Origin of the sequence: Parapedobacter pyrenivorans, assembly GCF_014636865.1 — a bacterium.
Classification (GTDB): Bacteria; Bacteroidota; Bacteroidia; order Sphingobacteriales; family Sphingobacteriaceae; genus Parapedobacter; species Parapedobacter pyrenivorans.
In genome coordinates, this window is record NZ_BMER01000004.1 from 56429 (window position 1) to 287114 (window position 230686).

Here is a 230686-nt window from a genome sequence, read left to right on the forward strand (position 1 = left end):
CTGCCGCCCGCAGCCCTACGGCTGGAGCCGGAGGTAATAAGCCGGCTGCATAAATTGGGCTTGCGCACCGTGGGTAGTTTCATGGGGATGCCTTCCTCTGCACTCCGTAGGCGCTTTGGAGAGGGGCTTCCGGTCCGGCTGCGCTGGGCGCTCGGCCGGGAGGAAGAACCTCTCGTACCGTTGCGGCCAGTACCGCCGTACGAAGAGCGACTGCCCTGCCTGGAGCCCATTCGCACGGCAGCAGGCATCGAAATCGCCATCGGAAAACTATTGGGTTCACTGTGTAAGCGACTGGCAGGCGAGGGTAGGGGGCTCCGTATCGCAACATTGAAAGGCCATCGCGTGGATGGTAAATCCGTGCAGGTGGGTATCACCACCAGCCGGGCCACGGCCAGCGTACCGCACCTGATGAAGCTGTTCGAGCTCCAAGTACCACATATCGAACCTGCTCTGGGCATCGAACTGTTCGTGCTGGAAGCCTCCAAGGTAGAAGATGCCGACGCGGTGCAGGAGGCATTGTGGGGCGGGGTACCCGGACTGGAAGACGCCGCACTGTCCGAACTGATCGACCGGTTGAAGGGGCGCAAGGGTATCCGGGCCGTTTACCGCTACCTGCCAGACGAGCACCATTGGCCCGAGCGGTCGTTTAAAGAGGCTGCATCCATCGCGGAGAAACCTTCCACATACTGGAAAATCGATCAGCCACGGCCCACGCGGCTGCTGGCTTCGCCCGAACCCATCGAGGTCTCCGCACCCATTCCGGATTACCCGCCCATGCTGTTCCGGCATCGCGGCGAGGCGCACCCGATCAAAAAGGCTGATGGGCCCGAACGGATCGAACGGGAATGGTGGATGGACTCAGGCGAACACCGGGATTATTATTACGTGGAAGATGATAAAGGCCGCCGGTACTGGCTCTACCGCTCGGGTCACTACGGCGACGATAGCCGAAAGCAGTGGTTTCTGCATGGTTTTTTTGCTTAACGATTGGAACAGCAGCCTATGGCCTTTACCCACCGCAGCAGCTTTGCCGGCGAAATATTCAATGATTACATAAACAGATACGGATATGGAAATACAGGACGACAGGCAACGATGTGCCTTCTGCGGCGGTAGGGTGGATGCCTCCGGCAAACCGCTCCCGGAAGATGGACTATCGCCCGGAGCCTCAGAGCTATGCTTCACCTGCGGGCGATTGCAGAAAGCCCGCCCACCGCGTGAAGAAGGCGTGTGTGGTTAATAAATACATTTAGTGAGCCTTTCTAGGTGATTTATTATCTTTGTCCCATGACGATCCAAGAACTCGAAGAATTTTTTGCCGCCCACCCCGTACCGCCCGGCACGAAACAAAACGCGGCCACTACGATAGTAGATGCCGAGAAATTCCTGGAAGTAAACCTCGCCGTGGTAAAGGCTTGGCCTAAGGACATAGACAAATGCCCCAGCTACTGGCATTTGTGCGAACTTGCGAAAGTCCTGTCAGATAGGGCGGAGAGCGATTAATATTCAAAGTTCCTTGGTGATAAATTTTGATCATCGGTAAAATCTGCATGATTGCATCTGGCGTCAAATTCATCATAAACGGCGCCAACAGGGAAAAGTTTTCCACAGAAAAGATTGCCGAACATTTGGTGTTGAAATGGTGGGACTGGGATATTAAAAAGATCACGGAAAACCTGGAATTTCTTACCAGCAAAACCTCAAGGTTTTGATTTTATAGCACATGATGTCAAATAACTATTCATTCCAAAGAAAATAGGATGGGTTCATGTTTTCCTACTTATTAAAGTTAAAGCCAGGCCAGTAGTTCCGATGCCTTAGCCTTGCTCACGATGACGCGCTCGGGTAGCTCCACGGATAGCTTCAATACCAATCTCCGGCCGAAATAATGCTCGGCCATCACAATGGCATCGCGATTAATTAAGAATTGTCGGTTAGCCCGGAAAAAGCCTTTAGGATCCAGCATGGATTCCAATTCATCCAGTACTTCCTGAAGGAGATGGATCTGGCGGGTGAATGTATGTGCATTCACGGTGCCACCCGCAGAATGGATAAACGCTATGTCCCTGACCGGAAGCGGTATGATTTTTTCGTTACGGTATATGAGGAGGCCGGACTTATGATTATTGGGTTGCAGTTGATCCAATAGTCTTTCAAGCGGGGACACTATGGCACTGCGTTCGCCCGGCGCAAGCAGCCGCTTTAGGCGATTGTATTTGTCCAAGCTTGCCGCAAGCTTGCTATTATCGATGGGTTTCAGGAGGTAATCGATGCCGTTGGCCTCGAAGGCATGGATGGCATATTGGTCGAATGCCGTACAGAAAATCACCGGACACGGGGCTTGAACAGCTCGGAAGATATCGAAACTCAACCCATCTGATAGCTGGATGTCTGAGAAGATGAGTTGTGGCGGAGGCTGCGTGCGCAACCAATCAATACCGGCGCACACTGAGGGTAGGATTGCCATTACCCGAAGGTCGTCATCTAACCGCTCTAACATGGTCTTCAGTTCTTTTGCGGTCTTGGTCTCGTCCTCGATGATCAGAATATCCATGGTTCACGACTTAACTAAAAAAATGGAAACAACAAACTCTTCGGGTGTTTGCAATACCTCGATGGTCCTGCCTGTCAGCAGCCGGTAGCGTTCGCTGATATTATGCAGGCCGGTTCCCGATTTAGTATCTGCCGATCGTTTCAAGCGCAGGGAATTGCGTACCGTAACCGTGTCGGCACCGATAGTTGAAATGCTTAGCCAAAGGGGCGATACGGTGTCCACCACGTTGTGCTTAATGGCATTTTCGACCAGCAATTGAAGCGTCATCGGGGGAAGTTTCATCGACAGGCAATGGTCCGCTATATCCAGGGTAACCAGCAGGGCTCCTTCAAACCGTTCCTGCAAAATATGAAGATATGCCCGGACAAAATCGAGCTCTTGCCGCAATTCCACCATATCTGCCTGGCGGCTGTTCAGCAGGTAGCGGTAAACATCGGCCAGCCGTTGAATGAACGCCCGCGGGGCAGGGTCGGTAACCATCGTACGCAACGTACCCAATGAATTGAACAGGAAATGCGGACTCAACTGTTCCTGCATCAGATTCAACCGGGCCTGGAGGTTTTCTTTTTTCAGCCGTTCGTTTTCCAATCGCGATCGTTGGTTCAGGGCTGTCATGCGTAAGAGATAGGCAATAAAAAATAGGAACCCGCCGATGACCATCCCGCGCAGGAGAAGCAAGAAATGCACCGCCCGCATACCACGCTGTGCAGCTTCCGCCCGTTCACGGATTTCGGCCACATCGCGTGTTGCGTAAAACAACAGGAGCGAAATGCACATGCAACCGGTCACGGCAAGGAGGCCTTTCCATGCATAGTGCCGGGGTTGCTCCCGCTGGATGACCCACTGCACCACCAGCCAACTCAGAAACGTGTTGGTAAAAGAGCCGATGGCAGAATAGGCAGACGAAGTCATCTCCTCCCGTGCTGTGCGAAGTACGTAGCTGAGGAGGGCTACGAACAGCGAGATGATCAGTCCGGTAAATGGGTAGTAGCGCTTCATCAAACAAAGATACCGATTTGTGGAGACGAATACCCTAAGCAACCCGACCAAGCGGACAAAATCGCTCATGAGTGAACTGCCCTAGGGCATGAGGTACCTGGCATCACCGATGTTGGACATTCATCCGGCGATTTGTCCGTTTCGTGATCATTTTGCATGATACCTAGTTCGATTCCACTGAGCTTTGTACCAATAAATAGTTATGTGGCATGAAAAAGAACGTGTTAAAATTGGTGTTGATGCTGGCCGTTAGCGGTGTCACCACCGGCGCATTCGCGCAATCGAAGCTCACCGATGAGCAGAAAGAAGAATTGTTGGCCAAGATGGAACGATACCGCACCGAATTGAACCTCTCAGCCGAACAACAGGAGAAAGTCCAGTCAATTAATCGTACTTACTTCGAGGGGCTAGCCGGACTCAAGGCTTCCAATGAGTCGAAGCTCGCAAAGTTCAAGCAGTACCGGTCGCTCAGCGAAACGCGCGACCAGCAAATGAAGCAGGTGGTCGATAAGGACCAGTACAAGCGCTATAAAGCCATGCAAAAAGCGATGAAAGACGAACTGAAAAGCCGTAGGAAACCATGAGATCAACGACACACATCCGTTTGGCATTTTTGACTGTGCTGACACTTTTTTCGTTTGGTGGATGTGCCGACGAGACTCCCGATCCGGCTCCAAGTTTTCCATGGGAAGACTGGCTGGATTGGGAACGTCTTGTCGACTGGGATACACTGACGGTCGATGGCCGTGCCCGCACCTTCAACGTGCACCTGCCGCCAAAGTATGAAGAACGTACGGGTCCGCTGCCGCTGGTCATCGGGCTGCACGGAACGGGGGGCAGCGCCGTGCAATTTGACCGCCACTACCACCTGTCGGATAAAGCTGACCAGGAAGGCTTCGTCGCGGTGTACCCCAACGGCGTCAAGAGCGATGGCCGTCTCGGTATACGGACCTGGAACGCAGGGGCGTGCTGTGACTTCGCCGCACGGGAGAATATCGACGATGTGCGCTTTATCCGCGAACTTATCGACAGATTGATCTTAACGTACCGCATCGATGCCAAACGTGTCTATGTGACCGGCATGTCAAACGGCGGAATGCTCGCCTACCGGCTGGCTGCGGAGATTCCTGAAAAGATCGCCGCGATAGCGCCCGTGAGCTGCACGATGGTGGTTGACCCGCCAGCCGAACAGTCCCGCTCGATGCCCATCCTCCACCTGCACTCCGTGCTGGACGAGATCGTTCCTTACAATGGCGGCACCAACCCGCTGGGATACCATTTTCCGCCGGTGGATTCGGTGCTTAACGTGTGGGCAAAGCGCAACGGGTGCCTGCCGGATGCACAGGTCGTTACGGATAACGACCGCTACATGCAAGTGCAGTGGGTGGATGAAAAGGGCTCGCCGCTTATCGTGTATTACGTCACCCAAGACGGCGGTCACTCGTGGCCGGGAGGGGAGCGGGTACGGCCCCAGGCGGCTCCGCCATCCACGGTTATAGACACAAATGATTTGTTGTGGGATTTTTTTGAACGGTTTAATTTACAATAGCGTATATGAGAAAAATCCTTTTCTGTTTTCTGCTATCGGCATGCGCGCTGGCCACCATTGCCCAACAAGCGCGATCTGCCGTGTCTGGGAGGGTAAGCGATGCTGCCACTGGCGAAGCATTGCCCGCGGTGACCGTTACGGTGGTGGGCACGCTGATCAGTACCAGCACCAACATAGATGGACATTTCGTGTTATCCGGCCTTACAACGGGAGTCCTGCTACGTTTTACGTGCATCGGATACCGCACCCACGAAATCGCGGTCGAGCTCGGTGCCACGGACCTTATTATCCAACTTACGGCCGAAGCCGATGCGCTGGGCGAGGTTGTTGTAACCGGCGAGTCGGCCCAGCACTTCAAAGCGAACGAGCATGTGGGCATGATCCGCCTGAATCCCAGGCTGATTGCGACGCTGCCTTCGCTCGGTGAGAAAGACATCTTCCGCGCATTCCAGCTGATGCCGGGTGTGAGTGCGGGCAATGAACAGTCCGCCGGGCTCTACGTAAGGGGTGGCACGCCCGACCAGAACCTAGTGCTTTTCGACGGGTTTACGGTATACAATGTGGATCACCTGTTCGGATTTTTCAGTGCCTTCAATGCCCATGCCATCAAGGATGTGCAGCTTTTCAAAGGGGGCTTTGACGCCCAATACGGTGGCCGCCTGTCGGCGCTGATGGACATCACCGGCAAGGAAGGCAGCAAGGCCGCATTCAACGCGGGGGTAGACATAGGTTTCCTGAGCGTTAACGGGTTCGTAGAGACACCCATAGGTGAACACATCTCGGTATTTGCCGGCTACAGGCGAAGCTTCGGCACCTCGTTCTACGACAGGCTGAAAAATCAGGCCACCATAGACAACCAGCGTGCCAGCCGTAACAACGGACGCCTGGCCGGAATTGCCGATAGGCTGCGAGGGGAGGCCGACGTTCAGTCGTGGTTTGAGGACCTCAATACGAAATTAACCTACCGTACAGACGGGGGCGATGTGTTCAGCTGGAGCGTGTACCACGGAAAAGATCACATGGACAACAGCATCCAGGCGGGGAGTGGCTGGCTCGGGCGTCGGATTTCCTCGTTTCTGTCCAACACCACCGATGTGGCGGCGTGGGGAAACACGGGTACGAGCTTGAAATGGAGCAGGCAGTGGACACCTGCGCTCTACAGCAACACGCTGGTAAGCTATTCCCATTATTTCAGCGAACGCGATAATACGGTGCAAGGCAGCATCACCGACTCACTGGGTGTCGAGCGAGTGTTCCGTAGCGGTACCATCGAAGATAACCGACTGCACGATTATGCGGCCCGAACCGACTGGGAATGGGCCGCTTCGGCCATCCACCGGCTGGGTTTCGGCATGCAATACAGCTACCAGGATATCGGTTATCGCTATGCGCGGAACGACACGCTTACGCTGGTGGACCGGGCGTCGGCAGGCCATACAGTGGCTGCTTATGCAGAAGACGAGTTGAGCCTCATCAACCACCGGTTGCATATCGTACCCGGTATCCGGGTTACGGCATTTTCACCCACGGGTAGGGTATACCTGGAGCCTCGTCTGCGCGCAGAATACCGGCTGACCGATCGCGTAAAAGTGAAGGGTACAGCCGGGCAATACAACCAGTTTGCCAAACGGGTGGTGCGTGAAGACCTGCTGCGGGGCAGCCGCGATTTCTGGCTGCTTGCCGATGACGGGCGTATCCCCGTGAGTTTTTCGCGCCAGTATTCGGCGGGCATAAGTTGGGAGAATGGCTACTTTCTTATTGATGCAGAGGCGTATGCGAAGAAGATGGACGGCCTGTCGGAATATACCCTCCGGTTCCAGCCCCAGGGCGGCGGAGCGGATTATGCCGATTTTTTCTATGAAGGTACGGGGCTGGCCAAAGGGATTGACTTCCTGTTGCAAAAGAAGGTGGGCCGGTACAACGGTTGGGTAGGCTATACGTTGGCCGAAGTGACCAACCGGTTCGATGCGTACGGCGAAGAAGCATTTGCCGCAGCAAACGACATCCGCAATGAATTCAAAATGGTGCACAACTACCGTCTGGGACGGTTTGACCTTTCCCTGTCGTGGTTCTATATGACGGGCAAACCCTACACCGCCCCGACAGGGGGCTACCAGATCACGCTGCTAGACGGCACCCGGCAAACCTACCTGAACGTATCGGAAAAGAATGCCCTGCGGCTGCCCGCTTACCACCGGCTGGACGCCGCGGTGACCCTCAACTTCGGGCGTCCGGGCAGATTCAACGGTACATTCGGCCTCTCGCTGTTCAACCTGTACAACCGCACCAATATCTGGTACAAGAACTTCGATATCGTGGAAGACGAAATCGTGGAAACGGATGTAAACTACCTGGGTTTTACGCCCAACCTGTCCCTGAGTATAAAACTGAACTAATAGAATGGTATCATGAATAATGGATTGAACGCATCAAACTTACCCCGCCTGTTTATCGCACTGTGTTTCGGCTGGCCGGTTTCCCATGGCTGCACGGAGGGAGACGCCCCTTATCCCGAACCCCTACCCGTGGTGGAGGCTTATCTCGCACCCAACCAGCCAGCGATTGTGCAGATTACGCGCGAAATCAGTTATGGCAGCGCGGATACACTGATGGCACTGACCGGACTTTCGCCAAGGATCACGCACAACGGCCAATCTTATCCATTGGTCGAAACCGCTCCCGGCAGGTACGGATCCACCGAAGTACCTCTCACCGCCGGGGGCATTTACGGGTTATCTTTCTCCTTTAATGGCCGGGAAGTCACGGCCGAAACGGAAATCCCGATGCCGCCCGGTAGGGTCAGCGCCTCGGCCACGGATATCGCCGTGCCCGACTTCGGATCGGGCATCGGGACGGAACTGCCCGACCCGATACGCTACACCTGGGATAATCCGGATGGGGCGTTCCATGTACTCGTGGTGCGCAACATAGAAAGCAACCCAACCCCGATCACGTTCAACATTGGCGGCAGCCCGGTGGAGAAACCGGCGCCCGCCTTCCGGTTGCCGCCGCATAGCGGTGATAGCCAGCAAGTGACGATTGGACGTTTTTCCTATTACGGAGAGCATGAAGTGATCCTTTATCGTATCCAGCCGGAATACGTTGCGCTGTATGAAAGCAGCGGAAACAATTCGAACGATCTGGTAGCGCCGCCCACCAACATCAATGGTGGGCTGGGCATCTTCACCGGCGTACATGCCGCCGATACCCTGTCGGTCCATGTGTGGTGATGGAAAGCTGGTTCAGGAATTTGTCCGTTTCATCGGCTAACGGCTGATTATCGGTGGTACATCCCGTCAAAACACTAAATGCAAAAACAAAGAAGAACATGAAGAAAATTATCATCCCTCTGGCGCTGGTACTGGGTACCATCGCCTCCGAAGTGAATGCACAGACGGTCGTTTTCCGCCGTCCGGTACGCCGCGTGGTTGTGGTGCCGCCGGTAGTAATTGCACCAAGGCCTGTTGTAATCACCCCGCGTCCTATCAGGGTTATCCCCACCCCCGTTTCCCCACCGCCATCCACTACGGTGGTACGGAAAAGGACGGTCATCCATAAGCTGTAATGCACGTGGAAGGATCGCCGTATAGAATATGGGCAGCAGGAGTGCTGCTCATTCTTATCGTTGCGGAAATGGTGTGGAGCTGGCGGAACGACAAAAAGGTATACCAGGTAAAAGAGACACTGACCAACCTCGGCATCATGGCCGGGTTTCAGTTCACCAAGGTGCTCTTTACCGGCTACCAACTGGCCATTTTGGGCTGGGCGTACCGCTACCGGCTGTTCGATTTCGAATCATCGGCCGGATTATTTGCGATCGGGTTTATCGTGGCGGACTTCACCTACTACTGGTTCCACCGGGCATCGCATGCCTGGAAGCCGCTATGGGCATTCCACCTCATCCACCATTCAAGCATGTGGATGAACCTCACCACATCGTACCGGCTCAACTGGTTTTCGGCCATCGTTACCCCGGTCTTTTACCTGCCGATGGCCCTGTTGGGTTTCCCGCCGCTGATGATCGCGCTGGCTGTCGGGCTCAACCTCCTCTACCAGTTTTTCATGCACACGGACGCCGTAGGCAAGCTCGGTGTGCTGGAAGGGGTCATCGATACGCCGTCAGCGCACCGGGTGCACCACGGATGCAATCCCATCTACATCGACCGGAACTTCGGCGGCGTGCTGATGGTGTGGGATCGAATCTTCGGCACGTACCAGCCGGAAACCGAGAAGGTGCGCTACGGTATTACCAGCGGTTTCGTAAGCCACAATCCGTTTGTGCTCGTTTTACACGGGTTTGTCGACCTATTTAAAGGGAAAATGAAATATAAGGGATGACCTACTACCGAATTTGCCAAATGACAAATTTTACACACTTCATATTAGCTAATTTTGATTACAAATGTCTTCGTACCATGGGCGGAAATGAGGCTGAGATTTATCACGAACAATATTAAGCAACGTTAAAACGGCAGTTGAAAAGAATCGTTTCCATATTTTTACTTTTAACACTCATCGGTTCGATGTTTTCAAGGGTATTTGTACTGGTTGGGTTTGAATTAAACAAAAATTATATTCTCGGCAATCTTTGTGAGAACAGAGATGATCAGGCTTCTTCTTGCGTCGGTAAATGTTATTTAACAAAAAAACTAAATCAAGCGGCAGATAACGAAAAAGAACATTCAAAAAATTCGGAGCATAACAATGCTGAAACCTATCTGTCCCACAATCAACATGCTATTGCAAACCCTGCGCTTAGCCTTTTTCCTCGTCCATCTAAGCTAGGTCACGGAAATACGGTGGAGTTTGTCAGCAATATCCCCGAAAGTATTTTTAGACCTCCTCGGATCATAGACTTAATGAGCAAGGTTTAAAAGTTGCACAGCATCAGCACTTCCGTAAACCGGGATGAGCAGGTGTCCTAGCTGTATTTTATTTAGTGAACAGCATTTAATATTCCTTAAAACAAAGCAATGAAAATTTATATTTTAAGAAATGCTTTTATTGTTCTTGTGTCAATCAGTATTGCTTTATCGTCAATCGCACAAGAAATAGAAGCTCAGTTTGCCCACTTTACATTAAGCCTAAACCATATAGTAGGAGAGCGTCCTTTAATACTAGAAAATGAAACCTATGTTAATTTTTCTGGCGAAAAATTTAGTGTATCAACGTTCAATTACTTCATTAGCAATATCATATTAGTCAGAGATAATGACGAGGAGTATATTGTTCCCCAAGACGATAGCTATTTCCTAATAAAGGAAGATAACCCGTTAAGCAAGGAGATCGAACTTTTGATTCCCGAAGGAAGATACAAAACCGTCAAATTTATGGTTGGCGTTGATAGCTTACGAAGTATAGCTGATTTAAGCCGCCGCACAGGGGCGCTCGACATTGCTGGTGGCATGCTTGAAGGGATGTATTGGACATGGAATAGCGGGTATATCTTTGTTAAGCTTGAAGGCAACTGTGATCAGGTTGCCGTTGATAGAACAGGGCAAAAAAAATTCAGATACCACATTGGAGGTTTTGGTGGTTACAAAACGCCTTCATTGAATAATATTAAAACAGTTGCCATCGACCTTCCACGTAGAGGCAGGATTAAAGCAAAAAATGGCAAGAAAACAACCGTCGCTTTGCAGGTTGATCTGCTGAAAATATTTGATGGAAATACATTGATTAGCCTAAAAGAGAACCCCGCCATCATGTTCGGCAATACGAGTAAGGCAGTAGCCGAAAACTATTCCAAAATGTTCGACCATCTTTCAACAGAAAATAGACGGCGATGAAAATAAAACATATAGGCGCTATATCGTTACTCTTACTGTTTGTAATGTCTTTTACCGCGCTGGAATTCAGCGGATTTGTGGTGCCACAGAATTTTCCACCGCCGGTCTATGATATGGCTAAATCACCAGTGACAAAGCAAAGCTTTGAGTTGGGACGAAAACTATTCTACGATCCTTTACTCTCGAGAGATCATTCGATTTCCTGTGGCAGTTGCCATATCCAGTCTTCGGGTTTTACGCAGCATGGTCATGATTTAAGCCATGGTGTGGACGACCGTTTAGGCAATCGCAATTCCCCACCAATAATGAATCTAGCCTGGAATAATTTTTTCATGTGGGACGGAGGTATTTTCCATCTCGACTTATTTCCGGTATCACCGATTACAAACCCGGTGGAAATGGATGAAAAGATCGAAAATGTATTGATAAAATTGCGAGATAAACAAGAATACCGAGATCAGTTTAAATCGGCGTACGGTTCTGATGAAATAACGAGTACAAAAGTATTCAAAGCGCTTTCACACTTTATGGTGATGTGCGTCAGCAGCGATTCAAAATATGATAGTATTATGCGAAACACCGGCACTAGGTTTTCACCTGCAGAAGAGCAAGGATATGAGATTTTCAAAGCAAAGTGTAACAGCTGCCACACCGAGCCACTATTTACAGACGGTTCCTTTAGAAACAATGGGCTTGATACGACCTTCAATTTAGATAACGGAAGACAAGCGGCAACCCTTCACAGCATGGATCGGTTCAAGTTTAAGGTACCATCCCTGAGAAATTTGAGTTACACCGTTCCATATATGCATGATGGCCGTTTTATAAGTATTGACCAAGTGCTCAACCATTATGCAAGCGGCGTCAATTACAGTAACACGGTAGATCCATTATTATCCCGGGAATCAAAGCCAGGAATACCGTTAACAGATGACGAAAAGCAACAACTCAAAGCGTTTTTAAAAACGCTCGATGACAAACACTTTGTAACGCGGGCAGACTTATCGGAACAGTGGGGAAACGATTCATAAACTACGCTGTCGTATCCGCACCGTTCTTGTCCAGTTTATCCCGCAGTTAATTTTAACATATCTTTTCAACTGAAATACAAGAAAACAGGGCTTTAAAAATTATTTGGTAAAATTGATGAAAATGAGGTATTTGGTTGTAGCGTACGTTTTTCTTTTGTTTTATACGATCGGTGCGTTGACGATAGAGAATAATGTGAATTACGATACATGGCGTTATATCAGCCCTGCGGATTTCAAAGACTATCACCAACGTTTGGAAGTTTTACTAGGGTGGCATATGTTTATCCCCATGGGGACTGCACTGATATTAAATGTGGTTTTAATTTTTGTAAAATCACTGCGTCCGAATAGGTGGGTAGTCATATGCTCTGCTGTGCTATTTTCGTTCATAGTGGCTTTTTCGTTGGCGATACAAGTTCCGCTACATCAAGAACTAGCAGCAAACTTTAATGAAAGGGATTTAAACCAGCTTATTCGCAACCACAACCTTATACGGTTGCCGGCAACCATAGCATTAATGCTCATAAACGTACTTTTATTGTTGCGACTGTTAAGAAATAATCAAGCCGTACGCGATCCTGAAATTTAGCTATTCACCAGCCCCGTTTTATATGAGCCCTGCGGGAATGACAGCTGTCTCAAATTGTGCCTTAATTTCGTTAAATATAACATGCTGGGTTTTCTTTGTACTATTAATACAAAAATAACATGAAGCTCCATGAATTTCTAAAGGTAAAAACAGCCTTGAATGACGATTTATTGAGTGATTTAGTTTCCAAATTTAAAAAGAAGCATCTTAAAACCGGAAGGTTCTTATTGCGTAAGGGACAAATTGCGGATAGCTATTGGTTTCTAGAAGATGGATTTTGCCGCAGTTATTATGTGAAAAATGATGTAGAGCATACGGTTTGGATAGAGGCTCCCGGCGAATTGGTCTGTGAGATAAAGAGCTTACGTCTGCAAATCCCAACGGAGTACTCCATTCAAGCAATGGAACCCATTACCTATTATACCATAAAATCAGAAGTATTAGAACAGTTAGTGTCTGAGAGCGCTGAATTACAGGCATTCATGGTACGTCTTTGGGAAACCAGATTTATCATTGCCATGGATGGTCTGCGGGCATTTCAAACCATGGGCGCCAAGGAAAGATACGGTTATTTGTTAAAAAATTTTCCGAATATGGAAAAGCTTACTTTATATCAACTTGCCAATATTTTAGGCATAACCCAATCGTCACTAAGCCGAATAAGACGGTTAAAATGAGACAATAAATCAATCCGAAATTTCAAAAGGTTTAAGAATGTTTTTTGCCAAATGTCAAATTCAGAAGTATCATTTCTGCTGATATTTGATGCCATATTTATACCGGCTAAGATCGGTTTCCGTATCAAATTTTATTTTTTTCATATGATGAATTTATTTTTCAATAGACAACGTGTTTTGCTAATCCTGGTACTAGCTTTCGCAAGCTGTTCAACAGAAACAGATAAGAAGCTTCCAATAATTGGCTTGCATGACATTGAGCAGCATGAAGTACACGGAAAAAAAATTGTGGATACTAGTTACCACAAGATTCCCGACTTTTCTTTCATAAACCAAGACAGCAGTATTGTAACTAACGAAACGTTCGATGACAAGGTTTACATCGCCAACTTTTTCTTCACGAACTGTCCGAGTATCTGTCCAACAATGCAGCGAAGTCTTTTAAGAATTTACGAAAAATACAGCGAAAATAAAAGGGTCGCATTGCTATCACATAGTATAGACTTCAAACACGATTCACCGAGCGTATTAAAGTCCTACGCTCAGAAATTAGGCGTTAAAGATAATCGCTGGCAATTTGTCACGGGGAGCAAAAAAGACATCTATGGTATAGCCGAGAAATACCTGGTATATGCCAGCGAAGACGCATCGGCTCCAGGGGGATATGACCATCAAAGCTATCTGGTTTTAGTTGATCAGAATAAATATATCCGTGGATTTTATGATGGCACCAACGATGAGCAAGTCTTACAATTATTAAAAGATATTGAGACCTTAATGAAGGAAAATAAACATGGTACTAACTGATATAACTATAGAACGACTGGCAACATCAGATATCTATCGAGTTTCTGTTCTGCTTGCTGAGAGCATGTGTACCAATCCCAATCACATATCGATTTTCGGCGATCCCAGCTCAGCACGTGTGGAAAAACAAAGAAAAATGTTTGAAATGGTGCTTAGTGATCCAAAAAACATAAGTTTTGTAGCCAAAGTTAATGACGAAGTCTTAGGGAGTATGACCTACACGACTTCTGATTATTGCCAGCTTTCGAAATATGAAATCTTCAAATCATTGCCGAAGTATATAAAAATGTTTGGTCGTAGTTTAGCGCCGGTTTTGAAGTGGCGGAAGAAATGGGCCAATCACGATTTAGCCAGTCCCCATGTTCATTTTGGACCACTGGCCGTTCAGAAATCGTATCAAGGTAAAGGCGTTGGTAAACTTCTCTTATCGGAATTTTGCCAGTATTTAGACGAAACAATTCAAGTAGGATATTTAGAAACAGACAAGAAAGCAAATGTGTCTCTTTATGAGTATTTTGGCTTTAAAGTTATAGCGACTGATGAACTTTTTGGAGCAAGAAACTGGTTTTTAGTACGGGAAGTAAAGAAAAATCGAGCGAAAAATGATAAAGAAAGCCAAACTGCTGATAACAATTATATTTTTTAAAGTGCTTTGCCCCAACACGGTTAAGGTATAAGTCAACGTTGAAGATCAAATCTTGTCTGCTCAATTTAATAACAGGAACTCGGTCGATCTTCACGAGTTCCTGAATTAAATATCGGGTGCAAAGGCAGCGAGTCAAATTTTCGTTATGCCACAAAGTATCCAGCAAATGTCCGGCAGCGTCTTTATGCTATTTGCTTTCGGTTGCAGTCGTCCCATCAGGGTTCAACGTAACGGTTTGTATCTTTGACCCGTTTACCACATTAAAATGATAGTCGTTTACATTGTTCCGCTCGCCTATTATTTTTTGAAGATTCACGACTGCTGTTATTTCCTTCTCGCGGTCAAAGCTTTCATCTTCACCGTTGTAAAGCATAATCAGTCGGATTCCCATCGGAAATGATTCCTGCACGCGGCCATCCCAAATGAACTGAAATGACTCCCCATCACCGCCACCTTTCACCATCACTTCCAATACATCATTTTTCCGGGTCACTTCCAGAATCTCAAAGGTGTTTTTCGAGTTCCGGTCGGAGAGGGTATTGCGGAAAAGTGTGTTGTCCATCAATAGATTCGCCTCCAAGCGGTAGGGATTATCGCTTTTTGGCCCGTTATCCTCTTTGGTACAAGCTAAAAAAAGAGTAGACAGCGCGATCATTAACCCAGGCAATGTCAATAGAAGTTGATTTTTCATGTTTTAAAAATTTTTGTTTTCTTAGTATCGGTTCTTCAATGCATAAAACACTTCATAATCTGTATTCGCTACATCAAAAGTGAAAAAGAATGCCTAAAACAATACTTTTACCTTGATGCCCGAATTCAGGAGGTTTACGTCGCCGCGCTGCAGTCCTCCCATCGGTATTTTAATGAACGGTTCAAAAAGCAGGTCTGTGTTTTTATTGAAGCGTTGCTTTCTGCCGATAGAAAGGTTCAGGTATCTCAAATTGCTCCGGCCCTCAAAATCAGTATCTGTGCTTCTCTCGCTGTATTCATTTTTAACCACTTCAAAAACAGATATCGAAGCACCGCTTTCCGGGTCCATCATCACGTTCTCCTGCAATACTTCCGACTCCATGCGGTAAAATTTGTCTTCATCCAATACCGCAAGGGCTGAGACCCCTACCGAGGCATACCAGCCATCGGTTGGTTCATAAACGATGCTGAGTGGTATGTCGATCGCCTTGATCAGTGATTTCGTGCCCACCATCTTTGTGTCGTACGATAGCTGTACCGGATCAGTATCGTGAATCGCTGATATGCGCGAGTAAGTCAATCCCGTAGAAAGTTTGATTTTCTGCGCAACCTCAAACTGTGCTAATATCCCAGCAGCAACATTAGGTCTATTAGTGGTGAGCGACGAGTTGACCTCAAGGCCGAATTTCCATCTGCCGGATGCAGGTGTATATCCGCCTTGCGACTCTAGGGTTGCAATTGGCTCCTTTTGCCAGCTGGGATAGGTCGCTTTGTCTTCCATTATTGTCGACGAAATAGGAGGGGGCACCGTTTCGCTGGCGTTTGGTTCAATAACAACGTGATCACGTAATCGAGGTTCTGTCAAAGAAGCGATCTTCGGAGTTAGCCCGATTGGATGGCCCGCAGAAGGAGGGGCGACTAAGGTATCACGATTGTTCAATAGTTGCAGGGTGATTTCCTTCTCCTTTGTATCGGCTCCTGCCTGTTCGAATATCCGGTCCTGCTTCATCCCAACTTTTTCGGTATCGTTCCATGGCATGTTTACGAGGGCGCCAATTAACGCTGCGGCCGAAATATATTTCAAACGGATTATCAATGTTTTCCGCCGCGTACGATGGCCTTCGGGAGTTCTTTCCTCATATAATTTCTTGAACTTCTCCCAGTTTCCGTCTTCATACGGTATTTCAAAATCATAAAGTCCATCTCTGATTTCGTTTATCAGCTTTCTTTCTTCGCTATCCATAACTATACCATTAAAGTCCGGTACAACATCTTCAGTTTCTCCTTAGCCCTGGCCAGATATACTCGGCTTGAGCTTGCTGATATCCCCATCAACTCGGCAATTTCGTCGTGATTGAAGCCTTCAATTTCATACAATGTGAATACCTTCCTGTAATTCGGGCTCAGATTGTTAATGAGGTCCCATACGTTTTCGATGTGCAGGTTGTCTTGCAGTACGACAGGGAAGCGCCAGTCGTGTTCGTCGGTTAGCGACTCGCGCAACGCGCCGTTTTTATGCTTACGTAGTTCATTAAGCGCGGTCCGCGCTGTAATTTTTGCCATCCATCCCTTCAGCAGTTTATTGAAATTCTCCATATCGGCGCACTCAAACGCAGCAAGGTTTGAAAAAATCTTCATAAAACTGTCGTTTACGACCATGCCTGCCGTATCCCGGTCGGAAACGTACCTCAACGCAACTCCCATCAGGTATCCCCAATAATGTTTATATATACGTTCTTTCAGTTTGTCTCCGATGTTTTGCCAATCCTTCGACAGAACTTCGACCAAGTCATTATCAGTGCCCAATATTTTCCGACGATTAGCTTTCAATCTTGCAGGCTATACAAATTTGTTTTATCGGCAGAAACACAGGTTTTTGCATAAACGCTACAGTTCACGGCTGATAAGGCAGCATTATTTTTTAATTGATTTGATCGTGTAGCGTTATCAATCGGTTCTGTGTTTGGGTTTGGAAATTGAAATTTTATTCACAAAAATCAAATGACGATGAACATCAAATTACGGAAAACCCCAAAACTATTGCTTTTTGCCTCAGCGGCGTTATTGGCGTTGACAGTTAGTTGCGAAAAGGATGACAACGACACGCCCAACCCTCCCACCGGGTCCGGAAAGGTTGCCCTGCTAAATGCAGCCTTCGGAAGCGATTCAGTAAACTTTTTTGTTGGTACCAAGAAGGCCACCAGCAAGCTGCTCGGCTATGGAGATAGTTTAAAGTATCTCGATGTCGCAGCCGGTGAACCCACATTCGAGCTTAAAGGGAAGGACGACAAATCCATTGTCAAAAAATCATTCAAGACGGAGAAAGATAAAAGCTACTCTATACTTGCCAGCAATTCGAAAGACGGCAAAACGTTTGAGCTTATCCAAGTAACCGACGATCTGACGGCACCCAAGACCGACAAGGCAAAAATCAGGTTCATTCACCTTTCACCGGATGCCGGCAAACTGAATTTAGCAAATGGCAATACCAAACTGGCCGAGAATGTCACCTACAAAAGTGCCAGTGCCTATAAGGAGGTCGATGCGAAGAAGACCTCGTTCAATATTGTAGATCCGGAGGCAAAAAAGACCTTACTTACCGTAAAAGATCTTGAATTAGTTAAAGGCAAGATATATACCATTTGGGTAGCCGGATTGGAGGAAACTGGTGACGCAAAGAAAAAACTGAAGGCCCATATTTTTACCAATAACTAAGTATTATCAGCTTTATGGCCCTACGGAAGATCGAAAAGTATTGCTATCTTTGTACCATACAGACTTAGTAAAGCCTCTTTCTCTTGTAGGAACGTAGCTAAGTAGGAGATATTTGGGGTTCGAAAGAACCCCATTTTTATTTTATTGGCTGTTTACCCTTTTTACTAGAATTCCGGTTGTCAAAATCACCGATCGCATGGATGTTAAAGCAAAATTAAGGAATTATTTTGTAGCTTACCCGCAGACAATGAAATTGAACAATTCATGAAAAAAGAAATTTACGGGTGGCATTATGGATATCTGATTATATTTTTTGTCGCTACCTTAGCCTGTACAAAAGATCAGGCCCCTGGTGACCAGTCAACAAGCAATGATCTAACCAGCTTCGTCTTCAAAAAAGAAAAAAATCCTGATTTATGGAATAATATCGAGGCAGAAATAAATGGCGACACCATTTATGCCCACACCTTGGTAGGGACAGACCTTACCGCGCTGGTTCCCGAATTTGAACACAACGGCGTTGCGGTGGTTGTGGACGATGTTAAACAGCAGAGCGGCAATTCAGCACAGGATTTCTCGCAGTTGGTTGCCTACACCGTGGCGGCAGCGGACGGCAGTACGCGACGTTACATTGTCAAGTTTGCTGACACCGGTTTGCCAGCGATCTATCTTTTCACCGATGGCCAACCCATCGAGAGTAAAGAAATATATGTCGATGGAGCGATTAAGATCACTAAGGGGCTCGAAGGCAAGGTGCTATTCGAGGGAATCACGGAGATTAGGGGGCGCGGTAATTCCACGTGGGGAATGCCAAAAAAACCCTACCGGATCAAACTAGCTGATAAAGCCCCGTTGTTGGGCATGCCGGCAGATAAGAGTTGGGCACTAATGGCCAATTATGGCGACCAGTCATTGCTCCGAAACGAGGTGGCTTTCGAAGTAAGCCGGAGGTTAGCACTGGAATATACGCCCCGCCAGCAATTTGTCGAATTATTCCTCAATGGTGAATATATGGGAAATTATACCCTCACTGAGCATATCAAAGAAGGCGAAGACCGGGTTGCTATCGATGAAGATAATGGTGGATTTATCATCGAAGAAGACGGGTATGCAGCACAGGAGCCTTCCCATTTTTACACGCCCCGAGGTATGCCCGTCACGATAAAATTTCCTGATGAGGATGACATCACACCGGGTGAATTTCAATACATCAGCGATTATGTTTCCTCATTCGAACAGGCCCTGTTCTCCCCGGGCGATGGCGCCGAAGCGAATTATCAACAATATTTCGATCTGGCGAGCTTCGTTAATTACTATTTGATCAACGAAATTTGTGGAAACCCGGATATGCTGTGGAGCATGCGGATGTATAAAAAGAGCAGCCAGGATCCAAAGATATATGTTGGGCCGGTTTGGGACTTCGATCTGGGCTTTAACAACGACAAGCGCCTGGGGGATTCCCAGACGAAATTGATGCTCACCGACGCCCATGAACCAAGAGTTTGGATGAACCGGCTCATGGATGATCCGGAATTTAAGAAGCTGGCCCGTAATCGGTGGAATGCGGTAAAGGAGCAGGTACAGTCTATTCCAGCATATGTAGACGAGAAAGCCGAACAAATCAAATATAGCCAGCTACCCAATTTTCAACGATGGAATGTCCTTGGCGTCAACGTCAATCAAAGTTGGTTTACCGGTGGGACCCATCAAGACTATGTCAACTTTATCCGGAACTATTTGACTGCCCGGATTGCCTGGTTGGATGGCGTGATCAATGGCGAACGATTTGATTGATTTAATATTTCGATTTCTGCGCTGAAATGAGAGCTCCCTGCTCTAAGCAGCGCTTCATCGGTTCCATTGTTGATTCCACCAATGTTCGGCTCCATAAGCAAGATGAAATACAGTAAAGAACGTTGCTCATAAACTCCAACTAATCAAGCGCTAATCCACCCCACAGATTTCCGCCATTCATCCATTTCCAGGTTCCTTTTCTTCAAATCCGAGGGCGGGGATTCGTTCTCATTTCTCGCGCGGCGCGCCATAACCGCAGTCTGCTCCTCGAGGGAGTTAAGCCCGATGGAAGCCCGGCGCCGGTTAACCCGATCGAGGTCGTCGAAGCGATTAGGTCTCAATTCACCGCTTTCGTCCCAGTCAAACTGGGTACCATAAAGTTGCGGGCTCCCCTCGAGCACGGCGATCCGGTCTGTCAGGTAGGCTAGATTTTTAGGGTCGGCCTGTTTCTCTTGCACGGCTTGTTCCAGTAGCTTCAGGCATTTCCTCATCAAGTCTGGCTGCCCGATAGCATGCTGGATGACCAGCCAGGCGGCTTCGCTGGCTGCTGGTCCCACCTTACCGATGGTCGGATAACCGATGGTGTCGATGATGCCTTCCAACGTCTGCGCATGTTCGTTGTGGAGACGCTCCATCGCTTTGTGATAGCCTTCCGACAGCTGGCCACTTTGCGCAAGCGAGGACCGGAGTTCTAGGTCCGTCTTTTCCATGCAGATGATTTGCTGGGCAATACGATGGTAGTCCATTCCGTTATCGATAGGTTAAACCATGCAAAGATAGCGATTTACGGTTGGTCACAACTCATTTCCAATCTCACTCTTCCACCTCTTTCGCATCAAACCGATACTGCTTGCCATTGTAATGCACGTGTATATATAAGTCGGTATTATGATCATATAGCCGGGTGAAGTCGTCTAACCCACGAGAGGGATAAGGCAGCCGTTTGTTTATGAAATCCAAGTCCACCAAGTGATGGCACACCTCATCCAAAACACCATCCAATTGCAGGTTCTTTTTGATGGTAGGGTGGATTTTTCCCATATGTTTGGCATACAACTCCGCTCGCAGTGCTTGCAGGTCTACGACTTCCGTTTTTCGTTTTCTTCCTCGTTTCATGGATGCAAATTAACTAAAAATATTAGTAATACAAATGCTCTTTATGAAGGTTTCCGGTTCCCGTAATGTTCCGCCGTTTCCGCTCGCTGCCTTGGTACCGCCAATAGCGAGTTCTGCTACTGGCGTCTCGGCGCGCTGACGATTTATATTTGATAAAAACTAAACTGCTCCTATTGAAAAATTAAAATTTGCATCTGTTATCGTAAATTAGATTTTATGATTTTTGTGTATGACGAATAACAACTTAGAGCAGGATAAATCTGCACTGATCATTATAGATATGCAGTACGATTTCGCAAATGCTAAAGGCCAAGCTTATGTCAATGGCACGGAAGAAATAATTCCCCACCTCGCTTCTCTAATAAATATATTCAGGAAACACGAAAAACCTGTGTTCCATATCATACGCCTGTATCAACCAGACGGAAGTAATGCCGAACTATGCCGTAGAGCGCTTATTTCGTCCGGTAAACAGATCGTTGCTCCACATAGTCCGGGTGCAGAAATAATCGGTGAATTATTGCCTGAAACTGGCAACCCGCCTTCTCATGACGAGCTTCTTCACGGAAATATCATCCGGTGTGGAGATAATGACTACATCTTGTACAAACCAAGGTGGGGCGCATTTTATAACACGACATTACATGATGTGCTGCAATCAAAGGAAATAAATTCGCTTTTAGTTGCCGGGTGCAATTTCCCGAATTGCCCACGCACAACCATGTACGAAGCCAGTGAACGGGATTACAAGATTGCAATGATTCCATCGGCAATATCGGGTATCTACGATAGAGGCTTGCAAGAAATGCGGAATATCGGTATCCATATCTTTGACGATCTTGCCCTCGTAGATTTCTTTTTAAAAAGCGGAATAATAATCACCGAATACCACCCGTCCTATAAAGACGCTTTCAAAGCGTTGAATATGGCGTGGCTGAACCAGTATTTTGATATAGAACCGGTTGACGAATACGTATTATCCAATCCGGAAGAAGCTATACTCAAAAACGGTGGTAAAATCCTGTTTGCCATAAAAGACGGTCAACCTATCGGTACGGCTGCATTGAAGAAAATGGATGACGGTCGGTTGGAACTGACCAAGATGACCGTACATGAACATTACCGGGGGCGTGGTATCGGCAGCATGCTATGCCGCCAGGCGATATCCGTATCTAAACAGCTTGGTGTGAAAGAGCTTGTATTGTTTTCGCACACCCGCTTGCCGGATGCCCTGCATATATATCGGAATATAGGATTCAACGACACAGAAGTAGACAAGACAAAATACAAAAGAGCGGATGTCATGATGACGTTCACCTTTTAAAAGAGAAATTCAAAATTGGATATCGTTTTTATAACGCTTTACGGGCAAGGTCTCCTAGCAATTTAAGATCGCGATCCAATCGCTCATTCCATAACAAGCCGTAGTTTAATCGAAGGCAATTTTCGTATTGATTTTGCAACGTAAAAATTCTGCCCGGCGCAAAACTGATTTTATGCAGCAGGCATTGTTCATATAATGCGATGGTATCAATGTTTTTAGGCAATTCCACCCAAATAACAAACCCACCCTGCGGTCTGCTGGCCATGGTTCCGTCAGGGAAATAATCCGAAATGGCCCTGGCGAATTTGAGTAGATTGCCATGGAGCGTATGCCTTAGTTTGCGAAGATGGTTCTCATACCGACCTGTTTCGAGAAACCCGGCAATCACTTCCTGCGTGATTGAAGTTGATGAAATATTGTGGTAGCGCTTCATGCGCCGTACCTCATCTTTGAACTTTCCCGGAGCAACCCAGCCCACCCGATAGCCGGGGGCGAGCGTTTTGGATACCGAGCCGCACCACAGTACGAGGCCGCCTTCATCATAGGTCTTGCAGGATTTCGGGCGTTGTTGACCAAAATAAACGTCACCGTTGAGATCATTCTCAATAAGCGGAACGTTATATTTTTCGAGGAGACGCACCGCCTGTTTCTTGTTTTCGTCGGGCATGCAGCTGCCCAGCGGATTGCTGAAATTGCTGATAAAAAGACATACATTTATCTTGTTATTTCTTAGTGCATCTTCCAATGCGTTCAGGTCAACACCATGCTGAGGATCCGATGGTAGCTCCAATACTTTTAAACCTAATACCTGAGCGAGCTGTAACATGCCAAATGAAATAGGACTTTCCATTGCCACCGTATCTCCTTTATTCGTCAACGCCATCATACAATATGACAGCGCGTTCAGGCAACCACTCGTCGTGATGATTTCATCATGCTTTAAATTACACTCCATTGCAAAAGACCATCGGGCAATCTGACGGCGTAACCGCTCATTTCCCTCCGTTTTATCGTACATGACGCCGCTGCCGTTCATCTCCCTCGTGGCCAACATCAAGCCTTTGTTGAGTTTTGCTATGGGCAATAACGCATTTGTTGGAGTCCCCAGCGCAAGCGGTAGGTGACCATCTTCCCCCAGGCTATCATAAATCTTACGCACCAGCAAGTCACTGTCGGCATAATTCGCTTCCGATTCGGGGTTGGTGAGCTGGGGAAGCGCAGGAGTTTTCGTTTTTGAATACTGCACATAATATCCAGACTGAGGTCGGGTCTCAACCAGCATTTTACGCTCTAAATAATAATACGCACTTAATGCCGTATTCTGACTTACACCATATTCACGGCATATCGTCCGCAGCGATAGGAGCTTATCACCGGTACGCAACGTTCCGTTCAGGATTTGTTGCTCAATAATTTTGGCGATACGCATATAGGCGAATTCCGACTTGTTTTGTGTTTTCTTCATTTCTTATTCCTTACTGCTACCTACAAAAATAATAAAACTGCATCTGCTATCATGCAACTATATTGCCGAATTTTGTTGGGTGATGGACGATTACAGACATATATTTATCGTTGGTTCGGGCGCTATCGGTAAAGCGCTTGCTGTTTTTCTTTCTCAAGCGGGCAGAAAAGTTACAATGATAAGAGGAAGCGTAGACAACGGTAGTACAACAACCCGCCGATTCGCTGTCGAAATGGAAAACGGCGCTATACGCGCGGCCGATGTGGAGGTTAGAACGATGAGTTCCCTTGCCGAGGTTAACGGTATCGTCGTTCTCGCAACCAAATCTTTCGGGAATGAGAAGCTGGCTCGTGCAATCAAATCAAAAATAGGCGACTCACCCATTGTACTCCTACAAAATGGCCTGGGTGTTGAGCAACCGTTTTTGGAGCATGGATACCAGCACGTGTACCGCTGTGTGCTCTTTGTAACAAGTCAGTCGATTGATGAAGTTTTGGTGCGGTTTAAACCGGTGGCAGCCTGCCCTGTGGGGATAGCACGCGGCGATAAAGCGCAACTCGATACGATCGTCGCCCATCTGAATACCCCTGATTTCGGATTTAAGCGTGAAGTACACATCCAGCCTATCATTTGGAAAAAAGCGATCATCAATTGCGTGTTCAATTCGGTTTGCCCGTTATTGGAAACTGATAATGGCATCTTCCACAGAAATCCTGATGCGTTGAAAATTGCCCGTAGCGTCATTGCCGAATGCGCAACTATTGCCCATGCAAAAGGGATAGCCATTCAGCCTGATGACGTAGAGCGTAGCCTGATTCAGATAAGCCGGTTGTCCGACGGACAAGCCATATCGACCTTACAAGATATACGGCGTAATAAAAGAACCGAAATAGAAACGTTAAACGCCGAAATAGTAAGGATAGCGGAGCAGATAAACAGGCCGGAAGCCGTTCGGGAAACAAGACTATTAGGTGAACTTACCAAAATCAAATCTGAGCTCGCGCTAAATTTGGTGTCCGCAAGTTAAATATTGATATAATTTAATAACCATAAAGTACTTGTAATGAAAACAATATTAATCACAGGCGCCAGCCGAGGAATAGGGGCCGCTACGGCACTCCTTGCCGCGAGAAACGGTTATGCAGTAGCGGTAAATTATAAAAAGAACAAAGCAGCTGCCGACGATGTAGTTAGCCGGATTGTATCGCAAGGAGGAAAAGCCGTCGCCATGCAAGCAGATGTTTCCAGGCAAGATGAGATTGCTCGTTTATTTTCTGAAGTAGATAGGCATTTTGGAAAGCTCCATTGCCTCATCAACAACGCCGGAATACTCGAACATCAAAAGAAATTTGTCGATTTAGATTATGAAAGAATGCAACGGATGTTTAACGCCAATGTAATGGGCCCGCTGCTATGCTGCCAAGAAGCCATTAAGCGGATGTCGCCAACCTATGGCGGTGAAGGCGGAACCATTGTCAATGTTTCCTCCATTGCTTCCCGGACAGGGGCACCATTTGAATACACCGATTATGCGGCTACAAAAGGAGCGTTAGATACCATAACGATCGGGTTATCGAAAGAATTGGCGGAAGAGGGGATCCGAGTAAATGCCGTTCGCCCCGCCTTCATCCATACCGACATCCACGCAGACGGCGGTGAGCCAGACCGGATTGATCGGATAAAGCATACTATTCCGCTTCAACGTGGCGGTTTGGCGGATGAGGTCGCAGAAGCGATTTTGTGGCTCGCATCGGATAAATCATCCTATTCGACAGGCATTTTTATTGATGTGACGGGTGGACGTTAACTTTCCCGAATCAAGAAGTAAATAAAAAAGATATGAAAAATAAAGTCATCAATATTCCAAAACCACTATGGAAGTTACATGGAAAGCAAGCTTACAAACAGGATTTAATCATGACTTACCTCATTGCCGTAATCGTAATGTTGGTAAATTTAAAAACAGGCAATGGGTTGGTCTTATGGAAAGTGATCGTTGTGGCTATTCTGTCAATAGATATTGGCGGCGGGGTAGTCAGTAATTTCACAAGAGGCACGATAAATTACTATCAGGAATCGAAGCTTTCCCCTCATCTTTTTGTATGGTTTCATTTATTACAAACATTTGCCCTAGCTCTTATTTACACGGATTCCTCTTTTCCGATTTCATTAACCATGATAACAGCTATGATTGGTGCAAGTGTCGCGATAGTATTCCATAAAACAGTTATGCAAAGGCAAATCAGTGTGTTTTTCTTTGCGTTAGTAGCGTTAATGTTAAGCCTCTTTCCCGAAATCCCTATCCCGGCCAATACGTTAACGTTGTTGATGTCATTCAAACTGCTGGTGGGATTTTCAAGTCACTACGGCAAGTACGCAACGACTTTAATCGAAAACACATGATTAATCTATAAGCCAATAGGCCTAAGAAAAACTTTTTCTCGTCTTCGGGCATTTGCTGCCTGCGGCTTCGGATGTGCAGGGTAGGGCCGCCGCTTATACCGCTGCCGAGCAAAAGGGTGCCACGGTGTAACGGTTGCTGCGTTTTTGTCCCATATACCCCACCAATTCGTCCTATTTACACGGCAAAAACGCCTTTGCAAAATAGTAGTTTTGGACAAGCAGTTTAGGGTGAGTCATCCGTACATCAGTATCGTAATACACGCAGATTAAATTAATCGTTATGAAACCGAAAATGATTTGGGCGAATTTAGCCGTAAGCGATTTGGAGCGGACCACGAGATTCTATACCAAATTGGGGTTCAAGTCCAACGGTGCCTCCAAAGAGCTGACCAGCTTTTTTGTCGGCAAGGCTGATTTTGTGATCCACTTTTTCTTGAAGAGCGTCCTTGCAACCAACCTCAAAATTGAAATAGCCAATGCACGAGAAGTAGCGGAGGTTGTATTCACATTTTCCGCTGAAAGTAAAACGCAGGTGGATAGCTGGGCACAGGAGGTTGAAGAGGCGGGCGGGCACATCGTTTCCAGGCCAGAGGAATTTGGAGAAGGATATTATGGTTTTCTCTTTGCCGACCCGGATGGCCACCGGTTCAACGTCTTTTACATGGAAGGTCTTTAAACATAATCTGCCATGTCTCCTTCGAAATCGAAAACAGTCGACGAATACATCCAGGCGGCGCCCGAACATGCTCGGAAAAAGCTGAACGAACTCCGATCCCTGTTGAAGTCGGTCGCCCCCAACGCGTCGGAAGGCCTGAAATGGGGTCAGCCGGTCTTGATGGAAAGGCGGATTCTTTTTTCGTATGCCGCTTTCAAAAACCACCTGACCTGGATGCCAACGGGTCCGGCAATAATCCCCTTTAGTGAAGAATTATCGACGTTCAAAACCGGTAAGGACACCATCCAGTTTCCCTATGACCGGCCGCTGCCTACAGAACTGATCAAAAAGATCGCTACGTTCCGATACCGGGATGTGATAGAAAACGACGCCCGGTGGATGTATTGACTACAAATCCAACGCCCTGATGATTTTTACAACATCCTCCTTCTTAATGGATGCTTCCTCAGATTTATCGAAGATGGTGATTAAGTAAATGTCGGTACCGTCTTCTGCTTCTTTGACCAGATAGGTAATCACCCTGAATCCACCGCTTTTTCCTGTGCCTTTCGACGCATCGGCTACCCGTACCTTATAAATGTTGGCGCCATAGCTGTTTCCCATCTGCGGGTTTTCGAGCAAATTACCTTCCAAGGCAGCGAGGCTTTCGCCAAGTGTCTTGTATTTTTTAAGCAGTCGTTTTGCTTTTTTGTAGAAATAAGGAGTTAGGTGTATTTTATTGTTTGTCATGTAGTAGGTCAGCCATGGTGTAGGATTTGGTTTTTCCCGCACGTATCTGCTTTACCTCGCTTAAACCTTGTTCTATTTCCTTCAACAGCACTTCTTTCTTGGAGTCTGATGATTCCCGTTTCACGGAAATCACCTCGCCGCCAAGTTCCTTCACAAACTCGGTGATGCGTGATTTAGCGTTTTGCGGAATTTTGATGGTTAATAGAGCCATAGCACAAAGTTATTGAATATTATCTTTATTGGCAAATGCAGTAGTGCCACTATGGAGTAACGACCGGAAACATATTTACCCAACGGAGGAATATTTCCGAACCGAAGGAAAGATAACGAGAACGGACTGTGTTATGTTTTCAGTTTTTTCGTATGTTTGCAGCCATGGAGTATTCAAAATATACAACACACATGGCCAAACCCTGGGTGGCCTAGTCTGGGCGTTACTTTAGCGCACTTTTTTTGTAGAGTCAATTTCCTAATTGCTCTTCCTCTTTTTATGTAGTCCAATACGAATAACTATTAAAATTTCATGGAAAATCAAAAATGACTGCAGACCACTTTGCGTTGTCGGGATGCATCTTCCGTTATTGGATTTTTGCAGTCGTATTCACTTAACGTAATCATTTACAACTAAGAATTTAAAAATGACAATTAAAGATATTCAAATACTTGCCGAAGCGCATGGATTGCTACTTACGGACGAAATGAGCTTCAACGAGATGGGCATTGATTTCAAGGTCGGTTTTGCCAAGGATCACGATGGCCAACAATGGTTGCTCCGGATTCCCCGACGGAACGATTTGGGCGATCAGATCGAAAAGGAAAAGCTTATCCTCAGTCTGGTGAAAAAGCACTTGTCCGTGCAGGTGCCGGATTGGAAAATAGCCACTTCAACACTGGTTGCTTATCCACTCCTAAAAGACAAGCCGGCGTTATCGTTTCATGAAAAAACTTACGAAGTGACCTGGAATATGGACGAGCACAGTCCGAATTACGGCCCATCGCTGGCCAAAGCGTTAGTTGAGCTGCACGGCATTCCAGCGGATGATGTGCTTGAAAAGGGGTTGAAAATCATGAAACCAGCCGATCTACGACCGGAGATTGCAGCGCGACTGCAATTGGTCAAATCGGAGTTGGGTATCAGCGAGGAGTTGGAAAATCGCTATCAGAAGTGGTTGGACAATGATGTGCTCTGGCCGGATTTCACCGCGTTCATCCACGGCGATTTGTATGCAGGCCACGTGATGGCCAATCCGGAAGGCGTCGTTTCAGGAATAATCGATTGGTCTACCGGACACGTTAGCGACCTTTCTCAGGACTTTTCGGGGCATATGACTGTATTTGGAGAAAAAGGGCTGAAGGAACTTATAAGCGAATACGAAAAGCAAGGAGGTAGGGTTTGGAACCGGTTGTATGAACAGGCCGTAGAACGTGCGGCAGCTGCACCGTTAGCCTATGGTTTTTTTGCCGTAGAAACGCAGGATGAAAACCATATTACTGCTGCAAAGAACCAACTAGGGGTCGGATAGCGACGGATAAGGGGTTGTTTCAAAGAGGCCGTTTCCTATGTTTGTTGTAAGCAAATGTAGGAGACGGCCTCTTTTAGGAACGGATTCGCACCGAAAAAGTCACATCAATTAGGGAATGAGTCATTTGAGGGGCGTGTTTCCAAAGCATTGCAACTAATCGTCATTTATGAAAATTATACAGCCCATGAAATTGGTGTCGTCGCTAAACTATTTAAAAGCGATCGTGATACATATCGTATGGGAGTTATAGCCGGTACATTGATGCTTTTGAAATGACGGATGTCGGTCGATCCATCGGGCGGTATGACTCATACAAGTCCAAGTAGTTACTGGGAAATGAGCTAACTTTAACTGTCAGCAATATGGAAATATATAAAAAAAGCCATCTGTTTTCCCAGATGGCCCCTTCTATTTATACATCTACTCGATATAAATTATGCCAATTCGTGGCTTTCTCTTTCAATTAGCCTCAACGCCTCCTCTGCCTGATACTCGGTCAATCCCACAGACCCGCTTGTTAGTAACAGCCTGTTTTTCAAAAACTGTGGCAATTCATTCAAAGACTTGTCGTCGTCTATTATGATGAAATTATCATGAAAAGGGTTTGTGTTAAACCACTTCACCAATTCATCTCTCCTGTTTAGCTGCAAAGTGTTCTCAGGGAGACGTTTGATGCTATTTACACTGATACCTCTCTTCTTAAAAATGCCTCGCCATTCCTTTGGCGTATACCTGGACTTGTGCGATGTGGTCAATACAATGCCTGCGCCCGTTGAAGAAATAATCTTCTGGAGGGCTTCAGTAGCCTTAGGACCAAACGCCGGAAAGCCGTCATCTAAGATTTCGGGTCTTCTCCAGGAGTTGGCAGGAACCATTACACCATCTATGTCCAAATACAACAACATTATGCAAATTTAAAGAATTATTTTGTCATTTCAATTATTTTTTCTATGGGCAGGTTATTGAACTTGGCATCTATCTGGTTTAGATACCTAATCTTATCCTCCGTATCCCACTCCTCCAATAGGAAATCCACTTCTCTCCAGCTATACTCCACAGATGCCGAAGTTTTAACACTCGGTACCGTACCTATCTCGATGCCTGCAAAAAGCGAACTTACATAACGATGATGGCCGTCAATCAACAGGTTATCGCACACCTTGATGTGTTCAAACAGTATACCATTCACCATCTTTTTATATATCCTGTTTATAATAGGAAGGCATAATTTATCATGGGTAGGGCTGTATTTGACTTGATTGCTTTTGAAAAATGCTGAAAGGTCCGCTTTTGTTATTTCTTTCATTATGATGGAATAGGTTGCTGTTTCGTTGGGGTATTTATCTTCTACTATTGTCGGGTTCGTAATAAATGATGCTAACAAATGTAGTAAACGCAGTGCTGACTTACAAATAATTTTTAATCCAAACCCACCAACCTTCCGGTTTCCCGTAATGTCCTCACCATTCCAGCGGTTACCTTTGGGTAATCAAAATTTGTAATTCTCAATCCGATGTTTTACCTTGCATGTTATAACTGCCATTATAAGCCAATAGGCCTAAGAAAAACAATTGATAAATCAATAATACCATATAATCAATAACCGAATTCACTAATCACTAACCGTTAATCAAGAAACCAACACCAACCATCATGCGTACGCGTATCCTTTACCTTTTTCTCGTCTTCGGGCTTTTGCTGCCCGCGGCTTCGGATGTGCAGGGTAGGACCGCCGCTTATACCGCCACCGAGCAGAAGGATGCCACGGTGTACATCACCAAACCGGGGAGAGTTACCACATCGGATCATACTTCTATTGCTATTTTTCCTACAGCTACCTTCGTATAACCAACGGAAAAACGTTCATGAGAAATATTACAACCCTTAATTTGGTGCATGCATTTGCAAAAATGAAGACCATGTTGTAATTTGCATTGCACTACGACCAGTGTAAGCCAATAGGCCTGATTAAAATAACGAAAAGAGAAAAATTAGCTATCATCACTAAAACCGTCAACCGTCATGCTTAAACGTATCCTTTACCTTTTCTTTACCTTTACCCTGCTATCTGTTAATACACACGCGCAGGAAGTAACCGAAGAAGATTACACCCATCAACTCGATTCAATAGAGCAGCTGTTCACCTATCGGCACGATACGGTTGAGCTGGCCAACGGAATCGGGAGAATTATCGTGCCGGATGGATTCAGATACCTCGATGCCGACCAATCGGAGAAAGTCCTGGTCGAGCTGTGGGGCAACCCCTGGTACGAAGGCATGACGCTCGGCATGATCCTTCCCGAAAATCAGGGTGTAATGAGCGACAGTGGCTACGTCTTCAACATCGAATATAATGAGATCGGTTATGTGAAAGATGGTGATGCCGGCGATATCGATTACGATGATTTGCTTAAGGACATGCAGGACGAAACAGCCGCTGGCAACAAACAGCGTACTGATGCGGGCTATGAGCCCATATCCATCATCGGCTGGGCTGCATCCCCTTTTTATGATAAGGACCGCAAGATCCTCCACTGGGCCAAGGAAGTCCAGTTCGGCGACAACCCGGAGCATACGCTCAATTACAACGTCAGAGTACTGGGCCGCAAAGGCGTGCTGGTGCTCAATGCCGTCGGCAGCATGTCCAGCTACGGGCAGGTGGAGCAGGATCTGGCCCATGTGCTCAATATTGTGCAGTTCAACGACGGGTATCGGTACGGCGACTTCAACCCATCGGTTGACGAGGTTGCCAGTTGGACCATTGGTGGTTTGGTAGCGGGCAAGGTATTGGCCAAGGCCGGTTTCTTTGCCGTTATATTGAAATTCTGGAAGTTCATAGCCATTGGGGTGGTTGCGTTGGTGCGTATTTTTTGGTCGAGGATCCGGGGCAAGAAAGCCAACGATGGGGGAGAAGGAACCGCTATTCCAGAGCAATTGACTTAATAGCGAAGGCGATATTATCACGCTGACCATATATCTCGAAACCTAAATGTACACAAGATCAACCTACATATTTCTTCTATTTCTTTGCACGGCATCCCTGGTGTGGGCACAGCAGCGTCCCCAGTATACCCAGTACATCTTCAATGGATTTTTGATGAATCCTGCCGTGGCGGGCATTGAGCGCTATGTCGATGTGAAGCTTCGGCTGCTCCAGCGATTCAGCGAAGACGTTGACTATCGGGTATTATCGGCAAGCCTCTTCTAAAAAAACCAAACTTGCAAAGTTGCTTTATATAGGGTAACTTGGGCCCTTATGCCGAATCTTTACATTATAGCCGGTTGCAATGGTGCTGGAAAAACCACAGCCAGTTATACGGTATTGCCAGAGATTTGGGATTGCAAAGAATTTGTAAATGCGGATAATATCGCCGTCGGACTTTCTCCATTCAATCCTGAAGGTGTGGCCCTTGAGGCAGGTCGTATTATGCTTACCCGCATCCATGAACTGCTCGAAGAAGGGGCAGACTTTGCATTTGAAACTACCTTGGCAACCAGAAGCTACGTTCCATTTATTAAGGCTGCCAAGGGAAAAGGATATCATGTAGCACTCGTATATTTTTGGCTTGATTCGCCCGAACAGGCCATAAAGCGGGTTGCCAACCGCGTATCAAACGGGGGGCATCATATTCCAGACAATACAGTGATTCGGAGATATTATCGTGGATTGCACAATTTGACGCACTTATATATTCCCCATTGTGATAAATGGTTTGTGTTGGATAATATGGATTTGACGCCAGAAATCATTGCCAAATGCGATGAATTTGGAAAAGCAATCATTAATGACGAAATTTGGTCAATAATACAAGGACAACACAATGGCATTAAATAACTCAACATCTTTTCCATCTGGGGCATCTTTTTCGGAGAAATTGCTTTATGGTGTTCAAAAGGCATTGCGTAAACTCGCCGAAGAAACCGCTGCTAAAGACGGTAGTCTCGTTGTGAAAATCAATGGTGAAATAAAAGATGTACCAGCCAAGGAGTTATTGAAAACGCTCCCTAAGTAAGATAAATGCAGTAAAAAAGCATATCGAAACCACCTATGCCTGAGATTGCTTTGCTTACAAAATAGGGATTATCGTGATAATAGCGCACGTGATCTGCTTTCCAGTCAGTGCATTAGACTTGTAGCATCCAACAGTCGTTTCATCTCAATCAATGCATCGGTATAACCGCCCGCCCGCTTTCCGGTTTCCCGTAGTGCCCTTCCGTTCCCGCTCGCTACCTTCGTACAGTCTACGGAAGAGCACCCATGAAAAGTCCACGTCGTGGATTGCCGCATACATTTGTAAAATTGAAAAGCAGGTTGTAATTCGCGCTTCACGACGACCGGTAAGCCAATAGGCCTAATTAAAACTACGGAAAGCAGAGAGAATGTTATTCAAAATATGTGCATCTTTGGGTGTAAAATTAATTGGCATGGGTGAATTGGAAGTACTGGAGAATGTTGGCACTGCAGCTGTAAGGCGCTTGAGAGATAGCAAACTATCTGCAGGTAAACCGTTTATGATTAACTCCGATGAATTGCCGTCTGGGCAAAGTTATTTGGAGTATCCGGATGGTACGGTTTGCATTGTTGAAGTGTCGGCTGATTCACGTTCATTTGTCATATTGGATACATTAGCTGCTCCTGTGGCCGATGCTGTTCGACTGCGTCACGGAATTGGTTAAACCTAATATAGCCCGATGCCAGACCTATATATCTTCGGGCTTTTGCTGCTTGCGGCTTCGGATGTGCAGGGTAGGGCAGCCGCTATACAATCACCGAGCAGAAGGATGCCACGGTGTACATTACCAAATCGTGGGAGAAGTACCAAAACGTAGCATGCCGGGTACTTAAACAAAAGTTAGATTAAAGCCACGAAGAAAGAAGCCGTCAAGAATGGGATAGGCTGTGCTAAAATCCTTTCTTAAAGCGGCAAGATCCTAACCCGTTTTTTGTGTTCGTCCAAAATCAACAAAGCACCTTCCTCCAACAAAGCGGCGTGTTCCAACAAGGTCTTTATTACCATGCTTTTCAGATGGTTTACAGTTACATCCTGAGTTCTTACCTGTATTACACTTGGCTTTTCCGCATTGGTTAGCGCCAGCGCCGTGCCAAAATCCAGATCGTGAGTGAATACGATATAATCGTTATCCCGAGCCCATTCCATCAAAAGCACATCTGGAGCATCAAATTTACCTACTGATGTCCAATGTATTGCTTCAATGCCATAGTTGCTAAATTCATCCACCCATTCGGGCGATAGGTTCATGTCGATAAGTATCTTCATGCGGTAGCCAAGGGCACTTCGATTTCTTCAGATCGCCAAGCCGCATAGGCTAAAGCCTCTTTTAAATCTTCCTCAACCAAATATGGATACATTTTCAGAATTTCAGCATTCGAATATCCCGATGCCAACAAACCGATAATCGTACCTACGGTTACACGAACACCTTTGATACATGGTTTTCCGCCCATTACATTGGGATCAAGCGTAATTCTTTTTAACTGTTTCATTTCCTTACTTACTTACTCAACGTAAAGATACGGATTATTTATGAATTACACCCTTTATCCATTTTGTAGTCATACCCGGATCCTTTACCTTTTGCTCGTCTTCGGGCTTTTGCTGCTTGCGGCTTCGGATGTGCAGGGTAGGGCAGCCGCTATACAATCACCGAGCAGAAGGATGCAATAAGCTTCTCCCGCTCATCAAGCACATCCATTTTCTGTGTGCAAGATGCATAGCGTGTCGCTTGTCATATACTATCCAGCGCTTTGTTCCATTTTCCAAGCCGTTCGTAGTATGTTGCTTTTTTCTGGAGCATCACGCCCTTGTACATACCTTTCAGTGTCAACGCAAAATCGATCAGTTAGATTGATCCGGAGGACACAGTTCACGTCACACTCTCTAGGATTGCCGTTGCTTCTTGCTTTTTGACGAGCTTGTCTTTTTTAGCGTTAGTACTTGCTGCTTTGCTTTTTCTAATGAAATCGGTGATTGCTTGGATAGCACTTCCATTTGTAACGCTGCAAGTTCCTGAAATGATACCTTGTAGTTCATTTTTTAACATTATTAAAGCGATTTACAAAGACACTGAAATTAAATTATTCAGTTTATGCAAACGATATCGGTAAGGCCAAATATATAGATATTTTGTCTTTTCCGTTACGCAGTTGGTTCGATGGCTGGATTGCTAACAAAGTTTCTGCTCGCTACCCTCGTACAGTCTACGGAAGAGCACCCATGAAAAATCCACTTCGTAGATTGCCGCATATATTTGTAAAATCGAAAGGCATGTTGTAATTTATGCTTCACGACGACCAGTAGGCCGATAGATCGCGTAGAAATTGCTATCTACAGCGTTTCTTTCATCAACTATTCCGATAGCGATTTAACGGATGAGCTTGACAGGATCTCGGGAATATAGCATCGTAATCACCGATACCAGTTGCTTTATCACCCTGGACAAAATCGGGGCATTCGACGTCTTGCGCAAGGCGTTTAGCCACATCGCCACCACCCCTGAAATTCAAGAAGAATTTGGTTCGGAATTGCCCGAATGGATTGAAATCAGGCCGGTTCAGGATCACACACTGAAAGAAGTTTTCAAGGAAACGGTTGACGCGGGAGAGGCAAGCATTCGAGCAACATGTATTAAAGAGAACAAATCATAATCTTGCTTTTACCCGTGAGATTTCACAACACTTTCCGGTTCCCCGTAATGCCTTTCCATTCCCGCTCGCTTAGTACGGCCAACATAGGAATATGTGCATGAAAAACCCACTTCGTAAATTTGACCATACATTTGCAAAATTGAAAGGCATGTCGTAATTTGCATTGCACAACAGACAAAGTAAGCCACAAGGCCTAATTAAAACAGAAGGAAACAGCTATCATCATTAAACCCATTGCCATGCGTAAGCGTACCCTTTACCTTTTTCTCGTCTTTGAATTCGCGCAACCTGCGGCAGTAAACTGGCTGGCGGTCGGTTTCAGGGGAGTCAGATAGATCGATTGTCAAAGGATACAGTATGTACACGAAATCAGCCGGCTTGCTATTTATTTGCCTTAGTATGGCATCTGTGTTGCTGGCACAGCAACGCCCACAATATACCCAATATATCTTCAATGGATTTTTGATGAATCCTGCCGTGGCGGGCATTGAGCGCTACGCCGATGTGAAGCTTGGCGGGCGTAGCCAATGGCATGGTTTGGAAGGAGCTCCGCAGACGGCGTACCTCTCCGCGCATCTGCCTATCGGCGCCCGGCATATTCAGGATGGTGCCACCTCCTTTGGGGAGGGTGGTTACAATCCGTACAGCAGGGGGTACAGCCACAGATATCGTGCTTCAGAACCGCACCACGGTGCGGGCATTATTGTACAGCACGACCGTGCGGCACAATTTGTCCGTACCGATGCACTGGTAGCCTATGCCTACCACTTACGTATAGCCGAGACGATGAATCTTTCAGCAGGCATAAATGCGGGCCTCTCACAGGTACGGTTGGATATGGCAGGTATCAGTACGCCGAATGATCCCGTGTTGGCCAACTATGCAGACAGTCGTGTGGCTCCAGAACTGGGTTTGGGGCTTTGGCTGTATGGCGCACGTTTTTTTGCAGGCATTTCTGCGCAGCAGCTGCTGGGCAATCCGCTCGCGTTTTCGGACAATGCGCAGCGCATGGGAGGCTACCAACAGTTTTTCGTTACGGCAGGGTATAAGCTGCACCTGGGTAGCGACATGGCAGTTGTGCCCTCGGTGCTGTTCAAACAAATGGCGCGGATGCCGTTTGTGGGTGACTACAACGTCAAACTGGCTTTTCGCGACCGGCTCTGGGTGGGCGGCGGCTACCGCAACCACGAGTCCTTTTCGGCGATGGCAGGCATCAATATCAGTGCGTTGCTGAACCTCAGTTACTCCTACGATTTTAGTACCGGCCCGGTGCGCACGCTGGCACACGGTAGCCACGAGGTGGTGCTAGGCTTCCTGCTCAACAACCGGTATAGGGTGTATTGCCCACAGGTGATGTTTTAATCTGATCTGAATATGAAACACATAAGCAGCCGCCTATCGCGAATGAAAGCAGTAGCTTCGCTGTGGTTCTCCCTGCTGCTTGCTTTTTGTGCCAATGCAGAAACATTCGTGGTGACCAGCAATGCCAGTAGCGGGCCGGGCACCCTGCGTAATGCGCTGGAGCGGGCCGCTGCCAATGGTAGTGATGAAACGGATTACATCCATTTCAATTTGCCCGGTAGCTCCCTGGCTGCAAGGACAATAACGCTTACTAGCAGTCTGCCTGATTTCACGCCCCATATCGTGCTCGATGCAACCACACAGCCGGGAAATCCCTTCGGCACAAGCCAGGCCAAGATACGTATCACTCCGGATAGGAATACATACCTAGCCACAGGCCTAGGAGTATTTGCCATCGATAGCATCGAGCATATAACCATCTACGGATTTATTTTTGAAGGTTTCCACTCGTTGATGAGCTCCCCGCCCGGCAGTTATGTATCAACGCCCACCATTTCGGTTACCTCTTCGAGCCACGTCATCATCGGAGCCCCGGGCAAGGGGAATGTATTTTGGGACAACCCCAATGACATCGATGTACGCACAACCTATGACGAAGAAACGCTCATTGTAGACACCTGCAATTTTATTACCGTGCAAGCCAATTACATCGGATGCGATACAAATGCAAATTTCACCAACTTGAATGCGCCGCCAGAGGGGTTGAGGCTAAACGCGAAGAACCTCGTATTCGGCGGTGAGGAACCGGCCGAAGGGAACCTGATCGCGGCAGATACATACGTGCAGGCTTACGATTTTTTCATGGCAAGCAACGTATTCCTCAAGGCCTTTTCGGTAGTAGTATTTGCTAGTAAAGACGGTGTCATCCGGGATAATGATTTCGGAAATTCACCACTTGGCATCCAACACCATTATGGCGGTATTGAAGTGTATGGAAACAAGGGCATTGCCGGGATGTTCATGATCAGCTATGAGCCGCGTGACGAAGGCGTTATAAAAATTGGGTCGGATCGGGAGGAGGACATCAACATCTTTACCGGCTCAATAGGATCGGATGCCGAAGTTCGCAAAAACAGTTTCAGGTGTGTGGATTATGCATACTATGTTGCAAACGATACCAGCCCCGTCATCGCCGTGACCGAAAACAGCAATACGACATTCAGGGGCACGGCCACACCGGGCGCCGACATTTATATCTATGAAGACGATTCCGATTGCGAAATCTGCAGCCCGGTTACCTTCTTCCGCAGAATAACGGCTGACGCCAGCGGCAGTTGGAGCATCAGTGGCGACTTTTCCGATAAGCGTCTATTGGCCAATGCTGTGTTAGGCAACGCTTCATCACCCTATACGCAGGTGGGTTTCTCAAACTTTGTCGATCAACTGTTTGAAAATTTCCAGTTGGTGCATCCAGACTGCAACGACAACAACGGTTCCATTACGCTGCTGAATTTAATAAACGTGCTGCATATCGACTGGTACGATGCCGATGGAAATAAAGTGGGTGAAGGCGTTACCGCGTCGGGCCTTTCCGCCGGTAGCTATACCGCTGTGCTCCGCAATGGCAACTGTAGCAAGGTGATGCATTACGATCTCCATGAACCGATTGTCGATTTTATCGATTATAATATGGTGCTCCATCATCCCACATGTGGTGTAAACAACGGGGCAGTTGTAGACTTGGATTTCTATTCAATTTATAACGAGATTATCAGAAAAGAATGGCGTGACGCTGCTGGCCATGTGGTAGATACCACCGGATACCTTGAAAATGTGGCTCCCGGCACGTATACGATGTATGTATACATTTCGGAAACGTGCTTTGAAACCTATGAGGTAACACTGGAGCGCATGGATGGCCCTACGGTAGATCTGTCGGCCATGGTGGCCACACCGATTTCCTGTGCGGGGCCCGGGCGCATTTCGGGGATACGTGTCAACACGGCGGCAGTGATCGAATATCACTGGTTGGACGCTTCGGGGGCACGTGTAGGGGGCGACGGCGCCAACCTATCCAACATCACCCACCCCGGCACCTATCGGTTGGCGCTCGTGGGTGATGCCGCCTGCGATACCATATGGGCCGCTTCTGTACACGTACCTGAAGAGGGGGTGTTACGAATGGATGAAACCGCCGTAAGGGTTACACCGGTGGGTTGCGACGGGGATACCCAAGGTAGTATCCATGGCATCCAGACCACCAACGCCACCAACTACCAGTGGGTAGATGGGGCAAACCGGACGGTAGGCAATACCTTGGTTTTGAAGGATATGTCCGTAGGCCGCTACCGGCTACGCGCCAGCAATACCGATGGATGCGAGGTATATTCGGCCTGGTATGAGGTTGCGCAGCTCGATCCCGTGGATTTTCCGGCTTATACCGTCACAAAGGATGCACCGCATTGCGAGCACAATAATGGGCGGCTGGCTGTGGAGTATGGTAGTTCGGCTATACGCCCAACAGCCCAACGGTGGGCAGACCAGTTGGGCAACGACCTGGGCCATGGCCAGCAGATCACAGAATTGGCACCGGGTACCTACCACCTGTATCTCACCGACCACAATGGGTGCGAAACGCTATACCAATCCATTACACTGTTGGCCATACCGTTATTGGAGGTGGATATTACGGCAGTAAACGTGCTACATGTTACCTGTGCCTCGCCCAATGGGCAAATCAGTAACGTGCAAGTGCACGGTGGGGTGGCACCCTACCGGTTTACATGGTACGACCACCTTGGCGTAGTCGTATCCGAATCGGAAGTGCTGCAAGGCGTTGCCGCGGGTCATTATTCGGTATCGGTAAAAGACGCAGAAGGCTGTTCAGCGATGTCCGGCGCTATTGAAATCAGCACATCCAGCGGTGATGACCTCACCATACTCAACGCCTTCAGCCCAAACGGCGATGGCATCAACGACACGTGGCTGCCTTCGGGCGTCACGCGCTATACACGTGCTTCGGTCACGGTGTTTGACCGCAATGGGCAACAGGTATACCGCATGACCGACGCGCAACAGCCATTTGACGGGCGCTACCGGGGGGCGGATCTGCCCGTTGGCCCTTACTACTTCATCATCGATTTAGGCAATGCCTGCCCGCCCATCAAAGGGAGCCTGAATTTGCTGCGATAACGGGTAGGAGATACATTTAGCCTGGAGCCCCAAAACTCCGTAAGCTCATTGATGAATTGATGGAGTAAGGTTGGCTATTTTCAAAGAGGAACCATTGGATATCATTTTTGCTTATCACCGCATCGGTGATAAACCCACCAACCTTCCGGTTTCCAGTAATGCCCTCAACACTCTTTCGGTTACCTTTGGGTAATCAAAATTTGCAATTCTCAATCCGATATTTTACCTTGCATGTTATAACGACCATTATAAGCCAAAAGTACGCGTATCCTTTACCTTTTTGTCATCTTCGGATTTTGTTGCCCGCGGTGTCGGATGTGCAGGGTAGGGCAGCCGCTTATACCGTCGCTGAGCAAAGGGATGCCACGGTGTACATCACCAAATCGGGGGAGAAGTACCACAAGGCGGGATGCCAGTACATTAATAAGAGCGAGATCAAGACCACGAAGAAAGAGGCCGTTAAGAATGGTTATGGGGCGTGTAAGGTATGTTAGCCGTAAGAGATATATTTGGGACTGTAAATACTCGACACCTATGGAATACCATCGCTCCAAAATTAGAATCCTCGAGAAAGTAACTGGTCGATTTAAGCATGCGGAATAGTTTATTGAACTATGGGATCCCCAAAGCAACAGGGCTTCATATCATTCAAGAAAAATCTTCGGCAATTTTCGATATTCTTGTGAGCAAGGGAAAATCCACGACATTTCTGGGAAGACCCCATAATATTACTTTTTACGGTTTTCTTTTTTTCCCTGATCGATACTTTCATCCCCAATGATTCAAACTCGTTGACGATCGCTTCCTGATATTTACCAAGATTAAATTCTGTATCCACATCGAGTAATGAGAAATCCAGATCTTCCGAGAAGCGATCCAATCCATAAAATATCCTTAACGCTGTTCCCCCATAAAAAGCTGCCTTTTCAAAGAAACCAGCACGATAAAGTCCGGCAAGCGCAATCTCTTGCATGATTTCCCTCAATGCGTCCTTTGCTTCCTGTTCGTTTGCTGGTTTGTAGCTATCCAGCCATTCCTTAATCATAACTGTTCGATCATTTTTAAAACCATCAATAAGCTATCCCTTTTGGGCGCATCCGTAAGCCATCCATGTATCGCCCTTACATCCAAATCTTTTAATCCCGATTCATCCATCCGCATATCATCGACAAGATAATCATAGGCGTTTCTGATGCTTCTCAATGTCAGTCCAGATGTGCTTACTATTTTGTCGCATAACGCTTTTTCCGGTGAGGCTACAATTGCATATTGATTGGACGATAACCGGACCATGTCTAGTCCAAAGGAATAATAAGGCAACGGAAGGCGGTAGTACGTGAATAATCCCATTGCTGTTTTAAAAGTACGGGATGCTTTTGTCGTCATGGAAGAAATCTCATAAATCCGTTCTGGTATCAGTCCATGATACGAAAGGGCTGTTTCTACTGATACGTAACTGGGGCCCGATAAGTGGTTTGCCACAATTAGCGCATCCGGCTTTTTCTCTGTCGCCGAAGGCCCTGCAATGTATAACCCTTTTTTTAGTGGTACCAGAAACCCCCGGGCTTTCAAACCCAAAACCTTATCGTTTGGACGCTTGTAATCTTTCAACCATGACATCAATAGTTGATGTGGTAATGGCTGGTCAGCATGAGTATCTATAATCCGGGTAATTTCCATATACATACAAACTGTAAAAAAACAACAAGATAACCGAAAATAAATCGTTTATCTTATGTTAGAATTACAATCAAGTTTCTTTCGCATCAAACCGATACTGCTTGCCATTATAATGCACGTGTATATATAAGTCGGTATTATGATCATATAGCCGGGTGAAGTCGTGCAACCCACGAGAGGGGTAAGGCAGCCGTTTGTTTATGAAATCCAAATCTACCAAGTGATGGCACACCTCATCCAAAACACCATCCAATTGCAGGTTCTTTTTTATGGTAGGGTGGATTTTCGCCATATGTTTGGCATACAGCTCTTGCCTCAGCGCCTGCAGGTCCACGACTTCCGTTTTTCGCTTTCTTCCTCGTTTCATGGGTGTAAATTAACTAAAAATATTAGTAATAAGAAAGCGCTTTTTGCAAAATAGAAATAATTAACACGCAAAGTATGAACAGCGAGGTATTCAAACAGCCGCTAATAAATATTATTTTATCGATGGGCTTTGTTTGATTCAGGCCGATACCGAACTCCGGATCAAAAAATCGTAGGGAAAGGCGACGGATTGATCATACACTTATAAACAGCTTTTCATCAAAGGGAATAGTTACTTGCCGCAAACAGTTACGGAAATAATATCCTCGCCCAATGCACATTCAATAGAAGCGATCGTTTTTGGTGAAAAACTATAGGTTCCGCTGAGCCACTTGCTGATTTCCGACTGCTGTTTATCCATCACCTTTGCTAAATCAGCTGGTTTCATGTTCTTTTTGGAAAGTATATCTGCAATTCTGTTGGCAATGGCCACATTACGCTTAGTCAATTTGTCAATTGCGGGATCTGCGTGCTCTTCAAGCCAATTGGTGATTAGGTTATCTCCCTTAGTAATGCCGGCTTTACCAGCGTGCATTTTTCCTTCTTTTTTCATGCGAATCAACTGTACCTCTTCCGTTATGGCTCTCAAAAAGCATGAGAAGCGGGGTGTTCTTCCAGAAATTTGGCTCTTTAAACCTCCTTTACTTCCAGAAAGAATCAGGTATAGGGTGTTTGGCTAAAAATGCTTTTGCACGTTCATCCTTTTTTTTAAAGAAGGCCGAATTGGAGTATTGGGCAACGGACCCGGTCTGTTGGATATCTTTGTTGACTTTTTGCTTGTTTTTATCTTTTTCCATATTAACCCCTTCGCTTAAACAAAGTTACTGATTTTTTCGAATAATGAATGCTTCAAAATTTATGCCTTTTTCAAATGGCTGCCAACTGCCATTAACGTATCCCTGGACAATATAGGAACCCTGTTTTATTTCTTTCCAATAGGAAAGGATATTCATTTGATACAAGCGCGTTCTGGATGCAGTGCTGCCTTCTGCAAATATGACAGCGTGCGGATATACGACTAAAAAATCAACAACCGTTTCAGCAACTGTGGCCAACACCTTCTGTCTGTCATCATTGTTTGTATTGATCTGATCGTCAACATCCTGGCGTTCTTTATCCCAATCTCCAAAACCGAGATTGAAAATTTTATAAGGATATTTTTGGATTAGACTGTATCGTACAATTTTTTTGATAACACCTTTCGGTCCATTGCTATAGAATTCATAGTAATGTTCCTCAGGAACTTTTGAAAAGGAATATTTTTCATCTGCCATGATTCTGGTTTATAGTAGGGAATTCTGGTCAATCATTACCTGCACGCCCCCGATCATGAATATCTTGCTTTGGATGGCTTTGTGTTTCAGCACTCCAACATCAGTCTTATCCATAGGTTATTGGTTTTACGGTTATATGTTTGCTAACAAATGTAGTAAACATAAGGATGCATTGCAAATCTTTTTTAATCGAATCCTCCCACCTTCCGGTTTCCCGTAATGCCCTCACCATTCCTACGGTTACCTTTGGGTAATCAAATTTGTTATTCTCAATCCGATGTTTTACCTTGCATGTTATAACGACCATTATAAGCCAATAGGCCTAACAAAAACAATAGATAGATCAATAATACCATATAATTAATAACCGAATTCACTAACCGCTAACCGTTAATAAAGAAACCACAAACCATCATGCGTAAGCGTATCCTTTACCTTTTTCTCGTCTTCGGGCTTTTGCTGCCTGCGGCTTCGGATGTGCAGGGTAGGGCAGCAACTTTTGCCGTCGCTGAGCAAAAGGATGCCACGGTGTACATCACCAACTGGGGAGAAGTACCACAAGGCAGGATGCCGGTATCTGAGCAAAAGCCAGATTAAAACGACGAAGAAAGAGGCCGTCAAGAATGGGTATGGGGCGTGTAGGGTTTGTAAGCCTTAAATATAATTGAATTACAAATTTGCAGCATGAAATAACCTAAAATTATGAATCTAGTAAAAGTTAAAATTTCAAATTTTAGATGTTACCAACAGGAAGTCGAGGTAGATATAGATAGCTTAACGACGCTGGTCGGTAAGAATGACGTAGGTAAGTCTACCGTGTTGGAAGCACTTGAAATATTCTTTAATAATGCGACAGTAAAGATAGATTCGTCAGACGCGAACGTCTATAGTGCGAGTGATGAGGTTACAATTACCTGCGAGTTTGATAATCTGCCGGAAAAGATTGTCCTAGATTCAGGAGCGGTTACGAATTTGAAGGAGGAATTTCTTTTAAATGAATTTGGTCGATTGGAGATAAAAAAAGTTTATGATTGCAGTAAAAAGACACCGACCGTTGAAGCTTTTATTTTGGCTCTTCACCCGGTAAATACCCCATATAATAACTTGCTTGACTTAAAAGAAAAAGAATTACAGAGTTTGGTTAAACAATTGGGATTGGATGCATCGCTGAAAGGAAACCCTGGCATGCGCAAAGCAATATGGAGCTCAGCAGATTCTCTTGAAATGGATAAGGTTGCAATGGCAGTTTCCAAACCGAAGGAAGACAGTAAGCGCCTTTGGGAGCAAATCGATTCATATTTGCCATTTTTTGCATTGTTCCAAAGTGATAGAAACAGTAGCGACGCTGATAATGAGGTTCAAGATCCTATGAAAGCCGCTATTACCGCTGCTTTGTCGGAAGTTCAGGAAGATATCAATCGCATACAAACTAAAGTGCGAGAGAAGGCAGAAGAAATTGCCCAGAATACTTACGATGCGCTACAAAAGCTAGATCCAAGACTGGCGAAAACATTGGCACCACAGTTTACACCACCCACACCGGCTAAATGGAATGGACTTTTCACTGTTAAAATGGATACAGAGGACGGTATCCCATTAAACAAACGCGGAAGTGGCGTAAGAAGGATGATATTAGTTAGCTTTTTTAAGGCAGAAGCAGAACGTCGGTTGCGTTCCAATAATAAGAGAAGCATCATTTACGCCATCGAAGAACCAGAGACGGCTCAGCATCCGAATAATCAGCGCATATTAATAGAATCATTCAAAAGTCTAGCTGCCGAGCCTGGTTGTCAAGTGCTTTTAACTACCCATAGCCCTGGCTTGGCGTCAGAGTTACCGGTCGATAGCATACGATATATAGAGAATATTAATGGTAGCTTGCATGTAAAAGCGGGTGTTGATGTTTTTGCGGATGTCGCTGCGGCATTAGGATTGACTCCAGACAGCCGGGTGAAGTTGCTGATTTGTGTTGAAGGACCAACAGACGTACAGGCTTTAAAGAGTCTAAGCAGGGCGTTGTATTTAGAAGATCACACTATACCCGATTTATCTACCGATCCTCGTGTTGCTTTCGTATTGCTAGGAGGATCAACGTTAAAGCATTGGGTTGATCAACATTACCTGAAAGGAATAGGTTGTAAAGAATTTCATTTGTATGATGCTGATGTTGCTAGATATGCTGCATCTGTTGAAGAAGTTAATGCTCGGGGAGATGGCTCTTACGCAACGTTGACTAATAAGTATGAGATAGAATGTTATTTGCATTGCCAAGCTATTCTTGAGGGATGTGGTGTCGAAGTCGTAGTAAATGATCATCCCCAAGATGGATGGACCGTTCCGAAAATTTTCGCTGAAGCTTATAGCACAGCAAAACAACTTGACGGTAGACTTAAGGATAACACTGCAAAGACCTACCTTGCCAACAATGCCTTTCCCAATATGACCTCGCTTATGATTAAAGAACGTGATTCAGTAGGAGAAGTGGAGAGTTGGTTTAGAAGAATGGCTGAAATGATGATTTAGTACTGTAATGATATGAATATAAGAAAGTATAATGTAAATCAGATTTTGCTATTGGATACACAAAAAATGCTAAGGGATAAACTGAATCATCTTGACAAGATATATGTCGGAGACGAACATTTTGCCCAAGTTAAAGGAGTTTTGGACCGTAACGAAATACGTTATCAATGCATTCGAGATGCCGAATTGAAAATCAATACGTTGCTAGTATTACTTGAATAGTTTTAACAACCGATGAATCTCTGCATTTTTTCTATATTTGTCTCTCAACAACTACCAATCTAAATGACTATTGAGCAACTTAAACGCCTAAGGGAGAGCGAAGACAATATTGAATTCAAGGAAGCTAAACGGAACTTTCCGTACAATGGCGGCTCGCATCGCGAGCAGTCCAGCCGGAGGAAATGTGTATTAGGGTACATTACCGCATTGAGCAACGAAGGGGGTGGAATGTTGGTGTTGGGTATGGCAGATCAATTGCCGCACCTAGTGGTCGGCACCGATTTTGCAGTAGGTAAAATTGGCGAAACAGCCGATGATATTTACTCCCGTTTACAGATGCGGGTGGTTATAGAAGAGCTGTTTGAGGGTGATAAGAGGATAGTTGTATTCCATGTGCCATCACGCCCCGTTGGCAAATTAATGAAGTTTGAAGGTGTTCCATTAATGCGGGTGGGAGATAGTTTGCGCAATATGTCAGATGAGGAAATGTTTAAGGTGCTTTCGGAATCGGAGCCAGACTTTTCGGCTACGTTCTGTACTGGTGTTACTATTTCCGATTTAGACGACGAGGCTATGGAAATTCTAAAAGCACAGTATGCGCAAAAACAACAGAACCCTGCGTTCAGGTCACTTTCAAACCTGCATGCACTTAATGATCTTGGGCTGATTATCGACGGCAAAGTTACCTATGCTGGGTTGATTTTGCTTGGTAAACGAGATGTAATACAACGATATTTACCCCAAGCGAAAATTATTTTGGAATACCGAAATCAAGAGTCGCAGATTCCTTTTGATTGGCGTGAGGAAATATGTGACCCTTTGTTCATCGCTATTGACCGCGCTTGGCAATTGATTCATTCACGTAATTCGTTAGATCATCACAGCGTTGGTCCTTATATTTTCGATATTCAGGTGTTTGACGAATTGGTTATACGTGAGGGGCTTTTGAATTCGGTTACCCACCGTGACTACCGGTTGACGTCTGAGGTGGTTGTCAAGCAATACCCCCGTAAACTCGTTATTAACAACCCCGGAGGCTTCCCAAAAGGGGTTTCCATAGAAAATCTACTTTCCGTAAGCAGCACCCCACGCAGTCGATTGATTGCCGATGTGTTGCTTAAAACCGGTTTGGTCGAGCGCTCTGGACAAGGTGTCGATAAGATATTTGCTCTTACGCTACAGCAAGGGAAGCCGATGCCAGATTATAGCTATTCCGACCCGTTTCAGGTATCGTTGGTCCTGGATCACCGAGTTATTAATGGTAACTTTCGCCAGTTTTGTCAGCTGGCTGCCGAACAATTGGATGAAGGGGAACACTTGGGAGTATATGAAATCATGACGTTGGTTGTCGTTCGTGACGGATTATCCATCCGTCCTGAATATACAAGTAGTTTAGAAAGGCTTGTGGCACTTGGGTTGGTTGCTCGTGTTGGTTCTAATAAAAGTAAGAGATATGTTCTTGGAGGTTTATATGAAGCCCTGACAGCCGAATCTGCCAAGGTAGGCAATTATACCGCCCATGAAATTGGTATCATTGCTAACCTGTTTAAGAATAAGGATGACACAAACCGTATGGGGGCTATAGTCGATACATTTGGAACATCCTATACACGGGAGCAGGTTAAATTTCTGGTTGAAAAATTAGTCTCCGATGGCGTATTGGTCAAGGAGGGTAGGGGTAACACAACTTCGTACAGGTTGGCTCCGCAATTTTTTTCTAATGAAGGCAATTTGGAAGGTGAGATTTATAGCCACTTGGAGACGGCACATAGCTAAGAATTCATTCCCCAACTTTCTGGGTTTATTCCCCAACTTCTATAAGAAGTGGTAATCAGCCTAGTTTTAAAAATATTATTAAAATATTGATATTTAGATAAATGGTATAATTATATCAATAAAAAGTCATTCCCCAACTTCACATTTCTTCCTTGTATGAATTACGGGTAAGTACCCCCAGTGCACGGGCGGCTCCACTTTAGTGGAGCCGCCCGTGCACTGGGGGTAGTATAACGTTATTATTTTTCTCGTCAAGTAGGAACCACCCGAACTTTCGTAGAAAGTTCGGGTGGTTCCTACTTAAAGAAAGACAATACCACTCCCTATAAGAAGATGCCTTCTTTTAAAAATAAATTCAGACTACTTGTGCACTTTTCCAAAGGTAAGAAGCGAATATAAGACTTCCAAATTTTTAATTTTCCAACTGACTTTGACGCAAATAATCATACCCCAAAATTCTATTTACAGCTTGTATTTCCCTATAGACTGATCGTCCTTTTTTAATTATCTTATCGATAATGATCTGAGAAACATCAATTTCTTGGAGTAATCTGATAGCAACAATGATATCTAGCACTAGACTGATATAGAGCAGTTCGAAATCTGAGAAAATATTTTGATTTTCTATATTACTGTGAACATGGTAGTCACGGGATCGAATGATATTTGAAACAAAATCGTCTAGGTTTTCGTTTGTAACGTCTGTCATCTTAATGATGAGTTCGTCGTTGTCTTTAAGAAATTGTTTGAGTGTGGGTTTCTTCTGTTGTCCAAAACGCTTGCCGTATGCTTCCAAGCATGAGATGGAATTGGTAAATCTTTTACTATGACTTAATTTTCCGGTAGTTTGATTGTCCAATAGCTTGGTGACACAAAAGGAAAATGATTCGTTGTTAAATATGCTGTCAAATAGGCGAGGTAAATCCGGCAATAAATCATTAAAATCGATTGTAAAATATGTAAAGGTGCTACCCTTATATACGTCATCCTGGAAATATAGACTTCCCCAGCTTTCGCAATCCAAGCATTGGAAATTGAAATAATTAAACTGGCAGGTCTGTCCGCTTATGAATTGAATGAGTTTTTGAAAGGTACGATAAACGTCGATTGCACCAATTACCTTGACCGTTGTATCAGAAGTGAATTTAACCGAACCTCGTGTTTTTGAACTAAATTGGCCCCGCCCGAATGTGCTGTCTACCGAAAAGACCAATTCAATAGCTAACTTAATGTTCTCAATTCTAAAAGAATGGAGTTCTTCAGTGTCGAAATTTAATATTTTATTTGATAAATCTATGTCAAGGTTTGGTTGTCGCCAAATAGTTAATTCGTCATTAGATATACTGAACTTTTTGAATACAAGGGAACGCGGTTCCACTAAATGATGTGGATGTATAAAACAGTATTGTGGCAGATATGTGGCATTGCTTGTCAGGCCGCTCGACGTAGATTTAATATGGCAATCCAAAAAAGTCAGATATCCAAGTCCTGTAAAGGCTCCAAGTATTGTTTGATGCTTGTAATGTACCTTATCGGAAACTAAATTTGTTTCTAATGACACTTCTCCATCTTTGAATGTCAGTATACAAAAGCATCGCTTGGCCTCGTTTTCTGAAAACCAGACCTCACCATGATATCTTTCTTTTTTTAGCATATTACTAACTTCTTGATTTAAATCTACATGTCACTGTAAGAATCTCTTTTCTAATGTATTGAGTGTGAATATCGATTTTTCTAAAATATCTTCAAATACGTCCTTGTAATTACTATCAGATAAGCCAAAATATTCCATGGCCTTTTTACAATCTTTATTGGTTTCACTGAAACTATGTGCGATCAATCCAGATCGCAGACTTTGAAGATGCCTTAAAAACACAAACATGTCCGGAATAGTAATATCATGATACTCTAAGAACTTTTCAAGCTTTCCTATACCTTTGATGCCTTTAGGAATTTCAATACCTTTTGCTAATTCTTTCTCATTTAATCTATCTATCGTTAATTTGACGACGGTTAGCGCTTGTTCACAGAAGGCCTTTATGTTGTTTGATGATATGCAATGAAGGGCCGTAAACAGATGCTCATCTTGTTTTGCGAGGGGTTTATATAGCTTCCATCCAAATTTCTGTTCCCATTTTTTGTTGAACTCTTCGTATTTATCTTTAAAGAACAAATCTATTGCATCTGGCTGTTCTGCCCAATTGCCATCGATCATCGTCCGGTAATACGTACGGCTTAACCCCATTCCAGCCTTTGGAGGAATGTTATACTGCTTCCAATGGAGTTGTTCCGTATGTGGCAAAGATTTTAAATCTGATAAAAATACGGGTACGTACTCTCCGACGTTGTTATCACATTTTAATGTGAAGAATCTTGACTTAACACCGAATCCGTCTACTTGGTATTTGCCGGGGTCGTTATAATACTTATCAAGAACCTCTTTTTTAAAGAAAGTAGTTTTAAAGTCAATCCTTTCAGCGTCGCAACTCTCATAAATTAGATTGCCTTCTTCGTCATACCCTGTAATGAAAGATTCATATTTATATTCGGGGTCAAAATGAGTTTTCTTTATCGGATTAGGACCGATAAAGACCTTGCCCATGATCCAGCTCTGAAATTCTCCGGCAATGTTGCGAATAAGATGGCTATAAGTCGAATAGTCATTTTGAATCAGCTCTTCTTTAAAAGCGACTTGCCAATCTTTAGGTATCTCACTTGTAAGTCGCATATAATCAAAGCATACTACGAGATGCATATCCCGAATGGTAATGTATTCTTTTAAGTACCTAATTCTAACTCTAATTTGTTTGGGTTCGACCACTATTACTTCATCCAATTCTCCGTAGTCATCGACGTAATAGAATGTTCTATTTTGCTTGTTCTTGCCTCGCTCATACAGTTTAAAATATAGCACAAATTCTTCTGAGATATCGATATAATGCTCATAGCCATCGTTATATGAAAAGTGTTTGTAAAACAGAAAGGGCTCAACGCCTTCTTCGTCATATGTTTTATAAGTATTGTCTCCATATACAGATGGTTTGCCTTCGCTACCTTTTCGAATAGACCAGGAATATTGTTCACCCTCTGCTTGGCGTTTACTTTCAGAAATCAGATAACAAAAAATACCTGCGGAATCTTTAAAGTCAATGGTGTCGCTTCCATAAATCTTTAACCAACCATCGCGGGAGACGAATCTTGATTCGATTTCAGCTATTTTATCTGTTAAAAGAAAGTAGTCCTTTTGCATTTTATTTATTAGTAGAAGTCAACGGGATTATTAATTGTTACGCTTGACGTCTGTCGATCGGCTTTCCCTTCTATTTCAAAAGAAGCTAGCTGTATAAATTTTTGGAAACTTTCAAAAAAGGGTTTTAGATCAACTTCTGAACAGTACGTATGTATAAGTTTGACGCAGTTGCCCGGAAAATAATAAAGACTTTGGAAGTATGTGCCATCACTTGATTTAGAAGTGATTGCGTTAATTAGAATCTCTTTGATTTCTAATCGAACAATTTTCTTTGGATAAGTTTTGTACAACTCTAATTCTGCCAGAACAGTATAGTCCGCATTTGGATATTTTGCAATTTCAGCAGGCTTAAGTCCCAGCTTTTTTATAAAGCTACGGTCTTCGTCGGCAAGAATACCTTGGTCGTATCTTTTTTTGCTACCTGTCCTTGTGCTTTTATCTGCTGTCGCGGTTACGTATTTTATTCCGGCATTTTCTAATCGTTGAATACCTGCCTTTTCTCTATCAGAAATACGTACATAATATCGTAAAAGGTCGAGCATTGATTTTAAATCTTCAGCGCGATTGGATCGTATTACATTTTCTACGTCACGATACTCTACTTCGCTTCTACCATAGTCATACTGTCTAAGAGTGTCGTGCAATTGACAGTTAAAAATTTGCTCAGGCAGCTTGTTAATAAATTTGGGTGATAACAGAAACCAATCAATTCTTAAACTGTCAATATTGAAATTGCTGTGAATAAATGGTAGGATTGTGACTTCCTTATTTTCGATATACTCCACCAATAGGTGTCGGTAACCTTTTTCGGATTGGTTCTGAATGGAAGTAATTAGGTTAATGGATTGTTCTTCATTGATGAAATTTAGTCTTTCGAATATTGGAAGAGCGTTGAAAATGCTATGAAGGCTATAATCTTTCCTGTTATAATATTTACTCCAAAAGGAGCTAATTTGACTGATGTCTATTTTTTTGCTACGATGATTTACTAACCTGATGTAATTAAGAATCTTTTTATGGAAGTCGAAACTGCCTTGGGCTTTATATTTGGATACAAATTCCTCAAAATCTAAATTTAAATAGTCATTATTTTTGTGAATGTAGCCCAATGCAAAGATATTGTCCTTCGCTTCATTCAATATCCAACTTGCTTGGTAAAGGCTATAACCTTTTTTCTGAAAAAGATTTTCAAGCCTATTAATCGCAGATATTTCGCTTTTATCGACATATTCCGTAATAATGTCTGTAAAATCTTGAAAATCGTTAATGTTTTTGTGAAGATAAAGGTTTATCAAGATGAACCTAAGACGTTCATAAGTATACTGGTCGAAATCAGTGTTTAACAATTTTTTGATTTGCACCACAGATCCTGGTTTGCTTTGCCTGTCAAAAAATTCACGTTCGTTGTTGATATCATCTTCGAGCTTTTCTTTAAACTGGGAAGTATCATAATGTTGGTCACTATGTAGATTGTAAAGGATAGAATTGTCTCCACTTTTGATATAATACAACATTGCAAATAGGTAACCATTACTGGTTATATATTCTTCGTCAAAACCTAAGAAGTCCAAATAAGTCAGATAGGTGAACAAGAAATCGTTTGATGTCGAAATGTGGTCTCTGTTGATTGTGTTAATGATCAAGGAAAAATCATAAATATTTCCAAGGGTTATTTCATCTTTACTGATATCTGAAAGATTGTCTCTTAGCTGGTTGTAAAACGCTCTTAAGCCTTCAATGTCAATTGTTTTGGAGAGCAATTCTTCGAAATAATTGATATCAGTATATTTTTTGAAGATTTTTGTTTCGGCGTTTATCGGTAGGTTAAAGGAATTTAGTCGCGATAAATACTTAATCTCGCCAGACATGATTGAGTTCGTAACCTTCGTATTTACCCTTTGCTTCGTTCTCGAAAAATTCGTAGTCCTCCTTCTTAAATATGTGTTGAAGCTGTCATGGAACAATGTGATTCTATTCAGCCTAATTTCGAATAGGTAAGGGTGTTCATTAACAAATTCTATAATATAGGAGCCAAGTTCTTCTCCCATCAGTAGTGAAATCTCTGATTTGAAAAAATAGGAGTAAGAACATAAAAACAACGATAACGAGGTAAGCCCTTTTTCATTTTTCAGCACTGTACCATAGTACTCGTCTATACTTTGTAAGCTGTTAATGATGGGAAGTTCTTTGGTTTTTTTAAAGTGTTCAGCAATATATCTTACAAGTATTGGGTAGCCATTGGTAATCCTGTATATTTTTTCGACGATTTGATGCTCTTGTATTTGAAAAAGAGAGTTTAATACCTTCTTTGTTTGGCCCTTATTCCAGTTTTTTAGAACAATCTTCCTCCATTTAATTTCAAAAAGCAGCGGTCTGGATAGTACAATTATCTTGTTGTATATTTTGGCTTTATCTATAAATTGAATGAAATTTTCCAATTCCCCGCTGTTGTAATTTTCTACATGATCAAGGCCGTCAATGATAATTGTGTTTTTACTTTTTCTTAATTTCTCTAATATTCGAGTCTCATCGTAATGCTTCTGATCGTGAAACAAAAGCTTTGAAATATTAAAAAGAAACTGACCATACTTTAACCGAGTTAGATAATCTTTGTCTTGACTACCTATCCAAAATCGGTATACAAGCGGTGATTGGGTTTTATTCTTTAATTCTTCGACCAAATGGCTTTTCCCAACTCCTGGCTTGCCTTCTATAAATATAATATTTTCTTTAAGCAAAATGCCTCGTCCAACGATTACAGTCTTCTCTGTGAGTTTGGTGTTAAATACGGGAATAGATGGAAGGTCAATCAAATCAATCGTCCATTTTCGTTTGTCGAGTATTTCATTAAAATACTGTTTTATTATTCTTTCTCGGTTCTCATTAGCTTTGTATAACTTATCTGTAATGCCGTCAATTTTCATTCGATCAATACTCACAATAAACAGATTATCTGTTTGTAAAGCGTTTATTCCAAAAATTTTACAGTTTGTTTCTATATCTATTTCCTTAAAAAATAAAATATTGATATGGCTTGAAAGTTGATGCGTGTTGTTTTTGATTTTAACTTGGTTGTTCGATATTTCAATGTCAGATAATTTTACTCCAGCAAAGTCTTTTATCTGTACAAAATAGTGTTCGCTGTCTGTAGTTAGGTGAATATCATCAAAGTTGTGATTAACATCTGCTTCTATGGATATATGCTTAATTTTTCGTTCCACATCCATTTTGGACAGAAACAATAAAGTAACCTGCTGCTGATAAGTATATCCACTGAAAGCGTTTCTCATGATTCCAATAATTAACCTTTACATGCCTTATTTGGGTGTTCTTAGTTTTTTACAGAGCGCATTTCTGCAACGAGGTCTTTGAATTTCAGGTAATAGCTGTGATTTATATGCTTACTGCGTTTATTTATATATTTATGACCGTAATTGGATTTCCGATACGGAAAAACTGTTTATTAATTTAGCATCGCGTAATATTTTTTTAATATTTTCTTTTTTCCATTTTTCCATACGGGGATGACAAACAACTTTCATCTCAAGTGAGGATAAATCTATCTGTTTAGATAGGATCATGGCTGTCTCCTTGTTTTCTAACAATACGGATTTATTTATCTTGATAACATATCTTACCTCTTTTTCATGTGCGTAACTTTTGTCTTTCCTAAGACCGACCTTCTTTACTTTATTGAGAGATTCTTGTGAAAATTTGTCTTCATCTAGAAAATCTTGATAGTCTACTTTTCCACAGTAGAAATTATGAATGGGTATTTTTGTGTCTGGATCAGGAACAAGAGATTCATTTAAGTTCTTGAAAGGGATTTTTATAGCGACACCATCTTGATTTGAATATAGGTTCCACATAGCCATTGATTCCCGTACTTCATGAAACCAACACAATACATAATGAGTAGATTGTAATTCTATGATTTTTTGTGTTCTCCCGCTTAAATTTGTTTGTGTACCATCTTTGTTTTTGTTAAAGGCGGAAAGGAGGTTTTCTGTAATATTGAAATCTCCTTCCTTATATTGACTAGAGAGCTTAACGATTTTGCGAATAATTTCGGTAGTGATTCCCTCAAAGGGGTCTTCAAATGAAGTCATTCTGTTGAATACGAATCTTTTAAAATTGATTAGATAAATGAATTTGTGGATATCGATATATCTCCACAGATAATCGTTGTCTTTTGGAAGATGTTTATTTGATATAATCTTCAACTTCTTCATTTGGGATATAGGTTGAGATTAAAATACCATTATTGTTCAAAACGATTGATCATAAAACTCGCCCATATCGCCAAACTTGAGGACGTAAGAGTAATCAAGATATTTATACATTTTTTTGCTTTCAGGAATTAGACCTACTGCAACTACATTGGGGTGTGCGCAAAAGGATGAGGCTAAATGGACAAATATTTGTTCGAAAATACTTAGATAATTTGGCGTTAATATTTTCAGAAATTCATAAATACTTATCCTTTCAAGTTTGGCCTTTTTATGCTTTAGTTCGATAGTCGGCGTAAGTATATCATTATTAGGTTTTTGACTAAAGTTAGAAACCGTTACTGTTGATAACCTGTGGTCTAAACCATTTCTTAATTCTCTTATAATAGTTGTGAAGTACGTTATTCTATCCATAGCTTTATAGAATTGACTGTTTTGTCCATATTTATTTTTAACTATCTCAACAAAAGTTGGAAAATGGGATTGTTTTGTGATTTTTTCACCCGCATAGAATATAGAGAGAATTGATATCAAAATTTGTTCAAGATGATCACAACGCTGAACTATAGCTTTACATCGAGGTTCCAGATGCAGAATACTAGGTAGCCTGAAATCTTCATTATTTTTCCTTCGCAATTCATAGTCGTCGATTTCCTTTTTCTCCATAACATTGTATCTTTGGATATCATCTTCTAAGACAAATATTTCCGATAAAATTTCATTAACAAGCGGTATAATTCTTTCGATTTCAGTGACCTTGATGTATTCTTTTTTAAACAATACCAAAGCTGTTAAAAAGATACGGCCGACAACTTCTGAATTAATTCCCTCGTTTACTATTAGTTTCTGGCTAGGAGAATTACTCGAAAATCCCGTGACTTCATAAATTGCCCGCTCTTTAAGAACAACAACCTTATCACCAAAGAATTTCATTACTTGTATACCCCCTTCACTAGGATTACCGATATCTATTTTTCCACTCATACGCTTGCTTCATTTTTCTCGATTAACCTCAACAATGCATGGATAGTAGCAAGATAATGATAAAACATCCAGCTCAACCATATCGCTTTGTCATAGCCTGTTTTTTGTATTTCATTATGATGTCTAATTCCGAAGTTGTTGGCGATGTTGAATAGTTCGTTTTCATCTTTCTTGTCTAAATATATTTTAGCCTTTGGACGCAAATACTCCAGTACATCGACAAGTTCTCTGACGGCCTCATGCCTTTCAGATATACTGGATTTATACCGTCTAAACTTCAATATTGATTTTTCGATCCGTGATGAAACGTTTTGTTCTTCTTTTGTCGGGATGCCAGCAGTCAATATGCTGTGTAGCCCTTGGTCTCCAAGACTAAGAATTTCCCCGTTCACTGATAGCTCGTAAGGTTCCATGTAATCTTTTAGAATCAGGTTCAATAATTCCCTAAAATGTTTCTGTCCTGCTTCATCATCGAAGGTATGATAATGATAGCCGCAATCGTTCCATGAATGATAATCTCCCTCAATGCCTTTAGAGCAGTGATCGTGAAGAAATTCTATGACGTCAAATAAATCATCTTCGGAGTAATTGTCTATTTTTTGGTAGACAGGATATAAGTTTTCTTTTCGAATATTTATGAATATTATAGAGTCGATGTCTCTACCTAATTCTCCTATACACTCCCCATCAACACAGTAATAGCCAAAATACTTCTGGAAATAGCCTTCTTCAGTCATCTTGTTGTATACCGCCATAAATAAGCGTTTTAGAACTGGTAAATTAATTTCCTGGCCGGAGACCATTTTCCCAGTTCTAATAGAATAGTATTCCCTCTTTTTCATAAATCGCTTATTGCGCTGTCGTCACCTGGTCTCCTACTAGCAGTTAAATAAACCCTCCTCCCAAACTCATTCGTCTTACTCTTATCCAGCAATGGCACCCCACTTTTCCTATTCGTATAATGATTGATTACGCGAATCATATTTCTGGGATGAAAATTGTCACCGAAATGTTTGCGGCATCGCCGCAGTATATCCAAGGCGGTTTTAGTCTCATCGAAGAAGCCTTCCGAAAGCAGCGCATCAATGAAACTTTGTACTTCATCAAATGGCACAACATTCAACGGTGTCGGAAGCTCGACCAATTTCTTTTCCTCAATAACCGTTGTGAATGGTTCGTATACGTCTCTATTCTTTTCGTTTCGCGGATCGATAAATTCATCCCATCTGGTTGGAGTTTTTCTCTTGGTTATTTCCCAAACCCAAAGCCGAACTTCATTTCGATATTTAGTCACCTTAAGGTGATAGGTATCTTCTTCAACTACCGGTGGCGAGAAGGTGGATAGAGGCTCATTGAATATCAGCTCAAGATAGTTCGTGTCGATGATGTTAAAATGGGTGTTCTCAAATGGATCTTCCGCATCGCGGAAGAAAAAGTCGTGCTTACCCAACAAGAAAGAGCATTCGTACGCGGAGTATCCCCATTTTTCACGAAAAGCTTTTGTACGGTAAATTTTTTCAAAGGCGAGGCCATTGAAAATTTGTTTTTTGGTGTTTTTCTTGAAAGGCTTAGGCTTATCCATGCCAATTCTTTGTTCTGGTCACGGAGGCAATTTAATAAAAATCTATGGCCTTTTAAACAACGCTTCTTCTTCGCTCTTGCGGATTAATTTGCCTTCGTCCACCGCTACCTTCACGATTGCTGTGAAATCATTATTGGTCCAAACTTTATCAGCTTGCTTCCCACAGAATGCAGCAATCTCAGAAACGGTATGCCAATCTTTGAAGAACTTTTCTTTCTTCTCTACTAAAAGGAGATGAAGCATTCCTGTTTGTTTAAGTTCTTTGGGTATATCAATTACCTTTTTAGGAACCAATATTTCATCCATTGCGTTAGCTGGATAGAAATCTTCCAATGTGTACATATGATCTAATCCCAAAATCCTCGCCCGTTTAGAAAACGCACGTGCCAGTTTATTTAGATTTTCATCGGTGAATCCATTCTTTCTAAAACTGCTTTCAATACTTCCTAAAAGGTTGTTGTCAGAGTCAGGATACAAAATCCTAGATACATCCCTTTGAGTAAAACCCAATTCCATTCTTATTTGCCGTATTCTGTTGATTATATAAAGTACTATAGCAGGTACTAGGACTGGCTCTTTCATTTAGCCAAATTCCCTGTTGCCTTGTTAATAGTTTGAATGCAAAAATGTTTTTATTATTTTAAATAATTTTGTATCATTGCATTGTGGTTGGTAAATAATTCCAATCCGACGAGTGTTAACAAAGAGTCTCGACTACAAACTCTGACAATTAATCACAGACGAGGCGATAGGTTAATGCCCATAGTTGCTTTTTGCGTACTTTTGTACGACTATAGCGCTGTGGGCTCTATCGTAAATCCGTTTTGTGAGGGGTCAGAGCCTTGTAGTGCGGTTGATAGGGCCTGCTATAGTTTCCGTGCTCTACATATCGGAGAGACTCGTTTTCAAACTAACCATTATGAAAGCGAGTTTTTTATTTTTACGACCTGTTAGTTTTCCATCTCAAATAAGAGAGGAGAGAACGGTATCATCCAAACCGTGGAGAGTTTCCACGAAAAATCTTTATAAAAACATCATCAGCAAACCCGTTTGATTCGGTGTAAGAAACCTGAATTAACCATTTTTCTTACACCTAAAATCAAATATTAGATGAAGCAATTTTTACGCTTAGTGGGCTTGTATTGCCTAAAGCGAACACAAGCAATTGACCATATACATCAACAATACACATCGGATACGCAAAATATTTGCGCAGGAAACTCGCAAACACTTCCGGCTTTTCTCCGTACTTTCTTCCCACTTTCTCCTGACATCTGCTATGGATTGGCTAAGGCCTGGCTAACCCGTCGCTATAAAATCGTTAGCCACCGCACGGCTAGGGGATACCCGGGGGATAGCGGATGGCAGAACAAGGTCAGGAGAAAGTCGGGTAAAGGTATGTCCGTGGTTGGGAAAGCCCTGCCAATCCCGTGCTTCAGCCCACCTTCCCTTACCCTTCCTTCGGGTCCTATCCCCATATGTCCCGCATATACTTCGGTAAAAAGGCCCAAAAGCGATACTTTAGCGAAGGGTAAGCGGCTATATAGCGGGAGAAAGGGACATACGGATAGGCAAGGGATGGGGTGGGGACTTGTTGGAGCCTGCTTGGGGTCCGCTTCGGAGCTTGGGTTGAGCTCCGTGCTAACTCGTTCTGCACTCCATCGACGCCGACCAAACCAAGCCCAGTCGGAGTCCAAACCAAGACCAAACCAAGTCCAGTCGGAGCTCCGAAGCCATACCGAAGAAATCCCTAGCAAAAGACGTGGCCATCGGCATGGCAGTCGAAAAAATATTGAAGAATCATGTGTTTGTACCCATGCGAAGGCCCCAGCCCGTAGCGGGCTGGGCCTCGCTTTGGGGTTGGTGGCGTTTTTCGTGTTTTCCGGGTTCAATGGCTTATATGCACAACCGAGTGCGCAACGCGCAATGGAAACAGACAGCATTACGCCATTACAGATCGGGGATACCATCCCCGAAGCGTTGTGGCACCTACCATTGCAGGTGGTAAACCATCCGGAGGGGAGGGATACTATAACGCTGCGCGATTATAAAGGCAAGCTAATCATCTTGGATTTTTGGCATACCGGATGTGGTGCGTGTATATCGAATTTTCCAAGGCTTGATTCGTTGAGCCAGCTGTTTGATGATAGCTTACTTGTTCTTCCGGTTACTTTTCAGGGCCGACAGCGAGTTAATTCGTTTTTAAAGAAGAATCCGCTTGTCTTAAATTCTAGTTTAGTTTATGCAGTTGAAGACTCCGTACTTCACAAGGCTTTTCCGCATCAGTTGCTCCCGCATTATGTGTGGATAGGCCCGCACGGAAATGTCAATTCGTATACACCTTCGGAATACGTCACGGCGATAAACATTGAAAAATCCCTACATAAACCCAGTGTTACGCTGTTTCGCAAAGAAGATAAACTCAATCATGATTACAACATGCCGATTTTCAATGTAACGGAAAACGCCGGTACGCTGAGACCAGTGTATTATACGGCTTGGGGTAAGCATATCAAAGGCCTTGCTGCAAAATCAGGAATAGTTAATGATTCCTTGAATGCGCAGACCAGATACTATTGTATAAACCATAGTTTGCTTCATTTATATGCAATAGCACTAAATTCAGGTTTGCCGCTGCAACCCAAACGGCGCGTGCTGGAAGTGAATGAGCCGGGTAGGCTGATCCATGATCAGGCAGCTGGTTATTTAAGCAAATGGCAGCAGGAATATACCTACACCTTCGAAACGGTCGTTGTGCATGGCACCTCAAAGCCCGAACTTAACCATACATTGCATCATGAGCTAAACCGCTTTTTCAACCTGGAAGGCCGGATAGAAGAGAGAAACATCCCCAGCGTGGTATTGACGACGGATCAGAAACCCAATGGTAATTTATTTACAAGGGGCAACCAAATGCAAATCTTTCGGGATCCATCCGATAAACACTCGTACATTAAAAACATAACCATAGCCGATCTGGCGCATATGCTTGAAAGAGCCGAGGGAATTAAATACCCCGTAGTGGATAAAACCGGGATGACACAGGCCTTTGATATAAAGCTTGACAAATGGCCTACCTCCCAACAAGAATGGTTTAAAATTTTGCGGGATATCGGCGTGGAAGCGCGGATTGAACCGGCGCTTTTATACGTATTTGTTATTTCAGACCAGCACTAAACCTTACAAACATGATGAATAAAAAAAACTCAAAACCACTCATCGCTATCCTGCTGTTATTGCAGGCTTTTAGCGCATTGAAGGCTCAACAAACGATTTTGGGAAATGTAGTTGACAAAGATACCGGAGCGCCGATAGCCGGTGCAACCGTGTCGATAGGGCTTGCAGGTAATAAATCCATCAGCGATGAAAGCGGCGACTTTTCAATAGAAACGGCTGGCCAAGCGGATACCCTCTACATAAGCAATCTTGGGTATGTTACATATCGTCTTGCACTAACCCCACGCTACTCGGCCCAGTTACTGCGTGTGGCGCTAACACCCGTAGAACGTGTGTTGGAAGAGGTAAATGTCAATACGGGCTACCAGGTGCTGACTAAAGAGCGAGCGACCGGTTCATTCGAGATAATAGACAATAAACTTTTTAACCGCCAGATAAGTACTGACGTGATCAGCAGGCTGGACGGCGTGGTCAATAGCGTGCATTTCGATAAACGGCTGGGCAGCGGTACAGACTTCAGCATACGCGGACTAAGTACCCTCACAACCGCTATCCGGCAGCCGCTTATTGTATTAGATAATTTCCCCTTTGAGGGCGATATAAACAGCTTAAACCCCAATGATATTGAAAACGTTACATTCCTGAAGGATGCTGCGGCCTCGTCAATATGGGGTGTACGGGCCGGAAACGGGGTCGTTGTCATTACCACAAAGAAAGGGCGGCGCAACCAGCCTTTGACCATCGGATTTAATGCGAACGTGAATGTGATTGGTAAACCGGACTTATACTACCAACCAGCTATTTCATCAGCTGATTTTATCGACGTTGAATGGTTTCTCTTTGACCAGGGTTTTTATAATACTGCACTTCAAAACACCACCAACCGGCCGGTCATCTCACCCGTCGTAGAGCTTCTGACTAGCCGGCAGGGTGCGGATGCAGGGACAGTGCAGGCCATCGATCGGGCGATTGGGCAATACCGCAAGTGGGATGTCCGCGATGATTTTCTGAAGCATGTTTACCGAAGCGCGATTAACCGACAATATGCACTTAATTTCTCAGGAGGTACAGAAAAACTGAATTATATCGCGTCTGTGGGCTATGACGATAACCTGAGTAATCTGATTGGCGATGGTTACAGGCGAATGACCATTCGCACCGATCAAGCTTATCGACCCGTTAAGGATCTAGAATTTGCTTTCGGATTTCAATACGCGGCTGGTGCCCGTGATAACAACAGCCAGGGAGGATACGGTGAACTCGCCACGGGTGGCGGGAAGAATTTCCTTTATCCCTATGCCCGTCTCGCGGATGATCAGGGGAATCCACTGGCGCTTGAGCGCGGGCACAGGAAACTGTTTTTGGATACACTTGGGCAGGGACGGTTGCTTAATTGGGAGTCGAAACCGTTGGGTGAACGAGATTTTGCAAACAATTCGTCCACATCGCGGGATATTTTGATACGGGCCGGTGGGAAGTACCGACTAATGGAGGGACTGGATGTATCTGCGCAATATCAATATCAGCAGGGTAGCAGGAGCGCGTTGAATATATACGGACTTGAAACTTACTTTGCACGCGATCTGATAAACAGGTATTCAACCTTAACAGAATCGGGACTCATCTATAATCTGCCCTATGGTGCCATAAGGGATGAAACGGGTGCGACAACAAGGGCCTATGGAATACGGACGCAGATAAACTTAGCAAAGGCATGGAACCTACACCGTGTAGATGCAATTGCGGGAGCAGAGGCGAGGGAATCAACTGCAGAATTGAGCTCAACGCGCAGTTATGGCTTTGATGAGCAGAATTATACCGTAGCGCCGGTAGACTACCTCACAAGGTATCCCATCATCGGTAATCTTTCGGGCAACAACGTGATTCCTTTTGCTGATCGTTTCACGGGCACGATAAGCCGGAATGTGTCTATGTATGCAAATGCTAGTTATAATTATAAGAACAGATATACCATCAGTGCAAGTGCAAGAAGAGATGCCTCCAATGTTTTCGGGGTGGCAACAAATAGCAAATGGGTGCCGCTTTGGTCGGTTGGCACTGCATGGCTTATCTCAGAAGAGACCTTTTACAGAGCCGGATGGCTGCCGTATCTTAAGCTCAGGGCAACGTATGGTTACAGCGGAAATGTAAACAACTCGATTCCGGCTGTGACCACGATTTCGTATCGCTCGCCAACGCTATCAAACAGCATCAACGGCCTCCCGTATGCTGTGATTTCAAATTTTCCTAATCCGAATCTCCGCTGGGAAAAGGTTGGTATGACCAACGTAGGATTGGACTTTTCAACTAAAGGCGCTCGACTTTCCGGCAGTGTTGAATACTACTTCAAAAAATCAATTGATTTGATTAGCCCAGTTCCGTTGGATAGAACCGCCGGTGCCGGCGCGACCATTTCTGCAAACAGTGCAATCTTGAATAACCATGGCGTGGATATAACATTGAACACATTAAATCTAAATGGAACTTTGAAATGGAGCTCTGCGTTGCTGTTCTCTTATAACCGTAATGAAGTTGCCAAATACCTTTTCGATCCGGGCCAATTGACGACATATGTAGGCGCGGATGCTATTATTTTTCCAAAGGAGGGCATGCCTGCATATAACTTAGTGAGTTATCGCTGGAATGGCCTCGACCCGCAGACGGGTGACCCGATAGGCTCGTTGGATGCAAAGCCCAGTAAGGATTATAACGCAATCGTTTACAATGCTACTGAAAATGACCTGGTTTTCCACGGATCCGCGCTGCCGCAGTACTTCGGTAGTTTTAGAAATGATTTGAGCTTCCGTAAATTCTCCTTGTCAGTGAATGTTGTTTATCGGTTCGACTACTATTTCAGGAGGTCGAGTATAAACTATAGCGGATTATTCAACGACTGGTTGGGGCATGCTGATTTCTCGCATCGTTGGCAAGCCCCGGGCCACGAGCGTCATACCAACGTGCCGTCTATGGTTTATCCAGCCAACCCGCAGCGTGATGAAGTTTATGTGAATTCCAGCGCGCTGGTAGCGCGCGGAGACCATATCCGGCTGAAGGATATAAGGGTTTCTTATGAAATTTCACTGGCCGAGCTTAAAAAGCTGAATATGAAAAATGTGAATGTCTTTTTCTATGCAAACGATATTGGAATCATGTGGCGAGCAAATAAGCATAAACTAGATCCGGATTATGGGTATGGTATGCCTGCTGCCCGTAGCATCGCTTTTGGCATTTCAACTACCTTTTAACAAAAAAAAAATGAAGCAACTGACATATTTGATCTTGTTAACGGCGCTAACACTATCGTGCAAAGATTACCTGGATGTAAAACCGGATAAAGCCTTAGCCGTACCGGAGACGATAAAGGATTTTATGGCCATAATTGATGGCCAAGAGATGTCCTACAATTACCCCGCAATAGCGGATGATGCCTCCGATGATCATTTCCTGCCCGTAGACCGGTATGAAGCATTGAGAATCCTTGAGGCACGGCAAAACTATATATGGGATGCCAATGCCCAAAATGAGATTGCATGGTCATCCGCTTACCGGGTGGTGATGAATGCGAATGTCATCTTAGGTGGGTTAGGCAAGCACGATAGTGGATCCGGTTTAACAGTCAACAACGCAAAAGGATGTGCATTCTTTTTTAGGGGGTATAGCTTTTACCACCTAGCGCAGGTGTTTTCGCCTGTATACCGTAAGGAGGATGCAGCTTCACTCGATGGAATTCCCCTGAGACTGACCGCCGATATCACCGAGCAGACAACCAGAGCAACGGTAGAACAAACTTATCAACAGATAATCGATGATTTTAAAAAGGCGGCCACATTGCTTCCGGAGACCCAGCAGGTAAAGACACGGCCTACGCGGGCTGCATCGTTTGCCGCGCTGGCGAGGGTTTATTTAGTGATGAACGAATTTGAACAAGCCAATCGGTTTGCCGATTCAGCGCTACAATCATTTCCGTTTCTTATTGATTTGAATGAGCATGATATCAGGGCTGACATGCCGTTTGACCGTTTTAATAACGAAGTGTTATTCCATTCCACATCTTCGGGCAGGGGTGGGGGGCTAACGCCGAGTAATGCGCGGGTAGATACCAGTCTGATGGCAATGTACGGGCTAAACGACCTTCGCCGCGAGGCATTTTTCCGCGAGGAAGGCGATGGTTATTATAGCTTTAAGGGCAACTATGCAGGACGCAACAACGCATTGCTTTTCAACGGGTTTTCTGCCGGAGAATTGTTGCTGATACGGGCGGAAACGTCGGCAAGGCTCGGAAATATTCCAGGCGGGATGAAAGACCTCAACAGATTGTTGGCTCATCGAATGCAGCGAGGTCAATATACCCCGATGGGCGAGGATTTGTCTGCACAAGAGGCGCTGGAAATTGTGCTTACGGAGCGTAGGAAAGAACTCGCTTTTCGCGGCACCCGATGGAGCGATATAAGGCGGCTAAACAAAGAAGCGGAATTTGCTAAAACCTTGGTGCGGTCATTAGGTGATGAGACGTTCACCTTGCCGCCAAATGATCCCAGATATGTTTTTTTGATACCCTGGAGTGTCATTGAATTATCTGGGATTAAACAGAATCCTCGATAATAGAAAAAGACTTCCCGCATGTATTGGCGGGAAGTCTTTGGATTCGATCCGGCAACCATAGACTTGGTTGCGACCAGCGATTAGTTTCTCAAAACCACCTCGTCTCCCTCGGTATCAAGCGTATTTATTTTACTTGCCAATTGAGGGGATATTTGGGGCTGCCCCGGTGTTCCCTCGGGCGCGTTGATGCCGCAAAGCTCGTTGGAACCTTCGCATGGTTCATCTTCGGGCTCAGGGGCCCGATAGCTGGATGGTGAGGTTTCCGGCAGCCCACCGCCCTTATAGACCCAAAACTGGTTTACCACCGTTTTGGAGTCTTTCTTTTCTTTCCTGTTGTCATCAGTGGCTGCCTTTACGGCAACACTGGCATTTGTTAGTGTGATAGCACAAATCAACGTTAGTGCTATTACGGATAATATCTTTTTCATAATAGTTGAAAAATATTGGATTTTAAAATAGTTATTTGCCTGCTTGACGATCCGGTAGGCACGCCGGTCGCGAAGGCCCCCTGCTTCAGGCGGGCGTCCGCAAGCTTAGCGGGAAGGGCGCGTATTTACGATCGTGTGTGAATGCTTTAGTTGCTCCGAAAGGTAGCCGAGGTGCTTGGTAAACCATCCTGGAGAAAACATCGAGGTAACGGATGATCAGTTGGATGTAACGAAAGGTAAGCCGGGTGATTTGTGTCCATTGGATCCACCTGACCGCAATATGAAATCCGGTGCTCTCCTTGCTATGCCGTGTGTTTGTGAATGCATTGCCCATAGTACAAAAATGCACACAGGCGATGACGCCCACAGTCCGATATCGGACTGAATTTACATCATGGAAGTTTGTTGAAGGCTGCTTTGGCTGTAAAATACTGGCTCCGGCTCATGTGCAGGTAGGCGATCTGTTCTTTTTCATCCAACAATGCAAACAGCTCATGCATATGGATGCGGAAGACAGCGTACCGGCTATTGGTGGGCTTGAGGACGAGGAGCAGTAATTCTTCCTGGCGCTGCATGCGTCGCTGCTTCAAAACGTGCAGCAGCTCGCTGATGGAAAGAAAGTGCTGTTGTGCGTATTGCATGATCGCAGCAGGGATAAGCAGGAGCTGCGTGTCTCGTAGAAAATGGATGCTGGCCGTGTGCGGCCGGCCGGTAAACAGGTGCATGGTGCCAGTGAAATATTCGCCTGGCCTAACCAACCAGTTGTAGATCTGCCTGCCGCTGGCAAGGTGTTCTACACCAACCACCAAGCCGGAGAGGACGAAGCACCAGAATGGCCGTGCATCGCCGGCTGTGGTAAAATCGGTGCCAGCCCGGTAGGAGCGGATCTGGCTGTGATTAAGGAGGTAGCCGCGCGCCTTTTCTTCCATTGCTACCCATTGCCTTGAATACGTAAAAAAGCGCTCCATATTGGTAAGTTGATGGGGAAAGTTAATGGCGTTATGCATTACTGTCAAGTGACAGGGGGTGGCAGGTAAGGCAATTTACAGGCAACTTGCTAATAAGCAATGGGAAACATAGCTATTTTAAAAAGGCTTGCACGATTGAAATACGCGTTTCGATATTGCGCGTTTCCGGAATAGAAATATCCTGGTATTTAGCCCGCCTAAATGCCGTGACTAGGGGAGACATCAACTATAAAACCGCAAGCAAATCGTTAAATGGATGCCGGAAAACGGTCTCCAGTGGTGACACGCACTGATGTGATGCCCGTTGTAAAAAAATAGAACATTTGACCAGTTTACGTTGCCACACGCCTGTTTACGGGATGAAATTGCCTAGCCTGCCCGGTAGCCCCATGTTTGTGAAAGCAGGAGGGGGCCGCGCCTGTAAGGAACATAGACGGCAATTGCAAACACAAACACCAAATGGACATGGTAGATTTACTTTCCCCGCAGCTGATTGATCAGCTGCAGCAGGTGCTAAGCCAGCCAATCCCCTTTGATCAATTTCTGAAAGACGTGGATTGGGGCGATATCGAGCCCTGCGATGAGTTCATCCTCTAGCCCGGGTGATGGACAACACGGGTGTATTGGATGGAGCATGCACTCCATCCAATCACCTTATTAAACCGTAACTTGAATTACCCAACCATGGATAAGTATAGACAGACTTCACAGCGGATTGCTGAATTCGCGAATCGACTTAATCCCTTTGAAACGCCGGACCGGCTTCAGCAGTTTTCACTATTCAGTGCAAACCTGACTAATTTTCTTCCGGTATTGGATTATGGATGCCACTTGCCGTTGTACCGGCAGGCTTACATCAACCAACAGCTATCCCTGCTGGACGAACGTTATTTTGGGTCGCAGCTGCCGGTAGCCATCAACGGCTGGGATGATGACGTTACGGAGCGCCTACGGTCGCATCCCGGCATCATTTGTACGTTTCATGCCGGTTCGTACCGCGTGATCAATTACTTGCTGGCAAAAAACAAACTGCCTTTTGCTTTGCTGATTGCCCATCGGGCGTTCGAACAGCAGGGCGCAAAATTTAAACGGCTTTTTAGGTTGCTTGGGAATAACCATGGCCTTCGCCACGAGTTGCAACTGGTAGATGCCGAACAGCGGTCTACCGTGTGGCAACTGATGCGTCTGCTCAAACGTGGGTATAACATTGTCTTGTACCTGGATGGTTTTACCGGATTGTCGGTAGCTGACACGGCTAAGTTGGAGCGGCTACCGTTTCTTGGCCAACACTTGTTTTTGCGCAAAGGTGCGGCATATCTTGCCCAAAAGCTAGGGGTACCGCTCCATCCAATCTATTGTACCCGCTCAGCTGAGGGAGCCATCCAATTCACGGCTAATCCCTCATTTATCCCCGCAATGGCGGACTCCGGGATTGCTTCGGAATGGGCATTATCAAAAATTCTGGATGATTTTGCGGGCATGCTGCTGCATGCTCCGGCACAATGGGAGAACTGGTTCTTTCTGCATCACCAGTTTGCAACGCAAGAACTGCGGGGTCCGTATATCTTGGATGATGGAAACCAGGCATTTGCCGGCAATGCGCCGGAAATTTCCGAATACGGGATTGTACGTAACGGCAGGCGCTTTTTTCTGTTGAAGAAAAGGGGATATGAAATGTATTCGTTGCCAGAATCGGCTATGCAGGCCATTTTAAACGTTTGGAAACGACAGGTGGGTTCGTGAAAAAAATGATTCTTTGTACCTTGGGCGGAAATCTAAATTGATGAAGTCTCCAGAAAAACTTAGCGGAATTGTCCTCAGCCTATTACATGTCGGATTGATAACCTCAATGATTACGCTCAACACCGTGTACAATCTCAAAATGCGTGAAGAAGTAAATATCGTCAATGTGTTGGCATATACGGCGCTTTCGCTGGTGGTGATATACATCCTGATGGGCAATTTTTTTCTGATCTTCTCCAGGACAACGTGGGTGTGGGGGCTGTTGCTTATGGGCGTGGTGGTTTACGCAATTATCAAAGTGAACCATAAGTTGATTTACGACATATTTCCATCCTCATTGAAAGTAATTCCCAATCGACAGACCGATCGCACACTGGAAGAGTTCATCATCATGGCGATACCCCGGCTGTATTATTACACCATCATTGCCCTTTTTCTCGTTGCCGCGCACCGGCTGAGTGCGGCATTGATCAATATGTTTAAGACAACACGCGAAAAACTGGAAGTGGACATTGCGCGGTTGGAGGCGGAGAAGCGTGCCCAAGAAATGGAGTTGCGCGCACTCGGCGGACATTTCAATCCGCACTTCCAGTACAATGAACTTAATGGGATAGAAGATGAACTTCTGGCCTTGATGGGCGAACAGGGAAAACCGCTTGGTCGGCGTATACAGTCGCTTGCGGATATTCTGAAGTATAATGCCGAAAATGTGTTGGAAAACCGAGCCATCGTGGTGATCGAAAAGGAGTTGGGGTTGTTGGATTTGTACCTTAACGCGAGAGACAATGGCAGGACAGATCTTAAACAGCCCGTATTACAGATTATAGGCGAGTCAGCTGGGGAGAAAATTGTAGCGATGACACTCATCTACCTGGCTGAAAACGCATATACACATGGCCGGTTTGATACCGAACCGCTTACCATCATCATCGATTTTAAGGATGACTATTTTTCCGTATGCTTCCGCAATCAGATTGGCCGCAAGAATACCAATCAAAGCGCTTCGGGAGGAGGGTTGGCGGTGGTGCGACGACGGCTTGAATTGGCTTTCGACGACCGGTACGCCCTGGATACCCGAGTGGATGGTGATTTCTTTGAGGTGACATTAACTATTCATCAAATGCTATAACTTATGCCAGTATTTAAAGTATATATCTTAGATGACGATCCCCGTGCCGTAAGGAAACTCAGTAGGTTGGTATACGATAACCCGAACCTACTGCTCGTCGGCTCGCAAACCGATCCGGAGGCCGGCCTGTTAGAAATCGCGCGGTTTAAACCGGACATTCTTTTGCTTGACCTGGAAATGACGCCGTTATCGGGATGGGAGGTGATCCTTCGGCTGGACAAAGGGGTGAAGGTAATTCTATGCACGGCCGATGCCCGCGCCGGTAGCCAATCCTATGAAGTGTCTGCCGCCGATTACCTGGTAAAGCCTTTTTCGGGAGCTCGGTTTAATGAGGCGATTCTGCGCGCATCGGGTGCGTTGGAGAAGCGGCCTACGCCGGCCATCCTCGGCCATGAAACGTTATATTTTACAGCCGGGGGTGCTTCGAACCCGGTGGAGATAAACCCACTTGATATCGAAATGATTGAAGCCTGCGACCATCGTTGCCGCATTTTCCATACCTATGATGCCATATTGGTTGACCAAAGTTTCAAAGAGGTGGAACGGATGCTTCCTGCTTCATTGTTTATGCGGATCCACAAGAGTTTTATGATCTCGCTCAAACGATACTATCGCCACCAAAATGGCAAGGTGTACCTGAAGAACGTGGAGCACGAGGCGTGCAAAGTGGTGCCGATCGGTGACAAATACGGGCCTAAATTTTACCAGTATCTGCTAGACAAACAGCATAAAACAACAGAATAACATGTTATTACATAAATTGGAAAACATCGGCCAGCAGGTGGATGTAGTGCGTCGTCGATTGGAAAATACGGCTGACTTAAATGATGACATAACAGCTTTAAATAGTATGTCTTACAATGCATTATCTGAATTAGGGGAGCGCTATCAGCGTTTGGGAGATAGCCTTAATGCAAGGCGGAACCTGCAGGAAGCGATTCAGCCTGCCTTGGAGCTACCTATTGAAGCGAGGCGCATGTATGTGCTGGATCAATTGTCGTTTTATGAGCGTTTTGTCAGCGAAATGATGACTTTCCTGACGGGCAGTGACTATGGCCGGTGTATTAGTTTTTCATTGTCGGTAGAAGAACTCCTTTTTTTTCTTCGCCTTGTGCTCGAAGAGCAGGTAATGGATGCCGGAGCCCTCAAACCGATATTTCTCTTCCTGAGTAGACATGCGAGGACAAGCGGCAGTGACACGCTGTCTTACGAGAGTCTCCGGAAAAAGTATAGCGCCGTGGGCGAAGGCGCCAAGAAAAGAGTGGCCGCGCTGATGGCTAACTTGACGGATCGCGCCGCACATCATGCACGGCACGATTGATTATTAAACCGTACACCATTATACATTTACCAAACACAGAACGGAGTTCGCTATGGAAAACAATCCCTATCTTTCGTATCCCGGCAAAGGCAAAAATGTGATGGAAGCCATCTTCCCGTTGCTCAACCTGCTTGCCGAACTACTCAAACGTCTCCTCGCTGGTCTGGGAAACCCAGCCCACAAGCATGGATTGCTACTACCTGAGGAAGTAACCATGATGCTGCGCATCAGCATCCGCACGCTGCGACGCTACAACGAACGCGGCATCCTGCAACCGCTTCGCATCGGCGGTATGCGGTATTACCTGATGAGCGATATCATAGAATCGGGTAGGCGAGGAAACACCGGTTGATCGTTGCCCCCGCCGGGGAATCAACGGCGGGGGCAGTTACCATGTTGCTACCAATTGCTTACCATTCACTTAGTCCTCCCTTAGTCTTCGCTTACCATTTCCTTACCTCGGCGTTACCAGTTCTTTACCAGTTCTTTACCAGTTCCTTACCAGTTTCTTACCATTTCCTTACCAAAGCTTTACCTCGGCTATACCAATTCTTTACCAATTGCTTACCAAAGGGGTAAGAAAAAGGTATAAAAAGGGTAAACGAAGGGTAGGCAATGCGTATGGGAAGGGATACCGGAAAGTATAAAATGAATAGTCGCGTAGCGAAACGATGTTGCACTTCGTCTTACACGGAAACTGACCAACGATGAAAAGAATAACCGCCTTATACGCGTTGCTGATCGTTTCGGTATTGTCGTGCTCCAAGGAGGATATGGGCAACGAAATTCCGGCTTGTGTGCTGAAGAAAGTAAACGAACTGAAAGCAAATGATGAAGGCCCGCAAGGCGTATCCATGAGTGAATACCTTTTCGAAGGGCGTCGTGTATACGTGGAAAACAAAGGGACCTTCGCGCTTGTCTACGATAAAAATTGCAATACCATCGGCATGCTCGGTGGCTTTGCCGGAAATACGAAGGTAAACGGCCGCGATTTCGCAGAAGCCAAACTCACCCGCGAAATTTGGAAACGCTAATAGCACTGAAAAACCAACCCAACGATGGCCAACCCAGTGGATTCACTTCACTATGAATGATAGGAGGGTAGTGCAAACGTCGGTGCTAATCCAGTTGTTCCAGCAGCGCCGTCACTTCTTCTGGTGTAGGATCTACCGCGAGTATTTGTTTATCGCCATCCACCAGCACCATGGCACCACCGAGGTTGGTAATTCCGTACTTGTGCCACACGCCGTATTGGCTTTCCAGATCCACCAGGTTCACTTGCCAAGGGAGCTGCTCTCGCTCTAGTAATGCCTCAAGCGATTGCGTATCCCGGAGTTCCCGGGCGATATTGATAATACCGAACCCCTTATCCTTGAAGACTTCATAGACCGGCACCATGGTACGAGCCTTGCTGATACAGGGGCCGCACCACGAGGCCCAGAAATTGAGCAGCGTGGCCTTGGGTGCCAGAAGCGTATCGGCCAGCACCAGCTTGCCGGTTAGGTCTTCGGCCTTGAAGGGGATGTATTGCTTGCCCTCCTCCAGTTGGTACTTGCCGTTGAGATAGGTGCCGATCATATCGGTATACGGGTGATCCGGAAAACGGGCTGCAAAAGTGGAATAGTGCTTATTAGCGGTTTTGAGGGAATGGGCGTCGTCTTCAGCCATCAGTATCAAATCCTTGATGAGCTGGTAAGACACCAGCGTGGGGTGCTCGCTGATGTAAGCGTCTACCCAGCCCAGGTAATCGATATTCAATAGGGAGTCTTGCGTGGTTGCCTCCGCCTCGGCTAGTTGGCCTGCTGCTACAAGATCCCGCAGGCTATCAATCTGTACCTCGCGGGTGGCTACCTGCTGTTGGAGATCGGCCCGGATGCGGTGGTATTCGGTGGTCAGCGGGCTGCCGGTAACCGTATTCTCCGCGTAGCGCTCGCCGGGGTAGAGCGTTACGTAAATGTCTGGCTCCGGAAAGATAACGTAGGCTCTCAAAAAACCTTCGAAATTTTCTTCGGGTATAAGCATGTAGGCCGCAGCGCTTTTGGCAGGCAGGGTAAAAAAGAACTTGCCATCGATGACCGGCACAATGAGCTGATTGGAATAGGGATGCTCATGGGCTTTGCAAACGACAATGTTTTTGCTGTTGCCATCAACCAGCTCGCCGGCAACGAGGTAAGTATCCTGCATGGTGGGCGTATGTTCGCCGCGTTTTACGGTCTGGGCAGTAGTGGTGGTTACGCAGGCGGCCAGGCAAATCGCCGATGCGGCGAATAGGGTAGTGATGTTCATTCTAAACTCCTTTCAAACTTAGATAATTGATAATGTTAAGACGAAGATAAACGCGAGCTCGGAGGATCACTAGCGTTTTAACATTTTTAACACACTGGTATGCAATATGTTAAAATGTGTTAATGCCACAAACAAAAGCGTAACAGTGTAAACCGGTCGACTGTACAGAATGACAACCAACATCATAACCGACATTTACGACATGAGCTAATTGGCTAGCCTAAAAAAATGCCAATTCTTTGTTTTAATTCATTCTAAATAATAATAACTTTGCCGCCACTACCGATTACGACGGTGAAGCAACACTGTCTTACGCAGTAGCCATTTAGTTGCAGTCTTTAAACTCACATTATAGTCATCATTAATATGCATTCGTTACGAATTGAAGTCGCTAATTCCAGAAAATACGGGCTACGCGCCGTACTTGTTTTTAGCTTATCCTTGTTTTTCCTTTCAGCCAGCGTTGCCCAGCAGGGGCTGCCACCTGCTGCTGGTAAGGCCGCAGTATCGGGAACGGTAAGCACCAGTGATGGCAAGCCGGCCGGCTTCGTGACGGTGAGCATCCGTGGGCAACGCAGTACGCAAGCGGATGAGCAGGGGCGGTTTACATTGGAAAACATCGAACCAGGTACACACACGGTGGTGGCCAGCTATGTGGGGCTACAAACCCAGCAGAAGCAGGTAACCGCAGTGGCCGGCGGTATAAACAAAGTGACATTCATCCTCTATGAGGATGCGCAAACCCTGCAGGAGGTGGTGGTAAACGGCGAACGCGTAAATAGGTTTGCAAACAAGGAAACCGAATACGTAGCAAGGATGCCGCTCACCAATCTGGAGAATCCGCAGGTGTATAGCGTGATCACCAAACAGCTCATGCAAGAACAGGCTTCTTTTACCATTGCCGAATCGATGCGGAATGCGGCTGGTGCCCTGCCCGTTATTAACCCATCCGGGGGCTTGAGTGTCTTCTTCAGGGGGTTCGGGACGGGGATAAACGCCCGGAATGGCATGGAATCGACAACGGAGCGGTCTGCCATGGACCTAGCCAATGTGGAACGGATCGAGGTGTTGAAAGGCCCGTCGGGCACGTTGTTCGGTTCATCGGTGTCGTCATTCGGCGGGGTGGTAAACCTAGTAACCAAAAAGCCATTGGATGCCAAACGTACCGAGATCAGCTATTCGACAGGTAGCTTTGGACTGAACCGCCTCACGGCCGACGTGAACACGGTGTTTGATACCGAAAAGACAATCCGGTTTAGGGTGAATGGCGCCATGCATCGGGAGCGGAGTTTCCTTTCTTATGGATTCAATAACACGTTTCTGATCGCACCGAGCCTGAACTATCGCGTCAATGAGCGATTGACGCTGAATGTGGACGCGGAGTTCTTAAACGTGCACAACACCCAGCCGATGAATTTCATTATCCAGTCTGCAGACATCCGGCAGCCTAAAGACCTGCGGCTGGGTTACCGGGAGTCTTTGTACCATAATAACGTAGACGTAAAGAACCATGCCACGCGGTTTTTTGCCGAGGGGGTATATGCGCTTTCCAGCAACTGGAAGTCTACGACGCTGTTTTCATACATCTCCGAAAACGTGGATCGCAGCTACCAGCGCCCCGTGATCTGGACGTCACCAACGCAGGCCACGCGGGCATCCGCGGTCTATGGGCCGGTTTATAATGGCTATACCAACGTGCAGCAAAACTTCAACGGGCAGTTCCGCACCGGCGGTATCACCCATAATTTGCTTCTGGGCGGAAACTACCGCAACTATACGGGTAGCTTCCTGTTTGCGGAAGGGACCGTGATCGATGCCGTAGACGTAACGGGTGATTTTCAGCCTGTGCTTAAGCAGCAAATCGACGAATTGGTTAGCTTCGAACCTTATCCTACCCCCACGCAGCACAATGCCAGCCTTTATGCTTCTGATGTGGTGGGGCTAACGCCACGCCTCTCGGCGATGCTCTCGCTGCGCTTGGACCATTTTAACCGCAAGGAGATGGAAGGTGAGGAGGGCTTTAAACAGACGTCACTCGCTCCTAAACTCGGTTTGGTGTATCAAATGGTGCCGCAACAGGTTTCGCTATTTGGTAACTACATGAGCGGTTTCCAGAATGTGGCCCCAGTGGTGCAACCGGATGGCAGCCGGCAGACGTTGGACCCCTTGTTTGCCAATCAGGCGGAAGGGGGCGTTAAAGCGGAGCTCTTCGGTAAAAAAATGAGCTTCACCGCAAGCTATTATTACATCCATATCGACAACGCGATCCGTATGGATGCGGACATGTTTACGATACAGGATGGCCAGCAAACGAGCAAAGGGATAGACCTGGAACTGATCGCGGAGCCGGTGGTGGGCCTCAACGTCGTGGCCGGATATGGTTATAACGATAATCGGATTGTAAAAGCTAGTAATGAGGCCATTGAGGGCAACAAGGCTGCCAGCGCGCCGGAAAGTGTAGCCAATGTTTGGACATCCTACACATTCCAGCAGCAATTGAAAGGATTGGGGCTTGGCGTGGGGGTTAATTACGTAGACAAAATGTACCGGGCTAGCGACAATCATTTTTTCATCCCGTCCTATACGCTGGTTAACACCGTATTATACTATACCCGGCAGGCGTGGGGCATCCAATTGAAGGTAAATAACCTGACAGACCAACGGTATTGGGACAACTGGGGCAACGCGCAGGCGCCGGCTAATTTTGTGGCTAACCTGACGTTTAGGTTCTAACTGGATACCGGATTTCCGCGATGACCGTCAGAAAATTGTTTCGTAAGATCCACCTTTGGATCGGCTTGGGATCCGGCGCGATTGTCTTCATATTGGGGATAACCGGGTGCATACTGGTGTTTGTGGATGAGCTAAAGCCGTTGGTGTACCAGCAACGGCTTTTTGTGCCATCGGCCACCGGACAGCCACAACCGCTGTCGGCGCTGCTCCAAACGGCCGAGGATGCTTGGGGCGAAGCAAAACCGGTTACGGCCATGGAAATCTATAATGATCCGAAGCGCACGGTGCATTTCAGGGCCTATCGGGGGAGTGACCGGGAGGGAACGTGGTATTGGGATGCCAAACAATATTACGAATCGGTGTTTGTAGACCCGTATACCGGTGGGGTTGTAGCAACCGAAAATTCCGAGTTTGAGTTTTTCCGTGTTGTGCTCTTCCTGCATTGGAGCCTGCTCTTTTCCAATCCGATCGGGCAGCCTATCGTGGGGGTGGCTACCTTGCTTTTTGTGCTGTCACTGATTACGGGCCTGATTCTTTGGTGGCCCAAAAACAGGAAGGCGCGACGTACCCGGTTTCGGTTCCGTTGGAAAGCGAGTACCCGGCTTAAGCGGAAAAATTACGACTTGCATAACATATTGGGATTCTACTCGATTTCCTTGTCTTTTATCATTGCGCTTACCGGGCTGGTATGGGCGTTTCCTTGGGTAAATGACGGCGTGCAATGGCTCGCCAATGTGGGGACGAAATCTGAAACCCAAAGGATTGCCCCCCTGCCAAATGAACCCATGGAGGAGGAAGCCGGCGTGATCGATAAGGTGTATGCGGCTGTGCATGCGCGGTACCCGGATGCCTCGGGGTACCATGTTTACTTCGGGCAAAGTGATGATGCGCCCATCAATGTATTGATACGCTACCGGGGCACAACATGGCGAGACGTGGTTGAGCAATACAGCCAGTATTCGGGGAATTGGCTAAGCACCGCTAAATTTTCGGACAAAAACCGCGGGGAGAAACTTAGAAGTATGAATTATGACATCCACGTGGGGTCCATCTTAGGACTGCCGGGCAAAATATTGGCCTTTCTCGCAAGTTTGATTGCTGCCTCCCTTCCGGTAACCGGTTTTATCATCTGGTACAACCGCAAATGGAGGGAAAAAAGGGTGAAGGGTAAAGGCGTAGCGAAACAGCACTAGGTCTCGTCTTATACGAAAACTGACCAACGATGAAAAGAATAACCATCTTATGCACACTGTTGATTGCCCTCACATTATCTTGCGGTAAAAGGGAATTGGGGAACGAAGAAGTACAGGATTGTAAATCCGTTCCTTGTACGTATGAATTGCGCTGGATCAGCGTGAAACTTGTAGACCAATCGGGTAATCCCGTGGCATTGGAAAGGATGAAAGTGACCCGCTTGGCTGACGGCAAGGAGCTAACCCGAACCTATGACAGTAGCCAATGGGCAGCGTTTAGGAGGCTCGGTAGCTATCCGGTTTCTGGCGACCTCGACCGGGAGCATATCCCGAAGTTTAAACACACTAAGCTCCGTTTTCAGGGCTATATCGGCAAGCGTGAGGTGGTCAAAGCCGATTACGTGGTTACGTTTGATTGTTGCCACATCAGCTTGGTATCCGGCGATGTGGAACTGGTGGTGCATCGATGAGATCATGAACCAAACCGCCGCTCGCTTGTTTACCATCGTGGAAACCAACGCATGCGGATTTGCCATGGCCAAACAGAAAATAGCTCGTAAGACCCAAATGGAAGAAGCACGGAAGCTGGAAAAAGAAGGAAAAGCTGCCGATGCGCTGAAAATATACCGTGCCCTGGCTCGGCGTAAACCGCTGAATGCGGATGCTTACAGCCGGATGATGATCATCCTGCGCAAGCAAAAGAAGTACGAGGCCGAGCTCAAGATTATCAGGCAAGCCATTGCCGCCGCCGAGCACGTCATTGCATCCAATCAGCAAGCCTTTGATGAAAAGAACCGGGATTCGGCCGCACTGAGCCGTAAACTGGCCAAGTCGCTCGGCCTGTTGAATGATAAAGGGTTTCCGGTATACGAAGAGCCCCAGCTACGCGCCTGGCGCAATCGGGAAGCCGTGGTGGAGAAGCGGCTCGAAAGCCGGCGTTGATGATTGCCTTTAGATCATAGCCAATCGGAGTGAGCTCGTATTCGACCCCGGGGTGGTACTCCGGCATATACCTTTTGTGGTGCCCGATGTTTTCAGGGAATAATAAACTGATGACCTTTTTCATCGATATCGATATACGTGTAAAAAATCGATATGAAAAGATTCAGCTGGTTATTGATAGCCCTAATCGCAGTGGCAGTATCATGTAAAAAAGACAAAGAAGCGAATGTGTCCCCTTTCGCAGGCAATTGGTCCGGACAATATGCTGGTAATGATCAGGGAACATGGAGTGTAACGGTTTCTGACGACGGAGAGATTTCCGGAACAGGGCAATCCACGCGGTTGGGTACCACATTTGGCATGGAGGGCAATGTAAGTAAGGACGGTAGTTTTACGGCAACCATCGGAACGGTAGCCACCGGCAGCGAATTTACCGGTACGCTCACGGGGGAAGGGACCGCATCGGGTACATGGACCAATACCATAACCAATCCGCCCATGAGTGGAACCTGGTTGGGCGAGCGGCAGTAAGAAGCGAAAAAAGGCCAATAGAAAAAAAAACAAAAAAAAATTTGAGGTGTCAAAAAAATGAATTAACATTGCATTGTTTACTTAAACGGTTAAGTAAATCCAATATAATCCGATTTAATAAATTGTGCTGGTTTGAAACCCTCGCTGAAACATATCGCTGAACATTTGGGGCTCTCCAAGACGACCGTATCTTGGGTGCTTTCCGGGCAGGCTGAGCAAAAGAATATCAGCCAGGCGACGACTGAAAAAGTATTGGAATATGCGGCATCGCTGCACTACCAGCCCAATATGATTGCGCGGAGTCTTAACACGGGTGAAACCAAAACGATTGGCCTGATATTGCCTTCAATTTCAGATACGTTTTATTCCGAGGTGGCAAGGGAAATCGAATCCAGGGCACGTAACCAGGGATATTCACTGATGATCAGCAGCTCGGAATCCGATATCGATCGGGAGGATGAGATTATCCGGTTGTTTAAAGCGAAACGCGTAGATGGGATTATCCTAGCCCCTACAAAACGGTCGAAAGTGGAAGTACTGCGGCTGATTGACGAAGGATACCCATTAACCACGATAGACCGTTATTTTCCCGAATTGAACGCGAGTTACATCATCATCAATAACCGCGATAGTTGTTGCATGCTGACTAAGCATTTGATTAACAAGGGATGCAAAAAAATAGCGCTGCTGACTACGAACTCCTATTTGACAACGATGAGCCAGCGCCGCGAAGGGGTGGAAGATGCCTTACGAGAATCGGGACTCCAGTTGGATCCGCGGCTCTACGGCGAAGTCGATTTCGCGGGGTATGAAAAGAATATCCATCGGGTACTCAACAGTATTTTTACCGAGGTACCGGATGTAGATGGTTTCTTCTTTACGACCCACATCCTGGCTTTGGAGGCGTTCCAGTATTTTTATGAAAAGGGAATAAAGCCGGAGTTCGAAATGGCCTGTATCCACGAGGAGCCTATTTTTAAGGTGTTGGCACCACAGATCAATGTGGCACGCATGCCGGTAGGAGAAATCGGCAGAACAGCGGTGAATTCGCTGATTGAGCAGATGGAGAATGCGAAAGGAAAGGCGAAATCTAGAAAGAAACAGCAGCAGGAGCCAAAACGGATAACGCTGTCTTGCTCACTGGAGTTTCGTAGTTAATTTTTTTAAAAGGCCAATTAGTTAACCGATTAAGTAGATTGGTGTGTTGATTTTTGAGCGCATTATAACTATTGTTGTTGGTATGTTACTTAACCGTTTAAGTAAGCGTTAATGGGGATAAAAATGAAGATTTGTTTGGGATGCATGCTTACGCTGCATTTGGGACAAGGGACTTGTATAGGACGGAATTGGCAGATGCGAAGGAAGCATTGATCCGGGAAAAACCACTATGGTCGTCTGGAAGGGTAGAAAGCGCCCAAAGTAAAGCGGTGTTTGTTTTTACGAGCCAATAATAAGGAGGGAATCAAATACATTTCAAGTTTACACAATTATTTAACCGATTTAATGATGATGGATAATTTAAAATGGAGTCTTGTACTCATTTGCCTATGGCTATTTCAAAGTGGCTCGTTGAAGGCACAGAGCCAGCCGGAACGCATGACGATCCGCGGAACGGTGATGAATGAACAGAACGAACCACTGGCCGGCGCGCGCGTGGTCGAGCGGGGCGTGCCAACCAATGGTACGGCAACCGACGAGAGCGGGGAATTTGTCTTGACCGTGAGCCGGAACGCTTCGCTGGAAATCTCCTCCATTGGCTACGCTACCCAACAGCTAGAAGCCATTCAGGGACAGCGCTTAACGGTTAGGCTTACCGAAGACCTGGCGGTGCTGGATGAAGTGGTAGTCGTGGGGTACGGCCAGCAGCGGGTGGCGACGGTAACCGGATCGGTGTCGCAGATCAAAACCGACAAGATTACGGTAGCGCCTCAGGTGAACGTAACCCATACGCTGGCGGGACAGCTACCGGGCCTGATCTCGAAACAGACGTCCGGAATCCCCGGCGCGGATGATGCCGGCTTGAACATCCGCGGATTTGGGAGCCCGCTTGTGATCGTCGATGGAATCGAAACGAATATCAACACGTTGGATCCGAACCAGATCGAAACCATATCCATCCTGAAAGATGGAGCGGCCTCAATTTACGGAGCCCGTGCGGGAAATGGCGTAATTCTCGTGACCACCAAACGGGGTAAGCAGGGAAAACCGAACGTGCAGGTCAACAGTTCGTTTACGCTGCAGGGATCTACCCGCGTAATCCGGCCCGCTTCTTCGGCCGAACGGGCGCAGTTTGAAGTGGATAAATGGCTCAATTCAGGCAAGCCGGCCGACCAGGTGCCGTTTACCCAAGAAGAAATTCAGAAGTTCCGGGATGGATCAGATCCCAAGTACTTGAACACAAACTGGTTTGATGCGGCCATACGTCGGTATGCGCCCCAACAGAACCACAATTTCTCCCTTTCGGGAGGTACCGAGGCGGTTAAATATTACGGATATTTCGGCGCGAACCGGCAGGAAACGATCCTGAAAACCAACGGTGGAAACTACGACCGCTATAACGTGCAGGCTAACGTAGAGGCCAAGGTAACACAACAGCTCTCGGCCGCCGTGGACATTCAGTATTTCAATGAACACCGCTTGTATCCTTCGGGAGCCGATGGAGTGGGTTCGAACAATAACTTCTGGCGCGACCTGATTTACGCAGCGGACCCGTCTTTCGCACTGGAATTGCCCGATCCGAGTATGCTGCCCTATGCGGGCATCACATACGGGAATCCGATTTTCGGTACAAATTCGGAATTGAGCGGGGCGCAGGACAAGGTCAACAGCATTACGCAACTCCGGGGTGAACTGAGGTACGATGTCAGCGCGGTGCCTGGTTTGAATGCGAAAGGGGTAGTCATTTACAGGGCCAATTCGTTCGACCAAAAAATTGTGAAGAACCAGGAACGGTTTTATACCTACAGTGCCGAAACGGGCGACTACACGTATGTGCGTAGTTCGCAGGACCCGATGTTCCTAAGCAGGGCTGCTAGCACGGATAACCGCTTGGTGCAACAGTATTCGTTAAATTACGACCGGTCGTTTTTGGATGCGCATAACGTGTCGGGAATGTTTATGTACGAGTATGTTTACGAGCGGGGACGGGGATTTGACGCATCGCGGGGTGGATTCCAGTCGATGGCCATCGAGGAACTGTTTGCGGGCGACCGCACCACGTCCGCGAACAACTCTTCGAGCTTCGCGAACGGCCGTGTCTCCTGGATCGGCCGCTTGAATTATAGCTACCAAGACCGCTACATGGTGGAAACGATTCTTCGGGCAGACGCTTCCTCGCGGTTTGCCCAGGGACAACGGTGGGGCTATTTCCCCAGCGTGTCATTGGGATGGAACATAGCGAAGGAAAATTTCTTGAGCAAATACGACGTATTCGATATCCTGAAGCTCCGCGCAAGCTACGGATCGTCGGGATACGATGCGGTGGCAAATTTTGCCTACCTGGCAGGTTATCGGTTTGATGCCACCTATACGCTGGGCAATACGCTCTATTCGGGACTGATTCCCACGGGACTGGCCAATACGGGGTTGACCTGGGAGCAGATGGCCATCTATAACGCCGGACTCGATTTCTCGCTGTGGCGCCAAAAGCTCTACGGTGAGTTCGAGATATTCCGCCGTGAACGTAAGGGGATACCGGGCAGCCGGACCCAGTCTCTGCCTACCACGTTCGGCGCGGAGCTGCCGGTGGAAAACCTGAACAGCCAGCGTGCACAGGGAGTGGAACTGAGGCTGGGAACAACCGGAACGATGGGCGACTGGAAATATGACATTACGGGGAATATCGCCTATTCACGATCCAAATGGTTGTCCATTGATGAGCCGGTTTATACCGATCCGGATGAAATACGGTTGTATAAGCGTAGTGGAGCATATACCGATAGGCGTTTCGGATATGTCTTCGATGGGTTGTTTACGAGCCAGGACGAGATCGACAACTGGCCGCTATCCTTCGACGCATTGAATACAGATAATTCGTCGCTCAGACCTGGTGATGTAAGGTATAAAGACCTGAATGGTGACAACGTCATCAACTGGCGCGACCAGGCCGAGATCGGTAAGGGCGCCGAGCCGCATTGGACATTCGGGTTGAACCTCGTATTCAACTACAAGCGGTTTGATTTTTCGGCCCTCGTACAGGGAGCATTCGATTATACCACGAATGTCATGCTGGAAAGCGCACCTACGATGCTGAATTACGGTAACTACTGGAACGAACGCGACAACAACCGGGCGGACGCCTTGCTTCCCCGGCCGTCGGGTTCGTCTACCAACGACTTTTATTCGGACTACCGGAACCATAACACCGCGTACGCACGCCTGAAAAACTTATCGTTGGGGTACGAACTGCCGTCGGCAATCCTGACGAAAGCCGGCATCAGCAGATTCCGTATTTACGTGGCGGGCGCGAACCTCTACACGGTGAGCTCGCTGAACAAGTATGGCGTGGATCCGGAGATGCCCGAAGGATACGGTGTGGGCGTGTACTATCCCCAGCAGTTTACCATGAGTGTGGGATGCAATCTTTCATTTTAATTGATTTTTGACATGAAGACAAACTATAAATTGGCAATCGTGGCGCTGGCTACCTCGGCCATGACCTCTTGTTATAAAGTATTGGATCAGGTTCCCACGGATCGGTATACGGATGCGGTGGTATGGAACGATCCCTATTTACTGGATGCTCACCTGGCAGAGCTGTACGCCAGCACGCCCGTGATGGTGGGCGATGCAATCAACCTGATGAACTCGTGGGATGGGGCCCCGATGAACCGAGACGATAATAGCTTCGGTGCCATCATGGGATTCAGTGCCCAGATGGAGGGGCCGGTACGGACGATTGAGATCACCGATGAAGCGAAGTATAATTTCGGTGCACAGGCGCATTTGCTGGGCATGAAGGAAAACGGTATCCAGGCAAATGGTACGGAACTGCAATGGTGGGGTAATGCCTACTATACCATCCGGAACCTGAATAATTTCATTGAGCGCGCAGCAGGATCGTCCATCTCGAATGTGGAAGAGCGCATTGCCGAGGCACGCTTTTTACGGGCGTTCTGTTACTTCGCGATGGTGAAGCGCTACGGAGGTGTTTCGCTGATTACGAAGGTTCAAGCGTTGGACGGGGATTCGACTGAGTTGTATCCCAAGCGGAATTCGGAGAAGGAGCTGTATGATTTCATCATTGGCGAGACCGGAGAGATTGCAACGATCCTGCCTGCCTCGGCCGTAGCCGGCCGCGCCAGTAAATGGGCGGCCCTGGCGCTTCGCGGACGGGCGGCATTGTATGCGGGAAGTATCGCGAAGTTCGGTTCCCAGCAACTGGACGGATTATTGGGCCTTCCGGCCGGCGAAGCGGAAGCGTATTTTCAGATCAGCTACGATGCTTCCAAGGCCATCATGACGGAGAGCGGGCACGGCCTGTACGACGAGGATGCCGATAAAGTACAGAATTTTAAGAATATCTTCTTGAAGAAGGATAACCGAGAGGCGATTATGGTGAAGCGGCATTCCGGGCCGGGTTTCCAGGCTGGCGGCTCCAACCGCTGGTCGTGGGATATGGTTGAATGTCCGCGCCCGAATGTATGGGGGGTGGGCAACTACCACGGACCGTACCTGGATATGGTCGAAGAATTCGAACGGAAAGACGGTACTTCAGGTGTGATGGATCGCGCGGCTGCAAAAAGCCGGCTGTGGACAATGGACGAACTGTGGGGCGACCGCGATCCGCGTTTCTTTGCGTCGATCTGGACAAACGGTACGGTTTGGCCGGGTGCAGTAGGGGGCGTGCTGGGCGACAATACCATCGACATGCACAATGGTATCATTTCGCGCAGCGGTGACCTGATTGATGGGCGTTACGATTCATACGAAGGCTTGGCTGCGGTTGGCGACCAATTGGTACGGTTCAAGGAAGGGAATACGCCCAGTACGGGTTTCGGGGTGATGAAATACCTGGACACCGAAGCGGATAATTTCACGTGGTTTAGTGAGTCAACCACGGACTACCTGATTTTCCGTTATGCAGAGATTTTGTTGAATTATGCCGAAGCGGCTTTTGAACTGGGAAAAGCAGGGGAGGCACTGGATGCAGTCAACCAGATCCGCAGGCGGGCAGGCATTGCCGAACTGGGTGGCGTAGACCGGGAGAAAGTCCGCCATGAGCGCAAAGTGGAGTTGGTGTTTGAAAACCACCGGTATTGGGACCTGCGCCGCTGGCGGACAGCCGTTACCGAACTTACCCGTACCTACAGCGGATTGCGGTACCTGTATGACGCGGCGTCCGGAAAATACCGACTGGATTTCATCGATAACATCGACGGCCGTGCCAAAACACCGACGTTCCCCGAAAAGAATTACTATTTTCCCATCGGACAGGGGCGCATTGCGGCCAATCCCAATCTCGTGGAAAATCCGGGTTATTGATGCGGGTATTTATTGACCATATGATTAGATGAAGATGCAGAAAAAATGGAGCTTGATTCTATTCGCGTTGCTGGCCTGTTGCGGAAGTTATTCCTGCAACAAAAGTAACGGCTCGGACGCGCCGGAGGACGACGATACCGGCGTGCCTCCGAAAAAAGAGCATTACCCCGGCCTTTCGGTTTCGGCGTCGGGCCAGTTGCTGTTGAACGGTGAGCCTTACCGGGCGATCGGCGTCAATTATTTCAATGCGTTTATCCGGACGTTGGACGAAGGGCAGCAAAATAATACGTCGTATCGGGCCGGATTGGCCTACCTGAAGGAACGGGACATTCCGTTTATCCGGTTTGCGGTTAACGGGTATTGGCCGAAAAACTGGGAACTGTACCTGAATAATCCCGATGCGTATTTCCAGCAGTTGGATGCGTTCGTGGCGGCCGCCGAGGAATTTGGCATCGGGTTGATCCCTTCGTTCTTCTGGCATACGCCCACGGTGCCCGATCTGGTTGGTGAACCGGTGAACCAGTGGGGGAATACCAGCAGTAAAACGCATGAACTCATGCGGAAGTTTATCCGCGACGTGGTGGTGCGGTACCGCGATTCGCCGGCGGTATGGGGCTGGGAGCAGGGCAATGAGGTGAACCTGCTGGTCGACCTGCCGGGCGATAACGACAACCTGCCGCCCATCGTCCCGGAGCTGGGTACGCCCACGACAAGGTCGAAGGAAGATAAACTGTATACGGCCGACCTGCGCGTGATGATGCAAGCGTTTGCCAACGAAGTGCGCAAGTATGACGGTACCCGGATCGTGATTACCGGTAATGCCGTGCAACGGCCGGCAGCCCGGAATCTCTGGAAAAACCAAAGTTGGACCAAAGATACGCGTTCCGAATTTATCGAGATGCTGGGCGTGCAGCACCCGGATCCGATTGATGTGCTGAGTAGCCATGTGTATCCCGGATCGGCCGAAGAGGGCTATTTTTCAGATGAACCGGTTGGGGTGGATGGCTTGATCCGCGCAAGCATGGAGGCTGCCCAAGCACTTAAAAAGCCACTGTTTCTCGGTGAATGGGGCGCTCAGGAAGCTAAGTATGGGGCGCAAACGCGGGAAAAATTCATGGAGCTGCTGGAGGCAATCGAACGTAATCACGTACCGCTCGCTGCGATGTGGGTGTTCGATTATCCGCCACACGATACGGAAGAAGGCATCAATGTTTCGCCGGATAACGGTCCGCGGGAATACATGCTGCAAGAGATCAGGCAGGTCAACGCGCGGATACGCTAATATCAGGCAACCCAATATGAAGAGTCTTAAAACGATGCGATCAATGAAAAATTACCTAACGTTAGCTTTGGCCGCGCTGCTAATCGGAATAAATCCGGTTGGGGTGAAAGCGGATGATATTTCGCTCAACGGCGCGTGGGAGTTATCCTTTTTCCCCCAGCCCCGAAAGGCCGTGACCAGTCCGGACGGGCTGGACCAGGTGCAATCGCAGCAAATTGCAGCCACCGTGCCGGGCAACGTGGAGCTGGATATGCTCAAGGCGGGCCTGATTGCCGACCCGATGATCGGTAGCAATGTGTATGCCCTGCGGAAGTACGAGGGTTACCAATGGTGTTACACAAAGACCTTTGCCTCGCCCCGGGTGAAACCCCAAGAACGGATACGGCTTGTGTTTGGAGGCATTGACTGCCTAGCCGAGATCTGGTTCAACGGGAAACACATCGGTTCGGCGAGCAACATGTTCATCGAGCATGCGTACGACGTGACGGAGGCACTCAAGGCAGACGGTGAAAATACCCTGCAGGTGATCATTCGATCGGCGGTAATCGAAGCCCAGCAGTATATGCTGGGTACCTTCAGCGTGGGCAACTTTGCCGCCACCGAGTCCACCTACATCCGCAAAGCGCCGCATTCGTATGGATGGGACATCATGCCCCGCCTGGTCAGCGCTGGTTTGTGGCGCGATGTTTCCCTCCAAGTGGTTAATGAAACGCATATCGTCCATACGCAATGGATGACTTCCAGTATTGACTTGGAAGCTAAAACAGCCCGGATTTTCGTCGATGTGCAATTGGCCATACCGTTTGAAAAGCTCGATCGTACGCAAGCCCGCATTTCGCTGAGACGCGGGGGCAAGGTCGTACACGAGGAGCGGGTACGGGTTATTTCACATGCATTCCGACGCATCATCGAGCTACAGAACGTAGCGTTCTGGTGGCCGCGCGGCTACGGTGATCCGGCTTTATATGACGCCCAGGTGGTGCTGGAAGACGAAAATGGCGGCGTGATCTCTGAGTCGCAATGCCGGATCGGCATACGTACGGTGCAGCTGGATCGGACTGAATATAACGACGTCGCAAGCGACTACGGACGATTCCGCTTTGTCGTGAACGGTGAACCGCTATTTATACGGGGAACGAACTGGGTACCGTTGGATGCCCTGCACAGCCGGGATGCTGCCCTAGTAGACGACGCCGTACAACTGATGGTGGAAGCCAATTGCAACATGGTGAGGTGTTGGGGCGGCAATGTATACGAAGACCACCGGTTCTTCGACCTGTGCGATGAGAACGGCATCATGGTGTGGCAGGATTTTGCGATGGGGTGCACATTCTATCCCCAGCGCGATGATTTTGCCCGGATGATCGAAGAGGAAGCCACAGCGGTGGTAACGAAACTCCGTAACCATCCGTCGCTGGTGCTGTGGGCAGGCAATAACGAAGACGACCTGGCCCTGCGCTGGACGTTGATAAACTTCAACATCGATCCGAATAAAGACCGCGTGAGCCGGGAAGTGCTGCCACGGGTAATTTATGAAATGGATCCGACACGCCCCTTTTTGCCCAGCTCACCCTATTACAGCCAACAGGTTTACGACGGAGGCAGCCACGACGACCTGCTGCCTGAAAACCATCTTTGGGGCCCGCGCGGCTACTATAAAGATGCGTATTATACCCAGGCGAAGGCCCGCTTTGTAAGTGAAATCGGTTACCACGGCCTTCCCAACCGGAGCACGCTGGAAAAGATGTTCACCAAGGATGCCGTCAATCCCTGGCTGGATGGCAACGTGGGATTGTGGAACGACGAATGGATGACCAAAGCGGTGCGGCCATTTCCCGATGAGCCGAAACAGGGCGGACGTAATGATTTAATGACCAACCAGGTGAAGATCTTATTTGGATCGGTGCCAGCGGATTTAGACAACTTCATCCGTGGTTCGCAAGCGGTACAGGCCGAAGCGATGAAGTTTTTCGTCGAAAAGTGGCGGGGCGATAAGCCCGAACGGTCGGGCATCATCTGGTGGAACATCCGCGACGGCTGGCCCATCTTGTCGGATGCCGTGACGGATTACTACAATTCGAAAAAACTGGCCTTCCATTTCTTGAAAAATGTGCAGGAAAATGTGTGTGTGTTTATCAACGATGCCAAAGCGGGTAAGCACCCGCTGGTGGCGGTCAACGATACACGGAAAGATGCCAATGGGCTTGTGGTGGTCACGGATGTTGCCACTGGCAAAACGTTGTATGAAGGGAACTTTGCGGTGCCGGCGAACGGCAAAGTCGTCATCAACGAATTGCCTACGCAACAAGGCCAGGGAATGTTGCTGATCCGCTGTGAAATTGACGGAAAGCCGTATACCAATCACTACTTATATGGTGAACCTCCGTTTAACTTGAATACGTACTACGAATTATTAGGAAAAACAAATATATATGCTATTAACTGATTGGAAATGAAGGAACACTTGTTAGGGATTGATATCGGCGGAACGAAATGCGCGGTTACGTATGGTCACTATAGCGATGGGGGGATTACATTGGTGGATGAAGATCGGTTCCCCACCGCAGGGGTGGATGAAACGGTGTCGGCGATTTGTTCGGCGGTAGCAGACATGATGGCAAAGCATGAGTTGACCCGAGCGCAGGTAGGGGCGGTCGGCATCAGCTGCGGCGGTCCGCTGGATACGAATAAAGGGCTGATCATGTCACCGCCCAATCTTCCGGGTTGGGACGGTATTCCGATTGTATCCCTTATCGAACAACGCGTAGGCGTACGAGCGGGCTTGCAGAATGATGCCAACGCTTGTGCACTGGCGGAATGGAAATGCGGTGCGGGCCGTGGTACGCGGGACATGGTGTTCATGACGTTTGGTACCGGACTCGGTGCCGGACTGATCCTTGATGGCCGCCTGTATGCAGGGACCAATGATAACGCAGGCGAAGTAGGCCACATACGGCTGTCGAGCTTCGGCCCCGTGGGGTATGGCAAAGGCGGATCATTTGAAGGTTTCTGTAGCGGAGCGGGCATTACCCAGGTGGCAAGGATGCTCGTAACCGAAAAAATGCAGATGGGAATCGTAGTGCCTTGGTGCGATGCGGGTGAACTGGAACTTCTTACCGCACAAAAGGTCGCTGAAGAAGCACAGAAAGGAGATGCACTGGCCTTAAAAGTATTCGAAATTTCGGCCCGGAAGCTCGGGGAGGGGCTGTCTATAATCATCGATATCCTCAATCCGGAACTGATCGTTATCGGGGGGGTGTACACACGCTGCAAGGATTTGATGGAGCCGCAGATGCTCGAAACCATCAGCCAGGAGGCGCTGTCCAATTCCAGTAAGGTATGCAGGGTGGTCGGATCGCAACTGGGCGAACAAATCGGTTCGTATTCGGCACTGTCCGTCGCGGCGGATCTATGGACTAAAAATGAAAAATGATGAAGGAGTTGATTTATAACAGCCTCGCCGAATCCAAGGTGGTACTGGACCGGTTTGTCAGTTGGGAAACAGCCGCATTGATCGACGAGGTGGCTACCGCCATGGCTGAAACATTGCGGGCCGGAGGAAAGATCATCAGCTGCGGTAACGGCGGGTCGCTATGCGATGCGTCGCATTTTGCCGAGGAGCTGACCGGTCGGTACCGCAACAACCGGCGACCGTATCCGGCCATTGCCATCAACGATGCGGCCTACATTACCTGTGTAGGCAACGATTATTCTTTCGAGGAAATATTCTCCCGGCAGGTGGAAGCGTTGGGAAAACCGGGAGATATCCTGTTGGCCATCAGTACGAGCGGCAACTCGGGCAATGTGGTGCAGGCGGCTGCTTCGGCGAAGCAGCAGGGCATGCGGGTGGTGGCCTTGACACAGGCAGGTGAAAACCGGTTGGCTGCGCTCGCGGATCATGTATTGGCCAGTCCGTCGGCTGCATACTCCGACCGGATACAGGAAATCCACATCAAGGTGATCCATACCTTGATCCAGGCGATCGAATCAAAATTGGGACACACATAAAAGTAAACAGCTAATAAGCGTAATTACGATGGAAAGAAGAAATAAACAACACGGCGGGTTTGCGTTGGCAGGTGGACTGCTGTGCGCGCTGGCGCTGGCCTCGTGCCAACAGGGCACCCCCTATACTGACGTAACGGTGGCCGATGCTACCCCCGTTACTTTGGAGGCGGTAGGCGCGGAATTCGACCCCCATTTTTTTGCTCAAAATTTGACGCGGAATGACGGCGCAAAGCCGGAAGATTGGCAGCACGTGGTGCGCCGGGTAAAGGCCATGGAGCTGCAGAAATTCCGCGTGATGGCGCTGCCTCAATGGTATGAGCCGGTCAACGACAACGATGATCCACACGCGACCGATCCGAGTCGGTTTACCTTCGATTCGCCGGAGATGCAATCCCTGTATAAGGTGCTGGATCTGGCACAGGAGCAGGGGATGGAGGTTTGTATCGTGGTATGGGGATGTCCGGTATCGGTATCGTTACTGGATCCGGCGTATGCACACGTGAAGACCAGCTTTATGGCCGACCCCGCAAAGAAAGATGTGTGGATCACGGGGCCGACGGATTACGACGAGTGGGCCGAAAATTACGCCGCACTTATTACGCACCTCGTCGACGATCGCCATTACACCTGCGTAAAGGAAATCACCCCGATGAATGAGCCCGACGGTGGTCCGTTGTTGACGTCTACCGAATACATTAAAATGGCGAAGGTACTCGATGCCCGTTTCAAAAAAGACGGCATCCGCGACCGGGTGCGGTTTAACCTATCCGATAACACCGATACGCGGACGTTCTACCTGAAAGATTGTGCCGAGCACTTGGCGGAGGTGGCGGATGTGTTTAACTCCCATACGTACATCTTCGGTTATGACACGCCGAATGACACGATTGCCCGCTGGGAACGGAACAACGTGGAAATTTCCGCACGCGCGGGGAAACGCCACCTGGTGGGTGAATTCGGCTCAAACCAGACCGTGGGCGCTACCCGGCAGCGCGACATCGATCGGTACGAACGGGGCGTGCTGATGACGCGCCTTGCCCTCAATTTCCTGAATGCAGGGGCGGCGGGTATCAGTTATTGGAGCCTGATTGATCAGTACTATGGCCGCGATGCCGATTACCAGCAGATGCAGCAGCTCGGGCTGTGGAAATACGTGAAGGAGGCTTACCGGACCGACTCGACTTACGACCGGATCAAGGAAGATTATGAAGTGCGGCCGCAGTATCATGCCTATGCGCTGCTCAGCCGGTTTGTAAAGCCCGGATCGGCCATACACCCCATCGACCTTCACGATGAGTTTGCTATCGGTACGGCGTTTCGCGACACGGCGGGTAAATGGACATACGTATTTGCCAACGCTACCGATTCCGCGAAATCCCTCGCCGTTGTCAATCCGCCGGTCGGAGGGAACTTTGCCATATACCGTTATGAAGAGCAATCGCTTCCCAAGGACGATCGTATGCTTGCGCCCGCAACGCATACGGATGCAAAAGATGGAAAGCTTCCCGTGGAGATCGCGCCTCATTCGGTCGTACTTTGCCGCCAACAGTAACAGACCGCACGATGGAACATAAAAAAATACGCGGTATACACATCCTTCCCGTGATGTTTGGCTTCTTTGTCATGGGGTTTGTTGACATCATTGGCCTGGCGATTAATTACGTCAAACAGGATTTCGATTCGATGACGGACACGGTGGCGAATATGCTGACGATTTCGTGTTACGTGTGGTTTCTCATCCTCTCGGTGCCCACCGTGATGCTGATCAATAAGGTGGGCCGGAAAAATACGGTGATGTTAAGTTTCTTCCTGCATGTGATCGCGCTGGGAATTCCGGTGATTTCTTACGATTTTTCGTATGTGTTCGTCGCATTCGCATTTGTCGGCATTGGGAATACGCTCCTGCAGGTTGCGCTGAACCCGCTGGTTACGGATGTGGTAAGCACTGAAAAACTCACAGGGACGCTCACCCTCGGGCAATTCGTTAAGGCCGTCTGTTCGTTTTTGGGACCGATCCTTACCACGTGGGCGGCAGGTATGGCTTATGGCTGGAAACTCGTATTTCCGGTATACGCCGCCACCTCGTTGGTTGCCTTGGTTTGGCTTTGGCTTACACCGATTCAATCGCATAAAAGTGAGGCATCTGTCTCTTTTGGAGGGACATTTGGATTGTTTAAGGATCGGTACATCGTCTGGTTTTTTATCGGCATATTGGTGCTGGTAGGGGTAGACGTGGGAATGAATGCGACTTTTCCCAAACTGCTGATGGAGAAAAGCGGCTTGCAGCTGAAAGAAGCGGGCCTAGGTAACAGTGTGTACTTCTTTGCCCGTACGCTCGGGGCGTTTGTAGGCGGAATGTTGTTACTTAGGTATGCCGAAGTTAAATTCTACAAATACAGCGTGTTTGGGGCCCTCGTCGGCCTGCTGGGAATGTTTGCGGTCGACAGTCTTTGGGGAATGCTGCTGTTTGTCAGCATTTTCGGATTGGGTTATGCCAACCTGTTCGCGATCATATTCTCGCTGTCCATGAAGCGGATGCCGGCGAAGGCCAATGAGGTGTCGGCACTGTTGATTATGGGCGTATCCGGCGGCGCGGTGGTAACCCCGGCCTTGGGCATCGCTTCTGACCAATATGGAACCCAGTTGGCCGCAATTGCAGTAATAGCATGCGTTTGGTTTTATATGGTCTGGCTCATTAAACCGGTGCAACGCACGTATCTATCAACGCTATCAACTCATGGAAAATAAACGACTAAAACAGATGATTATGCTAAAGAAAATATTCATATATCTAAGCCTGCTGGTGTGGGCGCACGCTCCCAATTATTCACAGGGGCAAACCGTGGCCAAGTTTACCGGGCGGGATGCCGATGTGGTGAACTGGGTGAACAGCCATTTCAAAAAGGGAGCAATCCCGCCGTTTTCATTCGTGTACGATGGGATTCCTTCAAAGGATTTTATCGGCAAATGGAATTTTTCTGCCGAACCTGTCGCTGAAAGTAGACCGGGTGTGGTGGCATATGCCTATACGTGGACGGACAAACGGACCAAGCTTGAAGTGGTATGCCAACTGAAGGCGTATCCGGCGTATAACGCCGTGGAATGGGTGCTCCATTTTACCAATGGCGGTGCAGCTGATTCACCTGCGCTGCAAGCAGTGAAAGTGATTGATATGGATTTCCGTGATGATTCGTCCGACCGGATCACTCTGCACTATGCCGACGGAACGCACGTGTCGAAAGCAGATTTCCACCCGCGGAAGAAAGTGCTGGCCCCGGGCGAATCCTTGCAGATATCCCCCGAGAGTGGCCGCTCGTCGGATAATGCGTTTCCTTTTTTCAATATCGAATCCGCTTCCGGTCAGGGTGCAATGGTTGCTGTTGGTTGGTCGGGGACCTGGTATGCGGATTTCCAAGGTCATGCGAAGAACGGTGTTTCACTCGCTTCCGGCATGAAATGGCTGGATACGTACCTGCATGCCGACGAATCCATCCGGACACCGAGTATTTGCTTGTTATTCTGGAAAGGTGAAGACCGGATGGTGGGACACAACTTGTTCCGCCGTTTTATCATTGAGCAACAGACGCCGAAAATTAATGGAAAGCCGGCACGTTTTCCCATTTCGGCAAGCTTCAACTACGGCGACCCGTTTCCTTGCAATGAATATACTTGCCTGACGGCGGACTATGCCGTGGCAATTATCAACCGGTATAAACAATTCAAGCTCACGCCTGAAGTTTTTTGGCTCGATGCGGGTTGGTATACCCACTCGGGAGATGTGGAAAATAACAAAAATTGGTCGAATACGGTGGGTAACTGGACCATCGACAGCGTGCGCTTTCCCGATGGGCTGAAGCCCATTTCAGATGCCGCACACCGTGCAGGCGCGAAATTCATGGTGTGGTTTGAACCGGAACGGGTGATTAAGGAGTCGGATTGGGGCGTTAACCTGCGGAAATGGATGCTGGACGCAAAGGGTACGGACGCCTACCTGTTTGACCTCGGAAACAAGGAAGCCCGCGATTGGCTGTGCCGGTTTATCGGCGATTTCATGGAAACGAATGGCATTGACTATTACCGGCAGGATTTCAACATGACGGTGGATAATTTCTGGGCGGAAAATGACGAACCGGGTAGGCGTGGGATACGCGAGATCCGGCATATCGAAGGGTTGTATGCATTTTGGGATTACCTGCTGGAGCGGTTCCCGGAAAGTATCGTAGACAACTGTGCCAGCGGCGGCAGGCGCATCGACTTTGAATCCATGAAGCGAAGCGCTCCCATGTGGCGGACGGATTACCACTATGGCGAGCCGATTGGATACCAGACACATACCTACGGGCTGAATTTTTTCCTGCCGCAAACCGGTACCGGTGTCGACAAAGATGACCGATTTACGTTCCGATCGAGCTTGGGAACGTCGGTTGTCTACAACTGGAAGGTGACGGATCGCGCCTCGTCCATCATCGAAATGTTGCGTTGCCAGCAGGAGTTCAGGGAAGTCAGGTCTTATTTTTACGAAGATTATTATCCGTTGACAACGTTTGACGGCATGACTTCCGACAGCATCTGGATGGCTTATCAACTGCATCGGCCATCGGATCACAGCGGATACATCGTGGGCTTCCGCAGGCAGGAAGCGCCGGACAGCGCAATCACAGTCAAGCTTTCGGGTGTATCGCCCGACAAACGGTACGCAGTTGAAAACTGCGACACCCACGATGTGGTTCTAAAAACCGGGCGTGAATTGTCTCAGGGGCTGGAGTTGTCGCTGCCCGATCCCCGCAGCTCGGTATTGCTGAAATATACGATTCAAAACGACTAAAAATATGATCTTAGTAAATTAAATCAGAGCCGATGAAAAGACGTATGTTATCTGCAAGCCTTATGGTGCTTCTCTTACTGACCGGTGGGGCTTGCACCCATTCTGGAAAGCGTTCAGACTCCATCCAATATGAGGCACCTTGGAAAATGGCGATTCTGGCCTACACCTTCCGCAATCACACATTTTTTGACGCGGTTGACAAAGCCAGTGCGTTGGGAATTCGTTACATTGGCGGCTATCCGGGCCAACCGATTGGTGGGGGCGTGGAAGGGACCATGTCTCCTACGATGGATGAAGATCAACGAAGAAAGGTGCTGGATTACCTCGCTTCAAAATACGTAAAACTGATGGATTTCGGCGTTATTAGTCCGGAATCGGAACAGGAATGGACTGCACTGTTCGACTTTGCGAAAGCGATGGGTGTCGAGAACATTGTTTCGGAACCAAACCCGCAATACCTGGATCGGGTTTCGGCGCTGTGCGATCGCTATCAGATCAATGTCGTTATTCATAATCATGCATCTCCTTCAACGTATTGGAATCCAGATACGTTGATGAGTCTGATTGAAGGAAAAAGTGAGCGAATGGGTGTTTGTGCAGATGTGGGACACTGGGTGCGCTCCGGACTGGATCCGGTGATGGGTTTACAAACGGTGCGTGGACGACTGATGCAACTGCATTTTAAGGATGTTTCCCTGGCAGGCCCCGACGCCGAAGACGTGGTCTGGGGTACGGGTGTGAGCAAGGTGGAAGCGATGCTGGCAGAATTGGTCGATCAAGGATTTTCAGGTTTCCTGTCTGTCGAGTACGAACGCAACCCGGCGGACAATATGCAGGAAATAAGGGAAAGTCTCCAGTTTTATGAAGACGCACTCGCTCGGGTAACTGAGAAAAAATAAATCGTCGGTTGGGGGCGGACGATGGTCACCCATCTTTCGCCCTTACTCCGGATTTTTGCCTTCCCAATATTTTTCGTTGACCGCGTCCCATGCGGCATGCATAATTACATCATCATGTTCTCCGTCGACCACCTGGCCAATCCACACGCCACCCAGGTCATCGTAAAGTAGTACGTTATCTGGATCCAAACCTTCGGGCTCCGTATCGGTCGGCGTAAAACGGAATTTGATTCCAGTGGGCAGGTGAGTGGCGATACGTTCCAGTTCATCTATGTCAATTTTGAAATCTTTCATATTCTGCGTTATAGATATGCTTTCATTGGTAAACCCACATGGCAACGGATTGTTTCATCCAATGTCTGTACCCGAATGGTCGCCCATTCATTTTCGTTGAGTCGCTGTTTCGAACAAAACCCTGTTTTCAGGTATTCCGTTCGGTATGGAAATCTTTATCTTTGGCGAGCATGTTAATCCATCGAATAACGTTCAGCTTGCTATTGTGTGTAGCAATGCACGGTATAACCGTTGCGCAATACAGCGTTGCAGAGATACCCAATCCTAAACAGCAAGGACAAGATTTTTTTGTCAGCAATCCGGATGGCATACTCAGTGGCTATGCGATGGATTCCCTGAATACGTTGTTGCGGGAAATCGAAGCACATACGACAGCAGAAGTCGCTATTGTGGCGGTAGCAGACTTTGCAGGCGACGACGATTTCGATTTTGCACTTGACCTCTTCCAAACTTGGGGAATCGGTAAGAAGGAAAACGACAACGGGCTGCTCTTGTTTATTGCAACGGAACGCCGGGCTTATCGGTTTATAACGGGGTACGGGATGGAAGCAGCGCTCCCTGACGCCTTGCTGAAGCGCATGGGCGAACAATATCTTGTGCCCGAGTTCAGACAAGGTAACTACGACGGTGGCTTGCTGGCAACGGTATCTGCTATCCGTGACGTACTTTTAGACCCGCAAAGAGCAGCGGAGTTAAAGGCGGAAATGCGACAGCAATCGTTTTTCTATCGCTATTGGGATGTGTGGATTTATTCGTTGGTCATCATCGTATTGACTTTTGCGGTGATGAAATGGATGGGTTATGTTGCGGAGAAAAAGATCATAACAGACAAACGACGCAAATCTGTCGGGAAGAATGGACTGGCTGCGGTTGGTGGTTGTGGATGTATGGTGATGGTGTTGTTTGTCGGGGTATTTGCATTGTGGTTTATGGGGATGGATCCAAAAGTTATCTTTCAGGTACAGTTAATCCCTTGGTACCTGGCTGTCGGTGGGAGCTTGGCGATCTCGATCAAATATTTCAAGGGTGAGGAATATATCCGAAAAGCCTATCGGGATGATAAAAACCGCCTTTCCGCATTGGCAACTTATCACCGCTGGATGGCGATTCCACTTTTACTTTCACCCTTGTCGCTGATTGGTCTAATCACATTTTTGAGTCGAAGAAATGCAATGCAAGTACGATTTGTGCCGCCGGATGATTCGGGTAATTGGAAACGACTGGACCGCGACCAATTGAAAGCGAAAACCGACTTACTGGACGAGGGGCAGTTAAGCGAGGAGAAAAATCTATCCCGTAGTTACCAGATCTGGCAGCATCTGCAAACCGGTGAAATCAAGACGGTGGGTTGGGACGGATTACGTAAGAAAAACTTCTCCGAATGCCCATCGTGTCATTACCGTACATTGAAAAAGCCATTTGTGAAAACCATCAAGGCCGCTACCTACAGCGCGTCGGGTGAGGGCGAACGCATTGAAGAATGTACGTTTTGCGACTACCATGTTTCCCTCGGCAAGGTGGTGATCCCGAAGAAAGTACGCAGTTCGTCGTCATCATCGGGTGGTGGCTCATCCACTGGCGGAAGCAGCAGCGGCAGTTTTGGTGGCGGAAGCAGTGGCGGAGGTGGGGCTGGAGGTCGATGGTGATAAACGCTTCCAACATAACATCGTCGCATATATTTGCTATTTTGGCAACTTAACACGCTGAAATTTTGAATTGAATAGTTTAAGACATGATACCAAGAATTTCTGTACTCACATTAGGCGTTGCTGACTTGGAGCGGTCGGTTTCCTTTTACAGAGACGGCCTGGGCCTAGCAACCGAGGGTATTATCGGTGCCGAATACGAAAATGGTGCCGTAGCGTTCTTTCGGTTGCAGGATGGCTTGCAACTGGCCCTATGGCCTTGGAAGAGCATAGCCGCGGATACCGGCTTACCCGCAGGCGGCGGCAAGCCCGGTGCGTTTACCATTGGCCATAACGTGAACAGTAAGGCGGAAGTGGATCAGGTGATGGACCAAGCGGCAAAAGCCGGAGCTGCCATCGTCAAACTGCCGCAACAGACGTTTTATGGTGGTTATGCAGGGTACTTCCGGGATATTGACGGCCATCTATGGGAAGTGGTCTGGAACCCTGCGCTGCCCGTGGAGGAATAAGACGCCGGTATCAGCGGCTTCTTTCCCATTGTATTATGTAAACAAAAATGTTTATATTTGTATCGTGATCAGTCAATACGAAAAATACAAAGGGATCCATCCGGGAATCGTCCTTGGTAGAGAGCTAAAGAAGCGTGCTATCAAGCAACGTCCCTTTGCCTTGTCCTTAGCTGAGCATCCCCAAACGTTTAACGCAATAACAAAAGGGAAAAGAGGACTCAGTACGCCATTGGCGCTGAAAATCGAACGCAAACTTGGCTTGGAGGAAGGTACTTTGGTAATCTTACAGGCCTATTACGATATCCAAAAGGTTAAAGAACAGGAAACCAAACATACGCCGGATTTATCCATCCTCAGTAAATCGCTTTTTTGGGATACCGATATCAACCGGCTAGATTGGCAACGACAATACCGTGCCGTTATCCAACGTGTCTTTGAACGTGGAAATGAAAATGATAAAAAAGAGATCACTCGCTTTTATGGTGAGGAAAAGATAAAACTGGCGTTGGAAGAGTCCAAGACCAGACGTCCATATACCATTCATAAAACGAATTTATCAGCTGGTTAACCATGCTCTATTACCACACGGTAACTGACCTATTAAACGATTCATTGATTGCGCTGATGCGTTCGTCTGTATTCGAGCCGTTTCGGTTAGTAGGCGGTACTGCGCTGAGTCTACAGATCGGGCATCGTGTATCTGTGGACATTGACCTATTCTCCGATGTGCCATATGGTAGTATTGATTTTAAGAAGATTGATGAATTTATAGGCAATACATTTCCCTTTCACGACCATTCTTCTGGTCTTAATCCGGCAATGGGAAAGTCATACACCATCGGTGCTGACAAGGAAAATGCTATCAAATTGGATGTCTTTTATACGGATTTGTTCATACAGCCTGCATTAGCAGTGGATGAGATTCGATTGGCTACGATCGAAGAGATCATCGCGATGAAGATTGATATAGTGCAACGGGTTGGACGGAAAAAGGACTTTTGGGATTTGCATGAGCTATTGATTGACCATGACATCAAAACTATGTTGGACTTGCATCAACAACGTTATCCCTACACACATGATAAAGAACTTATTCTAAAGAACTTTACGAATTTTGAGTTGGCGGAAGACGAATTTGACCCGATATGTCTACGGGGTAAATACTGGGAGTTTATCAAGGAGGATATTGTTGAAGCTGTTGAAAACCATAACAAGAAATAGCAGACCGGCCAATCGATATACTGTTGGCATACAGGCTGAAGTGCCAGCGGTACTTTTTGGGCTATCTTTATCGGAAAAAGCAAGCGTGTCCAAAGAAGAGATAAAAGAGCTGATCCTTGACGGAAATCGCATCCACGACATTCCCTCGTTTTATGACGAAGTGAACCGGGTATTTATGCAAGAGGTGGGCTTTACCCTCGGGCCAAGCCTGGATGCATTCAATGATGTACTGCATGGTGGGTACGGTGCTATCCGTGGGAATGAACCGATATGCCTGAAATGGCTTCATTTTGAGAAAAACAAAGAAGATCTGGGGGTAGCGGCGACCATCGCGTTTTACCGGGCTAAGTTGGAACAGCCGGAAACATTCAATCCAGAATGGGCGCGGAAGAAACTCGACGAACTTGAATGCGGGGAAGGGCAGACGTATATGGATATGTTGCTGGAAATCATCGGCGAACATCCCAATATCCGATTGGTGGTTTAGGTAATGGATCGGTAGGCATTCGATTGATTATTGATAATTATTTCTTATCATTGGGCAGGTACGAGTATAAATAACCTGTTATGATGCCGAATTACCTAAGAACCACATTGCGTTATCTTTGGCGCAAACGCCTTTTCACCGCGCTGAACATCCTGGGGCTGAGCATTGGCCTATGTGCAGCGTTTGTTATTTTTCGATTGGTCGACTACGAACTGAGTTTCGATCGTGCGTTTGCCGATGCAGACGACTATGTACAGGTAGCCATACGAAATAAATCTGCCGATGTTGAGAATGGCGTTACCATGGTGGCAATGGGCCTGGCGCCGCGGATTGAACAGGAAGTTACCGGAATAGATGATATTATCCCGATGTATTATCATCCGGATAAGGCACACGGCATCGACCGGCGTGTCGCTACGCTTCCGGCTTATTTTGATATGGTCCCTTATCTTTGGCTGGCTGGAGATCGCGTCACAGCTGTGGCGCAACCGAACCAAGTGGTGCTTACCCGAAGCCGAGCTGAACAGTATTACCCAAAAGAGAAGCCTGCAGACCTGATCGGGAAAACCATCGATTACGACGAAAATAAGGTAATGACGATTTCGGGAATCGTTGAAGATCTGCCCTATAATACGTCATTCGACGCGCAGGAGTTTTTTCGGATATCGCAGGAGGAATGGCCGGACGACCTGGAATTCGGATGGCGGCAGAATTGTCTGCTTTTCTTAAAACTGCACCGGGGCGCTTCCCGGGAACGGGTGTTACAGCAAATCAATGCCATCAATGAGAAGCAAAATAGAGCGTATTTCGAGAGCTTCAGTTCGAGCTATTGGTATACGTTTATCCCAATCAATAAACGACATTATGCGGCGGATTACTACAGTCCGACTCACCGTACAGTAAACAGTAAGGTGTTTTACGGGCTTGCGGGCATCGCGGCGTTTCTGCTGTTGTTGGCAATAATCAACTACGTGAACCTAAGCACGGCACTTATGCCGCAACGTGCGCGCGAGATCGGGGTGCGCAGAACATTGGGCGGCGTATCTCACCAGCTTGCGTGGCGTTTTGTAGGCGAAACGGTGTGTGTTGCCGTGTTGGCACTTGCCTTGTCCTTGGCAATGCAGCATTGGGTCATCGCGTTGTTTTCAGATTATTTTCCGGAAGGAATGGTCGATTACCTGGACTATCCACGTGCAGCTGTATACCTCGTCGGGTTGGTGTCGCTGATTGCGCTGCTCTCGGGCATTTATCCGGCTTGGTTGCTTACGCGGATCAATGTGGTGGCGGCTTTGAAGGGAAAGGTAGACCGCGTCGGCGAAGGGATTTCGTTCAGGCGTGTGCTCATTGTATTTCAGTTCGTGATCGCACAGGTATTTGTCGTCGGTGCACTGGTTATCGGTTTGCAATTGCGGTACACATTGACCAAAGACCTTGGATTCCGGAAAGATGCGGTAGTTGCCGTCGATTTTCCTACCGTTAGCAAAGAGGCTGATTCGCTAAGCGTAGCGAAGCAGTTGTTGTTTCAGCAATTGCTTTCGCGCCATCCGGGTGTGGTGGTTTCGGCGTTGGGTGACTTGCCAATGGGAACTTCCATGGTTTCGCATGAGACAGAATTTGTTGGCCCATCCGGTCCTGTAATCATGCAGTTGCTGGGCAAAACGATTGGTGAAGGCTGGATGGATCTGTATGAAATGCAACTGGTGAGCGGGCGGGAGCCACGTATCCCTGCTGAAGAAATCGTTATCAACGAATCTGCCGCTAAGGCGGCGGGTTACCCTAATGCGGCTGCCGCTATTGGCGAGCTGGTCGAAAACCAACGGATTGTCGGCGTGGTGGCTGATTTTCACCTATACGGACTAAAAGTGGGGATAAAGCCGGTGAAGCTGTCGTTGAAGGAATCCGGCAACAAGGCAAAAAACATCAGCATTAGGTTAACGCAACACAATTGGCCGGCCACCTTGGCGAAAATTTCCGAGGAATGGACCTCCCTGTATCCGGAAACTCCTTTTGATTACCAATTCTACGACGAGCATATTCAACAAATGCATGGGCAGGATCACCGCTTAGCCCGAATCGTCAACTATTCGGCGGTTGTAACGATTCTTATCGGTTGCCTAGGACTATTTGGGCTGGCTACGTTGGTTTCCCTCCAACGAATGAAGGAAATCGGGATCCGTAAGGTGTTGGGAGCCTCGGTGGCGGGAATCGTTCGGATGCTCTCTTCGGATTTCGTAAAACTGGTACTGGTTTCCGTTGTCGTCGCCTCGCCGATCGGGTGGTGGGTGATGAATCTGTGGTTGGAGAATTTTGCTTATCGCATTGATATCCAGTGGTGGGTATTCGCTTTGGCGGGGGTGGCGGCTGTCGTGATCGCTTTGCTCACCGTGAGCTGGCAGGCCTTTCGGGCGGCAGTGGTTAACCCCGTGGATTCGCTACGCGATGAATGAACTATTTTGGCAACTTAACACGCTGAAATTTTGATCGAACAGTTTAAAAAATGAAACCTGCCATGTCAGCGTCTACTGACAAAAAAGGCGATGAAAATGCAGGTTCCATTAGACAGTTGAAGAACAAATTATTTTCTAATGAAAGCAAGAATTTCTGTACTCACATTAGGCGTTGCTGACTTGGAGCGGTCGGTTGCCTTTTACAGCGACGGCCTAGGCTTAGCAACCGAGGGTATTATCGGTACCGAATACGAAAATGGTGCGGTAGCGTTCTTTCGGTTGCAGGATGGCTTGCAACTAGCCCTATGGCCTTGGACGAGCATAGCCGCGGACACCGGCCTACCTGCAGGCGGCGGCAAGCCCGGTGCGTTTACCATTGGCCATAACGTGAGCAGTAAGACGGAAGTGGATCAGGTGATGGACCAGGCGACAAAAGCCGGAGCTGCCATCGTCAAACCACCGCAACAGACGTTTTATGGCGGTTATGCAGGTTACTTCCGGGATATTGATGGCCATCTGTGGGAAGTGGTCTGGAACCCTGCGCTGTCCGTGGAGGAATAAGACGCGCCCGCATCGCTGGGCTTAATGGACTGGCGATGCTGACTTAATTTGCGTCGGGATGATTTTCAATGGCTTCTAATGCCTTGGACGATAATGCTTTGTCTCCGTTAATGAACCAGATAAATGTATGGGTGTCCAATAAATTACCTGCCATTACATATAATCTTTGAAATCTTCCAGCGGCTCATCAAAATCATCACGCATCACAAACATACCTTTGGCGCTGCCGAATTTAGGCAAGGGCTTATTGTCTTTCTTTTTTCCTTTCTTAGCTTTTTGTTCGAGAAACTCAATAAAATCTACCACCTGGATTTTCATGGCATCAGGCAAATGATTCAGTTTTTTATATAATAACAAGCTATCCATCGTATAATGACTATGCTATGAATACAAACTTAGATAAATTACGTTTTATATGCAATTTAATCGCGTTGCATAAAAAGGAATTTATCGGTTTCTCCTCCTGCCAATGAAAGACATTATTTTAGAGGAAATATAAGCTTTTTTTGCTTGCAGAAAAAGATTCCGTTAAGCATAACCATTGGGTTTAGATCACAGAAGCCGTAGACATGTGTTCGACCCTCGCGCATTTTCTTGACGATAAAACTGGCATTGGAAGAGTCCTAGACCAGGCCCGTATACAATTCACAAAATAAATTAATCAGCTGGTTAGTCATGCTCAGCTAGGATAACTTGATTTTTGATAGCCTTTTAGGCTATCTTGAAGGGCAGGCGTATATTGCCTGCCCGCGAAGGGGCAAGCGATAATCGCGTCTATTTTACGACGATACCACAATGCCGAGCAATTTGTAGAATTCCCTTAAGATGGCCTGGTGCCCGGGCCACGCTGGGGATGTGACCAGGTTGCCATCTACCACAGCCTGGTCTGCGGGAATGTTTTTCCACGTTCCGCCGGCAAGTTCGATATCGGGCCCCACAGCGACATAGGCTGTCAGTGTTCTGCCGCTCAGTACTTTTGCGGCGGTTAATACCTGAATACCGTGGCAGATTGCCGCCACCGGCTTGTCGGCATCGAAGAAGTGCTTTGTGATTTCCAATACCCGCTTGTTGAGCCGGATGTACTCTGCCGACCGGCCGCCTGCGATATACAACCCGTCATATTCGGCGGGATCTACATCGTCAAAATTCTTGTTGATGGCGAAATTGTGGCCACGAAGCTCCTTGTACGTTTGATCGCCGGTGAAATCATGCACGGCGGTAGGTACCACCTCGCCACTTTTGCGGTCGGGCGCAATGGCATCAACCTCGATGCCAACGGATCCCATTGCCTGAAACGGAACCATTGCTTCGTAATCTTCCACGTAGTCTCCAACGACTAACAAAACTTTCTTTGCCATAATACTGTGCTTTTAGTGTAACTAATAAAACACCCAATTTACGACAATCTATTGGTTGTAATGTTGGTTTAATGTTAAAAAACCGATATGGGAATGAATGTTTCCAACAGTGAAATCGAGGAGCCCCATCTACGTGCCTGGTGCAAACGGAAGGCGGTAGTGGAGAAGCGGTGTGAAAATCAGACTTAACACGATTTGGCTACACCATTCGTTGATTTAGCTACGTCAAGAACTTGGTTGCGGCGCACCTTTGTATCCATGGTTTTAAACATAAAAATTTTAGAAAAATGGATGGTATCAAAGGAAAAGTAGTAGCCATTACCGGAGCGAGTAGTGGCATTGGTGAAGCAATTGCGCGTCATTTGGCAGGGCTGGGTGCCAGGGTGGTGCTGGGAGCAAGGCGTGTGGATAACCTGAAAGGCATTGTTGCGGCCATTTCGGCAGATGGTGGCCAAGCCGTGTACAAAAAATTGGACGTAACCGATACGGAAGATGTGCTTGCATTTGCAAACTATGCGGTAGAACAGTACGGCACGCTTGATGTGTTTGTAAACAATGCCGGATTGATGCCCCTTTCGATGGTGAACAACTACAAGGTTGCCGAATGGCACAGGATGATCGATGTAAATGTAAAAGGCGTGTTGCACGGCATTGCTGCGGCACTACCTATTTTTGAAGCGAAAGACAGCGGCCAGTTTGTAAATATTACTTCGGTTGGCGACCGATGGGTAGGACCCACGTCTACGGTATACAGCGCTACGAAATTTGCCGTTCGGGCCATTTCGGATGGGCTGCGCCAGGAAGTAAGCGGCAACATCAGGGTTACGCTCGTAGCGCCCGGACCAACGGAATCTGAATTGGCGGAAACCATTTCGGACCCTGCATTGAAACAACTGGCGATTGAAAAGTTTAGGACGGATTTACTGCCTGCCGCGGCTATTGCCCGCGCGGTAGCCTATGCGGTATCGCAGCCTGCGGATGTGGATGTGAACGAAATTGTTGTACGGCCAACGGCCCAAAAGGCATTATAAAAAAACCTTAAATTAGCAGGATGGAAAAGACATTTCGCTTTAATTCAATAGCTGAATTCCATGCCTTTTGTAATTTACCCGGTCCGGAACACCCCTTGATCAGCCTGATTGATTACAGCAAGGTTTCCTATCCGGTGGATGACAATGAGTTGAAATGGATACAGCATTTTTATTCCATTGGGTTAAAGCGGAATGTCTCTGGCAGGTTCAACTACGGGCAACAGCAATATGACTTTGATTCGGGCGTGCTGACCTTTATTTCGCCACTTCAATTTCTGAAGCTGGAGGTCGATCAGCAAGCCCAAGCGGAGCCGACAGGTTGGCTGTTGCTCATTCATCCCGATTTTTTGTGGGGCACCACATTAGCGAAGAAGATCAGGTCTTACGATTTTTTTCAGTATGCCGTAAACGAGGCACTTTTCCTTTCGGACAAAGAAGAACAAGTGATTGCGGATATACTGCAACAGATTGAAAAAGAATACCAATCCAATATAGATAAATTCAGCGGGGAGCTTATCGTAGCCCAACTGGAAATGCTGCTCATCTATTCGGAGCGCTACTATGAACGCCAGTTTCTTACCCGTAAAAAATCGACCCACGAATTGCTGGAGCGATTTGAACTGGCGCTTGCCCGGTATTTTGAAGGTGGAAAGTTACTGGAAAAGGGGACTCCAACGGTGACGGCCATTGCGGAGCAACTGCATATTTCTCCCAATTACTTAGGGAGTTTGTTACGGATTTATACCGGGCAAAGTACCCAACAGCTCATCCGGAACAAACTGATCGATCATGCCAAAGAACGGTTAAGTACGACGAATCTGTCGATCAGTGAAATTGCGTACGAATTGGGATTTGAACACCCGCAATCATTCAGCAAATTGTTCAAGCAAAAAACCAATCAATCACCATTGGAGTTTAGGCAGTCATTTAATTAAAGCTAGGTGCTGCCCAAGTAAAGATGCCCCAAGACCAGGATGCCTGCTTGTTGCTAATGACCGCAACTTTTATCGTCAGGTTTAAAAAAATGCTAATTTTCAACTATGTTTGTCTTATCATTATAGGCTGGACATTTTGTTGAGAAATAAATTAATGGAGTCGATTGTTGCCGCACGCTGGCGATACTGGAACGGCCTGGTCGGTAAACCTGATGAAATGCCCCGCCAGAACCGTGGGTTTAACGTGGTGTCGATATTCACATTTCTATTGTTGGCTATCCTGATACCGCTCGATTGGTATTTGGGGCTCACCGAAATCGCCATGGTACTCATCGTTACCGAAGGGATGATTCTCCTGATGTATGGCCTCTCGCGATGCCGCGGATGGTATCAAACGGGTTTACACGTGTACATGGCTTGGAGCTACTTACTAATCACGTTCGTTTTTCTATATAACGGAGGAAGTGACGGACCGGCTCTCTATTTTTTTCTCCTGTCTTATCAGCTGGTAATGGTTTTTGCAAGTGAACGCCTGCAACCGGTGGGCTTGGTATTGCACCTTGTCTTTCCTGTTGGCTTGTTGGTGCTCGAATATGTCAATCCGGCGATTATAATGGCCGGTTACCAATCTGAAGACGCCCGGTATATCGACCTGATTACATCGCTACCCATTATCGTTGTTTCGATTTTTTTAACCACGAGATACCTTAGGAGGGCCTACGACCGTGAGCGGGCTGCGGCCGAAGCTCGGGCAAAGCTGATCGAGCATCAGAGCGAGCGCATCAGAAACCAAAACCGGTTGCTGCAGGAGGCTAACCGTGAGAAATTGGAGTTGATATCAATTTTGGGTCACGACCTACGGAATCCGCTGAACGCCATTACCGGCACACTTGAAATCTTATCGGAAGAAATGCTTCCTCCCGAACAGGGTAGGGCGCTGAGAGCGGATTTGTTGGTGGCAGCACGCAATACGTCAGACCTGTTGAATAATGTGCTCTCCTGGGTGCTTGCACAGATAAAAGGGATTAAACCTGTATTTACAGCAGTGGCACCAATAGCCGTGATTGAGCGGGTGCTGGATGTACAGCGGTTTATCGCTGAGAAAAAGGGAATACACATTCAGGTGGATGCTGACGTTGGTGCCCATATAAATGCCGATGTGGAAATGCTGGAACTGGTTGTCCGCAACCTCATCAGCAACGCCATCAAGTTTACGGAGCAGGGCGGTTTGGTAAACGTGGGCGTGACTGAAAATCCCGAACAAGAAGAATGTACGATCTTTGTGCGCGATAACGGCGTGGGGATGACAGCGGACGATATCAGTGCGATTTTCAACGGTCAGATCCAGTCGACATACGGAACGGAAAGCGAGAAGGGAATCGGTTTGGGCTTATTCTTGTGCCGCGAGCTGACCCAACGGCTGAACGGAAGGATAACCGTGGAAAGTGTGCCCACTATGGGCTCTACCTTCTACCTCACGTTGCCGAGCGCTCATCCGACTATGGCCAGTGACCCGGAAATCACCCCGGTGTCTGGCGGCGAAGCATATGCGAAGGTTGGATTGCAACCGCTGTGATATCCGATCGCCACTTTATTGCTGTTTTCCTAATTTAGTTGTAGTTTGCGGAACGAAAAAGGACTAAGCTAAGCGAGATTATACAGCATGACAACCAACATCGTTACCGACATTTACGATTTAAAGATTTTAGATACCAACTACGTGACGCATAACGTAAAACGTTTTGTGTTGGAAAAACCTGCCGATTTTTCGTACATCCCCGGGCACTCCACGCGTCTAGCTGTTAATGCGCCGGGATGGGAGGACCAGTGGCGCAGTTTTTCCTTTACGTCGCTTAATTCTTGGGACTACCTGGAGTTTATAATAAAAATCCATAACGATCATAACGGTGTTACGCAGCAATTGGGCAAGCTGAATGCAGGGACTTCCATACGGATGAAAGATGTATTCGGGACCATCGATTATAAAGGTCCCGGTATTTTTATTGCAGGCGGTACCGGTATTACGCCGTTTATAGCCATCTTCCGGGCCTTATTCTACAGTGGCAATATGCGAAACATTGGCTTGTTCTATTCCAATCATTATCACAGCGATGTAATTCTGCACGAGGAACTTACGCAGATGATCGGTAAAAATTACGCCAATTTTTTCAGTAAAGAGGGCGTAATCGGTTTTGGTGAAAAAAGAATAGACCGCGATTTCCTGGTGAAGGCCATAGGCGATTTTGATAAACGGTTTTATGTGTGTGGGCCGGAAGCATTCGTTGATGACATTAGTGGATACTTAATAGAGCTTGGCGCACGCATGGATGCGATCATTATCTAAGCTATTGGATTTACTCAATATATTGAGTAATTTTACTCAGTGTATTGAGTAAAATTGAAACCATGTTTGAGCGGCCTTATTTGCAAGTACTTAAATCTCGGATTAGTGAGCTTAGAAATTTCATTCAGTTGGTAATGGGCCCCCGACAAGTGGGAAAAACTACACTGGTGACCCAATTGACGGCTAGCTATCAGCACGCTTTCCATTTCGTTACGGCCGATGCGGTGCCGGCAGCGGGGACCGTTTGGTTGGAGCAACAATGGGAAACGGCAAGGCTGATGATGGCGCAACAGCGGGCTTCCGAATTTTTGCTCGTAATCGACGAAATCCATAAGATTGCTAATTGGAGCGAAACGGTTAAACTGCTGTGGGATACCGATACCCGTGAGGGGCGCAATTTGAAGCTGATCCTATTGGGTTCTTCTAGGCTTTTATTGCAGCAAGGGCTCACCGAATCGTTGGCCGGTAGGTTTGAGACGTCTTATTTGGGCCATTGGTCTTTTAGCGAGATGCGCGACGCGTTTGGCTGGGACGTGTCAACCTATGTATGGTTTGGCGGATATCCGGGGGCTGCATTGCTTAAAGGTGACGAGGACCGTTGGAAAAGGTATGTATACGATTCGTTGATCGAGACGAGTATTTCGCGTGATATCCTGATGCTGACGCGTGTAGACAAACCGGCATTGATGAGACGGTTGTTCGAGATGGGATGCATTTATTCGGGAAAGATAATGGCCTATTCCAAAATGCTGGGCCAGCTTGTGGATGCCGGTAATACGACGACCTTGGCGCATTACCTGGATTTGCTCAACACGGCAGGTTTACTCGGCGGTTTGGAAAAGTACGATCCAAAATTAATCCGCAAACGGTCATCTAGTCCGAAATTCCAGGTACATAATACGGCGTTGATCAGCGCGCAGCGGGATGAGCAGTTTTCAGAAATCCGTCAAAAGCCGGATGAGTGGGGACACATGGTAGAATCTGCCGTTGGAGCACATTTGATCAATAGCGCCTATGCTGGGGGATATAACATCCACTATTGGCGGGAAGGGGGGCATGAAGTCGACTTTGTATTGGAGCGCCGGGGCAAGGTGGTGGGGCTGGAGGTGAAGAGCGGGAGAACGCAGACCGGCGTTAGTATGCCTGCATTCCGAAAGGCAACAGAGCCGGATAAGGTGTTGTTGATCGGAACATCAGGCATTCCGTGGGAAACATTTCTGGCGATGGATCCGCTGGAGTTGTTTTGAAGTTCGGAATCCTTGCTGAACTTTTTGTAAATTGGCGGACGAAAATAACTAGCTGCCATGTATTCCTGCGCTACCTATACCGTTGAACGGAACACCCATTCCAGGTCGTTGATCATAGGAGGGAAATCGGCTTGAAAATCGGAATGATCGTCATGGTGCTCATGAGTTGGCTATTGCAGGCAGGCGATACCGGCCTGAACGGTAAGCCAGACGAGTGGAAAGCCCAGGCGGACTCCCTTCACCAAGCTGGATTGGCGTTGAGCGACCAGGGCGATGATTCCAGTGCCGTGGTGCGTTATGAAAAAGCGCTGGGACTGTATGAAGCTCGCGCTGGCGATCCCGACCAGCTTATGGGGTTGTTGTATAACGACCTGGCCTATTCTTATGGGAGTCTATATGTCCCGTATTATTCGCTGGATTATTTCCGTAAAGCCGTAGAGATATGGGAATCGATCGAACTGGATGACGATGGGGTGGACAACCTCATTTCGGGTTACCAGAATCTGACGTTCGAACTGATCGGATACGGTGACTTGAAAGCTGCCGACACGATACGGAAGCGGATGAATAGCCGGTTTTACGGGCATTACGTTCGAGGTGGGCGGCCGTCGCTCACCGATCCGTCCTACCGCAAACCGCGGAGTATGCACCTGCTCGGAAACGTACGCGTGCTGGCAGCCCAGGGGCACTTGGAAACGGCGTATGCCTATGTGGATACCATGCACCGGGAAATCGATGATCTGGGTATCGTTTTGGCGGCATACAAGATCCTGTTTGATAATGCCTATGAGCAAGGTGATGATTCACTTACCGTGCGGTTTGCACAACAAGCGCTGCCCATCGCCGATAGGTATGATAGCCCGTTTTACCGGTTGGCTTGCTATGCCAAGCTTGCAACGGTGTATCATCGGATGGAACAATACGAACAGGCACTGACCTATGTGATCCGGGCGGAGCAAAGCATGGTATTCGATTCGTTTTCGGCCAGTAAATATGCGGTGCAAACCATCAAGGCGATGATTCTCAGTGGAATGGATAAATGGGAGGAAGCCCAGCGGCTTGTGGAGGCATCGATAGGAGAGATTGTCCGAAACCAAGCGGATCGGACAATCCCGCTTGCGGAGCTAACAGCAGCAGATCTGGGTGACCTTTCGTCTTATACCTTTATCCGCGTGCTTACCGAAAGCTCACGGATACTATACGATGGTTACCGCCGTGATGGCCGGAAGGAAACCTTCCGCAAGGCGGCGAATTTATACCAGGCATCGGCTGGGATGTTTAATCGGTATTACCTAAAGGGCGAATATACCGATCTGATTGATGGCCTGCACCTGGAAATCATGGAGGGGTTGCTTACCCTGAGCATGGATGAACCGGAGGGGGCGGTCGATTACCTGAGCTTGATCGAGCAGAATGCTTCGCAGCACTTGATTAGGGAGTTTGAAAAGAAGCTGCGGGTGAAGCAGGAATCTCAAGGGCAGGACGTGGCTCAGGCCTTTGACGTACGCCGAGTTTTGGCGACACTGGAACCGGAAGAATCGATGGTGAAATTTCATGTAGCCAGCGAATACGTTTACCGAACCCGAATCACTGCGGACGGTGTGACGGTATTCCGTGTTGCCCGCGTGGATTCGCTCAAGTCATCGGTGTTTCGCTATGCCACGGCGCTCCGCGGACTGACCGAAGGATACGAGCAGTTATCAGATTCGTTGCACCGCGTACTCCTCGGGGACCATGCCGGTAAGATGACGACGTTGATCCCTGATAATTTCTTGAACTACATTCCCTTTGAGAGTTTGTATGATGCCCGCTTGGGGAAATTTATCGGTGAAACCCAGGCAATAAGCTATGCATATTCGCTTCCGGTCTGGCTGTTGCATCGCCAGGCTTCTTTTCCTGCGCTCGATGCCGTAAGGCTGGGCGTTTTTTCTCCGAGCTATCAGGTCAATGACCTGCGGCACGCCCGTGAGGAAGCGGGGCGTGTGGCGGCAATTTTCGGGGGCGACCGCTTTATTTCAAGCGATGCGACCAAGCGCGCGTTTCTGGATCGGCGGGGCGACTACGACGTATTGCATTTTGCCATGCATTCTTTTTTTTATGAGGATGATTTCAGTGAGTCGTGCCTGGTATTCAACGGTGCGGAAAAGCTGTATTTTTCTGAATTGCATGCCCTCCATATCCCTGCCCGCATGGCGGTGCTCAGCGCCTGCAACACGGGGAACGGTAAATTGGTGAAGGGGGAGGGCGTGATGAGCTTATCCCGCGCGTTTGCCTATGCCGGTGTGGCGAGCACGGTGGTGAGTTTATGGCAGGCGCCGGATAAGGAAACCGCCGAAATTATGACGTCGTTTTATGAAGGAATCGCACAGGGACTTTCTAAATCGTCGGCAATGGCCCAGGCAAAGCGTGCATTTATCGAAAATAATCCGATGAAACGGCACCCGTTTTTCTGGGCGGGCTTTGTAGTCAATGGTGATGATTCGCCATTGGTCGTGCCACGCCGACAGGGCATGGCTTGGATGGGCGTTGGTGTGGGGCTGGTGTTGGCGATCCTGGTGTCCCTTGGGTTTGTATACCGGAAACGGCTACAACCGCGACAATAATTCGCGGGCGGTCTGCCCCAGGGGTGTAGTACCTTGTGCCAATTCTTCCAATAACCCGCGAGCTTGCGTACGATCGTCCAACCGCAGCAAGGCCAGTGCCCGGTACCAGCATGCATAGGCGTACAGGGGGCTATCGGCCGGGTATTGCGCGAGTACCGATTCGGCATCGGCAAAGCGACCAAGTTCGAGAAGGGAAACCCCTCGATAAAGCAGCGCATAGACCTCTCCGGTATCCCGATGTAGCATTTCGAATAGCTCCTCCGCGCGGACATAATCGGCCCGGTCATAAGCACGGAAGGCCGCTTGTGCGGTGGTTTCCGTAAGTTCACCCCGTACCGTTGGCATGACAGTATTGGGGTAAGCCTGGTAGTATTCGGCATAGAGGGCGGGTGCCGACGACGTCCGCTGCCATAGCCAGGTGCCGCCGCCAACTACCAGTAAAACCGCGGCCGCTGCACCGATCCACCAGCGTAAACGGGGTGCGGCGTTGTGCTTCTTTTGCTCATGGTTACGGAGTAGCTGCTTTAGTTGTGCCCGTTCGGTTAGCACGATGGCCTGCCGTACCTCCCGTTGGAACTCGACTTCCCGTGCAAAATCCGCGTCTGCCGCCAACAGTTGCGCAAACGCCTGCTGTTGCTCGGCCGTGAGCGTACCTTCGAAATATCCCGTTATCAGCGCTTCGTGCTGCATATCATTTCCCTTTTGTTAGCTCCTTCAGCTGTTTGAGACAGCGTGATTTCTGGCTTTTCAATACATCCTTGTTGGTATAACCCAATTGTGCCTGGATTTCGTCCAGTTTTTTGCCTTCGTAATAAAATAGCCGCAAGACTTTACGGCATTGATCGCCCAACTGCTGAAAGCCCTCCCGGAGCAATGCAACCCGGTCGTGATGGAGGGTTTCATCGTATAGCGGGTCGGGTATTTCCGCGACATCGTCCGTGAGGACTTGCTGCTTCGCCGTTTTTTTCAGCCTGTTTAATATCATGTATTTACCTACTCCAAACAGGTAGGTTTTGATACTGCTTTTCAGGGCGTCCAGCCGGCCTTGCTGCGCGCGCTCCCAAAGCACGATCACCGCATCCTGGTAAATATCCAATAGCTCTTCGGACGCTAGCGGATACCTTACTGCAAACCGGATAAAGTCGGTCTTATAAGCATCATATATCCGGATAATTGCACGATCCGAGCCGTTTCTCAATCCATCAAGAAGAACGCTGTCTTTTTCCATTAGTAGTTGATCGGCGGCAAAGTAAACAAAAGTTTTATTTTTTTTCACGCGGCATGTTTACTTTTTCCCGTACGGCACACTAATGGGAAAATATTGTATTTGCCATGAAAGGAAAATTGCTTGTACTGCCTATTTCATTGATTACGTATGTCGTTATGGGCCAAGAATCGGTTGGCGAACGCGTTGTGAACCGAACGAAGGAAACGACGATCCGAAAAACAGAAGATAAGATCGACGAGAAAGTCGACAATACGCTAGATAAGGTTTTCGATGGATCGATCTTCAAGAAGAAAAAGAAAAAAAGCGGTGACGGAAATGCCTCGACTGCGAAAAAGTCGTCCCGAAAACAATCCTCGGGTGGCAGCAATGCATCGGATGACGACGATACCGATTTCAGCAGTTACCGCGATTTCGATTTCGTGCCGGGCACGCAGACACTGTTTTTCGAGGATTTCTCCAATTCATCACTAGGCAGCGGCGCTACACAATGGACGGTTACCGGTAATAAGGGGGAGCCGGCCATAACGACTATTCCCGGTAGTGAAAATCGATGGTTGCGCACACCCATGGAAGGGCTCAGTTTTCCGAACGCCTTCAATGACTTTCCGGAGGAGTTTACACTGGAATTTGATATGTATGCAGATCCGGCAACGATGAACGAGATGATGAGTGGGCTGAAGGTAGGGATTGTGAAAAAGATGGCCGATCGATCGGAGTACGACCAGTGGTTCAGCAGCGAACCTGAAATTACGTTGGATATTCATCCTTCAGGGGAGAAAGGCGCGCTTAATCTTCGTGCAGTGACTGAATATAACGGAAATCTTACGCAAGAAGAAATGACCTTGCACGATAGTACCAACCGGGATGGATGGTTGAATGGTGAAGTAAACCGCATCTCTATCGCTCGGAACGGTAAAGCGATTGCTTTGTATGTCAACGAAACCAAGTATATCGACTTACCTAATGGGCTTCCCAAGCCCGGTCCGTACGGATTGGTTTTTGCAAATAACATGTGGGGTGATGGTACGTATCTGACCAACGTCCGCGTAGGTGGTGGCGGTGCGGTAACGGCCAAGACCGTGAACAAGGAAATCGCGACCGAGAAAAAATTTATTTCGCGTACGATTTACTTCGACGTAAATTCGGCGCGTATCAAACCTGAATCATGGGCTACATTGAATGAAATCGCCAACGCCATCGGCGGAATGCCCGGCAACTTCCACATCGTTGGCCATACGGATAGCGATGGCGCAGAAGCGGCCAATTTGACGCTATCCATCCGCCGTGCGGCATCCGTAAAGAATGCCTTGGTAGGCGAATTCGGGTTGGATGGTGCACGACTGACGACCGACGGTAAGGGCGAAACGGAACCCGTGGAGTCGAATGAGACAATCGCCGGCAAAGCGCAGAACAGGCGCGTCGAATTCATTCAACAGTAATCGTCGGTTAGCCATGAAGCGAATTTTCAATCGGACATCGCAGTGGTTTGCGGCCCTGCTGATCGGTGGGTGCATTGTCGTTTCCTGCGCGGGGAATGCGGACAAAGCAGTTGTTCCTTCGTCATTTGACGGTGCAGCGTTGCTAGCTGCCGCTGGTCAGCTCGACGAGTTAATTGCTATCGGTGATATCGCGGAGTTGGCGGGTATCCCAGCGGAGCGCATTGCCCGGCATGTGGAAGATTATGATAATCATCCATCGAAGAAGAAACTGGCCTACCATTGGGAGGCTCCGGGGGGCATTTCGTTTACCACGCTTACGGGCGAAGCGGTAAACCTGCCCAAGCATCATTCGATCGGTATTGCCAACCTGGAGGCCATGGATTTGGCCACGTTCGAACGGCGATACCTGACTTCTGCCGGGATCAAAGCGGCGATCGATGCGCTGGTCAACGATACTTCGGTGAATGCCGATGTGGCGATCGCCCAAACGGCTTACTTGGCCGATGTGGCCAAGAATCTCTCACTGGAACAACTGGAAGGCGTCGGCGAAGCGGCCGTTTGGGAGTTACCCACACAGGTGTTGCATGTCTTCGCGGATGGCGCGGCATTTACCGTCACGACCAATTTTGGGGATGATCCGGCAGTAAATAAGCGGAAAGCAATCAGCTTTGCGCGAATGATTTTTAACAATCAATAAAATGAAGATCGTATTGACAATGCTGGTCATTGGATTTTTGACAATGGCCGCTCATGGAAATGATAACATATTGCAGGCAACCTGCGTCTCCGGCGAAGGGTGTACCTTCCGGTTGCTGGATGTAACGGGCGAGGAAATGGACTTGGTTTTAGATACCGACAAGGTTTATTCCTCCATCGGTGGTGACGATTTGCTGGTGCATGCGAAGGTAGGGGATGACTGGAAGACCTACGTTGAGCGTGATTTGACACGCGGCGAGCTGGATCGATTGTATGGCGGTGATGGCTATACGATGATTTACCTGTTCGATCCGCAGGTACAGCCCAAAGACGGTGCATGGAAAGGCGGTACGGGAACGCCGGTAGCTTCGCCCTGCGTGGCCGATATCGGAAGTTACCTGGGGAGGATACAGGGGTTGCATAAGGCGGGGACGATCCGGTTCCCGAAGCCTTTCAAGCCTGAATTTTTGCTTAATAATGCCTACATGCGCTGGGTAACCGTTGCGCCCAACCGATTCCGGGGCTTGATGGATTTCGGTGGGGGGATGGCGAGCCCCATGAAGTTGGTGTACAACGCGACCATCGTAAACGATGAATTGATCGAGGGTGCTTTCGAAATTACCGTATCCGTTCCAGCGCAGGCACCGTGCCATGTCACCGTGCCGGTTTCGTTTGCCTGCGTGATTGCAGCCGATGAGGAAGCGGGGGATCCGCTCCATGAAAACCAAGAAGATGACCTGCTGCCGGTACGATCTAAGGGTGACCCGGTGGACGAATTGTTGCCCGTGAAGCCCAAAGGGGGCGAAGATGACCTGCTCCCGGTTAAATCGAAGGGTAATCCGGATGAATTGTTACCTGTGAAATCCAAAAACAACTAACGATAGCTACCAATGAACAAAAACACATTCCTGATCCCGATGGTCGCCATCGGCTTGGCGGCCGGTGCCTGCGGCGAGGGAAACAACAAGAACAACGGCGGTAAAATCGGCGGCATCGACGTGGACGATGCCATCGCAGCTGCCGAAAAACGCCGCGAGGCGGACCCGGATGCAGCTGGGGGTAACGAATGCCTGCTGGCTTTCCAAGAAAAATACGACGAGTTGCTCACTAAGGACCTCGTGTTGGCGCTGACCGGATTTGACGAAAGCAAGATGGACGTGAAATACACGAAGATCATGAAGCCGGAACACCACAGCGTCAATTATACGTTCGATAATCAGCGCGTCCGGGAGCGGGGTGGCTATACGATGCCGTTTAAGGATAATGTGCAGTTGGGCAGCATCAAAGCCATGTCGCTGAAGCAGTTCAACGATTCCTACCGTGCGGTGACGGCCGAAGAGGATGCTGTGGTCGACGACGTGTTGGAAGACCTGAACGACGGCAAGGTTACCGATCCAGACGCGCGGGAAGCACTGGGCAACCTGGAGAAGCAGGGTGTGGATAAGGAGACCGCCAAACAAGTCACAGGAACGCTCCGTGGTGCCTTCAAGAAAATAGCGGAAGGCTACCGCAGGGTGGAGGGGCTTGGCGATGTGGCCGTCTGGAATGTAGAGACCCGGGAGTTGGTGGTGTTGGAAAACGGGGTGAAGTTCAACCTGCAGGTGGATACCAAAGATACCGATGACGACAACAAGGCGATGGCCATCGAATTAGCGCGAAGACTACTGGATGCCTGTAATTGAGGAGACATAACGAGTGAGAAACCATGGAAAATAACCATCAACAATCCGTTGCCGTTGGGCAGCAACCCGACAAGTCCGTTGCGATCATCGCATACCTTACGCTGATTGGACTCATCGCGGCGTTCGTGATGAACAATGAAAAGCGGCAGCGCTTCGCCGCCTATCACATCCGGCAGAGTCTCGGCATCATGCTCACGGGCTTGGCCCTGGGCATGATCAACATCATTCCGATCCTCGGGTGGATCGTCTGTATCATCGGGGTGATCTTTCTTTTCGTATGCTGGGTTATCGGGTTAATCGCGGCGCTCAACGGACAAGAGAAAGCCGTGCCTGCAGTAGGGAAATATTTTCAGGAATGGTTCAAGTCGGTTTAATAGCAGGCTTGGGGCTGCTCGCCATTGCGTGCAGCCTGCCGGAAGTGCAGCAGCGGCCCGCCGTGGCTGCCTCGGATTTCGCGGTTGCGGATGTGATGGTCGGCGTGCCGTCGGTATATGACCGGTACACGTTTTACCATTCGTGGCATTGGGAGTATGAAAACACGTGGATCCCCGAAGGCGAACAAGGCCGGTCCGGCGTGATGACGGTTTACCATAATGATCGTACCGGTGCTTGGCTGTTTACATCCGAGGCATATGGGGTTACCGATGAGATGGCAGATTGGATATTGGCACTGCCTACGGGCGAATACATCACGGCGTATAGCGACGCGGAAGGCCATCGTGGATTGTTGCGTGATACGCTTGAATTTCCCGTATCCGATGACGCGCTCGCCGGGTGGCTGCAACCCTCGGGCGACGACCAGGTTTTTGGCGCAAATAACTACGGTTGGCCTACCCTGCAAGGCGTAGCCTATGAGGTTGACTACCAGAAAACGGAAGAACATAGCACGGTTTGGGTGGCCGATACGGCGGTGGATATGCGTGCACTCGTCCATTTCAACAGGCGGGTCGCCGACGCCAAACTTCCGGTGCATTTCATGCCGGATTTGCCGGCGGGGAAAATCGAGGTTGCCGCCGATACCGAATCGGCCATACGCCGCGTGCGCCATCGGCTGACCGCGATTTCAGATAACTATTATGAAATAAATTTAAATGACTATGACCAGAAATAGGATGGGGGCACGGTTTAAAGTCGGCCTATTGGTTTGCTTGGCCTTGCTGCTCAGCTGCACATCGAAGGAGCGCGAAATCATCAAGACCGAAACAGTGGCGACTTGTGCCGCCGAAGCAGGCTGCACGTTTTATTCAATAGCCCTTACGCGTGCTGAGATCGATCAATTGTTGAATAAGAACAATTTCTTTGCGGCGGCTAAAGCCGAGGCGGTGCTCGTATTGGTTGAGTGCGCACCCGTGATCGAGGAAGACCAAAGCCTTGAAGTCATCGACGGGAAATACGGTGGCACTGGCGAAGTACAATGGGGAGAAGGGTTTGATGTTAAAAATTACCTGATACAACATGCTTGTTTTACGTTCCCGAACAACACCAAGCGCATTGATTTTAGAGCAATGGATAAAGCGCAGGGCAGAACCCTTCAAGGCCATTCTTTTCTAAACTTAAAAGAGCGGGAAGCGTTTATACCGAGCGAAACGTTTGTGGGGATGCTCCCGGAAGCAGAAGGAGCTGTACAGGTTGATGTGTTTATGAGAGACCGGGTGATGATCCAATATATGATAGATCCGGAAGGCAATAAATGGGAGATTCGAATGGACATCGGTATGACGTATGGACCGTCACCCGAGGATGTAGCTGATTTGGCGCATTTTGAAGCACATTTCAAGAAAACGGGGAACCGCGTCCCTTTCCTTCAAACCGCGCTGTATTCAGAAGAATACAAAGGGAAGGATGCTGAGGGGGCTGATATGAATATTTGGCTGGTGCCCTCTACGGATGTCATATTGCCGCCGGACGAATTTGCCATGGTGGGCTTTTTGAACATCGGTTATATCCAACTTGGCGGGGTTACGTACCTGATGCATAAATTTACCAGCAGCGTGTTTGACGTCGAGGTGACCGGCATCCAGGATGGCGAGTATAGCTTTGATCCGACGGGGTACAAGCCTTTTTCAATGCCGGGGTTTTAAATCCCTGTTCATGTGCTTATTTCTTAATGGTACGTCTTCTAATTTTAACCCACACGCTGGCGATTTGTTTACGTGGTGACGGTGTATTCGGAATTCTGTGACATTGACCGGTATCGTCTCCGCAGACCACGAGGTTGCTGGATTGTAGCCGTGGTGTTTCATTGGCCGAAACCAATAGGGATGCCTGCATAAGCAACAGGCATCCGATTAATTCATTGCCGGTCTGGACGTTGGGCAATTTCATCTTCTATTTGCGCCAGTAACGGCCATATATCGGAAGAAAAGAATTTATCACCGGGATTCAACCAATAAACCCTGCCGGGTTGCATTTTCTTTTTTATGAATGTCTGTTGGGTGATATCTTCATCAAAGCATACAAATTGGTAATGACTGCCGTCATTATCGCGGATGGTCATTTCATAATATTCGGCTACTGAAAAATCTTTCAGCACAAAAGCGTTATGTCTTGAAGGGCCGAGAAACACATCCAGTGAAGTGAAATTGTATGAAGGGTTGTCGCTGTCTATGTTGCGAAAGGTCTGTGGCGTGCCGTTTTCCAGCACAAAACGCCTGATTTTTTCAAAAACCGAAGGCTGAAAAAGAACCGATTCATCTCGGTAATTATATTCTTTCATGACTTCTTCTACAGTCCTGATGAGAGCCGTCAATCCATTCAAGGTGCCGTTAAAATATCGCCCTTCCTTAAATTCGGGAATGAACTGCTCGTCAATTATTTTTTTCGTCTCCTTGTCACTCAGTATTTTTTCTATTCCATATCCGTTTTCGATACGCATTTGACGAAGTTGTTTGGATATGGCGATCACCATCCCATTATTCTTTCCGGCCTCGCCCAAAGCGTATGCGGTCAGTTTGTTGAACACATAGTTGTCAAAATTTTCACTGTCGGTGTGGCGTTGGTCTATGGTTACTATCGCTATCTCGGCTATGCCCTTTTTCCAGCAATCAGTTAGCATGCTGTCCAACTGGTGTATTTCGTCCGGGGAAAAAATTTGCTCATAATCAAGTACCCGTTCCTTCTTGATGACAAAGTCCTGCGTGTCGGTACTTTGCCCAAATGATACTGCTGATAATAGGCAGCACAACCAACTATTTAACAGATAACGCATCTAACGGACCACTAGCTCCACTCGCCTGTTTAGTGCCTTTCCGGCTTCATCATTGTTGGTAGCGACAGGTGAAGCCATGCCCACGCCGACTGCTGTGACCTGATCCGGGTTTAGGCCGTAATCCGCTACCAATTTAACGACAACCGATTCGGCACGCTTTAGTGATAAGTCCACATTGTGTTGGTAGTCGCCGGAATTGTCGGTGTGGCCTACCAGCAATACGCGGACATCCGGATTGGATTTCAGGTAGTCCGAAATGATTTTGAGCGCCTCCTCCGAACCGTCTTTGATTGCTGCGCTGTTGGTATCGAAATGAATGCCGTAAAACGCATATCGCCCTTCGCGCTGCAGCTTATCGCTCACTGTTGCCACATTTACCTTTTCGGTATCCAACTCCTCCACCTGTACGACGTTGATGGCATAGCGTGCGGTGCTGTTTCTTTTATCGTCGCCAATGACTAGGCTTACCACGTAAGGTTTGTTGTCGTGAGTTCCGGATGCTACCATGTACGAGCCCCTTTGGCCCACCATCGCGTTGCCGATCTCGGTTGATCTTCCGTCCACATATTCCCGCACGAAATGCATGGGCATATCGCCGCATTCGCCCGTTGTACATGAAAAAATCACCTTAAACCCGGCCTTGGTCAGCTGGGTTTGGTAGGTTCGGAATACCTGGGTGGCGGTTACGCCTTCCGGCGATACATATTCGATAAAAGTAAGCTCACCTTCAACACTTTTGCCATGCTTCAGTTTATTATAGTCAACCAGATCTGCCGCAGTGGGATAGGTAAATGTTTCAAACTGTTTCTTGCTATATCGATTGATCCACGACCCTTCGTAACGCGACAATAAAGGATGGTCTTGCGAGTTTGGTACGTCTTCTTGCGAAAATGCAGGAAGCGTGATCAAAGGTGCTATTATCAGGGCAAGTAAAGTTAATTTTCTCATCGTATATGTCGTATGTGTAACGGCGGCAATCTTTTGCTACAAAATTAGCAATAAGATAGCTGCAAAAGATAGTCGGAGCCAAAAATCCCTGAATTCCAGTATCCGCTCGAATTTCCGTCTTTTCAATCAATACTTGAAATCACACCATGTATACGTAAGGTAGCGGATAATGCATGCTGCTTTGCAGCGGCATTCAATTTGCGTTGCTTGATGAATTGATAGATCGAACCCAGCAGAAAAAGCAACAGAACAATTCCAAGTGTTTGTGCAATCAATGGATCTGTTGGCCCTTTTGCAACGGGATGCCCAACGGGAACACGGGTTAATGTTTCGTTTACCGTTGGAATCAGCGACAAGAAAAAGCTGAAGGAGAGAAAAAAGTTCTCAAAAAGCCGATAGTGGTTATACCCTTGTTTTTTTGTGTGCAGATAATGGGAACCGGCAATTAAGAGAACAATGAGCAATGCCAAACCATGACCCGGATTAAATCCACTCACACTAGACAATCCCAAAGCCGTGAGCGACGTAATCAACGTGCCGTAAAAATAAATCTTGCCGGTAACGGAAGGCAACGCGATTTTACCGTGTTTGATAAATCCGATAACTGCGGCGATAATCGCTAAAACGCCAATGACGGTGTGGAAAATTCCTAAACTTGATAGTCCCATAATGTTAACTGTTAAATGCTTAATTTTTAATGCAAAATTGGCATTCAACAGCGTATTTCATTTTGGAAATCGGTTCAGAAAGTTGTGAATTTGGTTCACTTATCTTTTTGCTGTGCGGTAATGGGTTGGCGAAACGCCGAACTTATCGTGGAAACTTTTGGTAAAATTGGCCAAATCGTTAAACCCACAATCGAACGCAATGTCCGAAATTCGTTGATCCGAAGCCAGGAGCAGTTCAGTAGCTCTTTCCAACCGTTTGGTTTTAACGTAGTTGGCTGGCGAATCGTCATATATTTTCCGGAATTCCCGCTTAAAGGATGAAACGCTTAAATTGGTTTTCTGTGCCAATTCTTCGACGTTGATCGGTGAAAAAAGATGGGCTTCGATGATTTGTTTGAAAGTGAATTTTGTGGGTGAGAACAGTTGGGATAGAATGACCTGGATATTATCCGACTCACGCGTCTGCGCTAATAGAAGAATGATTTCCTTCATCTTCAAGACCAAAATCTCATCGCTCACCAGCGAGGGGTTCTCAAAATAGAAAAGCAAGCCCTCGATATATTTTTGGATCAGGAAATCGTTGTTGACGGTGCTGCTCGACTGATTGGAAATGGTGTTGGATGGTTGAACGATTGCCGGTAATTCCCGCTGGTAAATTTGCTTTAAGATTTCCGGGTGAAACGTAACGATGACCACTTCCCCCACCTGGCGTTCTTGCGTGGATTGGATTTGTTTACCGGATTCAACACAATTCAATAATAACGAATGGTTTGCCGGGATTTGGGTTTCGTCGTCCTGAAAGCGATAGTGCATGTCACCGCTGAGCACGTATAAAAAACAAGCGCGCGCTTCGACGGGGAAGTCATAACGATAGGGAGGGGCAATGACCATTTTCTGAAGGAAGGATTTCCCGAAAAGATCGATTTTTTTGTAATCGGTAATCATTTAATTTAACTACTCGTTTCGAATGCTTAAAATTAACGATAAAATCCCATTCAACACCTGGCCACAGGACAACATGTTGAACGGGATGATTTTGAGCAAGGCTTGAGATAGCGCAATCAGGTCGAAATTAATGTAGCTTCTGATGAGATAGGGATGCGTAACACTTTTGAAATTAAACAGTTTTGTTCGGCCCCTTTGGTGATGGATTCGAATTCGTCGGCCGTAATTCCATCAACCTGACCCGTAATGCTGAGGTGAACACCTGTAATTCCGGCGTTATCCATCGATACGATGGCTTCAGTGTCTAAAGCGTTTGGTACCAATCCCTTTTCGGTCAATCCAAAGCTTACGGCCATCGTGAAACAGCCGGCGTGTGCCGCTGCCAATAGCTCTTCCGGGTTGGTGCCTGTTTCGTCACCGACAAAGCGGGTTCTAAAGCTGTAGTTGGTTTGGCTCAGGATTTCACTTTGCGTGGTCAGGTTTCCTTTTCCGTCTTTTACGGTTCCCTCCCAATGTGCTTTTGCTGTACGTTTCATTTGCTTATGATCTTAAAATTAGTGAACATGTTTAACAGTACAAAGGTGCGGTATATCCGGCAGGTGCGTTTTGTGAATTGGCCCAGTTTTTTGTGAATTTGGTTCAGTAATCTATTTACAGGTTGGGAAATTCGTCTTTCCACGGTGTATATCGCCAATCGTCCGCTTCCGCTTCGGTGAGCAGACATCTTTCCAGATCGCGCAGATGCCGCGCTTTGTCCATATCCTGTCCGATGAAAACCAATTCGGTTTTGCGGTCGGCCCATTGCGGATGCCAGCGGTCCTCGATAGCATCCCGGTTTTCGAGGTAATCAGTATAGTGTATGCGTTCGCTTTCGGGAATGCTGCACCACCATGTACCCGCGTTCTCCACGCGCAGGCTACCGCCTGCCTGACTGAAGCTGATCGCCATGTTTGGCCGAGAGGCCATCCAGAATAGTCCTTTCGCGCGGATGATACCCGCAGGATAATGTTCGTTTAAGTAGTGGTACAAGCGTTGGGGATGGAAGGGTCTCGACGTGCGGAATACAAAGGAAGAGATGCCGTATTCCTCGGTTTCGGGCGTGTGTTCAGTTTCCAATTCCCTTATCCATCCGGCAGAAGATACCGCTCGCTCAAAATCGAATGAGCGGGTGCCTACAAGCGCGTTGATGTCTACTTTTCCGAATTGTGACCGGATGATCGCTGCCTCGGGATTGAGCTTCCGGATGGCTGCTTCCAATGTGCCTACGGTTTCCTCAGCTACCAAATCTGTCTTATTCAGTACAATGACATTGGCAAACTCGATTTGGTCGGTAAGCAGATTCACTAGCGTGCGCGAATCGCTGTCGTCGTCGGTCAGCTCGCGGTCTGCCAACGTCTCGCTTGATCCGAAGTCGCGAAAGAAGTTGTAGCAGTCTACCACGGTTGCCATGGTATCGATGTAGCTGAATCGGGAAAGGTCGATGCCGTTATTTTCGTCGACATAGCAGAATGTTTGAGCCACCGGGACGGGTTCGGAAATACCCGTGCTTTCGATAAGCAAGTAATCGAACCGGTTTTCTCGGGCCAGCCGCGCCACCTCCACCATAAGGTCTTCCCGCAGGGTACAGCAGATGCAGCCGTTACTCATCTCCACGAGCTTTTCATCCGTGCGCGAAAGGGTATGCTCGCGCTCAACCAGCTGGGCGTCAATATTGATTTCGCTCATGTCATTGACGATGACGGCTACTTTGAGGTCTTCCTTGTTGTGTAACACATGGTTCAGTAACGTAGTTTTTCCCGCTCCCAGAAATCCGCTCAAAACGGTTACTGGTAATTTCTTTACATCCATAGATTTTGTTTTATAATGCAATTAAGTTGCAAATGTAGAATGTATAATTTGTAACCGCAACTAAATTGCTTTTATTTTGGCCGATGACCTTTTGGTTCATTTTCCGATATCATCGTAAAACACGACGTATATGAATCAATCAACACGTAGCAGCTTATGGAAAACCTGTGGTTGGATTTGCAGCATACTGCTCTGCACTACCGCATGCAAAAAGGACAAGGAAGATACCGGAAACGAGTTGCCTGCGCTGGGCACCTGTAAATCGGTGGCTCCGCGATTGGGCCTCACGCAGGTAGAAGAAGGCACGTACCAGTATAAATCTGCGGGCGGCGCCACCATACAGATCAGGCGGAATTCGAAGGAATCACTCATCATCATCCTGGGCTTCGAATCGTATCCGAATTTTACCTACGAGTTTTGGGGAGACGCCGACCCGGGCGAATTAGGCCCGGCGAGTCATGAAAACCTGAATGGCAAGCACATCAAAGATCGGGTAGGGACCAACCGGACGGTTATTTTTCCCGACGGCACGAAAATGACCTACGTATCGACAGCGCCTTGGTATCGGGGTGGGATCACAGCCATCAGTATCTATGATGGGGCGACTGTACAGCACCTCAATATGACGTGTTTTACCTTGGAATACAGCGCTTCCGACGGTGCTTTTGCGAAGCAGTTGGATGCGGGTCAGCCGGATGGCGAAACCAGTGCGTTTGAACTTACGGAAACGGGCTTGATTTTCTATAACACTTACACGGAAGATACGCCAGGTAATAAAGTATACGAACGCGTGGATTTGGGCGGGCTGGCTAAAGATAATTCCAATCAGGTGAATGATTTTTACGATGATGAACGTTTGGGGCATACGTGATTTTGCGTGGGATTGTTGGATAAGAATTCCTAAGTTTGCGTTTATTCGAGTTAAATGCAATGCAAGATTTCAGCCACTATACCGACCTGGAGCTTCTACAACTGTTGAAAGGGGGAGATCCCCGGCCAATGACGGAAATCTATGATCGATATTGGTTGCTCCTGTACCGTCATGCATTGCGGATGCTTCATGCTGAAGAAGAGGCCGAAGATGTACTTCAGGATATATTTTCTACGTTGTGGGGAAGGGTCGGCGACCTGAACCTAGAGGGCAGTTTATCTGCTTTCCTGTACGGCATGCTGCGGAATAAAGTCCTTAACCGCATGGCTTATCACAAAGTACGTGAAGACCATCTTCGTTCATTGGGCGCATTTGAAGAATCGGGAGAGGTAATGCCCGATCAACTGCTGCGAGATAAGGAGTTAGCTCGTATTATCGAGGAAGAAATCAATCGGTTGCCCAGTAAGATGCGTGCCGTCTTCGAACTCCGCCATCGCGAAGAGCTATCATACAGGGAAATTGCCGAGCAATTAGACGTAACGGAGCACACGGTAAGAAAGCAAATCAGCAACGCACTACATATCCTACGTGATCGCCTCAGACGCTTAGGTTTGTCCTTTTCTACGCTTCGGCTTTTCGTAGACATTATATAAGAAGAGTCTGTTCACGACGATTTCTAAATAAAGGAAAAAAAATCTTACACATTTTCTTCTTTCAGCTTACTTATAGTAAATGACGGAAGAAAAAGATCCCAATTTAGGAAGAGGTATACGGCTGTTACATAAATACCGAAATGGTACGGCTACACCTGAAGAACGTGCCGTGGTCGAATCGTGGTATACCAAGTATGCTAGTGAGTTGCCTAAAAAGACTGGTAAAGATGAAGCGGGGGTGCAAAAGCGGGTATGGGCAAAGTTAACCAATCAACCGAAAGTGAATCGCCTGCGTAAATGGATCCCATACGCAGCTGCCCTTGTGTTAGCCGTGATTGGTGCGTTTTTCTTGATAACCGACAGGCAACAAACGTCCGATGACACTGTCGCCACCGAAGAGATCCAGCCTGGCGGCAACCGAGCTACATTGACATTTGCCGATGGGCGCAACGTAAACCTTGATGAAAGAATGGACGGTATTGTGGTGGGAGACCAGGTCACCTACCTGGATGGTCGTCAGGTACTAACGGAAAGGGGCGCTATTTCTCCCGAACACGTTAGTGATGTAATGACGATCGCTACCCCTCGTGGTGGGCAGTACCGGGTAGTTCTTGGTGATGGAACGGAGGTATGGCTCAATGCGGAGTCGACGTTGCGCTATCCCGGTAAATTCACGGGCAAGTATCGTCAGGTTGAAGTTGAAGGGGAAGCGTATTTTGCGGTGGCCAAAAACCCAGAGAAGCCATTCAGGCTCCTTACCCAGGGGCAACTGATTGAGGTACTTGGCACGGAGTTTAACGTTTCGGCTTATGCAAACGATGCCGCCATCCAGACCACGCTGATAAAGGGAAAGGTAAGCGTACAGCCTGACGGTCGTGATCCGGTGGTGCTGCATCCGGGGCAGCAGGCTATTGTCGATTCGGCGTCGGTTAGCATCGAAAAGGTAAACGTTGGACAATATTCAGCGTGGAAAGAAGGATATTTCTATTTTAACGGGGATTCTCCAGAAGCGGCATTTGCGCAACTAAGTAGATGGTACGATATCGAAGTGGTTTATAGGGGACAAGTTCCGGAGATTGCATTCTATGGCGAAATTGACCGAAACAAGACCTTGGGTTCCTTACTGAACATGCTCGATAAAGCTGGACTTAATTTCGAGGTTGTCCATAAGGGAAATAGAAATCAACTGATTATCGGCCACCCTTAATTTTTAAATCGCTATTCGTTTTTTACCAGTTATATGCAGTTACTAACCAATTAAACTCAAGACAAAATGATGAAAACAGCGCCAGATTAACCTGAAAAATCTCTCTAGTTATGCGAAGAATCCGGATGGTGCGACAACACCATCCGGGAAGTGTTTGGATAGCAAACACCTAATATCGCTACCAGGATTTAACCGATTTATTTAACCATCCAAACAGGACAAATATATGACTTTTTCACCATGCGTGGAGGGGAGGCTTCATCCCTTATTATACCGATTCATTCTCGTTATGAAATTGACGGTTTTTCTCACTATAGTATTCGTATTACAGGTTGTTGCCGAATCTAATGCACAAAAAATTAACTTAAACGCCCGCAATGTTGCGCTGCAGGAGGTGATGCATAAGCTGAAACGGCAGCAAGGTTTTTCATTTTTCTTTTTGGGCGAGCATATTGCGGAGACGCGCGTTAACATTGACATTCGGAATGCAACCTTAGCCGACGCGATGGAGGCTATTTTGACTCCGGAAAACCTTGAATGGTATATGGAAGACAAAACCATTATCATCAAGCGATCCGCTCGTGCTTCCGTGCGCAACCCATCATCAGACCCGGTTTTTGACGAAATCCGGCAGCGTACCGTTACCGGTCGCGTCACGGATGAGCAGATTAATCCGCTGGAGGGGGTAACAGTGCGGGTAAAGGGGACAAGCGCGGCCTCCATAACCGATGCCAACGGCACTTACAACATTGAAGTGCCTGAAAATGGAACGGCATTAACGTATAGCGCCATTGGATTTGAAGCCGCCGAAACAACCATTGGAAGTAGGACCGTCATCAACGTGTCGTTGAAAGCGATGGTGAGTGATTTGGATGAAGTGGTGGTGGTTGGCTACGGTACCCAACGCCGCTCTGACATGACGGGCGCTATTGTTTCCGTAAAATCAAAAGATATACAGAATCTAGCGGTTCGCAGCGTTAATGAAGCCATACAGGGCCGTGCGGCAGGCGTGCAGGTAACCCGCAATGACGGGGCTCCCGGCTCGAACTCGGACATCGTGATAAGGGGGGTCGGATCTATTGGTGGAATGTCGCCCCTGTACATCGTAGACGGCGTACGGATGTCGGCAGGAAGCAATTTCAATCTGCAGGATATCGCCTCCATTGAAATTTTAAAAGACGCCAGCGCAGCGGCTATATATGGGGCACAGGCTGCGGGAGGGGTGGTGTTGATTACCACGAAGCGAGGAAATGTACGCGATCGGATGGATATAAACTTTAGCGCAAATTACGGTGTCCGCAAACCGTTAAATCTGTTTGAAATGTTGCGGACGCCCGAATACTACATCGCCAAAACCAATTTCGGTGTGGCGACAAGCAATTGGGGAGACCCTGCATCGTTGCCGGATCACGACTGGGTCAACTCGTTGTACAAGAGCGGTGCGGAGCAAAGCTATTCGCTATCGCTTTCTGGCGCCACCGCTAAGACAAACTACTACCTCTCCGCGAATTACCTGCAGGAGGATGGAACGATCGTCGATAACTCGTTTAAACGGTTTGGCCTGCGTTCGAATGCGGATTTCAGTGTAACGGACAATTTCAAGGTGGGCGAAACCTTGTACGCTTGGACAACCGCAACCAATCCAACGGTTAGCGCAACGTTTCCATTCCGATCGGCACCGGTGGTTCCGCTGCGCGATCCTTCCAACCCGTATGGCGGATGGGGTAAAAGCGGAAGTTTTTTTGGCGGTGTAAACCCGGTAGGCCAGGAATACATGAATCATATCCTGAACCGAAGCTATGCCCTGGAAGGCAATGTGTATGCCAACTGGGAGATTATTCCGGGGTTGAGCTTCCGCTCCACATTTGGCTTGTCCGTATTCAGTATCAGCAACAGGCGTTTTAATGAGGCCTATGACTACGGAATCCTGGTTAATCATGTCGCTGCGCTGATTCGGGATAACAATAACCAACGCGATCTGACCGCCCATTTCGTGCTAACCTACGATAAAGCAATCGGGCAGCACAGCTTTAAAGCGATGGCAGGTTATGAAGCCTACCGCTCCGATCTGACATCACTGCACGCGGAGGCACAGGGATTCCCTTATATTACATATAATTTTGGGTTGTCAAACAATCCCAGCAGTTATATTGCCAGTGGCGGGGAGTTCCCCCAAACCCGCCTGCTTTCCCAATTCGGGCGTGTTAACTACGTATTTGCCGATAAGTATCTGGCATCGTTCAACATCCGCCGTGACGGATCGGACCGCTTTGGGCCCGCCAACAGGTTTGGCGTATTTCCATCGGGGTCGGTAGGATGGCGGGTGAGTGAAGAACGATTCATCAAAGACCATATACCGCACATCAGTAACCTGAAGTTTCGCGCCAGCTATGGTAAATTGGGGAGTACCAGTAATATCCCGCAGTATACGTATCAAGCGTCTTATGGCGGCGCAGGCGGCACCAATAGTATGGGGCTGGCAGATGGCTCGCGGTTTAAAGGCTACGCGCTAACCGCGCAGCTCGCCAATCAACACATCCGATGGGAGACCGTACTCCAAACCGATGTGGGGTTGGATGTCGGCCTACTGAAAAACACCTTGAATTTTACGGTCGATTGGTACAGCCGGCAGACACAGGGGATGATATACCGCGTACCGGTAGCACATTCGGCAGGTTTTGGGAGTACCTCGGTATTTACCAATATCGGGCAAATGAGCAACAAAGGCGTAGAGCTGGCTGTAGACTATCAGGGTAAAGCCGGGCAGTTTAGCTACGCCGTTGCTGCAAATGCATCGTTCAACCGGAACCTGGTAAAACAGCTTGATGGAACAAACAACAACCCCATCAGTGACGGTGTTGCCAGTGCAGACCTGGATGGAAATGCCGGACGTACCGAGGTGGGCTACCCCATGAGCCAATTTTATGGGTATCAGGTAGCAGGTATTTTTCAAAACAATGAAGAAGTCGCTTCGTTTAATGAGCAAGCTCGGCAAGCGGCTGGAAACCAAAGCCTTTTTTACCAGAATTCCGGCACGGCAGCTGGAGATCTTAGGTACAAAGACGTGAACGGCGATGGGCGGATTACGACGGCAGACAAGACATTTATCGGTAATCCATGGCCGAAGATGATCTACGGGCTTACGCTCAATGTGGGCTGGCGCGGATTGGAATTGGCGGCACTTCTACAGGGAATGGCGGGTGTAGACGTTTATAACGGGAATAAGCACGTCACCGAATATATGTATGGAGATTACAACACGACCAGGGATATCATGAATGCCTCGTTTTTTAATGGAAATGGCCTGACGGATCAACCAAGGGTAGGGGTAACGAATGAAAACGGTTCGTTTTCGCGCGATCCTAACTCGAATTATGGCCGGGTATCCAGTTATTTTGTGGAAGACGGATCTTTCCTGAAAGTCCGGAATCTGGAGATTGGCTACACATTCGCTGATAACCTCACCAAGGCTTTGCGGATTTCCAATCTAAAGGTGTACGTACAAGCACAGAACGTTTTCACGCTGACAAACTATAGCGGGCTCGATCCCGAGGTGCTTGGAAGGAATGGGACAACTGCTAGGGGAATTGACGCAATTAATTCGTACCCGCGTACCCGTTTGTTTTCGGCTGGCGTGAATTTGAACTTCTAAAAAGATAAAAACATGAAATTACCAAAATACATATTGATTTTTTTGTCGGTATTCCTTGGCGCTTGCAATCCCGATTTCGTTGAAATAGACAATGCAACGGCCATTTCAACCGCAAATTATCCCAACACGGTGGACGACCTCGAGCAATTGCTAGCTGGCGTATATGCTACGCAGCATGCGGCGGGAATTTTTGGACGGGCCATCGGCCCGTACAGCACATACGTGCTGGATCATACCTGCGATTTGAGCTGGCAGGGATCGCCCAATTGGATTCAAATGGGACAGAACAATACGCTGCCCAACGATGCTTTTCTACGGCAGATATGGCCTGATTTGTGGCGAGGCGTACAGCGTGCCAACACCCTGCTTGCCGGGGTAGCCCGCGTCGGGGAGAATGCCAGTGAGGCTGCGTTAGCCGAGATCGACCTCATCCGCGGACAGGCGTTTTTTCTGCGTGCTTGGTATTACTTTTACCTGACCGCCTTTTGGGGAGAAACTTTCATTGTGGATGGTGCAGGCGGGGAAAAGATGGGAATGCCGATCGTGACGGAAACAGCGAATAGCCTTAGCGAAACCCAGGTGTCGCGGGCAACGGTAAAGGAGACGTGGGATTTCATCATCGGTGACTTGGTAGCCGCGACGGAACTGCTTGACGGAAAATCATGGTCATCGCTGCAAGACAAACACAAGGCGGATGAATGGTCGGCGAAGGGTTTCCTGGCTAAGGTATATGTTTTTGTGCAGGATTGGGAGGCTGCGAAAGTGTTGCTGAACGAGGTGATTTCGCAAAGTAATAAAGCGTTGGTGCCGTTTGATGTGTATCGGACCATGTTTAATGGCGAGCATGAATTCAATTCGGAGTCGTTGTATGAATTGAACCTCAATGTGGATATCACTTATCCCGGCGCTGACGACCGTTCGATGGGCTCACACATCGGGACGATGATTTCGCCCACGTATGTGAGTCCGACAACGGGGACGGCCAGTGCTTCCGCTTGGTGCAACGTGTTTCCGCACGCAAAAAATATCACCCGCTTTGGCTTTGACCTCGGGCACTATTTCCCTCCGGGTACAACCGTGGCAAATGTTGCAAATGTGGATCCAAACTATGTGGTCGCATCAAAGAAAGCGCGGTCAGAAAAGACGGTAGACCCGCGGCTTTGGGTGGCTTGTTTGCAGCCTTATGTGGATTCCATGGTGGTGAACGGGGCAAAACACCCCATTTCCCATTACCTGGATATCAATGAAATCGATATGGAGGCGTGGAGTTTCCGGAAATACATCAACCTGAACGGTACCGAGCTGGAAATAAACCGGTCGAACGGCAGCAACATACTCTGGCTGCGGCTTGCCGATATTTACTTGCTTTATGCCGAAACGCTCATCCACACGGGAAATAATGCCGAGGCCCTGGAATATATCAATAAGGTAAAACGACGCGCATATGGAGTTGCTGTTGATGCGCCTTCGCCGTTTGATTACAACAGCCTGAGCGACGCCACGATGGCATCGGATCCTGCTTTGCGGAACGACCCATTGAAATACGAAAGATGGGCGGAGTTTTTCGGGGAGTTCAACTGGTGGTTTGATGTATGCCGCTGGAAGATGGGAGCAAGTGAGGCCGCTTACTATGAGAAGATTAGGGGCGGAACGATTCAATGGGCCGATGATTCGGATTATGCACAGCCGATCCCTATCGATGAACTGAACGCCAACCCCGATATGATCCAAAACCCCGGGTACTGAAACCGGAATAATCGTATCGGGTCTCGGGGGCACTCCCCGAGACCCGATGCGTTTTGGCGCGTTCGTTGAAAAAAAATCGCTCACCGAATGTAGGTCTTTTGCACCTCGTCAATCATCCTCTTTATTCTGAAGCAAAAAGTCAGGATTGTTCCAGTAGGGCCGAATCGTTGTCATTTTGCGGCCAGGCATTCGTGAATGCCAGCCATTTTGCATAAATTTGTGGGGCAAATTAGCAGATGAACCCGATATGATTAAGATAATTATTAAGCACACTGAGCAATGATTATATTGATCATCAAAGGCTCCATCTGGCAGCTGAAAAGCAAAAAATACAGATGAAATATTTACTAGCAATACTTTGTTGCATCACCATCGGTTCATGCCAACAAGGACAGCGCGAGCAAGCATTGACGCAACTCGATAAGAAATTGGCTCGCGAAGTGACGTTAAAAACCGTGACCGAGGGCGATTCTGTACTGCATATAACTACTCAACATATCTGGTACAATGGCGAGCAGATCGCATCCAAAAGTGACACCATCGAGACAGCCGTAATGCCCAACACCTGGGATAGTGCTGATTCATCGGCCACCTTGAGCAAGGTGCCGATCTATGTAACGATACAGTAATGAGAAAAGCAGCAGCAAAAAGCCTCCAATTGGTATTGATCACTTCGGTATTGGCATCGTGTGCACAACACCAGGCACGGCAAGGCAATGAAGGGGAGCAACGCGTTTTCATGCGTGCAGACTCCACGGCAGCCTATACCGAAGTAACGGATCACTATGCGCAGGAGCGTTCGGGCATGGGCATGGGTAATGCCTTCCTTTGGTACATGGCATTTAGGCATTTGGGCGGTGGCTTCGGTTACGCCAATAACAGTTTGCACCCCCAATCTATAGCGGGTACCAATGCCGGAAAAGCAGCAGCTTACCAAGCGCAGCGAGGTGGTTTTGGCCGCAGTGCTGCTTCGGCACCACGGTCGTCTTACGGTTCCTAATGCAAATCAAAAAACTACGTATCGATCCCCAGTGGCAGCCCCGTCTGGAGTCTATCGGATATGGTTATCATACCACTGATGGTATTCCGTACTGGATTGACGATTACTACTACGAGATCAGCAACCGGGAGGCAGACCTGATTTACAAGGCCACCAATGAACTTTGGCAGCTATGCCTTGATGCTGTGGAGTTCATCATCAAAAAGAGGCGGTACGCGCATTTCCATATACCGCCTTTCATGATTCCGCATATCGAGCGGAGTTGGGAGCAAGATGACCCTGCTATATATGGGCGGTTTGATTTGGCATATGATAAAGACCGTGGCGAATTGAAGATGTTGGAGTTTAATGCTGATACGCCGACCTCCCTCTTCGAAACCGGGATTGTACAGTGGTATTGGAAAAACCACTACTTCCCGGAACTCACCGACCAGTTTAACAGTATCCACGAACAGCTAATCCAAAGCTGGACAGTAATTAAACCTTACCTAAAAGGAAGTACGCTGCATTTTTCATGTGCAAAAGAGACCCTCGAAGACCTTACCAATGTCGAATACCTCCGGGATACCGCATTGCAGGCAGGTATCCAGACCAAGCTCATCTACGTGGATGATATCGGTTGGACCGGCAATGGTTTTGTCGATTTGGAAGATACCCCCATCCGGTCTATTTTCAAATTGTATCCATGGGAATGGTTGGCGCGAGAAGAGTTTGGCAAGCATATCGTAAACGACCCTAACAGAGCCCAGTGGATAGAGCCCTCGTGGAAGATGTTGTTGTCTAATAAAATGATATTGCCCATTCTTTGGGAGCTGTTTCCGAACCATCCACACCTGCTGGCTTCCTATGTTGAAAGGCCGGCCCATCTGAACCATTTTGTCAAGAAGCCCATATTGGCGCGTGAGGGGGCCAGTATAGCCATGTATTATGATAAGCAACTGATTTACCATACCGAAGGCGAATACGGAGAGGAAGGTTATATCTATCAAGAGTTGGCCAAGCTACATCGCGAGGCAACCGGTTTTTCAGTTATAGGCAGCTGGATTATCGGCCAGGAATCCTGTGGGATATCCTTCCGCGAGTCGGATATGCCCATCACGACAGACAAAAGCCGTTTTATACCGCATATTATTCGGCATTGAGCAGATTTATATACTTGAAATTTGATACTTAATTGTTATATCGGCAGATAATTGTACGGCAAATATAACGCTACAAAGTTAAATCCCAAATATCACCAGAATGTTATCTTATTGCTAAGAGCGGTTAAATTTTAAAGGGGGTTAATACCGAAAAACTTTTTTTCTGGGTAAAACGTTGTTCTAATGGGAAGATAATATTAGCTTAGCGACAACTATGAAGCGAGGGCTTAATGGTTGCTACATTCTATCTTAAAAACATTATTTCATGGCACACATTCTGGTTGTGGAAGACAATGAGATCATGCAGAAATTGGTTGCCGCTATTCTTGAACGTGAAGGGCATACGGTCACCGTGGCGCCCAATGGCAAAGAGGGTTTGGACCTGTTGAGTGTTCCCGAACCACCATATGATCTGATCATCGCCGACATCATGATGCCGTATGCAAACGGCTTTGAAATCTTGAACAAGGTCAATAAATCGGAGGGTCGCCGAATTCCGGTAATCATCGTATCCAATCTATCTAACGAACAGATGGTGCTGGAGGGATTTCAACTGGGTGCTGCCGACTACGTGACCAAGCCCATTATGGCCGGAGAACTTTTACTACGTGTCAAGCGTTTGTTGAATAGTCATTAAATATACGATCTGCCTATGGTCGAATGGTTACTGCCTTATTATAAGGATATCGGCGGACTGCCGGTTGTCGTGCAGATTGCGCTGGTCTTTATTCTGCTGGCAATCTGCTTTACCTTACTGGCGTACTTTTCAATATTGCGGGGACGCTATCGGGGCTATGTGCGGGCCAAGCGGCAAAATCGCCTGAACCCGATTATCGATGGGCTCATTGTCGAACACATCGTGATGAATGAAGCCCTGAATAAAGCTAAAGCTGCCGAGCATGAGAGCGTTGCCATGCATTTTCAGCTACCGGAGCTCGAACCTAAATGGGCAAGGCAACTGCTCATTGACCGCATCATCGACTTTCGTAAAAATATACGAGGGACGGTGGGCGAAGCGCTCCGCACGTTATATCTCGACCTGGAGCTGGACCGGGATACCCAGCGCAAGCTGAAGTCGGGAAGCTGGAACAAAAAGGTGCAGGCGCTCAATGAATACGTGAGCATGGGCGTGCCTGTTGCCGACGTAACGTTGCTGCCCTTGACAAATAGCCGCAACCGGGAGCTCCGCTCTGCAGCACGGCATGCCTACATCAAACTGAGTCGCAACGAGCCGTTCAAATTTTTTGACGTGGTATCGGACAACCTGTTGATGTGGGACCAAGTGGAGCTTTTCCGGATCATCACCACCACCGAAAAAATCGTGATCCCCAACTTTGCGCGCTGGATTACCTACAGCACCAACAAATCGGTGGTATCGTTCTGCCTGAAACTGGTGGTTCATTTCAATCAGACCGCGGCCATACCGGCCATCATCAAGCTGCTGGGTACCAAAGACCACTACCTGCGTGCAGACGCAATATCGGCGCTGGGTAAATTGGAAGTAAACGAGGTGGAGCACGACCTGGTGGAAATGTACAATAACCAGCCGCTGAACTGCCAGATTGAGATATTAAAAGCGCTTGGGCGCCTCAAGGGAAAGGCACATCTGGATTTCGTGAAGAAGGAGTTTTTACATGCGAGCGATTTTGAAGTCCGAAAAAATGCGGCACGCGCTATTGTCAATATGTATCCCTCCGGTTCGCCGGTGGTTGAAGAACTATTGGTTTCGGCAACAGAGGAAAACCAGTTGATACTCAGGCATTGTATGAATCCCCTAATAAAGCATTGATGGACGAGCGCGACATATGGGATTGGACCGGCGTTTTCTTTGAGAGCACCATTTTTATTTATGGGTTGGTCTTGTTGCTGGTCTATGCGTTGCTGGCTATTCTGTCGTTTTATGCGATACGCAAATACACCCAATCTGCGTCGTTGAGCGATCAACACCACGACCTGCTGGCATCACCCTTGGCCCCGGGAATCACCGTGCTGGCACCGGCATACAATGAGGGGCTGACGATCATCCAAAATGTCCGGTCGCTGATGACGCTGAACTACCCCGAATTTGAGGTGATCATCGTCAACGACGGGAGTGCAGACGACACGCTGGAAAAGTTGGTTGAGGAATTTGACCTGATCAAGGTGGATTTTGCGTACAACATCCGCATTATCACCCAGCCCGTCCGCGGCCTTTATAAATCGACGAACCCGGCTTATTCCAAGCTGTTAATCATCGATAAGGTGAATGGCAAGAGCAAGGCGGATGCAGTCAACGCCGGTATCAATGCGGCGGCATACGACTATTTTGTGTGTACGGATGTGGACTGCATCCTGCATACAGATACGTTGCTGGAACTGATCAAACCAGTATTGCAGGAACCGAAGAAGCGGATGATTGCCGTGGGTGCGACGCTGCGGCTGGCCAATTCCTGTGAATTTGACGAGGGGGTTATGGTGCGCATGCGACCTCCGCAGCAGTGGTTGCCGCGCTTCCAGGAGGTGGAATACATCCGGTCTTTTGTACTGGGTAAGATGGGCTGGAGCAGGATCAACAGCGTGCCCAACGTGTCGGGCGGACTTGGGCTGTTTGATAAGGAGATTGCCATCCGTGCAGGTGGCTACGATAGCAAATCATTTGGCGAGGACATGGAACTGATGTTCCGAATGTGCCGTTTTTCGAAAGATAACGGCATCAACTATGCGATTCGCTATATACCGAAGACGCTCTGTTGGACGGAGGGCCCGGCCAGCATTAAAATTTTCAAACGGCAGCGCACCCGCTGGGCCAAGGGACTTGCGCAGTTGATGTATGCGCATTTTTCGATGTTCCTCCGGCCGCGATATGGGCGGATGGGGATGGTGGTGCTGCCTTACAACTTTTTCTTCGAGCTGTTGGCTCCGATCATTGAGGCGGTAGGTGTGGTATTTTACGTGTTGATGGCCATCTTCGGCGTGATCAATTGGCCATTTGCACTTTTATTGCTGGTGTTTGTGTATACCTATGCGATCATGATCACCACGTTGGCGATCGTTTGGGACCAATTGGCATTCCGCTATTACCGGACATGGCGTGAGGTAGGGCAGCTATGCATTATGCCCTTCTTCGAATTCTTGCTGTACCACCCGATGATCGTGGTGTTTTCGCTGGTAGGCTATTGGGATTTCCTGACCGGCAAAAAGGGGGCATGGGGCAATATGCAGCGACAGGGTTTCGGAGGTGTAAAAAAATAAGGGATATGGAACTGGTTCAGGACATATTGCAGGGGATGATTTTTGTGTACGGGATTACACTGCTCACCATCTATGCGCTGCTGGCGCTGCTATCCCTCCGTGGCGTGCGCCGATTCAAAGCGGAAAGTGACGTTGTGGACTATGAGAATGCGTTCCACTCGTCCATCGTGCCCGGTATATCGGTCATTGCGCCGGCGTTTAACGAAGGGCTGACCATCATCATGAATGTGCGGTCCCTGCTAACATTTAACTACCCGGAGTTTGAGGTGATTATCGTAAACGATGGAAGTACGGACGATACGCTGGAACAGCTTATTTCAGAATTTGAGATGGTGGAGGTACCCTTCGCCTATGATGAGAAAATCGTGACGCGCCCGGTAAAGCGGGTATTCAAATCGACCAATCCGGCTTATTCACGGCTGTTGGTCATTGATAAGGTGAATGGAAAGAGCAAGGCCGATGCGTCCAATGCGGGCATCAATGCCGCAGCATATGATTATTTTCTCTGCACGGATGTAGACTGTGTTCTCGAAAAGGACACACTCTTGAAGATGATTAAGCCTTTTCTGGATGAAGGCGCCAAAAAGGTAAAAGAAGTGGGCGAGCCTTGTCCAGAATGCGGCTATGTACATGTGGTTGAGGACAGTGTGCGCGTCATCGCCAGTGGGGCCACGTTGCGGCTGGTCAATTCCTGTGAGGTGGAAGGGGGGATGATTACCCGTGTACGCCCGCCCAGGCAGTGGCTTCCGCGGTTTCAGGAGATGGAATACATCCGGGCTTATGTGCTGGGGAAAATGGGGTGGAGCCAGATCAATTGTGTACCTAACGTATCCGGGGGATTGGGATTGTTTGACAAGGAAATTGCCATCAAGGCAGGGGGGTATGATCATAAGTCGTTTGCCGAGGATATGGATATCGTGACGCGGATGTGTACCTACATGATTGAAAATAACCTGAAATATGCCATCCGTTATATCCCTTCGTCCCAGTGCTGGACGGAGGGACCGGCGAGCTTGAAGGTGTTCGGGCGGCAACGCACGCGTTGGGGGCGCGGCCTGGCTGAGATCATGACGATGCATAAAAATGTGCTGTTCAATCCGCGGTATGGGCGGCTCGGGTTGGTAGTCATGCCCTACAACCTGTTTTTTGAATTTCTGGCGCCAATCATAGAGGTGCTGGGCGTCCTTTCGTATGTATACCTGATTATGACCGAACGGATCAATTGGCCGTTTGCCTTGATATTGCTAGCCTTTGTGTACCTGTATGCCATCATGATTTCCACCTTGGCACTGCTATGGGATCAGTTGACATTCCGGTATTACAAGACCTGGCGGGAGGTGATGGGGTTAGGCTTGATGGCGTTTATCGAGCCGATTGTCTACCACCCGATGATCGTGTTTTTTTCACTCAAAGGGTATTTCAATTTCGCGACCGGGCGTAAGCATACCTGGGGCAACATGCAGCGGCAGGGCTTTGGTCAGCAGAAAAAAAAGGCGGCAGCCACCAGTTCATAGAAAGGAGTTTAGCGATGTGTTTCAAATCCCTATTTCGATTGATGATCATACTGGCAGCGTTGACAATGGCGCTGCCGGAGGCCCAAGGGCAATGGTTCCGTAAAAAAGACAATGCGGATGCGCTCTATGAACAGGCCGTACAGGAAACGAATCGAAAAAACTATGAACGGGCAATAGCGCTTTCGCAAGAAGCCTTAGAACAGCGGCCTGATTTCAACGATATGGAGCTGTTGCTGGGTAGGTTGTATATGCTGACCCAGCGGTGGGATGCTGCACGGAAACACGTGGGCAACGTACTGAAAAAAGATCCAAAGTACCTGGACGCGCATTACTACCGCATCAACATCGAAGTCAGTACCCGCCGCTTTGACGTGGCTTTAAAGGCGGTTGATGCCGCGTTGAAGGAATTTCCTGACCGCAAAGACCTGCAGCTGCGTAAACTGGGTGTACTGGATGCCGCCGGGCGGTTGATCGAGGGAAATCTCTATGCCGAAGCGTTGATCCGCCGGTTTCCCCGCGATGGGGAGGTGTTGAAGGCATACACCGGACACTACATCGAAAATGCGCGTCGCTACCGCGCGCAGGAGTTGCCCGCCGCTGCCGTTGCTAGCTTACAGAAGGCCTTGGAGGCAGATCCGGGCAACGCGGAGGCCCGCGAGCTGCTGGGTGCTTCTGACTTAAGCGCTCGTACGCGCTCGGCTGCCGAGGAACAGTTGGAAGCAGACCTTGAAGCAAACCCGTCGTCGTACGAGCTGCTGATGAAAAAGCTCAACCTGCTGCGGGAGAACATGCGCTACGCAGAGGCCCTCACGGTGCTGCAAACGATCTATCGCTACCATCCAACCAGCGCGGAAGCGCGGGCGCTGGAGACAGAACTGCGGTTGGAAGCAGCTGCATTTTACACGCAAACCGATCCGTACATGCTTTACCAATCGATTCTGGAACGCGATCCGGGCAACCGGGAAGCACTGAGGAAGGTGATTGGACTGGCAACTTCCCGCGGTGCGTACCGCGAGGCGATGACCTGGATCAATGCCGGCCTGCGGCGTGAACCGCAGTCGACCGAGTTGCTGTTGCTCAAACTGGACCTGCTGGAGTATGAGCGGCGGTTTACGGAGGCGGCGACGGTGGCCGGAAACCTGCTACAACGTAATCCAGCCGATACGGACATCCGGCAGCGGTATACCGAACTGAAAATTGCCAGTGCGCGTGACTATACCGGACAGCAGCAACATGAAGAGGCGCTTGCGGAGCTGAGCGATGCACAACAGGTATCACCGCGGGATTCGTTGGTGTTGGATGCATTGGTAAACAGTTATGCCGCACAACGCGACTACACGAGGGCGTTGGCGGTATTGGATGAACGGATAGCCGTGGCACCCAGTGAAGAGGGTGCGCTGAAACAAGCGAGCCTGCTGACCGATGCAGGGCGGTATGACGAGGCTGCCGATGTGCTGGAAGGACTGCTAGCGCGAAACCCGGATAACCCGAGGTATGTAACGGCTTATACGGAAAATCGGCTGCTGGCGGGTAGCCGATTACTGCAGCAGGACGAGTTTCCGCTGGCTGCCGCGCAACTTCGAGCGGTGCTTACCAGCGATCCGGACAACCGGGATGCACTGAATTACTTGGTGAACCTCTACAGTGGGGCCAATCAACCGGATAGTGCACTGTATTTTGCCGACCGAGCCTTAGCGGCTTATCCCGACGACCGTGAATTCCTGCTGAAAAAATCGGCTATACTGACAACGATGCAGCGATACACAGAAGCCAACGCGTTGGTAAGGGGGTTGATGGCTCGCTACCCGTATACCTTGCAGTACCGGAATGCCTATGCCGATAACCTCTTAAGTGCTGCAGCCCAACAGAAGCGGAGTGGCCAACTGGATAGTGCGATGAATAGCTACCGACAGGTACTGGCGCTCAATCCACGCGATTCCGTGGCGCTGCTCAACCTCGTTAACATGAATCTGGAGGGCCAACGCTATGACAGTGCCCACGCGTATATCAATCAGAGCTTGCGTAATGATCCCGAATGGGCCGCCATGCGGCAGCGGCAGGCGCAGGCCTATGAGGGGCAGAAGGACTTCGTTGCGGCGGCTGCCGCTGCGGATACGTTGGTTGTGCTCCGGCCAACCAGTGACCACAGGGGCTATGCCGATTACCTGGAGAGCAGAACCTTGAAGAATCAATTCGGGTTGCATTTCCTGCGCTCACGCTACGACTATTCGGAAAATAAGTATGACATCGCCACACTCGAATACATCCGCTTTTTCAAAAAAGGGTCGTTTGGTGGTCGGATTAATTATGCGGGACGGGAGCAGGGAACGGGCCTGCAGGGGGAAGCGGAGTTGTATTACACGCACAACCCGAAATGGTACTCGTATGCTCATGCAGCCTTTGCCAACCAGCTGGTGTTTCCGCAATGGCGATTAGGTTATACGGTGTATCGGACGTTTAAAAACGATGGCGAAGTGGGGCTGGGCGTCCGCTACTTGCATCGGGATACGCTGCGCAGCACCTCTGGGTTGGTGTCGGTGGCGCGTGGTTTTGGCGATTTTTGGTTTAATTTGCGCGGTTACGGGGTATGGGAAGCGGATGACCTGACGTCATCGTATGCCTTGGTGGGGCGCTACTATATGAACAACCGGCAGGATTTCCTGTCGATGACCGTTGGATTGGGTACGTCGCCCGACGACCGGAGCCGGTTGATTCAGTTTTCGGAACTCTCGGGACTGTTGACGCGTAGCGTGGCGGCAGGTTATCAACGGACGTTCCGTTATCGGACTACACTGGGACTGAACGCGTCCTGGATTACGCAGAAGGTAAGCGACCAGCAATTCCGTAACCAATACGATCTGTACATATCCATCATGCGGAGGTTTTAGGAATGAAACGTGTCTTACAGCAAGTTTACGGCATTGTTTTAATAGGGATGCAACTCTCTTGCCAAGCTGCGGAAGAGCCGCTTGTATTGGTACGCGATGGACAGGCGGTTTCGGTGATTGTGGTGGCGGACAATGCACCGCCAATCGACCGCAAGGCGGCTGACGTGTTGCAGGATTATGTGAAACGGATGAGCGATGTTGCCTTGCCAATCGTCACTGCGGCTGATGATCCGGAGGTTACCGCGGTATGGATCGGATCGGCTGCGGGCGCTGGGGCGGACGTGGCCGGTGAGGGGCATGTGCTCCGCGTGGATGGAAACCGGTTATTGATCCATGGCGGGCGGGGTAAAGGGGTGCTGTATGGTGTTTATACCTTGCTGGAAACTTATCTGGGTTGCCGCAAATTGGATCAGGGACCGGCATGGGTACCCCGGCAGACTACCATAGCGATTCCCGGCGACCTTGATGTGCATGCCGATCCGGCCTTGGTATACCGGGAAAGTTTTTACCCTGCGGCGATGGATAATGAATACCTGGATTGGCATAAACTGCATCGGTTTGAAGATCTTTGGGGGATTTGGGGGCATTCGTTTTTCAAGCTGGTGCCGCCGCAGACCTATTTTCATGAACATCCGGAATATTTTGCGCTGGTAAACGGGCAGCGCCAAACCACCCAGCTGTGCCTAAGTAATCCCGAGCTGGCTGAGGTGGTAACCGACGCGCTCCGGGAGCGTATGGCGGATGCGCCGGAAGCTGAATATTGGTCGATCGCGCCGATGGATGGGGGTGGGTTCTGCACCTGTACGGATTGCAGCCGAGTGGACGAGGAAGAGGGCGGGCACCAGGGTAGCCTGATCCGGTTCGTGAACCGGATTGCGAAGGAAATGCCCGGCAAGAAGTTTACCACACTGGCGTATACCTATACAGCTAATCCACCACGGAAAACTAAGCCCGCTCCCAATGTTTACGTAATGCTGAGCAGCATTGACGCGCAGCGCCAGCAGCCGCTGGCGACGGTATCTACCGCCCAGACCTTCCGCGACCAGCTGACGGGCTGGGGGGCACTGACAGCCAACTTGTTTGTGTGGGATTATACCACGCAGTTTACCAACTACCTGGCGCCATTTCCGGACGATCGGAATCTGCAACCGAATGTTGCCTACCTGGCTGATCGGGGGGTAAAAGGGGTATTTGAACAGGGAACGGGGTATACGTATGGCGACTTGGCCGAATTGAAATCATACGTGCTGGCAAAAGCGCTGTGGGATCCGAACGTTGATGCAGCGGCGGTACGCACCGATTTCATCCGGCAGTATTACGGAGATGCGGCTAGCGCGGTATTCCAATACTTGGACACCCTGCACGCAGCGGTGGCCGAGACGGGTGCGGTATTGGATATTTACGGCAATCCGGTGAACAACCGAAACGATTACTTGAGTCCGGAACGGATTGATCGCTATAGCGCGTTGCTGGATGAGGCGGAAGCTGCGGCTGAAGGGAATCCGTTGATCGCCGAGCGCATAGGCCGCCTACGCTTGGGCATGGAGTACACCGTATTGCAACAGGCGCGATTGTTCGGCAGGGATCGACATGGGTTTCTGGTCGCGGATGAGCGGAGTGGCGCCTTAGGCATTAAACCCGGATGGCGGGAACGTATCGACCGCTTTGTGAAGGCCGCCGATCGGGCAGGAGTGACGGAATTGGCGGAAGGCGGTGGCGCACCGTCGGACTACGCCGCGGCGTGGGAAACGCATTTGGAAACAGGCTGGATTCCGGGAATATCGGTAGACAAACCCGTGAAGCTTGTGCATCCATTCATGCCCGACTATCCCGCCAAACGGGAAGCTACGCTGACCGACGGGATGGCCGGTGAACTGGACTATAGCTATAACTGGTTGCTTTTTGAGGCGAAAGACCTCGTAGCGACCATCGATTTGGGAACGATGGCTCCCATCAAGCAAGTGTTGCTGAATTTCCTCGATGACCCGCGGCACTACCTTTTTGCGCCGACGGACGTAGCGGTCGCGGTAAGCGTGGATGGTGAGGTGTTTTCCGTGGTGGGTACGACGAAACCCATGCCATCAAATGGTCAGGAGTCACTCGCGCAACGGCGGACGATCACCTTGCCGGGTGGAGGGGACCAAGCGCGCTACGTGCGGGTCACAGCGCGCTGTCCGGGGCAATTCCCAGCCGGATTTTCCGGATCGGATCGGCGGAAACCGATGATCGGCATCGACGAAATCACCGTGCGCTGAGAAGTTGCTTACGCAGGCCAGGTGAAATGGAAGGTGCTACCTTCGCCAGGCCTCGAATCTACGCTGATTTTACCGCCGCGCTCTTCCACAAAGAGCTTAACAATGTTGAGTCCCACACCGCTGTTTGCGGGGTTAACCTGATCGGACCCGGCCGTTTCGAAGAGCTTGAATATACGTTCGTGGTCTGCCAAGGCAATGCCGGGTCCATTGTCTTTCACGAAAAACGAATAATACCCTTCGTGAAGTCCGGAAAATCCGATTTCGATTTGGCCTTTTGGCTTGTCATTGTGTTTGATGGCATTGCTGATGAAGTTCTGGAATACTTGATGCAACTTCAGGCGGTTGGTCGTGACCACCGGTAACGCGGTTGCAATGTGGATATCGATATGTGGCGGTGGGTACAGGAGTTGCACGATCTGCCGGGCCAGCTCGCCCGTATCTACAGGCTCGGTTTTCTGTTGGTACGTGGCGGTACGCGAGTAATCGAGGATGGAGGCAATCATGCCGTTCAGGTGGTTGACGGCCTCCATGCAGAGGCGCATATATTCCTGCACCTGCGGCGATGCCTGTATCTCCGGGAACGTCTGGATATAGTCGATCAGCGAGAAGACACCCGATAGCGGCGACTTGAGATCGTGTGCGACAGTGTACATGAAGCGCTCGAGCTGGGCATTTACCTCTTCTTTGGCCTTGATGGCTTGTTTGAGTTCTTGTTGGTAACAATATAAGCGTTCGAAAACGCTAACCTTGGCACGCGTCACTTGGACATCCAACGGCTTGGCCAGGTAGTCCACTGCTCCTTCCTCAAACCCTTTCAATACGTAGCGGGTTTCTTTATTGATTGCGGTAACGAAGATGATGGCCACATGCTTGGTCTTTGGGTTCGCCTTAATCAGCGAGGCCACCTCGAAGCCATCCATATCCGGCATTTGTACATCCAGCATGACCAAACCGATATCGTCATGCTTCAGCAGCTCCCTGAGTGCGTCGTTACCATTTGTGGCGGTGACAAACACCCGTTTCTCTGCTTCCAGCATGTTTTGTAAGGCAACGATATTTTCGGGTTTGTCGTCAACAAGAAGGATTTTAAATAAATAATTCATTCGTAATAACATTTAGTCCGGTTGCTGGGGTAGCCAGTTATGCAACAGGGTTAAGAGTTTATTGCGATCGATGGGCTTTGTTAAGTAGTCTGATGCACCTGCATCGATGGCCTTTTGGCGGTCGCCGGCCATGGCCTTGGCGCTGATGGCAATTGTCGGAATATGCGACCAGTCTGGATTTTTCCGGATTTCTTGCAGCGTTTCATAGCCATCCATTACGGGCATCATAATGTCCATGATTACCAAGTGAATGGACGGATTGGCTGCAAGCTGCTCAAGTGCTTCCGCTCCATTGGTGGCGGGAGTGACATCTGCGCCGTGGGCTTCCAGCATCGCGGTAAGTGCGTATACATTGCGCATATCATCGTCTACCAGCAGGATTTTAGAACCGTCTAACCGGATTTGGTTGGCTTCAGAGTCGTCTGTGTTGGGTGCCATATTCGGCTCGGACGATCGGGGAGCCCTTGAGGGCGCTGCTTCCGGTAGGGTGGGTGAAATCGGGGGCGGAACGGAACCCACATCCAAACGTTCAAAGATGGCTTCAAGCTCGCCGATTTCAAAGGGCTTTATCGTCACGCCTGCAATCTCATTGGCCAAATGGCCCAAATCGTCGTGCGAAGTAATGACATGAACGGGAATATGGGCTAACTCGGGTGTCCGTTTCAAGGTGTCCAAAATTTCAGTACCTGATAGACCGGGCAGGTGAATGTCGAGGAGCACGGCGGCTGGCTTGTATTTACGCGCGCAATATAGTCCCTCCTCACCGTTCAGTGCAACGATGGTCTGGTAATTTTTACCGCGGGCAAAATCACGCAAGATGGTCGCGAAATTTTCATCGTCCTCAATGATGAGTAATATGCGGTCGCCCAATTGGATTTTATGACGGTCGTCGGGGATGAGCTGTTGTTGAACAGCAAGTGCACCGGTGTTTATAGACGGGGCTTTGGCTAATTTGGCTGGCGGTTCGGCGACTTGTTTTACGGGCACGGAAGGTCCGGTAATGGGAAGGTACAGGATAAACTCACTCCCTATGCCAAGCTCGCTGGATAACGTGATGCTGCCACCGAGTTGTTCGGCCAGCTGCCGACTGATGGATAAGCCGAGACCGGTGCCGCCGTATTTCCGGTTGGTTGCACCGTCTGCCTGCTGGAACGCTTCGAAGATGGCCGACTGGTATTCTTTGGCGATTCCCGCGCCGTTATCTTTGACGGCAAATATTAGCTTGTCCGATCGTTCGCCGGGTTTGACCGTAAGGGAGACTTTGCCGTCTGCGGGCGTAAATTTCAGGGCGTTGGAAAGCAGATTCTTGAGGATCTGTTCGGTGCGCTTCTTGTCGGTGAAGATACGCAAGTCGTTGCTTACTTGGTTTTCAACGGAGAAATGAATCTGTCTTTCGGTGGCGACATGACGGAAAAGGTCTTCCATATCGGCAAGGAGGGTGGAAACCGGGACTTCCTCGGGATTCAGATCGATTTTTCCGGCTTCGATCTTGGACAGATCAAGGATGTCGTTGATCAAGCTGAGCAGGTCTGAGCCGGACTTATGGATAATGGTGCTGTACTCGCGTTGTTTGTCCGTCAGCCGACCGTCTTTGTTTTCTGCAAGGAGGTTGGCCAAAATGAGAATGCTATTGAGTGGCGTGCGCAATTCGTGTGACATGTTGGCCAAAAATTCCGACTTGTATCGGCTGCTCTGCGCTAGTGCCGATGCTTGTTCGGTGAGGACCTCCTGGGTCGATTCCAATTCTTCTTTTTGCTCACTAATTTGGCGAACCAGCTCTTCAAGGTGTTCGCGGGCCATCACGCTTTGTAGCGCGCTGCCGAGATTATGCTTGAGTAGGTCAAGTAACTGGATTTGCCTGGAATCGAATGCCGTGAGACCGATGAGCTCCAATAACCCGATCAACTGTTCGTCAACCCACAGGGGAATCAACACGAGCGAAGTGGGTTGGATGGAGCCGAGGCCGGATTGGAGGGCATGACTGCCTGGAGGCAGGTTATTGACTTCCGTGATCGCTTTCGCCTGTGCGGCTTGTCCGGTGATGCCAACGCCCAGACGATGAAACGGAGGCAGTTCGGTTGGCGGTGCAAAAGCGCCGATGGGTACTAGGAGCCGTTGATCTTCTTCGTACCGGTAAAGGATGGCCGATGGGATCTGCAAGAGTTCTGCCAACGCTGCAGTACACGCTGCAGCCAACTTGGACACGTCTGCGTAATATTGCCCTTGTAGCAGATTGTTGATTTTGGATAGCCCGCTCAATTGCCAGTTTTGCTGGGACGTTTCGGTGTTCAGGGCTTCCATATCCCGCAAGCTCTGCTTAAGCTGACGCTGTGACTTGACCCGCGCCGTGAGCTCGTGATAAACCTGATAGCTCAGGATGCTAACGATCACTAAAATCAGCGCCAGCCCGCCGAAGAGCATCGCAATGGCTTGTTGGGATGATCGCTCGTTGCGTTTTTCTCGTTCTAGCAGCAAGTTGTTTTCCAGTTTCTCGAACCGGTCAATGTCTTCGGTGAACGAGGCCATTAGTCCCGTCCCGGTTCGGATGGTCTGCCGAAGGAGCGCGGTATCTTGGGAAGAGACCTTCGTTTCCTGTTGCCAATAATTGACTACCTGATTGAGGGATCGCTCGATTTGTTGCGCATTGGACCGTTGGGTGGGGTTATCGTGCACTAGCGCCATCAGGTTGGTCATCGTGATCTTCAGCTCTCGGACGGTGGTGTCGAATGCAAAGATATACCGTGGATTGTCGGTAACGAACAAGTTTCGTTTGCTGTTTTCCATCTGCGTCATGAGCTGGGTAAGCGACCCAGAGGTACGGAGTACCTGCTGTGTATGCTGTACCCACGCGGCTTGCCGAATTTGCTTTTGATAGGAAAAATACGAAAGTATGCCGACCGTGATTACGATGACGTAACCGATGGTCAATCCGAGGTAAAGTCGCTGGGCAATGGATAATTTCATGGTAGCTTTTTTAACGGCAGCGTTTTACAAAAATGCAAAATTATCCTGATTTTCGGGACTTACATAAAACACCTATTATATATGCATATAGCCCGTTGCTCTAAAAAAACAGCGAACGCTGTCCCCATATGGGAATGTCAATCGTCATAAGCACAAACATTAAAATTTTTTGACAATGAAAGAATTTGCATTAATTTTCAGACTGAAAGACTTGGCTGACTTCCAGCCATCGCCCGAACAGATGCAGGAACGGATGAATTGGTTGGCAGGCATCGCTGCGCAGAACAAGTTGGTGGATAAAGGCAATACGCTTCTGCCTATTGCAGGGAGCGCGAAGACCGTTAAAGCTGACGACGTGGTGACGGACGGACCGTATACCGAAATCAAGGAATTCATCAGCGGTTACATCGTGGTGAGGGCGGAAACGATTGACGAGGCGGTAACCATGGCAAAAGAGAATCCAATTTTTATGGTCGGCGGCAACATTGAAGTCCGCGAGGTGTTAAAGCGTGATTGACATTGGCTCATACGGGATCACATAACGAGGTCTTACCCCACTTATTCCGACAGGAATATGCAAAAATGACGGCTGTCTTATGCCGTCATTTTGGTTTACGGCACATGGAAACCGCTGAGGACATTGCAGGCGACACGTTTCTGAAAGCGTCTGAGCACTGGGCCATCCATGGAGTACCTGAGAATCCGGCGGCTTGGTTGTATACGGTCGCCAAAAACAAGGCCAAAGATTATATTAAACACCTGTCGGTCGTTGAGACCCGGGTGCGGAGCCAAACCGAAACGGAGCGCATCCGATACGAAGAAGCGTTTGAATACCACGAGCAGAGCATCGCAGATAGCCAGCTAGCAATGATTTTTGCGGTTTGTAACCCGGCAAACGCAAGCAAGAGCCAAATCTGTTTGGCGCTACAGATCCTGTGTGGCTTCAGTGTTGAAGAAATCGCCAATGCATTCCTGACGAAAGTCGAAACGATAAAAAAACGCTTGCAGCGGGCAAGAAGCAACCTGCGGAACGATCATTTCCAGGTTGGCTTGTTGAGTGAAGCGGCAATCGTATTCAGACTGCCTACCGTTCTAAAGACACTGTACTTGGTGTTTAATGAGGGTTATTTTTCCAAAACAGGCGATCAACTGGTGAGAAAGGAACTCTGTTCCGAAGCGATACGGCTCGGTTTGGTATTGACTGAAAACCCATTGACAAACACGCCGCAGGTGAATGCGTTAATGGCGTTGATGTGCTATCAGAGCTCGCGGCTGGAGGCGCGAACCGGAGCGGGAAATGAAACCATCCGCTTTGATGACCAGGATAGAGGGCAATGGGATAAAGCGCTCATTCAACGGGGGCATCATTACCTGATCAATGCCACTACTGGCAACGAAATCTCGGCATACCATTTGGAAGCCGGCATTGCGTATTGGCACACCGTCATTTCAGACGCAAACAAATGGCCGCATATCCTGCAATTGTATAATCAACTGATCCTGATCGAATATTCTCCGATGGTGGCATTGAATAGAACGTTTGCCTTTGCGAACGTTTACGGACAAGAAGAGGCCATCAGCGAGGCAGAGAAATTGCAGCTGACGGGCAATAACCATTACCATGCGTTGCTGGGCTATCTTTATTCGGGAACGGATACCGCAAAAGCGCTAGCACACTATGAACAAGCCATCCGGCTCACCCGTTCTAAACCGGAAAAGCAGGTACTCTCGGATCTGAAAATGCATTGTGCTGCGCAACAGCGATGAGTTGCTATTAAGATACCGCTCCCCCCATTAAGGGGCGAGCGGTATCTTTTGAGGGAAGGATACTTAATGATTGTATGCAGCCATCTTCACGTTTTGAATGCCGGTATCATCCGATCTGAACAGCAGCTTTTCGACTTTCAAACCGGGGCAGAACGTAATCATGGTGCGTTTACCAGCAATTTCCGCATCGATCTGTGATCCGCCATACTTGGTGTCGTATTTGACGAATATGCGGACGGTGAACGGCCCGTCCGTATCGAATAGGTTTTCGATGCCGTAATGGCGGGCGTGGTTCGGAAAGCCGCCTTCGCGCAGGGTCTTTTCCTGTCCGGAGAACTGCTGAAGGGATCCTTGACCGTATTGCGCCCTTTTTCCGTGCGGGCTCAACTGGAATTCACAGGCGTGCTCGGCGTCGTCTTCACCTAAGAACAGGGCGCCCAGTTTGCCGGATAGGTCCTCACCGGGCTTTACATCAAACGTCAGCAGGAAGGAGGGATCATCGACCTCAAATGTGGAGTTTTCCTCGATTTCATCGGCCAGGGTGCGTTGCCTTCCCGTGACCGGCACGAGCTCTTCCATCCATTTGGTGCCGATCCGTCCATCCGGGAACTGGAGCATTTCATGGATGTTTAATGTGCCGCCCCAGTTGGCCATCGGAATCCAGCCGGCCATCAGAAACCGGCCGTCGTTGATTTCGGTAACCGCGGGTACACACATGCCATTATAGAAATCAAGCCCCTGCTTGACAACGTCCGTATAACCGTCTTCTGGTGCGCTGGCGGGCTTTGACCAAAGGCCGGTAAAGCCGCCGATCACGTAGTCGTAATTCCCCCAACGGAAGAAAAACGTGCAGTCACCGCCGGGAGGAAACCCGGGATTAATGGATTTCCAACCGCCTTCGATCGATTTTGATTCCCAGGTACCCTTTGCGCCGTAGTTCGCCAGCATGCGCAGGCGGCCTTCGGGATCGGTATAGACGCTGGGGTTTTCGCAATGATGGAATAACGTGTGTGTTTTTTTGAAATTGCTGATCCCATCCGCGCTGATGGAGTAGGTGGATCCGGCGGGATATCCCGATAGGGTATCGTATCCAAACGAGCCTGTAGCACCGTGTTGGTTGTAATAATCCAATAGCAACGGCAGGGTGGTTGCTTCTTTGGGATAGATACGGGTGGTGTGCAGGCCATAGCTGATGCAAAGTTTGCCATCGCTGATGAATGGCGTGCCCGTGCCCAGTGTTTCCCACTGGCTTTCGATCGGGGTAGCGGCCTCGTGCTCGGTCCAGGTGACGAAGTCGGTCGTTGACAAGTGTTCGAAATAATGCCCACCGCGCCCGAATTTGCTGGCGTGGCCCCGCCTGTCAAACAGGTAGAATACGTGATACCGGCCCTCATGGTAGAAGGTGGCCACGTCGCCCACCCAGGCGTTGTGGCCGGCAGGGGTCCAGTATTGGATATCCTTCGCGATTCGTGGAGTTTTTAACGGCGTTTTTGCGGGCTCCAGGCCGGGGAGGAAGAGTTCGGCCCTGGAAACAAGGTCTGGGTCGATCGCCCAGGTCTGCTGGGCGGGCCATTGGGGATAGCCCAACGCAAAATCATTGTCGAGCAGTTCGCCGTCTACATACAGTGACCAACGTACACCCGAGAAATGGAGGACGATTTCATGCTGGCCGGTAGATTCGGTCAAAACCCCCAATGGAATGCCGATAATCATATCCCGTACCTCCTTTTCGGTACTGTTCGGAAGCGGGTGCAGCCGCAGCGCCGCTTGAAATACGGGAACCGAACCATCCGCCATCGGATAGGCTGGATAGTTTTGGAGGTTGCGGTCGGAGGGATCGTGCTTGAAGGCGGTAACCTCCAGTACACCGGGAATATGCAGCAGTTGCTTACCGGATAGGTGCTGGCCGATCGTGGCGGTCAGCTTGATCGTAAAACTGCTGCTGTCTGCCGGTGCATCAAAGGTGCCTTGGGCCGACTTCGGCGATAGCGTGCTGGCCGGTGGGACGTCCTCGGAAAATACCCAGGGGGCCGCGTTGAGCTCGATTTGAACAACTTTTTTCTTTTCAACGCAACCTATAAAAAGCAGGCTGCAGCTGATCAGCATAAGGAAGGGATAAATTGGTCTCATTTTTCTTTGAATTAGTTAACGAAATTGGCTGGATTCACGGATAACGATAGCTCCTTTGAGGTTTACGGTGATCGGGATGCGGTTGTTTTCTTTCAACCTGCGCATTAGCAGTTCAATGCTGATGTTGGCAATCTCCTCGCAAGGCTGGCGGAATGACGTCAACGAATGCTTCAGGTGCTTGGAGTACTTCATGTCGTCGTATCCGCAGATCAGGATGTCTTTCGATATCTCGATGCCGAGGTCGTCCAATGACGACATCAGTACGGCTGCCGTCGAATCGTTGGCGCAGATGATGCCTGTTTTGCCGGCAATCACTTCCATGCCCTTTACCAACTCCAAATCCTCGGGACTGCCGCAGAACACATTGCTTTCCGTAAACGCATAGCCATGCTTAAGCGCCGTATCACGCACCCCTGAAAGGCGCAGGTCTACCGAGCTGGCGGAACCCGGCCGGTAGAAAAAATGTAGTTTTTCGCAGCCGCGATCGATGAGGTGCTGGGCCATAACGCAGCCGGCGCTGAAATTATCGATGCATACCACATCGAATTCGCTGCGGTCTGGAGCAGCGAGGATATCTCGGTCGATCAGTACCAGTGGGATACCTGCCTCCCGGATGACCTGGCAGATTTTGAGATTTAACTCGTAGGCATCTGGCACGCGCTCAAGCGGAGAGAAAAAGATGCCATCCACCTTTTTCTGGATGTAGCTTTCGAGACACGATTCGATCAGCGATTTCCGGATTTCAGCACTGCTTGCGGTAGCGCCTTCCCAAAAGCAATTAAACATCCCCGATTCGGATTGCCGTAGCAATTGATCGTTGATGATCGAGAAGATCTCGGATTCTCCGGATCCCGGAAGCAACAGGCCAAACGTGTAGGGGGTGCTGGTGTGTTGGTAAGTGACCACCGTTCCGAGGCCTTTGGTTTTCTTTACAAAGCCTTCTTCCTGTAGCTGGTTATACACTTTGGCAATGGTGGGCCTGGATACATCGTATCGTTTGGCAAGCGTCTGTTCGGTAGGTAGCATGGCACCCGGCAGAAACCCTTCTTTAATGATCTGGTTCTTGAGCGTGTCGTAGATCGTCTTGTGGCTTGTTTTAGCAGACATAATTAAAGGTATTTACATTGTGGTGGCAAATGTAATATTATTTATTAAATTATTTTTACATTTATTGCAGTAAGGTGTAAATTTTTTCTGCAATTACCTTCCTTGTGGTTAAATTTAGTCGGCAATTATTCATCAATTGAAAAATATTCTTCGCCATAATGTTTACATTTCATGTATGTAACCCTACCAATTATGCAAGGTGTTGTAGATGGATACTTGTTTTCATTATTCTTAATATGAGTGTATTGTGAAAAATTAGGAATGGGAAGTTTTGAATTGCATGGGGATTTAGTGAAAATAAAGGCTTCTTTTTGGTTTTAAATGTAAACATTATGATAATCAATTGTGATAAAATAGTTTTGTTTTTGTGAATATCGCCGCTATATTTGACCTCGAACTGGTACCAATTATGCCTTGTTTCATGTAACTTTTATAACCATGTCTAGTCATCGATTTACGTATTTGCCTATCCATTACAAAATCAGCAGTGTCTTCGTTTTGCTGTTGTTGGTTGCAGCGTCTTCATCCGCGCAAGTGGTAAAAGACTATAACCCTTCGATCCAACGGACCGCGCAGCTGCAATATTTCAAACCCATCGAACCGCATTTGTTTTCGGGCGATGGCATGCCTTATTACCACAACGGCACATTCTACCTGTATTGGCTGTTGGACGAAGGGCATCATGCCGGTTTGGATGGCTTGGGAGGGCATCAGTGGGCCCTGAGTACCACCACCGACCTTGTTCATTGGAAGCACCACCCGGTGGCGTTGGGCATTGACAATGAGGCGTGGGAAAAGTCGATTTGCACGGGATCCGTCATAGCAGCTAACGATCAGTTTTACGCGTTTTATGCGACGCGCGTAAAGGATGAAAACGGGGTGCATGAGCAGCTGAGTTATGCGATCAGCAAGGATGGCGGCTACACGTATGAGAAGCAATCACCCAATCCGTTTTACCTGGCCCCGGAGGAATGCATCAGTCGGGATTTCCGGGATCCGAAGGTCTTCAAGGGGAGCGACGGCCTGTTCCATCTTTTCGTTTCGGGCAACCTGAAGGAGCCGGCAATCAGCGGATTCGGTGGCTATCTGGTGCACCTGGTTTCTATCGATCTGAAAAACTGGGAAGAAGTGGAATCGCCCTTGCGCGGGCAGCAGGGCACGCCTGAATGCACGGACTATTTCAAATGGAATGATTGGTATTACCTGTTGTACAGCATAGCGGGGCATACCCATTATGTGATGGCCAAGGAACCTTACGGGCCATGGGTTTATCCCGAGTCGCAAGCCTTGATCGCGCATTTCGAGTGTGTTTATAAAACGGCCGAGTTTAAGGGCGGGCGCCGTATTGCGGTAGCCTATTCGCCCTACCGTGCCGATGATAAGGATAATGGCGACCGGATTTGGGGCGGAACGATACTTTTCCGGGAAGTTTACCAGGAGCCGGATGGAACGTTCGCTACGAAATTCCTGCCCGAGGTGCTGCCGGCGTCGTCACCGATGGCTATGCCGCAAATCAAGACCTCGGCTCCATCGATCGTCGCCATCACGGATGGACGGGTGGAAATAACGGCGGCTGGTGAAGTAGGGGTGGCGGAAGTGAATGACCTGCCCGACAATTACCGGATATCCATGCGCATCGAACCGGATGGCAATTATGAGGAGCTGGGGTTGTTTTTGCGGGCTACGGATAAGCGCACGAGTGGCTACCGGCTGACGCTGAATCCGAATCACGAGACGGTGGTCATGCATAACACCTCGATCGATGCGGTAAAAGGGCTGGATGAGCCAATACTGCTGGACGTGATTGTGTATGAAGATTTTTTTGATATATCGGTGAATAACAAACGGACCGTGGTGAACCGGTTGCCTGAACAAAAAGGAAATAACCTCTTTTTCTATGTCAAGAATGGCAATGCCGCCATCCGGGATGTAAAAATCGAAAAGATAGTTAATCTTAATAACCCTAATTTATGAAACGAAAAATAATTGAAACGAGGAAAACGGTGGGCCAAGCGGTACTCCTGGTTTTATTTTGCATGCTTGCCGGGCAGGGGGTGGCTGGCGCTAGTTCCCCGATGATCAACCAAGAGCAGATCTTGGTATCCGGTACGGTGTTGGACAAGAACGGGGCGCCATTATCCAATGTCTCCATTATCGAAAAGGGGACGGGAGGCAACAGCACAAGTACCGATGCCGATGGACGCTTTACCTTGCGCGTAGGCAGTACCAGTACCCTGACATTCAGCTATGTGGGCTATAAGACCACGGAATTGGCCGCGGCTACCTTGCAGGAGTTGACGATACGGCTGGTTGAAGATGCCTTGAACCTCGACGAGGTGGTCGTGACCGGTTACACCACCCAGCGCAAAGCGGATCTGACCGGGGCCGTGTCCGTGATCAACGTAGATCAGCTCCGCTCCAGCACGACGGGCAGTGCCATGCGGGCTGCCCAGGGTAGGGTGGCCGGGATGGCCGTTACCGTAAACGGCTCGCCGGACCCGTCGGCAGCGGTACGTATTCGCGGCGAGGGAACGCTGAATAACAACAATCCACTCTATATTATCGATGGTACGCCAACCACGCGTTCCATGGCCGAACTGGCAACTATGGATATTGAATCCATCCAGGTATTGAAGGATGCGTCGTCGGCCTCCATTTATGGGTCGCGTGCGGCGAACGGCGTGATTATCATTACCACGCGGCGCGGCAAGAAAGGAACGACCGTCGATTTCACGGCCTCCAACACCCTCACCAGCAGCGCAAAACCCTTCGAATTGATGAATACGGAGCAGCGCGGCATCGCCCAATACTGGGCGATTAAGAACGATAATCCGACGGCTGACCCCAACCTGGTCGGGATCGGGTTTGTGCGTGATTTCGGTGGTCTGTACCAGTATGAAGACCATCAGGATGCCAACGGAAATTGGATGCTCGACAACGTGTCTTGGCGTGAATTCCTCGATCCGATTGAACAAACGATGCGCTCGGCAGATACCGATTGGCAAAAGGAAATCCTGCGGACCGGCATGATTCAGCAATACAACGTTACGGTGTCTTCGGGTACGGACAACGGCAATGCGCTCTTGGCCGCGGATTATTACGATAATAAGGGAACCATCGACGGCAGTTTCTTCCGGCGCTTCAATGCGCGGATCAATACCGATTACAGCTGGCTGGACGGAAAGGTGAAAATCGGTGAGAACTTCACCGTGTCGCAGTGGCGCTCCAGTTCGAATGTGGGCGACGGAAACCTGGGGAGCACCAAATCGCTCATGTCTATTGTGCCGGTGCATACGGTAGACGGCATTGGCTGGGGCGGGCCGATCGGTGGGATGAGCGATCGCCAGAACCCGGTGCGCTTGATAGCGGACAATAAACAGAATCATCAGGATAACCTGCGCCTGTTTGGGAATACTTACCTCAATATCGAGCTTTTGAAAGGCCTGAATTTCCGCTCGTCTTTTGGGGTTGATTTTGTGGGTTACTGGCGGCGGACCATGGATTTGACGTATGAATCGGGCTTTTTGAGCGAGGCTCGGAATGGGGTATACCAGACGTCCAACTATAATTACGATTGGAATAACAGCAACATCTTGCAGTATGTATTCGACGTGGATAAGCATAATTTCGATGTGATGGTCGGGCAGGAGACCGTTGATCATTCGTATCAGTCCCATTGGGGAAGCCGCCGGGTGTTTGCCCTGGAAACGCCGGATTACATGCAGTTGGATGCAGGTGAGGAAGACCGTGAAAATGGGGGTGGAGCCAGCAATAACACGCTGATTTCGTGGTTTGGAAAATTCAACTACAACTTCGGGGACCGGTACCTGGCCTCCGGCACCCTCCGCAGGGATGCTTCTTCGGTATTCGGGGCGAACAACCGTTGGGCGACATTCCCCGCGGTGTCTTTTGGATGGGTGCTGAATAACGAGCCGTTTCTGCAAGACGCGCTTGCTGGGTTTTCGCAATTGAAACTCCGCTACGGATGGGGACAAAACGGCAACGCACAGATCGATGACTATGCGGCCTACTTGATGTACAGTCCACTTTATGACCCCAATTCGGTGTGGGACTGGAACTGGGGCACGGCCTATGATTTTACCGGGGAAGGCGGGAGCAACCTGCCTTCGGGCTTCCGCCGTACCCAGCGCAACAACCCGGACCTGCGGTGGGAAACGACCACCCAGCATAACTTTGGGCTGGATTTTGCGCTTTTTGCCGGCAAATTTGGCGGCTCGCTCGACTATTACCTCAAAAAGACAACGGATATCCTGATGAAACCGGGTACGGTGGCGACACTCGGTGAAGGCGCCCAAATGTGGTTGAATGGTGCAGATATCGATAACAAGGGCATCGAATTGACCCTGAACTATGCGGATAATTTCGGTGATGTGGGTTTGAACATCAGTGGCGTGGTTTCGCACAATAAGCAACGGATCTTGAAGGTGCCCGATGAGGTCATCAATAATTTTGCCGGAAACGGAACCGATCAAAACATCTTGGGGCGCTCCCGTTCATCCATGTACGGCTATATTGCCGATGGCCTGTTCCAATCGCAGGCCGAGGTGGATGCACACGCTACGCAGGTGGGTGCAGCGCCGGGGCGCATCCGTTTTCAGGATGTAAACGGCGACGGTAAGATCGATCAGGAGGACCGCGCGTGGCTGGGCAACCAAGACCCGAGTGCGGAGTATGGGGTAAACGTGGGCGTGACGTGGAAAAACTTCGACTTCGCCGTATTCTTCAACGGGCTGGCGGGAAAGAAGCTTAATGTACAGGGTTGGAAATCCTGGACCGATATCTACGCGTTGAGTACGTCTGGCGAAAACTACGGTACCCGCCTGTTGGACGCGTGGACACCGACCAACACCAATACCACCATCCCGGCGATATCGATCAATAATTACAATGACGAAGGACGGTTCTCGACCTACTACGTGGAAACCGGTTCGTACATGAAAATCCGGAACATGGAACTGGGGTATACCCTTCCTACGGCATTGCTGGATCAGGTGCGCATGAAACGGGTGCGGCTCGCTTTGCGGGCCGACAACGTATTGCTTATTAAGAAGACGTGGGGCGACAGCCCGTATACCGGTTTGGATCCGGAAACGCCGGGAAGCGGATACCCGCTACCATTTTCGATGACGTTTACGATAAACGTTTCATTCTAACTGTAAATTTTAAGATAACGAATCATGAAAGCATTAAATCTATTCGGTCTCGGTCTCATCCTGGTGCTATCCGGTGCGTGCGAGTCCATGCTTGATACCAAGCCTCAGGGCGTTGTTGCGGATGAAGATTTGAATGAGCCGGAGCAAGTCGAAAAAATGATCAACGCTGCCTACTCGTTCGTGGGACAGAATCACTTCAACAAACAGATGGGCATGCCTTACGAGGAGGGAACAGTGCGTGGTGGCGAGGCTTATAAGGGCGGATCGGGCACCAACGACAATGCTGAGCGCAACCGTTGGGAAACATTCACTTATATGCAGCCTACCAACGTCGGCGACCTGGATAACCTGTGGTGGGTGCACTATGTGGCCGTTGGGCGTGTCCACGATGCATTGCGAAGGGTGAAAAACCTGACGGCCGAGCAATATCCGCTTCGGGAACAGCGCATCGCCGAGCTGAGGTTCCTCCGTGGTCACATCTACATGTATATGAAACAGTGTTTCAAATTTTTCCCCTATATCGATGAGGATACGCCACAGGATATGTACGACAAGGTGAGTAATGATGCATTGTCTGACCAAGAGCTGTGGGGGAAATTAATCGAGGATTTCCGCTTTGCGGCGGGTGTGTTGCCGGATGTGCAAGCTGAAGTGGGCAGGCCTACGGGTTTTGCGGCTAAAGCGTACCTGGCGAAGACACTGATTTTCGCGGCATATGAGCAGGACGATAACCATAACGTCATCAACATCAACCGCGAAAAGCTAACTGAAGTGGCGGCGTTGTGCAAGGATATTATCGACAATTCGGGAAAGCGCTTGGCACCGGATTTTGCCGAGAATTTCCTGTGTGAGTATGAAAATGGTACGGAGTCCATCTGGGCTATCCAGTACACGACGGATACGCAGACGGGCCGCTTGAATTCGTGGCTCGTGTCGCCAGTGAATTCGGACTATGGCTGCTGCGGCTTTCTGCAGCCGTCTGTAAATATGATGAACCGTTATAAAACGGTAAATGGCGTGCCGGATTTCGAAAATTTCAATTCGGGTATCTTACTGGACAACAAAGCGGCTTTTGCAGCCACCCCGATGGATCCACGCTTGATGCATACGGCGGCTGTGCCTGGCATGCCCTGGAAGTATGAGCCTTCTTACATCATGGGCGAAAATTGGGTGCGTACGCCTGAGGTGTACGGCTACTCCATGAGCCAGAAGCTGCTGGTTTCGCCGACGTCCGACTGTTTTAAAAAGACAAACCCCTTTATGGGGGCGGGCCTGAACTGGGATGTGTTGCGGCTCGACGAGGTGATGCTGTGGCGCGCTGAAGCGCTGATCCAGCTTGAACAGGAGATGGACGAAGCCCTTCGGCTGATCAACGAGATTAGGGAACGTGCGGCAAACAGTACCGACCGGTTGAAGTTTGCGGACGGGACCCCGACCGGCAGGTTCGACGTGCAGCCGTATCGGCCGGGCCAGAATTGTCCGGCCTGGACCAAGGAATTTGCGCTGCAGGCACTCCGCTGGGAGCGTCACCTGGAGTTTGCAACGGAAGGCAAATGGTTCTTCGATTTAGTACGATGGGGTATTGCGGCCGAGCAGCTTAATGCGTATTTTGCGGTCGAAAAGACCAGACGGTCTTACCTGAGAGATGCTAACTTCACTAAAAACCGTGATGAGTACTTTCCGATTCCGGAGGTGCAGATCAGCTACGTGAAGGGACTGTATAAACAAAATGCAGGTTGGTAGGTACACGATAAGATAGCGAACAGAAATAGCATTTATGCACTTTATTGGAATAGATATCGGTACCAGCTCGGTCAGCGGTGTTGCTTATACGGCCGAAAGCCGTGAAATAGAATCCGTAACCATACCCAATGATGCCGGTATCTACTCGGTGAAACGTTGGGAACGGGCGCAGGACCCGATGCGGATCTTGGAAATCGTACGCATGATAATTGATGATTTTTCGCTGCGTTATACGACGATTCGGGGAATCGGCATTACAGGCCAGATGCACGGCATACTCTATGTAGATCGGGACGGCGATGCCATCAGCCCGCTTTATACCTGGCAAGATGGCCGTGCGAATTTGCGCTATAAGACCGGCATGACGTATTCGGCGTTTCTTTCCGAATCAACGGGTCATTCCGTGCCTTCCGGTTTCGGGCTGGCCACTCATTTTTACAACTGCCACAATGGCCTGGTGCCCGACCGGGTTGCGAAAATCTGCACCATCATGGATTTTGTGGTGATGAAACTGGTGGATCGGACGACGCCCGTTACCGATTATTCCAATGGCGCCGGCCTTGGCTTGTTTGATGTGGAACAGTTGGATTTTGATCATGCTGCACTCGCCAGGGTCGGCATAGACAGCGCATTGCTTCCGGAGCTCGCCGAATCGACCATTTCTTGTGGCCACTACCGCGATATACCGGTTTATATGGCTGTTGGTGACAATCAGGCTGCTTTTTTGGGTTCCGTGGACCATTTAAAGCAATCCATTCATGTAACCGTGGGAACCAGCAGCCAAGTCTCCGTCTTCTCGGACAACTACATGAAAATCCCAGGCATAGAGACCCGCCCGTTTCCGGGCGGCGGATACATGCTGGTCGGGGCGGCGCTATGTGGTGGCCAGGCTTTTGCCATGCTGCGGACGTTTTTTGAAGACACGGTAGCGAAATTCAGTGGATATCCAACCGAAGGACTCGATTTTTATAAGATCATGACGTCTGTAGCCTACAAGGATGATTCCGTTGATCTGCCCATTGTGGAAACGCTTTTTGACGGTACACGCTCCGCGCCGGATAAGCGGGGGAATATCGAAAATATCTCCACCCACAACTTCACACCCGATAACCTGATTATCGGACTTTTGAAAGGCATTTGCCGCGAACTCTACCAGTTCTATCAAGCGCTTCCTGAAGAAGTGCGCAGTGCTAAGTCGGTACTCGTCGGTTCTGGCAACGCACTCAAACGGAATCCCTTGTTGTGCCGCGCTTTTGAAGAGCAGTTCAAAACTGCCCTTATTTTTTCACCTTATGACGAAGAAGCCGCATTCGGAGCTTGCCTGAATGCCATAGCCGGCTCCACTTCGACAATCGTTAATTAAAATACGTCATTCGATTTTTATCTAATTATACCGATTATGAAAATTCCCCGGATTGTATTGTTTATCGCTACGGTGGCGGCCATCGGTGGTCTGCTATTCGGATTTGACACCGGAGTCATCTCCGGTGCGCTGCCGTTCCTGCAGGAACATTGGACGCTCACCGATAGCCAGCTGGAATGGCTGACCACTTCCGTACTGCTTGGCGCTATCATTGGTGCAATTGCGAGCGGTGGTGTCACCGAAATACTGGGAAGAAAGAAAATGATCATCGTCAATGCCATCATTTTCTTCGGCGCGTCCTTAGGATGTGCGTTTGCTTCCAGCATTACCGAACTGATTATCATGCGGATGGTCATCGGAATTGCCATCGGCATCACCTCCTATGTCGTGCCGATGTATATCGCCGAAATCTCGCCGAAGAAGTATCGCGGCGGATTGGTAACGTTGAATCAGCTGATGATTACCATCGGGATTTTAGCGTCTTACATCACGGACTATTGGCTGTCTAACGACCAGGATCTCGAATCCTGGCGGGCGATGTTTATGGTGGGGATATATCCCGCCATTGCCCTGCTGATCGGGATGTTTTTCCTTCCTGAATCACCCCGGTGGCTGATTTCCAAAAATAAGCTGGAAAAAGGTCGCGCCATTCTGGAGCAAATCGAAAGCAAAGATCAAGCGCAGCAAATTATACAAGACGTGCAATACGACCTAACGGTGTCGCGGAACAACTCGGGTTTGAAGGAACTGTTTAAACCGTGGCTCCGGATACCGCTATCCATCACCGTGATGATTTTCTTTTTCCAGCAGTTTTCGGGTGTGAATACGATTATCTATTATTCGCCCACTATTTTCAAAATGGCGGGCATCGTGAGCAACACAGCTTCCATCATACCGGCCATTATCATCGGTGCGGCCAACGTAGCGGCGTGTGCTTTTTCCGTCATCATGCTCGACCGCTGGGGGAGACGTAAGCTCTTCCTGATTGGTATCAGCGGTATGATCCCGTCGTTGGCAGTGCTGGGTGTAAGCTTCCATTTCGGTGAGCAGCTAGGCGATATGCTTCCCTATTACGCTGCAGGAAGCATCATTGCGTTTATCATCTTCATCGCCATCAGCCTGGCGCCACTCGGTTGGTTATTAATCTCCGAAATCTTTCCGCTCCGCACCAGGAGCTTAGGCATGAGCGTGGGGTCGCTGGCCCATTGGGGATTTAATGCCGTTGTTGCTTTTACCTTCCTGAAACTGGTCAATACGCTGGGCGTGGCCTACACCTTTTGGAGCTATGCGCTGGTATGCGTTATTGGACTATTGTGGGGGTATTTTTACATCCCGGAGACCAAGGAAAAGTCGTTGGAAGAAATAGAGGACCATTGGCGGCAAGGCAAATCGGCGCGATCGTTGTAGATCAATTCCCGATTCGTTGCTGTTCTTCCTCTGCACTCTGCTCAATCTTTCTATTGCTAAACGTTTTGCCTGATGATATGGTATAGCTGAAGGATAGGCCCACGGTTCGGGTGGGGCGCTTCTGGTAAAAATACACGGTGGCACCACGGTCTTGGGTGACTTCGCGCTCGCGCGCCGTGTTGAAGATATCGGTAACGTTGAGCCGCAGCCGGGCTTGATTGTTCCATAGGCGCTTAGTGAAGCCGATGTCTACGCTACAGTAATCCGCCATTTCCGAATTGGCCGTGAGGTAAGGCGATCGGTAGAACGCAAACAGGTCGGCATCGCCGATCTTTTTGATCGTGAATACCTGATAGGTACTGATGTTGAGTGATGTATTGCGGTAGTCGGCTTCGGCTATCCGATAGCGCAAGAGATACACGTTCATGTTGTTGGTCATCGACCACCACGGCTTCACCTTCACCGGCGCATATATACTGGTACCATAGCGGTGGCTGCTACCGAAATTCCGGATTTGGTATTCAATCATCTTATCGACGGATTCCGCATACTGGGCCATCATGTTGCTGGTGGTTGCGTAATAGATATCCCACGATAGTCCACCCATCAGCGTGACGCCTGCTTCCACACGGTCGGTATACTCGGGCAGCAGGTCCGGGTTGCCGATCTGGGCCAGGAAGTCGTAAAACTGCAACCGATAGGGGTTGAGCGCCGAAAACGACGGCCTGCTCAACCTGCGGGTGTAATTGAGCACCAGCGACTTTTTGCCCGCGCTGTCCAACCGGTGTAGGAGGAATACCGACGGAAACAGGTTCACATAGGATCGCCGGAAGCGGATGTCTGCACTTACGGAATGACCATCCATGATGGTCTGCTCCGCCCGGAGCCCCACCTGTGCGCTGAACCGCTTAAATTGGCGTTCGAGTGCGGCATAGCCCATCAATAGCTGCTCCTGATACCGGAAACGGTTGCTTCGCCCGGGGTCAAGTAGCCATTGGCCGGATTCGAATTGTTCGTGTATGACTTCATTGTCCCGATCGGTATTCGTGAATTTTAGTCCGGCTTTGAGCTGTATGGCATCCAGCCATCGGTTGTAATCGGTTTGCACACTATACAGGCGCGTGGTACTGGGCGTCGCATTGCGGAACACGGCATCCCGTTGCGGATCGGTGTAACGGGAGTGGAATTCATTGGTGTTGGGGTTTTCACTGTCCAGGTAATCGGCGAGTACTTTCAATCCGGATCCGAGGCTGTCGGTTTTCCAGCTGTAGTTCAATGTAGCACTGTTCAATCCGGGCGTCCGCGTCCAATCGGATGTGGCCGATCCTTCCGTTACATGCTGCGGGTCGATCAACGCGATGTCTGTATCAAATCGCTGGAGCAGTTTGCCGCGATTCAGGTTGGTCTGGAGGCCGACGGATTGATTCGCACTGAATTCATAGATGGCACCCAAGCGCAGCATCGCCTGTTGGTTGTTGTTTTCGCGATCGGTAAAGCTGCTGTAGGCATGCTGGTCCGGATACCGGATATCGTTGGTTGCGATATAGGCACTGCGATCCCGGTTATACCCCCCGGTGCCGAAAACATAGAGGTTCTTGATTTTGTAATTGAGGGTAGCGCCCACGCCATATGCAGGCCGCTGCACCTGTTGGCGATACTGCGTGTTGAGCGTGCCGGTAAACCCTTCATCGCGCCCCTGTTTCAACAGGATGTGCACGATGCCGCCGGAACCCTCGGCCTCAAACTCCGCAGGCGGATTGGGCAGGATTTCGATCTTGGCAATATCTTCTGACCGCAAGGTACGTAGGTATTCTGCCAGATCGGTGGCCGACATACGCTGCACCACGTCATTGATCATGACCATCACCGATTGCCCCCGCAGGCTGATGTTGCCGTTGGGGTCTACCCACAGTCCGGGTGACTTCTGCAGGATTTCCAAGCCGTTGCTCCCGGTTTCCAGGATACTTCCGGCTACGTTGACGATGAACCGGTCGGCCCGTCGTTCGATGGGCGGTCGCGAAGCTTGTACCTGCACTTCGGCCAGTAGATGGTGATCCCTCTTTAGGGTAATCGCAGTGAGCTGAGCCGTATCGGGATACACAAAGGCGAACGCCACGGATTGGAAACCGATGGAGGTTACCTTCACCGTATAGGATTGCCCGGCGTCGAATGCATACCGAAAGCTGAAATGGCCTTGCCTATCCGTGGTACTTCCGGTGAGAAAGCGGTCGGCCGCATACAATCCGACCGATGCAAAGGCGAGCGGGCGGTCGGCACTATTGCGTACGTGGCCCCGGATCCGTATGCCTTTAGCCTCGGCGGGCTGCTGTATGCCATGCAGCTTCAGACTACTTACTACTAATGTTTTGTCGGATAGCTCGCGGTAAAACAGGTCGTGCCCGGGCAGGACGTTTTGAAGCAGCTCATCAATGGCGTATTCACCGGGGGCAACGGATACGGCCATGCTATCGGTAACGACGTCGTTGCTGTAAATCACGTGGTACCTGGATTGCCGGGCGATGATTTCCAATACCGCGACCAATGAACGCTGTTCATGGTTGATCCGGATTGATCCGCTTTGGGCGACTAGCCGATAACTGCTTAGCAGCAGCAGAAGGAAGAGCAGGTAGGGATGGTTTCTCAAGGTCTATTCGATTACAATCCGATTTTCCGTTTCAAAGCGATACGTGAATGGATAGGCTACCTGCAACACTTTCAATACGTTTTCCAAAGATGTGTCGTCATCAAATGCACCGGTGAATCGGATGTCATTTAGTTGTTCAGGACGCACAATGAATTGTACCTTGAATTTTTTACTGATGCGGCGAAGCACACCTTCCAACGTTTCCACATGGAATGTAAGGGAATCCGCCGTGGGCCACCAGCCCAGTTCGTTTAAAAGCGAATCTTTTGAAAAAGTGGTCAACGCCGCTTGGGTTTGATTGCGTCTGACTTCCAGTTGCTGCATGGGGGATAGTCGAACAGGGGAGCCCTGTCCTGTTGTGCTATCGGGTACGCCGGATACTTCGACGGCGCCTTCAAGCAACGCAACGGTTGCCGAAGGAGCATCTTCATACGCACGGACCTGAAAAGTGGTGCCAACTACCCGTACCTGTAACGGACCAGCGTGGACAACCAGCGGAAGTGCGCTGTTTTTCGCTACCTCGAAATAGGCTTCTCCGGCCAAGTTGATGGTGCGGTTGTGCTTGCCGAAATCGGCATTATACCGTAGGATAGAGGAGGGGTTTAGCACAATAAATGTACCATCCGCCAAGGTGATGAACTGTTTGTCGGTCTCGGTTCTGATTTCGGCAAATGCCGGTTCGGCAGGCATCCGGAAGTACCAGTATAGGGCCATTCCAATGCCGATGCAAAACAAAATCGTGGCCGCCAGACGTAGCCAGTTACCGCGTCCACTGATCCGGTCCGGTGGCGCTTCCTGATCAGCTGAATCGTGGGTAACGTCCGGGGACTCTGCGGATTCCTCGGCCTCGATGGCTTCCCATAGCCCCGCCAAGTTGATGCGATTGGCCATAGTCGGCCGTCGCTTTGTCTGAAAATACAGATCCAAAACTTCCGCCTGCCGTTTAAAGCCAACATTTGTCTCCCGGATTTCCCCCAGCTTACGCGCCTCTTCCGGTGGCAGCGAGCCGGCTAGTTTTCGGGAAAGTAACTGTAAAAAAACTTCTTTATCCATATAGCCTCCTCAGATAACTAAGAAAAAAAATCGACTGGCGCGCCCTTGATTGGCATTGCCGGCATCGAAATAGCTTTCCACCACTTCGTTAAGTTGCTTAACGGCCCGGTAAACCTGGTTTTCGACCGTACGCACGGAGAGACCCAATAGTTCGGCCACTTCCCGGCATTTTAGCCGGTCTTCTTTGACCATCCGGAAAACCGTCCGGCGTTGGTCGGGCATCAGGTCAACCGCTTCCTCCAAGAGCGTCAACAATTCTTTATACTCCAGCAATTGCTCGGGACTGGCGGTTATGGCTACCTGCAGATTTGCGGGATCCACTTCGTCCAGGGAAACCCGCGTATGCCTGTTTTCCTTTTTCAGGTACGTGAGGCAGCCGTTCTTCACCGATTGATAGAGGTAACGGGTAGGGTTGTGGATTTCGTGGAGCGCCCCCCTGCGCAGCCAAACCTGGACGAACAGCTCCGATACCAATTCGTCGGCCGATTCCTCGCGCTTGACGTAGTGTTGCGCAAACTGTTTCAGGTTATCAAAATACCGGAGGTACAGTTGATCGAATGCTTGCTTTTCGCCTCGTTGTATCCGGGTGAAGAGTTCCTCCATATGCCTGTGATCCTGCGCCATCGTATGTCTATATGGCTTCTAATGCACGGCGTACATTGCCGTAGCGGTCAATCAGGCACCCGGCGGTTTGGCTATCCAATCCCGTTTCTTCCATCAGGATTGCGATGCCTCGTTGCTTAAGTTTGTGGTTAGATAGCTGCATATCCACCATCTTGTTTCCCTTAACCCTGCCCAGTCGGATCATGACGGTGGTGCTGATCATGTTTAACACCATTTTTTGCGCCGTGCCGGCTTTCATGCGGGTGGAGCCGGTGATTAATTCCGGCCCGGTTAGCACCGTAATCGGATACTTCGCTTCCGCAGCTATGGGGCTATCGGCATTGCAGACCACACATGCGGTGAGCAGCCCATGACGGTTGGCCTGCTGCAATGCGCCGAGTGTATACGGTGTGCTACCCGATGCAGCAATGGCGAGCAGGGTATCCTGTTCGTTGATAGCAATCGCTTTCAAATCTTTCCAACCTTGGTCCACATGATCTTCCGCAAACTCCACCGCCTTGCGGATAGCCCCATCACCTCCGGCAAGGATACCCATCACCTGATCTGCCGGTATGCCAAACGTAGGGGGGCATTCCGAAGCGTCTAACACACCCAATCGGCCGCTCGTGCCTGCTCCGATATAGACCAGCCGCCCGCCGTTCTCCATGCGCGGCACAAGTGCTTCAACGAATGCCTCGATGTGCGGGAGGGCCTGCTGGACCGCTAGGGCGACCTGTCTGTCTTCCTGATTGATCTGCTGCAGCAACGTTCCAACCGACTGCTTTTCGAGGGCTATGTACCGTGATGATTGTTCCGTCAGTTTTTCCATGGGTCCTTTTTAACGCTTAGCTACTTTAACGCTTGATCGCTATGATTATGGTGTTCGCCAAGCTGTATATGGATAAGACGAAAAAAACGAAGAAATTACTCAACAACAAATAAAAAAAACTTTTTCTTGTTATTCCACAACGGAAAGGGGAGTGGAAGGCGGGATACCTTCCGAAGATCGGGCGGCTTAGCGGGAGAAGGGCGGAAGAAAAGCGGTTTGTAGCAACCGAACGCCGGGGTTCGTCTCCTGATAAAACGCATGGTTGATGAAATGCATAGCTTACATACTACTGGCAGGGATAGCGGCGCTATCTTGTGATAAAACCGAATCGAAAGGGGACTGTGGATCGGTGGCTTGTACCGAGGTGTTTATGTCGGTCAGCGTAAAAGTGATCGATACGGAAGGGAAACCGGTAGCATTGGATAGCATCAAGGTAACCCGGTTGCCGGATCAGGAAGACCTCACCCGGGAATACGACGAAGAAACCTGGCGCGTATTCAGCAAAGCGGGGTCGTATCCCATTGCCGACGATTCGGACGGCGGTCGGCTGCCGCGCCATACCGATATCAACGTGAAATTCCGGGGCTATATCGAGAGTCGCGAAGTAGCCAATTCCGATTACGTCGTTACCTTTGATTGTTGCCACATCGGCTTGGTTTCCGGCGAGCGGGAGCTGGTGGTGAGCCGTTAGCTTATTTGTCCGAAAACACAAGCAAAGCGCAGTAAATTCTATCTCTTTTGCGCCTTGCTGATCGCATATACAAAATTGAGCTTGGCTGTTTCGCCAAAATAGGTGACTTCCTGCTGCCCGACCTTTACCGCACCTAGCCGCGAGATGGCGATTTGTGAGCGGATGTTGGCTGCGCCGACATGAAAATTGACCTGATCCACGAATTGAAAGATGTAATCGAGCATGAGGGCTTTTGCCTGCTGGTTTATACCTTTACCCCAATAGGCTGTGGCGTAAAACGTAAAGCCGATAAAGATACTGTTGTCTTCGGGTCGGTAATCATAAAAGCGCGTGCTTCCGATGGTCATTCCGGTCGTTTTATCGACGACCTTGAATGCGCCGCCACTCTGCATCGCCCCTTCGAAGAACGTGCGGAATACGTCTTTTTTCCAGCGATCCTTATTGGGGTGTTGCTGCCAGATTTCGGGATCGGAAGCCACGGTATACAGGGCGTCGAAATCACTTTCCTTTAAAGGTTGAATAACGATCCGCTCATTTTCCAGTGTGGGTTGTAGTGCGATGGTCATGGATTTAATGTTTGTAGTCAGTTCGCTTGTCGCGCAATGGCCTTATGGATAGGAATATTTTGATCGGGCATCGTTATTCGTTTTGAGTACTGCAAAATTACGACGATTTCGAGTTGTTTTGGTAGTCCAATTGTAAGATAATGGATAGTCCAAATTTGATAAGAAGGTTAAGGAACCGTTTTTGGGTGTATCGCCCGATGACGGTACATCGTTGAGAACCGTGAAACCCCTGACCGATCCTCGCGGTTCACTGTTGCTGAAATATGCGATTTGCAATGATTAGAGCTGATGTGGAATTGCTAACTTTGGCCGTATGAAGCGAAACATACTGTCAATTATTGCAGGCCTGTTATGGCTTGTCCAGCCGGCCTTCGGGCAGTCGGCCGATTCGGTAGCTGTGGTAACGAAATCGTGGTCTGTTAAATCTATTGCAAAAGGTATAGTATGGAAACATGGGCATTTCGAACAATTATTCGGAAGTCACCAGGATGTGAACTTAGTAGCGATTGATCTGAAGAAATATCGTCGGAAAATCCATATCGCCGCGGATTCGGCCCGGTTGGACAGCACTTCGCAAATTGCGGCCGCATATGGAGCCGTAGTGGCCATCAATGGGGGATTCTTTGATATGAAAAACGGCGGTTCGGTTGATTTTGTGAAGGTGGATAATCAAGTCGTCAACCGTACACGAGCGCAAACCGAGCGCGCCGATGCGGTGCTGCTAATCTCGAGAAGAAAGACCGAAATCCAATCAGCGGCCTCCATAGATTACGAATATAACAAGGTGCCGAACGTAATGCTATCCGGTCCGCTGCTGATCCAGGACGGGGTCGCAGAGGTTTTGAATTCCAATCCATTCAATGACAACCGCCACCCGCGAAGTGCCGTTGCAACAACAGTCGATGGGAAACTGATCTTTGTCGTTGTGGATGGCCGGAACAAGCTATCGGCAGGTATGAACCTTGACGAGCTGACGAAAATGCTGGGCTGGTTGGGTGCAGACGACGCGATGAACCTAGATGGTGGGGGAAGCAGTACCTTGTATGTAAAGGGAGCAACGGAAACCGGCGTGGTCAACCACCCTTCTGACAACAAGAAATTTGACCATATGGGGCAACGACCGGTGGCCAATATTGTTTACGTTGAACTGTGACCAACTTGTCGATTCCTTTTATACGCAACGCGACTATATTGCATATAAAAGGAATTTATCTAAGTTTGCAATTTGGACTTAACCCCCTATATCAATTCAATGAACAAAGCGATTTATTTGCTGCTGGTCTGTTTGCTAGCGCATAACGTGATCCAAGCGCAGGAAAAGACGTTCGTCAACCCGCTGCGTAAAGGTGCCGATCCATTTGTGATGAAGCATGAAGGACGCTACTATACCATTTTCAATGGCGGCGGAGGGATAACGGTTACGGAATCCCGTTTCTTGACTAAATTTGAAAAAACAGCGGTGGTGTGGACACCGCCTGAAAATGCTTGGAACAGCTATAATATCTGGGCACCTGAAATTCACGTAATCGATGGCAAATGGTACATTTATTATGCTGGGTCGGTACATAACGGAGCGCCGTTTTATGCACAGCGAGCAGGTGTGCTGGAAGCCGACAATCCGTTTGGTCCATATGTAGACAAGGGGATGTATTATACCGGTGATGACCCGGAAACGAAGAAGGATAATTGCTGGGCCATAGACATGACGTTGTTGCAGCATCGGGGGAAGAATTACGCCGTGTGGTCTGGCTGGACGGCATTGCATGACCACCATGATGTGGATCAATATTTATACATTGCTGAACTGATCGACCCGTACACGCTGGGTAAACGGGTATTGCTGTCAAAACCCGAGTTGCCATGGGAGAAAGGAGATCATATCGCGCTGCAGGAAGGGCCGCAGGTACTGAAGCATGCGGACGATGTGTTTATCATGTACTCCACACGGGGCTCTTGGACCGAGCATTATAAAATGGGCCAGTTGCGGTTAAAATCGCCGGATAGTAACCCGCTGGATCCCGAGGCTTGGACCAAGGCAGAACAATCGGTGTTTAAAGGTACGGATACGGTACACGGTGTGGGCCATGCCAGCATGACCACTTCGCCCGATGATACGGAATATTGGATCTACTACCACTCTAAATTGCAGTTGGATGGCGGATGGAATAACCGGCACGTATTTCTCCAAAAATTTACATTCAATGTAGACGGAAACCCGGATTTTGGCACGCCAAGCGGCTCATCGACACTAGATCGCCCTTCCGGTGAGGTGGAATTGGAGCGCTAGGACCGGTGCAGCCGCCAGCATAGTCATGAGGCGGCGAGCATGAGGATGCTGCTAAAGCCGATGAGCCATAGCTACGCGTCGAATAAGCTGCTGATCTGCTCGATGATTTCGGGTTTGTATCCCACCATCCTTAGAATTTCGCGCGCTCCTTCGAAGACGATAACGGTAGGCACTGACCTTACGCCATATTGTGCGGCCATGTCGGGATGGTCAAACGGATTAACGTCCCGGTACGGGACGCCACAGCGGTCTAATGCATCGGTTACAGCTGTGCAGGTGGCGCAGCTGTCTGTCCGGAATTTGAGGATGCGCAGGCTCGTTTCCATGGTTTTGGGTTCACCGTTGATGTAATCAACAAAGGTTAGTATTTCACCGGGAGTCCCGGACAGTTCGAATTTGAGGTTTATAGGGATGTCGTATTGTTGGTGTATCCGATCCACTGCTGCCGCAAAATCGCGTCCCCAATTCCGGTTGCCGCTTCCGGATATAGAAAGTATTTTGCGGTGATGTTCTTCAAGGAAACTTTGCACCAAAGGAGGTACAGCCCCCATTGGATCTGTATATGTAACTAGGTGAGCTTGCCGGAATGGGATAATGGTCGGGAGCTCGCAGGTACGAAGGTGCAGCACCGAAAGCTCGGCGGCCTTATTTACAAAGCGCCTAACATTCCCTGTCCTGCTGGCAAATATGATGAGCATAATATGTCTTATACTAAACCTCGTTTAAGGCGATTTTGTTTACACCTGAAGGCTTTACTAAGACAGCATAAACGGCTAATCCAGTATATAAATGGTTTGAACGCACGGAAACAAACTGAGCTAATCGTGTAGCAATCTCATTCATCACTACGTTAGGCAATAAAGACCCATTTTTATGAAAAACACATTGATTTCGTTTATTTTTATGTTTGCCATACTGGATGCCCATGCACAACGGCAGGAGAAAATCGGTTTCGGCATACAGGCGGGGTGGAGCATGTCTAGGATTTCGGGCGATACCTTTGATGGAAAGGCAGGTTTCATCGGCGGCGTACACGCCAACTTCCCGGTATTTGGCAGTTTCTATGTGCAGCCCGAAGTCAATTTCCAGCAGTTGGGCGGCAAATATAAAAGTGACGCGTATGTAATAGGTGATATTCTTTATCGGGATGCCGAACTGAATATGAATTACCTGGGTGTACCGATCCTGATGAAATACCGTTTCAACCCCATTGATTTGGACATCTTTGTCGGTCCGCAGGTGGGCTTTAAGCTACGTGCCAAAAACAAAGTGGGTGAGGGAGAAACCTATGAGGCGTACCATGTGAAGGACACCGACATAGCGGGGGTATATGGGTTGGAATATTGCTTGCGGCTACCGGATAGCCGTGTGGACCTGATACTGAACGCCCGCTACACGACGGGATTCACGAATTTCAATAAGGGCGAAAATCCCAATATGCCCAATGATAGCTACCGAAATAATGCGCTTGCTTTTATACTGGGTATCCGGTTTTAGCTTAATTGAGGTGATTATAAGTCCAATTCGCCTTCACGGCCGATATCCATTTGCTTGCCAGACAGGGCACTGGTAGCCACTTTCAGGAAAGTAACCAACTTATTGGTTTTGTTGTCCCAATAGTGACCTTCTTCTGGTGTCACCTTCAGCACGCGGATACGCGGGTCTTCCCGGCCCTGTTCGAACCAGGCCGCTACTATCTTGTTCCAATATTTGTCAATACGGGTACTGTCTTGCGAGATATTGCCCGTGCCATTGATGCTGAGGAAACTATAGTTACTTACGTCGGAATATAAAAGGCTCACTTTATGATTCCGTTGGAGATTTTGGTGTGTATCGCTTTCCGAAGAAAAGAGAAACCAGATATCGCCGTTTTCGTCTACCTCCTGTCTGCTCATGGGGATGGCGTGTGGGTAATCGCTTTCGGGATTGAACGTACATAACATGCCGATATCAATTTTGTCAACCAGACTTTTTAATTTTTCGATGGCTTCCTGGCGTTGCAAATTTTCTGTACTCATAGTGTTGTTTAATTAACAGCATTTAACGCATAAACCCCAAAGCGCCCGGTTTGTTTGAAATAAACTCGGCCTTAATAAAGTTGAGCTCCAAAAACTCCGCCGGTAAGCCATCGTAGTTGAAAAGCCGCTTGGAAATAAACCCCTGATTGGTCAAAATCTTCCGTGAAGCCACATTAGCCGGGTCGATGATGGCCGTAAGCGTTTTGAGTTGCTTTTCAGACTGGGCGATTTCAATGAGTTGCTTGGCGGCCTCTGTGCCCAGTCCCTTCCCCCAGTATTGCGGCAATAAGCTGTACCCCAATTCGGCCGAGAAGGCCGCTTCCTCGGTGACCTCCAGCTTGCCCAAGCCAACAAATATGCCGGATTGGCGCTCAAAAAGTTTGAACTGGCCAAAGCGATCATGCAGCGCGTTGTTAGCGAGCAGGGCCTGAAATTCTTCCATAGCTTCTTCGTAGGGAATAGCGCGTTCAGTAATCTGCGCCATTACCTGCTCGTTGCTGACAAGTGCATAATATAGGTCGAAATCGTTTGCCGTGAATTTATCGAGCAATAGTTTGTCCATCGGGCTAAGATAGGAAAAGATGCCCATTGACGGTGAAGCTGACCATAGCGACATAAAATAGGAATTATGTATTGGCCAAAAAAGCCCGACATTATGGGACGAATTACGGAAAAATCGCTACTTTTGAACGATGCTATTTGCTGGATAATGCCAACTCATGGGGAGTATTGATCTAAACCAAAGTTTGCGGAAAAGGCTGTTATTGCTGATATTGGGATGCTTTTCGCTGGCTTCAGCGGCTCAGGTATCTCCGTATCACTATGTCCAGATTATCCCCGGCGTTGATGCACACCATACCATGATCAGCGATGCTGTTAAAGATCAGGCCGGAATGATTTGGATGGTTGCAGGAGGAATGCTCTACCGGTACGACGGTGTAAATGTGATCCCCTTTTCTAAATTGTACAGCGAAACGCTGCCTTTTGATGAAGTGAGCGACCTGTTGGCGGATCCATGGGGCCGCTTATGGATAAATAGCCGCAACGGGCTAGCTGTTTTTGATACGAATACCTGGTCTTTGATAGGTAAAGAGCATGGTATCGGCGAACTGGTAGGGAAGTCGGTCATTGCGTTTTATCGTGGTGATAATGTGCTGTATGTGGCTGATGGAGAGGGCGCCGTTTGGCAAGTCGGTGAGTACACAGCGAAACAACGTTTTCGTTTTGACACAAATGTTGTACATGAAAGACGACCGTTGGGCAAGATTCTGATAGCCGATGCCGACAATCTATGGTTGGCCTTCGGGAATCAATTATACCGTTATGGACTGCATGGTGGTGATACAAAGGTGACGGCATTCCCCGCTGGTCTGTTTGATGAGTTTGAAGATTTATTACCGATAGTGGGTGGTGCGCTGATTCGCGTTTATTCCCAGGGTTATTATGTGTTTGACGGTGATAATTTTCTCCGTTGGTTGGGTAATGACTTTAAAGGCAATGATTTCACCACATGGAATCATTGGTCTTTTACCAGTGGAGACAAAGTGATTATTGTTCACGGGAGTCAGTACCTCGAATACAGTCGCGATACCACTTTGCGGTTACGCCATGCCGGTACTAATGGTATGGCAGAAAATATATTGTACAAACGACTCAATGCATGGCAATATGGACAGCAGGAGTGGTTATTAGCTACCGACCAAGGGTTGTACAGTGTTTTCAGGTCTAGGATTCCATTCAATTTCATGGGGGCAAGATCGGCCCGTGGAATGGTTAAACAGCATGGGATATATTATTTCGGTGGTTATGGCTACTTGAATACTTGGTCTCCAAATCGGGTATTCGGCCCCTATACCGAGGCACCCGAAAATAACTATTATGCCTTTTTGCCGCTGTCGACCGATACCACGGTTATCGCCATGGAGGGTGAATTTTTGAATTACCTGATTAATGGACGTATTGTAAAGGCACCATTACACTTATCTGATAACGAGCGGGGACGTTTCAATGGCATGGCTTATTGCCTGGCACGCCAATCGGCTGATACCTTGTTGGTCGGTACGTTCAACGGGATTTGGAAATATGCACTATCATCAGGACGTGCCTTACCATTGCTTTGCCCGCAAAGCGGTTTCTTCAGTGAGGGCATGCGCGTACTATCACTTGCTGTCTTGGAGACCGGCATCAGTTATACGACAACGGAGGGCTTCTTCGTATGGAAAGCAGCGGGCACGTGCCGTAAAATCTATCCCGCGGACCATACCAAGCTAAACATCTACACACATAGTTACGAAGGAGACTCCGTATATCTAGGCACCAAAGGCCGGGGACTTGTAGTGTTGGATGCTTCGTCTAATACAGGCCGGTCACTCCGCATGGAAGATGGGTTGGCCAGCAATACCATATATAGCATGAAATGGATTGGCAATAAGCTGTTCCTAGGCACGCATAACGGTATCTCGATATACGGGGGTAGGCAATTCTTTAACTATTACCATGCGGATGGGCTTCCTTTTGAAGAGTTTAATCACCAAGCAATCTATTATGACGAAACCAGTGATTGGCTGTTTATGGGTGGTACCGGAGGATACACGTATTTTCATCCCGAGCAATTGACGACTGCTGGAGACAACTTTGATATCCAACCGGTGCTCTCCCGTATCCATATGGGATTGAAGACCAACCGATACGTCGAAGAGTATGCCGGTCTGCAGCAATTAGATACACTTAACTTGTCGCCCGATGTGGTATGGCTATCCATGGATTTTGCACGCCCCAATGCCTATCGGCAAGTCTATCGGATGCAGTTCAAAATCGAGCCGTTTATGGACGATTATCAGGAAATGCCGGCTTTTTCCCAGATTAACCTCACGGGCTTATCGGCAGGCTACTATTACTTATCAGTGCGGACTACGGCGTTGAATTCCGACATGCCGGAGATTATCCGTACGTGGGTCATCCATAAGAAGCCGATCTTTACGGAAACACTTACGTTTTTTACCTTGTTATGTTTGACCATTGCGGGTATTCTGACATTTTTCCTGTATGAGCGCTCACGCCGTACAAAAAACGAGTACAAGCTCAGGGGGAAAATATCCCGAGACCTACATGATGAAGTAGGCGGGTTACTTACCGGTATTTCCATGCAGGCAGATTTGCTTAAGCTTAAAATGGGCGGAGAGGAACAGGCCGTAATGGCTGTGGGTAATCATAGCAGGAAGGCCACACAAATGATGGACGACATTATTTGGGCGGTAGATACCCGCAACAACGACCAAGACAGCACCGTGGATCGTATGAAATATGTAGCTATGGCGTTGTTGGATCCATTGGATATCACGATTAGTTTTGATTTTGAGCACGGTGAGCGCAAAATCGCCCAATCGCTGCGGCAGAACCTTTACCTCATCTTTAAAGAAGCGATACACAACATATGCAAGCACTCAAATGCCACGGCTGTACGAATAGGATTACGTTTCACTTCAAGAACTATCGAGCTGTATGTATGCGATAATGGCAAGGACAGTAAAAAGCGATTCGGTGAAGGACGAAGCGGCAACGGACTGCGTAATATGCAACTGCGAGCCGACCAGATTAATGCCGACTTGTGGTGCGGCTTTACCGAAGACGGGTATATGGTAAAGTTGACCGCCCCTTATCATAGGATGAGACTATTTAACCGGATTAGGATTTGAGTCAAACAACAGATGATATATGACCTAGTGATTGGATTTGCTGCTGGCGGGATATTATTTAGCTTTTTAGCCATCGTAATCCGGCTTATTGATCAAAGATTACGCAGGGACCTAGCCGAGATTTTGCTTAGCATTGCACTTTTTTCCCTGATGTGGTTTGCATTTATCTACCTGATGATTGTGACCCGTTATATTCAATACATCCCCAATCTCTACAACAAAGGCATTCCCCTATACTACCTGATCGCCCCCTGTTCCTATTATTATGTGCGTCTTAAGCTGTATCCCATAGCGAAGGTGCCCAGACGCTGGTTGGTACATGCAATTCCGTTTCTATTTGGCCTGATTGATATTGTGCCATACATGATTACTAGCATGGCCGAAAAGCAAGCATTTATGGCGAGCCTGGCGCATGACGTAAGCCTGGGCTATAAGCACGGTTATGGGTTTATAAATCAGCAATGGCATTACATCATCAAGTTAGCCCTTGCTGCGATATACCTGTTTTCGCAATGGCAGTTGTTGTTTATGGCGGATGCCACCGCACATTCCTACGGGCGTAAACTGCGATTTTCACTATATGGCTACACAGTTATTTTTTCGCTGTTCATGTTGGTGCAATTGGGTATGGTTTTCAATATTGTGTTTAATAGGCAGCAAGCGAGTTATATCTTGATGGATTTCGATAAATTATTCTGGGTTAGTTTGCTATACCTATTGGTCGGTATCTGGCTCTGTATTGGGCCATATATCACAAAGCGGCGTATAGTTTAACGGAAATTTGAAAACCTACCTTTTCGGGTAGGAGAATTTATCGGCTCAATCTTTTACTTTTGGCAACATTTACTTAGAAGCAACATACAAACCAATCAATATGAGGCAGGGCAAATATAAGTTGGCTATTGTAGAAGATAGGCAGGTCGTTTTGGATGCATTGGTTGAGTTTTTCCAAACTTCCGCAAACTTCGACCTCTGTCTTATGGCCAGTTCTGCCGAGGATTTTATGGAACGATGGAAAGAACAGCGCATTGATCTGTTGCTCTGTGATATCGGCTTACCGGGCAAATCAGGCATTGAAACCGCATGGTATGTGAAGCGCCGGTCTGCCGCGAGTCAAGTAGTCATGTATACGGTCTTTGACGATAAGGAAGCCATTTTCCAAGCACTATGTGCTGGTGCTTCAGGCTACTTGCTTAAAAACACGCCGTTGCCCAAAATGGAGGAGCAACTGCTTGACGTACTTCATGGCGGCTCGGTAATGAGCCCGCATGTGGCGCGGATGGTAATTGGACATTTCAATCCGTTTTTAGACCGCTCCCGAGCGCCATCGGACGTGGAGCGGCTGACACCACGGGAAATCGAAATTGTCTCCATGCTCCAAAATGGAGATTCCTATAAACGGGTGGCCGAAAATTCGAATGTTAGTGTGGATACGGTGAAATTCCACATCCGGAATATCTATAGTAAATTGCAGATCAACAGCCGCGCTGAGTTGATCAATAAATACAAGCGACCGATACGTGAATGATCAACCTAACTTTTAAATCTTAATCTTCACTTATTGCCTTCTTGCTGCAATATTATTATTTCATTATCAATGAATTATGTCGGATTCGTCGGTTTCTTACCATAGGGTAAATAACGGATTCCGAGGCGGCAAATAGCCTTCCTAAAAAATGAAATCCCACCTTTTCGGGTGGGTATTATCACTAATCATATGTTTTCCTTTGTAGTGGAATTACTACAAAAATTTATTTTTCTATGAAAATATTTCTACTGCTCCAAAGTCGATCACCTATTGAGGGAAACCGATGTTTCCGAACACCTCGCCTAACTTAAATCGTTTCCGAGATTCATCATATCGAAGGGTTACGATATCGTTGCCCTACAATTTCAATGAGTTATTAAATCAACCCCAAAACGAATAAACTAGTAGAAATGCGTATTTTAATCAGTTTAATGTCTATTTTCTTGAGTTCTCAATTATCATTCGCACAGGAGGAGAACCCCTTTACCGTAGCTGCAAAAGCAGACCTACACGCTTTGGTGGAGAATGAAGAGCTTCTTACAATCGTTGACCTTTCAGACCTCGATCCAGAAGATGAGGAGTCTTTGTTTGACAACTTTTATCGAAAATATAAAATCAACATCCTGAATGATATAGACGATGAAGTACGCCGTGGATACCTCACGGAAGTCTATGAACGCATGATCTTCCTTTTGAGCAAAGAGGCAAAATTGGCTGTGGCTGAGTTTGAGGAGAAGATCGATCGGAATCCTGCGCTTGGCCGACAACTCCGCAATCTTATCTTCGAATAACCTGATACATTTTCTACCCGTAATCGTCCTTCATGAATACCACTAGTCTAACCCGTAGTATGTTCCGTCCGTTAATTGCCGCGGTGATGTTTGCCGTAGTGTTGCTTGGCTTGTCGCAGACAGCCTCCGGGAATGAAACCGCCGCCAGCAGCCTGTTTGCTGCGCCCGTATTGCGCCTTGACCCGTCTAACGTGACAGGTGCCGGCGGCACCAACATCAACACCGTTGCCTGTGCTAGCGGATATGAGATTCTTGAGCACTGGAATACCGGCACATCGGCGACCGTGAGTTCACCGGATGGCGTGATCAAAACGATGCGTATTGTGTTGGACAATCCACAAGACGCCGGGTTGGAAGAGCTGGCCATCGGTGGGATTTTTCCGGGCGTGTTCGTAGCCGGTAATGGTACCACGGAACTGACGCTGACCAATAACGGTTCGGCAACCTCCAGCGCAGTGCTGAATGTATTGAATGACTTGTTGTACACCAATCGCGCGGATAATCCCAATACAGCGGTGCAGCGGAGGGTACTGATTACCGTGACGGATGCGGTCGGGCAGACATCGAACACCGCAACAGCATTTGTCACCGTGACCCGTGCGGCCAACACGGGAAACTCGCCTGGGCCGATTTTGGTGTTTGCAAGCACATCTACCGTAGACCTGTATGACGGTCTGGATGGATCGCAAGATGTCGGTGGCACCTGGGTTCGGGTAGATAACAATTCACCGGTATCGGGAAGCACGGTGAACATTGCATCGCTGCCCATGGGCGGTACGGCCTATCGCTACGAAGTAGATGCGGGCGGTGCCTGCGGTATGGGGTGGACCACAGTGGTCGTGGTGAAAATTGATGATGATGAAGAGCCGATTACTTCAGCAAATTCCTGCGGGTTTTTCTTAACGACTTATACCAACGCCATGTATTCGGCGGCTACCGATGATCCGATTTATGTGTTCAATGGTGGGCCTGGCACTGGCTCGCTTTCGGGAACGTCTCGAAGCGCGGGAACCGTGTTCGATTGGTACAAATTCGACGCGGCGACGAATAGTTACCAAATATATGCACTGGATGCGGGTCCTACAATTTCCGGTTTGGAAAGCGGAGGCTACCTGTTGCTGACGAACAATGACGGGGTTATCCGGGAAGGGCGCGCATGGGTTTGGAATACCGAAAACTTGCCTTCGATTGACGAAGTGGGAACTGTTTGTGAGGGAGCAACGGTTACCCTGAACGGGGACATCGGTACGACGACGCAGCATTTTACTTATTATGATCCGGTACGCAGGCCATTTATCATCAACGCAAGCACGCGCATCCGGGTTACCTTTAACGCGACCCATACCTATGTATCGGATCTGGCCTTCTATTTCGTAAATCCCGACGGAACAAAGACTATACCCTTGGGTGTAAACCAAGGCGGGAATTGCAATTCCGGCGACAACGTGAATAACTTAACGTTTACAAATCAAGGGCCGAATGCATATTTCAATTTTTGTTTAGGGGCTCCGAATACGTTAACTGGTACGTTTAACGGTTATCGCAATGCCTCCGGATCAGATCAGCTAATTAATTGGGCACCGATGTATGGTGAAAACGCCAATGCGGGCGGCTGGAAAGTACAGATCTACGATTGCGTAGGTCAGGACGTCGGCCACTTGCGGGGCGCTACGATTACGTTTGACGATGGGGCTGGGAATGTGGTAACCTATACCAGTGGTTCGATTGCCGTACCAATAAACGACAACTCGTGTACACCTTCAACTGCATCGATCTACACAGTGCCGTTTACGCCGGCTGTGCTTGCGCCAACAGCAATAACCATCGGCGATGATGTGGGTGTAGGTAGGGGTCAGGGTGGCTATCAGTGGTCTTACAGTACTGATGGACCAACAGGACCATTCACTGATTTCGAAGACGGCACCACCACACCACAACTTTCATTTAACGAGACGACCTGGATTAAATTGTCACTGGATCTGGGCATCGAAGGGTGTCTGTTGGAAGACGTGATCGAAGTGACGGTCAATTCGGTGGCTGCGCCCACCGCGGACGCAGCACAGGAGTTTTGCATTGCAGACAATCCGACGTTGGCAGCTATCGCCGTAACAGGCGAGACGATCCGCTGGTTTGCGGATGCGTATACAGCCACTGCGTTGGCGAGTTCAACGGCGTTGGTTGATGGAACAACCTACTATGCGAGCCAAACGGTTAGCGGTTGCGAAAGTATAGCAAGGACGCCGATCACGGTTGGGCTCTTTTATCAACCGACGGTCGACGCCGGTTCAGATGTAACGCAATATACAGGTCCGTCATTTGAACTGGACGCATCGAATGACTTAGGCGTAGGCGAATGGTCTCTTGTATCCTCAAGTCCAATTGGCTTGACGGCTTCGGCAATCGATGATGTGACGGATCCAAATGCGACGATTACACTGCCGGCCAATTCAACTGCTACACTTCGATGGACAGTTACCAATGGCGGATGTGTGGTATTTGACGATGTGGAGTTAACCTACCTCGTACCGGAGATTACAGTGGCCAAAACGGCCGCTGTAACTTTGGTATCGGCGCCGGGCCCCATAAACTACGAGTTGGTTGTCGAAAACACAGGTACCGTAAACCTGACGGGCATTGCCATCACCGACGGGGTTACCCAAGGCACCTCCAGCGAGGCGATTGCCTTGCTGGGCACGCCGGTGCAGACGGGCGGTACGGGGGACAACACGGACGGCGTGCTTGACGTGGGGGAAACCTGGACGTATAGTTACAGCTACACGGTGACGCAGGCGCACCTGGACGACGGGGGTGACCTGGTGAACGGGGTATCGGTGGATGCCAACGAGCTGATCGACGCGGTGGATGATGCCGCGACGGTTGAAATTACACAGAGCCCGTCACTGACGGTGGCCAAGACGGCTGCCGTGACAACGGTGTCGGCGCCGGGTGCGATCAACTATGAGGTTGTGGTAGCGAACACGGGCAACGTGAGCCTGACGGGCATCACGGTTGCGGACGCGGTGGTGCAGGGTACGGCAAGCGAGGTAATCGCACCGGGCACGCCGGTGCAGACGGGCGGCACAGGGGATAACTCGGACGGGGTGCTTGACGTGGGCGAGACCTGGACGTATAACTACGGCTACACGGTGACGCAGGCGCACCTGGATGACGGGGGCGACCTGGTGAACGGGGTATCGGTGGATGCCAACGAGCTTAATGCCGCAGTGGATGATGCCGCGACGGTGACGGTGACGCTGAGCCCGTCCTTTACATTATTCAAAGAATTAATAGCGATTAACGGCACCACCAATGTAACGAACTACAACGCTGTTGGCGACGAGCTGGAATATGCAATTACGGTGACCAATACCGGCAACGTAACGTTGAGTAGCATAACGGTGAACGACGCGCTGACCGGCCTTACCGAAACAGTAAGCTCACTTGCGCCAGGCGCCGACTCGGTGCTGACAACGGTATACACCATCCAGCAATCTGATTTGGATGCGGGCGTGGTGTTGAACACGGCAACGGCCACGGGTGAAGGCCCGAGCGGTGATACCGTCGATCCGACCGATCCATCCGACGGACAGGAGACTACCACGGCTACGCAGGCACCTTCCTTCACAATCAGCAAGGTATTAACCGGCATCAATGGTGCCGCGGGCACGACCAGCTACAATGCAGTCGGCGATGAATTGGAATATGCGATCACGCTGACCAATACGGGCAATGTGACATTGGGCAGCATAACGGTGAACGACGCACTGACCGGCCTTATCGAAACAGTAAGCTCGCTTGCGCCAGGTGCCGACTCGGTGCTGACAACGGTATACACCATCCAGCAATCTGATTTGGATGTGGGCTCGGTATTGAACACGGCCACGGCAACGGGCGAGGATCTGGCAGGTAACCAGTTGAATCCGACCGACCCGGTAAGCGGCGAGGAAACCACCTTGGCCACGCGGCAGGCAGGACTTAGCCTCACCAAAAAGGTAATCAGTAAGGGGCCTTATCGCGTGGGCAACGACATCACGTACGAAATAGTTGCAACCAATACCGGCAACGTCACGTTGACGGACGTCAATGTGACCGATGACAACGCGGAGATCGTCTCTGGCTCACCGATACGCAGTTTGCAACCCGGAGCAGCTGCTACCGTAATTGCACGCCATAAGATCACACAAGCGGACGCAGACGCCGGTCAGGTAGTAAACCAGGCTCGGGCAATTGCAACAGGACCGGATGGGACGGATATTCCCGAAGTAACATCAAATGATCCCAATACACCGGGAGACGGGGATGCGACGGTCATCACCATTATCCAAACGGCAGAAATTCGGATTGAAAAGCATGCTGATAGGACGCAGGTGAAAAATGTGGGTGATCAGATTATTTACGAAATACAGGTCACTAATACGGGCACGGTAACGCTACGCCATATCGAAATCCGTGACCCCTTAACCGGCTTCGTACAGCAAATCGCAGCGATAGAACCGGGGACAACGAATGCCTTGATCTTTACAACTACATATCGGACGACCGCCGCAGATCTCGTGGCGGGTAAAATCATCAATTCGGCGACGGTAAGTGCGGTTGATCCTAACGGCAATCCACTAAGCGGCACGACGACGGTGGAAGTGAACGCTTATTTCAAATTGATTGCCGTGGATGATGACCGCTTCGGCCCGATACCGGGTAGGGACGGGGGCACAACAGCGAGTGTTCTTGGCAATGACACCATTGATGGTGATCCAATTGACGTGGGAACGATTGTCCTGAGCCGGACGCCGGTAATCGGTAGCTCACCGCTAACCCTGAACGAAGATGGAACCGTGACGTTGGCACCGAATACGGCGGCCGGTAGCTACACCTTATCGTACCAGGTATGTGATGCGGTCAATCCAACAAATTGCCAGACCGCAACAGTAACCGTGGAAGTAGCACCAGCAAGTTTGGAAGCAGCAGCAGTATCCGCCGATGCCAATGGTTATGACGGAACGAAAAATGTGGTAAACGTATTTGATAACATCAAAGTCAATGGAGAACCACTGGATCCGGAAGACGTCAGCCTGACGGTGGTCCGCACGGATCCCGAATTGGTGCTCAATGCCGACGGATCGGTTGACGTACTGCCGGGCACGAGGGGAGGAACGTACATCCTGACATACCAGATCTGTGAAAAGCTTAACCCGGATAATTGCACCGTTACAACCGTAACCATTACTGTGGTGAATCCGTTAAAGATACCGAACGTATTCACGCCTAACGGCGACGGTAAAAACGACGTGTTTGAAATCATCGGCATTGAAGGGTTTGACCTAATTGAAGTGACCGTCGTAAACCGCTGGGGCAACGAAGTGTACCGGAGCAATAACTACCAGAACGATTGGGATGGCAGGTCGCTGGGGGAAGGCACGTATTATTACCTGATCACCACGCATAAAGGTAAGATCCGTGAAGTACGCAAAGGCTGGGTATTGTTAAAACGGATGTAAGGAAGAGAAACGATATCATGAAAAACGTAATTAAAATAGCATCATTGTTGATTCTGCTTGCCATCGGCAAGGGAGGTTCCGCCCAGCAGAACATCCAGTTTACGCAATACATCTTCAATTCGATGAGCGTAAACCCGGCCTACACCGGCTATAAAGAGCAATGGTTCGCACAACTGGGCTTGCGCAGCCAATGGCTAGGTATAGCAGGCGCGCCCGAGACGGGACTGCTGTCGATAGACGGCATTTTGGATTCGGAGAATAAACGGCACGGGCTGGGGATGCAGCTCACGGCAGACCGTTTGGGTCCGCAGGCAGCTACCTCCGCTTATGCCAATTATGCATTCCGTCTTCGGCTAAATGACGAGGATACCCAGCGACTCAGCTTCGGCATCGGTGCTGGAGTGACGCAGTACAGCTTGGATGGTAACCTCCTGGATCCGATAGATGGTAGCGATCTGGTCCTGCCGGCGGGAAAAATTAGTAACTGGGTGCCAGATGTGCGCTTTGGGATTTATTATTACAATCCGAAATGGTACTTCGGGGCCTCGGTGATGGACCTCCTATCTGGCGATCAAAGTAACAACATCTTCCGTTGGGATAATACTACAACAGATAACATCCGTCGCAGGCGCCATATCTACGTCATCGGTGGCGCACTGTTCAACTTGGCACACGGGCTGTGTTTCCGTCCGAGCCTATTGGTGAAAGACGACTTTAAGGGGCCAACAGCAGTGGACGTGAATGCGATGTTCATCTTCGGCGAGCGACTCTGGATTGGTGGAGGATGGCGTACGGGCGTAACAGTTTTTGAACGGGAGTACAACCGCATGAGCGGGAATAGCCTAAGTGGACGGAATGCGTTTTCGGCTGTCACACAACTCTACGTGACGCCGGCGCTGCGGATCGGCTATTCCTACGACCACATCGTCAGCCGTCTGTCCAGCGTCCAGCACGGATCGCATGAAATCACCCTGGGACTTACCTTCGGAAGGAAAGCCGATCGAATTTTAAGTCCAAGGTTTTTTTAAGAACGTCAGCTATTAGAATCAACTATGAAATATCATACCCAACCGCTTGTTTTGTTTTTATCAAGCACACTGATGCTTTTTGCGGGGGTAGTCCGCGCCCAAGAGCAGCCTAGTCTCCGTGACCGAGCAGAGGAGTTATACCGCCGCTATGAATATGCACATGCCACACAGCTTTACCTAAAGCTGGTGGATACCAGAAAACCTCGACTTGAAGATCTGGAACAGCTATCCGACAGTTATTGGAAGATGAATGACTACGAATCTGCGGTGAAGTGGTACGCAAAGCTTATTGCCCACGAAGATCACACACCCGAGCAGCTGCTCCGGTATGGGGAAGCGCTGAAAGCGAACGGCAAATATACCGAGGCGAAAAGGCAATTGGAAGCTTATGCCTTGTCGACAGGCGACGGAGCCGCCGTTGCTTTGCAATTAGCAGGTTGCGACTCGGCACTGCGGTGGATGGCCAATCCGACGATGCACCGCTTGCGTAACGAAAGAGAAGTAAATACGCCAAGATCGGAGTTTTCAGTATTTTCATCAGGAAAACACGTGTTCTACGTTGGGGAACCATCGGAGGCGACCACAAGTGATACCTACGGCTGGACGGGCAACCCTTTCCTCCAAGTGTTTGCTGCGCCGATGACATCAACAGGCGAGTTAGGAAGCGGGACGATATTTGACGAATTGAATAGTGAAACGCGCTTCCATATCGGGCCTGTTACCGCCTCGGCAGACGGTGGTACGCTTTACGTGACCCAGACTCACGCGCATAAAGCTAGTGAGTTTGTCCGCGAATCGGGTCGAAGGTATCGTACACAGCTATTGGAGCTGTATTGCTACCAGCGGAAAGGCGACCGATGGATAGGCGAACCGTTTGCGTACAACAATGTATCAGCGTATTCGCTGGGACATGCGGCGCTATCGCCGGATGGAAATACACTGTATTACATCAGCGACATGCCGGGCGGACAGGGCGGCACGGATATCTGGTACAGTGAACGGCAGTTAAATGGCAGCTGGGGCAGTCCGATTAATGCGGGCACTGAAATTAATAGCGCTGGCGATGAACTGTTTCCCAATGTGGCAGCTGACGGAATCATGTATTTCGCGAGCGACGGTTTTGCGGGGATGGGTGGGCTGGATGTCTTCCAAGCTATGGGAAGTAAAGGCAAATGGAGCAATCCGGTGAACCTCGGCTACCCAGTTAATAGTGCGACCGATGATTTCGCCTATTTGGTACATAGCGAATACCCCGAAGGGCTCGGTGGCTTTCTTTCCTCCAACCGGCCAGGAGGTGTTGGCAGAGACGATATCTATTCGTTCAGCTACACCGAACCGAAAATCCTCCTCCTCCTCCAGGGGACTGCTTCCGACAAAACTTCCGGCGAACCACTCTCGAATGTGACTGTGACCCTGGTTGACGGCGACCAGCAGGTTATCGGGAGAAAAGATAGCGAGGCCGGGGCCTTTGCGTTTGAACTGGATCCAGGCCGGACATACAACGTGTCGGGTCAAAAACAGGGTTACAGTGCCGACTCTGCCGCTGTGAGTACGTTGGGCATTACCGCATCGGACACCCTGCGGATCGCTCTGCTATTGGAACCGGCATATCGGGTGGGACAGACCTTCGAACTTAAAAACATCTACTACGACTTTGATAAGCATGATATCCGTGCGGATGCGGCACGGGTGTTGGACGAATTGGTTCGCATCCTAGACCACAACCAGACATTGAAAATCGAACTCTCGAGCCACACGGATAGGCGAGGTAGCCGTTTATATAATGAAGCACTTTCCAAACGGCGAGCAAAGGCCGCAGTGGATTACTTGGCTAGTCGCGGTATTGCGCCAGATAGACTGGTTGCCAGGGGTTACGGGGAAACCCGTCCGGTTAATGATTGTAGCGATGGCGTGCCCTGCTCGCGTGAAGCGCACCAAGCAAACCGACGTACGGAGATTACCGTGCTAGCCTATTGAGGGGAGATATCGTGTAAAACCATGAGCCGAATAAATTTATAATTAGCTCATGGTTATTCTTTTAACTATTTGTACATAAATAATCCCCTTATCGGATTGGCACAAACGTAAGCACCTGCAGACCGCAGGGTGGGATTTCGATAGTTACTTTGCCGCGCCGGGCTTTCAATGGGCCACTTACGGGGATTATCCGGTTGCGGTCTTCGATGCTATTGGCCGCATTGATGTCTTCCTGGCTCACTGTCCAGCTTGACGCTCCTGCGTATCCCGTAGGTACGGTTACCTCAACTTTTTGAGCCTGATCATGTGCGCGGTTTAACAGCGATATATGGATTCGTTTCGCGCTATCCAATACGGCGGCAGCATCGACATAAGGCAGTGTTTCCGTTGGGAAGTGTGCTTCTTTTGCGTCGCCGTCGATAGTGGGTTGGATGTCCGCGGTAGCGATGGATGGCCCGCTGACGGTTGTCTCGACCTTGCTGCCGACAAGGTGGGTACGGTAATGTTTGAAGACGTGGTAAATCGGTGTCTGGTAGGCATCGTCATTGCCAACCGTGCGGATCAGGCCATGGGCATTGACCGGGAAGATGTAGTTGGCCATGCCGACGTGGGGACTCTGGCGGATAAACGCATTGAGCATACCGGCAACCACGGCGACATCAAATTGCCGACGGGGCGACTGCCGCGTAAATTTGAATACGGTCCCTTCGTTGACGGAGTGCCGGTTGTTCCATTCGTCTACGCTGAGCCGGATGGGGCGGTCGGCACGCCTCAACTGCGCGTTCATGGTGGCCAGTTGCTCGCCGAGCAGGGCGAGGTGGGCTTCCATCTTTGCGGGGGCAAAGAGGGTACGGGTCGGATCTTGGATTTCGCCGTCCTTCACGCGTGAAGTGACGTAGTAATGCTGCGTGAGGAAGTCGATCAACTGGCCGCAGGTGTCTAGTACGGTCTGGTTCCATTGCAGCGTATGGCCGATGCCGAGTAGCTGGAGGTCGGGGTGTTGCCCGCGGATGGCGCCAGCCCAGTGTTTCAGCTTGGCGGCATAGACTATGTCGGCCTCCGCCGTGTGTTTGCCCCATGGCCCGTAATTCTCATTACCGATGCACCAGTACTTCACCCCGTAAGGGGAAGTATGTCCGTGATGGGCCCGGAGCCGGCCCAGATTTGTGCTGGAGTCGCCATTAACATATTCGATCCATTCCAGCGCCTCCCAAAGTGCGCCACCGAATTCGGGATCGTTACCCATGTTAAAGTTAATGTAAGGTTCGGTGCCGATTTGCTGGCACCATTGCAGGAACTCGTCGGTACCGAACTGGTAGTTTTCTATCCCACCCCAGTGGTGGTTTTTAACTGTTGGCCGCAATGATTTCGGTCCGATGCCGTTACGCCACCGATATTCGTGAATAACCGTGCCACCCGGCCAGCGCATCACGGGGATGTGCAGGTCGCTAAGGTGAGGAACCAAGTGTTGACGGACATTGCCCCGGAGGTCGGCGACGCCACCGTAGATCATGCTGTCGTTGACGTTTTCGAGCATCTGACCATAGATCATGGGGTCAATCTGGACGGGTACGTCGGGGATGTTGAGTTTTACGGTGGTAACCTGCGCGTGTACGAATAGCCCGCTGATGACCAAGGTGAAACATGGAACAAAACATTGGAAAGTAAGCGTGTGATTTTTCATTTTTTGGGAATAAATTGGATAATATGTAATCCCCCAGGAGGAATTTCTGTTCTAACGTGGCTGTGATGACCAACCACTGGCTCGATCCGGGGGGCGACTTCGCTGCGGTGATCACTGCTGTTGGCCGCATTGATGTTTTCGTGACTTAGCATCCAGATGGATTGGGCGGTATAACCCTCTGGCGCATCGACGGTGACCGAATGTGCCGTGGCATGCGACCGGTTTACCAGCGACACCTGAAGGTGACGGTTACCGGTCAGTACGGCGGCCGCGTCGATGTATGTCAGCGAATCAACAGTAAATTCCGCTTCGCGGCTGTCACCGTCTATGGTGGGTTGAATATCCATTGTGGCGATGGATGGTCCGTTTACGGTGGCCTCGACCTTCATGCCTACGAGGTGCTGGCGGTAGTGCTTGAAGACGTGGTAAATCGGTGTCTGATAAGCATCGGTATCGCCCACCGTGCGGATGAGGCCATGGGCATTGACCGGAAAGATGTAGTTGGCCATGCCGACGTGGGGGCTCTGGCGGATGAAGGCATTGAGCATGCCAGCTACTACGGCGACATCAAATTGACGGCGGGGCGACTGCCGCGTAAACTTGAATGTGGTTCCTTCGTTGACGGAGTGCCGGTTGTTCCATTCGTCCACACTGAGCCGGATGGGGCGGTCGGCCCGTCCTAACTGTTCGTTCACGACGGCCAGTTGATTGCCGAGCAAGGCAAGGTGGGCTTCCATCTTAGCTGGGGCAAAGAGGGTACTGGCCGGTTGTTGGATTTCGCCGTCTTTCACCTTCGAATTGACGTAGTAGTGCTGCGTCAGGAAGTCGATCAGCCGACCGCAGGTATCCAGCACGGTTTGGTTCCACGGAATGGAACGGCCGATGCTGAGCAGTTGAAGATCGGGGTGTTGTGCGCGGATGGCGCCGGCCCAGTATTTTAACCGTGTGGCGTATTGTTCGGCGGTTTCTTTGATCCGGCCAGCCCGGCTATCGAGGTAATTTTCGTTGCCAATGCCCCAAAACTTCACGTTATAGGGTTCGGCATGGCCGTTTTGGATGCGCAATCGACCATAGGGTGTATCGGCACTGCCATTGACGTACTCGATCCAGGCAAGCGCATCGGCCACAGTAGCCCGGAACTCGGGATGCAGGCTCATGTTTAAATTGACGTAGGGTACCGTGCCCACCGCTTGGCACCATTGCAAGAACTCGTCGGTGCCGAACTGGTAGTTTTCAATGCCACCCCAGGCGAGGTTGGGCACAGTAGGACGCTTTTCCTTCGGCCCGATGCCTTTTTCCCAGTGATACTCGTACACTACTGTGCCACCGGGCCACCGCATCACGGGGATATCTAAGTCGACCAGTTGTGGAACCAAGTGCTGACGTACGTTGCCCTGTAGGTCGGCTATGCCGCCGTAGATCATGCTGTCGTTGACGTTTTCGAGCATTTGGCCGTAGATCATCGGATCGACCTGGACCGGCACGTCGGGAATCTCCACCTTCACGGTAGTGCGTTGTGCCTGCGCCGGCTGGCAGCCCCATAGGCAGGCCAACACGGCGAAATAGCGGATGATCGGATTGGATTTCTGTTGCATCTGTTGCTAAGTTAATGGTTCGTACCCTAATACCCGGGATTCGGTGTCAGGTTTTTGTTGGTCTGCAACTCGATATCCGGTATGGGCCACAGGTAGTTTGCGGCGGGATTAAACAGCCGGGTCTGGATAATGCGCATTTCGCCGGCATTGGCTACGTGGCTATAGTCGGGCGTGCCGTTTTCATCGGTGGCTGGTGCCGACGCCAAGAATCCACGGGGAATCCGGCCATAGCAAGGGCCGTTGAGTACCTGATTGGCGATTTTCCAGCGGATGATGTCAAAATACCGTGCGCCTTCGCCAGCGAGCTCGACTTTGCGCTCCTTGCGGATGATGGTACGTAATGCCGAGGTTGTTTGGCCGGATGCGATTTCGGGCATGTCTACCCGCCGGCGTATTTTGTTGAGGGCCGCATAGAGGCGATCATCGATCTCGCCGTTTTCGAGCTTGGCTTCGGCGTAGTTGAGCAGTACCTCTGCGTACCGGATGATGATGGGGTTGATGTCCGAGCGGGTGGCATGTTCCTCGGTGGGATCGGCATACTTCCGCCAGCAATAGCCCGAGAAACTCGCAAAGGTATGGGTGGCATCCAGGTTGGGTACACGCGTGGCGGGCGAGACGTTGTAGTTCCAGCATTCGAGGCTGTCTTTGTGGGTCTCGAACTGGTAGCCATAGTATACCGAGCCGGGCAGGGCGATACTCATAGCCAGCCGGGGGTCGCGGTTTTCAAACGGATGCGCTGGATCATACCGGGGCGATTCATCAATAGGGAGTCCATCGGTGCAATCGTACGAGTCGATGAGTGTCTGCACGGGCATGCGGTTGCTATAGCCACCCGACATCCGGGAGCGGTAGGACACTGGTGTTTCATGGAAGACGTCCGTGTAGTTGAACTGAATGGCCCAGATGATTTCCTTGGAGGTTTTTCCGGACCGGTGGGTGATGTCGCCATAATCGGGGTGTAGCTGGTACTGTACGCCTTCCTGCGCCATAACTTTCTCTGCGGCGGCGATGGCTTCGTCCCAACGCTCATTGTACAAAGCAACGCGCGATGCAAGCGCCCAGGCGGCGCCCTGCGGGATGGTCATCGTATTGGGCGCATTGTCTACGGGTAGCAGCACGGAGGCGGCTTCGAGTTCGTCGAGGATGAAGTCGACCACGGTGCTTTTTGCATCGCGCGATACGTAGGCGTCGGCGAGATCCAGTGTGGTGGTGACCAGCGGTACGTCTCCATAAAATTGCGATAGGACGGCGTAGGCGTAAGCCCGGAGAAACCGTGCTTCGCCCGTGGCGCGGTCGATGACGGCCTCATTGGCCGATTCGACACGGCCGATATTGTCCAATACGAAATTGCAGCGGGCAATGACGGTGTACATCGTATTCCAGATGCTGTTTACCTGGCTTGCCGTGGGTGTTCCCCATAATGCATGTGGGGTGACATCCCGATTGGCAGCGATATCGGAATACATGTCAAAGACAATGACATAGGGGTTTTCGCCAAACCGGAGGTTCAGCGGGCTCAGGCAGCCAACGATGGCGGCCTGCAGCTCGGCCTCGGTTTTCAGGAAGGTATCGGTAGACGGCGCGTCCAATGGGAATTTCTCCAGGTCTTTGCTACATCCGAATAGCAAGACGGTGATGAGGATAATGCATATTTTTTTCATGACCAGTCGATTAGAATTTGAGGTTCAGCCCGATGTTGTACGTGGTGACCTGTGGATAATAGGCACCGTTGCTGGCGGCGGAAATCTCCGGATCCCATCCGGGCCAGAAGCTGTCGAACGTAAAGAGGTTTTCTCCGGAAATGTACAGCCGTGCACCCTGCACGCCGATGCGCTGGATCGCTGCCTTGGGCAGGCTATAACCCAGCTGCAGATTCTTGACGCGGAGGTACGCGGCACTGCGCATCCAGAAATCGGTGTTTTGGTGATTGTGGTTTTCACCGAAGGCATACCGCGGGAATTCGGCGCTGGGCGTTTCGGGTGTCCACCGATCTTTCTGGTATTCATACGCCGTGCCACCTGCGAGAAAGGGGAGGATGGCACTGCCAGTGAGGTAGCCGTCGCGTTTGCCAACGCCCTGGAACAGTCCCGAGAGGTCGAAATTGCCGTAACCGATCGAAAGGTTGAGGCCGTAGGTGTACCGAGGGATCGTACTGCCCAATACCTGGCGGTCGTTGTTGTTGACGATGTTGTTGCCGTCGATATCGAGGTAACGGATATCGCCCGGGGCAACCACACCGAATTGGGGCTGGGCATGCAGGTAGTTGCCGTCGGCATCAAAATCAGCCGCTGAAAGCAGGCCCTGCGAGCGGAGCAAGAACAATGAGTTCATTGCATAGCCTTCGCGGTTGACGAGGGTGCCTGTTTGCTGGATGCCCTTGAGGTCGACCACTTTGTTGCGCACGTCCGACAGGGTGAAGGTGGCCGCGTAGCGGAATTTGCCATGGCTGTTGCCGTAATCGACTTGGAGGTCCCAGCCTTTGTTTTCGACGACACCGGCATTCTGGAATGGTGCGCCAACGCCCATGGTCTTCGGGATGCTCAGTTCGAGGAGGATGCCCCGTGTGGTTTTCTGGTAATAGTCAAACGTGACCGACAGGTTGCGGAACAATCGCACGTCCAACCCATAGTTGGCCATTTCGGTTGTTTCCCAAGAAATGTTGGTGTTGGCCAGGCTCATGATCGCTGCGCCGTTGCGCACCTCGTCGCCGGAGATGTACCGCGGATCCAACGATACGGTGGGGGCAAATGGATAGTTGCTGCCGATTTCCTGATTGCCGAGCCTACCCCAGGAAACACGCAGTTTCAGGTCGTCCAGATAGCTTTTGGTGCCTGCCATGAAGGATTCTTCGGATAACCGCCACCCCACGGAAAACGAAGGGAAGGTGCCCCACTTGTTGCCCTGCGCAAAGCGGGAAGAACCGTCATACCGGATGTTGGCTTCAAACAGGTACTTGCCGAGGTAGTTGTAGTTGACCCGGCCGAAGTACGAGATTAATGTCCATTCGGTGGCTGAGCCGCCGTTGCGCATATTCTCCGAGGAACCTGCGGAAAGCACGGGATAGTCCGGGAAGAGAAAATTGTCGCGGAAGGCATTGAATACCCGGTTGCTACCGGTGAGGTACTGGTAACCGCCCAGCGCTGAAAGAGAATGCCCACCGAAATCTTTCGAATACGTAAGGGTTGCTTCGACTTGGTCCAGCCGGTCGTTGGAGGCGTCTTCGTTGAGCTCATTCAATGCGGGTACGGAAAAGCGGAGCGTTCCATTGGGATCGTAGGTCTTCACGACATTGCTGAATGAACGGGTCGTTGGCTGTTCGTACGTCGGCGCATAAGCCACGCGCGCTGTCAGTGCTTCAATGGGCTTGTACTCGAGCGAGAAGTTACCTGCGATTGGGGTACTCCGCTGCTGCCACCAACCGCCATCATAGATTATGGCGGCGGGGTTGGCTCCATTTTGCCCCTCGGCCCACTGGCCGTTGGTGTACCGTGCGGCTTGTGTAGCCGGAAGTTTGTTCATCAGGCCGAAAACCATCCCCGTAGAGGTGCCAGCGGAGAAGGCCGCTGGACCGGCAAAATGCGAGCCGTCGGCGATGGTCTTTCGGTTGTTGTTGCGCACGTACAGGTCAAAAGAGCCACGTAGTTTGGGATTGATCTGCACATTAGTGTTCAGGCGGAAATAATACCGCTCGAAGTTGACGTTGTCAATGAGGCCGGACTGATTGAGGTAGCCGAAGGACCCGAAAAACTGAAGTCGCTCGGTGCCGCCGGTGATGCCCAACACGTGGTTTTGCTGGATACCGCTGCCCCGCAGCACTTCTTCCTGCCAATTCACATCGGGGTAGTGGTCCGGGTCGGTAGCCTTGTTGGCGATATAGTTCTGGATATCCGTCTCTGAAAATAGGGGCGAACGACCTACATTGGTGTGGGCTTCGTTGATGAGGTTCATGTGGTCTAGTCCGCTTACGATCTTGGGCAAGTCGGTGGCTGCTTGTTTACCGACATAGGCATCGTACGACAGGGCGAACTGTCCGGACTTGCCACGTTTGGTCGTAATCAGGATGACCCCGTTGGCGGCACGTGATCCATAGATGGCCGATGAAGCGGCATCCTTCAGTACCGAGATGGATTCGATGGAAGATACATCGATATGGTCGAGCGACATCACCACCCCATCCACCAGCACCAGCGGATTGGAGTTGTTAAGTGTGCCGATACCGCGGACGCGGATCGTTCCGGCATCTACGCCAGGCTGTCCGCTGCTTTGGGTCACGGTGACACCGGGCGCCATGCCCTGCAGGGCCATGGAGGTCTGTCCGACCTGGCGTTTTGCGATTTCTTCGCCGGATACGGCCGTGACCGCACCCGTGAGGTTTACTTTCTTGGTGGTGCCGAAACCGACCACAACGACTTCATCGAGGTTGGAGACGACTGGCGTAAGCACAACCTGTAGCTGGCGGTTGCCTGTCGTGTTGACTTCTGCTGCGGCATAACCGATGAGCGAAAAAATCAGTCTCGCGTCGTCGGCGACGGTCACTTGGAACCTGCCCGACTCATCAGTGGTGGTTAAAGCTTGAGTGCTTCCCCCAAGGGTGACCGTGACGCCGGCAAGCGGCTGTGCTTGGTCGTCGGTGACCACGCCGCTTACGGGCGTGCGTTGCTGGGCAAACAATACCTGTAGGCTTGCTGATAGTAACAGCAAGCTGCATAGCCCGAACCGGCATATGCGTGTACGAATGGGTTTACAAATGGGTTTACTCATTGGATTTATGATTTGGTTAATGCAATTATTTCTCCCAGCCGGCCTGTAAGCAGTTGCACACAGAGCAGCGTAAATAAGTAGGCGATACCGATGCCGATAAATATGGGTGCATAGGAAAGGTGCTGGACGGTCCAGCCGACTGATAGCTGCGAAAGGATGCCGGCAATGCCGCCCAGGGTACCGCCGATGCCGGTCAGTGTGCCCTGCACATGCCGTGGAAACACTTCGGCCGGAATGGTAATGTTGCCCCAAAGGCCGTGTCCAAGCATAACACCGGCGATGGCAACAATGGCGACGGTCATCCCTGGTGCATGGAACAGCACGGCGCAGCAGACCGGTATCAGCAGCGAAGCAAACAGCATGACGCTTTTGCGAGATCGGTTGAGTGACCAGCCCAGGTGGGTGATGAACCACCTGGGGATGATGCCGCCCAGCAACGTGCCAATCGCAAGGATGACAAAAGGAATCCAGGCAAAAAGGCCCATCTGATCGAGCGTAAGCCCTTGCTGCTCTTGAAGGTATTTGGGTATCCAGAAAATCAGAAAGTAGGTGATTGGATCGATGAAGATCCGCGCGCATAGGCAGCCCCAGGCCTGGCGCATGCGCAGGAGCTGCCAGATGCTGGTCTTGACGTCTTCCTGCGGTTGTGCCGGCTGGCCATCCAGGATGAGTTCACGTTCCTCGGGCGTGATGCGTGGATGGTGTTGCGGAAGGACATACAGTCGTTTCCAGAACAACATCCAGATCAAGCCGAATAGTCCGGTGACTACAAAAGCGGCCTGCCAACTGAATTGTACGGCGATGACTGACACCAGGGGGATGGCGATGGCCGCGCCTGCGGAAGAGCCTGCGTTGAGCATACCGATGGCCAGTGCGCGCTCGCGGAGCGGAAACCACTCGGACGCCGCCTTGACACCAGCCGGGAAATTCGCTGATTCGGCGATACCCAGCAGGAACCGGAATACGGAAAACTGCATCGCTGTCTTGGCAAGGGCATGTAGGAGATTAGCAATCGACCACCCGCCAACGGCCCAGAGAAAGCTTCTGCGGGTGCCTAGCCGGTCTACCAACGTACCGCTGATGGCGTACATGACCGTATAGCTCAGTAGGAATGACGAGGTGATATACGAATAGTCGACATCCGTGAGGTTTAGCTCGGCCTGGATCGTAGGCGCAAGTACAGAAAGCACCTGCCGATCGAGGTAGTTGAGCGTGGAGGCGAAAAAGAGCAGCGTCGCGATTCCCCAGCGGATATTACCCCTTGAATTAGCCATGGCTGCGGTCTTTAAATGGATTGAAATGGGATGCGCTGGCTCCCGAACCTTCCCCTTTGTTGAGTACGAGTGCCGGGTCCGCGGATTGCTGGTCGGGCATGCCGAGCAGGTATTGGCCCTGTGCGATGAGCTGTTGCCTGAGCGCAACAGTGTCTACACTGCGTACTGTACCGCCGCCCTGGTGGATGAGATTGGCCATGGCCAGCCCAGCACCTTGGCCGATGGCCATGCAGGTGGCCATGACACGGGATGAACCGAATGCAGCGTGGGTAGCCGAAATGCTCCGTCCGGCCACCAAGACGTTGTCTAACCCTTGCGGCAGCAGCGTGCGGTAGGGGATTTCGTATACGGCCTTGCCGGATCCGGTAAAGATCTGCTGCTCGCCTTCCGGCGGATGGATGTCGATGGCGAATGTGCCGCACGCAATCCCGTCGTCGAACGCGCGGTTGGCTAGCACATCATCTTCGGTGAGCTGGTAGTCGCCCCGGATGTGTCGCGTCTCCCGTACACCGACCTGCGCGCCGGTATCGAGGATGTAGGATCCTTCGAAACCGCCAACGTATTTCTGCAGGAACTTGTGGATTTCCCAGGCTTGTACGCGGGTTTCGTGTTCCGCCCGTGTGAGGTCTGCCGCATTGGTGCCATCGATACCCTGCAAGCGGGTGGCATTGACGGCAATCTGACCGTCTTGGGGCAGCTCGTAAAACAGGATGCGCGGTGCGGCGTCTTTCGGGAACTCGCCGTTTTCCATGCCTTTCTTGACCAGTTGCTTCAAACCGAGGAACGCGATGGCCCGGCTGGAATCGATCTCTTCATCGGTAGGAGCATCTTTCAGCAAATCGCGATTGTTTTTCATCCAGTTGCGGAGATTTGCCATATTGATGCCGCCGATGCGGAAAAACAAGGTCACGGGCTGCATCGCGCCGTCTTCTTCACGCCCCTTGACAAACGGTGCACCTGCCATAGCAGCGACGTCGGCGTCCGCAGAGCAGTCAATCACGTATTTCGGGGTGATTGCCTGCCTGCCCGATTTGTTCTCGATGATGACGGAAGTGAGCTGGTTGCCCTCGCGGGTGGCGCCCACTGCCCAGGTGTGGAGCAATAGGTCCACGCCGGCCTCGTGTACCATGCGAAAGAGCAAGTACTTCATCCCCTCCGGGTCAAATGGCGTCATGGAGGCGTTGTCGAACGTCAAATCGGTGACGTGGCCCTGTGAAGACTTGAGGTCGACCAGTCGATCGACCAGCTCCCCAGCAATGCCTCGGATAACCTGCCTGCCCTTGATGTCGTGAAAGGTAAACATCGGGTTGACCATGGCGATGGTCAAGTTCCCGCCTAGAAAACCATAGCGTTCTACCAATAATACCCGTGCGCCGTTGCGCGCCGCGGAAATGGCTGCCCCGATACCTGCTGGGCCTGCGCCCACCACCAAGACGTCTGGTGCGGCATAAACCGGAATCTGTCGTGTTGCTTCTTCAATAAATTTCATATAACTAATTTGATAAAATACATCTTAATACCCGACCCACGATGACGTAGCTTTCGGCGTTGATGGAAACACGGCCAATGGCACGGTTACCGAACAAAAACCTAGAATTGAAATTACCTGATAATTGCTTTATAGTTTCATAATCTGGGGCTAAACTATATTATTTACTATTGAAAAACAAAGGTTTATAATGAGATATTTCCCAATATTTGATTGGGAACATTCCCGCAACCGTTCCCATATGGTGTTTTTTTTTCTGTTTTTTTTCTACATTTTTGTACCACCTAAGGATAGCACCAACTATGAAGGGACACCAGGTTACAATTATCGACATCGCGAAGAAGCTGGGGATTTCCAAATCTACCGTTTCGAGAGCGCTGACCAACAATCCAAACGTCAATCCGGAAACCCGAAAAGCGGTCTTGGAAATGGCGAAAACACTGGACTATCAACCAAACATGCTGGCATTGGGCCTGATCAAGAATGAAACCCGGATGCTGGGCGTCATTATCCCGGATATCCAAAAGCCATTTTTCGCGGCCATTGTGAGCGGCATCCAGCACGCGGTAGGCCGTATGGGCTACCGAACCATCATCGCCCAGTCGGACGAATCGCCGCAAATCGAAAAGGAAAACATCCAGGCTTTGATGCTGAGCCGAGTAGATGGGTTTCTGATTTGCCATACGCGCGATACGCGAAATTTTGACCAGATCAAGCTATTGTACCAAAAGGGATTCCCGCTGGTATCGTTTGCGCGGATTTGCCAGGGGCTCCCCATCCCGAAAGTGGTGGAAGACGATTTCAACGGTTTGTACACCACTACACAGCATTTGATTGAACGGGGACGCAAGCGCATTGCCCTGCTGGCAGGCCCAAAGCACCTGCAGGCCAGTAAATTGCGGCAGCAGGGATACCTATCGGCATTGCGGCAGAATGGAATCGGGTTTGATAACGAACTGGTGGCCCATACCCGCTTTCTTGCCGACGACGTGGCGGTGGCTGTAAACCGATGGTTGGCTTTGGCCGAGCCCCCGGATGCAATTTGCACGATCTACGATGGCGGGGCAGTGCAGGTGATGCAGCTGTTGAAAAGCAGGGGGGTGAATGTGCCCGGCGATATTGCAGTCGCTGGCTTTGGCAACGATCCGGCTTCGGGGTTAGTGGAACCGGGGTTGACCACATTCGAACAGCGACCCTATGAAATCGGACAGGCCGCCGGTAAGCACATGCTGGATATCCTTAAAAAGCGCTTTGGGGATGTACCACCCGAAATCACCATTTCCGAAGGCCGGCTGGTGGTGCGGGGTTCCACCTGATCTTAGTGGCGACATTGGCTGAAGTTTACATGCTTAAAGTCACCCTCGGTCTTCAAGAAACAATTATTAACAATAAAACTGCTTTAATTATGAACTGGCGTATTTTGATAGTTATTTTTTTTGGCACGTTCATCGGCGTTGGATGCGGCCCTCGACCGAAGCCGGTAATGGTGCAAACCATTGGAGATCGATCGGATTGGAAGCGAATCCTGGCTGAGCAACTGCCTTTGTTGGGACATCGCAACTGGATATTGGTTGTCGACAAAGCGTTTCCATTGCAAACATCCACTGGGATGACTTATGTTGACAGCGGATCGGACTTACCTACAGTGCTTTCGCATGTATTGACGTCGGTAAATGGTTCTTCTCATGCCAGATCCATCGTATACCGTGATGCGGAGATGGCCTTGCTTGACGAGCAGCTCGTGCCGGGTGTGGATCGTTTCAAGGCGCAGATCGATTCGATTTTGGGGAATTTACCTGTACAGCAGGTACCGCACGAGGCGGTATTCCGCAAGATGGACGAAACGACGAAACTGTTCCAGGTGTTGGTGATCAAGACCGAAGGAACCATTCCGTATTCTTCGGTATTTATCGAGCTGGATTGCGCGTATTGGAATGCCGGTCACGAAAAGTTGTTGAGAATAAAAGAACAAAACGGAAATGAAAATTGATATTGCCAAATCGAATTATTCGCTAACTTCGCATCGTATTATGGATGTTCAGCATGGATATAATCAAGTTAGCTGAGGTTCTGAACCTATCGAAATCGACGGTTTCGAGAGCGTTCAGGGATAGCAGTGATATCAGCGCCGAGACCAAACAGCGTATTTTAGCAAAAGCCCGAGAACTTAATTATCACCCCAACCATTACGCCAGTAATATGCGCGAGCAGAAGAGCATGACCATAGCGGTGGTGGTGCCCGAGCTTGCCAATAATTATTTTACGCAGATCATTCAGGGGGTAGAGAAAGTGGCCAAAACCAGTGGCTATCACATCTTGATTTATGTGACGGATGATGATATTGCCAGGGAACAGGAATTTATACGGGGTGTGTCAAACGGTCGGGTGGATGGTATCGTGATGTCGGTTTCGGGCGAATCCAAAGACCACAGTTACCTGGCGCATGTGGATGTTGATCGCCTGCCGATTGTTCTGTTCGACCGGATATACGACGATATCGATTTACCGAAGATCGTTACCGATGATTACGACAGCAGCTTCCGCTCCACTGAACACCTCATCCAGCAGGGATGTTCCCGTATCGCTTACCTCGTGGTCAATAAAGAACAGTCTATCGGTAAGGTGCGGATGCAGGGATACATGGATGCGCTGAGGAAGTATCGCATCCCGTTGCGCAAGCGGCTGATTGTGGATTGTACCAACTCGTATGACGAGAATGCCGGAATCATTGAAAACGCAATCCAAAAACAACGGCCGGACGGTATCCTAGCATCCGTGGAGCGGCTGGCTTTTTCTACATATTATGCGTGTGGCAAGCTTTCCGTGCGGATTCCGGACGATCTTAAAATTGTAGCATTTTCCAGCCTGGAGATCGCTTCATTGCTCAGTCCGGCACTAACGACCGTTACACAGCCTGCTATCCAGATTGGCGAGCGCGCCGCTGCCTTGTTGTTGAAAAAACTGCAAGGTACGCCCATCGATGACACCGAGCGGTTGATTACGATGGAGTCTGAATTGGTTATCCGCGCGTCGTCGCTGCCGGCATAGGTTGCTCTTCCCGAAGGAATAGTGTCGCAATGGCAGCAGCGAACATCAACACCCCCGAGAGTACTAAGCAATAGATGGCTTGGTTGTGGAACAGGTATTTCATGATCCAAGCGCCTAAAAAGCCGTTGACCAGCTGGGGCAGGGTAATGAAAAAGTTGAACAACCCCATATACAGCCCCATCTTATGCGCGGGCAAGCTACCCGAGAGCAAAGCATAGGGCGTGGCCAGGATGCTGGCCCAAGCCATACCGACCGCGATCATGGGGATAAACAGGAAATTCTCGTTCTGGATAAAATAGAAAGATAGGAAACTAATCCCGCAAAGCGTCAGTACGGCGATATGGGTGCCCTTCCGGCCGATCTTGCGGTAAAGGAACGGCAATACCAACGCAAACAGTGTGGCCACCAGGTTATAGACCCCAAACAATACGCCGGTGAGATTGCCGGCATCGGCATAAGCAGCGGAAGTCGTGTCGTTGACTGGCAGGTCGTAAATGTGTTGTGCCAATGCAGGCGTAGTATAGACCCACATGGAAAAGAGCGCAAACCAAGAGAAAAACTGCACCACGCCCAGCTGCTTCATGGTCTTTGGCATATTGCGGAAGTCTTTGAAAATGGACCAAAACCCCGGTGATTCTGGATGTTGGCCGGTGTCTTCGGTATCAGCAAATGACCGCATCTCGGCAGGTGAGTATTCGCTGGTGGTGATGACGGTGTATAATAAGGCGAGGACCAATACTGCAGCACCGATATAGAACGACCAAGTGACGTTGGCCGGCACATGGCCTTCGGCCGCTGTTTTGTCAAAGCCGAAATAGGTAGTCAAGACATAGGGCAGGAAAGAGCCGATGATGGCCCCGGTGCCGATAAGGAATGTCTGTACCGAAAAGCCAGTACCGTGTTGCTCATTCGGCAGCTTATCAGCCACCAAGGCGCGGAAGGGCTCCATAGACACATTAAAGGCGGCGTCCATCATCATGAGCATACCGGCGCCGATGAGTAGGGGCGGCAATACGGCTGTGAATAGCGACGCGTTGGGCATTAATGCCAGCGCGGCGGCGGCGACCAGTGCGCCGGAAAGGAAAAACGGCCGCCGCCGACCCAAACGGGTCCATGTGCGGTCACTGTAATAGCCCACAATGGGCTGGACGATCATGCCGGTGATCGGTGCCACCAGCCAGAACAGCGAGAGGTGCTCCACATCAGCACCGAAGGTCTGGAGGATGCGTGAGGCATTGCCGGTTTGTAACGCGAAACCGAACTGGATGCCCAGGAAGCCGAAGCTCATGTTGAAGATTTGCGTATTGCTGAGCCGTTGTTTGGTTCGTTTGGCAGGGACGTTCATGAGGTCATTCATGGATTGGTTGCAATGGTGTTGAAAAATTGCAAGGTACGCATAATCTGCTTTTCCCAATAACGCCATTCGTGTGCGCCCGAATACTCGAAGAAATCATGTGGTATCTGCTGTTCCCGGAGTTGGTGGTGCAGCTCGCGGTTGGCACCGATCAGCAGGTCGTCGCACCCGCAATCGAACCGGAATGGGCGTAGTGTATGGCGGTTGGCACTGAGCAGCTGGATGAGGTCGCGCTCGTTGGGCGGCGGCAGGTATGCCGTAAGCGGCTCCTCGACAAAATGTGCCATGTCATCGAATACGGTAATGGACGAAAGGCCCGAGAAGCCGGCGAAGGTATCGGGGTATTTGGCGCCTAACCGCATGGCTCCATAGCCGCCCATCGAGAGTCCGGCAATGAAAAATGGTGATTCGACAGACACCTGCACAGGAAGCAAGCGTCGGATGGCGGCCGGCACGTCTTCGGCTATCCACCGCTCAAAATCCGGCATAGGATGAGGGATGTAAGCCGACCCGTCGCCCCATAGGCCGTCAGACGGCATGGCCAGTACCATAGGGGATAGTTTGCCTTGCTGGATGGCGGCTTCGGCTTGCAGGTGTACGCCTGCGGAAAAAGCCCAGCTCCAGGCGCTGCCATAAACGCCATGCAACAGCACAGCGACCGGTACATTGGCCGGGCAATCGGAGGGTATATATACCACGATGTCGCCGCGGCCGCGAAGGTTGTTGGATTTGACGGTCATGAATCGCAGATTGTCCCGCTCAAACCGCGGGTTAGATTGCTCTAAAGTCCGGAAGGAGGTCGTAGCCATGGGTTAAACGTGTTTGAATTGGATGATGCCTTTGGCATTCTTGCCGCTCAGCAGGTCGTCGAATGCTGCGGGCAGCTGATCAAGGGTGTAGCGTGCGCTGATCATCTCGTCGAGCAGCAATTCGCCCCGGAGGTAATGCCGGATAATTTTGTCGAAGTCTTCATAGGGATTGCACTGGCCATAGAGCGGGTTGATATACACTTTGTCCCATTCGAAGAGGTTCATGTCAAACGGGATGACCTGCTCGATACCGCTCACCTGCACAGCCATGCCGGCATTGCGTACCATGGCTAGTGGCGCAGCACCCAATTCAGGCTTCGCGGTGCACTCAAACGCATAATCTGCGCCTCTACCACCGGTGAGTTCACGTACTTTTTCGGCCATAGCCAAGAGTCCTTTATCATTGGGATCGGCGCGCAGGCAGGTGGTAGCTCCGAAGCGTTCGGCTATGGCCAGCCGCTGGGGGTTGATGTCAATAGCAATCCGCTGTGCGGCACCAGCGATTCGTGCAGCTTGCAACACGCTGAGGCCTACGCCACCCGTGCCAAGCACTACCACGGAGCTGTCCGGTTTGACTTTGCCGGCATTGATGACTGAACCGTAACCGGTCATCACCCCGCAACCGATGATGGCCGCGCATTCCATAGGCAGCTCTTCGGCTGTGATTTTGGTGACGGCAGCCTGCTTCACTAAGGTGTACTCGCTCAACGTGCCGAGGTTGAACGACCGTGATATCGGTTGGTTGCCACTTCGCGAACCCATCGCGTGTGCATGCCCCAGGTTCGTACCGTGCAGCCCACCGGTGACCGGCGATGCGTTTTCGCAAATGTGATAGTTGGTTTCGTTGCACTGGAAACAATGGTTGCAAGGAATAGCCCAGTTCAATAGCACACGGTCGCCTTCGTTGACGTGAGATACGTGGCTCCCTTTCTTGACGACAATGCCGGCACCTTCGTGGCCGAGGATCAGTGGGGTATCCCAATGGAGGGAATCGTAGTCTGTATGACATACGCCGGCGGCTACGAGTTGTACCAGTACCTCGTCTTCACGAGGTGACGCTACGGTGATGGATTCGATCCCGAAATGACCCTTGCCATCGGTAATGGCAGCTTTGCAAACAATCATAGTTCGTTGTTGAATAAGAATTTAAGCGGAATATGTAAGCGATTTGACCAGGCATTTTCATTGTGGTCGTCTTCGGGGAACACCTCGTAGCGGAGCTTAATCTGCAGATTACCGGACAATAGGCTGTTCATCGCATCGTTGGCCGGCAGGAAGTCGTAATCCAGCCCCTTCCCTCCACAGTCGAGGTAAATGACGGTGTTGTTGAGGGGCGTGCTATCGTTATGCAAGGCCGTCAGGATGTCGCCGTCATCAAAGTAAAATCCACTGGATAAGCATGCGGCCTTCGAAAAGACTGCCGGATAGGTCCACAGCATATACAGTGAAATCAGACCACCCATCGAAGAGCCGATGATGGCTGTATTTTCCCGCGTGGGTTTGGTGCGGTATGTACGGTCGATGAAGGGCTTGAGCTCTTCAGCGATAAATGTGAGATAACGGTTGCCCTCAGGTGTACCGGAATATTCAACCCAGCGGTCGGCCGAATTGGCGATGGCCACGATGATGAATTCTTCGACGGCATCAGCTTTCATGAGACTGTCGGCCACCTCATCCATCCGCCATTCATTGCCACTTAGATTTGGATGATGGTCAAAAAGGTTCTGTCCGTCGTGCGCATAGAGCACGGGGTAGCGTTTCCCGGGTTGCGCATCGTAGGAGGGCGGCAGCCATACGACGACATTCCGCGTATGCCTGAGGATTGTGCTGCTGAACTGGTGGTGGTAGCGCACCGTTCCAGTGATGCTGCGTTGGTAGTAATCGTTCCACGCGGTCGGTGCGATCAGCACGGTAGTATCCCCGTTTAGCGTGAATTCGATGGCGGGAGGTGGATGGCCGTTGTTGTTGTATAATGCTTCTTTATAATAGGAACCCCGTGTGATTTTAAACGCTATATCGGTGCCGATGGGTAGCTGGAATGTGCGCTCCCAGGTGGTTCCGGCAACATGCTTCAGTGCAGGGCTTTTGGGATAAATCCAATAACCCCATACGGGCTGGTTACCGATAACCAAGAGCGAATCTCCCGGCGGCGTGTCAGCGGGCGCTTCCACGTGGATCGTAAGCGTGGCATCCCGTACGTCTTGGGCTTGCGTCCACACCCCAATGACTAGGTACAGGAGAAGCAGAAATATCGGTTTTATCATATTGGTTTATTTTGGAAATATATTCCTATTTTTAGCTTTTATAAGATAATATATGCAAAAGGCTACACCAGAAATCCTGCCCAATGGAAACCGACAGTCTTTTCTATTCCGGAAGTTTGGGAACGAGGCATTCTTGGCACCGTTCCATTACCACCAGGAATATGAACTGACATGGATAGCCCGTGGGTGGGGTAAGCGCTTTGTCGGCAACCGGATGGAGGATTTCAGCGATGGCGATTTTGTGTTGATTGGCCCCAACCAACCACATTGCTGGAAACTCGACCCCAGTGTGCGATCAGCCAAAGCAATCGTCATCCAATTTTCGCACAGTTTTCTCGGTACGGATTTTTTCGAGCGGCCGGAGCTGGAACTTATCCGATCCATGTTACAGGCGAGTGTTTCGGGCTTAAAATTCACCGTGGATAAAAAGCCTGAACTGGCTGGTCTGAAAGCCATTGGCAGGGCGGATGGGGCCCGACGTGTGCTGCTGCTACTTGACCTCCTAGATATGCTGAGCTTGAAGCCGTATAAGACAATCGGCGCCGCAGCCATGTATGACACCGCGGCCGATCCCGCCGATACCAAACGCATCAACGTAGTGATGGCATACATCGTGGAGCACTTCAAAGACGACATCTCGCTGGAAGAGGTGGCGGACATCGCAAGTCTGACGCCGAATGCCTTTTGCAAATACTTCAAACGGGTAACCCGCAAGACGTTTATGGACACGGTAATCCAATACCGGTTAAACCACGCGAGCCAACAATTGATCCATACCGAGGACTCCGTTTCTGCTATTGCGATTGCTAGTGGATTCAATGACCTATCGTATTTTTATAAAATGTTCAAAAGCAAGCTGGGTATGAGCCCGTTAGCCTACCGTAATTCATTCAATCACTGATTAAGCAGCCACACCTGTGTTTCATAGCCAGTTAAGGTACTGGTTAGCTGACTGCCTTCGATTCGACCTTCACCGTTGCCGTATATCGTGCGCCCCCCTTTTGCGGTCAGGGACACGGAAAGTTGCTCCGGGGTCGCGGAGAAATTGACTGCCACCAACGCCTGTTGTTGACCATCGGTGCGCAGGAATGTGAAGATGTCGTTGCTCGTGTTTTCCAAGGGCTCGTAATGCCCGCTGATAAGCACCGGATGTTGTTTCCGCAGCGCAATGAGAGTGCGATAGGTGTTCCAAAGGGAATTCGCATCGGCCTTTTGCTCTTCGTATGAAATACCGTCATTGCTTTTTACGGTAGAGGTATCCCACCAGGGCCCTGAGCCGCGGTACCAGTAAGCCATGCCCTCGCCGTCTTTATCGCGATGCCATTCAAACGCTTCGCGATACGGGATTTCATTGGCATCGGTGATGCCGCCGTATTTTCCAAAGTAACTATCACCTAACATGCCGATTTCCTGGCCGTAGTACAGGGAGGGAATCCCGCCCAACAGCAGGTTCAGTGTAGCACCTACCTTTTCCTTGCCTTCATCTTGGGCCATCGCTGTGGCAAACCGGGGAATATCGTGGTTTTCGATAAATATAACCTGATTTTTGCCTTGTGGGGTACGGGCGAAGGTCGTGTCTGCGTAGGCCGCGACCCGGTCCTTATCAAACGATCGGATGGCCTGCTGGATGCGGAAGCCGAATACCCAGTCCACACCGGCGTTTTCCAGGTAATCGATGCCGTATGATCCCCAATCGGCTTGTTCTGCCATGATGGTAATCGCTGGGTTGATCGATTTCAGGCTGTCGATAAGCGGCACCCAAAAGTCCTTGAAAAGGTTGGTAAGCCGGCGCTTATTGTCCAAATCGTCCATCATGTGGTCCAAGCGGAAGCCGTCCACGCCATCGTCGAAGTTACCATCTTGGTTGGGATCGAGCCAATAGCTGAAAAGCGAACGATTGTACTGCTTTACTTTTTCGCTCAGGAGATTTACGGTAGTGATTTTGCGGACGGTACCGTCATAGCCTTTGAGGTCATGGATGTCGAAAACAATACTCGAAGGCTTGCGTTGCTCCGCATCGTCGTAGAGGATGTACTCCGAATAGGACGATGACGGGTTACCATAGGAATCCTTGTACCACGTATGGTCTTCGGTGACATACTGGGTTTCCATATCCATGTAGATTTTCATGCCGCGGCGGTGTATCTCCCTGACCAACTGGAGGAACTCTTCTTCCGTGCCGTAGGTCGAATCTATGGCGCTGAAGTCGCTCGAGTAATAATTATGGTAATAAAAGGACTCGTAAAGCGGCGTCATTAGGATGGACGTAACCCCCAGCTCCTGCAGGTAATCCAATTTCATACGGAGGCCGTTGAGGTCGCCATGCTGATCGCCGTTGCTGTCGTAGAAGCTGCGCTGGAATACATGGTAGATAATTTCATCCTTCACAGCGGCCTCTTGGGCCGGATTACAGGCAATGAGCGATCCGGCCATACAGGCACCCAAAAAGAATTTACGCATAGCGGTCTCGTTTAAAGTAGAGCAGGGTTCAATTCGGAATCAGCAAGCGAGCCAGCGGATTTGCCCATCAACCATTGCTGCCGGTCATTTTCCTGCCATTGGTGTTGGGGGGCGGTAACCCGTGCGCCGTCCGCAAAATAAATGACGGTCATTACTTCTCGCATCCTGTTTGAGGAATTGCCGGGGGCATTATGGATGGTGTACCCATAGTGCCAGGTGGCATCGCCGGCTCGCATATGGCTGGGACGGGAAATGGGGAACCCTTTTTCTTCCACATATTTCGAGAATTCCGCTTCGGATTCATCGGAAATAACATGTCCGGAAGCATTGCCGGCACGGTGCGAGCCCGATGCAAAGGTGAGCATGCCCATATCCGCATTGGGGATATCTACCAGCGGCATCCACATCGTAACGGTGTTGGTGGTGTCTAATGGCCAATAATTTTGGTCTTGGTGCCAGGGCGTGGGACCGCCGCCGGGTTCCTTAAATAGTGCTTGATCATGGTATAGTCTGACATTATCCACACCAAGCAGATCTGCGGCGATCTTGGCGAAGCGTTTTGCCAGGACAAAGCGTTTCACCTCCTCGTCTGTGCGCCAGAGATTCATGATTTGGAGGAAGGCCTTGCCATAGGTATCACGGTCCTGAATCTTACGCTTCTCTTCATTGTGTTGGTGTGCAGCCTTGCCGATGACCTGTTGGAAATAGGGCATGGCTTCGGTAGCCAAGACGTTTCGGATTAAGGTATGGCCGTTTTCACGGAATTCCTGTTTCTGTTCATCGGAGATCGGCACGAAATCGTTTAGTGCACTCGCATGTATTGTCGTCATGATTTAACAAGTTGGTTATCGTTTACAAAGGTATTGTGTGCCAGTGGGCGGTGTAGGGTAAATGTAGGCCGGTTACTGGTTTATTTTATCCAAATATAGCCTAATAATCTTATTGAATGATAAGATAGGCATATTGTAACGGCATACGCACGTTGGTCGGCTACGGGAGGCTAATGGTGTGTTTTGGGAAGAAATTCATTCAAATTAACGAGAACGTTCCCGTAAAATAAACTGATTTACGACCCAACCGGATAGAATATTTTTGTCGTAAATTATTTATAATAAGATAGATATATTAAATTTAATTAATGAAAAATATTTTCGGCAGTTTTATTTTTTTTATAAAAACTGCCCACTATCTTCGTTGAGCAGCCAATTGATGATAAATCTATTCGGCCAATTATAACATAAACACGCATAATAAATGGTACGTTTTTTTACAAACGCATTTGGGGTAATTATCATGTACTTGATTTGCCTACAAGGGGCGAACGCCCAGACCTATCGGCTAACCGGAAAAGTTGTCGATGACTCCAATGTTCCGTTGGCCGGTGCGACGGTAACATTAAAAGGTACAACACAGCAGGCGCTAACGGATGAATCGGGCAACTACGTACTCAATGACATTGCTCCGGGAAAATACGTCATCGTTGCGTCGTATTTGGGTTATTTTCCTTCGGAACATGCGGTTTCGCTGACGGCTTCGCAAATGCTTGATTTTACGCTGTCTTCTAATGCGGAAGAATTGGGTGAAGTGGTGGTGATCGGCTACGGTACCGTAGAACGGAAGCACCTCACAGGGTCTGTGGCCGCCGTGCAGTCGAAGGATTTTCAGAAAGGTACGGTCGTTTCGCCCGATCAGCTGATCCAGGGTAAGGTGGCTGGTGTTTCCATTACTTCGAATGGTGGGGCGCCGGGAGCGGGGAGCACCATACGCATTCGGGGCGGTGCTTCGCTTTCGGCAAGTAATAATCCGCTGATCGTGATCGATGGCAACCCGCTGAGCGGTGATGGCATGACCGGAACGGCTAGCCCATTAGCAACGATCAATCCGAACGATATTGAGTCGATGACGGTGCTCAAGGACGCTAATGCTACAGCGATTTACGGTTCGAGGGCTTCGAACGGTGTGATCCTAATTACAACGAAATCGGGCAAGATCGGCCGCCCGAGATTAGATATCTCATCGGTCAATTCGGTAGCCACGGTTGCCAACACCGTTGACGTATTGTCTGCGGACCAAATCCGCTCGTTTGTAAACCAGCAGGGCACGGATGCGCAGAAAAGCTTGCTTGGACAGGCAAACACCGATTGGCAGGACCTGATCTACCGGTCGGCTTTCACCTCGGATAATAACTTTACACTTTCCGGTGGACTGTCCAACATGCCCTACCGGCTGTCTGCGGGGTACCTCGAGCAACAGGGTGCGCTAGATAGTGACCTCATGCGGCGGGGTACGGCGGGAATCAACCTGTCTCCGCGGTTCTTTGGGAAGCACTTGAAACTGGACCTGAACGTGAAGGGCACCCTCACCAACAATGACTTCGCGAACACAGGTGCCATTGGTTCGGCCATTGCATTTGATCCTACCCAAGTGGTACGTGATGTGGATGGTCCTTTCGGTGGTTACTTTGAATGGATGGAGGGTGCCGTGCCTGATCCGCTTTCGCCGCGAAATCCCCGGGCGCTACTCGACCTCTATGATAACCGTGGAAACGCCAATCGTAGCTTTGGGAACCTGCAGGCAGATTATGCATTCCATTTCCTGCCCGATCTCCATGCCAACGTTAATATCGGCTATGACGTATCCCGGGGGTGGGGTGCGACGTTCATTCCAGAATATGCGGCGTCTAACGTTGCAAATAAGGGCTTTTTCCAGCGTTATAAGGGTTACCAGAACAACACGTTTATCGAGGCATACCTGAACTACGTAAAAGATATTGAAAGCATCCGGAGCAATATCAATGTGACGGCGGGGTATGGGTATTACGACAATAAGGTGACGACACAGAATTTTGCGAGCTATAATGCGCTCGGCGAGGTGTTGTCTACACCCAATTTTCCAGACAACCCGCAGCAGAACCGTTTGCTTTCGTACTATGGCCGGTTGATTTACTCGATCGCCGATCGGTACATCCTGTCGGGAACCATCCGGACCGATGGCTCGTCGAAATTCAATCCGGACGGCCGCTGGGGGATTTTTCCTTCCGCGGGCCTTACTTGGCGCATCAAAGGGGAACGTTTCTTGGCTGATGTGGACGAAATTTCTGATCTCAAACTCCGTTTGAGCTATGGCGAGACGGGCAATAAGGATGGAATCTCCAACTACGGTTACATACCCAGCTACTACTACAGTGTGAACGAAAGCCAGTACGGCATAGGCAATCAGTTCTACCATGTGTACTCGCCGATTGCCTACGATAGCAGTTTACGCTGGGAGTCGACCGAAACGACCAATATTGGACTGGATTATGGCTTCTGGGGCGGGCGTATTTCGGGCAGCATCGACGCGTATGTCAAGAAAACCAAAGACCTCCTTGCTACGGTTGAAATCCCTGTGGGAACCAACTACAGCAACCAATTGCTGACCAATGTGGGTAATATGGAGAATCGGGGCATCGAGGGGAGCATCAACATACAAGCGGTGAGGACTGAACATTTCAACTGGGACTTCGGTTTTAATATCACCGTAAACCGGAGCAAAGTGACCAACCTGACCCTCAACGATAACCCGGGATATCAATTGGCAGCGGGCTGGATTACCGGCGGCACCGGTAACATCATCCAATACCATACGGTAGGGTTGGCTCCCTATCAGTTTTATGTGTACAAACAGGTGTATGACCAATCCGATATGCCGTTGGAAGGGGTTTACGAAGATTTGAATGGTGATGGGGCCGTTAATTCTTCCGACCGGTATTATTACAAGACGCCAGCTGCTGATTATTACATGGGATTCTCCACGTCCCTCAGTTATAAACGCTTCACATTGAATACGGTACTCCGAGCGAGTGTAGGTAATTACCTCTATGATAACATATCGGCTAATTTCGGCGTGGCCAGGAACATCTTGAATCCGTCGGGGTTCATCAACAATGCAACTACCGATGTTTTTAATACAGCTTTCGTGAATAATCAATATTACAGCGACTATTATGTGAAAAATGCCTCGTTCCTGAAAATGGATAACATCGGCCTGACGTATGATGTGGGCAACCTGGACGCCTTGGGTAAGGTGACAATGATGATCCAGGCAAACTGCCAGAACGTGTTTGTAATCTCGAAGTATAAAGGGATCGATCCGGAGATCTACAACGGCATCGACTACACGCTTTATCCGCGTCCGCGTATCTATTCACTGGGGTTACAATTCGGTTTTTAACCAAAAAAAGTCTGAAAATGAAAAGTATTATTAAAAACGCATATGTAGCGCTACTGGCACTGGCAGTCACGTCGTGCAGCGAAGACGTGTTAAACTTGGCACCGAAGAATGACATCACGGCCGATCAGGTATACAGCTCCGAGCAGGGTTATAAAGAGGCCTTTTTGAAAACTTATGCCAGCCTGGCGATGACGGGTGGTGGCGGCGAGGGAAGTAGTGACTTGGCTGGCATTGACGCGGGGCAGTCAGACTTCCTACGGCTGTACTGGAATATCCAGCAACTGACGTCGGACGAGACGCTTTGCGGCTGGAACGACCCAGGTGTGCCGGATATGGTTTACGGTACGCCGGACGCGGACAACATCATGGTGAAAGGGATATATGCGCGCTCGCTGTACACCATCACCTTGGTCAACGAGTTCCTGCGCGAGAGCACTCCGGAGAAACTGTCAGCGCGGGGCATCACGAATACGGCCGTGATCGAATCGTACCGGGCAGAAGCTAGATTCCTCCGGGCGTACCAATATTGGGTGCTACTCGATTTGTTCGGCAACCCACCATTCATCACTGAGGAAAACACCATTGGCAAGGTGGCACCCGAACAAATACAGCGGGCTGAGCTCTTTACCTACATCGAGTCTGAACTGTTGGCCATTGAGCCGCAGTTGGCCTTACCAAGGCAAAATGAATACGGCCGTGCGGACCAGGGTGCACTCTGGACGTTGTTGTCCCGGCTCTACCTCAATGCGGAGGTGTATACCGGCTCCCCGAAATACACAGAAGCAGTAACGTACGCCAAGAAGGTAATCGACGGAGGATATGCGCTCACGACCAGCTATGCTAACCTGTTCTTGGAAGATAATTACGAGACCAGCAGCAGTGAATTGATCCTGACCATCAACTACGATGGTTTCTATACGAAAAATTATGGAGGCACTACATTTTTGATTAACTCTACGATTGATGGCGCCATGTCGCCCGCTTCATTTGGAGTGCCTACGGGCGGCTGGGGTGGTAACCGGACCACCAGCGCACTGCCCGCGGTTTTCGATGACTATAGTGGCGAAACAGACAAGCGCGCAACGTTTTTCGGTGATAAGCTCGCTAATGACGATCTTGGGGTGTTTACCGATGGACTGCGGATCACCAAGTTCAAAAATATCAAATCCACCGGCGAGGCTGGCGCATCGCAGGGCGGCACCTTCAGTTCACTGGATTTCCCGCTTTTCCGGTTGGCAGATGTATACCTGACGTTTGCTGAAGCGGTATTGCGGGGTGGGAATGGTGGAACGGCGGCGGAAGCGCTGGCCTATGTCAACCAAATCAGGCGCCGTGCTTATGGAAATACCAGTGGCGACCTGACTTCACTAACCTTGGACGAAATCCTTGACGAGCGGAGCCGCGAATTGTATTTCGAGGGTTATCGCCGGACAGACCTGATCCGCTTCGGAAGGTTTACAGGTGGCAATTACATCTGGCCGTGGAAAGGTGGTGTAAAGGATGGACGGTCTATTGAAGAGTTCAGGAATTTACTACCATTGCCTACCTCCGATGTAATCGCTAATCCCAACCTGACACAAAACAACGGGTACTAACTGAAAAGATCAAAGTCATGAACACATTATCAATAAAACAATTGCCCATATTGTTTCTGGGTATGCTGCTATTGCTGGCATGTGAGAAGGATGAAGTAAAAACGGTGGCGACGGAGGGGGTATCTGGCACCTTATCCGGCAGCGCTGCGTCGGTGGCGCTATCACGGGATAAGCTGGATGAGGAAGCCATTACCTTTTCGTTTACACCCAGCGATTTCGGCTATCCCGCAGGTATCATTTATTCCTTGCAGTTTGCATTGAAAGGATCGGATTTCGCGTCGCCGCGCGAAATAGTATTGGAAAATGGTATTTCGTCCTCGTCGTATACCGGGCTGGCACTCAATAACCTGCTGTTGGCCATGGGGTTGCCGCTGGAAACCGAATCCGACCTGGAAATCCGGTTAAAATCGGCGCTTTCGCCCACGATGGCGATTTACAGTAATGTAGTGACCGTACGGTCCAAGCCGATTCCGCTGACGTCGTGGATTTATGTGCCAGGGGGATACCAAGGGTGGAATCCGGCCTCGGCGGATAGTCTGGTTTCGCTTACAGGCAATGGGATTTATACAGGTATTATTGCCTTTCCGGCAGATAACCTGGAGTTTAAAATAACGCCCGCCAAATCGTGGGACGTTAACTACGGTGACGCTGGCGACGGGAAACTCAGTCCGACGGGTGGCAATTTCAAAGCACCCGCCGGCGGCTTGATGCAACTGACGGTGGATATGAATAGTAGCACATGGACGATTGAACCTGCTCCGGTGTGGTCGATCATTGGTAACGCGATACCGGGCAGCGAGTGGGTGGTGGATACCGACCTGAAATACGTCAACGACGGGGCCGGTAACTGGAGCGTCACGCTCGATCTTTCGGCCGGCATGTTTAAGTTCCGAAGAAATCACGATTGGGGCACCAATCTCGGCGGTAGCGGCGGTATGCTTACGCTGGGCGGTAGCGATATTCAGATCGATGCCCCTGGTAACTATACGCTGGTGATGAACCCGGATGAATTGACGTACCAACTGACGAAAAACTGATATGCGGATAGTAGGAATCGGATGTTGCTGGCTGTGGATGGTCCAGTTGGTGGCTGCCCAGGTGGAGCGGGTTGAACCGTTACATTGGTGGGCGGGGATGAGTAACCCGGATGTGCAATTGTTGGTGTATGGTGAACAGCTCGCTGATAAAGTGGTATCGATTGATTATCCAGGCGTGCAGTTGATAAAGACACATCGTCCGGAAAACCCGAATTACCTGTTCCTGGACCTCCGAATAGCGACCGCCGCAAAGCCGGGTGTTTTTCCCATCCGGTTTACTGAAACTGGCACCGAAGCGATCGTCTATCACTATGAGTTAAAGGCTAGGGATCCGGAACTTCATCGTTTGCAGGGTGTTAATACATCCGACTTGATCTATTTGATCATGCCCGATCGGTTTGCCAATGGTGACGATGGCAACGACATCGTACCCAACCTGCACGAAACAGCACTTAACCGTGATAGCCTATATTATCGGCATGGAGGAGATTTGCAAGGGATCATCGACCATTTGGACTATCTCGAAGAACTCGGGGTGACGGCGCTGTGGCTGAACCCTGTATTGACAAACGACCAGCCCACGACCTCATATCATGGCTACGCGAACACAGAGAATTATGAAATCGACCCGCGGTTTGGGGGGAACGAGGCATACCGGAAGCTGATTGACGCCTGTCACAACCGTGGCATGAAGGTAGTGAAGGATTTGGTACACAATCATTTCGGTACGAATCACTACACTGTGCGTGATTTGCCAATGCCCGATTGGGTGCATGAATGGCCGGCCTATACCAAAACCAATTACCGCGAACAGGTACACATGGATCCATATGCGTCCAAGGCAGACCGCGTTGTGATGGTGGATGGGTGGTTCGACAAGCAGATGGCGGATATGAATCACCAGAATCCTTTTGTACGTAATTACATCACGCAAAGCCATATTTGGTGGATCGAGGAAATGGGAGTCGACGGATTCCGTTTGGACACCTATGCATACAACGATTTGGACTATATGGCTGAATGGGCGACAAAGATTACGGAAGAATATCCACGTATGACCTTTTTCGGCGAAACATGGGTGCACGGAGTGCCCAACCAGGCATTTTTCACCACGGGTAATCGTATCAATCAGGGTGTCGATACCGGTTTGCAGGGCGTAACGGATTTCCAGGGACTGTGGGCAATATATGAGGCGCTTAATGGCAAGTTTGGGTGGATGGATGGTGTCGTAAGGCTGTATAACACATTGGCGAATGATTTTATGTACGAGGATCCAAGTCGTAACGTTGTTTTTCTGGACAATCACGACCTCAGCCGGTTCTATTCGGTGGTGGGTGAGGACGATCTGAAATTCCGGTCGGGTATCGCTTGGTTGCTGACCACCCGCGGTATCCCCCAATTGTATTACGGTACCGAAATCCTGATGAAGAATTATGCCAATCCGGATGGGTTGGTGCGTGAAGACTTCCCTGGAGGCTGGAAGGGCGACCGAGTGGATAAATTTACTGCATCGGGTCGGTCAGCTGCTGAAAATGAAGCTTTCGATTACGTGAAGAAACTCGCAAATTACCGGAAGCAGCATGCGGTGCTGCACACCGGGAAGCTTTTGCAATTCATTCCGGAAAACGGCGTTTATGTCTATTTTCGGTATGATGAGCAGGCCACTGTAATGGTGATAATGAACAGCAACGCCGAGGCCGTGACGTTGGATACGGAACGCTTTGCCGAAGGTCTGCGGGGAAGACGGGGAGCGGTAAATGTGGTCACGGACGAAGTACTGACTGATATCGGGCGGATTGCCGTACCGGCGACAACGACGATGGTACTGGAATTACGGTAGTGCCGGTGATGAAACTGAAGGCGTGTTTATTTGATCTGGACGGCGTGTTGGTCGATACGGCACAATACCATTACCAAGCTTGGAAAAAGCTGGCCAATACATTGGGATTCGATTTAAGCGCACAGCAGAATGAACAATTGAAGGGCATCAGCCGGACGGAGAGCCTAAATAAAGTGCTGGCTTGGGGGGGCTTGTCGCTGCCGGCAGACGTGCAGGTACAACTGGCGGAACGTAAGAACGCATGGTATGTCGAAATGATTTCGGCGATGACGCCTGCAACGCTATTGCCCGGCGCAGCGGCACTGTTGATCGAACTTCGCCGTGAGGGAATCAGTATCGCGCTGGGCTCTGCAAGTAAAAATGCTCGGCTTATCCTCGAAAAAACCGCGCTGCGTGACTATTTTGATGCCGTTGTGGACGGCAACATGGTTATCCGATCTAAACCTGATCCGGAAGTCTTTCTTGCCGGTGCGGAAAAACTGCGGGTTTCTGCGGCGGAATGTGTGGTGTTAGAAGACGCAGCAGCGGGGGTGGAGGCGGCTAGGCGCGCAGGGATGAAAGCCGTGGGAATAGGCAATCCGGCCGATTTAATTGAAGCCGACTGGGTCGTTCCGGACTTGGCTGCTGTGACTGTTGAAAGGCTTGATGAATTGTTTTGTTAAATGAAATCGGCATGTACAAGCTTCATTGCCATTAAAATGAGTAGACTACGCTAATGAAAAATTATATCGAAGTGGACGAGTGGAGAATCGTCGAATCGGGGTTTGACCCAACATTGAACCGGGTGTCGGAAAGCTTGTTCAGTATCGGTAACGGGAAAATGGGCCAGCGCGCCAACTTCGAGGAAACGTATTCCGGGGCCTCCTTGCAAGGAAGTTACGTGGGAGGGGTCTTTTGCTCGGATAAAACACGCGTGGGCTGGTGGAAGATTGGTTATCCGGCGACTTTGGACAAGGTAGTCAATTCGACGAATTGGATCGGCATCCGGCTGTTGGTGGATGACGTAGAGCTGGATCTGGCCATGGGCGAGGTGCTGGAATTTGAGCGGGTTCTCCACATGAAGGAAGGGTATTTGGAACGAAGTTTTCAGGTGAAGCTTGCTGGTGACCGTGTGATTGCTGTGCGTGCCGTTAGGTTCTGTAGCATCGTAGACGATGAGATTGGGGCGATTCGGTATGTGGTAAAGCCTTTGAATTTTGAAGGTCGGTTCCGCATCGTATCCTACCTTGATGGGGATATCAGGAATGAAGACAGCAATTATGACCTCAAATTTTGGGACCCTGTGACTGACGCAGCCAAGGAGGATGGTATCTACCTCCAAATGCGGACGGTGAAAACTGGCTTTGACCTCGGTGTTTACGCGCACACCCGAATCCTGAAGGGCTGCGACGAGGTGCAGGTCGCTCCGCGGATTACCCGGGCGACGAAATGGATAGGGCAGGAATTTGAATTGATTGTACGTGAAGGTGAGGAGGCAGTGATCGAGAAGACCGTGGCGGTGCTTTCGTCATTGAATTACCACCGCGACGCCTTGCAGGCAGCGGGTCTAACCAAACTGCGTGCTGCCGTTGACAAAGGTTTTGCACGACTGAAAGCCGAACAAGCAGACGCCTGGGCTGAAAAATGGCGGTACAGTGATGTCCGAATTGAAGGGGATGCTAAGGCACAGCAGGGTATCCGGTTCAATATTTTCCAGCTTTTCCAGACGTATACCGGAACAGATCCACGATTGAATATCGGGCCGAAGGGATTCACAGGTGAAAAATATGCGGGCGCGACATTTTGGGATACAGAGGCTTATTGTGTGCCCTTTTACCTCGCTACCGCACCGCAGGAGGTGAGCCGGAACCTACTCATTTACCGGCACCGTCAGCTTGGCAAAGCCATCGAAAATGCAGCAATGCTGGGCTTTACGGGCGGTGCTGCCCTCTATCCGATGGTAACGATGGATGGCACGGAAAGCCATAATGAATGGGAAATTACCTTTGAGGAAATCCACCGGAACGGGGCCATTGCGTTGGCCATCCGTAATTACATCCGCTACACTGGCGATGATGCATATCTGGCGGAATACGGGGCGGAGGTGTTGGTGGCTATTGCGCGCTTCTGGGCGCAGCGCGTAAATTGGAGTGAGGCCAAGCAACGCTATGTGATCATGGGTGTGACGGGCCCGAATGAATACGAGAACAATGTGGATAACAACTGGTATACCAATACCATAGCGGCATGGTGTCTCAACTATGCGAAATGGGCATTACAGCAGGTACGGGAACATCACGAGGCCCGCTACTTGGAAATCGTGAACGCAATTGCTTTCGACCCGGAAGAAGTGTTTCGCTGGGACGAAATCGCCACGAAGATGTATTATCCAAAGGACGACCGACTGGGGGTCTTTCTCCAGCAAGACGGTTACTTAGATAAGGAACAACGTTCGGTTGCAGACCTCAATGTGTCCGAGCGGCCGTTGAATCAGCATTGGAGCTGGGATCGGATTTTACGTTCCTGTTTCATCAAACAGGCGGATGTGCTGCAGGGATTTTATTCTTTTGAAGACCGGTATGAAGACGCTACGTTACGGCGGAACTTCGATTTTTATGAGCCCCGAACCGTTCATGAAAGTTCATTGTCGCCTTGCATCCATAGCATATTGGCCGCTAAGTTAAAAGAGGAACAGCGCGCTTACGAGTTTTACTTACGGACAGCCCGGCTGGATTTGGACGATTATAACAACGATACGGAGGATGGTTTGCACATTACCTCGATGGCCGGTACATGGATGAGTATCGTGGAGGGGTTCGGCGGAATGCGGGTGAAGGATGGACGGCTTTCATTCGACCCATTCGTTCCCAGTTCGTGGCTTTCCTTTAGCTTTTCCATCAGGTTTAGGGGAACGCGGCTAACCTGCAAAATCTCAAAAGGAAAAATGGAGGTTATCAACCATTCCACCACTCCGATACGATTTTATGTGAAGGGCGAAATGTGCCAAGCAGAAGCTCATGCCACCTCCATGCTGGATTTATTTTAATAGTGCCATGAATGGAATGACAGACACTCAACACTTAACAGCGACAAGCGAATAAACCAGCGGAATTTTACTTCCCATTTTCTTGACTCGGAATTTACCTTTCTCAACTTCTACGGAGCCCGCAAAAATATTGTAGGGTGAGTAATCAAACTCTTCAAACGAATTAATTCTTAAGCCGTTGTCGATTAACGAGTTGATTACTTCGCTTAGGCTATGGTTCCATGAAACGTCTTCTGTTTTCTCACTGAGTTTTCCATCGGTGTAAGACGTGTCTTTGAAATCAATAATCGGTCCTTCTTTGAAATAACTATATCTGATTTCGTTCAGGTCATCATCGAACATCCAAATGTAGGGGTGAAATTCCACAAAGACGAACCTGCCGTCTGCTTTCAGAAAATTGGAGACGATGTTTGCCCACCTGTCCAGGTCTGGAAGCCAACCAATCGTTCCGTATGATGTAAAAACGATATCGAACTTTTCAGTTAGGTAATTGGGCAAATCGTAAATGTCGCAACAGATGAATGTTGAATCCTGTTGCATGGTATGAGCGAGCTCGTGGGCATACGCAATTGCCCTGTCGGATAAATCGATACCGGTGACCTGTGCGCCCATCCGCGAGAGGGAAAGGGAATCTTGCCCAAAATGGCATTGAAGGTGTAAAATCGTTTTGCCCCGAATATCGCTCAATAATTTCAGTTCTATTGGCTTCAAAGACGTTTTTCCCTCCAGGAAGCTCTTTACATCATAAAACTCGGAGCCGAAATGGAGTTCGGCTCTTTTGTTCCACGAAGTGCGGTTCTTTTCCAAATAATGTTGATGCATGGACATTTTATTGATCTTTATAGTTGCTCATTAGGCTTCGATCTGCAGTTTTTTAACAACTAGTTTGCCGAACGGCGACAGTTCATAACCGACATCATGACTAATGGTTAATCCTAGATTTTTTAGTTTGCGAATGTTTAATTTCAACCACTCTTTCTCAAATCCCGTCAGTTTTGCGATTCCGATCGCGTGTAAATGTGGGTTTTCTTTTATGGAAAATAGTACTTTTTTTGTCCAATATCCTTTTTTGCTGTAGTTGTCCAAACGCTCCATTTTCTGTTTCAAAGCCGAGAATTGTTCGTCTGTCAGCGTAGTTCGTTCCCGTAGTTTTACTCTCGGGTCTTCGGCGTAATAACTGATCGATATTTTGAAAATTTTTCCTGTATTGTGTTGGCTAAGCGAATTTAGCAATTGTTTCTTATCGGCAAAACCTGCTTTGATCGCATCAGATTTGGTGATCGTGCTTTCATCCACGATTTCAATAGCGTTTATTTTAACCAATCCAATAGCGGTATGGATATGGCTTCCGTTTTGTAAAGCCGTCTTTTGCCACTTTCGGAAAGCCAAGGATATTTTTCCCGACTTTATACCTTGCAGGTGTATGTTCTTGAATAGCATCTGTTTTAATTTCAAACGCGAAGATACCGTTTCTATACTACGTATCGGTAGCCCCACATACCCCGTATTTCGATAAGGGAGAGGAGGGCACCCGATAGATGTGGCGCGTGTTATTCAGAATGATAATGCAGCAGCTGAGAGTCTTTCCAAAAGCTGCTTTCTTTTGTTTCTGAACGAGCGGACATCCACGTCATAGTGGTCAAAATTGTAAATCATACCATTAATCAATGAATCGGCCATATCCGGATCAATATTTTTTAATTGCTGCAACAATTCGTAGTCATTTATGCCGTCGCGCATGGCTTCCAGTCTCAATGATGAATATAATTTGTTGAACGTTGGATAAACCAGGTAACTGTCGCCGCCGGGCAGTACGTTGCCATCAGCAAACATACCGGTTACATCCTTATACACATCCGATCGGTAGGGCATATGCCATGCCGTAAACCCCCAGTGAAGATAGCCTGTAATGCCGTATTTATAATTTATCCAATGGATAAGGCGCGGGAAAATCAGTGGCTGCTCAATAAAGCGGTTTGCGTAGTTGCCCTGTGGCCCTAAGCATGTATAGAACCATACTTCATCACCAGCTTCTTGCCGCTCTTTATAGAAATCATACTCTTTATGCAGGAAATCAAGTACGGGCACCCATACGTCAATACTGCCTACCAAATCCGAACCGATTGTTGCATCGATAATTTTCGTATCCGGCATGTATTTTTTGACCACTGTTGCGATGGCTTTATAGGAACTTACGTTTTCCGGAATAGGTTCATCGGCCACATGCTGCAAATAATGCTCACCCAATCCCCGGGATTTCAGATAGGCAAGGAGTTCGGGGATAAACTGCCTCAAAAAGTTTTCCGAACGTTCGTCGCTCAATGGCAATATTTCCGTAACCACTTTGTTTCCGGATTTTACGGGAACTTCTACACCAAATTGACTGTACCAATCGCCCATGCGATAGCCGATATGGCTTCCTGCTAGTCGTTTCATTACACCAGCCTTTTGATAGATCGCAATGGACTTGTCGAGGTTCGTGAAATCGAATTGATAACGATCGCCGTCAATCTTATATTGAACCAGTTTTTGAACAGGCAACATAATCACATTCTGTCCGGTACCCTTTAAGCGTTCCGCGAAAAGCGTGATCAATTCCCAGTATCGTGTTGAAAAAAAGGGAACGTTTACCCCGTTATTCAAGAACGACAGACTTTCAGGCGTATGATGGATCCAATTGGTTACCCATAAGGACGTGTTTTCAATAACGGGCGGATAAACACGTATAGTGAAACCCCGCGATAGCCTTTCGTCTTGGCCATGGATGGAAGCCGAAACTTCAAGTGTTCCATGATAAATGCCGGGCTTTGTATCAACGGGAATGGGCACGGTGATCCACACAGGCTGAGGCTCATTGGGAACCAAGTTTAACGTAGTATCCGTAAATATCGGATCGGGATAATAACCTGATGGCGATATGATTTGATCACGCCCCGGTGAAGGGGTTAGCCTGCCTAACTCCACATAGCCTACAAAACCGACTTGGGATACTGCCAAGGAGATCCCTTCACCGTGTATTGCTGGGACGTCAGCCTGCAGGTTTTCGACGAATTCCGGTGATTTGAGTACAAATTGGAGCGTTGCATATTCACCTCGTGCTACGCGGATGGTGTCTGATTCATCTACGAAGTATTGCCTATCCTTGAGCACCTTCTTTAAGGGGTCAATCTGGTAAATTTGTAGGTTGCCTTGGCCCCGTAAGTCAGAGAAGATCATAATAAGGCATAAAAAGAGGCTTGTTCTCATATCGAAAAATAGTAGTTATTACGCTTCAATAAAATCAATAGTCTAATAAACACAATTCAATCGAATGCTCAAAACGGAAGTGCGATTATCGAAGGGACGAGTACGTTGATGAGATGCGGTGTTATTACCTCGCTATCGTTATATTTGCAGAATATAAAACCCTTACGTTTATGTCCTCACTTTTCAGTGCCTTGACCATAAAAAGCATTACCTTGAAGAACCGTCTAGTCGTATCACCGATGTGTCAATACTCGGCTGAAGATGGATTTGCAAGCGATTGGCATTTGGTACATCTGGGGAGCCGGGCGGTCGGCGGGGCATCCCTGGTCATTTCTGAAGCCACGGCTGTTTCTCCGGAAGGCCGGATATCTCCGGATGACTTAGGTATTTGGAAAGGCGGACATATCGAAAAGCTCACGCAGATCACCGCTTTTATCAAGGAGCAAGGATGTGTTCCAGGCATCCAACTGGCACACGCGGGTAGGAAAGCCAGTACGGCTGCTCCTTGGAAAGGTAGAGGTGTAGTGGTCGAAAAAGAGGGAGGGTGGGTGCCGGTAGCACCGTCAGCATTACCATTTGCCGACAATTATCCCATGCCCGCCGAATTGGATGCAATGGGTATCCGGAAAGTGATCTCCGATTTCGCTGCAGCGGCGCAACGCGCACTCCGAGCGGGCTTTCTCGTAGCCGAAATCCATGCAGCGCACGGTTACTTAATTCATCAGTTCCTTTCCCCATTAAGCAACATACGGGTGGATGAATACGGAGGAAGCTTCGAAAACCGAATCCGCCTGCTATTGGAGGTCATTGATGGCGTAAAGGCGGTATGGCCGGGCGATTTGCCCTTGCTGGTCCGTATTTCGGCAACAGACTGGGCACCGGGCGGATGGGATGCCGACGATTCGGTGCGCTTGGCGGGCATTTTGAAAATTGCTGGGATAGATTTGATCGACGTATCAACCGGCGGGTTGGTAAATCACCAGAAAATACCATTAAGCCCCGCGTATCAGTTGCCCTTCGCCACGCGGATAAAAAGGGAAACTGGAATTCTGACTTCCACGGTAGGACTGATCACCGATGCCATACAGGCAGAAACGATATTGGCCAACGGCGAAGCCGATATGGTGATGATGGCCCGCGAACTTCTTCGCAATCCCTATTTTCCATTACAGGCAGCTGCTAGCTTGGGTGAGGAGTTAGCTTGGCCAGTCCAATACGAACGAGCAAAGGCAGCAGTGGTGTAGCTGTTTAGTTGGATCGTAGGTTCATAACATTGATACATAGTGGTATGAGTCCGAATGATAGGGCTATGAAAATGCCGACACGGAGGTAATTAAGGGTCTGCCATAGTTTCGTTCGGCTCAATAAGTCGTTGTCGAAGGTGCCTGATTGAGCTATTTTCTGGAAGTCGATGATGTTGGGTGCGAAATAGGCGAGTGTCCAAACCCGTACGGCGATGTGCAGTACAAGCAGGATCAGCAGCCAATTGCGTACCGGATCGATCTTCCAACAATAAATCAGGGCCAGCAAGAAGGTGATCTCGTGCAACGAATGGGTGATGATCCAGAATAGCTTGAAATCGAGTCCATACTTCCCGCTGAACATTGCCAGCGATTCGGGTGGTGATGCCGTCCACTTGGGAACAATCACCACGGTTTCAAACAACTGCGCGCCATTCATCATGAAGTAGGCAAGGGTTGTAACGAATAGCCAAATCTCGGCCCTTGTTAAGTAGCTGGAAGTGAGTTGTTCCATTTTAGTCGTTGTTTAGTTCTTTCGTGGTTTCTTCCATAATTTGCAGCGCAGATTGGAAGTAACGTTCTAGTACCTCTAAATCGCTGTTGGAAAATGAAGCGACAAGCGCCGTGGTTTTTTGATCCAATGCTGAGAAAATTGGTTTTAGTAACTTCATGGCATTTTCCGTATCGGGAGCAATAATTACTTTGCGCCTGTCATTCCGATCAAACAGCCTTTTGGCCAGTTTCCTTTTTTCGAGCCGATCGACCAAACCGGTTATGGCTCCGGTAGTAAGGCCGGTCAATTTGGAAAATTCACCTGCAGTCATGGCCCCGTGTTGGATCAGTAGCCCGAGGTACTTGTGGTCTGTGCCGGAAAGCCCTGCCTTGCGTGCAATGGCCTCGTGCATCAGCATGGAAATGTCGGAATACTGTCTGGTCAATGCACGGAACGATTGCTGCATTGTATTTTTGCTCATCGTCTAAATATCTTAGATGCAAAGATAAATAAAATGATTGATACCTTTCAATTTTTTGAGCATTTGATGGAAGGGCATAAACGGAAGGTAACACGGGCATTCACAACGTGTCGGCCGGTAAACGTGCAATAAAAACTGGCCTCGTTTTTGCCTCAAAGTCATTAACAATAATTAGAGGAGTTTTAGGATATGGAAATGAAGCACTATTTTATGATTCCCGCATTGGCGGGGGTATTGATTACCGGGTGTACGGATGATGACAACGTTGCACCGGAAAACCGCGCACACGACACATTCCGGGAAATGTACCCGGATGTGACGGCGGTGGAGTGGGAGCGCGAAAACAGTTATTACGTAGCGGAATTCCGGGTAGGAAGCCATGATAAAGAAGCATGGTTTGACGGGACTGGTAATTGGCAGCTCACGGAAACCGAACTTCCTTACGCAGATCTTCCAGAGGCGGTAAGACTGGCGCATGAAGCGAGCGATTTCGCTGATTGGGTAGTGGATGATGTGGATTTCGTGGAACGCAAGGATCGCGAAACAATTTATGTGCTGGAAGTGGAGCGTGGAAATACCGAGTATGACCTCTATTACCTCGCCGATGGCACGTTGGTGAAGGCATTCCCCGATAACGACAATGATAATGACTACCTTCCGATTACACTTCCCAACGGCGTTTCGCAGTTTCTTGCTGAGCGTTATCCAGATTACAGGCTGGTCGATACCGATGTCGATGACGGACGTATTGAAGTGGAGCTGATCCATGGGAAATTCAAGCGTGAAGCACAGTTTACCACGGAAGGTGATTGGGTTTACACGGAGACTGAAGTTGGCTTGAATGATGTGCCTGAAGCGATTACCGACGTATTGAGCGAATCGGAATACAGTACCTACGACGTAGACGATATTGACTTCATTGAAACACCGGAAGGTGCCTATTACCATTTTGAGCTGGAGCTTGGCAATGATGATGTAGAGATCCGGATTCATGAAAACGGTGAGCTGGAGGTATTGAACTAAGATCTGCCGCGGATCATCGAACCGTAAACGGGAACAATTACTTGTTCCCGTTTTTTTTGCCGCTGCACGGGGATATTGGCTCGTTGAATATATCGCCGTTAGTTTGGCCCTTTATATCCTGATGCCGGGGAAACTGTTGGCTAAGTAAAGTGCGGTGACCGTAATCGGATGAGGATTGTTTGTCGGGGGTGACGTCGGCTGAGCCGCTCTCAGCCACTTTAATTGCCGTCTTATGGTTGGATGTTTCATTCCAAATGATGGATTGGTTGGGCGCGTCGCTTATTATTTTGACGGTATTCCTACTATCCCGCCGAACTTAATTACGTTGCCCCGCTAGCCCCGTTTCCAACTTCAGCTTTTTGCGCTTCTTTGAATGTTGCTATCAAGTGAGCGATAACGGCTTGGCTACAGCGAATATAGGAAGATACTAAGGTTAAATAAAATTTGCTAGTAATAGATCTAATATTTTCTACATATCTACTAAGAATTTATTCGTAGTAAATACCTAAAAAACCCCTAGAAAACCCCTAGAAATCCCCTATATAATATAAGTTTTTTGTTGACAAATTTTGGGTGGTACCTGGTCCCTTGCATTATCCAACTAGTCATCCAGAAAATCCAATACGACTTCATTAAAAGCCGAGGGATTATTTACCGGGAAATAGTGGTCTTCACCTGCTGCAATATGCAGTGTGCCATTGGGTAGATGCGCAACGATACCCCGGGTATGGGCCTCCTTGATGATGTCGTTTTCGCCGGCCATTACTAACACCGGACAATGGATAGCCCGGAGGTCTTCATACACCCGGTTTGGTTCGGTCAGCAAGAGGGCCATCAACCGCGCCGCATTTTGCGCAGCCCGGCTGGTATCTGCCGCAAGGGCTTCTTGGCGTTGCACAACTTCTTTACGTACACTTTTGTCTATTACACTGTTGTTGATGTAGATATTGGCACCCATAGTCACCAGCTTCCTGACCTTGGCAGGGTATTTCATTGCGAGCATCAGCCCGGTATTTCCGCCATCGCTCCAACCGACGACATTGACGCTGTCCAACCCGAGTTCATCGAGGAGCGCTTTCATGTCTTCGGCAAATAGTTCATAGGTATACCGCTGACCATCTTCCGTTGATTTGCCCTGTCCGCGAGTATCTACAGCGATAACACGGTAATGTTTTTCAAACTCGGGGATTTGATGGGTAAAGGCGAGGATGGATTGTGAGTTGCCGTGCAACAGCAGTAATGGCTCACCTTCCCCGTACGTTTCGTAATACAGTTCGATACCATTGACGGTGGCAGTACGCCCAGCGCTGACGTTATTGCCGTAGGTGGGAGGTTTCACGAAACCAGAACCATCGACCAATGCGGAACGTTTACCGTGGTAGGGCGCCTGGCTGGTCGCAGTGAGGGCAAAGCCCTCGCGTTGCTTGAGGTAACCCCAGTGGCTGGCAACACTGTCGCCCTCGAAATCTCCAGATGGAATCGGAATCCGCTCGAGCTGCCCACCGTCGTTTTCCACGAAGAGCTGGAAATCGTCGAAGTAAAACCGCCCTTGTCGACTGTATAGTCCGCCGAAGGCGAGGTGTTCGGCACCACGGTCTATTGTTCCTTCGATGAC

203 protein-coding genes and 1 pseudogene (2 of these 204 cut by a window edge) are annotated in these 230686 nt (G+C 49.1%); 130 read left to right on the forward strand and 74 right to left on the reverse strand.

Annotation, left to right across the window (positions count from 1 at the left end):
• From IEV98_RS17270 to IEV98_RS24785, 4 genes are all read left to right on the forward strand, one after another.
• Positions 1–984 carry the 3' portion of a Y-family DNA polymerase gene (locus IEV98_RS17270; RefSeq protein ID WP_188507283.1) on the forward strand. The gene continues 519 nt to the left of window position 1, outside the view, so 984 of the gene's 1503 nt are visible here — the last part of the coding sequence; the start codon falls outside the window, past its left edge; it ends in the stop codon at positions 982–984.
• Positions 985–1069: 85 nt separating this feature from the next.
• Positions 1070–1240, forward strand: a complete 171-nt coding sequence (locus tag IEV98_RS17275) for a hypothetical protein (protein ID WP_188507284.1) — start codon at positions 1070–1072, stop codon at positions 1238–1240.
• A 47-nt stretch (positions 1241–1287) separates the two neighbouring features.
• Positions 1288–1503, forward strand: a complete 216-nt coding sequence (locus IEV98_RS17280; RefSeq protein WP_188507285.1) for a DUF6965 family protein — start codon at positions 1288–1290, stop codon at positions 1501–1503.
• Positions 1504–1550: 47 nt separating this feature from the next.
• Positions 1551–1712 (forward strand): hypothetical protein, encoded by a 162-nt coding sequence (locus IEV98_RS24785; protein ID WP_229738814.1) that lies wholly within the window; start codon positions 1551–1553, stop codon positions 1710–1712.
• A gap of 77 nt (positions 1713–1789) precedes the next feature.
• On the opposite strand, the gene IEV98_RS17285 is transcribed toward IEV98_RS24785, so the two are convergent.
• Positions 1790–2554: a LytR/AlgR family response regulator transcription factor gene (locus tag IEV98_RS17285; protein ID WP_188507286.1), complete on the reverse strand. Its 765-nt coding sequence runs from the start codon at positions 2552–2554 to the stop codon at positions 1790–1792.
• A gap of 3 nt (positions 2555–2557) precedes the next feature.
• Entirely contained in the window at positions 2558–3553 is a 996-nt protein-coding gene (locus IEV98_RS17290) for a sensor histidine kinase (protein ID WP_188507287.1), read from the reverse strand.
• Between the two features lie 209 nt (positions 3554–3762).
• Between IEV98_RS17290 and IEV98_RS17295 the strand changes: the two genes are divergently transcribed.
• The 13 genes from IEV98_RS17295 to IEV98_RS17355 all read left to right on the forward strand — a co-directional run bounded on the left by IEV98_RS17295 (position 3763) and on the right by IEV98_RS17355 (position 14641).
• Positions 3763–4137, forward strand: a complete 375-nt coding sequence (locus IEV98_RS17295) for a hypothetical protein (RefSeq protein ID WP_188507288.1) — start codon at positions 3763–3765, stop codon at positions 4135–4137.
• Complete coding sequence (locus IEV98_RS17300) at positions 4134–5102, forward strand: extracellular catalytic domain type 1 short-chain-length polyhydroxyalkanoate depolymerase (protein ID WP_188507289.1); 969 nt, start codon at positions 4134–4136, stop codon at positions 5100–5102. Before IEV98_RS17295 ends, IEV98_RS17300 begins: the two co-directional genes overlap by 4 nt.
• A 5-nt stretch (positions 5103–5107) precedes the next feature.
• A complete protein-coding gene (locus IEV98_RS17305; RefSeq protein ID WP_188507290.1) occupies positions 5108–7498 on the forward strand; it encodes a TonB-dependent receptor in 2391 nt (796 codons plus the stop codon).
• A 12-nt stretch (positions 7499–7510) separates the two neighbouring features.
• Positions 7511–8332: a DUF4249 domain-containing protein gene (locus IEV98_RS17310; protein ID WP_188507291.1), complete on the forward strand. Its 822-nt coding sequence runs from the start codon at positions 7511–7513 to the stop codon at positions 8330–8332.
• Between the two features lie 98 nt (positions 8333–8430).
• The gene (locus IEV98_RS17315; RefSeq protein WP_188507292.1) at positions 8431–8667 is read left to right on the forward strand and encodes a hypothetical protein; all 237 of its coding nucleotides are present in this window, start codon (positions 8431–8433) and stop codon (positions 8665–8667) included.
• Positions 8667–9440, forward strand: a complete 774-nt coding sequence (locus IEV98_RS17320) for a sterol desaturase family protein (RefSeq protein WP_188507293.1) — start codon at positions 8667–8669, stop codon at positions 9438–9440. The genes IEV98_RS17315 and IEV98_RS17320 overlap by 1 nt, the downstream gene beginning before the upstream one ends.
• Positions 9441–9577: 137 nt before the next feature.
• Entirely contained in the window at positions 9578–9976 is a 399-nt protein-coding gene (locus IEV98_RS17325) for a hypothetical protein (RefSeq protein WP_188507294.1), read from the forward strand.
• Positions 9977–10075: 99 nt separating this feature from the next.
• Entirely contained in the window at positions 10076–10891 is an 816-nt protein-coding gene (locus IEV98_RS17330) for an MbnP family protein (RefSeq protein ID WP_188507295.1), read from the forward strand.
• Positions 10888–11922, forward strand: a complete 1035-nt coding sequence (locus tag IEV98_RS17335) for a cytochrome-c peroxidase (RefSeq protein WP_188507296.1) — start codon at positions 10888–10890, stop codon at positions 11920–11922. The genes IEV98_RS17330 and IEV98_RS17335 overlap by 4 nt, the downstream gene beginning before the upstream one ends.
• Before the next feature lie 121 nt (positions 11923–12043).
• Positions 12044–12511: a hypothetical protein gene (locus IEV98_RS17340; RefSeq protein WP_188507297.1), complete on the forward strand. Its 468-nt coding sequence runs from the start codon at positions 12044–12046 to the stop codon at positions 12509–12511.
• Between the two features lie 119 nt (positions 12512–12630).
• A complete protein-coding gene (locus IEV98_RS17345; protein WP_188507298.1) occupies positions 12631–13188 on the forward strand; it encodes a Crp/Fnr family transcriptional regulator in 558 nt (185 codons plus the stop codon).
• Between the two features lie 51 nt (positions 13189–13239).
• Positions 13240–13995 carry an SCO family protein gene (locus IEV98_RS17350; protein ID WP_229738815.1) on the forward strand — a complete coding sequence of 252 codons (756 nt, stop codon included), beginning with the start codon at positions 13240–13242 and terminating at the stop codon, positions 13993–13995.
• Positions 13982–14641 (forward strand): GNAT family N-acetyltransferase, encoded by a 660-nt coding sequence (locus IEV98_RS17355; protein WP_188507299.1) that lies wholly within the window; start codon positions 13982–13984, stop codon positions 14639–14641. The genes IEV98_RS17350 and IEV98_RS17355 overlap by 14 nt, the downstream gene beginning before the upstream one ends.
• Positions 14642–14828: 187 nt before the next feature.
• Here IEV98_RS17355 and IEV98_RS17360 read toward each other — a convergent pair whose 3' ends face one another.
• The 3 genes from IEV98_RS17360 to IEV98_RS17370 form a co-directional block, all read right to left on the reverse strand.
• Positions 14829–15332 (reverse strand): hypothetical protein, encoded by a 504-nt coding sequence (locus IEV98_RS17360; protein WP_188507300.1) that lies wholly within the window; start codon positions 15330–15332, stop codon positions 14829–14831.
• Between the two features lie 93 nt (positions 15333–15425).
• Entirely contained in the window at positions 15426–16574 is a 1149-nt protein-coding gene (locus tag IEV98_RS17365; RefSeq protein ID WP_188507301.1) for a hypothetical protein, read from the reverse strand.
• 2 nt (positions 16575–16576) lie between these two features.
• Entirely contained in the window at positions 16577–17161 is a 585-nt protein-coding gene (locus IEV98_RS17370; protein ID WP_188507302.1) for an RNA polymerase sigma factor, read from the reverse strand.
• A 177-nt stretch (positions 17162–17338) separates the two neighbouring features.
• On the opposite strand from IEV98_RS17370, the gene IEV98_RS17375 reads away from it, so the two are divergent.
• Together IEV98_RS17375 and IEV98_RS17380 are read left to right on the forward strand one after the other, a co-directional pair.
• Positions 17339–18046: a DUF4397 domain-containing protein gene (locus tag IEV98_RS17375; RefSeq protein ID WP_188507303.1), complete on the forward strand. Its 708-nt coding sequence runs from the start codon at positions 17339–17341 to the stop codon at positions 18044–18046.
• Between the two features lie 264 nt (positions 18047–18310).
• Positions 18311–19840, forward strand: a complete 1530-nt coding sequence (locus IEV98_RS17380; protein WP_188507304.1) for a CotH kinase family protein — start codon at positions 18311–18313, stop codon at positions 19838–19840.
• A 143-nt stretch (positions 19841–19983) separates the two neighbouring features.
• On the opposite strand, the gene IEV98_RS17385 is transcribed toward IEV98_RS17380, so the two are convergent.
• Positions 19984–20586 carry a DUF6624 domain-containing protein gene (locus IEV98_RS17385; RefSeq protein ID WP_188507305.1) on the reverse strand — a complete coding sequence of 201 codons (603 nt, stop codon included), beginning with the start codon at positions 20584–20586 and terminating at the stop codon, positions 19984–19986.
• A gap of 67 nt (positions 20587–20653) precedes the next feature.
• On the reverse strand, positions 20654–20956 hold the full coding sequence (locus tag IEV98_RS17390; protein ID WP_188507306.1) for a hypothetical protein: 303 nt from the start codon (positions 20954–20956) through the stop codon (positions 20654–20656).
• Between the two features lie 229 nt (positions 20957–21185).
• Between IEV98_RS17390 and IEV98_RS17395 the strand changes: the two genes are divergently transcribed.
• Positions 21186–22280 (forward strand): isochorismatase family protein, encoded by a 1095-nt coding sequence (locus tag IEV98_RS17395; protein WP_188507307.1) that lies wholly within the window; start codon positions 21186–21188, stop codon positions 22278–22280.
• Positions 22281–22308: 28 nt separating this feature from the next.
• Here the strand turns inward: IEV98_RS17395 and IEV98_RS17400 are convergent, their stop codons facing one another.
• A complete protein-coding gene (locus IEV98_RS17400) occupies positions 22309–23745 on the reverse strand; it encodes an aminotransferase-like domain-containing protein (protein ID WP_188507308.1) in 1437 nt (478 codons plus the stop codon).
• An 82-nt stretch (positions 23746–23827) separates the two neighbouring features.
• On the opposite strand from IEV98_RS17400, the gene IEV98_RS17405 reads away from it, so the two are divergent.
• The 5 genes from IEV98_RS17405 to IEV98_RS17425 all read left to right on the forward strand — a co-directional run bounded on the left by IEV98_RS17405 (position 23828) and on the right by IEV98_RS17425 (position 27211).
• Positions 23828–24772 (forward strand): ketopantoate reductase family protein, encoded by a 945-nt coding sequence (locus IEV98_RS17405; protein WP_188507309.1) that lies wholly within the window; start codon positions 23828–23830, stop codon positions 24770–24772.
• A 36-nt stretch (positions 24773–24808) separates the two neighbouring features.
• A complete protein-coding gene (locus IEV98_RS17410; protein WP_188507310.1) occupies positions 24809–25552 on the forward strand; it encodes an SDR family oxidoreductase in 744 nt (247 codons plus the stop codon).
• 32 nt (positions 25553–25584) lie between these two features.
• A complete protein-coding gene (locus tag IEV98_RS17415; RefSeq protein WP_188507311.1) occupies positions 25585–26148 on the forward strand; it encodes a hypothetical protein in 564 nt (187 codons plus the stop codon).
• 280 nt (positions 26149–26428) lie between these two features.
• On the forward strand, positions 26429–26824 hold the full coding sequence (locus IEV98_RS17420; RefSeq protein WP_188507312.1) for a VOC family protein: 396 nt from the start codon (positions 26429–26431) through the stop codon (positions 26822–26824).
• A gap of 12 nt (positions 26825–26836) precedes the next feature.
• Positions 26837–27211 carry an iron chaperone gene (locus IEV98_RS17425; RefSeq protein WP_188507313.1) on the forward strand — a complete coding sequence of 125 codons (375 nt, stop codon included), beginning with the start codon at positions 26837–26839 and terminating at the stop codon, positions 27209–27211.
• Here IEV98_RS17425 and IEV98_RS17430 read toward each other — a convergent pair whose 3' ends face one another.
• Both IEV98_RS17430 and IEV98_RS17435 read right to left on the reverse strand, forming a co-directional pair.
• Positions 27212–27553 carry a type II toxin-antitoxin system RelE/ParE family toxin gene (locus IEV98_RS17430; protein ID WP_188507314.1) on the reverse strand — a complete coding sequence of 114 codons (342 nt, stop codon included), beginning with the start codon at positions 27551–27553 and terminating at the stop codon, positions 27212–27214. It abuts the gene before it with no gap.
• Positions 27540–27764: a hypothetical protein gene (locus IEV98_RS17435; RefSeq protein WP_188507315.1), complete on the reverse strand. Its 225-nt coding sequence runs from the start codon at positions 27762–27764 to the stop codon at positions 27540–27542. The genes IEV98_RS17430 and IEV98_RS17435 overlap by 14 nt, the downstream gene beginning before the upstream one ends.
• A 427-nt stretch (positions 27765–28191) precedes the next feature.
• Between IEV98_RS17435 and mph the strand changes: the two genes are divergently transcribed.
• Complete coding sequence (mph, locus tag IEV98_RS17440) at positions 28192–29076, forward strand: Mph(E)/Mph(G) family macrolide 2'-phosphotransferase (protein ID WP_188507316.1); 885 nt, start codon at positions 28192–28194, stop codon at positions 29074–29076.
• Between the two features lie 434 nt (positions 29077–29510).
• Here mph and IEV98_RS17445 read toward each other — a convergent pair whose 3' ends face one another.
• Together IEV98_RS17445 and IEV98_RS17450 are read right to left on the reverse strand one after the other, a co-directional pair.
• Entirely contained in the window at positions 29511–29969 is a 459-nt protein-coding gene (locus IEV98_RS17445) for an HAD domain-containing protein (RefSeq protein ID WP_229738816.1), read from the reverse strand.
• A 29-nt stretch (positions 29970–29998) separates the two neighbouring features.
• A complete protein-coding gene (locus IEV98_RS17450; protein ID WP_188507318.1) occupies positions 29999–30268 on the reverse strand; it encodes a hypothetical protein in 270 nt (89 codons plus the stop codon).
• 461 nt (positions 30269–30729) lie between these two features.
• On the opposite strand from IEV98_RS17450, the gene IEV98_RS17455 reads away from it, so the two are divergent.
• The 5 genes from IEV98_RS17455 to IEV98_RS17475 all read left to right on the forward strand — a co-directional run bounded on the left by IEV98_RS17455 (position 30730) and on the right by IEV98_RS17475 (position 33089).
• The gene (locus tag IEV98_RS17455; RefSeq protein ID WP_188507319.1) at positions 30730–30924 is read left to right on the forward strand and encodes a hypothetical protein; all 195 of its coding nucleotides are present in this window, start codon (positions 30730–30732) and stop codon (positions 30922–30924) included.
• Between the two features lie 174 nt (positions 30925–31098).
• The gene (locus IEV98_RS17460) at positions 31099–32019 is read left to right on the forward strand and encodes a DUF2167 domain-containing protein (protein WP_188507320.1); all 921 of its coding nucleotides are present in this window, start codon (positions 31099–31101) and stop codon (positions 32017–32019) included.
• A 46-nt stretch (positions 32020–32065) separates the two neighbouring features.
• A complete protein-coding gene (locus tag IEV98_RS17465; RefSeq protein ID WP_188507321.1) occupies positions 32066–32284 on the forward strand; it encodes a type IX secretion system membrane protein PorP/SprF in 219 nt (72 codons plus the stop codon).
• Positions 32285–32398: 114 nt separating this feature from the next.
• Positions 32399–32911 (forward strand): ATPase, encoded by a 513-nt coding sequence (locus tag IEV98_RS17470; protein WP_229738817.1) that lies wholly within the window; start codon positions 32399–32401, stop codon positions 32909–32911.
• Positions 32898–33089 carry a DUF8506 family protein gene (locus IEV98_RS17475; RefSeq protein ID WP_188507323.1) on the forward strand — a complete coding sequence of 64 codons (192 nt, stop codon included), beginning with the start codon at positions 32898–32900 and terminating at the stop codon, positions 33087–33089. The genes IEV98_RS17470 and IEV98_RS17475 overlap by 14 nt, the downstream gene beginning before the upstream one ends.
• Before the next feature lie 144 nt (positions 33090–33233).
• Here IEV98_RS17475 and IEV98_RS24605 read toward each other — a convergent pair whose 3' ends face one another.
• Positions 33234–33368: a hypothetical protein gene (locus tag IEV98_RS24605; protein WP_262892489.1), complete on the reverse strand. Its 135-nt coding sequence runs from the start codon at positions 33366–33368 to the stop codon at positions 33234–33236.
• A gap of 133 nt (positions 33369–33501) precedes the next feature.
• Between IEV98_RS24605 and IEV98_RS17480 the strand changes: the two genes are divergently transcribed.
• Positions 33502–33753 carry a hypothetical protein gene (locus IEV98_RS17480; protein ID WP_188507324.1) on the forward strand — a complete coding sequence of 84 codons (252 nt, stop codon included), beginning with the start codon at positions 33502–33504 and terminating at the stop codon, positions 33751–33753.
• A gap of 239 nt (positions 33754–33992) precedes the next feature.
• Here IEV98_RS17480 and IEV98_RS17485 read toward each other — a convergent pair whose 3' ends face one another.
• From IEV98_RS17485 to IEV98_RS17495, 3 genes are all read right to left on the reverse strand, one after another.
• Positions 33993–34355, reverse strand: coding sequence for a DUF5615 family PIN-like protein (locus IEV98_RS17485; protein WP_188507325.1), 363 nt, complete (start codon positions 34353–34355; stop codon positions 33993–33995).
• Positions 34352–34582, reverse strand: coding sequence for a DUF433 domain-containing protein (locus IEV98_RS17490; protein ID WP_188507326.1), 231 nt, complete (start codon positions 34580–34582; stop codon positions 34352–34354). Before IEV98_RS17490 ends, IEV98_RS17485 begins: the two co-directional genes overlap by 4 nt.
• Before the next feature lie 380 nt (positions 34583–34962).
• Entirely contained in the window at positions 34963–35139 is a 177-nt protein-coding gene (locus IEV98_RS17495; RefSeq protein ID WP_188507327.1) for a hypothetical protein, read from the reverse strand.
• Between the two features lie 328 nt (positions 35140–35467).
• On the opposite strand from IEV98_RS17495, the gene IEV98_RS17500 reads away from it, so the two are divergent.
• The 5 genes from IEV98_RS17500 to IEV98_RS24755 all read left to right on the forward strand — a co-directional run bounded on the left by IEV98_RS17500 (position 35468) and on the right by IEV98_RS24755 (position 41018).
• The gene (locus IEV98_RS17500; RefSeq protein WP_188507328.1) at positions 35468–35743 is read left to right on the forward strand and encodes a PIN domain-containing protein; all 276 of its coding nucleotides are present in this window, start codon (positions 35468–35470) and stop codon (positions 35741–35743) included.
• A gap of 357 nt (positions 35744–36100) precedes the next feature.
• Positions 36101–37105, forward strand: coding sequence for a PorP/SprF family type IX secretion system membrane protein (locus IEV98_RS17505; protein WP_262892490.1), 1005 nt, complete (start codon positions 36101–36103; stop codon positions 37103–37105).
• Positions 37106–37117: 12 nt separating this feature from the next.
• Positions 37118–40237: a T9SS type B sorting domain-containing protein gene (locus IEV98_RS17510; protein WP_188507330.1), complete on the forward strand. Its 3120-nt coding sequence runs from the start codon at positions 37118–37120 to the stop codon at positions 40235–40237.
• A 296-nt stretch (positions 40238–40533) separates the two neighbouring features.
• Entirely contained in the window at positions 40534–40731 is a 198-nt protein-coding gene (locus tag IEV98_RS17515) for a hypothetical protein (protein WP_188507331.1), read from the forward strand.
• Between the two features lie 98 nt (positions 40732–40829).
• Positions 40830–41018 carry a hypothetical protein gene (locus IEV98_RS24755; RefSeq protein ID WP_188507332.1) on the forward strand — a complete coding sequence of 63 codons (189 nt, stop codon included), beginning with the start codon at positions 40830–40832 and terminating at the stop codon, positions 41016–41018.
• Here IEV98_RS24755 and IEV98_RS17525 read toward each other — a convergent pair.
• The 6 genes and pseudogenes from IEV98_RS17525 to IEV98_RS17550 all read right to left on the reverse strand — a co-directional run.
• Positions 40971–41282 (reverse strand): annotated as a pseudogene (locus IEV98_RS17525) (nucleotidyl transferase AbiEii/AbiGii toxin family protein); the annotation flags it as partial. The gene IEV98_RS24755 and the pseudogene IEV98_RS17525 overlap by 48 nt on opposite strands.
• Positions 41279–41857 (reverse strand): type IV toxin-antitoxin system AbiEi family antitoxin domain-containing protein, encoded by a 579-nt coding sequence (locus IEV98_RS17530; RefSeq protein ID WP_229738819.1) that lies wholly within the window; start codon positions 41855–41857, stop codon positions 41279–41281. The gene IEV98_RS17530 and the pseudogene IEV98_RS17525, both read right to left, overlap by 4 nt.
• Positions 41858–41987: 130 nt before the next feature.
• The gene (locus IEV98_RS17535; RefSeq protein WP_188507333.1) at positions 41988–42284 is read right to left on the reverse strand and encodes a hypothetical protein; all 297 of its coding nucleotides are present in this window, start codon (positions 42282–42284) and stop codon (positions 41988–41990) included.
• A 231-nt stretch (positions 42285–42515) separates the two neighbouring features.
• Positions 42516–42836, reverse strand: a complete 321-nt coding sequence (locus IEV98_RS17540; RefSeq protein ID WP_188507334.1) for a helix-turn-helix domain-containing protein — start codon at positions 42834–42836, stop codon at positions 42516–42518.
• 88 nt (positions 42837–42924) lie between these two features.
• Complete coding sequence (locus tag IEV98_RS17545) at positions 42925–43080, reverse strand: hypothetical protein (RefSeq protein WP_188507335.1); 156 nt, start codon at positions 43078–43080, stop codon at positions 42925–42927.
• A 24-nt stretch (positions 43081–43104) separates the two neighbouring features.
• Positions 43105–43557 carry a DUF6934 family protein gene (locus IEV98_RS17550; protein ID WP_188507336.1) on the reverse strand — a complete coding sequence of 151 codons (453 nt, stop codon included), beginning with the start codon at positions 43555–43557 and terminating at the stop codon, positions 43105–43107.
• A 414-nt stretch (positions 43558–43971) separates the two neighbouring features.
• Here IEV98_RS17550 and IEV98_RS17555 point away from each other — a divergent pair, with 414 nt between their 5' ends.
• From IEV98_RS17555 to IEV98_RS17565, 3 genes are all read left to right on the forward strand, one after another.
• Positions 43972–44154: a hypothetical protein gene (locus IEV98_RS17555; protein WP_188507337.1), complete on the forward strand. Its 183-nt coding sequence runs from the start codon at positions 43972–43974 to the stop codon at positions 44152–44154.
• 105 nt (positions 44155–44259) lie between these two features.
• Positions 44260–46080, forward strand: coding sequence for an ATP-binding protein (locus IEV98_RS17560; protein ID WP_188507338.1), 1821 nt, complete (start codon positions 44260–44262; stop codon positions 46078–46080).
• 285 nt (positions 46081–46365) lie between these two features.
• Positions 46366–48078, forward strand: a complete 1713-nt coding sequence (locus IEV98_RS17565) for an RNA/DNA-binding domain-containing protein (RefSeq protein ID WP_188507339.1) — start codon at positions 46366–46368, stop codon at positions 48076–48078.
• 412 nt (positions 48079–48490) lie between these two features.
• Here the strand turns inward: IEV98_RS17565 and IEV98_RS17570 are convergent, their stop codons facing one another.
• From IEV98_RS17570 to IEV98_RS17605, 8 genes are all read right to left on the reverse strand, one after another.
• Positions 48491–49732 (reverse strand): ApeA N-terminal domain 1-containing protein, encoded by a 1242-nt coding sequence (locus IEV98_RS17570; protein WP_188507340.1) that lies wholly within the window; start codon positions 49730–49732, stop codon positions 48491–48493.
• A gap of 30 nt (positions 49733–49762) precedes the next feature.
• On the reverse strand, positions 49763–51328 hold the full coding sequence (locus IEV98_RS17575; protein ID WP_188507341.1) for a hypothetical protein: 1566 nt from the start codon (positions 51326–51328) through the stop codon (positions 49763–49765).
• 8 nt (positions 51329–51336) lie between these two features.
• On the reverse strand, positions 51337–54618 hold the full coding sequence (locus IEV98_RS17580; RefSeq protein WP_188507342.1) for an ATP-binding protein: 3282 nt from the start codon (positions 54616–54618) through the stop codon (positions 51337–51339).
• 132 nt (positions 54619–54750) lie between these two features.
• Positions 54751–55437 (reverse strand): DUF2971 domain-containing protein, encoded by a 687-nt coding sequence (locus IEV98_RS17585; protein ID WP_188507343.1) that lies wholly within the window; start codon positions 55435–55437, stop codon positions 54751–54753.
• A gap of 159 nt (positions 55438–55596) precedes the next feature.
• Positions 55597–56541: a hypothetical protein gene (locus IEV98_RS17590; protein WP_188507344.1), complete on the reverse strand. Its 945-nt coding sequence runs from the start codon at positions 56539–56541 to the stop codon at positions 55597–55599.
• Positions 56538–57383, reverse strand: coding sequence for a hypothetical protein (locus IEV98_RS17595; RefSeq protein ID WP_188507345.1), 846 nt, complete (start codon positions 57381–57383; stop codon positions 56538–56540). The genes IEV98_RS17590 and IEV98_RS17595 overlap by 4 nt, the downstream gene beginning before the upstream one ends.
• Positions 57380–58123 carry a hypothetical protein gene (locus tag IEV98_RS17600; protein WP_188507346.1) on the reverse strand — a complete coding sequence of 248 codons (744 nt, stop codon included), beginning with the start codon at positions 58121–58123 and terminating at the stop codon, positions 57380–57382. The genes IEV98_RS17595 and IEV98_RS17600 overlap by 4 nt, the downstream gene beginning before the upstream one ends.
• 42 nt (positions 58124–58165) lie before the next feature.
• On the reverse strand, positions 58166–58639 hold the full coding sequence (locus IEV98_RS17605; RefSeq protein WP_188507347.1) for a hypothetical protein: 474 nt from the start codon (positions 58637–58639) through the stop codon (positions 58166–58168).
• Positions 58640–59233: 594 nt separating this feature from the next.
• On the opposite strand from IEV98_RS17605, the gene IEV98_RS17610 reads away from it, so the two are divergent.
• From IEV98_RS17610 to IEV98_RS17620, 3 genes are read left to right on the forward strand one after another with little or no spacing between them, the layout of a single operon-like run.
• Positions 59234–61300 (forward strand): DUF3738 domain-containing protein, encoded by a 2067-nt coding sequence (locus IEV98_RS17610; protein WP_188507348.1) that lies wholly within the window; start codon positions 59234–59236, stop codon positions 61298–61300.
• 11 nt (positions 61301–61311) lie between these two features.
• Positions 61312–64545 carry a SusC/RagA family TonB-linked outer membrane protein gene (locus IEV98_RS17615; protein ID WP_188507349.1) on the forward strand — a complete coding sequence of 1078 codons (3234 nt, stop codon included), beginning with the start codon at positions 61312–61314 and terminating at the stop codon, positions 64543–64545.
• Positions 64546–64555: 10 nt separating this feature from the next.
• Positions 64556–65902: a RagB/SusD family nutrient uptake outer membrane protein gene (locus IEV98_RS17620; protein WP_188507350.1), complete on the forward strand. Its 1347-nt coding sequence runs from the start codon at positions 64556–64558 to the stop codon at positions 65900–65902.
• Positions 65903–65982: 80 nt separating this feature from the next.
• On the opposite strand, the gene IEV98_RS17625 is transcribed toward IEV98_RS17620, so the two are convergent.
• Positions 65983–66330 (reverse strand): hypothetical protein, encoded by a 348-nt coding sequence (locus IEV98_RS17625; protein ID WP_188507351.1) that lies wholly within the window; start codon positions 66328–66330, stop codon positions 65983–65985.
• A gap of 392 nt (positions 66331–66722) precedes the next feature.
• A complete protein-coding gene (locus IEV98_RS17630; RefSeq protein WP_188507352.1) occupies positions 66723–67337 on the reverse strand; it encodes a Crp/Fnr family transcriptional regulator in 615 nt (204 codons plus the stop codon).
• 426 nt (positions 67338–67763) lie between these two features.
• Between IEV98_RS17630 and IEV98_RS24610 the strand changes: the two genes are divergently transcribed.
• The 7 genes from IEV98_RS24610 (at position 67764) to IEV98_RS17660 (ending at position 72525) form a co-directional block, all read left to right on the forward strand.
• Positions 67764–67895 (forward strand): hypothetical protein, encoded by a 132-nt coding sequence (locus IEV98_RS24610; protein WP_262892491.1) that lies wholly within the window; start codon positions 67764–67766, stop codon positions 67893–67895.
• An 87-nt stretch (positions 67896–67982) separates the two neighbouring features.
• Positions 67983–69041, forward strand: a complete 1059-nt coding sequence (locus tag IEV98_RS17635; protein ID WP_188507353.1) for a lysophospholipid acyltransferase family protein — start codon at positions 67983–67985, stop codon at positions 69039–69041.
• A gap of 106 nt (positions 69042–69147) precedes the next feature.
• Positions 69148–70170 carry a sensor histidine kinase gene (locus IEV98_RS17640; protein WP_188507354.1) on the forward strand — a complete coding sequence of 341 codons (1023 nt, stop codon included), beginning with the start codon at positions 69148–69150 and terminating at the stop codon, positions 70168–70170.
• 3 nt (positions 70171–70173) lie between these two features.
• Entirely contained in the window at positions 70174–70914 is a 741-nt protein-coding gene (locus tag IEV98_RS17645) for a LytR/AlgR family response regulator transcription factor (protein ID WP_188507355.1), read from the forward strand.
• A 1-nt stretch (position 70915) separates the two neighbouring features.
• Positions 70916–71491: a hypothetical protein gene (locus IEV98_RS17650; RefSeq protein WP_188507356.1), complete on the forward strand. Its 576-nt coding sequence runs from the start codon at positions 70916–70918 to the stop codon at positions 71489–71491.
• A 52-nt stretch (positions 71492–71543) separates the two neighbouring features.
• Positions 71544–71843, forward strand: coding sequence for a helix-turn-helix domain-containing protein (locus tag IEV98_RS17655; protein WP_188507357.1), 300 nt, complete (start codon positions 71544–71546; stop codon positions 71841–71843).
• A gap of 355 nt (positions 71844–72198) precedes the next feature.
• Complete coding sequence (locus tag IEV98_RS17660; RefSeq protein WP_188507358.1) at positions 72199–72525, forward strand: DUF6970 domain-containing protein; 327 nt, start codon at positions 72199–72201, stop codon at positions 72523–72525.
• An 85-nt stretch (positions 72526–72610) separates the two neighbouring features.
• On the opposite strand, the gene IEV98_RS17665 is transcribed toward IEV98_RS17660, so the two are convergent.
• Entirely contained in the window at positions 72611–73777 is a 1167-nt protein-coding gene (locus tag IEV98_RS17665; RefSeq protein ID WP_188507359.1) for a TlpA disulfide reductase family protein, read from the reverse strand.
• Between the two features lie 366 nt (positions 73778–74143).
• Here IEV98_RS17665 and IEV98_RS17670 point away from each other — a divergent pair, with 366 nt between their 5' ends.
• The 16 genes from IEV98_RS17670 (at position 74144) to IEV98_RS17745 (ending at position 96673) form a co-directional block, all read left to right on the forward strand.
• Positions 74144–76510: a TonB-dependent receptor gene (locus IEV98_RS17670; RefSeq protein ID WP_188507360.1), complete on the forward strand. Its 2367-nt coding sequence runs from the start codon at positions 74144–74146 to the stop codon at positions 76508–76510.
• A 20-nt stretch (positions 76511–76530) separates the two neighbouring features.
• On the forward strand, positions 76531–77703 hold the full coding sequence (locus tag IEV98_RS17675; RefSeq protein ID WP_188507361.1) for a PepSY-associated TM helix domain-containing protein: 1173 nt from the start codon (positions 76531–76533) through the stop codon (positions 77701–77703).
• Between the two features lie 29 nt (positions 77704–77732).
• On the forward strand, positions 77733–78173 hold the full coding sequence (locus IEV98_RS17680; protein ID WP_188507362.1) for a hypothetical protein: 441 nt from the start codon (positions 77733–77735) through the stop codon (positions 78171–78173).
• Positions 78115–78645, forward strand: coding sequence for a hypothetical protein (locus tag IEV98_RS17685; RefSeq protein WP_188507363.1), 531 nt, complete (start codon positions 78115–78117; stop codon positions 78643–78645). Before IEV98_RS17680 ends, IEV98_RS17685 begins: the two co-directional genes overlap by 59 nt.
• A 153-nt stretch (positions 78646–78798) precedes the next feature.
• The gene (locus tag IEV98_RS17690) at positions 78799–79176 is read left to right on the forward strand and encodes a hypothetical protein (RefSeq protein WP_188507364.1); all 378 of its coding nucleotides are present in this window, start codon (positions 78799–78801) and stop codon (positions 79174–79176) included.
• 132 nt (positions 79177–79308) lie between these two features.
• Positions 79309–80334, forward strand: a complete 1026-nt coding sequence (locus IEV98_RS17695) for a LacI family DNA-binding transcriptional regulator (protein ID WP_188507365.1) — start codon at positions 79309–79311, stop codon at positions 80332–80334.
• A gap of 345 nt (positions 80335–80679) precedes the next feature.
• The gene (locus IEV98_RS17700) at positions 80680–83769 is read left to right on the forward strand and encodes a SusC/RagA family TonB-linked outer membrane protein (protein ID WP_188507366.1); all 3090 of its coding nucleotides are present in this window, start codon (positions 80680–80682) and stop codon (positions 83767–83769) included.
• Between the two features lie 12 nt (positions 83770–83781).
• On the forward strand, positions 83782–85659 hold the full coding sequence (locus IEV98_RS17705) for a RagB/SusD family nutrient uptake outer membrane protein (protein ID WP_188507367.1): 1878 nt from the start codon (positions 83782–83784) through the stop codon (positions 85657–85659).
• A gap of 28 nt (positions 85660–85687) precedes the next feature.
• Positions 85688–86941 (forward strand): cellulase family glycosylhydrolase, encoded by a 1254-nt coding sequence (locus IEV98_RS17710; RefSeq protein WP_188507368.1) that lies wholly within the window; start codon positions 85688–85690, stop codon positions 86939–86941.
• 43 nt (positions 86942–86984) lie between these two features.
• Positions 86985–89387 carry a glycoside hydrolase family 2 protein gene (locus IEV98_RS17715; protein WP_188507369.1) on the forward strand — a complete coding sequence of 801 codons (2403 nt, stop codon included), beginning with the start codon at positions 86985–86987 and terminating at the stop codon, positions 89385–89387.
• A 6-nt stretch (positions 89388–89393) separates the two neighbouring features.
• Positions 89394–90374 (forward strand): ROK family protein, encoded by a 981-nt coding sequence (locus tag IEV98_RS17720; RefSeq protein ID WP_188507370.1) that lies wholly within the window; start codon positions 89394–89396, stop codon positions 90372–90374.
• Positions 90371–90949, forward strand: coding sequence for a D-sedoheptulose 7-phosphate isomerase (gene gmhA, locus IEV98_RS17725; protein WP_229738820.1), 579 nt, complete (start codon positions 90371–90373; stop codon positions 90947–90949). The genes IEV98_RS17720 and gmhA overlap by 4 nt, the downstream gene beginning before the upstream one ends.
• Before the next feature lie 28 nt (positions 90950–90977).
• Positions 90978–92501, forward strand: a complete 1524-nt coding sequence (locus tag IEV98_RS17730; protein WP_188507371.1) for a hypothetical protein — start codon at positions 90978–90980, stop codon at positions 92499–92501.
• An 11-nt stretch (positions 92502–92512) separates the two neighbouring features.
• Entirely contained in the window at positions 92513–93697 is a 1185-nt protein-coding gene (locus IEV98_RS17735) for an MFS transporter (protein ID WP_229738821.1), read from the forward strand.
• 19 nt (positions 93698–93716) lie between these two features.
• Positions 93717–95774: an alpha-galactosidase gene (locus tag IEV98_RS17740; protein ID WP_229738822.1), complete on the forward strand. Its 2058-nt coding sequence runs from the start codon at positions 93717–93719 to the stop codon at positions 95772–95774.
• 32 nt (positions 95775–95806) lie between these two features.
• On the forward strand, positions 95807–96673 hold the full coding sequence (locus IEV98_RS17745; protein ID WP_188507372.1) for a sugar phosphate isomerase/epimerase family protein: 867 nt from the start codon (positions 95807–95809) through the stop codon (positions 96671–96673).
• A gap of 42 nt (positions 96674–96715) precedes the next feature.
• On the opposite strand, the gene IEV98_RS17750 is transcribed toward IEV98_RS17745, so the two are convergent.
• Positions 96716–96967: a hypothetical protein gene (locus IEV98_RS17750; RefSeq protein ID WP_188507373.1), complete on the reverse strand. Its 252-nt coding sequence runs from the start codon at positions 96965–96967 to the stop codon at positions 96716–96718.
• A gap of 215 nt (positions 96968–97182) precedes the next feature.
• Here IEV98_RS17750 and IEV98_RS17755 point away from each other — a divergent pair, with 215 nt between their 5' ends.
• The 7 genes from IEV98_RS17755 to IEV98_RS17785 all read left to right on the forward strand — a co-directional run bounded on the left by IEV98_RS17755 (position 97183) and on the right by IEV98_RS17785 (position 103838).
• Positions 97183–98613 carry a TPM domain-containing protein gene (locus IEV98_RS17755; RefSeq protein WP_188507374.1) on the forward strand — a complete coding sequence of 477 codons (1431 nt, stop codon included), beginning with the start codon at positions 97183–97185 and terminating at the stop codon, positions 98611–98613.
• A gap of 86 nt (positions 98614–98699) precedes the next feature.
• On the forward strand, positions 98700–99122 hold the full coding sequence (locus tag IEV98_RS17760) for a VOC family protein (protein ID WP_188507375.1): 423 nt from the start codon (positions 98700–98702) through the stop codon (positions 99120–99122).
• A complete protein-coding gene (locus tag IEV98_RS17765) occupies positions 99067–99690 on the forward strand; it encodes a helix-turn-helix transcriptional regulator (RefSeq protein ID WP_229738823.1) in 624 nt (207 codons plus the stop codon). Before IEV98_RS17760 ends, IEV98_RS17765 begins: the two co-directional genes overlap by 56 nt.
• A 2-nt stretch (positions 99691–99692) precedes the next feature.
• Positions 99693–100343, forward strand: a complete 651-nt coding sequence (locus IEV98_RS17770) for a nucleotidyl transferase AbiEii/AbiGii toxin family protein (RefSeq protein ID WP_188507376.1) — start codon at positions 99693–99695, stop codon at positions 100341–100343.
• Entirely contained in the window at positions 100321–100830 is a 510-nt protein-coding gene (locus tag IEV98_RS17775; protein ID WP_229738824.1) for a barstar family protein, read from the forward strand. The genes IEV98_RS17770 and IEV98_RS17775 overlap by 23 nt, the downstream gene beginning before the upstream one ends.
• An 80-nt stretch (positions 100831–100910) precedes the next feature.
• A complete protein-coding gene (locus tag IEV98_RS17780; protein ID WP_188507377.1) occupies positions 100911–103277 on the forward strand; it encodes an ABC transporter permease in 2367 nt (788 codons plus the stop codon).
• A gap of 138 nt (positions 103278–103415) precedes the next feature.
• On the forward strand, positions 103416–103838 hold the full coding sequence (locus IEV98_RS17785) for a VOC family protein (RefSeq protein WP_188507378.1): 423 nt from the start codon (positions 103416–103418) through the stop codon (positions 103836–103838).
• Between the two features lie 153 nt (positions 103839–103991).
• On the opposite strand, the gene vapB is transcribed toward IEV98_RS17785, so the two are convergent.
• Both vapB and IEV98_RS17795 read right to left on the reverse strand, forming a co-directional pair.
• Positions 103992–104204 carry a type II toxin-antitoxin system VapB family antitoxin gene (vapB, locus tag IEV98_RS17790; protein ID WP_188507379.1) on the reverse strand — a complete coding sequence of 71 codons (213 nt, stop codon included), beginning with the start codon at positions 104202–104204 and terminating at the stop codon, positions 103992–103994.
• A gap of 413 nt (positions 104205–104617) precedes the next feature.
• A complete protein-coding gene (locus IEV98_RS17795) occupies positions 104618–105196 on the reverse strand; it encodes a DJ-1/PfpI family protein (protein ID WP_188507380.1) in 579 nt (192 codons plus the stop codon).
• A 287-nt stretch (positions 105197–105483) separates the two neighbouring features.
• Here IEV98_RS17795 and IEV98_RS17800 point away from each other — a divergent pair, with 287 nt between their 5' ends.
• The 6 genes from IEV98_RS17800 to IEV98_RS17825 all read left to right on the forward strand — a co-directional run bounded on the left by IEV98_RS17800 (position 105484) and on the right by IEV98_RS17825 (position 113356).
• Entirely contained in the window at positions 105484–106227 is a 744-nt protein-coding gene (locus IEV98_RS17800; protein ID WP_188507381.1) for an SDR family oxidoreductase, read from the forward strand.
• A 20-nt stretch (positions 106228–106247) separates the two neighbouring features.
• Positions 106248–107162, forward strand: coding sequence for a helix-turn-helix domain-containing protein (locus IEV98_RS17805; protein WP_188507382.1), 915 nt, complete (start codon positions 106248–106250; stop codon positions 107160–107162).
• 154 nt (positions 107163–107316) lie between these two features.
• Positions 107317–108738 (forward strand): sensor histidine kinase, encoded by a 1422-nt coding sequence (locus IEV98_RS17810; protein ID WP_188507383.1) that lies wholly within the window; start codon positions 107317–107319, stop codon positions 108736–108738.
• An 87-nt stretch (positions 108739–108825) separates the two neighbouring features.
• A complete protein-coding gene (locus IEV98_RS17815) occupies positions 108826–109506 on the forward strand; it encodes an FAD-binding oxidoreductase (RefSeq protein ID WP_188507384.1) in 681 nt (226 codons plus the stop codon).
• Positions 109507–109550: 44 nt separating this feature from the next.
• On the forward strand, positions 109551–110753 hold the full coding sequence (locus tag IEV98_RS17820) for an ATP-binding protein (RefSeq protein ID WP_229738825.1): 1203 nt from the start codon (positions 109551–109553) through the stop codon (positions 110751–110753).
• Positions 110754–110884: 131 nt separating this feature from the next.
• A complete protein-coding gene (locus IEV98_RS17825) occupies positions 110885–113356 on the forward strand; it encodes a CHAT domain-containing protein (RefSeq protein WP_188507385.1) in 2472 nt (823 codons plus the stop codon).
• Here the strand turns inward: IEV98_RS17825 and IEV98_RS17830 are convergent.
• Together IEV98_RS17830 and IEV98_RS17835 are read right to left on the reverse strand one after the other, a co-directional pair.
• Positions 113339–114046, reverse strand: a complete 708-nt coding sequence (locus IEV98_RS17830; RefSeq protein ID WP_188507386.1) for a hypothetical protein — start codon at positions 114044–114046, stop codon at positions 113339–113341. The two genes, IEV98_RS17825 and IEV98_RS17830, sit on opposite strands and share 18 nt — an antisense overlap.
• A 1-nt stretch (position 114047) precedes the next feature.
• Positions 114048–114584 carry an RNA polymerase sigma factor gene (locus IEV98_RS17835; RefSeq protein WP_188507387.1) on the reverse strand — a complete coding sequence of 179 codons (537 nt, stop codon included), beginning with the start codon at positions 114582–114584 and terminating at the stop codon, positions 114048–114050.
• Positions 114585–114688: 104 nt separating this feature from the next.
• Here IEV98_RS17835 and IEV98_RS17840 point away from each other — a divergent pair, with 104 nt between their 5' ends.
• From IEV98_RS17840 to IEV98_RS17870, 7 genes are read left to right on the forward strand one after another with little or no spacing between them, the layout of a single operon-like run.
• Complete coding sequence (locus IEV98_RS17840) at positions 114689–116023, forward strand: OmpA family protein (RefSeq protein WP_188507388.1); 1335 nt, start codon at positions 114689–114691, stop codon at positions 116021–116023.
• A gap of 13 nt (positions 116024–116036) precedes the next feature.
• On the forward strand, positions 116037–116720 hold the full coding sequence (locus IEV98_RS17845; RefSeq protein ID WP_188507389.1) for a hypothetical protein: 684 nt from the start codon (positions 116037–116039) through the stop codon (positions 116718–116720).
• A gap of 1 nt (position 116721) precedes the next feature.
• Positions 116722–117597, forward strand: coding sequence for a hypothetical protein (locus IEV98_RS17850; RefSeq protein ID WP_188507390.1), 876 nt, complete (start codon positions 116722–116724; stop codon positions 117595–117597).
• A 12-nt stretch (positions 117598–117609) separates the two neighbouring features.
• A complete protein-coding gene (locus IEV98_RS17855; protein WP_188507391.1) occupies positions 117610–118401 on the forward strand; it encodes a hypothetical protein in 792 nt (263 codons plus the stop codon).
• Between the two features lie 23 nt (positions 118402–118424).
• Positions 118425–118775 carry a DUF4870 domain-containing protein gene (locus IEV98_RS17860; RefSeq protein ID WP_188507392.1) on the forward strand — a complete coding sequence of 117 codons (351 nt, stop codon included), beginning with the start codon at positions 118425–118427 and terminating at the stop codon, positions 118773–118775.
• The gene (locus IEV98_RS17865) at positions 118757–119512 is read left to right on the forward strand and encodes a hypothetical protein (protein WP_188507393.1); all 756 of its coding nucleotides are present in this window, start codon (positions 118757–118759) and stop codon (positions 119510–119512) included. The genes IEV98_RS17860 and IEV98_RS17865 overlap by 19 nt, the downstream gene beginning before the upstream one ends.
• The gene (locus IEV98_RS17870) at positions 119499–120482 is read left to right on the forward strand and encodes a hypothetical protein (protein WP_188507394.1); all 984 of its coding nucleotides are present in this window, start codon (positions 119499–119501) and stop codon (positions 120480–120482) included. The genes IEV98_RS17865 and IEV98_RS17870 overlap by 14 nt, the downstream gene beginning before the upstream one ends.
• Before the next feature lie 212 nt (positions 120483–120694).
• Here the strand turns inward: IEV98_RS17870 and IEV98_RS17875 are convergent, their stop codons facing one another.
• From IEV98_RS17875 to IEV98_RS17900, 6 genes are all read right to left on the reverse strand, one after another.
• The gene (locus tag IEV98_RS17875) at positions 120695–121609 is read right to left on the reverse strand and encodes a TPM domain-containing protein (protein ID WP_188507395.1); all 915 of its coding nucleotides are present in this window, start codon (positions 121607–121609) and stop codon (positions 120695–120697) included.
• Positions 121610–122557: an OmpA family protein gene (locus IEV98_RS17880; protein ID WP_188507396.1), complete on the reverse strand. Its 948-nt coding sequence runs from the start codon at positions 122555–122557 to the stop codon at positions 121610–121612. It abuts the gene before it with no gap.
• A gap of 122 nt (positions 122558–122679) precedes the next feature.
• The gene (locus IEV98_RS17885; protein WP_229738826.1) at positions 122680–123273 is read right to left on the reverse strand and encodes a hypothetical protein; all 594 of its coding nucleotides are present in this window, start codon (positions 123271–123273) and stop codon (positions 122680–122682) included.
• Positions 123274–123324: 51 nt separating this feature from the next.
• On the reverse strand, positions 123325–124170 hold the full coding sequence (locus tag IEV98_RS17890; protein ID WP_188507397.1) for an AraC family transcriptional regulator: 846 nt from the start codon (positions 124168–124170) through the stop codon (positions 123325–123327).
• A gap of 116 nt (positions 124171–124286) precedes the next feature.
• On the reverse strand, positions 124287–124706 hold the full coding sequence (locus tag IEV98_RS17895) for an OsmC family peroxiredoxin (RefSeq protein ID WP_188507398.1): 420 nt from the start codon (positions 124704–124706) through the stop codon (positions 124287–124289).
• 115 nt (positions 124707–124821) lie between these two features.
• On the reverse strand, positions 124822–126018 hold the full coding sequence (locus IEV98_RS17900; protein ID WP_188507399.1) for a GTP-binding protein: 1197 nt from the start codon (positions 126016–126018) through the stop codon (positions 124822–124824).
• 130 nt (positions 126019–126148) lie between these two features.
• On the opposite strand from IEV98_RS17900, the gene IEV98_RS17905 reads away from it, so the two are divergent.
• From IEV98_RS17905 to IEV98_RS17970, 14 genes are all read left to right on the forward strand, one after another.
• Entirely contained in the window at positions 126149–126889 is a 741-nt protein-coding gene (locus tag IEV98_RS17905) for a hypothetical protein (protein WP_188507400.1), read from the forward strand.
• Positions 126890–126948: 59 nt separating this feature from the next.
• Positions 126949–127542 (forward strand): RNA polymerase sigma factor, encoded by a 594-nt coding sequence (locus tag IEV98_RS17910; RefSeq protein WP_188507401.1) that lies wholly within the window; start codon positions 126949–126951, stop codon positions 127540–127542.
• Positions 127543–127621: 79 nt separating this feature from the next.
• On the forward strand, positions 127622–128749 hold the full coding sequence (locus tag IEV98_RS17915) for a FecR family protein (protein ID WP_188507402.1): 1128 nt from the start codon (positions 127622–127624) through the stop codon (positions 128747–128749).
• A gap of 226 nt (positions 128750–128975) precedes the next feature.
• On the forward strand, positions 128976–132401 hold the full coding sequence (locus tag IEV98_RS17920) for a TonB-dependent receptor (protein ID WP_229738827.1): 3426 nt from the start codon (positions 128976–128978) through the stop codon (positions 132399–132401).
• Positions 132402–132413: 12 nt separating this feature from the next.
• Positions 132414–134147, forward strand: coding sequence for a RagB/SusD family nutrient uptake outer membrane protein (locus tag IEV98_RS17925; RefSeq protein WP_188507404.1), 1734 nt, complete (start codon positions 132414–132416; stop codon positions 134145–134147).
• Positions 134148–134482: 335 nt separating this feature from the next.
• A complete protein-coding gene (locus IEV98_RS17930) occupies positions 134483–134776 on the forward strand; it encodes a hypothetical protein (RefSeq protein WP_188507405.1) in 294 nt (97 codons plus the stop codon).
• Positions 134776–135147, forward strand: a complete 372-nt coding sequence (locus tag IEV98_RS17935) for a hypothetical protein (protein ID WP_188507406.1) — start codon at positions 134776–134778, stop codon at positions 135145–135147. Before IEV98_RS17930 ends, IEV98_RS17935 begins: the two co-directional genes overlap by 1 nt.
• A complete protein-coding gene (locus tag IEV98_RS17940; RefSeq protein ID WP_188507407.1) occupies positions 135147–136289 on the forward strand; it encodes a glutathionylspermidine synthase family protein in 1143 nt (380 codons plus the stop codon). Before IEV98_RS17935 ends, IEV98_RS17940 begins: the two co-directional genes overlap by 1 nt.
• Before the next feature lie 265 nt (positions 136290–136554).
• Positions 136555–136926 (forward strand): response regulator transcription factor, encoded by a 372-nt coding sequence (locus IEV98_RS17945; RefSeq protein ID WP_188507408.1) that lies wholly within the window; start codon positions 136555–136557, stop codon positions 136924–136926.
• Between the two features lie 15 nt (positions 136927–136941).
• Positions 136942–138078 carry a HEAT repeat domain-containing protein gene (locus IEV98_RS17950; RefSeq protein ID WP_188507409.1) on the forward strand — a complete coding sequence of 379 codons (1137 nt, stop codon included), beginning with the start codon at positions 136942–136944 and terminating at the stop codon, positions 138076–138078.
• Complete coding sequence (locus IEV98_RS17955) at positions 138078–139520, forward strand: glycosyltransferase family 2 protein (RefSeq protein WP_188507410.1); 1443 nt, start codon at positions 138078–138080, stop codon at positions 139518–139520. The genes IEV98_RS17950 and IEV98_RS17955 overlap by 1 nt, the downstream gene beginning before the upstream one ends.
• 5 nt (positions 139521–139525) lie before the next feature.
• Positions 139526–141034 (forward strand): glycosyltransferase family 2 protein, encoded by a 1509-nt coding sequence (locus IEV98_RS17960; RefSeq protein ID WP_188507411.1) that lies wholly within the window; start codon positions 139526–139528, stop codon positions 141032–141034.
• 41 nt (positions 141035–141075) lie between these two features.
• The gene (locus IEV98_RS17965) at positions 141076–143922 is read left to right on the forward strand and encodes a tetratricopeptide repeat protein (protein WP_188507412.1); all 2847 of its coding nucleotides are present in this window, start codon (positions 141076–141078) and stop codon (positions 143920–143922) included.
• A gap of 2 nt (positions 143923–143924) precedes the next feature.
• A complete protein-coding gene (locus IEV98_RS17970; protein WP_188507413.1) occupies positions 143925–146177 on the forward strand; it encodes a glycoside hydrolase family 20 protein in 2253 nt (750 codons plus the stop codon).
• Between the two features lie 8 nt (positions 146178–146185).
• Here IEV98_RS17970 and IEV98_RS17975 read toward each other — a convergent pair whose 3' ends face one another.
• Entirely contained in the window at positions 146186–147280 is a 1095-nt protein-coding gene (locus IEV98_RS17975; protein WP_188507414.1) for a sensor histidine kinase, read from the reverse strand.
• 12 nt (positions 147281–147292) lie between these two features.
• Positions 147293–150244 carry a hybrid sensor histidine kinase/response regulator gene (locus tag IEV98_RS17980; RefSeq protein ID WP_188507415.1) on the reverse strand — a complete coding sequence of 984 codons (2952 nt, stop codon included), beginning with the start codon at positions 150242–150244 and terminating at the stop codon, positions 147293–147295.
• Positions 150245–150419: 175 nt separating this feature from the next.
• On the opposite strand from IEV98_RS17980, the gene IEV98_RS17985 reads away from it, so the two are divergent.
• Positions 150420–150761 carry a YciI family protein gene (locus IEV98_RS17985; protein ID WP_188507416.1) on the forward strand — a complete coding sequence of 114 codons (342 nt, stop codon included), beginning with the start codon at positions 150420–150422 and terminating at the stop codon, positions 150759–150761.
• 2 nt (positions 150762–150763) lie between these two features.
• Complete coding sequence (locus tag IEV98_RS17990; RefSeq protein ID WP_371870675.1) at positions 150764–152011, forward strand: RNA polymerase sigma factor; 1248 nt, start codon at positions 150764–150766, stop codon at positions 152009–152011.
• Positions 152012–152074: 63 nt separating this feature from the next.
• Here the strand turns inward: IEV98_RS17990 and IEV98_RS17995 are convergent, their stop codons facing one another.
• Both IEV98_RS17995 and IEV98_RS18000 read right to left on the reverse strand, forming a co-directional pair.
• Positions 152075–154141 (reverse strand): glycoside hydrolase family protein, encoded by a 2067-nt coding sequence (locus tag IEV98_RS17995; RefSeq protein ID WP_188507418.1) that lies wholly within the window; start codon positions 154139–154141, stop codon positions 152075–152077.
• A 15-nt stretch (positions 154142–154156) separates the two neighbouring features.
• The gene (locus tag IEV98_RS18000; RefSeq protein WP_188507419.1) at positions 154157–155248 is read right to left on the reverse strand and encodes a GntR family transcriptional regulator; all 1092 of its coding nucleotides are present in this window, start codon (positions 155246–155248) and stop codon (positions 154157–154159) included.
• A gap of 438 nt (positions 155249–155686) precedes the next feature.
• Here IEV98_RS18000 and IEV98_RS18005 point away from each other — a divergent pair, with 438 nt between their 5' ends.
• The 5 genes from IEV98_RS18005 to IEV98_RS18025 are packed head-to-tail and all read left to right on the forward strand — an operon-like array spanning position 155687 to position 164935.
• Positions 155687–157222, forward strand: coding sequence for a glycoside hydrolase family protein (locus IEV98_RS18005; RefSeq protein WP_188507420.1), 1536 nt, complete (start codon positions 155687–155689; stop codon positions 157220–157222).
• Positions 157219–160422 carry a SusC/RagA family TonB-linked outer membrane protein gene (locus tag IEV98_RS18010; RefSeq protein WP_188507421.1) on the forward strand — a complete coding sequence of 1068 codons (3204 nt, stop codon included), beginning with the start codon at positions 157219–157221 and terminating at the stop codon, positions 160420–160422. Before IEV98_RS18005 ends, IEV98_RS18010 begins: the two co-directional genes overlap by 4 nt.
• Before the next feature lie 24 nt (positions 160423–160446).
• Positions 160447–162165: a RagB/SusD family nutrient uptake outer membrane protein gene (locus IEV98_RS18015; protein WP_188507422.1), complete on the forward strand. Its 1719-nt coding sequence runs from the start codon at positions 160447–160449 to the stop codon at positions 162163–162165.
• Positions 162166–162199: 34 nt separating this feature from the next.
• A complete protein-coding gene (locus IEV98_RS18020) occupies positions 162200–163528 on the forward strand; it encodes a sedoheptulokinase (RefSeq protein WP_188507423.1) in 1329 nt (442 codons plus the stop codon).
• A gap of 36 nt (positions 163529–163564) precedes the next feature.
• Complete coding sequence (locus IEV98_RS18025) at positions 163565–164935, forward strand: sugar porter family MFS transporter (RefSeq protein WP_188507424.1); 1371 nt, start codon at positions 163565–163567, stop codon at positions 164933–164935.
• Between the two features lies 1 nt (position 164936).
• On the opposite strand, the gene IEV98_RS18030 is transcribed toward IEV98_RS18025, so the two are convergent.
• From IEV98_RS18030 to murQ, 4 genes are read right to left on the reverse strand one after another with little or no spacing between them, the layout of a single operon-like run.
• Complete coding sequence (locus IEV98_RS18030; protein ID WP_188507425.1) at positions 164937–167579, reverse strand: outer membrane beta-barrel family protein; 2643 nt, start codon at positions 167577–167579, stop codon at positions 164937–164939.
• Between the two features lie 3 nt (positions 167580–167582).
• Positions 167583–168632: a FecR family protein gene (locus IEV98_RS18035; RefSeq protein WP_188507426.1), complete on the reverse strand. Its 1050-nt coding sequence runs from the start codon at positions 168630–168632 to the stop codon at positions 167583–167585.
• Between the two features lie 9 nt (positions 168633–168641).
• Complete coding sequence (locus tag IEV98_RS18040; protein WP_188507427.1) at positions 168642–169256, reverse strand: RNA polymerase sigma-70 factor; 615 nt, start codon at positions 169254–169256, stop codon at positions 168642–168644.
• 7 nt (positions 169257–169263) lie between these two features.
• Positions 169264–170064, reverse strand: coding sequence for an N-acetylmuramic acid 6-phosphate etherase (gene murQ / locus IEV98_RS18045; RefSeq protein ID WP_188507428.1), 801 nt, complete (start codon positions 170062–170064; stop codon positions 169264–169266).
• Between the two features lie 265 nt (positions 170065–170329).
• On the opposite strand from murQ, the gene IEV98_RS18050 reads away from it, so the two are divergent.
• Positions 170330–170755 carry a hypothetical protein gene (locus tag IEV98_RS18050; RefSeq protein ID WP_188507429.1) on the forward strand — a complete coding sequence of 142 codons (426 nt, stop codon included), beginning with the start codon at positions 170330–170332 and terminating at the stop codon, positions 170753–170755.
• Positions 170756–170793: 38 nt separating this feature from the next.
• Here IEV98_RS18050 and IEV98_RS18055 read toward each other — a convergent pair whose 3' ends face one another.
• Positions 170794–171321 carry a GNAT family N-acetyltransferase gene (locus tag IEV98_RS18055; RefSeq protein WP_188507430.1) on the reverse strand — a complete coding sequence of 176 codons (528 nt, stop codon included), beginning with the start codon at positions 171319–171321 and terminating at the stop codon, positions 170794–170796.
• 313 nt (positions 171322–171634) lie between these two features.
• On the opposite strand from IEV98_RS18055, the gene IEV98_RS18060 reads away from it, so the two are divergent.
• Positions 171635–172474, forward strand: a complete 840-nt coding sequence (locus IEV98_RS18060; protein WP_188507431.1) for a phosphodiester glycosidase family protein — start codon at positions 171635–171637, stop codon at positions 172472–172474.
• Positions 172475–172573: 99 nt separating this feature from the next.
• Positions 172574–173608 carry a glycoside hydrolase family 43 protein gene (locus tag IEV98_RS18065; RefSeq protein WP_188507432.1) on the forward strand — a complete coding sequence of 345 codons (1035 nt, stop codon included), beginning with the start codon at positions 172574–172576 and terminating at the stop codon, positions 173606–173608.
• 71 nt (positions 173609–173679) lie between these two features.
• Here the strand turns inward: IEV98_RS18065 and IEV98_RS18070 are convergent, their stop codons facing one another.
• Positions 173680–174306 carry a class Ib ribonucleoside-diphosphate reductase assembly flavoprotein NrdI gene (locus IEV98_RS18070; RefSeq protein WP_188507433.1) on the reverse strand — a complete coding sequence of 209 codons (627 nt, stop codon included), beginning with the start codon at positions 174304–174306 and terminating at the stop codon, positions 173680–173682.
• 175 nt (positions 174307–174481) lie between these two features.
• Between IEV98_RS18070 and IEV98_RS18075 the strand changes: the two genes are divergently transcribed.
• Positions 174482–175105, forward strand: a complete 624-nt coding sequence (locus tag IEV98_RS18075) for an outer membrane beta-barrel protein (RefSeq protein WP_188507434.1) — start codon at positions 174482–174484, stop codon at positions 175103–175105.
• 14 nt (positions 175106–175119) lie between these two features.
• Here the strand turns inward: IEV98_RS18075 and IEV98_RS18080 are convergent, their stop codons facing one another.
• Together IEV98_RS18080 and IEV98_RS18085 are read right to left on the reverse strand one after the other, a co-directional pair.
• The gene (locus tag IEV98_RS18080) at positions 175120–175626 is read right to left on the reverse strand and encodes a pyridoxamine 5'-phosphate oxidase family protein (protein WP_188507435.1); all 507 of its coding nucleotides are present in this window, start codon (positions 175624–175626) and stop codon (positions 175120–175122) included.
• Between the two features lie 22 nt (positions 175627–175648).
• Positions 175649–176188, reverse strand: coding sequence for a GNAT family N-acetyltransferase (locus IEV98_RS18085; RefSeq protein WP_188507436.1), 540 nt, complete (start codon positions 176186–176188; stop codon positions 175649–175651).
• Positions 176189–176345: 157 nt separating this feature from the next.
• On the opposite strand from IEV98_RS18085, the gene IEV98_RS18090 reads away from it, so the two are divergent.
• The 7 genes from IEV98_RS18090 to IEV98_RS18120 all read left to right on the forward strand — a co-directional run bounded on the left by IEV98_RS18090 (position 176346) and on the right by IEV98_RS18120 (position 190140).
• The gene (locus tag IEV98_RS18090; protein WP_188507437.1) at positions 176346–179321 is read left to right on the forward strand and encodes a sensor histidine kinase; all 2976 of its coding nucleotides are present in this window, start codon (positions 176346–176348) and stop codon (positions 179319–179321) included.
• A gap of 12 nt (positions 179322–179333) precedes the next feature.
• Entirely contained in the window at positions 179334–180095 is a 762-nt protein-coding gene (locus IEV98_RS18095) for a hypothetical protein (protein ID WP_188507438.1), read from the forward strand.
• Between the two features lie 100 nt (positions 180096–180195).
• The gene (locus tag IEV98_RS18100) at positions 180196–180849 is read left to right on the forward strand and encodes a response regulator (protein WP_188507439.1); all 654 of its coding nucleotides are present in this window, start codon (positions 180196–180198) and stop codon (positions 180847–180849) included.
• Between the two features lie 443 nt (positions 180850–181292).
• Positions 181293–181640: a hypothetical protein gene (locus IEV98_RS18105; protein ID WP_229738829.1), complete on the forward strand. Its 348-nt coding sequence runs from the start codon at positions 181293–181295 to the stop codon at positions 181638–181640.
• A 32-nt stretch (positions 181641–181672) separates the two neighbouring features.
• Complete coding sequence (locus IEV98_RS18110) at positions 181673–187135, forward strand: CLIPPER-2 domain-containing protein (protein WP_188507441.1); 5463 nt, start codon at positions 181673–181675, stop codon at positions 187133–187135.
• 17 nt (positions 187136–187152) lie between these two features.
• Positions 187153–188163, forward strand: coding sequence for a PorP/SprF family type IX secretion system membrane protein (locus tag IEV98_RS18115; RefSeq protein WP_188507442.1), 1011 nt, complete (start codon positions 187153–187155; stop codon positions 188161–188163).
• A gap of 24 nt (positions 188164–188187) precedes the next feature.
• Positions 188188–190140, forward strand: coding sequence for an OmpA family protein (locus IEV98_RS18120; RefSeq protein WP_229738830.1), 1953 nt, complete (start codon positions 188188–188190; stop codon positions 190138–190140).
• 88 nt (positions 190141–190228) lie between these two features.
• On the opposite strand, the gene IEV98_RS18125 is transcribed toward IEV98_RS18120, so the two are convergent.
• Genes IEV98_RS18125 through IEV98_RS18150 form a run of 6 tightly spaced genes read right to left on the reverse strand, consistent with a single transcriptional unit; the run spans position 190229 to position 200943 of the window.
• On the reverse strand, positions 190229–191824 hold the full coding sequence (locus IEV98_RS18125) for an alpha-L-arabinofuranosidase family protein (RefSeq protein WP_188507443.1): 1596 nt from the start codon (positions 191822–191824) through the stop codon (positions 190229–190231).
• Complete coding sequence (locus IEV98_RS18130; protein ID WP_188507444.1) at positions 191821–193419, reverse strand: alpha-L-arabinofuranosidase family protein; 1599 nt, start codon at positions 193417–193419, stop codon at positions 191821–191823. Before IEV98_RS18130 ends, IEV98_RS18125 begins: the two co-directional genes overlap by 4 nt.
• 26 nt (positions 193420–193445) lie before the next feature.
• Positions 193446–195080, reverse strand: a complete 1635-nt coding sequence (locus tag IEV98_RS18135) for a RagB/SusD family nutrient uptake outer membrane protein (protein WP_188507445.1) — start codon at positions 195078–195080, stop codon at positions 193446–193448.
• Positions 195081–195090: 10 nt separating this feature from the next.
• Positions 195091–198180, reverse strand: a complete 3090-nt coding sequence (locus tag IEV98_RS18140; RefSeq protein ID WP_188507446.1) for a SusC/RagA family TonB-linked outer membrane protein — start codon at positions 198178–198180, stop codon at positions 195091–195093.
• A gap of 5 nt (positions 198181–198185) precedes the next feature.
• On the reverse strand, positions 198186–199454 hold the full coding sequence (locus tag IEV98_RS18145; RefSeq protein ID WP_188507447.1) for an MFS transporter: 1269 nt from the start codon (positions 199452–199454) through the stop codon (positions 198186–198188).
• A complete protein-coding gene (locus IEV98_RS18150; RefSeq protein WP_188507448.1) occupies positions 199447–200943 on the reverse strand; it encodes an FAD-dependent oxidoreductase in 1497 nt (498 codons plus the stop codon). Before IEV98_RS18150 ends, IEV98_RS18145 begins: the two co-directional genes overlap by 8 nt.
• A gap of 302 nt (positions 200944–201245) precedes the next feature.
• Here IEV98_RS18150 and IEV98_RS18155 point away from each other — a divergent pair, with 302 nt between their 5' ends.
• From IEV98_RS18155 to IEV98_RS18165, 3 genes are all read left to right on the forward strand, one after another.
• Positions 201246–202259 (forward strand): LacI family DNA-binding transcriptional regulator, encoded by a 1014-nt coding sequence (locus IEV98_RS18155; RefSeq protein WP_188507449.1) that lies wholly within the window; start codon positions 201246–201248, stop codon positions 202257–202259.
• Positions 202260–202348: 89 nt separating this feature from the next.
• Positions 202349–202933, forward strand: coding sequence for an RbsD/FucU domain-containing protein (locus tag IEV98_RS18160; RefSeq protein ID WP_188507450.1), 585 nt, complete (start codon positions 202349–202351; stop codon positions 202931–202933).
• Between the two features lie 53 nt (positions 202934–202986).
• Positions 202987–203991: a LacI family DNA-binding transcriptional regulator gene (locus IEV98_RS18165; RefSeq protein ID WP_229738831.1), complete on the forward strand. Its 1005-nt coding sequence runs from the start codon at positions 202987–202989 to the stop codon at positions 203989–203991.
• On the opposite strand, the gene IEV98_RS18170 is transcribed toward IEV98_RS18165, so the two are convergent.
• From IEV98_RS18170 to IEV98_RS18185, 4 genes are read right to left on the reverse strand one after another with little or no spacing between them, the layout of a single operon-like run.
• Positions 203963–205348, reverse strand: coding sequence for an MFS transporter (locus tag IEV98_RS18170; protein WP_229738832.1), 1386 nt, complete (start codon positions 205346–205348; stop codon positions 203963–203965). The two genes, IEV98_RS18165 and IEV98_RS18170, sit on opposite strands and share 29 nt — an antisense overlap.
• Positions 205345–206154 (reverse strand): alpha/beta hydrolase, encoded by an 810-nt coding sequence (locus IEV98_RS18175; protein ID WP_188507452.1) that lies wholly within the window; start codon positions 206152–206154, stop codon positions 205345–205347. Before IEV98_RS18175 ends, IEV98_RS18170 begins: the two co-directional genes overlap by 4 nt.
• A gap of 3 nt (positions 206155–206157) precedes the next feature.
• Positions 206158–207279 (reverse strand): alcohol dehydrogenase catalytic domain-containing protein, encoded by a 1122-nt coding sequence (locus IEV98_RS18180; protein ID WP_188507453.1) that lies wholly within the window; start codon positions 207277–207279, stop codon positions 206158–206160.
• Entirely contained in the window at positions 207276–208418 is a 1143-nt protein-coding gene (locus IEV98_RS18185) for an alpha/beta hydrolase-fold protein (protein WP_188507454.1), read from the reverse strand. Before IEV98_RS18185 ends, IEV98_RS18180 begins: the two co-directional genes overlap by 4 nt.
• Positions 208419–208470: 52 nt before the next feature.
• Between IEV98_RS18185 and IEV98_RS18190 the strand changes: the two genes are divergently transcribed.
• A complete protein-coding gene (locus IEV98_RS18190) occupies positions 208471–209319 on the forward strand; it encodes an AraC family transcriptional regulator (RefSeq protein ID WP_188507455.1) in 849 nt (282 codons plus the stop codon).
• On the opposite strand, the gene IEV98_RS18195 is transcribed toward IEV98_RS18190, so the two are convergent.
• On the reverse strand, positions 209313–210878 hold the full coding sequence (locus IEV98_RS18195; RefSeq protein WP_188507456.1) for an alpha-amylase family glycosyl hydrolase: 1566 nt from the start codon (positions 210876–210878) through the stop codon (positions 209313–209315). The two genes, IEV98_RS18190 and IEV98_RS18195, sit on opposite strands and share 7 nt — an antisense overlap.
• 11 nt (positions 210879–210889) lie before the next feature.
• Positions 210890–211708: a phytanoyl-CoA dioxygenase family protein gene (locus IEV98_RS18200; RefSeq protein ID WP_188507457.1), complete on the reverse strand. Its 819-nt coding sequence runs from the start codon at positions 211706–211708 to the stop codon at positions 210890–210892.
• Positions 211709–212132: 424 nt separating this feature from the next.
• Here IEV98_RS18200 and IEV98_RS18205 point away from each other — a divergent pair, with 424 nt between their 5' ends.
• Genes IEV98_RS18205 through IEV98_RS18230 form a run of 6 tightly spaced genes read left to right on the forward strand, consistent with a single transcriptional unit; the run spans position 212133 to position 222587 of the window.
• Positions 212133–215090: a SusC/RagA family TonB-linked outer membrane protein gene (locus IEV98_RS18205; protein WP_188507458.1), complete on the forward strand. Its 2958-nt coding sequence runs from the start codon at positions 212133–212135 to the stop codon at positions 215088–215090.
• A gap of 17 nt (positions 215091–215107) precedes the next feature.
• Positions 215108–216685: a RagB/SusD family nutrient uptake outer membrane protein gene (locus IEV98_RS18210; protein ID WP_188507459.1), complete on the forward strand. Its 1578-nt coding sequence runs from the start codon at positions 215108–215110 to the stop codon at positions 216683–216685.
• 17 nt (positions 216686–216702) lie between these two features.
• The gene (locus IEV98_RS18215; RefSeq protein WP_188507460.1) at positions 216703–217722 is read left to right on the forward strand and encodes a SusE domain-containing protein; all 1020 of its coding nucleotides are present in this window, start codon (positions 216703–216705) and stop codon (positions 217720–217722) included.
• 1 nt (position 217723) lies between these two features.
• Complete coding sequence (locus tag IEV98_RS18220; RefSeq protein ID WP_188507461.1) at positions 217724–219562, forward strand: glycoside hydrolase family 13 protein; 1839 nt, start codon at positions 217724–217726, stop codon at positions 219560–219562.
• An 8-nt stretch (positions 219563–219570) separates the two neighbouring features.
• Positions 219571–220224: a beta-phosphoglucomutase gene (gene pgmB / locus IEV98_RS18225; protein ID WP_188507651.1), complete on the forward strand. Its 654-nt coding sequence runs from the start codon at positions 219571–219573 to the stop codon at positions 220222–220224.
• A gap of 53 nt (positions 220225–220277) precedes the next feature.
• Positions 220278–222587, forward strand: coding sequence for a family 65 glycosyl hydrolase domain-containing protein (locus tag IEV98_RS18230; protein ID WP_188507462.1), 2310 nt, complete (start codon positions 220278–220280; stop codon positions 222585–222587).
• Between the two features lie 27 nt (positions 222588–222614).
• Here IEV98_RS18230 and IEV98_RS18235 read toward each other — a convergent pair whose 3' ends face one another.
• The 3 genes from IEV98_RS18235 to IEV98_RS18245 form a co-directional block, all read right to left on the reverse strand.
• Positions 222615–223409 (reverse strand): class I SAM-dependent methyltransferase, encoded by a 795-nt coding sequence (locus IEV98_RS18235; RefSeq protein WP_229738833.1) that lies wholly within the window; start codon positions 223407–223409, stop codon positions 222615–222617.
• Between the two features lie 30 nt (positions 223410–223439).
• On the reverse strand, positions 223440–223976 hold the full coding sequence (locus IEV98_RS18240) for a hypothetical protein (protein ID WP_188507464.1): 537 nt from the start codon (positions 223974–223976) through the stop codon (positions 223440–223442).
• Between the two features lie 165 nt (positions 223977–224141).
• The gene (locus IEV98_RS18245; RefSeq protein ID WP_188507465.1) at positions 224142–225833 is read right to left on the reverse strand and encodes a DUF4091 domain-containing protein; all 1692 of its coding nucleotides are present in this window, start codon (positions 225831–225833) and stop codon (positions 224142–224144) included.
• 170 nt (positions 225834–226003) lie between these two features.
• Here IEV98_RS18245 and IEV98_RS18250 point away from each other — a divergent pair, with 170 nt between their 5' ends.
• Positions 226004–227077 carry an NADH:flavin oxidoreductase/NADH oxidase gene (locus IEV98_RS18250; RefSeq protein ID WP_188507466.1) on the forward strand — a complete coding sequence of 358 codons (1074 nt, stop codon included), beginning with the start codon at positions 226004–226006 and terminating at the stop codon, positions 227075–227077.
• Positions 227078–227081: 4 nt separating this feature from the next.
• On the opposite strand, the gene IEV98_RS18255 is transcribed toward IEV98_RS18250, so the two are convergent.
• Both IEV98_RS18255 and IEV98_RS18260 read right to left on the reverse strand, forming a co-directional pair.
• The gene (locus IEV98_RS18255; RefSeq protein ID WP_188507467.1) at positions 227082–227588 is read right to left on the reverse strand and encodes a transposase; all 507 of its coding nucleotides are present in this window, start codon (positions 227586–227588) and stop codon (positions 227082–227084) included.
• 1 nt (position 227589) lies between these two features.
• Positions 227590–228048 carry a MarR family winged helix-turn-helix transcriptional regulator gene (locus tag IEV98_RS18260; RefSeq protein WP_188507468.1) on the reverse strand — a complete coding sequence of 153 codons (459 nt, stop codon included), beginning with the start codon at positions 228046–228048 and terminating at the stop codon, positions 227590–227592.
• Between the two features lie 195 nt (positions 228049–228243).
• Between IEV98_RS18260 and IEV98_RS18265 the strand changes: the two genes are divergently transcribed.
• Positions 228244–229071 carry a PepSY-like domain-containing protein gene (locus tag IEV98_RS18265; protein WP_188507469.1) on the forward strand — a complete coding sequence of 276 codons (828 nt, stop codon included), beginning with the start codon at positions 228244–228246 and terminating at the stop codon, positions 229069–229071.
• A gap of 601 nt (positions 229072–229672) precedes the next feature.
• Here IEV98_RS18265 and IEV98_RS18270 read toward each other — a convergent pair.
• On the reverse strand, positions 229673–230686 hold the 3' portion of the coding sequence (locus IEV98_RS18270; RefSeq protein ID WP_188507470.1) for an alpha/beta fold hydrolase. The gene runs 279 nt beyond the window's last position; only the last 1014 of its 1293 coding nucleotides appear in the window; the start codon falls outside the window, past its right edge — the gene reads right to left on this strand; the stop codon is at positions 229673–229675.

Excerpts from the sequence above, each read along its gene's own strand:
- IEV98_RS17275 (WP_188507284.1), top strand. The coding sequence starts at position 1,070 with ATGGAAATACAGGACGACAGGCAACGATGTGCCTTCTGCGGCGGTAGG.
- IEV98_RS17280 (WP_188507285.1), top strand. The coding sequence starts at position 1,288 with ATGACGATCCAAGAACTCGAAGAATTTTTTGCCGCCCACCCCGTACCG.
- IEV98_RS24785 (WP_229738814.1), top strand. The coding sequence starts at position 1,551 with ATGATTGCATCTGGCGTCAAATTCATCATAAACGGCGCCAACAGGGAA.
- IEV98_RS17285 (WP_188507286.1), bottom strand. The coding sequence starts at position 2,554 with ATGGATATTCTGATCATCGAGGACGAGACCAAGACCGCAAAAGAACTG.
- IEV98_RS17290 (WP_188507287.1), bottom strand. The coding sequence starts at position 3,553 with ATGAAGCGCTACTACCCATTTACCGGACTGATCATCTCGCTGTTCGTA.
- IEV98_RS17295 (WP_188507288.1), top strand. The coding sequence starts at position 3,763 with ATGAAAAAGAACGTGTTAAAATTGGTGTTGATGCTGGCCGTTAGCGGT.
- IEV98_RS17300 (WP_188507289.1), top strand. The coding sequence starts at position 4,134 with ATGAGATCAACGACACACATCCGTTTGGCATTTTTGACTGTGCTGACA.
- IEV98_RS17305 (WP_188507290.1), top strand. The coding sequence starts at position 5,108 with ATGAGAAAAATCCTTTTCTGTTTTCTGCTATCGGCATGCGCGCTGGCC.
- IEV98_RS17310 (WP_188507291.1), top strand. The coding sequence starts at position 7,511 with ATGAATAATGGATTGAACGCATCAAACTTACCCCGCCTGTTTATCGCA.
- IEV98_RS17315 (WP_188507292.1), top strand. The coding sequence starts at position 8,431 with ATGAAGAAAATTATCATCCCTCTGGCGCTGGTACTGGGTACCATCGCC.
- IEV98_RS17320 (WP_188507293.1), top strand. The coding sequence starts at position 8,667 with ATGCACGTGGAAGGATCGCCGTATAGAATATGGGCAGCAGGAGTGCTG.
- IEV98_RS17330 (WP_188507295.1), top strand. The coding sequence starts at position 10,076 with ATGAAAATTTATATTTTAAGAAATGCTTTTATTGTTCTTGTGTCAATC.
- IEV98_RS17335 (WP_188507296.1), top strand. The coding sequence starts at position 10,888 with ATGAAAATAAAACATATAGGCGCTATATCGTTACTCTTACTGTTTGTA.
- IEV98_RS17340 (WP_188507297.1), top strand. The coding sequence starts at position 12,044 with ATGAGGTATTTGGTTGTAGCGTACGTTTTTCTTTTGTTTTATACGATC.
- IEV98_RS17345 (WP_188507298.1), top strand. The coding sequence starts at position 12,631 with ATGAAGCTCCATGAATTTCTAAAGGTAAAAACAGCCTTGAATGACGAT.
- IEV98_RS17350 (WP_229738815.1), top strand. The coding sequence starts at position 13,240 with ATGTCAAATTCAGAAGTATCATTTCTGCTGATATTTGATGCCATATTT.
- IEV98_RS17355 (WP_188507299.1), top strand. The coding sequence starts at position 13,982 with ATGGTACTAACTGATATAACTATAGAACGACTGGCAACATCAGATATC.
- IEV98_RS17360 (WP_188507300.1), bottom strand. The coding sequence starts at position 15,332 with ATGAAAAATCAACTTCTATTGACATTGCCTGGGTTAATGATCGCGCTG.
- IEV98_RS17365 (WP_188507301.1), bottom strand. The coding sequence starts at position 16,574 with ATGGATAGCGAAGAAAGAAAGCTGATAAACGAAATCAGAGATGGACTT.
- IEV98_RS17375 (WP_188507303.1), top strand. The coding sequence starts at position 17,339 with ATGAACATCAAATTACGGAAAACCCCAAAACTATTGCTTTTTGCCTCA.
- IEV98_RS17380 (WP_188507304.1), top strand. The coding sequence starts at position 18,311 with ATGAAAAAAGAAATTTACGGGTGGCATTATGGATATCTGATTATATTT.
- IEV98_RS17385 (WP_188507305.1), bottom strand. The coding sequence starts at position 20,586 with ATGGACTACCATCGTATTGCCCAGCAAATCATCTGCATGGAAAAGACG.
- IEV98_RS17390 (WP_188507306.1), bottom strand. The coding sequence starts at position 20,956 with ATGAAACGAGGAAGAAAACGAAAAACGGAAGTCGTAGACCTGCAAGCA.
- IEV98_RS17395 (WP_188507307.1), top strand. The coding sequence starts at position 21,186 with ATGACGAATAACAACTTAGAGCAGGATAAATCTGCACTGATCATTATA.
- IEV98_RS17400 (WP_188507308.1), bottom strand. The coding sequence starts at position 23,745 with ATGAAGAAAACACAAAACAAGTCGGAATTCGCCTATATGCGTATCGCC.
- IEV98_RS17405 (WP_188507309.1), top strand. The coding sequence starts at position 23,828 with ATGGACGATTACAGACATATATTTATCGTTGGTTCGGGCGCTATCGGT.
- IEV98_RS17410 (WP_188507310.1), top strand. The coding sequence starts at position 24,809 with ATGAAAACAATATTAATCACAGGCGCCAGCCGAGGAATAGGGGCCGCT.
- IEV98_RS17415 (WP_188507311.1), top strand. The coding sequence starts at position 25,585 with ATGAAAAATAAAGTCATCAATATTCCAAAACCACTATGGAAGTTACAT.
- IEV98_RS17420 (WP_188507312.1), top strand. The coding sequence starts at position 26,429 with ATGAAACCGAAAATGATTTGGGCGAATTTAGCCGTAAGCGATTTGGAG.
- IEV98_RS17425 (WP_188507313.1), top strand. The coding sequence starts at position 26,837 with ATGTCTCCTTCGAAATCGAAAACAGTCGACGAATACATCCAGGCGGCG.
- IEV98_RS17430 (WP_188507314.1), bottom strand. The coding sequence starts at position 27,553 with ATGACAAACAATAAAATACACCTAACTCCTTATTTCTACAAAAAAGCA.
- IEV98_RS17435 (WP_188507315.1), bottom strand. The coding sequence starts at position 27,764 with ATGGCTCTATTAACCATCAAAATTCCGCAAAACGCTAAATCACGCATC.
- mph (WP_188507316.1), top strand. The coding sequence starts at position 28,192 with ATGACAATTAAAGATATTCAAATACTTGCCGAAGCGCATGGATTGCTA.
- IEV98_RS17450 (WP_188507318.1), bottom strand. The coding sequence starts at position 30,268 with ATGGTGAATGGTATACTGTTTGAACACATCAAGGTGTGCGATAACCTG.
- IEV98_RS17455 (WP_188507319.1), top strand. The coding sequence starts at position 30,730 with ATGCGTACGCGTATCCTTTACCTTTTTCTCGTCTTCGGGCTTTTGCTG.
- IEV98_RS17460 (WP_188507320.1), top strand. The coding sequence starts at position 31,099 with ATGCTTAAACGTATCCTTTACCTTTTCTTTACCTTTACCCTGCTATCT.
- IEV98_RS17465 (WP_188507321.1), top strand. The coding sequence starts at position 32,066 with ATGTACACAAGATCAACCTACATATTTCTTCTATTTCTTTGCACGGCA.
- IEV98_RS17475 (WP_188507323.1), top strand. The coding sequence starts at position 32,898 with ATGGCATTAAATAACTCAACATCTTTTCCATCTGGGGCATCTTTTTCG.
- IEV98_RS24605 (WP_262892489.1), bottom strand. The coding sequence starts at position 33,368 with ATGTATGCGGCAATCCACGACGTGGACTTTTCATGGGTGCTCTTCCGT.
- IEV98_RS17480 (WP_188507324.1), top strand. The coding sequence starts at position 33,502 with ATGGGTGAATTGGAAGTACTGGAGAATGTTGGCACTGCAGCTGTAAGG.
- IEV98_RS17485 (WP_188507325.1), bottom strand. The coding sequence starts at position 34,355 with ATGAAGATACTTATCGACATGAACCTATCGCCCGAATGGGTGGATGAA.
- IEV98_RS17490 (WP_188507326.1), bottom strand. The coding sequence starts at position 34,582 with ATGAAACAGTTAAAAAGAATTACGCTTGATCCCAATGTAATGGGCGGA.
- IEV98_RS17495 (WP_188507327.1), bottom strand. The coding sequence starts at position 35,139 with ATGTTAAAAAATGAACTACAAGGTATCATTTCAGGAACTTGCAGCGTT.
- IEV98_RS17500 (WP_188507328.1), top strand. The coding sequence starts at position 35,468 with ATGAGCTTGACAGGATCTCGGGAATATAGCATCGTAATCACCGATACC.
- IEV98_RS17505 (WP_262892490.1), top strand. The coding sequence starts at position 36,101 with ATGTACACGAAATCAGCCGGCTTGCTATTTATTTGCCTTAGTATGGCA.
- IEV98_RS17510 (WP_188507330.1), top strand. The coding sequence starts at position 37,118 with ATGAAACACATAAGCAGCCGCCTATCGCGAATGAAAGCAGTAGCTTCG.
- IEV98_RS24755 (WP_188507332.1), top strand. The coding sequence starts at position 40,830 with ATGCGGAATAGTTTATTGAACTATGGGATCCCCAAAGCAACAGGGCTT.
- IEV98_RS17530 (WP_229738819.1), bottom strand. The coding sequence starts at position 41,857 with ATGTCATGGTTGAAAGATTACAAGCGTCCAAACGATAAGGTTTTGGGT.
- IEV98_RS17535 (WP_188507333.1), bottom strand. The coding sequence starts at position 42,284 with ATGAAACGAGGAAGAAAGCGAAAAACGGAAGTCGTGGACCTGCAGGCG.
- IEV98_RS17540 (WP_188507334.1), bottom strand. The coding sequence starts at position 42,836 with ATGAAAAAAGAAGGAAAAATGCACGCTGGTAAAGCCGGCATTACTAAG.
- IEV98_RS17545 (WP_188507335.1), bottom strand. The coding sequence starts at position 43,080 with ATGGAAAAAGATAAAAACAAGCAAAAAGTCAACAAAGATATCCAACAG.
- IEV98_RS17550 (WP_188507336.1), bottom strand. The coding sequence starts at position 43,557 with ATGGCAGATGAAAAATATTCCTTTTCAAAAGTTCCTGAGGAACATTAC.
- IEV98_RS17555 (WP_188507337.1), top strand. The coding sequence starts at position 43,972 with ATGCGTAAGCGTATCCTTTACCTTTTTCTCGTCTTCGGGCTTTTGCTG.
- IEV98_RS17560 (WP_188507338.1), top strand. The coding sequence starts at position 44,260 with ATGAATCTAGTAAAAGTTAAAATTTCAAATTTTAGATGTTACCAACAG.
- IEV98_RS17565 (WP_188507339.1), top strand. The coding sequence starts at position 46,366 with ATGACTATTGAGCAACTTAAACGCCTAAGGGAGAGCGAAGACAATATT.
- IEV98_RS17570 (WP_188507340.1), bottom strand. The coding sequence starts at position 49,732 with ATGCTAAAAAAAGAAAGATATCATGGTGAGGTCTGGTTTTCAGAAAAC.
- IEV98_RS17575 (WP_188507341.1), bottom strand. The coding sequence starts at position 51,328 with ATGCAAAAGGACTACTTTCTTTTAACAGATAAAATAGCTGAAATCGAA.
- IEV98_RS17580 (WP_188507342.1), bottom strand. The coding sequence starts at position 54,618 with ATGAGAAACGCTTTCAGTGGATATACTTATCAGCAGCAGGTTACTTTA.
- IEV98_RS17585 (WP_188507343.1), bottom strand. The coding sequence starts at position 55,437 with ATGACTTCATTTGAAGACCCCTTTGAGGGAATCACTACCGAAATTATT.
- IEV98_RS17590 (WP_188507344.1), bottom strand. The coding sequence starts at position 56,541 with ATGAGTGGAAAAATAGATATCGGTAATCCTAGTGAAGGGGGTATACAA.
- IEV98_RS17595 (WP_188507345.1), bottom strand. The coding sequence starts at position 57,383 with ATGAAAAAGAGGGAATACTATTCTATTAGAACTGGGAAAATGGTCTCC.
- IEV98_RS17600 (WP_188507346.1), bottom strand. The coding sequence starts at position 58,123 with ATGGATAAGCCTAAGCCTTTCAAGAAAAACACCAAAAAACAAATTTTC.
- IEV98_RS17605 (WP_188507347.1), bottom strand. The coding sequence starts at position 58,639 with ATGGAATTGGGTTTTACTCAAAGGGATGTATCTAGGATTTTGTATCCT.
- IEV98_RS17610 (WP_188507348.1), top strand. The coding sequence starts at position 59,234 with ATGAAGCAATTTTTACGCTTAGTGGGCTTGTATTGCCTAAAGCGAACA.
- IEV98_RS17615 (WP_188507349.1), top strand. The coding sequence starts at position 61,312 with ATGATGAATAAAAAAAACTCAAAACCACTCATCGCTATCCTGCTGTTA.
- IEV98_RS17620 (WP_188507350.1), top strand. The coding sequence starts at position 64,556 with ATGAAGCAACTGACATATTTGATCTTGTTAACGGCGCTAACACTATCG.
- IEV98_RS17625 (WP_188507351.1), bottom strand. The coding sequence starts at position 66,330 with ATGAAAAAGATATTATCCGTAATAGCACTAACGTTGATTTGTGCTATC.
- IEV98_RS17630 (WP_188507352.1), bottom strand. The coding sequence starts at position 67,337 with ATGCATAACGCCATTAACTTTCCCCATCAACTTACCAATATGGAGCGC.
- IEV98_RS24610 (WP_262892491.1), top strand. The coding sequence starts at position 67,764 with ATGGTAGATTTACTTTCCCCGCAGCTGATTGATCAGCTGCAGCAGGTG.
- IEV98_RS17635 (WP_188507353.1), top strand. The coding sequence starts at position 67,983 with ATGGATAAGTATAGACAGACTTCACAGCGGATTGCTGAATTCGCGAAT.
- IEV98_RS17640 (WP_188507354.1), top strand. The coding sequence starts at position 69,148 with ATGATTACGCTCAACACCGTGTACAATCTCAAAATGCGTGAAGAAGTA.
- IEV98_RS17645 (WP_188507355.1), top strand. The coding sequence starts at position 70,174 with ATGCCAGTATTTAAAGTATATATCTTAGATGACGATCCCCGTGCCGTA.
- IEV98_RS17650 (WP_188507356.1), top strand. The coding sequence starts at position 70,916 with ATGTTATTACATAAATTGGAAAACATCGGCCAGCAGGTGGATGTAGTG.
- IEV98_RS17655 (WP_188507357.1), top strand. The coding sequence starts at position 71,544 with ATGGAAAACAATCCCTATCTTTCGTATCCCGGCAAAGGCAAAAATGTG.
- IEV98_RS17660 (WP_188507358.1), top strand. The coding sequence starts at position 72,199 with ATGAAAAGAATAACCGCCTTATACGCGTTGCTGATCGTTTCGGTATTG.
- IEV98_RS17665 (WP_188507359.1), bottom strand. The coding sequence starts at position 73,777 with ATGAACATCACTACCCTATTCGCCGCATCGGCGATTTGCCTGGCCGCC.
- IEV98_RS17670 (WP_188507360.1), top strand. The coding sequence starts at position 74,144 with ATGCATTCGTTACGAATTGAAGTCGCTAATTCCAGAAAATACGGGCTA.
- IEV98_RS17675 (WP_188507361.1), top strand. The coding sequence starts at position 76,531 with ATGACCGTCAGAAAATTGTTTCGTAAGATCCACCTTTGGATCGGCTTG.
- IEV98_RS17680 (WP_188507362.1), top strand. The coding sequence starts at position 77,733 with ATGAAAAGAATAACCATCTTATGCACACTGTTGATTGCCCTCACATTA.
- IEV98_RS17690 (WP_188507364.1), top strand. The coding sequence starts at position 78,799 with ATGAAAAGATTCAGCTGGTTATTGATAGCCCTAATCGCAGTGGCAGTA.
- IEV98_RS17700 (WP_188507366.1), top strand. The coding sequence starts at position 80,680 with ATGATGATGGATAATTTAAAATGGAGTCTTGTACTCATTTGCCTATGG.
- IEV98_RS17705 (WP_188507367.1), top strand. The coding sequence starts at position 83,782 with ATGAAGACAAACTATAAATTGGCAATCGTGGCGCTGGCTACCTCGGCC.
- IEV98_RS17710 (WP_188507368.1), top strand. The coding sequence starts at position 85,688 with ATGAAGATGCAGAAAAAATGGAGCTTGATTCTATTCGCGTTGCTGGCC.
- IEV98_RS17715 (WP_188507369.1), top strand. The coding sequence starts at position 86,985 with ATGAAAAATTACCTAACGTTAGCTTTGGCCGCGCTGCTAATCGGAATA.
- IEV98_RS17720 (WP_188507370.1), top strand. The coding sequence starts at position 89,394 with ATGAAGGAACACTTGTTAGGGATTGATATCGGCGGAACGAAATGCGCG.
- gmhA (WP_229738820.1), top strand. The coding sequence starts at position 90,371 with ATGATGAAGGAGTTGATTTATAACAGCCTCGCCGAATCCAAGGTGGTA.
- IEV98_RS17730 (WP_188507371.1), top strand. The coding sequence starts at position 90,978 with ATGGAAAGAAGAAATAAACAACACGGCGGGTTTGCGTTGGCAGGTGGA.
- IEV98_RS17735 (WP_229738821.1), top strand. The coding sequence starts at position 92,513 with ATGGAACATAAAAAAATACGCGGTATACACATCCTTCCCGTGATGTTT.
- IEV98_RS17740 (WP_229738822.1), top strand. The coding sequence starts at position 93,717 with ATGCTAAAGAAAATATTCATATATCTAAGCCTGCTGGTGTGGGCGCAC.
- IEV98_RS17745 (WP_188507372.1), top strand. The coding sequence starts at position 95,807 with ATGAAAAGACGTATGTTATCTGCAAGCCTTATGGTGCTTCTCTTACTG.
- IEV98_RS17750 (WP_188507373.1), bottom strand. The coding sequence starts at position 96,967 with ATGAAAGATTTCAAAATTGACATAGATGAACTGGAACGTATCGCCACT.
- IEV98_RS17755 (WP_188507374.1), top strand. The coding sequence starts at position 97,183 with ATGCACGGTATAACCGTTGCGCAATACAGCGTTGCAGAGATACCCAAT.
- IEV98_RS17760 (WP_188507375.1), top strand. The coding sequence starts at position 98,700 with ATGATACCAAGAATTTCTGTACTCACATTAGGCGTTGCTGACTTGGAG.
- IEV98_RS17770 (WP_188507376.1), top strand. The coding sequence starts at position 99,693 with ATGCTCTATTACCACACGGTAACTGACCTATTAAACGATTCATTGATT.
- IEV98_RS17780 (WP_188507377.1), top strand. The coding sequence starts at position 100,911 with ATGATGCCGAATTACCTAAGAACCACATTGCGTTATCTTTGGCGCAAA.
- IEV98_RS17785 (WP_188507378.1), top strand. The coding sequence starts at position 103,416 with ATGAAAGCAAGAATTTCTGTACTCACATTAGGCGTTGCTGACTTGGAG.
- vapB (WP_188507379.1), bottom strand. The coding sequence starts at position 104,204 with ATGGATAGCTTGTTATTATATAAAAAACTGAATCATTTGCCTGATGCC.
- IEV98_RS17795 (WP_188507380.1), bottom strand. The coding sequence starts at position 105,196 with ATGGCAAAGAAAGTTTTGTTAGTCGTTGGAGACTACGTGGAAGATTAC.
- IEV98_RS17800 (WP_188507381.1), top strand. The coding sequence starts at position 105,484 with ATGGATGGTATCAAAGGAAAAGTAGTAGCCATTACCGGAGCGAGTAGT.
- IEV98_RS17805 (WP_188507382.1), top strand. The coding sequence starts at position 106,248 with ATGGAAAAGACATTTCGCTTTAATTCAATAGCTGAATTCCATGCCTTT.
- IEV98_RS17810 (WP_188507383.1), top strand. The coding sequence starts at position 107,317 with ATGGAGTCGATTGTTGCCGCACGCTGGCGATACTGGAACGGCCTGGTC.
- IEV98_RS17815 (WP_188507384.1), top strand. The coding sequence starts at position 108,826 with ATGACAACCAACATCGTTACCGACATTTACGATTTAAAGATTTTAGAT.
- IEV98_RS17830 (WP_188507386.1), bottom strand. The coding sequence starts at position 114,046 with ATGCAGCACGAAGCGCTGATAACGGGATATTTCGAAGGTACGCTCACG.
- IEV98_RS17835 (WP_188507387.1), bottom strand. The coding sequence starts at position 114,584 with ATGGAAAAAGACAGCGTTCTTCTTGATGGATTGAGAAACGGCTCGGAT.
- IEV98_RS17840 (WP_188507388.1), top strand. The coding sequence starts at position 114,689 with ATGAAAGGAAAATTGCTTGTACTGCCTATTTCATTGATTACGTATGTC.
- IEV98_RS17845 (WP_188507389.1), top strand. The coding sequence starts at position 116,037 with ATGAAGCGAATTTTCAATCGGACATCGCAGTGGTTTGCGGCCCTGCTG.
- IEV98_RS17850 (WP_188507390.1), top strand. The coding sequence starts at position 116,722 with ATGAAGATCGTATTGACAATGCTGGTCATTGGATTTTTGACAATGGCC.
- IEV98_RS17855 (WP_188507391.1), top strand. The coding sequence starts at position 117,610 with ATGAACAAAAACACATTCCTGATCCCGATGGTCGCCATCGGCTTGGCG.
- IEV98_RS17860 (WP_188507392.1), top strand. The coding sequence starts at position 118,425 with ATGGAAAATAACCATCAACAATCCGTTGCCGTTGGGCAGCAACCCGAC.
- IEV98_RS17865 (WP_188507393.1), top strand. The coding sequence starts at position 118,757 with ATGGTTCAAGTCGGTTTAATAGCAGGCTTGGGGCTGCTCGCCATTGCG.
- IEV98_RS17870 (WP_188507394.1), top strand. The coding sequence starts at position 119,499 with ATGACCAGAAATAGGATGGGGGCACGGTTTAAAGTCGGCCTATTGGTT.
- IEV98_RS17875 (WP_188507395.1), bottom strand. The coding sequence starts at position 121,609 with ATGCGTTATCTGTTAAATAGTTGGTTGTGCTGCCTATTATCAGCAGTA.
- IEV98_RS17880 (WP_188507396.1), bottom strand. The coding sequence starts at position 122,557 with ATGAGAAAATTAACTTTACTTGCCCTGATAATAGCACCTTTGATCACG.
- IEV98_RS17890 (WP_188507397.1), bottom strand. The coding sequence starts at position 124,170 with ATGATTACCGATTACAAAAAAATCGATCTTTTCGGGAAATCCTTCCTT.
- IEV98_RS17895 (WP_188507398.1), bottom strand. The coding sequence starts at position 124,706 with ATGAAACGTACAGCAAAAGCACATTGGGAGGGAACCGTAAAAGACGGA.
- IEV98_RS17900 (WP_188507399.1), bottom strand. The coding sequence starts at position 126,018 with ATGGATGTAAAGAAATTACCAGTAACCGTTTTGAGCGGATTTCTGGGA.
- IEV98_RS17905 (WP_188507400.1), top strand. The coding sequence starts at position 126,149 with ATGAATCAATCAACACGTAGCAGCTTATGGAAAACCTGTGGTTGGATT.
- IEV98_RS17910 (WP_188507401.1), top strand. The coding sequence starts at position 126,949 with ATGCAAGATTTCAGCCACTATACCGACCTGGAGCTTCTACAACTGTTG.
- IEV98_RS17915 (WP_188507402.1), top strand. The coding sequence starts at position 127,622 with ATGACGGAAGAAAAAGATCCCAATTTAGGAAGAGGTATACGGCTGTTA.
- IEV98_RS17920 (WP_229738827.1), top strand. The coding sequence starts at position 128,976 with ATGACTTTTTCACCATGCGTGGAGGGGAGGCTTCATCCCTTATTATAC.
- IEV98_RS17925 (WP_188507404.1), top strand. The coding sequence starts at position 132,414 with ATGAAATTACCAAAATACATATTGATTTTTTTGTCGGTATTCCTTGGC.
- IEV98_RS17930 (WP_188507405.1), top strand. The coding sequence starts at position 134,483 with ATGAAATATTTACTAGCAATACTTTGTTGCATCACCATCGGTTCATGC.
- IEV98_RS17935 (WP_188507406.1), top strand. The coding sequence starts at position 134,776 with ATGAGAAAAGCAGCAGCAAAAAGCCTCCAATTGGTATTGATCACTTCG.
- IEV98_RS17940 (WP_188507407.1), top strand. The coding sequence starts at position 135,147 with ATGCAAATCAAAAAACTACGTATCGATCCCCAGTGGCAGCCCCGTCTG.
- IEV98_RS17945 (WP_188507408.1), top strand. The coding sequence starts at position 136,555 with ATGGCACACATTCTGGTTGTGGAAGACAATGAGATCATGCAGAAATTG.
- IEV98_RS17950 (WP_188507409.1), top strand. The coding sequence starts at position 136,942 with ATGGTCGAATGGTTACTGCCTTATTATAAGGATATCGGCGGACTGCCG.
- IEV98_RS17955 (WP_188507410.1), top strand. The coding sequence starts at position 138,078 with ATGGACGAGCGCGACATATGGGATTGGACCGGCGTTTTCTTTGAGAGC.
- IEV98_RS17960 (WP_188507411.1), top strand. The coding sequence starts at position 139,526 with ATGGAACTGGTTCAGGACATATTGCAGGGGATGATTTTTGTGTACGGG.
- IEV98_RS17965 (WP_188507412.1), top strand. The coding sequence starts at position 141,076 with ATGATCATACTGGCAGCGTTGACAATGGCGCTGCCGGAGGCCCAAGGG.
- IEV98_RS17970 (WP_188507413.1), top strand. The coding sequence starts at position 143,925 with ATGAAACGTGTCTTACAGCAAGTTTACGGCATTGTTTTAATAGGGATG.
- IEV98_RS17975 (WP_188507414.1), bottom strand. The coding sequence starts at position 147,280 with ATGAATTATTTATTTAAAATCCTTCTTGTTGACGACAAACCCGAAAAT.
- IEV98_RS17980 (WP_188507415.1), bottom strand. The coding sequence starts at position 150,244 with ATGAAATTATCCATTGCCCAGCGACTTTACCTCGGATTGACCATCGGT.
- IEV98_RS17985 (WP_188507416.1), top strand. The coding sequence starts at position 150,420 with ATGAAAGAATTTGCATTAATTTTCAGACTGAAAGACTTGGCTGACTTC.
- IEV98_RS17995 (WP_188507418.1), bottom strand. The coding sequence starts at position 154,141 with ATGAGACCAATTTATCCCTTCCTTATGCTGATCAGCTGCAGCCTGCTT.
- IEV98_RS18000 (WP_188507419.1), bottom strand. The coding sequence starts at position 155,248 with ATGTCTGCTAAAACAAGCCACAAGACGATCTACGACACGCTCAAGAAC.
- IEV98_RS18005 (WP_188507420.1), top strand. The coding sequence starts at position 155,687 with ATGTCTAGTCATCGATTTACGTATTTGCCTATCCATTACAAAATCAGC.
- IEV98_RS18010 (WP_188507421.1), top strand. The coding sequence starts at position 157,219 with ATGAAACGAAAAATAATTGAAACGAGGAAAACGGTGGGCCAAGCGGTA.
- IEV98_RS18015 (WP_188507422.1), top strand. The coding sequence starts at position 160,447 with ATGAAAGCATTAAATCTATTCGGTCTCGGTCTCATCCTGGTGCTATCC.
- IEV98_RS18020 (WP_188507423.1), top strand. The coding sequence starts at position 162,200 with ATGCACTTTATTGGAATAGATATCGGTACCAGCTCGGTCAGCGGTGTT.
- IEV98_RS18025 (WP_188507424.1), top strand. The coding sequence starts at position 163,565 with ATGAAAATTCCCCGGATTGTATTGTTTATCGCTACGGTGGCGGCCATC.
- IEV98_RS18035 (WP_188507426.1), bottom strand. The coding sequence starts at position 168,632 with ATGGATAAAGAAGTTTTTTTACAGTTACTTTCCCGAAAACTAGCCGGC.
- IEV98_RS18040 (WP_188507427.1), bottom strand. The coding sequence starts at position 169,256 with ATGGCGCAGGATCACAGGCATATGGAGGAACTCTTCACCCGGATACAA.
- murQ (WP_188507428.1), bottom strand. The coding sequence starts at position 170,064 with ATGGAAAAACTGACGGAACAATCATCACGGTACATAGCCCTCGAAAAG.
- IEV98_RS18050 (WP_188507429.1), top strand. The coding sequence starts at position 170,330 with ATGAAATGCATAGCTTACATACTACTGGCAGGGATAGCGGCGCTATCT.
- IEV98_RS18055 (WP_188507430.1), bottom strand. The coding sequence starts at position 171,321 with ATGACCATCGCACTACAACCCACACTGGAAAATGAGCGGATCGTTATT.
- IEV98_RS18060 (WP_188507431.1), top strand. The coding sequence starts at position 171,635 with ATGAAGCGAAACATACTGTCAATTATTGCAGGCCTGTTATGGCTTGTC.
- IEV98_RS18065 (WP_188507432.1), top strand. The coding sequence starts at position 172,574 with ATGAACAAAGCGATTTATTTGCTGCTGGTCTGTTTGCTAGCGCATAAC.
- IEV98_RS18070 (WP_188507433.1), bottom strand. The coding sequence starts at position 174,306 with ATGCTCATCATATTTGCCAGCAGGACAGGGAATGTTAGGCGCTTTGTA.
- IEV98_RS18075 (WP_188507434.1), top strand. The coding sequence starts at position 174,482 with ATGAAAAACACATTGATTTCGTTTATTTTTATGTTTGCCATACTGGAT.
- IEV98_RS18080 (WP_188507435.1), bottom strand. The coding sequence starts at position 175,626 with ATGAGTACAGAAAATTTGCAACGCCAGGAAGCCATCGAAAAATTAAAA.
- IEV98_RS18085 (WP_188507436.1), bottom strand. The coding sequence starts at position 176,188 with ATGGACAAACTATTGCTCGATAAATTCACGGCAAACGATTTCGACCTA.
- IEV98_RS18090 (WP_188507437.1), top strand. The coding sequence starts at position 176,346 with ATGGGGAGTATTGATCTAAACCAAAGTTTGCGGAAAAGGCTGTTATTG.
- IEV98_RS18095 (WP_188507438.1), top strand. The coding sequence starts at position 179,334 with ATGATATATGACCTAGTGATTGGATTTGCTGCTGGCGGGATATTATTT.
- IEV98_RS18100 (WP_188507439.1), top strand. The coding sequence starts at position 180,196 with ATGAGGCAGGGCAAATATAAGTTGGCTATTGTAGAAGATAGGCAGGTC.
- IEV98_RS18110 (WP_188507441.1), top strand. The coding sequence starts at position 181,673 with ATGAATACCACTAGTCTAACCCGTAGTATGTTCCGTCCGTTAATTGCC.
- IEV98_RS18115 (WP_188507442.1), top strand. The coding sequence starts at position 187,153 with ATGAAAAACGTAATTAAAATAGCATCATTGTTGATTCTGCTTGCCATC.
- IEV98_RS18120 (WP_229738830.1), top strand. The coding sequence starts at position 188,188 with ATGAAATATCATACCCAACCGCTTGTTTTGTTTTTATCAAGCACACTG.
- IEV98_RS18125 (WP_188507443.1), bottom strand. The coding sequence starts at position 191,824 with ATGAAAAATCACACGCTTACTTTCCAATGTTTTGTTCCATGTTTCACC.
- IEV98_RS18130 (WP_188507444.1), bottom strand. The coding sequence starts at position 193,419 with ATGCAACAGAAATCCAATCCGATCATCCGCTATTTCGCCGTGTTGGCC.
- IEV98_RS18135 (WP_188507445.1), bottom strand. The coding sequence starts at position 195,080 with ATGAAAAAAATATGCATTATCCTCATCACCGTCTTGCTATTCGGATGT.
- IEV98_RS18140 (WP_188507446.1), bottom strand. The coding sequence starts at position 198,180 with ATGAGTAAACCCATTTGTAAACCCATTCGTACACGCATATGCCGGTTC.
- IEV98_RS18145 (WP_188507447.1), bottom strand. The coding sequence starts at position 199,454 with ATGGCTAATTCAAGGGGTAATATCCGCTGGGGAATCGCGACGCTGCTC.
- IEV98_RS18150 (WP_188507448.1), bottom strand. The coding sequence starts at position 200,943 with ATGAAATTTATTGAAGAAGCAACACGACAGATTCCGGTTTATGCCGCA.
- IEV98_RS18155 (WP_188507449.1), top strand. The coding sequence starts at position 201,246 with ATGAAGGGACACCAGGTTACAATTATCGACATCGCGAAGAAGCTGGGG.
- IEV98_RS18160 (WP_188507450.1), top strand. The coding sequence starts at position 202,349 with ATGAACTGGCGTATTTTGATAGTTATTTTTTTTGGCACGTTCATCGGC.
- IEV98_RS18165 (WP_229738831.1), top strand. The coding sequence starts at position 202,987 with ATGGATATAATCAAGTTAGCTGAGGTTCTGAACCTATCGAAATCGACG.
- IEV98_RS18170 (WP_229738832.1), bottom strand. The coding sequence starts at position 205,348 with ATGAATGACCTCATGAACGTCCCTGCCAAACGAACCAAACAACGGCTC.
- IEV98_RS18175 (WP_188507452.1), bottom strand. The coding sequence starts at position 206,154 with ATGGCTACGACCTCCTTCCGGACTTTAGAGCAATCTAACCCGCGGTTT.
- IEV98_RS18180 (WP_188507453.1), bottom strand. The coding sequence starts at position 207,279 with ATGATTGTTTGCAAAGCTGCCATTACCGATGGCAAGGGTCATTTCGGG.
- IEV98_RS18185 (WP_188507454.1), bottom strand. The coding sequence starts at position 208,418 with ATGATAAAACCGATATTTCTGCTTCTCCTGTACCTAGTCATTGGGGTG.
- IEV98_RS18190 (WP_188507455.1), top strand. The coding sequence starts at position 208,471 with ATGCAAAAGGCTACACCAGAAATCCTGCCCAATGGAAACCGACAGTCT.
- IEV98_RS18195 (WP_188507456.1), bottom strand. The coding sequence starts at position 210,878 with ATGCGTAAATTCTTTTTGGGTGCCTGTATGGCCGGATCGCTCATTGCC.
- IEV98_RS18200 (WP_188507457.1), bottom strand. The coding sequence starts at position 211,708 with ATGACGACAATACATGCGAGTGCACTAAACGATTTCGTGCCGATCTCC.
- IEV98_RS18205 (WP_188507458.1), top strand. The coding sequence starts at position 212,133 with ATGGTACGTTTTTTTACAAACGCATTTGGGGTAATTATCATGTACTTG.
- IEV98_RS18210 (WP_188507459.1), top strand. The coding sequence starts at position 215,108 with ATGAAAAGTATTATTAAAAACGCATATGTAGCGCTACTGGCACTGGCA.
- IEV98_RS18215 (WP_188507460.1), top strand. The coding sequence starts at position 216,703 with ATGAACACATTATCAATAAAACAATTGCCCATATTGTTTCTGGGTATG.
- IEV98_RS18220 (WP_188507461.1), top strand. The coding sequence starts at position 217,724 with ATGCGGATAGTAGGAATCGGATGTTGCTGGCTGTGGATGGTCCAGTTG.
- pgmB (WP_188507651.1), top strand. The coding sequence starts at position 219,571 with ATGAAACTGAAGGCGTGTTTATTTGATCTGGACGGCGTGTTGGTCGAT.
- IEV98_RS18230 (WP_188507462.1), top strand. The coding sequence starts at position 220,278 with ATGAAAAATTATATCGAAGTGGACGAGTGGAGAATCGTCGAATCGGGG.
- IEV98_RS18235 (WP_229738833.1), bottom strand. The coding sequence starts at position 223,409 with ATGCATCAACATTATTTGGAAAAGAACCGCACTTCGTGGAACAAAAGA.
- IEV98_RS18245 (WP_188507465.1), bottom strand. The coding sequence starts at position 225,833 with ATGAGAACAAGCCTCTTTTTATGCCTTATTATGATCTTCTCTGACTTA.
- IEV98_RS18250 (WP_188507466.1), top strand. The coding sequence starts at position 226,004 with ATGTCCTCACTTTTCAGTGCCTTGACCATAAAAAGCATTACCTTGAAG.
- IEV98_RS18255 (WP_188507467.1), bottom strand. The coding sequence starts at position 227,588 with ATGGAACAACTCACTTCCAGCTACTTAACAAGGGCCGAGATTTGGCTA.
- IEV98_RS18260 (WP_188507468.1), bottom strand. The coding sequence starts at position 228,048 with ATGAGCAAAAATACAATGCAGCAATCGTTCCGTGCATTGACCAGACAG.
- IEV98_RS18265 (WP_188507469.1), top strand. The coding sequence starts at position 228,244 with ATGAAGCACTATTTTATGATTCCCGCATTGGCGGGGGTATTGATTACC.